The following is a 230,686-nucleotide window of genomic DNA, read 5'->3' as shown; positions in this document are numbered from 1 at the left end:
CCTGACGTCGGTGAAGGACAGCTCGGAGGTGTCGGAGGAGCGCAGCCCTATCTTGTCCAGCTTCCGGCCGTAGTCGAAGCCCTCACTGTCGGTCGGGACGACCAGCAGGCTGAGCCCGTGGCGGCGGTCCTCGGCGGTGGCCGGGGCGGTACGTGCCGCGACGACACACAGCTCGGAGTTGCGGGCACCGGTGATGAAGGTCTTGGAGCCGTTGAGGATGTAATGGGTGCCGTCCGCGGAGAGCTCGGCGCTACTGCGGATCCCCGCGAGGTCGGAGCCCGTGCCGGGCTCCGTCATCGCGATGCACAGCATGATGTCTCCGGAGGCTACGCCGGGGAGCCAGCGCTTCTTCTGCTCGTCGCTCGCGAGGTCGAGCAGGTACGGCAGGACGATGCCGGTGGACACCCCGTAGTGGCCGAACGAGACGGCGGCGCGTGCGCACTCCTCGTTGATGACGACCTGGTACTTGTAGCTGGTCTCGCCGGCGCCGCCGAGTTCCTCGGGAACGTCGAAGCCCATCACACCGAGCGCTCCGAGCTTGCGGAAGATGTCGCGGTCGACGAGGTTGTCGTGCTCCCACCGCTCGAAGTGCGGTTTCACCTCCTTGGCGATGAAGTCCCGGATCATCGCCCGGAAGTCCTCGTGCTCCTGGGTGTAGAGGGTGCGCTTCATGTGTCGGTCCTGTCGTTGCTCGTTGCGGGGTCGAGGGCGGTGACGACGGCGGTGCCCCGGAGGGTCACCGTGCCGTCGGGCAGGGTGACCGCCAGGTCGAGGTGGGCCAGCCCGTCCTCGACCGCGGCGACCGTCCCGGTGCAGACCGGTGTCACGTTGACGGGTGTGATCGCGGAGAACCGCACACCGAAGGAGCGGATACGCCCCTGGGGGACCCAGTCGGTGAGCAGCCGCCCGAGGTAGGCCATCGAGAGCATGCCGTGGGCGAAGACGTCCGGGATACCTACTGCCGCGCAGGCGTCGGTGTCGATGTGGACGGGGTTGTGGTCGCCGGAGGCTCCCGCGTAGAGCGCGAGCGTGGTGCGGGTGACCTTCGGAGCCCGGATGGTGAGCGAGTCGCCCGCGTTCAGGGTGGTCATCACCGGCCTGCCTTTGGGTCGCGCACCACGATGGTGCTGGTGAGCGCGGCGATCGGTGTGCCGTCGCGTGTCACGTGGGTGTCGCGCACGACGAACTGGAGGGCACCGCCCTTCTTCGTGTAGATGTCCTTGACCTCGGTCGAGAACGTGAGGGTCTCCCCCGCGTACGCGGTGGCGTGGTACGTGAACTCCTGGCCGCCGTGCAGGACCGTGCGGACGTCGACGCCGAGTTCGGTCAGGAACCTGGCCCGGTCGGGGTTGTCCATCTCCAGACAGAACAGGAACGTCGGCGGAACGGGGAGGTCGCGGTGACCGGCGGCCTCGGCGGCCCGCAGGTCGGAATAGACCGGATCCGTCTGGCCGCAGGCCTGGGCGAAGAAGCGGAGCCTGCCGCGCTCGGCCTCGGTCGAGAAGACGGGAGTGCGGCTGCCGATGACGGCGGGATCGATGGCCATGGATCAGGGCACCTTCTCCTCCAGTTAGGTTATGGCAGATTCACTTTCTTTCTCATTGCGCCTACTGTCAAGGTCACCACCTACAGGAGATCACGATTACCTTCATTCACTCAGTGGAAAATTTTGCGGCATCGCGCGCCGGGTTGACCAACAGGAGCGCCGCCATCGCCCCGACGATCATCGTCACGCCGAGGACCATGAAGCCGTCCCCGTAGCCGAGCGCGACGGAGTCCCCGGAGTCCACCAGCCTGCCGACGACCAACGGGGCCACGACCCCGCCGAGGCTGTAGATCCCGGTGACGATCCCGAAGACGGTGCCGCGCTGCTTCGCCGGCGCGACGTCGGCGAGCCCCGCGAAGGCGACTCCGTACCCCGCGGAGTTCAGACAGGACCCGAGCACGAGCAGCACCATCTGCGGCACACCCCGGTCCAGCGAGGAGAACGCGATGGTGCACACCCCGGAAGCCAGGACCATCGCACCGGGCAGGACACCCCGGGTCATTCGGCTGCCCACACCCCGCCTGGTCAACGCGGCCGAGAGCACGCCGACGAGAATCACCGCAATCGCCGAGCCCAGGTAGGGAAGCGCGACCAGGTTCCCGGCCGTGGTGGCGTCGTAGCCGAGCCCCTCCTGGAGGTAGAGCGGCAGCCAGCTGACCTTGACCGAGGTGTTGGCGTAGGCGACGAAGAACAGCAGGGACATCCCTATGAGCGTCCCGGTCGAGAACAGACGCCGCAGCGGAACCCGCTCGGGAAGTGCCGGTGCCGTCACGGCACCGTGGCCGCCACCCTGCGCGTCCTCAGGACCGGAATCGCCGCCGCCCAGCCAGAGAACGGCGACCAAGGCGCCGCAGGCGGCGAGCGCCGCGAACGCGGCGTGCCACGAGTACGTGAGGATGACCCAGGTCAGCACGGGCGCGGCGATCAGCGGGCCGATACCCGCCCCGGCGACGACGATCGAACTGGGGATCGCCCTCTTGTGTGCGGGGAACCACGAGTGCGCGACCTGCATCGCGAGCGCAGTGGTCGGCCCTTCCGCGAGGCCGAGCAGCACCCGGCACGCGACTATGGCGGTGAAACCGACCTGGGCCGCCATCGGCGCGAGACTCAGGGCCCACAGCGCCGCGATGCCCGCAAGGAGCCAGCGGGCCCGCACCTTGCCCCCGAGCCAGCCGCCGAGGACGGACCCGACGGCGAAGAGCCAGAAGAAGCTGCTCTGGATGACACCGAACCGGGCATCGTTCAGGCCCAGGTCCTCCTTCATGCCGACCCCGGCCAGACCCACGACGACCTTGTCGGCGTAGTTGACCAGCATCAGGCAGACCAGCAACGCGAGAACGGTCCATGCCTTGCGGCGCACACGGCCCGCGGCCACGCCCTCGGATGCGGACACTTCCTGCTGTTCGACAGCCATGACGGCCCTCCCTTGTCCAGCTGGGTAAATGTGGCGTGAAGTGAACCACCCCTAACTCACATGGACAAGGGACAACATCGATATCGCATGCCACTGGACGCGTGAGTGACTTTTCTCTAACTTGGCAGCGTTCAGCTCACGCGGAGGTGACGATGAACCCGTCGCGTACCGGTCCGCCGGCACGCCCCCCACGTCCGGTCCATCGGCCGCCGGGGCTCCACGACGAACCCGCCAGGAAGGGCGCCGGCCGGGTGCTGCGCCACGCGGCGGAGCTGCTCCACCCACGGCTCCCCGCCTTCGCCGAGTCGGCCCTGGCAGAGCTGCGCGGCGCCAGTTCCTACTACGGCAACCCCTTGCTGGCGCCACCCGACCTGAGGAAGTCCGCCCACACCGCACTGAGCCTCCGCCAACTTGAAACCGCAGGTCAAGGTGCTGGTGTGGAGTTCTCGGGTGCTCACGCTGGTCGTGGGCGGCGATCTGGGGTGTAGATCGTCTGGCAGGGGGGCTTTGCCGATGAGTTCAGCGTCCGTGAACGGTCTACCCAGTGACACGACCGTTCTCGACAGGAGTGCTATGTCCACCATTCAGCCAGTGATCCTGACTGCCGACCAGGATGTCCTGCTCGGCTTCTATACGAAGCTGTTCGGCGCCGAGGAGATCTTCCGGATACCGGAGGAAGGGCCGGCCTTCTACCGCGGCTTGCGCATCGGCGACACCGACCTCGGGCTGGTGGCCAAGCCGGAGCTGGGGGCCGGGGCGGTACCGCGGATGCTGCTCAGCATCGGTGTCGACGACGTCGACGAGACGCTCGGCCGCGTGGTTGCTCTGGGCGGCTCGGTCCGCAGCGGCCCCAAGGACATGCCGTGGGGACAGCGCGTCGCCCACATCAAGGACCCCGACGGCAACCCGGTGAATCTCACCCAGCCGATCCCGGCCCAGTGACTCTGTCCCAGGTGCTTGTGCTGGTCGTGGGCTGCCTTCGGCAGAGGTCATCTGCCCGCAGTGACCCCGACTTCGATGTTGGAGAATGAACGCGCCGCGGCGGCGCCGACGCTCGGACAGGTGGGTGGACGAGCGGTGATACTCATCCCGCACCGCAGGCCGGATGCGGAGGACACGAGGAGGACTGCTGACGATGGCGACCTACATCCTGATCCCCGGCGCCGCCGGCACCCCGTGGCACTGGCACCTGGTGGAGGCCGCGCTGCGGGACCGAGGCCACCACGTGATTGTGGTTGATCTGCCGAACGACGACGACTCCGCTGGACTGTCGGAGTACGCCGACGCGGTCGTCGACGCCGTCGGCGCGCGGGGCCGTGATGGCGGCGGTGTGGTGCTGGTGGCGCACTCCTTCGCGGGATTCACGGCACCGCTGGTGTGCGAGCGGGTGCGGGTCGATCGACTGGTGCTGGTGACGGCGATGGTCCCGGCACCCGGTGAGACGCCTGCGGACTGGTGGGCCAACACCGGTTACGAGCAGGCCCGGCGCGAGCGGGACGCGCACGACGAGGGCCGCGCACCGGACGAGACCGGTCTGTTCTACGGGGATGTGCCGACCGCTCTCGCGGCGGCGCTCGGTCGCCAGCGCCGCCAGTCGGGCACGCCCTTCGAGGATCCGTGGCCTCTGTCGTCGTGGCCCGACGTACCCACGACGTTCCTGCTGTGCCGCGAGGACCGGTTCTTCCCCGCCCCGTTCATGCGCCGGGTGGTACGAGAGCGTCTGGGGATCACCGCCGACGAGATCGACGGCGGTCACTACGTTCTCCTCAGCCGTCCTCAGGAACTGGCCGCCCGGCTGGAGGGATACGCAGCGTAGAACGCGTTCCACGTGCCGTTCGCAATCTTCGCCGAGTTGTCGGATTCCGCGAAGGCCCTTAGTCGTCTTCATGAAACACTCGAAAGGAGAACGGTCATGAAGTATGTGTTGTTCGTTGCCACCGACCCCGCTGGGGAACCGACCGACGAGAACCCACAAGCATGGGTCGACAGGTGGAACGACCGCGGCGTCCGGGTCGAGGGAATGCCGCTCAGGCCGGCCGCCGAAACCAGGACGGTGCGCGTCCGCGGCGACCGGGTGCTGGTCACCGACGGCCCGTTCGCTGAGACGACCGAGTGGATCGCCGGATACGACCTCGTCGAGGCCGCCGACCTCGACGAGGCGATCGAGGTCGCCGCGTCGCACCCGATGGCGACCGGCGGACGCATCGAGATCCGGCCGGTCGGACCGATCGGCCTCGGGCCGGGCACCGAGAACGTCCCGCACGAGGGTGACGCGCCCGCCTCCCGCTTCCTCGGGATCTTCCGGACGGACCCAGGCGCACCGCCCTTCACTCCCGAGCCCGCCGCGGTGGCCGACTGGGTCCGCGACGGTCTCGCCTCCGGCCGCTGTCTCGGCGGCCAGCACCTGCGTCCCGTCGAGGACGCCACACTCGTGCGCCGCCGGGGAGGGAAACTGCTGGTCACCCACGGCGCGTACACGGACGTGCCGGAATGGGTGTCCGGGATCGTGTTCGTCGACGGCGACTGGCAGGAGTCGATCAACTACCTTTCCCGCTGCCCCATGGCGCGGTCCGGGATCGCCGAGCTGCGCGAGTTCTGGACGGACCTCTCGTGAGGGCCGGGCCGGCACAGGTGCGGGCGGCGCTCGCCGAGGCGTACCGCGGCGAGTGGGGCGTCGTGTTCGGCACGATCGTGCGAATGACCGGCGACTGGGAGCTCGCCGAGGATTGCGCGCAGGAGGCGTTCGCCCGCGCCCTGCCGGCCTGGGGACAGGAGGGGGTGCCGCGCAGGCCGGGGGCTTGGCTGGTGACCACCGCGCGGCACCGCGCCCTTGACGTGCTGCGTCGCCAGGCGACCGAGCGCGGCAAGCTCTCCGAGGTCGCCGCGCACGAAGCGATCCGCGAACCGCAGCCGCCCGGGGACGAGCGGCTGCGGCTGGTGTTCACCTGCTGCCACCCGGCGCTCCCCCTCGAATCCCGGGTCGCGCTCACGCTGCGGGCGGTCAGCGGCCTGACCACGCGCGAGATCGCCCGCGCCTTCCTGGTCGGCGAGGACACCGTGTCGCAGCGGATCCTGCGGGCGAAACACAAGATCGCGGGAGCCGGAATCCCGTACAGAGTGCCACCACCCGGGGCGCGCGCCGAACGGCTGGACGGGGTACTCGCCGTCATCTACCTCGTGTTCACCGAGGGCTACGCACCGAGCGACGGCAGCACCGCCCGCGACAACCTCGCCGAGGAGGCCGTCCGGCTCGCCCGGCTCGTCGCGGCCGAGGCACCCGACGAGCCGGAGGCGCGGGGGCTCCTGGCGCTGCTGCTGCTCCAGCACTCAAGACGCGCCGCCCGGCTCGATGCCGACGGCGGGCAGGTCACGCTGGAACGCCAGGACCGAACCCGGTGGGACCGGACACTCATCGCCGAGGGCGTGGCCTTGGGCCGCGAGGCCGTCGCAGTGGACGGCCCGTACACGCTCCAGGCGGCGATCGCCGCGCAGCACGCCCTCGCCCCGGTGGCGGCAGCGACCGACTGGGCGGCGATCGTGGCGTTGTACGACCGTCTCCTCGCCCTGCGCGCGAACCCGGTCGTGGCGCTCAACCGCGCCGTCGCCCTCGGGATGCGCGACGGACCTCAGGCGCAGTTGAACGCTGTCGACGCCCTCTGCTCACCCAAGGCACTGGCCGGGAACCACGCCGTGCCCGCTGTCCGCGCGGACGCGCTGCACCGCCTCGGTCGCACCCGCGAGGCCGCGGAGGCGTACCGGGCGGCGGAGGCGATCGCCCCGAACCGGGCGATCGCCCGGGAGTACGCACAGCGGGCCGCCGAAGGGGAACTCGTCGGTTGACTCCGTACGGTGACGTTTCCTCCGCGGACCCCGCACGGTGGCCGTGTACTGCCCGTAGGCTCTGGGCGCCCTCGACCAGGAGTGCGTCGGACCATGCTCGACGTCAGCGCGCGATCCAAGCTGGAGCCGCTGCGCGGGAATCTACTCACCGACAGGCACGGCACATGAGTGAGGAGGCATTCACTTGCCGGCACGCATCCACTCTCCTGCAGTCACTGGCAGCAGGACCAAAGGTGTGAGCCAGTGATCACAACACCGCCCCGATGTTGTACTTTGCCCAGGTGACCGAGAGCGAGGGGCGAGCGGAGATGCAGACCGAGGGGACAAAGAGGAAGCCCGCGCGCAGACCTCCCGACCGCAAGGCCCGGATCGTCGCCGCCGCAGCCGGCCTTTTCCGCACCCGCGGTTACCACAACGTCTCCTTGGCCGATGTGGCGAGCGAGGTCGGGATCACCGCACCGGCTCTCTACCGGCATTTCCGCGGCAAGCCCGACCTGCTGCTCCACGTCGTGGACTCCACCGTCGCCGTTGTCGCCGCGTCCGTGGCGGCCGCCCCCGACCTGGACACCTACCTCCGCGTCTCGGCCTCGGAGGCCCCGGACCGCCGTGGGTCGGCCGTCCTGTGGCAGCGCGAAGCACGCCACCTGCCCGAGGGCCCTCACAAGGAACTGCGGCGCACCCTGAACGTCGTCGCCGAGGGAATCGGCGAGCTGATCCACTCGGAGCGCCCCGAACTTGACCACGCCGACCGCCAGTTGCTGGCCTGGTCCGTCCTGGCGGTGTACGGCTCCGTGTCCTGGCACCGTACATCCCTCCCCCGTCGCCGCTTCGAGGAGCTGCTGTACCGGCTCGCGTACGCCGCGGCACACTGTCCGCTCACCACCAGCCCGGCCGCGGAGGCCGCGCCGTCTCCCGGTGGTTACGCCGGCCTCGCGATGTCCCGGCGTGAGGAGATCCTCGTCGAGGCGATCCGGCTCTTCGACGAGCGGGGCTTCCAGTCGGTGAGCACCGACGACATCGGTGAGGCCGCGGGCGCAACGGGCCCGAGCATCTACAAGCACTTCCCGACCAAGACCGACCTGCTGGTCGCCGCCGTGAGGCGCGGCGGCGAACAGCGCCGGGCAGGCACGGCACGGGCCCTCTCCAGGTCCGGCACCCCGCGCGAGACGCTGGAGCGGCTGCTGCGGTCGTACGTCGAGTTCGCCGTGAGCCAGAGCCACTTGATCGGCCTGCTGATCGGCGAGCTCGACCAGTTGCCGGAGAAGGAGCGCAAGGAGGCACGCCAGACCCAGCGCGAGTACCTCGGGCTCTGGGTGCGGCTGATGGACGAGGTGCGCCCGGGTCTCGACCCGGGCGAGGCGAGGATCACCGTTCTCGCCGCCCTCACCGTCATCGACAACGCTGCCCGGACGGGAGCCTCCGGCGACCGCCCGGACCTCGCTGACCGCCTCACCGAGATCGGCGCCGCAGTACTGCTGGCGGAGGGGGAGACGCATCCCGTGTAAGGGGCGCTTCCTGCCGCTGTACGACCCACGACGTCGCGATGTTGACATACGGGCCGAAGGTCTCGGCCACGGCCCCGAGAGCGGGAGAGCACCTCTTGTCGGCCTCGGCCGGCAGGGCGTGCCGCTCGGCTGTGTCGGCGGTACGACAGCTCTGGGCCGAGCCCTCCCTGCGCGCCTACACCCTGGTCTGACTCCCGCTCGTCCGGACAAGGGGCCCGTGCCGCCGTGCGGCACGGGCCCCGCGCAGTCAGCTCCCCGCTGCGCAGCCCGGCGTCAGCTCCACAGCTCGCGGTCGCCCGGGTCGCAGATCTCGAGGACGACCTCGCCAGAGTCCGCGGCGGCCGCCACCGCCGGGCGCACGCGGTCCCCCGCCCACACCAGGTGTGCCGGCGTTCCGATGACACGGCAACGGAACATGAAGCCTTCGGGGAAGCGCACCAGAGACTCGTTGCGGGCGATTCGGCTGTAGCGGTGCACCACCGTCGTCCTGACCACCACACCGTGACCGTCGCTGCGTTCGTCGTCGAGGTCGCTCGACGCGCACACCGGGCACAGGAGTCTGCGGAAGGAGGCCGTACCGCACCACCGGCAGCGTTGATAGGTCAGCCCCGGTCCCTCACGCACCGGCGCCGTCGTCGTCTCGCTTGTCGACCGGAACACGTCGGACCCCCGCACTCGGCTGATGAGCGGCGCACGGTCGCGTCGCCGTTCAGCAAGATATGACACTGAGTGCCGAACAGTAAAGGCACTGAGTGCCACTCATTGCACTCACCCCTCCGCCAGCACGGACTCCACCTGCTGCACCACGCGCCACAGCGGGGCTCCCTTGCGCGCCACCATGACGATCACTTCATCGGCGTCGGAGCCTTCCGTGCTCTTTGTGCCCGCACTGCCCTGCGAGGCCTCCGGAACTCCGACGACCCCCACCTCGCCCAAAGTTCCGAGGGCGTGGTCGACTGCTGCGTCGGCATCACCTTCCCCGCCCGAACGCAGCCAGGACCGCAGGGCGTTGTTGTGCGCGGCGACCACCGCCGCCGCAACCACCTCGGCCCGCAGCGCACTGTCGGGCATACCGGCCCAGCACCCGCGGAGATAGCCGGCCAGCTTCCGTTCGTACCGTCGCACGACCGAGAGTTCATACGTGCGCAGCCCCGGCACCTCGCGCGTCAGGCGGTAGCGCTGCACCGAGAACTCAGGCTTCGCCGCGTACATGCGCATCACGATCCGGGCCGCGTCACACACCGCGCCGACCGGTTCCACGCCGTCGCTCGCCTCCAGGAAGGCAGTCATTTCGGCCAGGCAGCCCTCGTGGTCGGGGAAGACCGCGTCCTCCTTCGAGGGGAAGTACCGGAAGAACGACCGTCGTCCGACCCCGGCCCTCGCGACGATGTCGTCCACCGTCGTGCGCTCGAAGCCGCGCTCCAGGAAGAGCTGGAACGCCGCCTGTGCGAGCACCTCCCGCATGGGCACCTTGGGGGGATCGTCGGCCGTCGGCCCATCCGCGGACCCGCCGCGCTTACGCACCTCAGTCATGCGGGGAAACGTAGCACCGGGGGCATAGATTTGGCACTCAGTTCCTTTACAGAGTGCACTCAGTGCCATAGATTCGGTTGCATCAATCGCACGTCGTGCGACCGCCCCGTACGTGTAGGAGAGCCGGAGTGAGCCTGAGGATCGTTGTCTGTGTGAAGTACGTGCCCGACGCCACCGGCGACCGGCACTTCGCCGATGACCTGACCCTGGACCGTGACGACGTCGACGGTCTGCTGTCGGAGCTCGACGAGTACGCGGTCGAGCAGGCGCTGCAGATCGCCGGCGAGGCGGACGACGCGGAGATCACCGTGCTCACGGTGGGTCCCGAGGACGCCAAGGACGCGCTGCGCAAGGCGCTGTCGATGGGCGCCGACAAGGCCGTCCACGTCGAGGACGACGACCTGCACGGCACCGACGTCATCGGTACGTCCCTGGTCCTGGCCAAGGCGATCGAGAAGACCGGTTACGACCTGGTCATCGCCGGCATGGCGTCCACGGACGGCACGATGGGTGTGCTCCCGGCGCTGCTCGCGGAGCGTCTCGGCGTCCCGCAGGTCACGCTGCTCTCCGAGGTGTCGGTCGACGGCGGCACGGTCAAGGGCCGCCGTGACGGCGACTCCGCGTCCGAGCAGCTGGAGGCGTCGCTGCCGGCCGTGGTGTCGGTGACCGACCAGTCGGGCGAGGCCCGCTACCCGTCGTTCAAGGGCATCATGGCGGCGAAGAAGAAGCCGGTCGAGTCCCTGGACCTGGAGGACCTGGAGATCGAGGCGGACGAGGTCGGCCTGGGCGGCTCCTGGACCGCGGTGGACTCCGCGGCCGAGCGTCCCGCCCGCACGGCGGGCACGATCGTCAAGGACGAGGGCGAGGGCGGCAAGCAGCTCGCCGAGTTCCTCGCGGGCCAGAAGTTCATCTAGATACCGGCTCGCGGGCCGGAAGTTCATCTGAGCCCCGCCCGTCCCCGTCGCCGCCCCGCCTCTTTCGCACGCAGGAGATTGAAGTCCCATGGCTGAAGTTCTCGTCTATGTCGACCACGTGGACGGTGCCGTCCGCAAGCCCACCCTGGAGCTGCTGACGCTCGCCCGCCGCATCGGCGAGCCCGTCGCGCTCGCCCTGGGCAACGGCGCCGCCGACACCGCCGCCGCGCTCGCCGAGCACGGCGCGGTCAAGGTCCTGACCGCCGACGCGCCGGAGTTCGCCGACTACCTCGTCGTCCCCAAGGTCGACGCCCTGCAGGCCGCCTACGACGCGGTGTCCCCGGCCGCCGTGCTGCTGCCCTCCTCGGCCGAGGCCAAGGAGATCGCGGCCCGCCTCGCGCTGCGTATCGGTTCCGGCATCATCACCGACGCCGTCGACCTGGAGGCCGGTGACTCGGGCCCGGTCGCGACGCAGTCGGCGTTCGCCGCCTCGTACACCACCAAGTCCCGTGTCTCCAAGGGCACTCCGGTCATCACGGTCAAGCCGAACTCGGTCGCCGTCGAGGCCGCCCCGGCCGCGGGTGCCGTCGAGGCCCTCACGGTCTCCTTCTCCGCGACGGCCACCGGCACCAAGGTCCTCTCCCGCACCCCGCGCGAGTCGACCGGGCGCCCGGAGCTGACCGAGGCCGCGATCGTCGTCTCCGGCGGCCGTGGCGTCAACGGCGCCGAGAACTTCGGGATCATCGAGGCGCTCGCCGACTCCCTCGGTGCGGCCGTCGGCGCCTCGCGCGCCGCGGTCGACGCCGGCTGGTACCCGCACACCAACCAGGTCGGCCAGACCGGCAAGTCGGTCTCCCCGCAGCTGTACATCGCCTCCGGCATCTCCGGCGCGATCCAGCACCGGGCCGGCATGCAGACCTCGAAGACCATCGTCGCGGTCAACAAGGACGCCGAGGCCCCGATCTTCGACCTCGTCGACTACGGCGTCGTCGGCGACCTCTTCAACGTCGTCCCCCAGCTCACCGACGAGGTCAAGACCCGCAAGGGCTGACCCGAGTCCGTACCGGCTCAGAGGGCCCGTGGTGATGATCACCGCGGGCCCTCTGAGCTCCCATGGGCAGCCGGCACGCACGCGGACGAGCAGACGGACCGGAGCTGCCCACCCAGGCAGAGCATTCCCGCATGCCCCTATAACAGTTAAGTGGATCTCTCCGAACCGATTCGTCGTCTGAGGCACGGCCGGAGCCTTGGTGCGTCGAGCGGCCCGGCGCGGGCAGGGGAGAAGGCATCCTCGGCTGCGCGACACAGCCCGCGGCACTCAGGGCCGAGCGGGAGCGCCGGCCAGCAGCAGGGCGACCAGACCGAGCAAGGCACACAGCCCGGAGCCGAGCAGTATCTGCTCCCACAAGGGACAGCCCGCAGTGAGGGCTCCCGCAAGCCCGCTCACCGCGGACAGAACCAGAACCCCTCCCACGGTGGCGGCGCTGAGGCCACCCGCCTTGCTTCGTCCCTTCGGCGCTGTCGTGTGCGACATTCGGCACCCCTCACAGATTGACTCGAGCAGCAGGTAGAACGTTCGGACCGGTGGCGGTCGGGCGGCCGAGGGTGCCTTCGCGTTCTCCGCGACCTCACGCCTTTCGTGCGGTCGAGACGGCGAGGCGGAGGTCCTCGATGAAACCGCCACCGCGCCTCACTAGCGGCGCGTCCCGAAGAGCGCGGTCGTCAGGCATCCCCGATCCACTCGAGCGCGGCGGAACCCGGGTGACGATGCACCGACTCCGGAAAATGGTTGGTATATGCAACTTGCAGGGCGCCCGGCAGGGCACGCCGACAAGATTTAGGTGGAGCATACATTTACCTCCGCCGGCTGTCATCCGGCGCCACCGCACACACACGATTCGAGCTCACAGCCCTTGCACACACCTGCGACTCCTGCCGCCGCGAAGCGCGCGCGGGATCAGCTCTCGCGCACCGTCGGCCAGGAAGCCCGACGTACGACACAGAGTGTGTGCCCTTCAACAACGCGGCCTTGACCGCCAGGTCCCGTCCGTGGAGTGCCCCTTTCGGCGCCGGGTCGCACGCGCTGAGGCCGAACTCCCGACGGATGTCAGGCACCAGTCGCATACGGCGGGAGGTGCCGCGTATTCGCGTCGTGGTCAGGGGATCACGATGTTGAAGTCGGGGTCGAAGTCGTCAAGGAGACCGGCGAGAGCGCTCAGCGTCTCGCCGTCGCCGTCCAGCTCGATCTCTCCGGCCGCCACGAGCTGATCGGCGGACCCGGGCTGGAGAAGGGTGCCGACCAGTGCGGATTTCGGACCGCTGACGGTGAGCTGGGGGGCGAGGGACCCGCGCCGGGCGTTGAGGACTCCGCGCCGGATCCACATCGTCCAGGTCTCGTCGCTGTCGGTGAAGTGGAAGGCGATGCGCAGGTCCGCGGTTGCGGCCTTGTCTCCGATGAGATGAACAGCGGCGAAGTCGAAGAGGATGCCGATGGGCATGGCCAGGATGGTGTCCGGGCTCGCGGAGGCGAAGGAGGCCGGCTGAACTCCCTCACGTAGTTCCCTGGCCGCAGTGAGGAACACGCCCCGCCACTGCGGCCCTTCGGCCTGGTAGCCCATCTGCTCGTAGGCGTCGGCCTGGAGGTGACGGGCAGCCTGGTTCTCAGGCTCGGCAAAGACCAAGGCGTGAAGGATCTGGGCCGCCCAGCGGTAGTCCGCGGCCTGAAAGGCCCGGCGGCCCTCCGCCAGAACCTTGTCGGCCCCGATCAGGTCGACGAAGCGCCTGGCCGCCTCGGCGGGCGGGTGCGGGTGCAGGGAGACCGGGTCGCCGTCCCACATGCCGAGTTCCTTGGTGAAGACCGCACGGACGTCATGGTGGAGCGTGCCGTGGTAGCCGCGGTTGAACCACTTACGACCGAGCTCCTCGGGCAGCTCGATCTCCTCTGCCGCCTCCAGCGGCGTGTAGCCCTTGTTCGCCAGTCGCAGCGCCTGGTCGTGGAGGTACTTGTAGGTGTCACGCTGCGATTCCAGGAACGCCGTCACCGTGGCGTTGCCCCACACCGGCCAGGTGTGAGGCCCGTAGTGCACCTGGACGTCGTCGCCCCAGCGTTCCAGGGTCTCGTCGAGATAGCGGGCGAAATTACGGGCGTCACGGGTACGCGCGCCGCGCAGGGTCTGGATGTTGTGCAGCGAGTGGTTCGCGTTCTCCGCACAGGTCAGGGCGCCGAGCTGGGGGATCCAGATGTGCATCTCCTCGGGCGCCTCGGTGTCGGGGGCATAGAGGAACTCGAACTCCAGGCCACCCAGGTCACGCCTGGTGCCGGTCTCGGTGATCGGGTCGGTCGGCGAGAGGTAGGAGATGGTCACACCCGGCACGGAGGCGATGCCGATGCCGCAGGTGACATGCCCGGTCGCGTCGAGGTCGAGCAGACTGCCGAATGCGTACGAGGCGCGCCGCGTCATCGCGTTGCCGGCGATGACGTTCTCACCGATGGCGTGCTTGTCGAACGAGGCGATCGTGCCCGGTGCGATGATCGGCACCTTCCCGGAGGCGACGTCGTCGGCGCTGACGATCCCTTTCACACCGCCGTAGTGGTCGATGTGGGTGTGGGTGTAGATCACCGCGGCGACCGGCTTGTCGCTGACGTGCTCGCGGATCATCGTCATCCCCTGCGTCGCTGCCTCCACCGACGCCATGCAGTCCACGACCACCAGACCGGTCTCGCCCTCGACGACGGTGAGATTGGCGATGTCGTTGTTGCGGACCTGGTAGACGCCGTCGGTGACCTTGTACAGGCCGCCCTTGCGGATGATCTGCGACTGCCGCCACAGACTCGGGTGCACGGTGTCCGGTGCGGGGACGTCCTCGCCGATGTAGTCGAACCGGGCGGCGTCGAAGATTTCCCGGCCGTCGGCCGAGTACAGCTTGTCCGGGAAAGGGGCGATGAGCCCTCGGTCGCTGTCGGCGAAGTCCTGCCGGTCGTCCACGTCATACCTGGCCGGAGCATCGCGGTTCGCCTCAGCCGTGGCAGGCGTCGCGCTCTTGGGCGTGTAGGTCATGGCGACCTCTTTCGTCAGGGGCGACCACTCGGCACGTCGACCCAGCCTCACCTCTCCCCTGCCGCTCAGCAAGGCGGGCGTCACCGTTCGCATGAACCACCGCGGCGCGTGCAGCCGTCATGGCGTTCGACGGAGCGCGTCCGTCGTGGGCAGTCCTCGCAGACACTCGCCGCAACGGCCCATGACCGGCGGCTCTCCGCCGATACCCGACGTTGGGCTGCCGAGGCACCCTCAGCCCTCGCCCGGAAGAATTGGCACGCCGCCCTCCTGGGTCGACCCCGTCGATTCCCCAGGACTCATCTCTGATGATCGACCCCAGGGTGAGGCGAAGGCACCTGCACCATTTCGACGGTAGCCGTGCTCGTTCTCTTCATCGCCTGTATGGGACATCGCGATCACTCTTGCCCCACACGAACCCGGCCGGGCGTGGGCTGGAGTTCTGGTGGCCGTCCTGCCCGCGGAGGACGTGTCACAGACCGGCCCGCTCCAGCAGGATTTTCAACGCCCCTGGCTTGACCTTCTGCACGGGCCGAACCTGGCCGAGTTCCAGCTCGTCCCGGCCGACGGGATGGTCATACAAGGCGGCCGTGGGCCCTGGCAGCAGTGTGACGTCGACCCGGAAGGCGCATTCGGAATCCGGCGGGCCCGCCTCGTACGGCTCACCAAGGACGTCGGCCACGGCAGCGACCTCCGACTCCGGCGAGGTGAAGAAGAACCACAGGCGGTCGCCCCGGTTCATGCGGTTGCGTCGGCTCAGCCAGAAGTCGCGCTCAGGGTCCGTGTGGGCGAGACGACGCATCCTGTCCTTGTCGGAGGACTCACCGCCGAGGGTGTCCTTGTTCGGATTGAGGATGTAGATCCAGTCCTGCACGATCTCCCCCTGTCGCATTGGCCTCGGTGCCCAGGGACCGACCTCGCCCTGTTGAGCATCGTGCCGGTCATCTGCCCCTCGCGCAGGAAGTCGCCCGACCTCGCCGAGCATGGGGGACGCCGCCTCTCCCTCCGGCATGATGGCCTCCATGACCAACCCGGTGGATGTGCGCACGGCGGCAGCCGAGTTCGACCGGGCCGCTGTGGCGGACGTCGAGTCGGCTGCCGAGGACGAGCGCAAGGAGGTGCTGGCCCAGTTCCCGTTGGAGGAGTGGGCGGAGCTGCCGCTGGAGCGCTACGCCCTCGGGCAGGCCCCTCCTCCCGGGTCGGAGCCGACGTACTGCCGGCTACTGGAGTTCCTCACTCCGAATCTGGGGAGCATCAGGGGAGGCAGTGCCGCGAAGCACATCATGTACCACCACAACTCCGGCGAATGGCGGCTGGCCGCACCCCTGCGCGGCATGGACCCGCAGGAGGCCTGGGTGGAACTGCGCGGACAGTTCGTCCGGGCCTTCGACACCGTCGCGGCAGGAGACTTCGACGCCCTCGACGACCTCGAAGTGCTGCGGTACGGGCCGACGTTGGTGACGAAGTCCCTGACGACCTACTTCCCACAGCACTTCCTGCCGATCTACGCGGCCGAGCACCTGCGGACGTTCGTCACGCTGCTCGGCGGCGAAGCGCAAACCGGCGTCCCCGCCGCGCGCACGAACCGGCAGCTGAGGGAACTCCTGCGGAACCGTGAGGAGTTCGAGGGCTGGACGGGACAGGAGGTGATGCGCTTCCTGTACAAGCACTTCAATCCCCGGCGACGCACCATCTGGAAGATCGCTCCCGGCGAGCGCGGCCGTCTGTGGGAGGAATGCCGGAACGGAGGCTTCATCTGCGTCGGGTGGGACGAGCTCGGCGATCTCGGCCAGTACCAGAGCGACACGGAACTGAAGCAGTTCCTGGACGCGCACTGGCCGCGCAGCAGTGGCGGCAGCCTCACCCTCGCCCGTCGACTGCTGGCTTTCCGTGACCTGGAGGCGGGAGACCGCGTCGTCGCCAACCGCGGGACGGACGAGATCCTGGCCACCGGCAGGGTCGACGGGAGCTACCGTCACGCCCCGGACCGGCCGGAGTTCCACCACGTCGTCCCGGTGGTGTGGGACGCCTCCCGCGCGCAGAAGCTGTCGAAGCCCCAGCACGGTTGGCGGTCCACCTTCGCCAAGGTCGACCCGTCCCTCTTCGCCAGGTTCACCGCACACACCGCCGGCTCCGGCTCCGGTTCCGTGCCGATTACGGGAGGAGCGCGGACGGGCACGCCGGTCGCACTGCCCGAGGACGTGCAGGCCGTACTGGACGCGCTGGAGCGCAAGGGGCAGGTGATCCTGCACGGGCCGCCCGGTACGGGCAAGACCCGGCTCGCGCTCGGCGCCGCCCTTGCCCTGGCCGGCCGCGCCGACGTGCTCGGTGGTGCCGACCCCCGCCAACGTGCCGAGGCTCAGGCCGAGATGCTGCACGGCGACCGTGTCCGCATGGTCACCTTTCACCCGTCCTACGGCTACGAGGACTTCGTCGAGGGGTTCAAGCCGGACCTGAGCGCCACCGGCCCGGGGCTCACCCTCGCCCTCACGGACGGCCTGTTCCACGACCTGTGCGGCCGGGCCTCCGCCCAGCCCGACCAGACGTTCCTGCTGGTCATCGACGAGATCAACCGCGGTGATCTGCCCCGGATCTTCGGCGAGTTGATCACGCTCCTCGAACTCGACAAACGGAGCCTGCCGGTCGCCCTGCCCGTCAGCAAGCGGGCCTTCTCCGTGCCGCCGAACGTCCGAGTCATCGGCACCATGAACACCGCCGACCGGAGCATCAGCCACCTGGACGCCGCGGTCCGCCGCCGCTTCGCGTTCCTGCCCGTGGGCCCGGACCCGGACGCCGTTTCCGGGACCGTCGGCCCCCTGGACCTGGCCGCGTTCTTCGAGTCCCTCAACACCCGCATCGCCCGCCATCTCGACGCCGACCACCAGATCGGGCACGCCTACCTGCTGCGGGACGGTGAACCGATCGCCACCGAGGAGGATCTGGCCGCGGCCTTCCACCACGAGGTGCTCCCGCTTCTGGAGGACTACTGCCTCGGCCGGGCGGAACTGCTGCACCGTATCCTCGGCGCCCTGGTCGACGCCGGGACCGGGCGCGCGCTCCTCATGCCCCCGCAGGACCTGGCGGACGCCCTGGCGACCGAGTTCACCAGCGGCGTTCCCGGCCCGGATGCCTGACCGCACCCCGGTCCAGCTCGGCGAGTACGAGTCCGCCGTACTGGCGCCCGATCAGCTCACACCCCGGGACGCCGACCGCCTGCACGCCCTCCAGGCGCGGGGCAGTCTCACCCTGACCAGGGAGCACACGGGGTGGCGGCTCAAGGCCGACGCGACCGTCGGGGTCCTGGTCCTGGACCGTGTCCGCGTGGTCATCTCACCCAAGTTCGCCATTCCCGGAGAGCGGCTCATGAGCTGGCTCGCCTACGCCCTCGGCACGCCCGTCCCGGCGACGGCCAGACGGTGGGCCACCGGCCCCACCGGCTACGCCGATCTGGTCGGCGCCGCTCTGCTCGAAGAGTGCGAGCGGCTGCTGCGGGAGGGGCTGCGCCGGGACTACGTGCGCCGCCGGAGTGTCGAACCGTTGCTCCGGGGACGCCTGGACGTCGCCGCCCAGGCCACCCGGCGCTATGGGCAACTGGACCAGCTGCACCTCCGCGCCTTCGACCGGGAGGCGGACATCTGGGACAACCGCGTCCTGGGGAGCGCTCTGAAGGCGGCGCTCGGCATGACAGGCAGCCCTGGCCTGGCGCGCGCCCTGCACGGCGCCGCCGGCGCTTTCCCGTGGGCCCCTACCCCGGCCGCGGCGCTCCGCGCTCTGGACCGCACCCATTACACGCGACTCAACGCCCGCTACCGCCCCGCGCACACCTGGGCGCGCCTGCTGCTGCGCGGTGGCGGCGTGACCGACCTGCTCACCGACCACGGCACCTCGGCAGACGGGCTCCTGCTCGCGATGCCCGCGCTCTGGGAAGCTGTCGTCCGCCGTCTCGGCACCGAGGCCGTCGACTCACAAGGCGGCCACGCCGTACCCGGCGGGAGCGGCACCGGGATAACCATCCGCGGAGACCTGGGCAACGCCTCGGCCTTCCGGCCCGATCTCCTGCTCAGCCTTCCAGGACTTCCCGGACACGGCACGGCAGATCGCACGCTGCTGCCCGTGGACGCCAAGTACAAGCGCTACGACCGCCACGGCGTGAGCGCGGCCGATGTCCACCAGCTCCTCACCTACAGCAGCGGCTACGCCTCCGCCGACACCCCGACCGCCGTCATCGTCCACCCCCAGCCGGGCAGTCACGCCCGGCGCACCCTCCAGGTGCGCGGCCCCAGAGGCCTGTTGGGCCTTGTCCACGTCCTCGGTGTCGACACCCGCACCGTGCCTGAGCAGGCGTCGGCCTGGTTGGGCTCAGCACTGCGCTGACCATGGGACGCCGGCCGGTCGGTGACGGCCGCCGTGGGCGGTGAAGTGCCTGGACGGCCAGGCCGTCCGGATCGCGCAGGCAGAACTCCTTGAGGGCGTGGCCCGCCCCTACGTGGTCTTCCGCGGGGCGGCCGCAGGGTGGCGGCTACGCACCCCGGGAGCCTGCCGAGCCGGGCCGTTTACGGCTGGAGGCGCCGGGCCTGCGCGCCGGGGAGCCCTTGCGTGGGGCGCCCGCGCGTGTGGGCCGGCGCGGGGCGTCCTCGGGGGCGGGCGTGGCCGGGGCGGTGACGCTCCCGTCCCAGTGCGCCGGGCGGTCGAGGCCGGCCGGGAGGAGGGTGGCGGCGTCGCCCTGCGCGGCGTTGACCTGCGTCTGGGTGAGGAAGAGGCAGTCGGTGAGGTCGGCCCCCGCGAGAATCGTGTCCCGGAAGTCCGCGCCGATCACATCGGCTAGCCGCAGGTCCGCGCCCCTCATGTCGGCGGCAATGAGATACACGCCGCGCAGATCGGCCCCGCGCAGATCGGCACCCCTGAGCCGGGCCCCGAAAAGGTCGGCACCCCGGCAGTCCTTCTTCTTGCCCCGGACCTCCGCACGCACCAGTTCGCTGGTCCGCAGGAGCAACGTGTTCACCTCGGCCCGGTGCGCCGCCACGTCCAGGCCGAGCAGCGTGTCCACGTCACTGAAGGTCAGTCGCTCGATCTTCTCCAGCTCGGCCTGTACGTCCCGGTGGACCGGCCGGGCAGCCGGACGGGCCAGCGCCTCGTGGAGGTACCGGAGCAGCTCGTGGAACTGCCGCATCACGGGGAGCGCGGCGAACATCTGCCGCGCGCCGTCCGGGTCCTCCCGCCAGTTCTGCCCGGCGAAGGTGACCTTCGAGATCTTCTGTCCCGCACCGAAGCAGTCGTACACCGTGCACCCCTGAAATCCTTTGGGGCGCAGCTTGTCGTGGATGCCGCAGCGGAAGTCCTGCTGGAGGTTGGGGCAGGGGTCCCCGGCGGCCTTGTCGATCGCGAAGTCCGTGGAACGGGAGAACGCCAGCGCGACGCAGCACAGACCGAAGCAGTTCGCGCAATCTGCCCGCAGTTCGGTTGTCTCAGACAAGATGGGCGGTCTCCTGTGCCGTCGGCCTCGATACGGCCCCGGCCCTCTGTCGGACTCGTGGCGGTCCGCAAGAACCCCACACTGGCAGTTCAAGCCTACCGTCCGAGGTTCTCCCCTCGGCCTGGGAGATCGTCGACGCGATCCTCTTCCAGGACCGCACCGGCTGCCGGTGGGCGTACCTGCCGTCGAAGAGCGCAACGTCCTCCTACGTCGCCGGCCGGCGTGACGACGACACCGGCCGGACCGTTCACGACCGCCTGCGCCGCCACGGTGCGATGGGCCGCCTGTTCTCCGGCGCGGCTCCCTCCATGACGAGGTTGTTCCCGCACTCCTTCACCCACGGACATGTGAAGCCTCCCCGCCGTGGGCCGCCCGCTCCTGCCCGAGCCGCACCTGCGGCACCTGCGGCACGTCGCCTCGATCGGCTTGTGGCCCGTCCACTCGGCCATGTCCGTGACCGGAATGCCCGGCCGTGGGCGCTGGACGCAAAGGTGCGCCGGAAGCCGTGCATGCCGAGTCCGTCGACCGCGGGAAGCCCCTCGAAGGGACTTCGAATCCGCCGGCTCTCCATCGGCTCCGTGCGGTAGTTGCTGGAACCGCGCAGCACGTGGCCCTCTCGTGTCGAGCCGTACCTCCTCCCGTGTCGCTCGACGGCCTCACGTACCGAGAGGCCGGCGGCACCTCTCGGAACTCTCCCGCCGTGCGGTGCCGACCCCGCTCGCGGCGGGCTTCCGCGACGGACCGCGCGGTGGTCCTCTTCTCCGCGTACTCGCGTGTCAGGTACTCGATCGCGCCGTCCTGGGTACGAAAGCCGGCTTCTCACCCCTGTCTTCCGGTCGCGTCACGGAAGGGGCGGCGTAGGGATGCGGCCGCCGGGCTCCCGTGTCCACCCGCCCTACGCCGGTGCCCGCCTCTCGCCTCCGACCGACCGGTCGATCACCGCGGCCGGAGCCGACAGACCGTCACACAAAAATCGACCCTTAATAAAAGATGAAAGATAAGTCGTGCACGGTTCTTGACCGGGCGAGTGGGCCGGGCCAAGGTTTCGGAGAGCGCTCTCCCGTCGGTCCGTTTCTCAAGGAGCCACCCTATGCCCGCAGTTGGCATACCCCTCACAGCGGCACCGCCGCCCAGAGCTGCCCGCAAGGGACTCGTCGGAGCGGTGGTCACCGCACTGGCTGCCGCGCTGCTCGCCCTGACACCTGCCACCGACGCAGAGGCGGCGCCCGTGCTGCTCTCCCAGGGGAAGCAGGCGACAGCCTCCAGCCAGGAGCACTACGGCACGTCGGCCGGCAGCGCGGTCGACGGTGATCCCGGCACCCGCTGGTCGAGCGCCGCATCCGACCCCCAGTGGCTGAGCGTGGACCTCGGCACCCCCGCCGCCCTCGACCGGGTCGAGCTGAGCTGGGAGGCCGCTTACGCGAAGACCTACCGCATCGAGCTGTCGTCCAACGGCACCGACTGGTCGACCGCCTACTCGACGACCACCGGTTCCGGTGGAGCCGAGACGGTCGACGTCTCGGGGACCGCACGCTACGTCCGCATGCTCGGGACCGCGCGAGCCACCGGATACGGCTACTCGCTCTGGGAGTTCAAGGTCTTCGGCAGCACGGACGGCGGCACCGGCCCCGTCATCCCCGGTGGTGGCGACCTCGGACCGAACGTGCACGTCTTCGACCCGTCCACACCCGGCATCCAGGCCGAGCTGGACCAGGTCTTCGCCCAGCAGGAGTCGGCGCAGTTCGGCAGCGGCCGGCACGCCTTCTTCTTCAAGCCGGGCACGTACGACCACATCAACGCGCAGATCGGCTTCTACACCCAGATCGCCGGCCTCGGCCTGAAGCCGGACGACACCACCTTCAATGGTGACGTCACCGTCGACGCGGGCTGGTTCAACGGCAACGCCACCCAGAACTTCTGGCGTTCGGCCGAGAACCTCGCGCTGAACCCGGTCAGCGGCACCAACCGCTGGGCGGTCTCCCAGGCGGCCTCCTTCCGCAGGATGCACGTCAAGGGCGCGCTGAACCTCGCCCCGAACGGCTACGGCTGGGCCAGCGGCGGCTACATCGCCGACAGCAAGATCGACGGCCAGGTCGGCCCGTACTCCCAGCAGCAGTGGTACACCCGCGACAGCACCATCGGCGGCTGGACCAACGGCGTGTGGAACATGACCTTCTCGGGCGTCGAAGGGGCTCCCGCGAACAGCTTCCCGGAACCCCGGTACACCACGCTCGACACGACTCCCGTCTCGCGTGAGAAGCCCTTCCTCTACATGGACGGCAACGAGTTCAAGGTCTTCGCGCCGGCCAAGCGGACGAACGCACGCGGCACCACCTGGGCCGACGGCACCCCGCAGGGCACGTCCATCCCGCTCAGCAAGTTCTACGTCGTCAAGCCCGGGGCCACCGCCACGACGATCAACGCGGCCCTGGAGCAGGGGTTGAACCTGCTCTTCACCCCAGGCATCTACCACGTCGACCGGACCATCGACGTGAAGCGGGCCGACACCGTCGTCCTGGGTCTCGGTCTCGCCACGATCATCCCCGACAACGGCGTGACCGCCATGAAGGTCGCCGACGTCGACGGGGTGAAGCTCGCCGGCTTCCTCATCGACGCCGGGCCGGTCAACTCCCCGACCCTGCTGGAGATCGGCGGCCAGGGCGCCTCCGCCGACCACGCCGCGAACCCCACCACCGTCCAGGACGTCTACGTCCGCGTCGGCGGCGCCGGCCCCGGCAAGGCGACGACCAGCATCCTCGTCAACAGCGACGACGTGATCATCGACCACACCTGGGTGTGGCGCGCCGACCACGGCGAGGGCGTCGGCTGGGAGACCAACCGCGCCGACTACGGCGTGCGGGTCAACGGCGACGACGTACTGGCGACCGGCCTGTTCGTCGAGCACTTCAACAAGTACGACGTCGAGTGGTACGGCGAGCGGGGCAGGACGATCTTCTACCAGAACGAGAAGGCGTACGACGCCCCCGACCAGGCCGCCATCCAGAACGGCACCACCAAGGGGTACGCCGCCTACCGCGTCGACGACTCCGTGGACGTCCACGAGGGCTGGGGCATGGGCAGCTACTCGAACTACGACGTCGACCCCACGATCCGTCAGGACCACGGCTTCAAGGCACCGGTGAAGCCCGGGGTCAGGTTCCACAGTCTGCTGGTGGTCTCCCTCGGCGGCAACGGCCACTACGACCACGTCATCAACGACACGGGGTCGCCCACCTCGGGCACCTCGACGGTCCCGTCGACCGTGGTGTCCTACCCCTGATGATCCTCCGGTCCGGCCCGTCGGGCCGGACCGGGAGCAACGCCCTCCGGGCGGGGTTCCAGCCCCGCGCCCCCGCCCGGAGGTGCCGCACCGCAACGCACGCGAGTACAGGGACGCCCCGCTCCGTCGAACGGACGGGCCGCCCTCCCCACACGCCGGACGGCTCCAGGAACTCCCGCACATGTCCCGCCGCCCGGAACCCGAACCTGCCAGGAGCAGATATGTCACCACTCCTCCCCCACCCGACACCGGCACGGCGCCGCGTCGGCGTGCCCCTCCTCGCCCTCGGCGCGCTGATCGCGTCGTCACTCACCCTCACCGCCTCCCCGGCCGCCCAGGCCGCGGAGACCCTGCTGTCCCAGGGGAGACCCGCCACGGCCTCGTCCCAGGAGGGCGAGGCGTTCGGGGCGTCCGCAGCGGTGGACGGCAACCTCACCGGGACCCGCTGGGCCAGCCAGTGGAGCGACCCCCAGTGGATCCAGGTCGACCTCGGCAGCAAACAGAACGTGAGCCGTGTCGTGCTCACCTGGGAAGCGGCGCACGCCAAGAACTACGAACTCCAGGTCTCCGACAACGGCACCGACTGGCGTGCCCTGAAGACCGTCGCCGGAAGTGACGGCGGCACCGACGACGTCGCCGTGTCCGGCGCGGGCCGCTACGTCCGGATGCTCGGTACGGCCCGCCCCGGTGGGTACGGCTACTCGCTGTGGGAGTTCCAGGTCTACGGCGACGGTGACGGCCCGCCGCCCGCCAACGGGGGCAAGGTCGCCGTGACCGGCTCACAGGGCAACTGGCAGCTCACCGTCGGCGGCAAGCCCTACCAGGTCAAGGGACTCACCTGGGGACCGTCCGTCGGGGACGCGGCCCGCTACATGCCGGACCTCAAGTCGATGGGTGTGAACACCATCCGGACCTGGGGCACCGACGGCTCCAGCAAGCCCCTGCTCGACGAGGCCGCCGCCAACGGCATCCGGGTCGTCAGCGGCTTCTGGCTCCAGCCAGGCGGTGGCCCCGGCAGCGGTGGCTGTGTCAACTACGTGACCGACACCGCGTACAAGAGCACCTCGCTCACCGAGTTCGCCAAGTGGGTCGACACCTACAAGAGCCACCCCGGTGTCCTGATGTGGAACGTCGGCAACGAGTCGGTGCTCGGCCTCCAGAACTGCTACAGCGGCACCGAGCTGGAGAACCAGCGCAACGCGTACACGTCCTTCGTCAACGACGTGGCCAAGAAGATCCACTCCATCGACCCGGACCACCCGGTCACCTCCACCGACGCATGGACCGGCGCCTGGCCCTACTACAAGCGCAACGCGCCCGACCTCGACCTCTACTCGATGAACTCCTACGGCGACATCTGCAACGTCCGCGGCGCCTGGGAGCAGGGCGGCTACACCAAGCCCTACATCATCACCGAGGGCGGACCGGCCGGCGAGTGGGAGGTCCCGGACGACGCCAACGGCGTACCCGACGAGCCCAGCGACGTGCAGAAGGCCGAGGGCTACACCAAGGCGTGGGGCTGCGTCACGGGGCACCAGGGGGTCGCGCTCGGTGCCACGCTCTTCCACTACGGGCTGGAGCACGACTTCGGCGGCGTCTGGTTCAACCTGGTGCCCGACGGCCTGAAGCGCCTGTCCTACTACGCGGTGAAGAAGGCGTACGCCGGTTCGACCAGCGGGGACAACACCCCGCCCGTCATCACCAACATGGGTGTCACCCCGGCGAACGCGGCGCCGGCGGGCAAGGAGTTCACGGTCCGTGCCGACGTGCGGGACCCGGACGGCGACCCGGTGAAGTACAAGATATTCCTGAGCGGCAACTACGCCAGCGGCGACAAGGGTCTCGTCGAGGCCCAGTGGCGGTCCACCGGCAACGGCACCTTCGCCGTCACCGCGCCCGAGAAGCTCGGCGTGTGGAAGGTGTACATCCAGGCCGAGGACGGCCGCGGCAACGCCGGGATCGACACGAAGTCGGTGAAGGTCGTCGCGCCGCCCGTGGACGGCACCAACGTCGCGCTGAACAAGCCCGCCACCGCCTCCTCCTTCCAGGCCTCCTACGGTGACTGCCCGTGCCCGGCCGGCCTCGCCACGGACGGCAAGACGGAGACGCGCTGGGCCAGCGACTGGAGCGACCCCCAGTGGATCCAGGTCGACCTCGGGGCGCGGACCGCGTTCCGGAAGATCCAGCTGGTCTGGGACCCCGCCTACGCCAAGTCCTACGACGTGCAGGTCTCCGACGACGGCAGCAACTGGCGCACGGTCCACACGACCACGGCGGGCAACGGGGACATCGACACCATCGATGCCGCCACCACCGCCCGGTACGTACGGCTCCAGCTGAAGGCCCGGGGTACGGCCTGGGGCTACTCGCTGCACGAGTTCGGCGTCTACAGCTGATACAGCTGATCACGTCGGAGCGTGCCGTATGACGGGCAGGGCCCGACCGTCGCCACCATGGGACGGCCGGGCCCTGCCCCTCTTGTGTGGGTGCTCCGCCGAAGACCGGCGCGGACGGCGTCCCGAGAGGCGCCCGGGGCGACCGGATCGGGCCGGGTCCGCCCCGCGCGTGCGGATGCGTGGGGCCGGAGGTCGGGGGCAAGGTGGGGTCATGACGACGACGCTCGGTTCCTTCGTTCTCGGTACTCCCGATCCACCCGCGCTGGCCGACTTCTACCGCGCTCTGCTGGGCTGGGAGGAAGTCGAGCGGACACCGGAATGGGTGCGGCTGCGTGCTCCCGGACACGAACGACCGGGCCTCAGCTTCCAGCTGGAGGCCGACCACACGCCCCCGGTGTGGCCTCAGAAGCCGGGCACCCAGCAGATGCAGGCGCACGTGGACCTGCAGGTCGACGACCTGGTCGCGGAGACGGAGCGAGCTTGTGCCCTGGGCGCGGCACGGGAGGAGCACCAGCCTCAAGAGGGCGTACAGGTCCTCCGTGACCCTCACGGCCACCCGTTCTGCCTCTTCCTGCCGGGCGCCTGAACGCCCCTGTCCGGCACCCGGACGCATCTCGGTGCCGTTGCCGCAGCCGTCGCCGTCGCCGTCGCCGGACCAGCGATGTCCGGCCTCAACGGCCACTACCTCCCCCTGCCGGCCGCGGCCGTGGGCTGCTCCGGGCGGGCCACGAGGACCTCGACGCCGTCGGCCTGGAGGGCGTCGAGGTCGAAGGCCGGGATGCCGGAGTCGACGATGACGAGGTCGAAGGCGGTCACGGGGGCCAGTTGGTAGAGGCCGCGACGGCGGAACTTCGTGTGGTCGACCAGGAGGACCTTGCGCGCGCAGGCGTCCATCAGGGCCCGCTTCACCGCCACCGTCTCCTGCGACTGGTGGTAGCAGTGGCCGCGGGTGATGGCGGTCGTGGAGGCGAAGAGCGTGTCGGCGCTGAGGCTGGTCACGGCGTCCACGGTGCGCAGGCCCAGGAAGGCGTCGTAGGCGGGGTAGTAGGTCCCGCCCAGGGAGATGAGCTCGATGCCCGGACTTCCGGCCAGTGTCTGGGTGACGGGGCCGAAGTTGGTGATGACGGTCAACGGGGCGTGCCGGTCCAGGAGGCGTGTGAGCGCCAGAGCCGTCGTGCTGTCGTCGATGACGACTGCCTGCCCGGGCCTGACGAGGCGCAGAGCGGCGCGGGCGATGGCTTCCTTCTCCGCCGTCATGGCGCGGGCACGGTGCCGGACGTCGCCGTGGAAGGCGGTCGACGGCTGAGCCGTCGCGCCCCCGCGGACCTTTCTCAGCCAGCCCCTGTCCTGCAGGTAGTCGAGGTCCCGGCGGATGGTCATGGTCGTCACGCCCAGCTCGTCGGCCAGCTGCTCGATCCGGACGAACCCCCTGTCCACGACGCGGCCCTTGATCCGTTCCCTGCGTTCGCGGGGCTTCCGCGCGCTCATGTCGGCCGGCTGCCGGTCCTCTGCTCCCACGAAGACTCCTGTTCATTTTCTGTGAAGTGAACATCCCCGGACCTGACCCCGTTTACCTCGTTCGTCACTCCTTCCGGTGAGGCCGCCCGCGCGGCCGCGCCCTCTGCCGCCGTCCTCCGCGACGATGACGGACGGCCGCCCTCCTCGTCCCGTGTCACGGAGCGCGCGCCGAACGAACATCGAAGGCTGGGGAAGCGCTACAGCAATTGTTCAATTACTGCGGTCCGTTGACACAAACGAAACATCTGAGTTTCCTGAGCGTTGCCTTCAGTGCCCATGAGCAAGGAGTGGAACATGAGAAGAACGGCACGTCGTGCACTCCTCGGAATCCTCGCTCTGGGCACCCTCGTCTCGTGCGCGGAGGAACCCGGCACGACAGGTTCCGACAACGGCGGCGGCGTAGGCAAGGTCGCGTTCCTGATGCCCGACCTCGCCTCCACCCGGTACGAGCGGTACGACGCCCCGCTCTTCAGGAAGCGCATGGGTGCGCTCTGCCAGGAGTGCGACGTCATCTACCAGAACGCCGACAGCGACGCCGCGTTGCAACAACAGCAGGCCAACTCCGCCATGGCACAGGGCGCCAAGGTGATCGTGCTGGATCCGGTCGACTCCGATTCGGCGTCCACCATCGTGCAGGCGGCGCATTCCCAGGGCGTCAAGGTGATCGCCTATGACCGCCCGGTGTCCGACAAGCCGGCGGATTTCTACATCTCGTTCGACAACGAGGCGATCGGCGAATCCATCGGCCGGTCATTGGTCGGCCACCTCGAGAAGACAGGAGCGAAGGGCGGACTGCTCCAGGTCAACGGCTCTCCGACCGACGCCGCCGCCGGGCTGATCAAGAAGGGCATCCACAAGGCCGTCGACGGCAGCGGGTTCGACCTGCTCGCCGAGTACGACACCCCGGACTGGTCGCCGGAGAAGGCGCAGCAGTGGGTGAACGGGCAGATCGCGCAGCACTCCGGGCACATCGTGGGCGTGGTGGCCGCCAACGACGGCACGGGCGGCGGGGCGATCGCGGCCTTCAAGGGCTCCGAGGTGAAGGTCCCGCCGGTCACCGGAAACGACGCCGAGCTGGCGGCGATCCAGCGCATCGTGTCGGGCGACCAGTACAACACCATCTCCAAGCCCATCAAGACGGTCGCCGAGGCGGCGGCGGAGGCCGCCCACCAGCTGATGAAGGGGGAGAAACCGAAGGCGGACACGACCCTCTTCGACACGCCCTCGCAGCTGTTCGAACCGACGGTGGTGACCCGGGAGAACCTCAAGGACGTGGTCTTCGGCCCCGACGGGGTGCTCGAGGCCGAAGACGTCTGCACCCGTGTGTACGCCGACGGCTGCCGACGGCTGGGCATCCGGTAGCGGCGTCCCGTGCCCGAGCGAGAGAGGACACCCATGACCGGCCCCGCGGTCCCCGCCACGTCTCCTCGAACCGACGGATCCGTCGTGCTGTCGCTGAGGGGTGTGAGCAAGCAGTTCGGTGCCGTCGCCGCGCTCAGCGGGGTCGACCTCGATGTCGCGGCCGGTGAGGTGGTCGCCGTGGTGGGGGACAACGGCGCGGGGAAGTCCACGCTCGTGAAGATCCTCTCCGGGGTCCACGCCCCCGACGCGGGGACGATCTTTTTCCAGGGCGAGGAGGTCAGGTTCGACTCCCCGGGCGCCGCGCACGCGCGGGGCATCGCGACGGTCTACCAGGACCTGGCGCTGTGCGAGAACCTCGACGTGAAGGCGAATCTCTTCCTCGGTCAGGAGCTCCGGCCCTGGATGCTGGACGACGTCTCCATGGAGAGGCGGTCCTGGGAGCTGCTGCGTGAGCTGGGGGCCAGGATTCCCGCGCTCGACGTCCCCGTGGCCGCTCTCTCCGGCGGGCAGCGGCAGACGGTGGCGATCGCCCGTGCGCTGCTCGGCCGGCCGGAGGTCGTGCTGCTGGACGAACCGACGGCCGCCCTCGGCGTCGCGCAGACCGCCGAGGTGCTCAACCTCATCGAGCGGCTCAAGGGCAACGGGCTCGGCACCGTCATGATCAGCCACAACATGGAGGACGTCCGAGCGGTGGCCGACCGGGTCGCCGTGCTCAGACTCGGCCGGAACAACGGCGTGTTCGACGCCCGGGAGGTCTCGTCCGAGGAAGTCGTCGCCGCCATCACCGGGGCGGCCGACAACGCCGTTTCGCAGCGTGCCGCGCGCCGCGCGGCCACCTCTCGACAGGAGGAGGGACAGCCGTGACCTCTCTCGGTTCTCCGGTGGCGGCGGCCACCGACCCGCCGGACGAGCCCCCGGCGGCGCGGCACGGTTTCCGCGACAGCCTCCGCGGCACGGTCCGCCGGGCCCGGGCCGGCGACGTGGGCATGCTGCCGGTCGTCGCCGGTGTCGTGGTGATCTGGACGATCTTCCAGTCGCTCAACCGGACCTTCCTGTCCAGCACCAACCTGGTGAACCTGGCGTTCGACATGGTGCCCCTGGGGGTGATCGCGCTGGGCATCGTGTGCGTCCTGCTGGTCGGCCAGATCGACCTGTCGGTCGGCTCCGTGAGCGGTGTCGCCGCTGCGACCACGGGCGTGGTGATGGTCCGTCACGAGCAGTCGGTGTGGCTGGCGATCCTGATGGCGGCGGGTGTCGGCGCGCTGATCGGCTGGCTCTACGGGCAGGCGCTCAACCGTTTCGGGGTGCCCAGCTTCGTCGCCACCCTGGGCGGCCTGCTGGCCTTCCTCGGCGCCCAGCTCTGGCTCCTGCGTGGCGAGAACGCGATCAACCTGCCGTACGACTCCGGCCTGGTGAGGTTCGCCCAGGTGTGGTTCGTCCCCGAGGCGGTGGCCTACGTCTGCGCGCTCCTGGCGGCCGGCGGGTTCCTCGCCCTCGGTCTGGTCCGTGCCCGCAGTCGCCGCCGAGCCGGTCTGTCGTCCGTCTCGCCGCGGTGGCTGGCCGTGCGTTCCCTCGCGCCGGCGGCGGCGCTGCTGTTCGCGGTGTACTACCTGAACCGCACCCGCGGGGTGCCGTGGATGTTCGTGCTCTTCGTCGCCCTGGTCCTGATCCTGCACTACGTCCTCGCCCGGACCGGGTTCGGCCGGTCCCTGTACGCGGTGGGCGGCAACGCGGAGGCTGCCCGCAGGGCCGGTATCGACGTACGCGCCGTGTACACCGCGGCATTCGTCATGTGCTCCACGCTCGCCGCGACGGGCGGCGTCCTGGCAGCCGCCCGGCTCGCGGCGGCGAATCAGAGCACCGGTACGGCCGACGTGAACCTGAACGCCATCGCCGCGGCGGTGATCGGCGGGACCAGCCTCTTCGGTGGCCGCGGGTCCGCCTTCGCCGCCCTGCTCGGTGTCCTCGTCATCCAGTCGATCTCCAGCGGGCTCACCCTGCTCAATCTCGACTCCGCGTACCGCTTCGTCATCACGGGCTGCGTGCTGCTGGTCGCCGTCGCCCTGGACTCCGCCGCCCGCCGCTCGCGGCAGGCGCACGGAAGGGGCTGAGGGCATGACATCGCTGGCCATCGACGCCGGCACCACCACGGTCAAGGTCGTCGGATACGGCTCCGACGGAACGGAACTGACGGTGAGCCACCGTCCGACCCGGGTGCTGCGGCCCCGTCCGGGCCACGCGGAACAGGACATGGACGAGGTCTGGGAGGCCGTCGCCTCGGCCGTCAGGGAGGTCGCGGCCGCGCTGCCCGAGCCGCCGGAGCTGGTCGCCGTCACCGGGCAGGGCGACGGAGCATGGCTCGTCGACGGGCGGGGCCACCCCACCGGGCCCGCGGTGCTGTGGAACGACGGACGGGCCACCGACGTGGTCACCGGGTGGGAGCGCGACGGCACCCTGGAACAGGCCTTCAGGATCTGCGGCTCCCGCCTGTCCACCGGCATGCCCAACGCCGTGCTCGCCTGGTTGCGGGAGCACGATCCGGAGCGGACGCGCCGCTCCCGCTCCCTGCTGACCTGCGGCGGCTGGCTCTTCCTGAAGCTCACCGGGGAGGCGGCCGTGGACGAGTCCGAGGCGTCGGCACCGTTCCTGGACCTCGGGCGGCGCTCGTGGTCCGAGAAGCTGTTCGAGCTGTACGGCCTGGAGTGGGCCCGGGACCTGCTGCCCCCGCTCCGGGACGACGACCACCGGGTGACCGCGCTCAGCACCACCGCCGCCGTCGGGACGGGACTGCCCGCCGGCATCCCGGTGGTGCTGGCGCCCTACGACATCTGCGCCACCGCCATCGGCTCCGGCGCGGTCGTCGCCGGCCGCGCCTGCACCGTGCTCGGCACCACCCTGTCCACCGAGATCGTCACCGACTCCGCCGGCTGTGTGCTCACCGACGAACCGGTGGGCATCACCGTCGCCCTGGGCGTCCCCGGGCACTATCTGCGCGCCTTCCCCACCATGAGCGGCGGCGACATGCTGCACTGGGGCGCACGGCTCCTCGGGCTCGCCTCGGCCACCGACCTGATGGCGCTGGCCGAGCGCGGCGCCGAGAACACGGCCGGTGTGCGGTTCCTCCCCTACGTCTCCTCGGCGGGGGAACGTGCCCCGTTCTACGACCCGGCAGCCCGCGGTTCCCTGTCCGGCCTCTCCCTGGACAGCGGCCGGGAGGACGTGGCCCGCGCGGTGGTGGAAGGTGTCACCATGGCGATCCGCGACTGCCTCGCCGCCTCCGCGGCCACCCCGGAGCTTCTGACCCTCAGCGGCGGCGGTGCCAGAAGCGCGTACTGGACCCAGCTGATCGCGGATGTCGCCGGCCTGCCGGTGGCGATCCCCGCCGACACGGAGACCGGGGCGCGCGGCGCCTGGCTGACCGGCATGGTCGCGACCGGCCGCGAACCGGACTTCGCCACCGCGGCGGCACGGCATGTGCGGATCTCGGTCACCTGCGAGCCGGACGCCGCCAAGGGCGGGGCGGTGGGCGACCGCTATGCGGAGTTCCTGCGGCTGCGGGAGCTGCACCGGCCGATCTGGGCGCTCGGCCGCGGCGGGGCGGGCCTCGCCGAAGGAGCCGGCGCGTGACCGGCGGCCCGGACATCTGGCTCGGCGTCGACCTGGGCACGCAGGGGGTGCGCGCGGTCGCCGTGGCGTCGGACGGCCGGGTGCTCGGCACGGGATCGTCGCCGCTGACCAGTCACCGGCGGGGCGAACGCCATGAGCAGGACCCGGAACAGTGGTGGCGTGCGGTCTGCTCGGCCGTCGGGCAGACCTGCGCGGCGGGCGCCGACCCGCGGCGCATCCGGGCGCTGGCCGTCGACGCGACCTCCGGAACCGTCACCCTGACCGACCGGCACGGCAGGTGCGTCACCCCCGGTCTCATGTACGACGACGGCCGCGCGACGGTGGAGACGGAGCAGGTCAACGCGCTCGGCGCACACCAGTGGGCCAAGGCGGGCTACCGCCGGATGCAGCGCTCCTGGGGGCTTCCCAAGCTCTGCCGGCTGCTCGACAGGTACCCGCACGCGGTGGCGGACGGCTGGCGCCTCGCCCACCAGAGCGACGTGATCAACCGCAGGCTCGTCGGACACGACGTGCCCACGGACACCGGCAACGCCCTCAAGTCCGGAGCAGACGCCGCGACGGTGACCTGGCCCGAGAAGGTCTTCGCCGCGCTGGGGATCCCCGCCGGCGTCCTGCCCGGCCTGGTGCTGCCCGGCACCGTGATCGGCGAGGTCTGCGCCGGTGCCGCGGCCGAGTGCGGGCTCGTCCCCGGCATTCCCGTGGTCGCCGGGACGACCGACGGCTGTGCGGCCCAGCTGGGCTCCGGGGCGACCGCGGTCGGCAGCTGGAACTCGGTGCTGGGCACGACGCTCGTCCTCAAGGGGGTCACCGAGGACCTGCTGCGCGACCCGAACGGCGTCGTCTACTCCCACCGCTCCCCTTCCGGCCACTGGCTGCCCGGCGGTGCGTCCAGCACGGGTGCGGGCCTGGTGGCCCGGGAGTTCGCCGGTGCCGACCTGGACCGGCTGACCGATGCGGCGGAGCCCTTGCTGCCCACCGGCCTGCTGCGCTATCCGCTGGTCTCTCCCGGGGAGCGGTTCCCCTTCGTCGCCCCGGACGCGGTCGCGTTCACCAGCCGTGGACCGGCGGGCCGCACCGAGGACTTCGCCGCGCTGATGCAGGGGGTCGCGTACGTCGAACGCCTCTGCTTCGACTACGTGGACCTGCTCGGCGCCCCCGTCGACGGGGCCGTCGTCCTCACCGGCGGCGCGACCCGCAACCCGGTGTGGAACCAGCTCCGCGCCGATGTGCTGCGGCGTCCCGTGTCGCTGCCCCGCCATGGCGGGCCCGCGCTCGGCATGGCCGTACTCGCCGCCTCCGCCTGCGGGGAGCACGGCGCCACCGGGGCCTCGCTGGACCGTGCCGCCGCCGCGATGGTGCGGGTGGACCGGGTCCTGGAGCCGCGGTCCACGCACCGGTCCGCGCACGACGAGGGCTACGCCCGGCTGCTCGGCCTGCTGGTCGGGCGTGGCTGGCTGCCCGGGACCGTCGCGGACCACGCACGAGAAAGGACCGCACCATGAGCGTCCATGTCTTCCTCGTCCGGCACGGGGAGAGCGTCTGGCACGAGGAGAACCGCTACGCCGGGGTCACCGACATCGCGCTCTCCCCGCACGGCCGCGCCCAGGCGTCCGGGCTCGCCATGTGGGCGGGTGGTGCGGACCTCACGGCGGTGTGGTCGTCCCCGATGCGACGCTGCCGGGAGACCGCGGAGGGGTGCGCGGACCGCGCCGGTCTGCCACTGATCCTCGAACCACGGCTGCGCGAACTGAATTTCGGCGTCGCCGAGGGGCTGACCCGCGCCGAGCTGCGGGAGCGCCTGCCCGGCGCGCTGAAGGCCTTCGAGGCCGACCCGGTCGGGAACCACTTCCCGGAGGGCGAGGACCCCGTCGCCGCCGGCGAGCGCTACACCGGTTTCCTCGCCGGTCTGCGGACCGGTCACCCGGAGGGCCGCGTGCTCGTCGTGGCCCACTCCACCGCCATCCGGCTCGCGCTCTGCCGGCTCCTGGGGATCCCGCCGCGGGACTACCGCCGTGTCTTCCCCCGCCTGGCCAACTGCGCGCTGACCGAACTGATCCTCCGCGACGGCACACCCTCGCTGCTGGCGCTGAACCAGCACGTGACCCCAGGAGTACCCGAGTGACCACGATCCTCGCGGCCGGCGACCACTTCGTCCGCACCTCGCTGCTCACCGACCGCCTCCGGCCGGTCGCACCCGAGGCCGCCTTCCGGGAACTCACCCTTCCCTGGCCCGTCGAGCCCTTCGGCGCGGTGGCCGAGGTCCACGAGGCCTCCGGCACCGAGGACCAGCTGATCGAGGCCCTCGACGGTGTGGACATCTGCGTGACGCAGATGGCGCCGCTGACGGAACGGATCCTGGAAGCGAGCCCCGGGCTCCGCCTGTTCTGCGTCGGCCGGGGAGGCCCCGTCAACGCGAATCTCGCGGCGGCCACCCGGCACGGTGTCGCGGTCACCTTCGCTCCCGGCCGCAACGCCACCGCCACCGCCGAGCACACGGTGGCCCTGATGCTGGCCGCCACCCGGCGGGTCCCCGCCACCCACCACGACCTGACCGAGGGCGTCTGGCGGGGCGACTACTACCGCTACGACAGCGTCGGTCCCGAGCTCGAGGGCAGCACGGTCGGCATCGTGGGGTACGGCGCCATCGGCTCCCGGGTGGCCCGCATCGTCCAGGGTTTCGGTGCCCGTGTCCTGGTCGCCGACCCGTACCTGGGAGAGGCCGACACGGCCCCTGCCGTCCGGGTGGACCTCCCCGAACTGATGCGCCGCTCCTCCTTCGTCACCGTGCACGCCCGCGCCACCCCGGAGACCGCGGGGCTGCTCTCCCGCGAGCTGATCGGGCTCATGCCTCCCGGCGGCGTACTCGTCAACTGTGCCCGCGGTTCCCTGGTCGACTACGACGCCGTCTGCGACGCCCTGGACGAAGGCAGGCTCTTCGGCGCCGCCTTCGACGTCTTCCCCGAGGAGCCGCTCCCGGCCGGATCCCGGCTGCCGCGTACGCCCGGCGTCGTCATGACCCCGCATCTGGCCGGCGCCAGCAAGCAGACCGCCCACAACGCGTCCGCCCTCGTGGCCGGCGAGGTCGCCCGCTTCCTGGCCGGTGGCGCACCGGCCCACTGCGCGAACCCGGAGGTGCTGCGGACCCGGCGCTGACCGGCACACGACGGAGTTCTCCCGGCCCCGGGCACCACCCGTACGCCGCCCGCGCGCCCCGCGACACAGGGGGGCGCTCCGGTGGGACACGGCTCACGATCTCGTGGAAAGGAAACCGCGTGCGAGGCAAGCTCCGGATGTTCCGTACCGTTCTGGCCGCCGGGATCGGTGTCCCGGTCCTCCTCCTGGCCGTCCCCTCCCCCGGCGCCGCCGCCGACAGTCACTCCGGCGGCGGAATACCCGGCCTGCCGTCCTCGGTCTACGGCGGCGCCTGGCCGACCAGTCATCTGCAGGGCGTCACCGTGGACCGCCGACGCGGATTCGTCTACTGGTCGTTCACCCAGAAGCTGGTCAAGACCGACCTCCGCGGCACGGTCGTCGGGACGGTCGAGGGCCTCACCGGCCATCTCGGCGACATCGACGTCGACGAACGGGACGGCAGGGTCTACGGATCACTCGAGTACAAGGCGGCGGAATCGTTCTACATCGCGGTCTTCGACGCCCGCGGGATCGACCGGGTAGGGATGGACGCCGAGCGGGACGGCGTGATGACGGCGGTCCATCTCGACGAGGTGGCCGCGGACTTCACCGCGGACATGGACGGCGACGGCGTCTTCGACGGCGACACCGCCGACACCGCCGACCACCGGTACGGATGCAGCGGCATCGACGGCGTGTCGTTCGGCCCCGCGTTCGGCAGGCGCGGCGGCGAGCAGACACTGAAGGTCGCGTACGGCGTCTACTCCCACACCGGGAGGAGCGACAACGACCACCAGGTGATCCTGGACTACGACATCAGCGACTGGGGCCGGTACGCGCGGCCGCTCACCCAGGAGGCCCCGCACCACAGCGGCCCCGAGCGCCCCGACGGCAAGTTCTTCGTCCGCACCGGCAACACCACCTACGGCGTGCAGAACCTCCAGTACGACCCGTACACAGAGAACTGGTTCATGGCGGTCTACAAGGGCAGGAAGGACGGGTTCCCCAACTACTCCCTCTTCGCCGTCGACGGTTCCGCCCGCCCGGTGCGCGGCGCGATCGAGGGTCAGCCCACGCCGGAGACCGGCCGTCTCCTCACCCTCCGCGAGGCCGGTCTGCGCGACGCGGCGACCGGGATCCGCGGCTGGGAGTTCCAGGGCAGTTACGGGTTCGACGCGTTGGGCGGCGGACGGTACTACGTGGCGGAGGCCCGCACCGTGGAGGAGGACGGCGTCGTCAAGCAGGCGGGCGAGATCCGTCTGCACCGCTGGACCGGCGGGACCCCGGGCCCGTTCGCCCCCGTCGGCTGAGGTCGCCGGTCCCTGCTGTCAGCCCCGCGGGCGCGGCAGCCGCCCCGTCGACGCCCGGGCGCGCAGCTCGACGGGCAGCAGTTGGTGGCCGGCCCCTTCGGCCCCGCTGGAGACCAGGTGCAGGAGGCGCTCCACCGCGCGCCGTCCCGCCTCCGCGGCCGGTACGCGCAGCGCCGTGACGTCCGGCATCGCGAGCCCCGCCGCGGAGAGGTCGTCCGCGCAGGCCAGGCTGATGTCCCCGGGGGTTGTCACGCCCAGCATGGTCATGCGGTGCAGCAGGCCGAGGAGCAGCGTGCTGCTGTACGCGACGACCGCCGTGCAGCCGGAGTCGAGGACCGCCTCGGCGGCGCGGACGCCGGCTTCGAACTCCGGCGGGTAAGGGCCGAGCGCCCGTACCTCGCAGTCGGTGGCGGCCTCGCGCAGTCCGCGCAGCCGCCGCGGGTCGAGCCAGGAGCCTTCGGGCCCGCCCAGGTAGGCGATCCGGCGGTGGCCGAGTCCGGACAGGTGGGCGCCGAGGTCGCCGAGGCCCGACGGGGTGTCGATCACGACGGAACTGACCCCGCGGACACGGCGGTCGAGGGTGACCAGCGGCAGCAGGCGGGCGACATCCGTCAGCAGCGGGCCGGCCGCGAGCGGGGCGGCGGCCGCGAAGCCGTCGACGCGCTCGGCGAGGCGGTCGTAGAGCGCCTGCTCGCGCGCGGACGACCCGTTGGTCACCACCACGATCAGCTCGCAGCCCGCCTCCTCCGCCGCCGCCTGGGCACCGGCGAGGACGGGGGCGTAGAACGGGTTGGCCAGTGAGGGGACGCTGAAGGCGAGGAGCCCGGTCCGGCCGGTGACCAGGGCGCGGGCGGCGGAGTTGTGGCGGTAGCCGAGCGTCTCGGCAACGGCCACCACGCGGGCGCGGGTGGCTTCGGAGACCATGTCGGGCCGGCTCAGCGCGCGGGACACGGTGGACGCCGACACCCCGGCTTCCCTGGCCACATCCTCGAGTCGCGCCATCACGGCCCCCTCCTCTGCTGCGTTCCCCTGCGGCTTTACATCTGCCTGAGCCGGTCCGTACCCTACCGTGCAAACGCATGCTGCAAGCGATTGCATTGATGAGGAGCGGCGATGGCGACCGATACGACCGCGCGGAGCGTCCCGAAGGCGGACCGGTTCTTCCGGCTGACCGAGCGGGGGACCTCTGTCCGCACGGAACTGCTCGCCGGTGTGAGCATGTTCCTCGCCTCGGCCTACGTGGTCGTCGTGGTGCCCGGCATGCTCGCGGGCGCCGGGGTGCCGCACGCGGCGGCCACCACCGGGGTGATCGTGACGGTGGTGCTCGCGACCCTCTTCATGGGGCTCTACGCCAACCTGCCGTTCGTCCTGGCGCCCGGGCTCGGCGGAGTGGCGCTGGTGGCGGTCACCCTCATCGGGCAGGAGAAGGTGCCGTACCCGGTGGCCATGGGCATGGTCTTCTGGTCCGGTGTGGCGTTCCTGGTGCTGACCCTGCTCGGCATCCGCCAACTCGTCACCCGCATCATCCCGGACTGCGTACGGCTGGCGATCGGGCCCGCCATCGGCCTGTACATCGCGATGCTGGGTTTCCGCTCGGCCGGGCTCATCGGTGTGGGCAGGAAGGGGCTCGAGCTCGGTGACCTCGGATCGGCGGCCGCCCTGCTGGCCCTCGCGGGCCTGGTGCTGATCGCCGCCCTCTCCTCCCGCAAGGTGCCCGGGACGCTGCTGATCGCCATCGCGGTGCTGACCGTCGCGGCGATCCCCCTCGGCGTCGCCGAGGTGCCCGACTCCCTCTTCGAGGCGCCCGGGAGCATGGGCCCGGTGGCGTTCGACATCGATCTGTGGGGCGCGCTCGAACCGCACTACCTGCCCTACCTGTTCGCCCTCTTCGCCGCCGAGTTCTTCTCCACCACGGGAGTCGTGATGGCCGTGGGCGAGCGGATCGGGCTCACCGACGACCAGGGACAGATGCAGGACATCAACAAGCCGTTCCTCGTCGACTCCGTCAGCGTGATCGGCGGCTCGGCCATGGGCGGCCCGAGTGTGACGACGTACCTGGAATCCGCGGCGGGCTCCGACAGCGGCGGCCGTACGGGCCTGACCTCGGTCGTCACCGGCGGCCTGTTCGCCCTGCTGCTGCTCTTCACCCCGGTAGCGACCATGATCCCGGAGGCGGCGACCGCTCCGGTGCTCATGTTCATCGGCCTGTCGATGCTCGCCGGGCTGCGCAAGGTCGACATGTCCGACGTCACCGACGCCCTGCCCGCGGCGCTCACCGTCGCCTGCACGCTCTTCTGGGGCAACTTCGGCACCGGCATCGCCGCCGGTCTCACCTCGTACGTGCTGATCAAGGCCGCGGCCGGGCGCTTCAGGGACATCCACGTCGGGATGTGGGTCCTGCTGCCCTTCCTCGGCTACTTCTTCTACAACTCCATCCACTGATCGGAATTCTCGTGCACGACGTCCGCATCTTCGGGGGCAGTGTCGTCTCCGTCTTCACCGGCGAGGTCTTCGCCGCTGACGTCCTCGTCACCGGCGAGGTCATCAGCGGGGTGGTTCCGCCGGGTACCGGGGGCGAGGCCGCCCGCCTGATCGATGCCACCGGACGGCTGATCGTCCCGGGGTTCCTCGACGCGCACATGCACGTCGAGAGCTCCTTCCTCACCCCGGCCGCGTTCGCGTGGCTGACGCTGCCGCGCGGCACCACCACCGTGCTCGCGGACCCGCACGAGATCGTCAACGTCGCCGGGCGCGCGGCGATGCGATGGATGATCGAGGCCGGGCGGTCCACCCCGCAGACGCAGCTGTGGGGCGTGCCGTCGTGCGTACCCGCACTCGCCGGGTTCGAGCACTCCGGCGCCCATCTGGACGCCGCCGATGTGGACGAACTGCTGCGCTGGGACGGCGTGCGGGCGCTCGCGGAGGTCATGGACTACCGCGCGGTGGTCTCCGGCGACGAGCGGATGCACTCCATCATCGCGACCGCCCGGGAGCAGGGCGCGATCCTCGACGGGCACTGCCCCGGCCTGGCCGGCGAGGAGCTCAGCCGGTACATGGCCACCGGCATCGACTCCGACCACACCAAGAACACGCCCGAGGTCGTGGTCGAGAAGGCCCGTCTCGGCATGACCGTCATGCTCCAGGAGAAGTGCCTGGAGCCCGAGGTCGTGCGGGCCCTCACCGCCCTGCCGCAGCTGCCGCCCGTCTGCCTCGTCACCGACGACCTGGCCGCCGACCACATCACCGCCGAGGGGCACCTGGACCACATCGCCCGTACGGCCGTGGCGGCCGGACTGCCCGCGCTCGACACGCTGCGCGCGCTGACCTGGACGCCCGCCCAACGGCTGCGGCTGCCCGACCGGGGCGTCGTCGCACCGGGCAAGCGCGCCGACCTCGTGCTGCTCGAAGGGCCGCTGGAGGACTTCGCCGTGGATTCGGTCCTCGCGGGCGGCCGGCTCGTCGCGACCGGCGGACAGCCGGTGTACGAGGAACCGCATCCGGGCGACCACCCGTTCGCCGGCTCCGTGCACGTGCCGGGAATCCCGGAGGACGAGTACAGGTGGCGGGTGGACCTGCCCGACGGGCGGCACCGCTTCCGCGCGCTGCGCGTCAATCCGGTCGACACCTACACCGTGCCCGCCGAGATCGAACTCGACGTCACCGGCGGCGAGGTGGCCTGGGAGGGGCGGACCGCACTGTGCTGGGTGCGTAACCGGCACGGCCGCGACCACACGGCCTGCGTGCCGCTGACCGGGATGGACCTCGGCGACGGCGCGGTCACCACCACGTACGCCCACGACAGCCACAACCTCGTCACCCTCGGCACCACGCGGCGCTCGATGCGGGCCGCCGCCGGGGCCGTGCTGGACGACGACGGGGGTGTGGCCGTCGCCCGTGACGGCGCGGTCACCGCCCGCCTGCCGCTGGCCGTCGGTGGTGTCATGTCGACGGCTCCGGCGGTCGAGGTCGCCGACGCCTCCCGCCGGGTGCGGGAGGAACTCGGCGCGTGGGGCTGGCGGCACCGCAACCCGTTCATGAGCGTCTCGACGCTCACCCTGGCCGTCTCCCCCACCATGAAGATCACCGATCTCGGGCTGGTGGACGTCCTCGCCCGCGACTGGACGGCGCAGGTCCTGGACGGGTGCCACTGACAGCCGGCGCCTCCCTGGACCGCCCCGTCCGGCGGCCCGTCCTGACCGGACGGGACGCCGGACGGCCGCCGGGCGGCTGATATTCCCTGGCGCGGCGGCCGGGATGCGCGGAGACTCGTCCCGTGTCTGACATGAGTGCGTTCCGGGAGGCGGTCACGGCGTGGGCGGCCGGTGGGCCCGATGACGCCGCGCGGGGACTGGCCGCGAGGCTGCCCGTCCGGACCGCGGTCCTGCTCGAAGGCCCGAGCGACGTCGCCGCTGTCGACGCGCTGGCCGCGGCGCACGGCCGGGATCTGACGGCCGAAGGGGTCTGCGTCCTGCCGATGGGCGGGGCGATGAACATCGGGCGCTACGCCCGCCTCCTCGGACCGCCCGGCCTGGACCTCGGCCTCACGGGGCTGTGCGACGAGAACGAATGGGGCTGGTTCGCCCGCGGCCTGGAGCGGGCCGGTGCGCCGTCGCAGGGCTTCTTCGTCTGCGCGGCGGATCTGGAGGACGAGCTCATCCGCGCGCTGGGCGTGACCCGGGTGAAGGAGCTCGTCCGGGAGGAGGGAGATCTGCGCCCCCTGCAGACCTTCCTGAACCAGCCCGCGCAGCAGGGCCGCGCACCCCAGCAGCAGTTGCGGCGCTTCCTCGGCACGAAGAAGGGGCGCAAGATCCGGTACGGCCATGTCCTCGTCGAGGCGCTCGGCCCCGGCCGGGTGCCCGCCCCGCTCGACAGCCTGCTCGCCGGTCTCTGACCGCCGCGCCTCGCCGCCTCCGGGCGGAAGGGCGTGCGGCGGGCCCCGTCCGACGCCTCCCCCAGGACACACGTCGGGTGGCGGGGGCCGTCGCCCTGGACGCCGGAGCGTCGTTGCTCTTCGGCCACCCGGGTTCCTCCGCGTCGCACGGCGGACCTGACCCGTGATCGATCAGTTCATGCTCGATCGATCAGAGACGGCCAGACTGTTGAGCTGTTCGATCGCCTCTGATAGAAAGCTCAACTGTCCGAAGCCCACCGGAACTTCACTCCTGGAGATCTCGTGTCAGCCCATGGCCGCAGGATTGCCCGAACCCCTTTGCTCGCCGTTCCGTCAGCCGTCGCCGCCCTGATGCTGCTCACCCCCTGGTCGGCGCAGGCCGCCGTGGTGTGGGACGGCGCGGCATCGCAGGGCACCGCGGTGTTCGGCAGCACCGAATGCGCCGCACCCGGCAGTCTGGTCACCGCCGCGCAGGACGACGGGCACGGCACCGTGTTCCGCTACACGAAGGCGGTCGGCGTCTACCGTTGCGAGTCCCGCGGGATCAAGGTGGACGGCTCCCGCTACCCGTTCGCGGCCGACCGGACGTACTGGCTCGGCTGGGAACAGAAGTTCTCCGTCGTGCCGGCCGGCTCCGACTGGGTCCCGTGGCAGTGGAAGTCGTATCCGAACGCCACCCAGAACTACCCCCTGTTGATGACCGTGGGCGACGGCCTGGTCAGGCTCGTCTACGTAGGGCCGGGTGAGGGCTGGAAGACCATATGGTCGGAGCCGGTCGAAGCCTTCACCTGGAACCGGGTGGCTGTCGGGATCCACACCTCCGCGTCAGCGGCCACCGGCTGGGTGGAGTTGTACTACAACGGAGTCCGGCAGACGTTCTCCGACGGCACCACCCGGTACACGGGCCGCACATGGGACTCCGCCAACGAGCCCAAATGGGGCGCCTACGACCGCGACAACACCACCACCGAGATCGTCAACCGGGTAGGCGGCCTCAAGCTCGGAACCGCCTACGGCGATGTGGACTGACCTGGCGATGTGGACCGACCTGGCGATGTTCGTTTCCTTTCGCATCGCACGATGCATTGTTCGTTTCGATCGAACATGCTAGAAACGTGTCGCTCTTGAACACCTCGTCCTCGCGAGCGCGTGGAACGAGTCGTTCAAGGGACCCACCGTTGATCTCCCGGGCTCGGAGGCACCATGCCGTCCTCGCTTTCCCGTCGCATGTTCGTGCAGATCTCAGGCGCCGCCACCGCCGTCGGCCTCGCCGGAGCGAGCCACGCGAACGCCGTCGCTGCCGAAGGCTCCTCGTCCGCCGCCGACTTCGCGGCGCTGCGCGCCACATGGCGTTCGCTGCTGCTCGGCAAGGACTTCAGACCGACGGCCGAACCGTTCAGCACCAAGCTGGCCGCGCTGGGCGCCCAGGCCTCCGCCTACGCGGAGCAGATGGCCCCGGCCGACGGCTCCCTCTTCCCCGACGCGGTCTGGGCCGATCCGGATCCCGACCTCGACACCGAGTCGTACACCTACTCGTCCAGGATCCAGACCAGCTACCAGCGGCTGTACGCGATGGCCGAGGCGTGGTCCCAGCCGGGTACGGGCATCACCGGGGACCCCGCCGTCGCCACCAAGATCGTGGCGGGACTGGACCACATGTACGCCCGGATCTACAACGAGGGGCAGAAGAGGTACGGCAACTGGTACAACTGGCAGATCGGCGGCCCCCAGGCGCTGCTGGACACGGCCCTGCTGGTGCGCGACGAGCTCACCGCCGGTCAGATCGCCGCCTACTGCCGCGCCGTCGACGCGTTCGTCCCGGACAGCGTGGTCGCCTCCTACACGGGGACGTCGACCGGGGCCAACCGCATCGACCTCTGCCGGGTGCTGGCGATCCGCGGCATCCTGGGCGAGGAGGCGGGGAAGGTCGCACTCGCCGCGAGCGCCGTCGCCCCGGTCTTCCCGTACGTCACCAGCGGTGACGGTCTGTACGCCGACGGCTCGGTCATCCAGCACACCTTCGTGCCGTACACCGGCTCCTACGGAGCGGTCCTCCTCGACGGGCTGAGCAAGCTGCTCGCCCTGCTGAGCGGTTCCGCCTGGGAGATCACCGACAGCGGCCGCCAGATCATCTTCGACGCCGTGGAAGCGGCCTACGCGCCGTTCCTGCACAACGGGCTGTTCATGGACGGGGTCTCCGGCCGGGCGATAGCACGCGGGCTGGAGCCCGGCAGTGCCGCCGGCCAGAACGACGACCAGCTCCGCGGCCACGCGATCATGGCCTCCGTCGTCGCTCTCGGCCAGGCCGCGAGCGACGAGGAGAACCGGCGCTGGCGTGGTCTGGTACGCGGGTGGATCCAGCGCGGCTCCTACCGTTCGCCGGTCACGGACCCCATGCTCTCGGTCGCCAAACTCTCCCTGCTCAACGGCGTACTGGACGACAGCACCGTCTCCCCGCTGACGCAGCCGGACGGCGCCCTGGTCTTCCCCGCCATGGACCGGGCCGTGCACCGCCGGTCCGACTGGGTCGCCTCGGTCTCGATGGCCTCCCGTCGGATCACCCACTACGAGAACGGGAACGGGGAGAACCTGCGCGGCTGGCACACCGGATCCGGGATGCTCTACTGGTGGGGCGGTGACTTCACCGACGACCAGTACTCCGACCGGTTCTGGCCGACCGTCGACCCCTACAGGCTCCCCGGCACCACCGCGTCGGCCAAGCGCCTGGCCGACGGCGAGGGCGGGATCTGGGGAGCCGCCCGCCCGGACGTGGACTTCGTCGGCGGCACGGGTGACGGCACGTACATGATGCTGGGACAGCAGCTGAAGGGGCTGTCCTCCAGCCTGGAGGCCCTGAAGTCGTGGTTCTTCGCCGATGACGCCGTGATCTGCCTCGGGTCCGGCATCAGCGCCGCCGACGGGACCGCCGTCGAGACCGTCGTGGAGAACCGGCACCTCGGGGTGAGCGGCACCGGCGCCCTCACGGTCGACGGCCGTCGGCAGCCGACGGGATTCCCCTGGTCGGCGCGCATCCCCCGCGCGGGATGGGCGCACATCGCCGGGCACGGCGGCTACGTCTTCCCGGACCGCGGGACCCTGAGCGCGCTGCGGGAGGAGCGCACGGGCGCCTGGCACGACATCAACAGCGCCTCGGGGTCGACGGCCGCGATCACCAGCCGGTACACCACACTCTGGTTCGACCACGGCACCGATCCGGTCGACGAGGGATACGCCTACGTCCTCCTCCCGGGGGCCTCCGCCTCCTCCACCGCGCGGCGCGCGGCCTCCCTGGAACGCTGGCTGACCGCCTCCACGCACACCGCGGGCGTCCACGGGGTGCGGATCCCGGCGCTCGGGATCACCGCGGCCAACTTCTGGGCCCCGGGCCGCTTCGGGCGCCTCTCCGCAAGCGCTCCGGTCTCCGTGCTGGTGAGGGAACGGCGCGACGGCACCGCGGTCGTCTGTGTCAGCGATCCGACGCGGCAGCAGAAGAACGTCAGGATCACCTGGGACCGTGCCGTCCGCTCGGTCGTCACCAAGCCGGGCCCGCTGACCGGCTCCACCACCGGTTCCACGCTGGAACTCACCTTCGGCGACCTCGCGGCGACGGCAGGGAGCACCCAGAAAACGACGGTCCGGCTGAGGTAGGCGGAACGTGTCGACGTTCCTACGTGATTGTTCGAACAAGAACGTACACATCCGCTCATCGGGCGGCTACACTGCCCTGTAGTCCGGCCGTGAAGAGGGGAAGTCGAAGTCATGCACGCCGAAGAGAGGCATCAGGCGATCCTTCGCAGGCTGCGCGAGCGGGGGACGCTCCGGGTCAGCGATGTCGCGGACGAGTTGGGCGTCTCACCGGTCACGGTGCGCAGAGACATCGAGATCCTCGCGGACCGCGGGCTGGTCGCCCGTGTGCACGGCGGCGCGGTGCTGCCGGAGACCCGCGCGGAGACGACGGGCACGGAGGGGCCCACTCGGGCCGCGGCAGCCCGTGGGCCCCTCTCCTTCGGCCTGATCGTGCCCGCGGCCGACTACTACTACCCCGAAGTGATCAAGGGGGCCCAGGAGGCCGCCGGGGAGCGCGGCATCCGGCTCGTCCTGGGCATCTCCCAGTACAACCCGGACGAGGAGCACGCCCAGGCCCGGCGCATGCTCGCCGACGGGCTCGACGGCCTCCTGGTCGCGACCTGCGACCCCACGGCCGCCGCGCCCTGGCTGGGCGAGCTGACGATTCCCCACGTCCTGGTGGAACGCCGGCCGGGTGACGAGCTGTCCGACACCGAACGGGTCGTCACCGACCATGTCCACGGCGCCCGGCTGGCGGTGCGCCACCTGGCGCGCACGCGGCGGCGGATCGGGCTCCTGGTACGCGACGACAGCCCGCACAGCGGTCCGCTCGTCGAGGGGTACAGCAGGGGCCTGGCGGCGGCAGGGCTCGACGCGCCTGCCGGCGGACTCTTCCGCATGCCCCCGCCGGCCGGTGACGCGGCCCGGCGCGAGGAGGTCCTCGACGCCTTCGCCTCCGCCGCGGCGGAGGGAAAGCTGGACGGCGGCCTGATCCACAACGACCACGACGCGATCGTCCTGCTGCAGCGTCTGAGGGCGCGGGGCATCGACGTACCGGGCGACCTGGCCCTCGTCGCCTACGACGACGAGGTCGCCTCGCTCGCGGACATCCCCCTCACCGCGGTCGCACCCCCGAAGCTCGCCGTGGGCGCCTCCGCGGTGGCGCTTCTCGCCGAGCGCATCGCGGACCCCGCGCGCCCCCGGCACCTCGTGTCGATCCTGCCGGAGCTGCACGTCCGCTCGTCCAGCTGATCCCCGTCCCCACGGCACTCCCACCGGAGACCCCTCATGTTCCGCATATCGCCCGGGGGGTTCTCCCTCGACGGCCACCCCCTGCGTGTCCTGTCGGGCGCGCTGCACTACTTCCGTGTCCTGCCGGAGCAGTGGCCCCACCGGCTCCGGATGCTGCGCGCCCTGGGTCTCAACACCGTGGAGACCTACGTTCCCTGGAATCTCCACGAGCCACGCCCCGGGGAGTACGACTTCTCCGGGATCGCTGATCTGGACCGGTTCCTGGAGGCCTCACGCGAGGCCGGGCTGTACGCCGTCGTCAGGCCGTCGCCCTACATCTGCGCCGAGTGGGAGCACGGCGGCCTGCCCTGGTGGCTGCTCGCCGACCCCGAGGTGCGGGCGCTGCGGTGTCAGGACCCGGCGTATCTGGCCCACGTCGACCGCTGGTTCGACCGGCTGATCCCGTTGGTCGCCGCGCACCAGGTCACCCGGGGCGGGAACGTCCTGATGATGCAGGTGGAGAACGAGTACGGCTCCTACGGCACCGACAGCGGGTACCTGGAGCACCTGGCCGAAGGGATGCGGGCGCGCGGGGTCGACGTACCGCTCTTCACCTCGGACGGGCCCGACGACTTCTTCCTGACCGGCGGCGCCGTCCCGGGGCATCTGGCCACGGTGAACTTCGGCAGCCGCGCCACCGAGGCGTTTGCCGGGCTGAAGCGGATACGCCCGCAGGACCCGCCCATGTGCATGGAGTTCTGGTGCGGCTGGTTCGACCACTGGGGCGCCGAGCACGTCGTACGCGAGCCCAAGGACGCGGCGGACACGCTGGAGGAGATCCTGGAGGCCGGCGCCTCGGTCAATCTCTACATGGCGCACGGCGGGACGAACTTCTCGACCTGGGCGGGCGCCAACACGAGGGATCCGGCGACGGGCGCGCACTACGAACCGACGGTGACCTCGTACGACTACGACGCGCCCATCGACGAGCGGGGGTGCGTGACGGAGAAGTTCCTCGCCTTCCGTGACGTACTCGCACGGTACGCGCGGGAGCCGCTGCCCGAGCCGGAGGCCCCCGCGCCCCTGCTGCCGGCCTCGACACTCGAACTGACCCGGGCGGTCGCGCTCTTCGACGTCCTGGACGTCCTCGCCGGCGAGGAGGTGCGCGCGGCCGAACCGCCGTCCTTCGAGGACCTGGGTCTCGCCCACGGACTGGTGCTGTACACCTCGGGTATCCCCGGGCCGCGCGGGCCCTACCCGCTGTCGGTCCAGGGGCTCGCCGACCGCGCGCACGTCTATGTGGACGGCGAGCCCGTGGGGGTGCTGGAGCGGGACGGCGCCGAGTCCGTCGACGGGGTCCGGGTGGACGGGGAACGGTCCCGGGTGGAGCTCCTGGTGGAGTCGATGGGCCGGGTCAACTACGGGGTCGGGCTCGGGGACCGCAAGGGGGTCCGCCGAGTCCTGCACACGCAGCAGATGCTGCACGGCTGGACCGCGCGCGCCGTGCCGCTGGGGCACGGGACCCCCGACGGCCTGCCGTGGGACGCTCCCCGCGGGGAGGCCGGGGGGCGGCCGGGGCCCGTGTTCCACCAGGGGTTCCTGGAATTGGCGGAACCGGGCGACACGTATCTCGCGCTGCCCGGCTGGGGCAAGGGCTACGTCTGGGTCAACGGCTTCTGCCTGGGCCGTTACTGGGAGGCACGGGGCCCTCAGCGGACGTTGTACGTGCCGTGGCCGCTGCTGCGTACCGGGCGCAACGAGATCGTGGTGCTCGAGCTGGACGGCTGCGCGCGTCCGGCCGTGGAGCTGCGCGAGGCCCCGGACCTCGGCTGAACCCGTAGGCGACGTCTGTCCGGCGGCTGTGCCCCGGACCAAGGCCCCAGGGGCCTTGGTCCGGGGCACAGGCATGTCATCGCGCAAGCGGGCAGTCGGCACCCCCGCGCCCCCCTTCTGATACTCCGGACCAGAGGCACACAGACGGACAAGCAGGCGATCGATACCGCTTCTTGATGTTCGTTTGTTCTTTTTCTATTGACTCTGATCGCTCATGGTCGAAAGATGTGCGTCAACTCGCCGCCTTCTGTAGGCCTCTCGTAGGAGTACCGCCATGCAGCGCACCACTCGTTCGACCTCCACGGCCCTCGCGGCCGCCGCGTCCCTGGCCCTCCTCGTCACCGCGTGCGGAGGGGAGGGGGCCTCCGCGGAGAAGGCCGGCTCCGACGGCAAGCCCGTGGAGATCACCTACTGGTCCTGGATGCCCGGCACTGCCGACATGACCGCCGCGTTCAACAAGACGCATCCCGGTATCAAGGTCACCCACGCCGAGATACCCGCGGGGCTCAACGGCGGCTACGACAAGATCGCCAAGGCGGTCAAGGCGGGCAACGCCCCCGACGTCGTCAACCTGGAGTACCAGGCCCTGCCCGACCTCGTGACGCAGGGTCTCCTGCGCGACTCCAGCGCGGAGCTCGGGAAGCCGGTCGAGGAGTACGCCCCCGAATCCGTGCGGTCCCTGGTCACCCTCGGGGGCAAGACCTGGGCCGCCCCCTACGACGTCGGCCCGCAGACCTTCTACTACCGCACCGACCTGTTCAAGCGGTACGGCATCGAGGTCCCCACCACCTGGGCCGAGTTCCGGACGGCGGCCGAGAAGGTCAGGAGCGCCTCCAAGGGCAAGGCGAGGCTGCTCGACTTCTGGGGTGACGACACCGCGACCTGGGCCGGACTCGCCCAGCAGGCCGGCGCCCACTGGTACGGCACGTCCGGCGACGCGTGGAAGGTGGACATCGCCGACTCCGCGACGAAGAAGGTCGCCGACTACTGGAAGGACCTGGTCAAGGACGATCTGGTCCTGAACCACAAGGCGTGGAGCCCCGAGGCGACGAAGGCCGTCACCGACTCCGAGGCGATCGCTCTCATCGGAGCCTCGTGGAGCGCCGGGTCCCTCAAGACCACCTACCCCGGGCAGAAGGGCACGTGGGCCGAGGCCCCGCTCCCCCACTGGGGCACGCCCGCCACCGGTTCGGTGGGCGGCTCGGCCTTCGCCGTGACCAAGGACAGCGAGAAGGCGGACGCCGCCGCCGAGTTCATCACGTGGGCCACCACCCGGAAGGAAGCGGTCGAGGCGCGTCTCGCCGCCGGGACGTCCAGCGGCCTGCCCGCGGACGAGGACCTGCGCACCGTCGCCAAGTCCACCTTCGACTCCTCGTTCTTCGCCGGCCGGAACGTCTACGACGTCGCCGGCGCCCAGGTGCCGCTCATCACCGAGGGCTGGACCTGGAGCCCCGTGCACAACTCCACGACGATGACCATGCAGGCGGAGTTCGGCAAGGCCCAGAGGACCGGGGAGTTCTGGAAGGCCTTCCAGGCCGGCCAGGCGGCGGCCGAGAAGGCGATCACCGACCGCGGCCTGAAGCTCGCCAAGTAGCCGCGATCCGGACCGCCGGGGCGGGTCCCGCACCCGCCCCGGCGTACCACCCACCCAAGGAGCAACCGCCGATGACTTCCCGGCTCGGCCGCGGGCAGCGCAGCACTCCGGCCCTCTTCGTCGCCCCCTTCTTCATCCTCTTCGTCGCCACACTGATCGTTCCCGTCGGGTACTCCCTGTGGATGAGCCTGTTCCGTGAGCAGGCCACCAGCGGGCTCGGTTTCGGGGGCACGGAGACCCTGTTCGTCGGCGCCGACAACTACCTGCGCGCCCTCGGGGACCCCTCGTTCCACCGCGGCTTCCTGCACATCGCCCTCTACTGCCTGATCTACATCCCGGTGATGGTCGGCGGCGCTCTGGCCCTGGCCCTGCTCGTGGACTCGGCGATGGCCAGGGCGAAGAAGTTGATCCAGCTGGCGTACTTCCTCCCCCACGCCGTGCCGGGCCTGATCGCCGCGATCATCTGGGGGTTCCTCTACACCCCGGGGCTCAGCCCGGTCATCGACCTCCTGCGGACCGTCGGCGTGGAGTGGGACTTCCTCGGCCCGGACGGGGTGGTCTTCTCCATGGCCAACGCCGCCGCCTGGCAGTGGATCGGCTACAACATGGTGATCTTCTACGCGGCGCTGCAGGCGGTCCCGAAGGAGACCCTGGAGGCCGCCGTCGTCGACGGGGCGGGCCAGCTGCGCACCGCTCTGTCCGTGAAGCTGCCGATGATCCGTTCCTCCGTCGTCCTGACCATGCTCTTCACGGCGGTCGGCGCCATTCAGCTCTTCAACGAGCCGGAGGTGCTGCGCAGCCGCTCGTCCGCCGTCTCCCAGGACTGGAGTCCGGTGATGTACATCTACCAGGCCGCCTTCACCGAGCACGACTACGGCCTGGCCGCCGCGGCCTCGCTGCTGCTGGCGCTGCTCGGGGCCGGCCTCTCCTTCGTGATCACCAAGCTCGGCAACCGCTGGAAGGAGGCGTGACCATGGCCACCGCGACACCCCCTCGCACCCTGCCGCCCACCCGGTCCCCGAAGCGCCCTGACACCACCCGGCCGCCCCGGACCCCCGCGGCGTCCTGGTCGTCGAAGGCCGTCGTCACCACATTGCTCGGCATCGTCGCCGTCTACACGCTGATGCCGTTGAGCTGGCTGCTGGTCAACGCGACGAAGAGCAACGGAGACCTGTTCGCGAGCCCGGGCTTCGAGCTCGCCGACTTCCACCTCCTGACGAACCTCGCCGACCTGTTCACCTACCAGGACGGCGTCTTCGGCCGCTGGCTCGCCAACAGCATGCTGTACTCGGTCGTGGGCGCGCTCGCCTCCACCCTCGTCTCGCTCCTCGCCGGCTACGCCTTCGCCACGTACGACTGGTGGGGCAAGGAGAAGCTCTACGGACTGGTGCTCCTGGGCATCCTCGTCCCGCACACGGTCATCTCGCTGCCGATGTACCTCATGGCGTCCGAGGTGGGGCTCGTCAACTCGTACTGGGCGGTGCTGATCCCCGGCCTCGTGAACCCCTTCGGCGTCTACCTGTCCCGTGTCTTCGCGGAGAGCTACGTCCCCGGCGAGACGCTGGAGGCCGCCCGGATCGACGGCGCGAGCGAACTGCGTACCTTCCGCTCCGTCGCCCTCCCCATGCTCTCGCCCGCCTTCGTGACGGTCTTCCTCTTCTCCTTCACCGGCAGCTGGAACAACTTCTTCCTGCCCCTGGTGATGCTGAACGACTCGGCGCTCTACCCGGTCGGCCTCGGCCTCTTCAACTGGAACGCCACGCTCCCCCAGGAGCCCCAGCTCTACTCGCTCGTCATCACCGGATCGCTGGTGTCCGTCGTCCCGCTCGCCGTCGCCTTCGTATCGCTGCAGCGCTTCTGGCGCTCGGGCCTCACCGCAGGAGCCGTCAAATGACGCCCCCGTCCCGCACCGCCTACCACCGGCCCCGCACGGTGCTCGCGATGGAACCCTCGGTCCGGGACGCGCTCTTCGACCAGGAGTCCCTCGCCCGGCTGGTGGCCGTCGCGGACACCGATCCCTCCCTCGTGGTCCACGACTTCGGCGACCCGGCCGTGGCGGACGCGCTAGGCCGGGCCGAGGTGCTGTTCACCGGCTGGGGGTGCCCGCCCCTCACCGCCGACGTGCTGGAACGGCTCCCCCGTCTGCGTACCGTCGTCCACGCCGCGGGTTCGGTGAAGCACCACATCACCGATGCCTGCTGGGAGCGTAATCTGACCGTCGCGTCCGCCGCGGGGGCGAACGCGCTGCCGGTCGCGGAGTACACCGTGGCGGCGATCCTCTTCGCCGGCAAGCGGGTCCTGGCGGCCCGACGGGAGTACGGGCACCGGCGCGCCCGGACGAACGCGCTGGACGTCATCGGCACCGGCGGCAACTACGGCCGCACGGTCGGGGTCGTCGGGGCGTCCCGCATCGGGCGGCGGGTGATCGAGCTGCTGCGCCCCTTCGACCTGCGGGTGCTCCTGTACGACCCGTACGTGGACGAGGCCGGGGCGACGGCGCTGGGCGCCCGCTCGGTGCCGCTCGACGAACTGGCGCGCGACAGCGACGTGGTGACGATCCACGCGCCCGCGCTGCCGGAGACCCGGGACCTCTTCGACCGGAGGCGGCTGGCGCTGATGCCGGACGGTGCCACGCTCATCAACACGGCACGGGGCTCGCTGGTGGACACGGCCGCGCTCACCGACGAGCTGGTGTCGGGCCGGCTCGACGCGGTGCTCGACGTGACCGAACCGGAGGTCCTGCCCGCGCGGTCTCCTCTCTACGACCTGCCGAACGTCCTGCTCACCCCGCACATCGCGGGCTCACTCGGCAACGAACTGGCCCGCGTGACGCACGCGGCGCTCGACGAACTGGAGAGGTACGGCCACCGCCTCCCCTATGCCGACCCCGTCCGGGGGGAGACGCTGACGCACACGGCGTGAGCCGGTGGCCGCCCCTCCCGGAAGGTGAGTTTGTCCACACCGCCGGAGCCGTCTCCCCACCGGGGGAACGCGGCGGCCGGCGCCTGTGTGGGGCTGCCGGCGGGCGCGGGCCGGGCCAGGGGCGGGCGGGGGCCGCTCCGTCCCGCCGCGCGGGCCGTACGGCGGTCCCGGTGAGGCCGGTCGCGGCCGTGGGGGCCCACGGCCGCGGGCAGGTGGGCGTGCTTGTCATCGCCCCCCACCTGGCACTACTGTCGCCACGCCTTGGTGAACGGGAAATCCGGTGTGATGCCGGTGCGGCCCTCGCCACTGTGATCGGGAAGTCCGGCTCCGGCCCTCGCGGGCAGCCACTGGGTCCTTGTGACCCGGGAAGGCGGAGTTCGGGCGGTGTCACCCGTCAGCCAGGAGACCGGCCAAGGCACTTCAACCATCCACGAGGTGCTGGAGAGGGTCTGCTGAGCCATGCACATTGCCGAGGGATTTCTGCCTCCGGCGCACGCGATCGCCTGGGGTGTCGCGTCCGCGCCGTTCGTCGTCCACGGAGTCCGGTCACTCACACGTGAGGTCAGGGAGAACCCGGAGAGCACCCTGCTCCTGGGCGCCTCCGGAGCCTTCACGTTCGTCCTGTCCGCCCTGAAGCTCCCTTCCGTCACCGGGAGTTGTTCCCACCCCACGGGCACAGGGCTGGGCGCCATACTGTTCCGCCCGCCGATCATGGCGGTGCTGGGCACCATCACCCTGCTGTTCCAGGCGCTGCTGCTCGCGCACGGCGGCCTGACCACGCTCGGCGCCAACGTCTTCTCGATGGCGATCGTCGGGCCCTGGGCCGGATACGCGGTCTACAAGCTGCTGCGCCGCTACACCGTGCCGCTGATGGTGGCGGTGTTCTTCGGGGCGTTCGTCGCCGACCTGTCCACCTACTGCGTCACCAGCGTCCAGCTCGCGCTCGCCTTCCCGGACCCGGTCACCGGGTTCCTGGGGGCGCTCGGGAAGTTCGGCTCCATCTTCGCGGTCACCCAGATCCCGCTCGCGGTGAGCGAGGGGCTCCTGACCGTGCTGGTGATGCGGCTCCTCGTGCAGTCCAGCAAGGGTGATCTGACCAGGCTCGGCGTGTTTCTCGCCGGCAAGCAGGCCCGCGCCGGGGCCGAAGAGAAGACCGGGGCGGTGGCCTGATGAACAAGAACACGAAGATCAACGCCCTTCTGCTGCTCGTCGTGGCCGCGCTGGCCGTCCTGCCGCTGGCCCTGGGGCTCGGGGACGACGAGAAGGAGCCGTTCGCCGGCGCCGACGCGCAGGCGGAGACGGCGATCACGGAGATCGATCCCGGCTACGAACCCTGGTTCTCCCCGCTGTACGAACCGCCCTCCGGTGAGATCGAGTCGGCGCTGTTCGCCCTCCAGGCGGCGCTCGGCGCGGGGGTCCTCGCGTACTACTTCGGTCTGCGGCGCGGGCGCCGTCAGGGCGAGCTGCGCGCGGGGGCACCGCAGGACGGTGGAGGCCGTGCCAGGGAGTCCGCGGCCCGGAGGACCTGAGCCCACATGCTGCCGATCGACGCGGCGGCGCACAGCAGTCGCTGGCGCCGCCGCCATCCCGTCGACAAGGCCGTGCTCGGGCTGGGACTGACGGTGCTGGCGATCTCGCTGCCGCCGTGGCCCGGTGCCGTCCTGGTCCTCGTCACCGCGGTCTCCGTGCTCCTGGGCCCGGCCGGCGTGTCCGCCCGTCATCTGTGGCGGGCGTACCGGGTGCCGCTGGGCTTCTGTGTCACCGGGGCGGCGACGCTCCTCGTGCAGGTCGGCGGGCCGGAGGGGCTCGTCGGCCTGGCCGACGGAGGGCCGGTCCGCGCCGGGGAGCTGCTGTTGCGCACCTCGGCCGCGTCACTCGGTGTCCTGTTGTTCGCGTTCACCACGCCGATGTCCGACCTGCTGCCCCGCCTGGTCGGGGCGGGGGTGCCCGCGGCAGTCGTGGACGTCGCCCTGGTGACCTACCGCATGAGCTTCCTGCTCCTCGACTCGATGCGCCGGATCCGGGAGGCCCAGGCCGCCCGGCTCGGCCACACCACCCGGGCGGCCGCCTGGCGTTCCCTGGCCGGGCTGGGGGCCACCGCCTTCATCCGGGCCTTCGACCGTGCTGCGCGGCTCCAGTCGGGGCTGGCCGGGCGCGGCTACGACGGCACCTTGCGCGTCCTCGTTCCCGAGGCCCGTGTCTCCGCCCGGTTCACAGCCGCGAGCGTGGTGCTGCTCGCAGCACTCGCCGCCCTGACCTTCGCTCTGGAAAGGCCTCTGTCATGAGCGATTCCGTGCTGCTCGCCCTGCGGGGCGCGTCCTTCGCGTACGAGGACGGTCCCGCCGTCCTCAGTGGCCTGGACTTCGAGGCGCGTGAGGGGCGTGCGCTCGCCCTGCTCGGCAGGAACGGCAGTGGCAAGACCACGCTGATGCGGCTCCTCAGCGGTGGACTGCGCCCGAAGGCGGGGCAGTTGACCGTCGAGGACCGGCCGGTCACGTACGACCGCAAGGGACTGACCGGGCTGCGCACGACGGTCCAACTGGTGGTGCAGGACCCTGACGACCAGTTGTTCGCCGCGTCCGTCTCCCAGGACGTGTCGTTCGGGCCGCTGAATCTCGGCCTGCCCGACGCGGAGGTGCGGGCCCGGGTGGACGAGGCGCTCGCCGCGCTGGACATCGCCGCCCTGGCCGACCGGCCGACCCATCTCCTCTCCTACGGGCAGCGCAAGCGGACCGCCATCGCCGGCGCGGTCGCGATGCGGCCCCGGGTGCTGATCCTCGACGAGCCGACCGCCGGGCTCGATCCGGACGGACAGGAACGGCTGCTCACCACCCTCGGCACCCTGCGCGCAGGGGGCACCACCGTCGTGATGGCCACCCACGACGTGGACCTCGCCCTGCGGTGGGCCGACGACGTCGCGCTTCTCACCCCGGCCGGCGTCCGGGCCGGGCCGGCGCCCGAGACGCTGGCCCGCACGGATCTCCTGCGGGAGGCCGGACTTCGGCTGCCGTGGGGCATCGCGACGACCCAACTGCTGCGCGCCCACGGCTTGTTGGACGCGACGACGGCGGGCCCCCGCACGCCGGAGCAGCTCGCGGCGGACTTCGTCCCGCCGGCCGTCGCCGTCAGGACCCCGTCGGAGTCCTGACGGCGCGGCCGGCTCCGCACGGCGCACGGGGCTACCGCACCGCCCGTGCCCCACGCGGGGCCGGCAGGAAGCCCGTCCCGTGGAAGTACGTCAGATAGCGGGTCAGGACGTCGTCGGTGATCGGTGGCAGATGGGCTCCCAGGGCAGCCGCGGCGGCGGCCGTCCGGTGGGAGTCGAAGCGGCGGCGGTCCTGCGTGTCGCGCCGGGTCCGCCCCTCGTCGCCGAGGAACAGCTGCGCCGCGTTGTCGTGCTGTCCCGCGACGAGGGCCTGCCACTGCGACGCGGGAACCGTCCGCAGGTCGTGCCCGAGACGGCGCGCCACTTCGAAGACGCGTTCCAGCCCGGGCGCGTCCGGGTTGGTGAGGTGGTAGGTCGCCGCGCCGTCCCGCCCGGTCAGGGCCAGTGCGACGACCGCCGCGCTGACGTGGTCCACGGGCACCCAGTCCGTCGACCCGTACGGCAGGTCCGGCACGGCTCCCGCCTGGAGGCACCCCTTGATGAGCTGCCACAGCAGGTCGCGGTCCTGGCAGGCACCGGTGACGGTGTCGCCGCTGATGCGGCCGGGGCGGTGGACGGTCACGGGCAGGCCGCGTTCGCGGGCCAGGCCGACCAGCCCCTCGGCGACCCACTTGCTCTGCGCGTAGCCGTCCGGCAGACCGGACGGCGGGCCCGTCGGGGTCTCCTCGGTGATGGTGGCGTCGCCCGTGCCGCCCACCGGGGCGTAGACGCCGGTGGTCGAGACGTGGTGCATCCCGGGTGAGGCGGAGTCGGCGAGCAGGCGCAGCAGTTCCTCCGTGCCGGCCACGTTGGGGGCGCGCAGATCGCCGTACCCGGCGGCGAAGTTGACGTGCGCGCCGTTGTGCAGGACGGGGCCGAGGCGGCGGACCAGGGCGGCCCGGGTCTCGGGTGACAGCCCCAGACCCGGGGCGGCGAGGTCGCCCGGGACGGGGTGGATCAGCTCTGCGTACCGGGGGCGCCAGAGGCCGTAGTGCTCCAGGTTGGCCCGCAGCCGGTGGGCCGCGCGGCGCTCGTCCCCGGCCCGTACGAGGCAGTCGACGGGGCCGTCGGTGGTCTCGATGAGGTCGCGCAGGAGGAAGGCGCCGAGGAAGCCCGAAGCGCCGGTCAGGAAGGGCCGGGCGCCGGGTCGGAGGGCTCTGCGGGCAGGCGGGACCTCCGGTCCGGCGCCCGGACGGCCCGTACTCGTGATGTCCGCGGGCAGCCGGACCTCGGCCGCCAGGTCGGGCGCGGCGTCGTGGGCCGGGTCCTCCTCCCCGGCGGCGCGCGCAAGGAGGCGGTCGACGCCCTCGACGGTCGGTGCCGCGAAGAGGGCCCGGAGGCTGAGGCGCCGGCCGCAGCGTTCGTCGATGCGCCGGGCCAGGGTGACGGCGAGCAGCGAGTGGCCGCCGAGGGCGAAGAAGTCGTCCGTGACGCCGACCTCGGGCACGCCGAGCGTCGTGGCGAATACCTCGCACAGGGCGCGCTCGCGCGCGGTGCGGGGCGGGCGCCCTCCGGGCGGTGCGACGTGGTCGGGCGCGGGGAGGGCGCGCCGGTCCGTCTTGCCGTTGGGCGTGAGGGGCAGGGCGTCGAGACGCACGCAGACGGCGGGGACCATGTGGTCGGGGAGAAGCGTGGCGAGGTGGGAGCGCGCCTCCGTCTCGGACGGGCCGGCCGCGCCGGCCGCGGCCACGGTGTACGCCACGAGCCGGCGGTCGCCGGGCCTGTCCTCGCGGACGACGGCACAGGCCGCCGCGACGCCGGGCAGGGCGGTCAGCGCGGCCTCGATCTCCCCGAGTTCGATGCGGAAACCGCGGAGCTTGACCTGGTCGTCGACGCGGGAGACGTAGAGGAGTTCCCCGTCGGCGGTCCACCGCACCAGATCACCGGTGCGGTACATGCGGCCGCCCGTGCGGTCGAAGGGGTCGGCGACGAAGCGGGACGCGGTCAGGGCCGCCCGGCCGTGGTAGCCGCGGGCCACCCCCGCGCCGGACACGTACAGTTCGCCGACGACACCGGGCGGCACGGGCGCGAGCCGGTGGTCCAGGACGTGGACCCGGGTGCCGTCGACGGGGACCCCGATGGGCACGGTGCGGTCGGGGGCGGGCTGCCCGCCCTCGTGCTGGAAGCCGCTCATGGTGGCGCAGACGGTGGTCTCCGTCGGGCCGTAGGCGTTGACCAGGAACCGGTCCCCCGCCCAGTCGCGCACGAGGGCGGGCGGGCACGCCTCACCGGCGAGGACCATCGTCGTCCCGGCGGGCAGGGAGTCCGGCGGCATCACCGTGAGGACGGCGGGCGGCAGGGTGAGGTGCGTGATGCCCCGTTCCTGGACCAGGGCCGCGAGGGCGGGGCCGGGCAGCAGGGCGTCCCGTTCGTCGATCTCCAGGCAGGCTCCCGAGAGGAGCCCCATGCACAGCTCCCAGAACGCGGCGTCGAAGCTGACGGAGGCCATGTGCAGGACCCGGCTGCCGGGGGCGACGCGCAGCCGCTCGGTCTGGGTCCTGACCATGGCGCCGACGCCCTGGTGGGTGACCACGACGCCCTTGGGGCGGCCGGTGGAGCCGGACGTGTAGATGACGTACGCCGGGTTCGCCGGGCGGAGTGCGGGGGCGGGGTGGGCCCGTGGGGCCGCCGGGACGGCTCCCAGGTCTCCGACGTGCAGGTGGGGCACCTGGGACACCGGCAGGCGGCGGTGGACGGCGGGCGTCGTGAGCAGCAGGCGTGGCCGGGCGTCGTCGAGCATGTAGGACAGGCGCCGGGCCGGGTAGTCGGGGTCGAGCGGCACGTACGCCGCCCCGGCCTTGAGGACGCCGAGGAGGGTCACGACCAGGTCGTGCGTGCGGGGCAGGGCGACGGCCACCCGGTCCTCGGGGCCGATGCCCATCGCCGTGAGGTGGTGGGCGAGGAGGTCGGCGCGGGCGTCGAGTTCGGCGTAGGTGAGCGTCGTGGCGGCGTCGCGGACCGCGGGGGCGTCCGGGGTACGCCGCGCCCACGCCTCGAAGAGAGCGGGGACGGTCGCACCGGGCAGGTCGCCGGCGGGTCCGGTGCCCCGGTCGGTGAGGAGGGTGCGCTCGCCGGCGGTGAGGACGTCGTAGGCGCGCAGCGGGCGTCCGGGGTCGGCCGTGACCTCGGTGAGGAGCAGGACGAGCCGGTCGGCGAGGGCGTGGACCGTGGCCGGGTCGAAGAGTTCCGTCGCGTAGTCGACGGCGGCTCTCATGCCGGTGGGCGCGCCGCCCTCGTCGTACGTCTCGGTGAAGGTGAACGACAGGTCGAACTTGCTGACCCCGGGGTCGAGCGGCACGCCGCGGGCGGTGAGTCCGGGGAGGTCCAGGGGGGCGGCCGGGGTGTGGTTCTGGAGGACGAGCATCGTCTGGAAGAGCGGATGGTGGTTCTGCGAACGCGGAGGGTTGAGCAGTTCCACCAGGCGCTCGAAGGGCACGTCCTGGTGGGCGTACGCGGAGAGGTCGAACTCCTTCACCCGGTCGAGGAGTTCGAGGAAGGTCGGGTCGCCGGACAGGTCCGTGCGGAGCACGAGCGTGTTCACGAAGAGTCCGACGATGTCCGAGGCGGCTTCGTCGGTGCGTCCGGCGACGGCCGTGCCCAGGGGGATGTCGTCGCCCGCGCCGTGGCGGGAGAGCAGGAGGGACAGGGCGGCCTGGAGCACCATGAAGACGCTGCAGCCCCGGTCACGGGCGAGGGCGGCGATCTGACGGGCGGTGTCGCCGTCGAGGGCGACGTCATGGGTGGCGCCGAGGTGCCGGGGAACGGCCGGGCGCTGCCGGTCCCACGGCAGGTCGACCATCTGCGGCAGCCCGTCCAGCGCCTTCCTCCAGTGGGCGAGCTGGCGTGCCACCATGCTCTCCGGGTCCTGTTCGTCGCCGAGCAGGCGGCGCTGCCAGAGGGTGTGGTCGGCGTAGTCGACGGGCCGTCCGGCCCACACGGGGTCCTCGGCGCGGAGGCGGGCGCCGTAGGCGACGCCGAGGTCGTGGGCGAGGGGCGCCAAGGACGAGCCGTCGGCGGCGATGTGGTGGACGACGAGGACCAGGACGTGCGCGTCGTCGGCCAGGCGCAGCAGGGTCGCTTCGACCGGGAGGCGGTGCTCGATGTCGAGGGGCGCGGTCGCGGCCTCCGCGATCCGGTCGGAGAGCCGGTCCTCGCGGACGGATTCGACGGTGAGCGGGAGGTCGACGTCGTCCGGACCGGTGATGTGCTGGACCGGACCGCCGTCGTGCTCGGGGAAGACGGTGCGCAGGGCCGCGTGCCGTACGACGACGTCGCGGAGCGCCGTACGCAGGGCCTCCGGGTCGAGCGGCCCGTCCAGGCGCACGACGAAGGGGATGTTGTACGTGGCGGACGGGCCCTCCAGCCGGTGGAGGAACCAGAGCCGCTGCTGGGCGTAGGACAGGGGGAGCGCGGCAGGGCGTTCCTGCGGGACGAGCGCGGGACGAGCGGCCCGCTCCGTGTTCGCGAGGGCGACGGCGAGTGCCGCGACCGTGGGGTTCTCGAAGAGGGTGCGGATCTCTGTCTCGGTGCCCAGGGCCGCGCGGACCCGGCCTGCCAGCCGGGTGGCGGTGAGGGAGTGGCCGCCGAGTGCGAAGAAGCTGTCGTCGACACCGACGCGGGCCACCCCGAGCACCTCCGCGAACAGCCCGGCGAGGATCTCCTCGTACGCGTCGCGCGGCAGCCGGTGCAGGGCGGCCGAGGGTGCGGTGGCGGGCGCGGGGAGGGCCGCCCGGTCGAGCTTCCCGTTGGGGGTGAGCGGCAGCGCGTCGAGCGGCTGTACGGCGGCCGGCACCATGTAGGCGGGCAGGTGGCGGCCCACATGGGCGGCGAGCAGCTCGGGGTCGGGAGTGTGCCCGGGGGCGGGGACGACGTAGGCGGTGAGGGTGCGCTCACCGGGCAGGTCCTCCCGGACCAGCACACAGGCGGTCCGCACGGACGGCTCGGCGCGGAGCACCGCCTCGATCTCGGCGGGTTCGATGCGGTGGCCGCGCAGCTTGATCTGCTGGTCGGCCCTGGCCACGTAGTACAGGCTGCCGTCGGCGCTCCGGCGCACGAGGTCTCCGGTGCGGTACATGCGTGCCCCGTCGCCCGCGAACGGGTCGGCCACGAAGCGGGTCGCGGTGAGGCCCGGGCGTCCCAGGTAGCCGCGGGCCACGCCGGGGCCCGCCACGTACAGCTCGCCCTCGGCCCCGGACGGCACCGGCCGCATGGATCCGTCCAGGACGTAGGCGCGCACGCCGTCGAGCGGCCGCCCGATGGAGGGCACGCCACCTGGGGTGTCGTCGGGCAGGACACGGCGACGGGTGGCGAAGGTGGTGGCCTCCGTCGGACCGTAGACGTGCAGGAACGCGGTGTCCGGGTGGTCGGCGGCGAGACGCTGGAGGACGCCGGGCGCGGCGGCCTCGCCTCCGGTGGCGGCCAGGCGCAGCAGGCCGAGGGCGCCCGGGTCGGTGTCGGCGAAGACGTTGAACAGGGCCGTCGTCAGGAACGCCCCCGTCACACCGTGCCGGTCCACGAGGTCGCGGAGCACGGCCGGCTGGAGGGTGCCCTCGGGGGCGACGACCACGCGGCCGCCGTTGAGGAGGGGGGCCCAGATCTCGAAGGTGGAGGCGTCGAAGACGTACGCCGAGTGCAGCAGGACGGCGTCGACGGCGCCGCCGTCCCAGGTGCGGTCGGCCGCGAGCGCGGTGATGTCGGCGTGGCTGACGCCCACGCCCTTGGGCAGGCCGGTGGAGCCGGACGTGAACATCACGTACGCGAGCCGGTCGCCGCCCGTGACGGGGGTGAGGGCTCCGGGAGCGTCGGGACCGCCCTTCCGGATCCGCCCGGCGGCGTCGACGCACACCACCGCCACCTCGGGGCCGAGTTGCCGCACCCAGGGGTGTGCGCCGGTCGACTCGTCGACGATCAGGGCGCGCGGGGCAATCGCCTCGGTGACGCGGGCGAGCCGTTCGACGGGCCAGTTCGGGTCGAGCGGCACATAGGCGGCGCCGGCGCGCAGGACGGCCAGCGAGGTGGTGACCTGCGCTGCCGAGCGTCCCATGAGGATGCCGACGCCGTCCTCCGCGCCGACTCCCAGACCGGTCAGAGCCCGGGACAGCTCATCGGAAAGGTCGTTGAGTTGACGATATGTCACGTGTTCGCCCGCGCCGGTCACCGCCACCTGGTCCGGGTGGCGGGCGGCACGCCGGGCGACGGCGTCCGGAACGCTCACGTCGTCGGTGCGGCGGGCGAGTTCGGCGCCGACGCCCTGGGCGATCAGGGTGTCACGCTCACCGTCCAGGAGGACGGGGAAGGCGTCGGCCCCGCGGTCGAGCCCTTCCGCCATCGCTGTCAGCAGAGCCTGCAGGCGGGTGGCGGTACGGGTCACCTCGTCGCGGCCGAGGACCGCGGCCCGGTAGCCGAAGGTGATCCTGAGGGTGTCGCCCGGGGCCACGGTGAGGGTGAGCGGGTAGTGGGCGGCGTCCGTGCCGCTGAACCCCGTGACGGAGAGCCCCGGCAGCCCCTGCTGCGCGGTGCGCAGGGCCTCGGCGTCCAGCGGGTAGTTCTCGAACACGACCAGTGTGTCGAAGAGTTCGTCCAGCCCGGTGACACCGCGTATCTCGGTCAGGCCCACGTGCTGGCTGCCGAGGAGCTGCCCCTGCTCCCCCTGGAGCCGGGTCAGGAGTGCGGACAGGGTGTCTCCGGGCTCCGGGCGGACCCGCACGGGCACCGTGTTGATGAACAGGCCGACCATCGACTCGACGCCGGGGATCTCGGGCGGCCGGCCGGACACGGTCGTCCCGAACACGACGTCGGCGCGCCCGGTGAGATGGGAGAGGAGCAGCCCCCAGGCACCCTGGACCAGGGTGTTGAGGGTCAGGCGGTGGGCGCGGGCCGTCTCGCGCAGCCTGTGTGTCGTGGCCGCGTCCAGGGTGAGGACGAGGGTTCCGGGCAGCTCACCGGAGTCGGGCACGTGGGGGCCGCCGTGCCCGGTGAGCCGGGTCGGCGCCTCGATCCCCGCCAGGGCGGTGCGCCAGGCGTCCAGAGCGGCGTCCCGGTCCTGCTGCGCCAGCCAGGCGAGGTAGGTGCGGTACGGGGCGACGCGCGGCAGGGTGCTGTCGTCGCCGTGGTGTGCGTACAGCTCGAACAGCTCCCGCACGAGCAAGGGCATCGACCAGCCGTCGAGCAGGATGTGATGGCTCGTCATGACCAGCCGGTGACGCAGCGGCGCGGTGCGCACCAGGGTGAACCGCATCAGCGGCGGAGCGGTGAGGTCGAAGCGGCGGGTGCGGTCGGCGGCGAGGAACGCGGTGAGCCGCTCCTCCGGGGGTACCGTGCCGTCCGCACCGCTCAGATCCAGCTCCTCCAGCGGCACCGGGACCCGCGCGGCGACGGCCTGCACGGGCTCGTCCAGGCCCTCGTGGAGGAAGCCGACCCGCAGGTTGGCGTGCCTCCGCAGCAGCCCGGCGACGGCTGCCTCCAGTGCGGGGACCTCGACGGACCCCTCGATGTCGAAGACGAACTGCGCGGTGTAGACGTCCACGGCCCGGGAGTCGTACAGCGCGTGGAAGAGCATGCCTGACTGCAACGGCGTCAGCGGCAGTACGTCCTCCAGTTGGAAGCCTGTCACTTGCGTCCACCCCACATGGTCTGAAGTCGGTCGATCTGGGTCTGGTCGAGTGAGACCAGGGGAAGGTCGGACGGTGTCCAGCCACCCGCGCCGGGTCGTCCGGTGTGTTCGGCGAGGGCGCCGAGGGCCCGGGTGAAGGCGTCGGACAGCGCCTCCATGTCCTCCTCCTTGAGGAGGTCGCTGGGCCAGGTCCAGCGGGTCACCAGGCGTGGTCCGTCCGGGAGGTCCTCGGTGTGCGCGTTGATGTCGAGCACGTGGTGGACGGGCATGTCCGGGTCCTGGCTGCGCGGCCCGCCGCCGTCGAGCACCACGTCCCAGTCCGCGCCCTCACCTTCCGGTGAAGCCGCGTACCGGCCCAGGTAGTTGAAGCCGATCTGGGGTTGCGGCGCGCCGGCCAGCCGGGGCCGGGTGGCGGGGTTGAGGTGCCGCAGCATCCCGTAGCCGACACCGTGGTCGGGGACGGCCCGCAGCTGCTCCTTGACGCGCTTGAGGGCGCGCTCGACCAGCGCGGGGCCGAAGGGACGGGGATCGCGCGCGTCGACGGGCCCGGGGTCGATCCGTACGGGGTACAGGCTGGTGAACCAGCCGACCGTGCGGGTCAGGTCGATGTGGTCCGCGATCTGCTCGCGGCCGTGGCCCTCCAGGTCGAGGAGCACGCCGGTGGTGCCCGGCTGGGATCCGCCGAGCACGGCGGCGCGTTCCGCGCGCCAGGAGCAGACCGCGAGCGCGAGGGCCGTGAGCAGGACGTCGTCCACCCCGGCGTGGAAGGCGGCGGGGACGCTGGTGAGCAACGGCTCCGTCAGGTCGGCGGGCAGGTGCGTGGTCAGGGTGCGCGTCCGGTCCGCGGTGTCCAGGTGGGGGTCGAGCAGCCGGTAGCCCAGCTGCGGGTCCGGGGTCCTCGACACCGCCTCCCACAGCGGGAGTTCCGCCTCACGGCCGGCTTCCCGCGCCTGCGCGGACAGGAGCAGTGCCCAGTCCCGGTAGGACGTGGTGACGGCGGACAGGGCCGGCGCCGTGGCGGGGACGCCCCCGCCGGACACCGCCGGACCGGTGACCGCACGCCAGGCGACGGCCAGATCGGCGGCGAGGACACGCCAGGAGACCGCGTCGACGGCCAGGTGGTGCACGACCAGCAGCAGCCGCCCGCGGGTGTGGGGGCCCGCGTCGCACCAGACGGCCTCGACGACATCCCCCTGTGCGGGGCGCAGCCGCCTGCGCGACTCCTCGCCGGCCTCGGTGACCGCGGCGCGGACGGCGTCGGCACCGAGACCGGAGACGTCGATCCTGGTGAAGTGGTCGCGGGCCGGCACGGTGCCGGGCGGCAGGGCTTCGAGGACGGGGCCGCCCTCCACCGGGCGGGTGACCCGCAGCCGGAGCATGTCGTGGTGGTCGATGAGGAGTTGGAGCGCGGCGACGAGCGAGCCCTCGTCGGCCCCCGCGGGTGTGCGCAGCACCCCGGACTGGTTGTAGCCGTCCGTGGCACCGGGCCGCTCCAGGAACCAGGCGGCGATGGGGGTCGGCGGCATCTCCCCCGTGCCCTGACCCGCCGGCGGGGCGGCTGCCCGGTCGAGCGCGGTGGCGGCGGCCGCGATGGCCTCGGGCGTGCGGTGGACGAAGACGTCGCGCGGGGTGATGCCGAGGCCGGCCTCGCGGACCCGGCTGACCAGCTGGATGGAGAGGATGCTGTCGCCGCCGAGGGCGAAGAAGTCGTCGTCGGTGCGTACGGCGGGGGCGCGCAGGACCGAGGCGAACACGTCGCGTACGACGCGTTCCTGCGCGGTGCGCGGCTCCCCGCCCGGCCGGCCGGCGGCAGGGCGCTCCGGGACGGGCAGGGCGCGCCGGTCGGTCTTGCCGTTCGGCGTCAGCGGCAGCGCGTCGAGGGGGACGAGGACGGCGGGCACCATGTACGGCGGCAGCGCCGACGCCAGGCGGGCCCGTATCTCGCCGTCGTCGGGCGCCGGGGCTCCGCCCCGCGGGCCGGGGACGGTGTAGGCGACCAGGCGCCGCTCGCCCGGACGGTCCTCGCGGACGAGGGCGCAGGCGGCGGCGATGCCGTCGAGCGCGGTCAGCGCCGCCTCTATCTCGCCGAGTTCGATGCGGAAGCCGTGGAGCTTGACCTGGTCGTCGGCGCGGGAGACGTAGGTGAGCAGGCCGTCGGCGTCCCGTCGCACGAGGTCGCCCGTGCGGTACATGCGGCTTCCCGGGGGCCCGAACGGATCGGCGACGAACCTCCCGGCGGTCAGGCCGGGGCGTCCGAGGTAGCCGCGCGCGAGTCCGTCCCCCGCGATGTGCAGCTCACCGGTGACGCCGGCCGGGACCGGCCGGAGACCGGCGTCCAGGACGTAGGCGCGGGTGTTGTCGACAGGGCGGCCGAGCGGCACGCTCCCCTCCCCCACGGAGCTCCCCGCGTCACCGCGCCGGTGGTGGTGGGCGGTCGCGTCGATGGTCGTCTCGGTGGGTCCGTACAGGTTGTGCACCTCGACGCGCCACGCCTCACCGACGCGCTCCGCCAGGGAGCGGGGCAGGGGCTCACCGCCGCAGAGGACGGCCCGCAGGGTCGCCGGAGCCTCGTCGGCGCGGGTCTCGGTGAGGACGAGCGAGAGGTGCGGGGGCACGAACTGCACGAGGGTGACGCCCGCGTCGCGCATCCGGGCCAGCAGCCCGGCGGGGTCGTGGTTGACGGCAGGCGGCACGGGGCAGGTGGCACCGCCGTGCAGGAGCGGCAGCCAGGTCTCCCAGACCGAGGCGTCGAAGCTCGGCGAGGTGCGGGCGAGGACGCGGTCGTCGTCGGTGAGGCCGAGGTGGTCCGCCATCCACGCCATGTGGTTCGTCAGGGAGGCGTGGGTGACGACGACGCCCTTGGGCCGTCCGGTGGAGCCCGAGGTGTAGATCACGTAGGCCGCGTCGCGGGGATCCGGCGCCGCGGCGGCGGGCGGGGTACCCCCGGTGGACCAGGCGGCCCGTTCGTCGAGCGGGAGGCACGGGACGGACGGGGCGAGCCGCGCGGCACGGGCGGTGCCATGGGTGAGGAGCAGCGCGGGCCGCGCGTCGTCGAGCATGTACGCGATACGCGCCGCGGGGTACTCCAGGTCGACGGGCAGGTAGGCGGCGCCCGCCTTGGCCACCGCCAGCATTGCCACGACCTGGTCCGCGGTGCCTTCGAGAGCGAGGGCGACGAGGTCGCCCTCGCCTATGCCCCTGCCGTGCAGGTGGTGCGCCAGGTCGTCCGAGAGCACGTCGAGCTCGGCGAAGGTGAGACCGTCCGTGCCGTCCCGCACGGCCCTCGCCCCGGGCGTCCGGGCGCACTGTGCGCGGAACGCCTCGGGAGCCGTGCGCGCCGTCAGGGGCCGGACCGGGCCGTGCGCGGCACGGTCGAGGCTCTGCCGTTCGTCCGCGTCCAGGACCTCTGCGGCGTGGACCCGCTGGCCGGGGTCGGCGGCGAGCGAGGCGAGCAGGCGGGTCAGCCGGGCCGCCAGCGTCCGGGCGGTGGCGGGTTCGAAGAGGTCGGTGGAGAACTCCAGGACGGCGTCGAGGCCGGCCGGCCGCCCCGTCGCGTCGCGCGTCTCGGTGAAGGTGAACGTCAGGTCGAACTTGCTGATGCCGGTGTGCACGTGCTGTTCCGTCACCGCGAGACCGGGCAGGTCGACGGTGGCGTCCGCCTGGTTCTGGAGGACGAGCATCGTCTGGAAGAGCGGGTGGTGGTCCTGGGCGCGGACCGGGCCGAGGGCGTCCACGAGCCGCTCGAACGGCACGTCCTGGTGGGCGTAGGCGGCCAGGTCGAACTCCCGGACCCGGTCGACGACCTCGCCGAAGGTGGGGTCACCGGTCAGGTCGGTGCGCAGGACCAGGGTGTTGACGAAGAATCCGACCAGGTCGTCGAGGGCCTCGTCGGTGCGCCCGGCGACCGCGGTGCCGAGCGGGATGTCGTCACCGGCGCCGTGGCGGGAGAGGAGCACCGAGAGCGCCGCCTGGAGCACCATGAAGAGGCTGCATCCGCGGGCCCGGGTGAGGTCCGTCAGGGCCCGGTGGGTGTCCGCGTCGACGGGGAACGTGAACGCGTCCCCGCGGTAGGCCGTGACGGCGGGGCGGGGCCGGTCGTAGGGCAGGGCGAGCAGGTCGGGGGCGCCGGCCAGCGCGGTGCGCCAGAAGTCCAGCTGGCGGGCCGCCTGGCTGGACGGGTCGTTCTCGTCGCCCAGCAGCGCGCGCTGCCAGAGGGTGTAGTCGGCGTACTGGACGCCGAGCTCCGTCCAGGAGGGCTCCACGCCCTCGGTCCGTGCCCGGTAGGCCTCACCGAGGTCACGGGCGAGCGGGGCGAGCGACCAGCCGTCGCCCGCGATGTGGTGCAGGACCAGCACCAGGACGTGGCTCTCCGCACCGGTCCGCACCAGCCGTGCCCGCACGGGGAGTTCCGTGCTCACGTCGAAGGGGTGCGCCACCTCGGCGGCCAGGATCTCGTCGAGGCGTGCCGGTTCGGTGTCGTACGGCGTCAGATCGAGGTCGGCTTCCTCGGCGCCGAGGACGAGCTGGCGCGCCACGCCGTCGGTGTCGGGGAAGACGGTGCGCAGGCTCTCGTGGCGGTCGACGACGTCCGCGAGGGCGCTCTCCAGGGCGTCCACGTCGAGCGGGCCGTCGAGGCGGAGCAGGAGGGGCACGTTGTAGGTGGCGCCGGGCCCTTCGAGCCGGCCGAGGAACCACAGGCGCTGCTGCGCGAAGGAGAGCGGCAGCGGCTCGGGGCGGACCGGGGTCCGTTCCAGAGGTCTCCTGGCCTCTTCCGCGCCGTCCAGCGCGGCGGCGAGCGCGGCCGGGGTGGGGTGCTCGAAGACCGCCTTGACCTGGACCTCCACGGCGAGCGCGGTGCGGATCCGGGCGGCGAGCCGGGTGGCGAGCAGGGAGTGGCCACCCAGGGAGAAGAAGTCGTCGTCGACCCCGGCGCCGTCCAGGCCGAGCACGTCGGCGAAGACCGCGCAGAGGATCTCCTCGCGGGCGGTACGCGCCGTACGCCCCTGGTCCGGGGCGTGGTGGCCCGGTGCGGGCAGGGCGCGGCGGTCCACCTTGCCGTTGACCGTCAGCGGCAGCGCGTCGAGCGTGACGAAGGCGGAGGGCACCATGTAGGCGGGCAGGGACCGGCCGACCGCCCGGGCGAGCTCGCCGGGGTCGGGGCTCGCCCCGGGGCCGGGGACCACGTACGCGACGAGCCGCCGGTCGCCGGGGATGTCCTCGCGGACGACGACGAAGGAGTCGGCGACGCCGTCGAGGCAGGCCAGCACGGACTCGATCTCGCCCGGTTCGATGCGGTAGCCGCGCAGCTTCACCTGGCCGTCGGCCCGGGAGACGTACGCGATCTGCCCGTCGCCGGTCCACCGCACGAGGTCGCCGGTGCGGTACATGCGCCCGCCCTCCGGGTCGTACGGATCGGCCACGAAGCGCGTGGCGGTCAGGCCCGGGAGTCCCGTGTATCCGCGTGCCACACCGCGTCCGGCGAGGTACAGCTCCCCCACGACGCCCGGCGGGACCGGGCCCAGGGAACCGTCGAGGACGTACAGGCGCATCCCGTCCAGGGCGCGCCCGATGGGCGGCGGGCCCGGGGGCAGGCCGGGTGTCACGTCGTAGCGGGTGGCGAACGTGGTCGTCTCGGTGGGGCCGTAGACGTGGAGGACGCGTACGCCGGGCGCGGTGCCGGCCACCCGCTGCATGGCGTCCGGGGAGGCCAGTTCCCCTCCGGCGCACACGAGGCGGAGGCCGGCGAAGGCACCCGGATCGGTCTCCGCGATCACGTTGAACAGGGCCGTGGTCATGAAGACGGCGGTCACCCCGTGCTCGTGCACGGCGTCGCCGAGGACACGGGCCTCCAGAACCCCGTCCGGCGCGACGACGATCCGGCCGCCACGCAGCAGCGGAGCCCAGATCTCGAAGGTGGAGGCGTCGAAGACGTACGCCGAGTGCATCAGGACCGCGTCGGCGGCCCCGTCGTCCCAGGCGGAGTCCGAGGCCAGCGCCACGACGTCGGCGTGCGTGACGCCGACCCCCTTGGGCAGACCGGTGGAGCCGGACGTGGACATCACGTAGGCGAGGGCGCCGGCGCCGGGTACGGCCGCGGGAACGCCGGGCCGCGCGGGTGCGCCCCGCAGGATCCGGCCGGTCCGGTCGACCGTCACGACCGGTGTCCGGCGGGCGGTCTCGGTCACCCAGGGGGTGGCGAGGGCCTCCTCGTCGACGACGAGGACCCGCACGGACGCCGCCCCGGCGACCTGTTCGAGCCGTTCCCCGGGCCAGCGGGCGTCCAGCGGGACGTAGGCGCCTGCCGCGCGGACCGCCCCGAGGGACACCGTCACCACGGCCGGCGAGCGGCCGAGCAGCACGCCGACCCCGGCTTCGGGACCGACGCCGAGGCCGGCCAGGGCGCCGGCCAGTTCGGCGGACAGACGGTCGAGCTCGGCGTAGGTGAGGGTGGTGCCGTCGCCGCTGACGGCGACCGCCCGCGGAGCGCGGAGCGCCTGGGCCGCGAAGAGCGCGGGCAGGGTGGCGGACGCCGAACCGGCGGACAGGGCCCGGCCCGTGCCCCAGTGGCGGACGCGGTTCCGCTCGTCCGGTGTCATCACGTCGTAGCCCGCGAGAGGCAGGCCGGGGTCGTCGGCCACCTGCTCCAGGAGGCGGACGAGACGGGCCGCCAGGGTCTCGACGGTGGTGCGGTCGAAGAGAGCGGTGGCGTACTCGATCCCGGCGGTGAGCCCGTCCCCGGCGCGCTCCTCGGTGAAGGCGAAGGTGAGGTCGAACTTGCTGAGGCCGTTGTGGACGAGGCGGTCCTCGACGGTCAGGCCCGGCAGGTCGGCACGGGCCGTCTCCTGGTTCTGCAGGACCAGCATGGTCTGGAACAGCGGGTGGTGGTTGCGGGCCCGGACGGGGTTGAGGCTCTCGACGAGGCGCTCGAAGGGCACATCCTGGTGCCCGTAGGCCGAGAGGTCGAACTCCCTCACGCGTACGAGCAGTTCGCGGAAGGAGGGATTGCCGGACAGGTCCGTGCGCAGGACGAGCGTGTTGACGAAGAACCCGACCAGGTCCTCCAGGGCCTCGTCCGAGCGGCCGGCGACCGGTGAGCCGAGCGGGATGTCGTCACCCGCGCCGTGGCGGTGCAGAAGCGTGGCCACGGCCGCCTGGAGCACCATGAAGAGGCTGCTGCCCGACTCCCGCGCCAGGACCAGCAGTCGGGAGTGCAGGGACGGTGGCACCTCGAAGGTGTGGACGGCACCTCGCGGGTCGGTCGTGACCGGGCGCGGCCGGTCCAGCGGCAGGTCGATCAGGCCGGGCAGACCCGCCAGCGCCGTGTGCCAGTGGTCGAGCTGCTGCCGCAGCGCGCTCTCCGGCTCGGCGCCGTCCCCCAGGGCGGTGTGCTGCCACAGCGTGTAGTCGGCGTACTGGACGCCGAGCTCCGCCCAGGACGGCTCCACACCCTCGGTCCGCGCCCGGTAGGCCTCACCGAGGTCACGGGCGAGCGGGGCGAGCGACCAGCCGTCGCCCGCGATGTGGTGCAGGACCAGCACCAGGACGTGGTGGCCGGGTGCGGAACGCAGCAGCGACGCGCGGAGCGGCGGATCCGTGACGACGTCGAACGGCTCGCACACGGCGGCCAGGACGCGCGCCTCCAGGTCGGCGGGGGCCGTGGTCACGAGAGGAAGCGGGGGCGTGGCGGCGTCGGCGGGAAGGACCGACTGGTAGGGCACACCGTCCTGTTCGGGGAAGAGGGTGCGGAGCGCCTCGTGCCGTTCCACGACGTCGCGCAGAGCGGCCCGGAGCGCGTCGACGTCCGGTACGCCCTCCAGTTCGAGGACGAGCGGGATGTTGTAGGCGGAGCTCGGGCCCTCCAGCCGGTTGAGGAACCACAGGCGCTGCTGCGCGAAGGACAGCGGCAGCCGTTCGGGGCGCCGTACCGCGGGCAGGACCGGAGGCCGCGCGCCGCGCCGGGTGTCGAGGACGCGGGCCAGCCCCGCCACCGTCGGGTGCTCGAAGAGGGTGCGTACGCCGGTCTCGGCGCCCAGGACGGCTCGGACGCGGCTGACGACGCGCATGGCGAGGAGCGAGTGCCCGCCCAGGTCGAAGAAACTGTCGTGCGGGCCCACATGGGGCCGGTCAAGGACGTCGGCGAAGACGCCGGCGAGCAGGTCCTCCTGGAACGTGCTGCCGCTCCGGGCGGCGGGGATCCCGGTGTCCTGGCCGGGATCCGGCAGTGCGCGCCGGTCCACCTTGCCGTTGGGCAGGAGCGGGAGGTCGTCCAGGACGACGACGGCGCCCGGCACCATGTAGTGCGGCAGTGCCTCCGCGAGACCGTCGCGCAGGTCGGCGGCGCGGGGAGCGGGATCGCCGGCGACGGCGTAGCAGACGAGGCGGGGCCGGCCGGGTACGTCCTCGCGGATCATGGCGCACGCGGCCGTGACGCCGGGTCCGGCCAGGAGGGCGGCCTCGACCTCGCCCAGCTCGATGCGGAAGCCGCGGAGCTTGACCTGGTCGTCGGCGCGGGCCACGTAGTCGAGCAGACCGTCCCGGTTCGCGCGCACGAGGTCGCCCGTCCGGTACATGCGGGCGCCGGTGGCGTCGAACGGGTCGGCGACGAACCGGGCAGCGGTGAGACCCCTGCGCTCCAGGTAGCCGCGGGCGAGGTGGGGGCCCGACAGGTACAGCTCGCCGGTGACGCCGGGCGGCACGGGCCGCAGCCTCTCGTCGAGCACGTAGGCGCGCATGGTGTCGACGGGGCGGCCGATCGGGACGGTCTCCGACGGTGTCCCGGCGTCCCCGTGACCGCCGGCCCGGTGGGCGGTGGCGTCGATGGTCGCCTCGGTCGGCCCGTAGAGGTTGTGGACCTCGGTCCGCCAGAGGCCGGCGACGTCGTCGGCGAGGGAGCGCGGCAGTGGTTCGCCGCCGCACAGGACGGCGCGCAGGGCCGGCAGCGGGGCGGCCTGCGCCGCCTCGGCGAGGACGAGGGCCAGGTGCGACGGGACGAACTGGGCGATCGTCACCCCGTACCGGCTCATCCAGGAGACGAGGGCCGGGGGCTCCTGGTTGGCGTCGGCCGGCAGCACGCAGACCTCGGCACCGTTCATCAGGGGCAGCCACAGCTCCCACACGGAGGCGTCGAAGCTGGTGGAGGTACGGGCGAGGACCCGGTCCTCCGGGGTGATGCCGAGGTGGCGCGCCATCCAGGCCATGTGGCCGGCCAGGGCGGCGTGTTCCACCACCACGCCCTTGGGACGGCCGGTGGAGCCGGAGGTGTAGATGACGTACGCGGGATCCGCCGGGTGGGGCGTGCCCGGAGCGGGCGCGCGGTGGGCGGGCCGGACGGACGGGTCGTCGAGGGCGAGCCACGGTATGTCGCAGGCGGGCATGTCCCGTCGGACGTCCGTGGTGGTGAGCAGCAGGACGGGCCGTGCGTCCTCCAGCATGTGCAGGATCCGGGCGGCCGGGTACCGCGGGTCGACCGGCAGGTAGGCGGCGCCCGCCCGCAGGACGGCCAGCATGGCGACGACGGTGTCCACCGACGGCGGCACGGCGAGGGCCACCCGCTCCTCACGGCCCGCGCCCCGCTCGCGCAGGAGCTGGGCGAGGGCGTCGGCCCGGGTGTCGAGCTCGGCGTAGGTGAGGCGCGTGTGCGCGTCCCGTACGGCGATCGCGTGGGGAGTGCGCGACGCCCACTGCCTGACCGCTTCGGGGGCGGTGGGGGCGGGGTGGATCCGCTCCGCGCCGCGGCCCTGCCCGAGGAGCCGTGCGCGCTCGCCGGGCACGAGCGGGTCGAGATCACCGATGGGGCGGTCGGGGTCGGTCACCGCCTGGGTGAGGAGGTGCGCGAAGCGGCCGCACAGGGCACGGGCGGTGGCGGCGTCGAAGAGGTCGGTGGCGTACTCCAGGTAGCCGCCGAGGCCTGCGGGGGCGCCGTCGGAGCCGCTCCCGGCGGGAGCGGCATGCCCGGGCGCCGCCGTGCCGGCCGCCGGCTCGGCGGGGGCGCCGGGGCCGGTGACCTCGGTCAGCGAGAACGTCAGGTCGAATTTGCTGACGCCGGTGTGGCGGGACCGGTCGTGGACGGTGATGCCGGGCAGGTCGAGGGCCGTCCGCTCCTGGCTCTGGAGGACCAGCATGGTCTGGAACAGGGGGTGGTGGTCGGCCGACCGCTCGGGGTTGAGCGCTTCCACGATCCGTTCGAACGGGAGGTCTCCGTGGCTGAGGGCGGCGATGCCGGACTCCTTCACCCGGCCGAGCAGTTCACGGAAGGTCGGGTCGCCGGAGAGGTCCGTGCGCAGGACGACGGTGTTGACGAAGAACCCGACCAGCTCCTCCAGGGCGTCGTCGGTGCGTCCGGCCACCGCCGTGCCCAGCGGGATGTCGCTGCCGGCACCGTGCGCCCCCAGCGTCACGGCGAGGGCGGCCTGGAGCACCATGAACGGGGTGCAGCCCACCGCACGCGCCAGCCGTACGAGCGCCTCGTGCGCGGGCAAGGGCAGCTCGAAGGGCACGGTGTCCCCTCGGTGGCTGGGCACGGCCGGCCGGGGCCGGTCGAGGGGCAGGTCGAGCAGGCCGGGGGCGCCTCGGAGCGCCTCCCGCCAGAAGGTGAGCTGGCGTGCGGCCAGGCCGTCGGGGTCGCCGTCGTCCCCGAGCAGGCGGCGCTGCCAGAGGGCGTAGTCGGCGTACTGGACGGGCAGCGGGGGCCAGTCGGGCGTGGCCCTGCCCTCGTGTCTGGCCCGGTAGGCCGCGCCGAGGTCACGGCTGAGCGGGGCGAGGGACCAGCCGTCGGCGACGACGTGGTGGAGGACGAGGACGAGGACGTGGCGGGTGGGGCCGAGGCGGAGCAGCCGGGCACGGACCGCCGTGTCACCGCTGAGGTCGAAGGGAGCGGCGGCGAGGCGGCGCACCGTCGCCTCGGCCCAGGCCGCGGTCTCCTGCCCGGAGGGCGCCGGCTCGACGGCCAGCGGGACGAGTGTTCCCGCGGCGTCCGCGTCGAGGACCACCTGGCGGGCCACACCGTCGTGTTCGGAGAAGACGGTGCGCAGGCTCTCGTGCCGGGCGACGACGTCGGCCAGGGCGCCGCGCAGGGCTTCCGTGTCCAGGGGGCCGTCGAGTTCGAGGACGAGCGGGACGGTGTACGTGTCGCCCGAGCCCTCGGTCCGGTTGAGGAACCAGAGGCGCTGCTGGGCGAAGGAGAGCGGCACCGCCTCGGGCCGCTCCTGCGGGGTGAGTGCGGGCCGGGCCGGTGCGGCGGTGTCGAGGACGGTCGCGAGGGAGGCCACGGTGGGGTGGTCGAAGAGCGTACGCAGGGTGAGTTCGGCGTCCAGGGCCGCGCGTATCCGCCCGGTGAGGCGGGTGGCGAGCAGGGAGTGGCCTCCCAGGGAGAAGAAGCTGTCGTCGATGCCGACGGCGTCCACGCCCAGGACGTCGGCGAACAGCCCCGCCAGGACCTCCTCGTAGGCGGTGCGCGGGGATCGGCCGGCGGTGACGGAGGCGCGGGGCGCGGGCAGGGCGCGGCGGTCGATCTTCCCGTTGGTGTTGAGGGGCAGCGCGTCGAGGGGGACGAACACGGAGGGCACCATGTACGCGGGAAGGGCGTTCCCGACACGGCGGGCCAGGGCGGCGCCGTCCGGCCGGGTGCCGGGGGCGGGCACGACGTACGCGACGAGCCTCCGGTCACCGGGTATGTCCTCGCGGACCAGTACGCAGGCGGCGCGCACGGCCTCGTCGGTGAGCAGGACGTTCTCGATCTCGGCGGGCTCGATGCGGAATCCGCGGAGCTTGACCTGGCCGTCCACGCGCCCGACGTACTCGATGTCACCGCCGGCGGTCCAGCGCACGAGGTCGCCGGTGCGGTACATACGGCCGCCGGACGTGTCGTACGGGTCGGCGACGAACCGGGCCGCGGTCGAGGCGGCGCGGCCCTGGTAACCGCGGGCGACCCCGTGACCGGCGACGTACAGCTCCCCCACGACACCGGGCGGGACCAGGCCGAGGGCGCCGTCGAGCACGTACAGGCGCATTCCGTCCAGGGCCCGGCCGATGGGCGGCACGCCCGCCGTTCCGGCCGCCACCGGATGGCGAGTGGCGAAGGTCGTGGTCTCGGTGGGGCCGTAGACGTGCAGGACGCCGGTGGCCGGCGAGGCGGCGGCCACGCGCTGCATCAGCGTGGTCGAGGCGGCCTCGCCCCCGGCGGCGACCAGGCGGAGCCCGGAGAAGGCCGACGGGTCCGTCTCGGCCACCAGGTTGAACAGGGCGGTCGTGAGGAACAGGGCGGTCACCCCGTGACGGCCGGTCATCTCCTCGACGGTCCGTGCCTCCAGGACTCCGCCCGGTGCGACGACCACCCGGCCGCCGTTGAGGAGGGGCACCCAGATCTCGAAGGTCGACGCGTCGAAGACGTGGGCCGAGTGCAGCAGGACGACGTCGGAGACGCCGTCCGCCCAGGTGGTGTCGGCCGCCAGCGCGAGGACGTCGGCATGGGTGACACCGACTCCCTTGGGCAGTCCGGTGGAGCCCGAGGTGAACATGACGTAGGCCAGCTGGTCGGCGAGGACCGCGTGCGGTGGCTGTCCCGGGCGCGGCGGAGCACCGCGCACGATGCCGCCGAGCGCATCGACGACGATCACCGGGACGGTGGAGGCCGTCTGCGCCACCCAGGGCTGTCCGGCGGCGGCCTCGTCGACCACCAGGGCGCGGACGTGGGCGATTTCCGCGACACGGGCGAGCCGTTCGTGCGGCCAGGCCGCGTCCATCGGTACGTAGGCGGCACCGGCCGCGACCGGGCCGAGTGTGGCCGGCACGACGGCCGCCGAGCGTCCCACGAGGACGCCGACGCCGTCCTCGGCGCCGATGCCCCAGCCGGCCAGGGCGCCTGCCAGGTCCTGCGCCGCCCGGGCCACCTCCCGGTAGGTGAGCGTGACGGCGCCGTCCACGACCGCCGGGGCGTCCGGTGTCCGGCGTGCCCACGCGCCGAACACCTCGGGCAGGCTCGACGCCACGGAGCGTGCCGGGAGTGCGGCGCCGCGTCCCTGCCGGAGCAGGGTCTCGGCCTCTCCGTCGTCGAGGAACGGCAGGTCGTGGAGGGGGAGGTCGGCGGACGCGCCGGACAGGGCCGTCAGGAAGGAGACGATGGCCCTCTGGTGCAGCCCGACGTCCTCGGGGCGGTACAGCTCCGCGTTGGTGTCGAAGCCGATCAGGGGCCCGGTCCCCTCCGACCGTTCGGAGAGGAAGAAGGAGACGTCGTCGACGGGGCCGATGGACAGCACGCGGGACCTGGCGGGGCTGCCGTCGAAGTCGAGGTCGTAGTCGTAGCCCATGATGTTGACGACGACGTCGGTCAGGCGCGCCGCGCCGTCGGCCATGTGGAGTTCGCGGGCCAGTTGCTCGCGGGAGAAGCGGCGGTGGCGCAGGGCGCCGCGCATCTCGTCGGCGACGGCGCGAACGAGGGCGCCGACCGTGGTGTCCGGGGTGATGGTCAGTCGGATCGGCAGGATGTTGGCGGTCATCCCGACGACGTGCCGCAGCCCCCCGTGACGGCCGTTGGAGGCGAGTCCCACGCTGACGTCCTGGGTGCCGGTGACCCGCCCCACATAGGCGGCGACGGCGCTCACGAGGACGGCGGTCCAGCTGGTGCGGCCGGCGGTCGCGAGCCGCCGCAGGCCGTCCAGGACGGTGACGGGCAGGGTTTCCCCGCTGTGCAGCCGGGTGTCCGCCGAGGTGAGGTCCTCCGGCGCCGGGGCGTCGGTCCGCCTGGGGATGAGCGAGGTGCCGCCGCGTGCGTCCGCGTCGGTCCGGGCACCCTCCGCGTCCGCCGGTCGCCCGGTGGCCAGGTCGGCGAACTTGCCCGTCCAGTAGGCACGGTCGGCCTCGTGACGGGCCGAACCGTCGTAGGCCGCCTCGTCGGCTATGAGGTCGCTCAGGGGGGTGACGGGCAGCTCGGCCGCCGCGAGGTCCTCGCCGCGCACCGCCCGTGCGTAGAGGTCGGCGACGGTGCGGGCGAAGACGGCGCCGCCCATGCCGTCGACGGCGACGTGGTGGTAGCGGAGGTACCAGTAGCGCAGCCGGTGGCCGAGTCGCAGGAGCGCGAAGTGGTGGTGCGGGGCGTCGAGTCGGTCGACGGTCGCCATGTCGTCCGTCATGTAGCGCTCGGCCTCGGCGGCGGGGTCGGCGGCGCCGGACACGTCGACCAGACGGAGCCGGTCGGCCTGTCCGGCCCCTGAGCGGTGGACGACCCGCTGACGAACCGATTCCCCAGCGGTGACGAACTCGAGGTTGAGACTGTCGCACAGCGTGACGGCCCGACCGAGCGCGGCGGCGAACAGCCCCTCGTCGAGGTCTCCGTGAATCTCGAAGCATTCACCGATGTTGTATTTCGGACTGTCCGGATCGACCAACTGCCCGTACCAGACACCTTGCTGGGCCGCAGTCAGCGCGAGCAACTCTTCGGGATCCGCATTCGACGAGGGGGAGTGGTTTTCCTGCATGCCGGCGACACCTTTGGGGAGAGTTTTCGGGGACGACGAACAGGGCGGGTCGAAAACCGGCCACACCTATGCACCGGCCGCAGGGTGCGGCCGGCCGACGCGAGGACGAAGCTGTCCCTCCGATACCCCGTCAGGCTCCCTCGGGGGTTCGTACCGGGTCGGGGCAACCCGGAATGAGACATACGCGGTTTCACGTGTCGAGGACAGGCGGACGGAAGGCCTGCCGATGATGGATGAATAGCGCGTGAACAACACGCCTGACGGAACATCAGCATGAGCGAAAAAGGCCAGCAGTTAACACCATGTGATCAATTTTGATCAGACAGAGAGCGAGATTGATTAAATTTGATCACCAGGGCGTCACTCGGTCCGGGGCGGCGCTCTCGCCGCCCCGGACGTGCACCTATCCGGCGTCCGCTCCCATGGACCTGACCAGGCTGGCCGGCCGCATGTCGCTCCAGGACCGTTCGATCGCATCCAGACAGTCCTGACGCGACCCTTCCGGGCCGTCAGCCCGCCAGCCGCCCGGAACGTCGAGATGCGCGGGCCACAGCGAGTACTGGCCTTCCTCGTTCACCAGCGGCACGAACCGCCCCGACTCGTCGTCGAAAGGGTTGGTCACGGCGTCCCCCACCTGTTCTCACCATTTTCACGGAATGCTCGTCGTCCGTTTCCGGACATTACCCGGACACCGTTCTCGGTGGCCGTCGCACTATCACTCGCCGACACCCCGCATGCGTTTCCGGCCATACGGAGCGGCGACACCGTACCCGTTCGAATACCGGGGGTAAACCGGCGACGGAGACACGGCTTCCCCCGACCCGCCCGTTCACGCCAGTCACCCTAGAGGAACAGAGAGAACCGAGAGGAATATTCACTCGGTTACCCACGAGTACGTAATGGAGCGACGGAAACAGATTTGGCCGTGGACATATGCCAACCGGCTTAGTGCGAAAACATCAAGTCACCCTCATGTCCCCATTGCGCCGTTATCCCTGACTATGACCCACGCATTTCCGGATAGTTTCGCGCGTGCGCCCGCTCACTCCCCGTATGCACCCTGAATGCGCGCCGAGCCCCCGTGCGCCGGGCATGCGCCCCGCTCATCCCGCCATCCGGTCGAACTGTTCATCAGGCGGCGGATGGCCGACGGACGACTGGCGGCGCCCGACTCCCGGCAACGGGCGGGCGCGGGCCGGCCGGCGGCGGACCCGGGCGGGCACTGCGGGAACCAGCCCGGCCGGCCCGCCCCCGGGCGCACTCCGCGGCCACCTCCATTCGGCCGGAGCGAGCGAAATCAGCCGCGCGCCACAGAGCCGAGTCCGCGGCATACGACATTGATCCGGCCATCGATCCGCTCAACCTCGGCCGTGTTTCCGGAAGACAGGCACCCACCCCAAGGGCGAACCATTGTGCGAATACTTTGCGTACCGCTCATGCGGCATATGCAGACGCCACGCACGCGCCGACGATCTCACATACTGAGAACCGATCGTGTGGTATAAGCCCAGGCCACAGGGGTCCTGCGTATGTTTCGACCCGCCAGGCATGCACTTTCAGACTCTTCACAAAGGGTTAACTCCATAAGCCCTCAGGCCTGTTAGCGTCCCGAGATACACGGTGAAGTCCACCAGGAGGTGAAGGGTGCGAACAGCGGCGGTCAGATTCGTTCTCGCACTCCTGATGTGCTTCCTTCTGGCTCCCGACTCGGGCGCTTCCTCGCCGGATCTCCAGGGGCCCGATCTCCATGGGTCCGCGGCGGGAACGCCGGCGGACCGCCTCCCGGATGCGGGCCCGGCCCACAGCGCGTACGCCACGTGCGGCACCCCCGATCGCGGAGGTGAGCCGAACGGCGTGCTGCGCCACCGCGACCGGCATCGCTCCGCGACCGTGCCCGCCCCCGAGGCACCGTCGCGTTCCGCGGTGGCGGCCGCCGCCGGTGGGATGCTCACGACGGCCGCCGTCGCGGCGATGGGCAACGCGCATCACACGTCCAGATCCTCGACCGCCCACTCCACCTCCCTGCTCCAGGTCTTCCGCTGCTGAGCTGACCGAGGCGCCCGGAGACCTGCCCCGGCCCGCAGTCCTGCGTGACGCGGCGCCGTGGGGTCCTCCCGGCGCGCCCTCCCGGCCCCCAGTTCTCGTACGCGTACCGACGCGCCGTCCTCCGGCGCGCCAGGAGGAACCACTGGCATGCAATTTCTCGTCGATCCTGCGGCAGAAGACCTGAGCATCAGCGACAGCGCGGTCTGGGCACCCCCGCCCGGCGACGTGCGCTCGGCCCCCTTCCGCACGGGATGAGGGCCGCTGTGGACCGTCTCACCAAGTTCCCTCATCTGCGGCAGGACTTCGCCGCTTCCCTCGTCGTCTTCCTCGTCGCCCTGCCGCTCTGCGTGGGCGTGGCCGTGGCCTCCGGTGTCCCGGCCGAACTGGGGCTGATCACCGGCATCGTGGGCGGTCTCGTCACCGGCGTGATGCGCGGCAGCAGTCTCCAGGTGTCAGGACCGGCCGCCGGTCTGACCGTGCTCGTCTTCGAGGCCGTGCGGACCTTCGGACTTCCCGCGCTCGGCGTGATCGTCCTGACCACGGGGCTGCTCCAGCTGGCCATGGGCGCCCTGCGGCTGGGCCGCTGGTTCCGGGCCATCTCCGTCTCGGTCGTCGAGGGCATGCTCGCCGGTATCGGCCTGGTGCTCATCGCGGGGCAGCTCTACGCGGCCGCCGGCGCCGAGGCGCCGGCCTCCGGCACGGGAAAGATGACCGGCGTCCCAGGACTGCTGGCCGACGCCGTGTCGAGTCCCGCGGCGCTCACCTCCCTCACGGTCGCCGCGTCGACCATCGCCCTGGTGGTGGTGTGGAGCAGGATGCCGAAACGGGTACGGGCCGTTCCGGGCGCGCTCGCCGCGGTCGCCCTGGCGACACTCGCCTCGCTGGTCTTCGACCTGCCGGTCGGGACGGTCCAGGTCAAAGGACTGCTTGATGCCGTCCAGGTCCCCGCGCTGTCCGAGTTCGGCGGGCTGGCGAGCCTGAGCCTGCTCGGGACCGTGGCGGCCTTCACCCTCATCGCCTCCGCGGAGAGCCTGTTCAGCGCGGCGGCGGTGGACCGGCTGCACGACGGGCCACGTACCCGGTACGACAAGGAGCTGATGGCCCAGGGCACGGGCAACACCGTCTGCGGACTCCTCGGCGCGCTGCCGATGACCGCGGTCATCGTGCGGAGCTCCGCCAACGTGCAGGCGGGTGCGCGGACCCGGGCCTCACGGGTGCTGCACGGTGTGTGGCTGCTCCTCTTCGCGGCGCTGCTCCCGTCCGCGCTGGAGCTCATCCCCCTGCCCGCCCTCGCGGGAATCCTCATCCACGCCGGATGGAAGCTGATTCCGCTGCGTTCGCTCGCGTCCCTGTGGCGTGAGCACCGCGGTGAGGCGCTGATCCTGGTCGTCACGGCTGTGGCGATCGTGACGGTGAACATGTTCGAGGGTGTGCTGACCGGTCTGGCCCTGTCGGTGGCCAAGGCGGCCTGGGACGCCTCCCACATCAAACTGGAGGTCGTCGACAGCCGTGGTGACCGGGTCCACGCCCGGCTGTCGGGCAACGCGACCTTCCTGCGGCTGCCGAACATACTCGACAGCCTGGAGGCCCTGCCCGAGGACCGTCCCATCGACCTGGATCTCACCGGCCTGCACCACCTGGACCACGCGTGCCGTACGGCGCTGGAGAACTGGGCGGAGCGGCACAGCTCCTCGGGTACCGAACCCGTGCGGCTGACCCGGGACGACGTGGTGACGGCCGCTCCCTGAGAGCACGGACGACTCGCCGGGCGCCCTCCACGGGCGTCCCGGCGAGTCGTCCGCCGCTGTCAGCCGTTGGGCAGGATGACCGCGCGGCCGTTGATCTTGCCCGCGTGCAGCCGCTCGTAGGCGAGCGGGGCCTCGTCGATGGAGTACGTCTCGACGTGGACGTCGACGGCACCGGCGTGGGCGAGCTCGATGACCTCGGCGAGCTCCTTGCGTGAGCCCCAGTACGGCGCGGTGACCGACGTGGAGAACGGCAGGACACCGAAGCCGACGGGCAGCAGGCCGCCGCCGATACCGACGATGGTGACGTCGCTGTCGATGGAGGCGACCGCGCCGGCCGTCTTCACGGTGGGCTCGGCGCCGACGAAGTCGAACACGACCTTGGCACCGATGCCACCGGTGAGCTCGCGGACCCTGGCGGCGGCGTTCTCGTCGGACAGCACGGCCTCGTGGGCGCCGACGGCCTTGGCGAGCGCGAGCTTCTCCTCGGTCACGTCGAGCGCGATGACCCGTACGGCCGTCATGGCACGCAGGAGCTGGATGGCCACGTGGCCCAGGCCGCCGGTGCCGATGACCACGGCGGTGGCGCCGGGCAGCAGCTTCGGCAGCGAGCGCTTGATCGCGTGGTACGGGGTGAGGCCCGCGTCGGTCAGCGAGACGGTCTTGACCGGGTCCAGGTCGCCGATCGGTGTCAGGTGACGGGCGTCGTCGACGATCATGTACTCGGCCATGGCGCCGGGGTTGCCCAGGCCGGGCGGGTTGATGCCGAGGTCGGCGGCGCGCAGGCAGTAGTTCTCCCGGCCCTCCGCGCAGTTCACGCAGGTGCCGCAGCCCCAGGGGCCGTAGACGGCGACCGCGTCCCCCACCGAGACGCCCTCCGCGCCCTCACCGAGTGCGGCGACGGTGCCGACGCCCTCGTGGCCGAGGGTGAGCGGCAGCTCGTAGGGAAACCCTTCGGCGGGCCAGCTCATCACGGCGATGTCCGAGTGGCAGACGCCCGCGGCGCTCACCTTGAGCAGGATCTGGCCGGGCCCCGCGACGGGCTCGGGGATCTCGACGACCTCGGGTGCGGCGCCGATGGTGCGGTACTGGACGGCTTTCATGACTCTCCTTCGCTTCTCGTGCTTCCTTTGTGACCCCCGTGGTGGCGTGGCGCCACCCGGGGATCAGGAGGCGGAGAAGCCGCCGTCCACCAGGTGGTAGCTGCCGTGGATGAAGGAGGCGCGGTCGGAGAGGAGGAAGGCGGCGAGTTCGGCGACCTCCTCCGAGGTGCCGAGGCGGCCGGCCGGGTGGAGGGAGATCAGGTGGTCGCGGGCCGGTCCGTCGGTGTCGCGGAGCAGCGGGGTGTCGATGAAGCCGGGGCCGACGGCGTTGATGCGGATGTTCCGGGCCGCGTACTCGAGTGCCGCGGTCTTGGTGAGGCCGACGACACCGTGCTTGGCGGCGACGTAGGCCGGGGAGTTCGCGAAGCCGTTGGTGCCGAGGATCGACGACATGTTGACGACGGCGCCTCCGCCCGAGGCCAGGATGGCCGGGAGCTCGTAGCGCATCGAGTAGAAGACGCCGCTGAGGTTGGTGGCGACGACCCGGTTCCAGTCCTCGATGCCGTAGTCGCCGGTGGTCCGCGCGGGTCCGCCGATGCCGGCGTTGTTCACGGCGAGGTGCAGGGCGCCGAAGGTGTCGACGGCGAACCGCACGCCGGCCTCGACGGACGCCGGGTCGGTGACGTCGAGGGCGACGGCCGCGGCGCGGGCGCCGGTGGTCTCCAGCTCGGCGGCGGCCTCGCGGGCGCTGGCCTCGTTGTGGTCGGCGACGACGACGGTCGCCCCGCTCGCGGCGAGCCGCCGGGAGAGGGCGAGGCCGATGCCGGAGGCGCCGCCGGTGACGAGGGCGACCTTGCCGGCGAACTCCGACTCGTACGCGGTGGGGAGGTTGATGCTCATGGGGTGCTTCCTTGCGTGGTGCTGTGGGGCGCCGGCCCGTCCTGCCGGGAAACCGACAGGTGTGTGGAGAGGGCGTCGAAGGCTTGTACGACGAATTCGGGCAGGGCGGCCGGCCGGCCGCCCCGTACCCATGCCGCCTGGGCCGCGAGGAGCGCTCCGGCTCCCGCGGCGACGGCCACGGCGGGACGGAGGTCCTGCCGCGGGTCCACACCGAGACGTTCCGCGAGGATCGCCACCGACTCCTCCTGGGCGTCCACCCGGATGTGGTGGTACGCCGCGTAGAGAGTGGGTTCCTCCTCGGCCATGACGAGCAGGTCGAAGATGCGGGGCCGCCGGTGCCAGGGCTCCGCCTCCGGGTCGTCGAGCCAGTCGAGAACGGCTCGGCGGTAGGCGGTGAGCGGTGGCTCGGCAGCCGGGCGCTCGCGGAGCGCGCGGTTGATCCGGTCGCCGTCGCCCCGTACTGCGTCGAGGACGGCGGCCTCCTTGTTCGGGAAGTACCGGCTGAAGGTGCGCCGGTCGACGTCGGCCGCCTGCGCGATCTCCTCGACCGTGACGCTCCGCAGACCACGTTCGAGCACGAGCTCGAGCGCGTTCCGCGCCAGCGCGTCCCGGGTCCTGCGCGCCTTGCGGCTGCGCCGTTCCGGGACGTTCCCTGTTTCCTTCATGCTTGCACCGTACACCTTCAAATGTCGCAGTGGGACATCTGTCCCGACGGGACATTCGGTGGGCGCCCGCCGACGCGCGGAGGCCCGGGGCGACAGCACGTCACCCCGGGCCTCCGTCAGCCGTTCCCTACGACAGGGATTCCCGCGCCTCCGGAGCCTCCTCAGGCTTCCGGCTGAGCGTGCCCGGCCACCAGGCGGTGCGCCCGATGTCCCTGACCAGGGCGGGCACCAGGAGCGACCGCACGACGAGGGTGTCCAGCAGCACGCCGAACGCGACGATGAACGCGATCTGGACCAGGAAGGCGAGCGGGATGACCCCCAGGGCCGCGAAGGTGGCCGCCAGGACGACGCCCGCCGAGGTGATGACGCCACCCGTGGTGGTGAGGCCGCGCAGCACGCCCTGCCGGGTGCCGTGGATCAGGGACTCCTCACGGACGCGCGACATCAGGAAGATGTTGTAGTCGACGCCGAGGGCGACCAGGAAGACGAATCCGTAGAGCGGTACGGAGGAGTCCGTGCCGCTGAAGCCGAAGACGTGCTCGAAGACCAGCGACGAGATACCGAGCGTGGCGAGGAAGTTGAGCGCCACGGTCGCGACGAGGAGCAGCGGCATCAGCAGGGAGCGGAGCAGTCCGATCAGGATGACGAGGATGATGACCAGCACCACCGGCACGATGATGTTGCGGTCGTGTTCGGCGGTCTTCTGGGTGTCGTACTGCTGCGCGGTGTAGCCGCCGACGAGCGCCTCGGCGCCCGGTACCGCGTGGACCGCTTCGCGGAGCCGCGTGACCGTCGCCTTGGCGGCGTCGCTGTCGGCCGCGTCCGCCAGTGTGGCGTCGATGCGCACCCGGCCGTCCACGACGAGCGGCTCCCCGGCGCCGGGGCGTCCGGAGGCCGTCATCACGGAGACGCTCGCGACGCCCTGGACGTCCTCGGCGGCGGCGACGACCTGCTGGGACCGGTTCGCGCCGGCGATCACGACGGCGGGGTTGCCCGATCCGCCGGGGAAGTGCCGGCTCAGGGTCTCCTGGGCGGCGACCGACGGCGCGTCGTTGACGAAGATCTCCTCCAGGGGCACTCCCTTGGAGTTCAGCGTCGGCATGAAGGCCGCGCAGGCCAGAAGACCGACCAGCGTGACGGCCCACACCTTGCGCGGGGCGCGGTCGACCAGCCCGGCGATCCGCGACCAGATCCCCGTCGAGCCGGAGTCCGGCTCGGCCTTCCCCTTCTTCGGGCCGGAGGGCCAGTACGCCGCCCGGCCGAGCAGGACCAGGACGGCCGGGAGGAAGGTGAGGGCGCTCAGGACGGAGCAGACGATGCCGATGGCGCCCACGGGTCCGAGCGCGCGGTTGTTGGTGAGGTCGCTGAGCAGGAGGGCGAGCAGCCCCAGGGCCACGGTGGCGGCGCTGGCCGCGATCGGCCCGGCGGACTCACGGAGTGCGGCGCGCATCGCGGTCCACCGGTCGGGCTGCCGCGAGAGCTCCTCGCGGAACCGGGCGGTGAGCAGCAGCGCGTAGTCGGTGGCCGCTCCGATGACGAGGATGGACAGGATGCCCTGGACCTGGCCGTCGACCCGGACGATGTCGTGGTCGGCCAGTACGTAGACGATCGCGCAGGAGACACCGAGCGCGAAGACCGCGCCGACGATGATGATCAGCGGCAGCAGGACGCTGCGGTAGACCAGGAGCAGGATGACGAGCACGGTCACCAGGGCGACGCCGAGCAGCAGTCCGTCGATGCCGGCGAAGGCGTCCGACAGGTCGGCCTGCGAGGCGGCGGGGCCCGCGAGCCCGACCGTCGTGCCCGGGACGCCCTCCGCGGCGCTCCGGATGTGCGCCAGGGAGTCGGGTAGCTCGTCCCCCAGGTCAGGCCGCAGCTGGACGACGCCTTCCAGCGCCTTTCCGTCCTCGGAGGGCAGCGCGGGGCTCACCTTGCCCGTCACACCCGGACCGCCCTCGAGCGAGGCGAGGGCGGCCGTCGCCGCCTTCCGCTGCTCCGGGCCGAGCTTGTCGGCGTCCCCGTCCGACGTCCAGACCACGATGGCGGGTACGGTCTCCTGCCGGCTGAACGCCTTCTGGGCCTCGACGACCCGGGTGGACTCGGCGCTCTGCGGCAGGAACGCGGCTTGGTCGTTGGTGGCGACCTCCCCCAGTTTCCCGGCGTACGAACCGAAGGCCCCGCCGACGACCAGCCACGCGAGGACGAGGAAGACGGGTACAAGGAACAGCCGGCGGACCGGCTTCGATGCGGTGGACATGGCACTCCTGGGTCGGCCGCGATCTCTCAATCATGATGTATCTCAATGATTGAGATTACATGGCCCACGGAGCCCCTCCGCACAGGGACGGGGCTTCAGCGCCGGGGAACCTGCATACGGGCGAGCTCACCGTTCATACGTCCGAGAAATCGGAGCGCGGACTCCAGCTCCTGGGGCTCGGACGCGGAGCGCGCACCGGCCGCCGCCTCCGCGAGGGGCATGAAGAACGAGCGCGCGGCCGCCTTGGCCCCGGACTCGTAGTAGAGGTGCACGACACGCCGGTCGGAGCTCTCCCGTGCACGCCTGACGTGCCCGGCCCGCTCGAGCCGGTCCAGGCACGCGGTGACCGCGCCGGACGTCAGCCCCAGGTGTTCACGCAGTCGCCCCGGAGTCAGCGGCACATCGGCGTCGAGGATCGCGCCGAGGGCCTGCACATCCGTCGCGTGCAGTCCCTGCGCGTGCGCGAAGGAGTGGACCAGCCGGTTGATCTCGCCGTTCATCCGGCGCAGCTCCACGGCGAGCGCCTGGAGTTCCGAGACCCCCGTCGCAGCCGCGCCGGATCCGTCGCGAGGGTCGTCTGCACTGTCCACCGCCCCATAGTAGGGCGCACATGGAGGCGCACCGACCTCCCGGCGGACTCCGCGAGGAACACATCCGCAGCTCATCCCGCCTCTGTACTTCTACAGATGCGTAGAAACCCGATGGAGCGGATTTGGCGCACCCCCCGGAGCCCCGGGAGAATGACCGGGCCGTCGCGCGTGCGCCGCACACCCCTCAGGGAGAAGACACCGTCATGTTCGGAATCAGCGAGATCGCGATCCTCCTCATCCTCGCCGTCCTGATCCTCGGTGCCAGGAAGCTCCCCGAACTCGCCCGCTCCCTGGGCAAGTCGGCCCGGATCCTGAAGAGCGAGGCGCGGGCCCTGAAGTCCGACGGCGTTCCCCCGGCCGGGCCGGGGACCGACGGCGCGAGCGGCCCGCACGTCATCCGGGGCACCGCCACCGAGAAGCCCGGACCTCGCTGATCCCCTTGCCCGCCTGCCCGCCCCGCCACCCGGAGGGGTGGGCTTCGGCGTGTCCGGACCCCGCAGGCATGCGGAGCGGCCCTCCCGGGGACACGGTGGTCGAAGGAGACACGAGCCGGAGCGAGGGGTCATGGAGAGCAAGGACGACAGCGGCGCACTGCGGTGTCTGGTGACGGGCGCGACCGGATACATCGGGGGTCGCCTCGTGCCGGAGCTCCTGGAGGCCGGCCACCGGGTGCGCTGCCTGGCGCGGACCCCGGAGAAGCTGCGGGACTACCCGTGGGCGGGCGAGGCCGACGTGGTCAAGGGGGACGTGACCGACGCGGAGTCCCTGGGCGCGGCGATGCGCGACGTCGACGTCGCCTACTACCTCGTCCACGCGCTGGCCTCCGGGCCCGGATTCGAGAAGACCGACCGTGAGGCCGCGCGGATCTTCGGAGAACAGGCGAAGGCGGCCGGCGTGGGACGCATCGTCTACCTGGGCGGGCTGGCCCCTGACGACGTCCCCGCGGAGGAGCTGTCCCCGCACCTGCGTTCACGCGCCGAGGTCGGCCGCCTCCTGCTCGACTCGGGCGTGCCGACGACCGTGCTGCGCGCCGCCGTCATCATCGGATCGGGCTCGGCGTCCTTCGAGATGCTGCGCTACCTCACCGAGCGGCTGCCGGTCATGGTCACGCCCAGCTGGGTGTCGACACGGATCCAGCCGATCGCGGTCCGGGACGTCCTGCGCTACCTGGTGGGCAGTGCGCGCATGCCCGCCGACGTGAACCGCACCTTCGACATCGGAGGGCCGGACGTCATGACGTACCGCGACATGATGCAGAAGTACGCGGCGGTCGCCAACCTCCGGCACCGGCTGATCCTGCCGGTACCGATGCTCTCGCCGGGCCTGTCCAGTCACTGGGTCGGCCTGGTCACCCCCGTGCCAGCGTCGATCGCCCGGCCGCTCGCGGAGTCCCTGCGCTACGAGGTCGTGTGCCACGAACACGACATCGCCGACCACGTCCCGGACGAACCCGGGCAGCCCTTCTCCTTCGACACGGCTCTCTCGCTGGCCCTGCAGCGGGTGCGCGAGGCGAAGGTGACGACGCGGTGGTCCTCCGCGTCGATCCCGGGCATCCCCAGCGATCCGCTCCCCACCGACCCCGACTGGGCGGGCGGGAGCCTGTACACCGATGTGCGCGAGCTCGACGTGGACGCCTCCCCCGAGGCCCTGTGGAGAGTCGTGGAGGGGATCGGCGGTGACAACGGCTGGTACTCGTTCCCCCTCGCATGGGCGGTCCGGGGCTGGCTGGACCGGCTGATCGGCGGTGTGGGCCTGCGCCGGGGCAGGCGGGACGCCCAACGCCTGCGCGTGGGCGACTCCCTGGACTTCTGGCGGGTCGAGGAGATCGAACCCGGCCGGCTGCTCAGGCTCCGCGCGGAGATGCGGCTGCCGGGCCTGGCCTGGCTGGAGATGTACGCGGAGGAGGGCGAGGGGGGCCGGTCCCACTACCGGCAGCGGGCCGTGTTCCATCCGGCGGGACTGCTCGGCCACGCGTACTGGTGGAGCGTCTCCCCCTTCCACGCGGTGGTCTTCGGCGGGATGGCGCGCAACATCGCCCAGGCGGCGGCCCGAGGAACGGCGGGTGTGACGAAATGACCGTGGCCGTCGTCCTGTTCACCTCCGATCTGCGGATCCACGACCATCCACCGCTGCACGCCGCCCTCGCCGCGGCCGACGAGGTGGTGCCCCTCTTCGTGCTGGACAAGGCCGTCGAGGCCGCCGGGTTCGGCGCCCCCAACCGGCGCGCGTTCCTGGCCGACTGCCTCCGTGACCTGGACGCGGGACTCCGCGAGCGAGGCGGGCGTCTGGTCGTCCGGGAGGGCGACGTGGTGGAGGAGACCGGCAGGATCGTCGCGGAGACCGGGGCCGCCACCCTGCACATGGCGGCGGGCGTCAGCTCGTTCGCGCAGCGCCGGGAGGAGCGGCTGCGCGAGGCCCTCGGGTCCACGGGCTGCCGGCTGAGCGTGCACGACGCGGTGATCACCGCGGTCGCGCCCGGCGCGGTGGTCCCCTCCGGCGCGGACAGGGACCACTTCGCCGTCTTCACCCCGTACTTCCGCCGGTGGTCGGAGGAGGGGCTCCGCCGTCCGTTCCACGCGCCGCGCACCGTGCGCGTACCGGAGGGTCCCGCGTCCGCCGGGCTGCCCGCGCGGGACGGCGTACGGGGGACCTCCCCCGGCCTGGCCGAGGGCGGGGAGGCCGAGGGGCGACGGCTCTTCACCGCGTGGCACCGGGACGGACTCGCGTCGTACGAGGACCTCCACGACGACCTGGCGGGCGACGCGACCTCGCGGCTCTCGCCGCACCTGCACTTCGGCACGCTCTCCCCCGCCGAGGTCGTCCACCGTGCCCGCGACGCGGGCGGACCGGGGGCGGAGGCCTTCGTACGGCAGGTGTGCTGGCGGGACTTCCACCACCAGGTCCTGGCCGCCCGCCCGGCGGCCGCCCGCACCGACTACCGCTCGCGGCAGGACCGCTGGCGTACGGGACGGAAGGCCGAGGAGGAGACGGCCGCCTGGAAGGAGGGCCGTACCGGCTATCCGGTGGTCGACGCGGCGATGCGGCAGCTGCTCCACGAGGGCTGGATGCACAACAGGGGGCGGCTGCTGGCCGGGAGCTTCCTCGCCAAGACCCTGTACGTGGACTGGCGGGCCGGAGCGCGCCACTTCCTCGACCTGCTCGTCGACGGGGACGTGGCCAACAACCAGCTCAACTGGCAGTGGGTGGCGGGGACCGGCACGGACAGCCGCCCCAACCGCGTGCTCAACCCGGTGACCCAGGCCAAGCGGTACGACCCGGACGGGGCGTACGTACGGCGCTGGGTGCCGGAGCTCGCGGGGATCGCGGGGGCGGCCGTGCACGAGCCGTGGAAGCTGTCCGGGGAGGAGCGGGCCCGCTACGACTACCCGGAGCCGCTGGTGGGACTGGCGGAGGGCCTGTCCCGGTTCAAGGAGGCCCGGGGGCTCGACTGAGCAGGGCCGTCGGCGCCGGCGGACGAGCAGGGTCGGGGCGGCGGACTCCGGGTGGTCCCGGGCTGCCGCCCCCGGCTCAGACCTTGCGGTAGCGGGCGTTGGCCCAGGAGAAGAGGCCGAAGGCGGCCAGGCCGAGCGCGATGAAGGCGAGCAGCCAGGGGCCCGCGGGCGTCTCGGTGAAGGAGCGCAGGGTGTCGTCCATACCCTTGGCACGGCCCGGTTCGTGCTGGACGGCCGCCGCGACGGCGAACCCGCCCGCCGTGGCGAAGACCGCACCGCGCACGACGCCGCCGAACACGCCGGTGACGTCGACGGCCTGACGGACCTTCTTCGTCATCTCGGCCATCTTCAGGTGCTTGTGGAACTTGCGGGCGGCTGCCCGGAAGGCGATCCAGAGGCCGGCGCAGGTCACGACGATGCCGGCCGCTCCGACGATCCACTGACCGCCGGTCCACTCCAGGGCGCGCGCCGTGACGTCGTCGGTCTGCTTGTCGCTGGATCCGCTGCCGCTGCCCTGGTCGCCGGCCGCGTAGGAGAGCACGGAGTAGGACACGAAGCCGTAGAAGACGAAGCGCGCGGCTGCCATCGCCCGCTTCTGCGGCTTGTCGCCGTCAGGGCCCGCCTGGCCGAAGAGTGCCTCGGACAGCCGCCAGAGCGCCATGCCGGCCAGCGCCAGGCCGAGGGCCCAGAGCAGGATGTTCCCGAACGGCTTCTCGGCTATCTCCGCGATGGCGCCGCCGCGGTCGGCCTGCTTGCCGCCTCCGTCGGAGAAGGCGATGCGCAGGGCGAGCACACCGACCAGCAGGTAGATCACTCCTCGCGCCACGAACCCGGCGCGGGCGCCGACATCCATGGCGCGGCTGCGCGCGGCTCTTCTGGCCTGGCCGCGTGCGTTCGTCGACAGTGCGTTCGCATTCATGCACTGCCGAGTGCCCCTGAAACGGCGATCAATGCGGAAGAACTACAGGCCCTCGCCCTCCGGCTCGCCCGCGGCCGCTTGTTCCTTGGCCCGCCGTCCGACGACGGCCGCCGCCGCGAGGGCGCTGCCCGCGAAGGCGAGGGCGACGACCCACGGCCGGTCGAGGACGTGGCAGGTGGCGTGGTCCAGGGAGTAGCGGCCGGCACCCGTGAGCCCGATCGCGGCGGCGGTGAAGCCGAGGAAGGCCGGATACTCGTAGCCGCCGCCCATGGCGAAGATGCCCGCGGGAGCGTGCACGGCGACGGCACCCGCCATGGTGCCCGCCGCCGCGGCACCCGCCGCGGGGGTGGCGAGGCCGAGGGCCAGCAGGACGCCGCCGCCCGCCTCGCCGATCCCGGCCGCCAGGGCGCTGTGCTTCGGCGGACGGAAGCCCATGGCCTCCATCGCCGCGGTGGTCCCCTCGATGCCCCCGCCGCCGAACCACCCGCCCAGTTTCTGGCTGCCGTGGGCCGCCAGGACGGCCCCCGTACCGACCCTGAGTGCGAGGAGTCCGAGGTCACGTCGGTTGATGCAGGTCATGAGGTGTCTCCTGTCAGCGAGGAGGAGCAACGGCGTCGGGCCGTACCAATCCACTCTCGTCCGGTCCGGCCAGTGGGGTCCGATGGGGGTGGGCCATTCGTGTTCCCGCCGTGCGGTGACTGCGACGTACGTCATTGTGCAACTTGTTGCACAATGAGGGGCGGGTGGTCTACAACTGGCTCGACGACACCTGCGAGGAGACCCCGGATGAGCCCGTATCCCACCCTGCTGAGCCCGCTCGACCTCGGCTTCACCACGCTCCCGAACCGGGTGCTGATGGGGTCGATGCACATCGGCCTCGAAGAGGTGGAGCGCGGTTTCGAGCGGATGGCCGCCTTCTACGCGGCCCGCGCACGGGGCGGCGTCGGCCTCATGGTCACCGGCGGGATCGCGCCCGGCGAGCGCGCGTGCTCCTTCCCCGGCGGCGCGAAGATGACCACCGAGGCGGAGGCTGACCAGCACGCCGAGGTCACCTCGGCCGTGCACGCGGCGGGCGGCCGGATCGCGATGCAGATCCTGCACTTCGGCCGGTACGCCCACCACCCGGACCTGGTGGCGCCGAGCGCGCTCAAGGCCCCGATCAGCGGGTTCACCCCGCACGCGCTGACGGACGACGAGGTCGAGGAGACCATCGAGGACTTCGTCCGGGCCGCGGAGCTCGCGCGGCGCGCGGGATACGACGGTGTCGAGATCATGGGCTCGGAGGGCTATCTGATCAACGAGTTCATCGTCGCGGCGACGAATCACCGTGAGGACCGCTGGGGCGGCTCGTACGAGAACCGCATCCGCTTCCCCGTGGAGATCGTGCGCCGGGTCCGCGAGCGGGTCGGCCCCGACTTCATCCTGATCTACCGGCTGTCGATGCTGGACCTGGTCCCCGGCGGTTCCACGCTTGAGGAGGTCGTCCACCTCGCCCGCGCGATCGAGGCGGCCGGCGCGACCATCATCAACACCGGCATCGGCTGGCACGAGGCCCGCATCCCGACCATCGCGACCTCCGTCCCGCGGGGTGCCTTCACCTGGGTCACGGAGAAGGTGCGGGGCGCGGTCTCCGTGCCGCTGGTGACCAGCAACCGCATCAACACGCCCGAGCTGGCCGAGGAGGTCCTCGCCTCGGGCCGCGCGGACATGGTGTCGATGGCGCGGCCGTTCCTCGCCGACCCCGACTTCGTCGCCAAGGCCGCCGAGGGCCGGGCCGACGCGATCAACACCTGCATCGGGTGCAACCAGGCCTGCCTGGACCACATCTTCAGCCTGCAGATCACCTCCTGCCTGGTGAATCCGCGCGCCTGCCACGAGACCGAACTGGTGCTGTCCCCGACCCGCACCCGCAAGCGCGTCGCCGTGGTCGGCGCCGGGCCCGCCGGCCTGGCCTGCGCGGTCACGGCCTCCGAGCGCGGCCACGCCGTGACCTTGTTCGACGCGGCCGACGAGATCGGCGGCCAGCTGAACGTGGCACGGCGGGTCCCGGGCAAGGAGGAGTTCGACGAGACCCTGCGCTACTTCCGCACCCGTCTCGCCGAGGAGGGCGTCGAGCTCCGGCTCTCCACCCGCGCCACGGCCGCCGCGCTCGACGGCTACGACGAGGTCGTCCTGGCCACCGGGGTCGAACCGCGCACCCCGCCGATCCCCGGTGTCGGGCACCCCAGCGTGGTGAGCTACCTGGACGTCCTGCGCGACGGCGCCCCGGTCGGGGAGCGGGTGGCGGTCGTCGGGGCCGGCGGCATCGGCTTCGACGTCGCCGAGTTCCTGACGGACGGCGGGGACGCCGCGAGCCTGGACCCCGAGGTCTTCTTCCGGCAGTGGGGCGTGGACACGGAGTACGCGGACCGGGGCGGGCTGCGGGCGCCGGAGCGTCCGAAGGCGCCGCGCACGGTGCACCTCGTCCAGCGCAAGACGACCAAGGTCGGTGCGGGACTGGGGAAGACGACCGGCTGGATCCACCGCACCGAACTGCGCCACCGCGGGGTGAACATGATCGCGGGCGCCTCGTACGACCTGATCGACGACGAGGGCTTGCACCTGACCGTCGACGGCGAGCAGCACCTGCTGCCGGTCGACACCGTGGTGCTGTGCGCGGGCCAGGAACCGCGCCGCGAGCTGTACGAGGAACTGACCGCCGCGGGCCGCCCCGCGCACCTGATCGGCGGCGCCGACGTGGCCGCGGAGCTGGACGCCAAGCGGGCCATCCGCCAGGGCACGGAGCTCGCAGCGGAGCTGTGAGCACCCGGTCGCGCCGTCCTTAGGATGCACTCCATGTCACTCCCCCACGCGATCCTCACCGCCCTGCTCGAGAAGCCGTCGTCGGGTCTCGAACTGACGCGCAGGTTCGACCGGTCGATCGGCTACTTCTGGCCGTCCACGCATCAGCAGATCTACCGGGAGCTGGGAAAGCTGGAGCACGCCGGCCACATCCGGGTCCTGCCCACGGCGCGGCCCGCCCGCGGGCAGAAGAAGGAGTACGAGGTACTGCCCGAGGGCCGGGCGGAGCTGACGGCGTGGGTGTCCCTCTCCGAGGACCCGCGGCCGGTCCGCGATCCGCTCCTCCTGAGGATGCGGGCGGCGGCGGTCGTGGGCGCCCCCGGCCTCGCCGGCGAGCTGCGCAGGCACCTCGTGCTGCACGGGGAGCAGCTGGCGGAGTACCTGGAGATCGAGGAGCGGGACTTCCCGCCGGAGCGGACCACGGAGGAGGACCGGCTGCGTCATCTGGTGCTGCGCGGGGGCATCGACCTGGAGACGTTCTGGACGGGCTGGCTGAGCAGCGCGATCGAGGACCTGGACGGTCCGCGCTCGTAGAAGCCCCCCGCCTCCCCTCCCGCACCGGCGTCCGGCGCCCTCCAGCCGTGGCCCCCTGCCGGGAGACGGGACGGAGAGCGGCGGACCATAGCGTCGCGCCCAGCGGCGGGAGACGCCGCTCCGGCCCCGTGGTCCCGCCCGCGCTCGCGGGACTCCCCGCACCGCACGGACCGCCCCACCGGGTTCGTGACGGCGGCGCGCGCACCCGGGGCGACGACGAAAGGACACATGTGGTGAAGGCACGGATTGCACGTACGGGGGTCGCCCTCGTGGCGGCCGCGGCGGCCGTCGTCGCGACGGCGTCGGCCGCACAGGCGAACTCCGGCTTCTCCGTCGCGAAGTACGAGCAGATCCAGTTCGGGATGACCTTCGACGAGGTCTGGGAGATCGGAGGCGGCGAGGCGGCCTGCGACACCGGTGGGGTCGTCGGCGACTCCATCCTGTGTTTCACCGAGTCGAGCGACTACGCTCCCTACGGCGGTTTCTCCTTCACCGACGACGGCGAGCTGTACAGCAAGCGCAACGAGTTCCTGTACAAGCCGAAGACCCCGTCCATGAGGCTGTCGCACTACAACAGGACGGCGCTGGGCATGACCGAGGCCCAGTTGTGGGCGGTCGTCCCGAAGGACTCGTGCGTGACGCAGGGGGAGACCTACCCCGAGTGGCCCGCGCGCACCGGATTCGTCAGGAAGTACGCCTGCGCGGCCGGCACGGGCCTGTTCCCGCCCACGGCCTACTTCGATCTCACCGACGGCACCCTGACCTACCGCTACCAGCGCGCGCTGACCTGACCGGGGCCGCGCGGCCCCGGGCGGCGTCTAGCGGGAGCCGGCCGGGGCCCCGGCCGGCTCCGCCCGCAGGACGAGCGGCTCGGCGGCGCGCGGCGCCGAGGGGCCGGGGCCGGAGATGACGACGCGTGACGGCTGTCCCGGTGGTGCCGGGGCGGGGGTCGCCTCGGCCGGACCGGCCACCTGCGTCCGGCTGAGCAGGATCACGCCCTCCACGGCGGCGGCGGCACCGATGAGCGCGGGGACCAGGCCGAGCAGCCCTCCCTGGAGGCGCTCGCCCAGCAGGACCAGTCCGATCACGGCGGCGGCGACCGGGTTGGCGAGGGTGACGACGGCGAGCGGGGCGCCGAGACCGCCCCGGTAGGCGGTCTGGGAGAGCATCAGCCCGCCCAGGGCGAAGAAGGAGACCAGCAGCGCCACGGTCACGAGCCGCCAGCTGAGCAACGGCCCGGAGTGGTCGGTCGCCGCCACGGTCAGGGTCTGGGTGAGGGCGGACGCCACCCCGGAGGTGATGCCCGAGGCCGCGGCGTGCCGGAGTCCCGGACGGGTGCCCGGACGGCTGAGCCCGGCGACGAGCGCCATGGTCACGCCACCGACGCCCAGGGCCTCGGGGAGGCTCAGCGTGTCGTGCGGCGCGGCACCGCCCGCGGCCAGGAGCAGGGCGGCGAGGCCCAGGAGGGTGAGGAGCGTGCCGCGCCACTCCGTACGGCTGACCCGGCGGCCCGCGGCGCGGGCCCCCAGCGGGACGGCGGCCACGAGGGTGAGCGCGCCCAGCGGCTGGACCAGGGTGAGCGGACCGTACTTCAGCGCGGCGACGTGCAGCAGGGCCCCGCCCGCGTTCAGGCCGACCGCGGACCACCAGGCTCCGCGGGCCATCATCCGGAACGCTCCGGCGGAGGGCTCCGTCCGGCCGGCGAGACGGGCCTGCGCCACGGCGGCGGCCGCGTAGGCGCCGGCGGAGACGAGGGAGAGGGCGACGGCTATGAGGGTGGCGTTCATCGCCGCGCTCCGGATGGTGCGTACGCGGGGGACGCGTAGGTCTGGGCAGGGAGGGTGGCCGGCCAGGCCAGGTGCCTGCGGAGCGGTGTGCGCGGCAGCCTGAGCGCGGCGAAGGCGACGGCGAGCAGCGCGGAGACCACGATCGCGTCGAGCCAGTAGTGGTTGGCGGTGCCCACGATGACGAGCAGGGTGAGCGCCGGGTGCAGCAGCCAGAGCAGGCGCCACCGGGAGCGGGTGGCGACGATCAGACCGACGGCCACCACGAGCGCCCAGCCGAAGTGCAGGGACGGCATGGCGGCGAACTGGTTGGCCATCGGGTCGGTCGCGGGGGTGTCCCCGTACACCGAGGGACCGTAGACCTGTGCGGTGTCCACGAGCCCCGCCGCGTGCAGCATCCGCGGGGGCGCCAGGGGGAAGAGCAGGTGCAGTGCGAGCGCCGCGCCCGTGAGCGCGGTCAGGATCCGGCGCGCCCACACGTAGTGGAGCGGGCGGCGCAGGTACAGCCAGACCATGAAGCCGAGCGTCATGGGGAAGTGCACGGCCGCGTAGTAGGTGTTCGCCGTCTCGACGAGGGGGTGGCTGTGCAGCAGGAGGCCCTGCACGGCTCCCTCGCCGGGGAGGCCGACGGCCCGCTCGAAGCTCCAGACGTGCCCGGCGTTGCGGAAGGCCTCCTCGACGTGGCCGTTCGCGGCCTGTCGGCCCAGTTTGTAGACGAGGAAGAGTCCGGCTACCAGAAGCAGTTCGCGGACGAGGGGCGGTCGGGCTGAGATGTCCGGCTCCCGCTCCGCAGGCTCACTGCGGGTGTGCATCACCCGTGCCCCTTTGCTGACGGTGCGCTGTCGCGACGTACGGCGTGGCCACTCCACGCCGTATCGATACGCCAGTGTACCGATACGGCGGCGTATCGGTACACTCGCGTATCGGTACACTGGCGTATCGAGGGTCCCCAGCCGCAGAGTCGCAGAGAGGGAAGCAGATGTCGTCGCCCGGTTCCGCACAGGAGTCCGCATCCGCGCCACGCCGGTCGAAGATCACACCGGAACGTGCGCAGGAGCTCTACAACGCCGTGCTGGACCTGGTCCGCGAGAGCGGCTACGACTCGCTGACCATGGAGGGCGTCGCCGCCCGCACCCGGTGCGGGAAGTCCACGCTCTACCGCCAGTGGGGCTCCAAGCCGGAGCTGGTCGTCGCCGCGCTGCACAGCACCCGCAGGACCCTGTTCTCGGACATCGACACCGGCAGTCTGAGCGGCGACCTGCACGCGACCGCGCAGGTGGTGGACGCCGCCTCCGGGCAGGACACCGCCCTGATGCACGCGCTCAGCCACGCCGCGCTGCAGAATCCCGACCTGCTCTGCGCGATGCGCTCCACCCTGATCACACCGGCCATCGCCGCGATCGACGCGATGGTCGAGCGCGCCGTCCGGCGCGGCGAGATCACGGCCGACAACCCTGCGGCGGACTACGTGGCCGCGCAGGTACTGGGCATCATGCGCGCCCGGCCGCTCCTGGAGGGGCGGTACACGAACGACGCCTTCCTCACCGGCTTCATCGAGTGCGCCGTCCTCCCCGCGCTCGGCCTCACCCCCTCCCCGCCCGCTCCTCCGGGAAGCGGGACCTGATGAACGTGGGCCGTCGTCCGAGCGGATGACGAGGGCCCACCCGCGCCGCACCGTGGGGACGGGGACGGCGCGCACCCGGCAGGCCGGTGGTTTCCGAGGAGACCACCGGCCTGCCGCATGTCCACCCGGACCCCCCCCTCCCCCTCCCCTTCTCGTCCTCTTGACGATATCCCGGGTCTTCGTTATCGTCGCCATGACGAGAAAGAGGGGGTCCCGACATGGCAGACATCACCCGGCGCTTCGGCCGGCGGCACCTGCGCTCCGCGCCCACCGCCCACATCCGCCACCACAAGCGCGGCAGGCTCATCCACGACGGCCCCGGGCTGAGCTTCTGGTACCGCTCGCTCTCCGCGGCGCTCTCCGAGATCCCGGTGGACGACCGCGAGCTGGCGATGGCGTTCCACGCCCGCACCGCCGACTTCCAGGACGTGACCGTGCAGGCCACGGTCACCTACCGGATCAGCGACCCGGCGCAGGCGGCCGCCCGTCTCGACTTCTCGGTCGACCCCGACACCGGGGTGTGGCGCGGTGCGCCGCTGGAGCAGATCGCCACCCTGCTCACCGAGACGGCGCAGCAGCACACCTTGGACGTCCTGGCCCGCACCCCGCTCGCCACCGCCCTGGTGGACGGGGTCGCATCCGTGCGGGAACGGGTCGCCACAGGACTGGCGGCCGAGCCCCGCCTGCCCGCCACCGGGATCGACGTCGTCGCCGTGCGCGTCGTCGCCATCCGCCCCGAGGCGGAGGTCGAGCGCGCTCTGCGCACCCCTGCCAGGGAGCAGATCCAGCAGGAGGCGGACCGGTCGGTGTACGAGCGCCGGGCCGTCGCGGTCGAGCGCGAACGCACGATCGCCGAGAACGAGCTGGCCAGCAAGATCGAACTCGCGCGGCGCGAGGAGCAGCTGGTCGACCAGCGCGGGACCAACGCCCGCCGGGAGGCCGAGGAGAAGTCGGCGGCCGACGGAGTGCGCACGGCGGCCGAGGCCGACCGCACCGTGCGGCTGGCCCGCGCGGAGGCGGAGGCGGCACGCGAGGTCGGGGCGGCCCGCGCCGAGGCACAGGCAGCCTGGCTGCGGGCGCACGCCGAGGTGGACCCCGGGACGCTGCACGCCCTGGCGGCGACCCGGCTGGCCGAGAACCTGCCGCGCATCGACAGCCTCACCCTCTCCCCCGACGTCCTCACGGGCCTGCTCGCCAGGCTCGGCAGGACGGAGCCGGAGGCGCGGCCGTGAGCCTGGCACCGCGTGCGGTGCTGGTGCACCGCACGACCGAGTACGAGGAGCTCCTGGCGCGGCACGGTACGCACGGGCAGGCCGCGTTCGTGCTCTCCGCGCGTGGCCGGTCGATCGAGGAGGTGGCCGCGCGCCACCGGCGTAACGCACAGGCGCTCACCGAGGTGGCGGCCGCCGTGCCGCTGCGGTGGCGCAGGACCCGGGTGGAGCGGGCGGACCTCGACCGCTTCCTGTTCGGGCCCGAGGACGTGGTCGTCGTCGTGGGACAGGACGGTCTGGTCGCCAACGCGGCGAAGTACCTGTCCGGCCAGCCTGTCGTGGGCATCGACACCGACCCCGGGCGCAACCCGGGAGTCCTCGTCCGCCACCGGGCCCGCGACACGGCGGCGCTGTGCCGGGCCGCCGTCGCACCCGGCGGGACGGTGGACGCCCTGACGATGACCGAGGCGGTCGCCGACGACACACAGCGGCTGCTCGCGCTCAACGAGATCTACCTCGGAGCACCGGGCCACCAGACCGCCCGCTACCGCATCGCCCCGGACGGCGCCCCGTCGGCCGGCGAGTCCCAGGCGTCCTCGGGCGTCCTGGTCGGCACGGGGACGGGCTCCACCGGCTGGTTGCGCTCCCTCTGGCTGGAGCGCGGCAGCCCACTGCGCCTGCCCGCCCCGTCCGATCCGCGGCTGGTCTGGTTCGTGCGCGAGGCCTGGCCGTCACCCGCCACCGGCACCTCGATGGTCGCGGGCGAACTGGGCCGCCGGGAGGCGCTCAGGCTCACCGTGGAGTCGGACCGGATGGTGGTGTTCGGGGACGGGATGGAGTCCGACGCACTGGAGTTGACGTGGGGTCAGACCATCCGCCTCGGCGTCTCGGACACCTCGCTCCGCCTGGTCGCCTGACCGTCGCGCGACCCGCTTCCGTTCCCGGGTTCCGGCTTACTTCCGTGGATCGGACACGAGGAGTCAGATCTTCGGAGCCACGCGACGGCGGTTCCGGATGGGCAGGTGAGTCCCAGGGCCCGGCTGTCACATCCGGCGCGCGTGTGGTCGAGCCGGCGTTCGTACCGGTCGAGGAGGTCGGTGGCAGAGGAGACGCTGGGGCCCCAGTACCCGTCGCTGTTATCCGATGCCTCTCCCCTTCTCCGTCGCCCTGTGAACTCGCGTCATTTTCATGGGTGTTGCGCTCCCCGGGCCCGGCGTTAGGGTCCCGCCATGGAGATCATCGAGGGCGCAGGCGTGTGGACGCACCCCGGCGAAGCGGGCAATGACTGGATCGAGCAGCTACGGACTTCGGACCTGTCGGTGGGGACGTACTGCATCCCGGTCGGTGGGCGTGACGCCCAGAGCCCGCACACCGAGGACGAGATCTACGTCGTCACAGCCGGACGCGCCACGATCGAGACGCCGGGCCAAACGGCTGAGGTGGGTCCCGGGGCGGTGATCTTCGTGCCCGCCGGTGAAGAGCATCGGTTCACAGAAGTGGCCGAGGACCTGGTGCTGCTCGTGGTGTTCGGGCCTGCCTACGGCTCGCGCCGGCCCACGTACTAGCGATCAGGAGTCCGCCGACCGTCGGATCGCCCTCCAGCGCGGGGCGTCGTCATCAGGGGCGCCCGGGGAGGCGAAGTGGAAAGGCCGCCCTTCGGTGGTGCTGTCTCATTTCGGGGTACGGATCAGGTCGGCCTCCCGGAGGGCCCGCAGCGCAGCGCAACCCGGGCACGGACCTAGGTCGGATAATTATTTGCCTAGGGGTCATAGGCAGCGTTAGCGTCGACGCCATGAGAGCAGTCAGTGAGCAGGACATCCGGGCGTCGTTCGTCAACTGTTCCAAGGGGGAGGCGAAGCGTCTGCCACTCCCGCGGGACCTCGACGAGCGCCGCTGGGACGATCTGGACTTCCTGGGCTGGCGCGACCTGTCCGCGCCCGACCGGAGCTACGTCGTCACGGAGCTGCGCGGTGAGCTCGTCGGCATCACGCTCCGCTTCCCGTCCCAGAAGCGCGGCTTCCTTCACCGCAGCATGTGTTCCGTCTGCCTGACCACGCATCCGGGCAGCGGCGTCTCACTGATGACCGCCCGCAAGCGGGGGCAGGCGGGCCGGGACGGGAATTCGGTGGGCATCTACCTCTGCACCGACCTCGACTGCTCGCTGTACGTACGCGGGAAGAAGACCCCGGCCCCCGGCGGCCGCTTCGAGGAGTCACTGACCGTGGAACAGCAGATCGAGCGGACCAGGAACAAGCTCGCGGCCTTCCTCGACACCCTGTCCGCCTGATTTCCCCAGAAATGCGGCAACACCGGAGCAGATGTACGAATAGGGGACTGTCCGCGCGATCGGAGTAGGCCCATGGACGACTATCCGCTCCTGAACCTCTTCCTGACCATGATGTACGTGTTCCTCTGGGTGCTGTGGTTCTTCCTGCTCTTCAAGGTGGTCACCGACATCTTCCAGGACCACTCCCTGAACGGCTGGGCCAAGGCCGCCTGGCTGGTCTTCGTCATCCTGCTGCCCTATGTGGGCGTGCTCGTGTATCTGATCGTCAGAGGCAAGAGCATGGGGCGGCGCGAGGCCAAGCAGGCCGAGGACCGGGAAGAGGCCTTCCGGAAGTACGTACGGCAGGCGGCCCGGCCGGAGGACGGCCCGGGGGCCGGCGGAGGCCATGTGTCCGAGCTGGCCAAGCTCGCCGAGCTCAAGGACAAGGGCCACCTCAGCCAGGAGGAGTACGACAAGGCCAAGGCCAAGCTCCTCGTCTGACCGGAACCACCACGCCCTCCCGCCCGGAGCAGCCGAACCGGGCGGGAGACGCACGTCCGGGCCGCGTTCGGCTCCTCCGGGCCCACGGGCGGTGCGGGCATGGCGGGCGGACGAGCTCCCTCCACCGGAGTCCGGTCAGTGCGGGCGGGCCGCGGCCGGAGTCTCGCGCAGCGCCTCGACGACGCTCTCCACGTGCGCCCGGGCAGCCGCCTCCGCCGCATCGGGGTCGCCCGCGACCACCGCGTCGATGATCGCCAGGTGCTGCGGCAGCGACTGCGCCGGGCGGCCGGGGCGCAGGGCGAGACGGAACTGGTACCGGACCATCTGCCCGTTCATCCGTTCGAGCAGGGCCTGGGCGACCTTCTGGTCACTGACCTCACCGATGCACTCGTGGAGCCGGCGGTTGAGCACCGAGTAGGCTTCCGGATCGCCGTCCTCCACCGCCCGGCTCATCGCCGATCCGATGTCCTTCAGCTCCTGCCGCACCTCCTCGGTGGCGTGCTCCGCCGCCCGCCTGGCACACAGCCCCTCCAGCAGCGCCCGGCACTCGGTGATCTGGACCGCCTCCTCGACGGAGATCACCCGCACCCGCGCACCGCGCCGGGGGATCAGCTCCACCAGGCCCTCGGCGGCCAGATCCTGGAGCGCCTCGCGCACCGAGCTCCGCGTCGCGCGGAAGATCTCGGACAGCTCCTGCTCGACGAGGCGCTGCCCGGGCACCATGTCGCCCGCCGCGAGCGCCTCCCGGATACCGCTGGAGACCGCACTCCGGCCCGTCCGGCCCGTGACCTGATCCGACGTCACCCCTCCGCCTTCCGTACATCGTCGAAAAACCCTCGCCGCCCGCGCGGCTCCACGCCGCGGCATCAGCGATGATGCCCGAAACTTTCTCGTCAGGCATATTGTCAACAATTTCATCGACGGTTACGGTGGCGTGGCAGCGGCCGGGTGGGACGGGCCGGAACGCAGCCCTCCCGCATCCGCACGCGCAGGCACCGCACGCAGGCACTTCGAAGAGGAACAGCGATGATCATCGACTGTCACGGCCACTACACGACGGCTCCGCCCGCCCTGGAGAACTGGCGGAACGAGCAGATCGCCGGACTCGGTGACCCGTCGGCCTCCCCCCGAAGAGCCGATCTGAAGATCAGCGACGACGAGCTGCGGGAGAGCGTCGAGACCAACCAGCTGCGCCTGATGGACGAGCGCGGCATCGACATGACGGTCTTCTCGCCGCGGGCGTCGTTCATGGCCCATCACGTGGGCGACTTCAGCGCCTCCGCCGCGTGGGCGGCGCTCTGCAACGAGCTGTGCTTCCGTGTCAGCCGGCTCTACCCGGAGCGCTTCGTCCCCGCCGCGATGCTCCCGCAGTCACCGGGCGTCGACCCCGCGACTTGCATACCGGAGCTCACCAGGTGCGTGGAGGAGTACGGCGCGGTCGCGCTGAACCTCAATCCGGACCCCTCCGGGGGGCACTGGACCTCTCCACCCCTCACCGACCGCTCCTGGTACCCCCTGTACGAGAAGATGGCCGAGTACGACGTCCCCGCGATGGTCCACGTCAGCACCAGCGTGAACCCCGCGTTCCACACGACGGGCGCGCACTACCTCAACGCCGACACCACCGCGTTCATGCAGCTCGTGCAGGGGGACCTCTTCACGGACTTCCCCACCCTCCGCCTGGTCATCCCCCACGGCGGCGGAGCCGTCCCCTACCACTGGGGCAGGTTCCGGGGCCTGGCGATGGCACTCGGGAAGCCGCCGCTGGAGGAGCACGTCCTGGGCAACGTCTTCTTCGACACGTGCGTCTACCACCAGCCCGGATCGGACCTCCTCTTCGATGTCGTCCCCACCCGGAACATCCTCTTCGCCTCGGAGATGATCGGCGCCGTCCGCGACATCGACCCCCGGACCGGCCATCACTTCGACGACACGCGCCGCTACGTCGAGGCCGCCGGGCTGTCCCCGGACGGCCTGGCCGACATCCAGGAACGCAACGCACGTTCCGTGTACCCGCGCCTGCACGCCCTGCTGAAGCGCCAGGGCCGCTGAACCCCGCGGAAGGAAAGTGAGCACAGCCATGTACGAACTCGGAGTGGTCCACCGCTCTGTCGAACGCCCTGACCCCTCGGACGTCGAGGCGCTGCGGCCCTTCGGTGTCAGCACCGTCCACGAGGCGATGGGCCGAACCGGCCTGATGCGCCCCTACATCCGCCCCGTCTACCCCGGGGCGGCCCTCTGCGGGACCGCGGTCACCGTGCTGCTGCAGCCCGGCGACAACTGGATGCTCCACGTGGCCGTGGAGCAACTGCAGCCGGGCGACGTCCTCGTGGCGGCGTGCACCACCGAGTGCGAGGACGGGTTCTTCGGCGAGCTCCTCGCCACCTCGGTGCGCGCCCGGGGCGGGGTGGGCCTGATCATCGACGGCGGGTGCCGCGACGTCCGCGAACTGCGGGAGATGGACTTCCCTGTCTTCAGCCGGGCCGTCAACTCCAAGGGGACGGTGAAGGCCACCCTCGGCTCGGTGAACGTGCCCGTCGTGTGCGCCAACGCCCTGGTGCGTCCGGGCGATGTGGTGGTCGCGGACGCGGACGGCGTGGTCGTGGTCCCCGCCGGCCGGGTCGCCGAGACCGCCGACGCCTCCCGCCGCCGGGAGGACAACGAGGAGAGCAAGCGACGCCGCCTCGCCGCGGGAGAGCTGGGCCTCGACATGTACGGCATGCGCGGCCCCCTCGAAGCCGCCGGGCTGCGCTACATCGACTGACGGGCCCCTCGGGACGGGGGCGGGCTGGGTCCGGCGGACGCCCCGTACGGGTGCCGCCCGGCCTCGCCGCGTCTGCCTGCGGCCACGCACCCCCGTGGGCGGATGCCCCCGTACGAGCGCCGCGCACCCCCGCCGCGCCTGCCTGTGGCCGCGCACTCGCCGCGCGCCACCGTGGCGCCGGACGCCTGCCCCCACCGCAGCACCCCTCCTCCTCCCCCCATGCGCCTCCAGGAGATCTCAGTGGTTCCCTCCCCCAAGACACCCGGCTGGCTCGACTGGTACAAGGATCCGTCCGTACCCGTGTTCCGGCTTCCTGCGGGCGCCGTCGACGCCCACTGCCATGTGTTCGGGCCGCAGGCCGCGTTCCCCTTCGCCCCGGAGCGCAAGTACACCCCCTGCGACGCCGGGAAGAGTGAACTCGCCTCACTGCATGACCGGTTGGGCGTAAGCCGCGCCGTGATCGTCCAGGCGACGTGTCACGGCGCGGACAACACCGCCATGACCGACGCCGTCCGCGCGGCCGGTGGCCGGGCCCGCGGCATCGCGACCGTCCGGCCGGACGTCGCCGACGCCGAACTGCGCGAACTGGACGCGGCCGGGGTGCGCGGGGTGCGCTTCAACTTCCTGCGTCGCCTGGTCGACACCTCCCCGAAGGAGGACCTGACGGCGATCGCCGAGAAGATCGCCCCGCTCGGCTGGCACATCGTGCTCTATTTCGAGAGCGCCGATCTTCCCGAGCTGGAGGGCTTCTTCGGCTCCCTGCCCACCCCCCTCGTCATCGACCACATGGGCCGGCCGGACGTGACCCTGCCGGTGGGCGGCCCGCAGTTCAGCCGCTTCCTCGGCTTCGTCGACTCCCACGACGTCTGGGTGAAGGTGACCTGCCCCGAACGCCTCAGCGTGAGCGGTCCTCCCGCCCTCGACGGCGAGCAGTACGCGTACACCGATGTCGTGCCCTTCGGCCGCCGCGTCGTCGAGGAGTTCCCCGACCGGGTCCTGTGGGGCACGGACTGGCCCCACCCCAACCTCACCGGTCACATGCCCGACGACGGGCTCCTGGTCGACCACGTGCCACGGATCGCGGTCACCGCCGAGCAGCAGCGGCGGCTCCTCGTCGACAACCCGATGAGCCTGTACTGGCCCGGCGAAGGCGCCTGACCCGCTCCCCACTCCAGCACCCGCACCCGCACTCCGACAGGGAACGTCCCCATGCAGCACGCCAATGCGGCGAACCGGCTGGACCGGCTGCCGATCTCGCGCTTCCACAAGATCACCCTGCTGGCCGTCGCGTTCGCCTACTTCTTCGAGTTCGCGGACATCAACAGCTTCGCGACGACCGCCCCGAAACTCATCGACCTGTGGGGTGTGACGGTCGATCAGGTCGCTTACGTCACCTCGCTGTCGTTCGTCGGCATGTTCCTCGGCTCCGTCGTCGCGGGCACGATCGCCGACCGGTGGGGCCGGAAGAAGTCCCTGCTCCGCACCACCCTGTTCTTCGGTGTCTTCTCCTTCGTCTCGGTGTTCTCGTGGGACGTCGTCTCTCTGGGCGTCTTCCGGGTGCTCACCTCGGCCGGTCTGTCGGCGATGACCGTCGTGGCGGTCATCTACGTCAACGAGATGTATCCGGCCGCCGTCCGCGGGAAGTACCAGGCGTACGCCATGGTCATCGGCATCTGCGGCACGCCGGCCACCAACCTGGTCGCCAGTCTCGTCGTCCCGCTCAGCGACTGGTCGTGGCGGCTGGTCTACCTCTGGGGTTCGCTCGGCATCCTCCTCGTGCTGTTCTCCAGGCACATCGAGGAGTCGCCCCGCTGGCACGAGAGCAGGGGCGACCATGCCGCGGCCGACGCGGTCCTGAGCCGGATCGAGGCACAGGTGACCGCCGAGAAGGGACCGCTGGCCGAGCCCGCGGAGCCCGTCGAGGAGCCCCCGGCCGTCAAGGCCCCGCTGCGCCTGCTGCTGCGGAAGCGGTACCTCGCCCCGACGCTCCTGCTCACCGTCCTGTGGGTGACGCAGACCATCGGCTTCTTCGGCTACTCGAGCTGGGCCCCCACCCTGCTGGCCAAGGAGGGCTTCAGCGTCGAGAAGTCCGTCTTCTACGTCGCCCTGACCACGGTCGGCGCTCCCCTCGGCTCCTACCTGGCCTCCCTGGTCACCGACCGGTTCGAGCGCAAGTGGTGTCTCGTCGCCTTCGGTACGGTCATCGCGCTGTGCGGCCTGCTCTACGGGCTGACCTTCGACCCGCTCCTGATCGTGGTCTTCGGCTTCCTGGTGAACCTGTTCGAGCGCGGCTACACGGCCCTCGCGTACGCCTACTCCCCCGAGCTCTTCGACACCCGGAGCCGCTCCCTGGGAACGGGCATCACCTACGGTCTCGGCCGGCTGTCGAACGCCGCGGGCCCGCTCGTCATCGCGGCGCTCTACAACCGCACCGGCTACCAGAGCGTCTTCTACTTCATCGCCGGCACCTGGATGGTCGGCGCCGTCGCCCTGGCCGTCTTCGGCCCCCGGTCCCGGCCGGTCCGCCCGGCGGTCAGGGAGCCGAAGCGCGTCACCTCCGCCACGTGAGGCGACCGCTCCTGGGTACCACCACGGGCGCGTCGTCACCCGGTGCGCGAAGGATGTCCGCCTCCACGCCGTAGAGCTCCTTCACCAGCGCCTCGTCGACCGTGGCGGACGGCTCGCCCCGGGCGACGACGCGCCCGTCCTTCATGGCCACGAGGAGATCGGCGTACCGGGAGGCCGCCACCAGGTCGTGCTGCACCATGACGACGGTGCGGCCCGCTGCGGCCACCTCCCGCACCAGCTCCAGGACCTCCACGGCGTGGCCGAGGTCGAGGGCGCTGGTCGGTTCGTCGAGGAGGACGACCGGGGTCTGCTGGGCGAGGACCATCGCGAGCCAGCACCGCTGACGCTGGCCGCCGGAGAGCCTGTCCAGGCGCTCGGTGGCCAGTGCGGTCGTTCCGGTGGCCTCCAGTGCGTCGCGTACGGCGTTCTCGTCCTCCCGGGACCACTGGCGCAGCAGGCCCTGCTGGGGGTGGCGGCCGTAACGGACGAGCCCGGCGACGGTGACGGCCTCGGGCGCGCGGGGCGACTGCGGCAGAAGTGCGACGCGGTGGGCGGCCCGGCGCCGGCCGAGCTCCCATATGTCCTCGCCGTCGACCTTCACGGTTCCGGACTCGGGGCGGTGCAGTCGCGCGACGGTCCGCAACAGGGTCGACTTGCCGCAGCCGTTGGGGCCGACGATCGCGACGACCTGTCCGGCGGGAACGGTGAGGTCGACGTCCTCGACGACGGGACGGCCGGGGTATCCGGCGTGGAGCGCGCTGACTTCGAGGCCGGGAGCGGTCTCGCGGGGTGCGTCGGTCATGGGGATGGTCATGCCTTTCCGGTGGCACGGTCCGGGCGGAACAGGACCCAGAGCAGGAAGGGGCCGCCGAGGACGCTGGTGACGACGCCGACGGGCAGTTCGACGGGTGCGGCGACGCGTCCGAGGGCGTCGGCCGCGGCGATCAGCGCGGCGCCGGTGAGCGCGGAGCCGGTGACGGGGACCCGGGTGGGGCCGGCCAGCCGCTGGGCCAGGACCGGGGCGGCGAGGGCGACGAAGGCGATGGGCCCTCCGACGCCGACGGCGGTGCCCGCGAGGGCGACGGCGAGGGCGAGCGCGCCCGCGCGCAGCCGGCGCAGGTCGACGCCCAGGGAGGCGGCGACGTCGTCGTCGAAGCGCAGCAGCTGCAGCCGGTGGCCGGCCGCGAGGGCGAGGGGTACGAGGAGGAGCAGGACCAGGGCCAGCGGCGTACCGACGCTCCAGTCCCGTCCGTTGAGGCTGCCGACGGCCCAGAGGAAGACACCGCCCGCGGTGTTGTCGTTCTCGCGGGACATGATCAGGTCGCTCACGGCGCCGATGAAGGTGGAGACGCCGATGCCGGTCACCAGGACCCGGTAGCCGGCGCTGCCCGCTCCGCCCGCGCAGAGGACGACGATCGCGGCGGCGGCGACGGCACCGACGGGGCCGAGCCACCAGTCGCCGACCATGCCGGTGGTGGATCCCGCCGCGGCGGCGACGACGGCCGCCGTGGCACCGTCGTTGACCCCGACCAGGTCGGGTGTGGCCAGGCGGTTGCCCGCCAGGGTCTGGGTGAGGCAGCCGGCGATGCCGAGCGCGGCACCGACCATGAGGCCGGTGAGGACGCGGGGCAGCCGGAAGTCCCGCACGATCATGACGGTCCCGGCGTCGCCGGTGCCGAGGAGTCCGGAGACGGTCTGCGACAGGCTCATGCCGGTCGAACTCGCCATCACCGCGAGGGCGATGAGGACGGCGACGAGGGGCACGAGGAGCGCGGCGGCGAGCGCGCTGCGGCGCGGGAGGAGCCAGGAGTACGCGCCCCTGCGCAGCACGGTGCTGTCGGGCGGCGTCACGTCGGTGGTGGCGGTGCGTGGTCCGGGGTGTCCGGTCGCAGGGGTGTGCGGCACCGTGCCTCCGGTCGGTCTCAGGTCGGTCATGTCCCTGCCCCCGCGGTGGACAGGCGTGAGGAGCGGGCGATCCAGACGAGCAGCGGACCGCCGACGAAGGCGAGCAGCACGCTGACGGGGGTCTCCCAGGGCCGGATGACGACCCGGGCGAGGACGTCGGCGAGGATCATGATGTCGGCCGCGATCAGGGCGGACAGGACGAGTTGGGCCGTCATGCGGGGTCCCGTCAGCGCGCGGGCGGCGTAGGGGGCGAGCAGCCCCAGGAAGGCGACGGGCCCCGCCACCGCGACCGCGCACCCGGCGAGCAGCGAGACGGCTCCGGCGACGACGAGCCGGATCCGGCCGGGGTGGTGGCCGAGGGAGCGGGCGCCGTCGTCCCCGAGCCCGAGCGCCGACAGCGGGCGGGCGCAGCCGAGTGCGGTGAGGAGCCCGAGCGCGACGAGCGGCAGGAGGGGGAGGAGGTCGGAGATCTCGATCCCGGCGAGCGAGCCGATCGTCCAGTAGCGGTAGGTGTCGAACGTCGACTGCGTGCCCAGCAGGACGTACGACGTACAGCCGTGGAAGGTGGCGCCCAGCGCGGAGCCGGCCAGGACGAGGCGCAGGGGTGAGCCCGCGGTGCGTCCGGATCCGGCGAACAGCAGGACCACGGCGCTGGCCGCCATGCCTCCGAGGAGGGCCCAGACCAGCAGCGCGCCCGGGGAGTCGGCGCCGAAGAACGTGAGTCCGAGGACGACGGCGAAGGCGGCGCCGGAGTTGACGCCCAGCAGTCCGGTCTCGGCGAGCGGGTTGCGGGTCGCGGCCTGGAGCAGGCAGCCGGCCGCACCGAGGCAGGTGCCCACGAGGACGGCGGCGAGCGTGCGGGGAAGGCGTACGTCCATGACGGCCAGCCGGATCCGGGCGTCGGCCCGGGCGGTGGGGTCACCGGCCAGGAAGTCCCAGGCGCGTCCCACGGGGCTGTTGCCCGTGCCGATGAGGAGGGAGAGCAGCACCAGGGCCACGAGCAGGACCAGAAGTCCTGTGGTGACCCAGGGAATTGGGCGCCCCTGGGGCGGGGGGCCTTCGGAGGGGCGGGATCCGGCTGATCTCGGCCGACCCCCTTGCGCTAGCGACATAAGGTTAGCCTAACCTAAATGAACTCGTCCGGTTCCGGCGAGGCCCTGGGCACACCTGTGCCCTGAAGTGGCGCGACGCGTACCGCTTCTCTCCGGTCCAGCCTTCGGAGAGCGCCCCGCCGGAACGGGATTCGTCTGATGCAAACGGAGATCCCAGGCCATGGCGCCGTATTCGTCCCCCTCGTCCCGCGGTACCGCACGCCCCGTCGTGTCGGCGGCCCTGCTCACCCTCTGCGCCCTCACGCTGAGCGCCTGCGGCTCCGAGGACAAAGCCGGAACGGCCGGCGCGGAAGCCGGGGCGACGACCCGGGTCACGGACGCGGCCGGGACGAAGGTGGAGGTGCCGGCCACGCCGGAGCGCGTGGTCGCGCTCAGCGAGATGGACCTGGACGCCTCCCTCGCCCTGGGCGTGGAGCCGGTGGGACTGACCGCGGGCCGCGGCCAGAAGGGTGCGCCCCAGTACCTCGCGGACCAGGCGAGGAGCATCCCCGTCGTGGGCGCCGTCACCGGCCCGGACATCGAGAAGGTCGTCCAGGCGAAGCCGGACGTGATCCTCGCGGGGCAGCTCGCCGACGAGCAGGTGCTCGCCCAGCTCCGGAAGATCGCGCCGACGGTGGTCACCATCGACGGCACCAAGGACTGGAAGAAGGCCCTCCAGCTGACCGGCACGACGCTGGGCAGGTCCAACGAGGCGAAGAAGTTCCTCGCCGACTACGAGACCCGCGCCGCGGCCCTCACGACCGATCTCGGGGAGCGGGCCGGCGCGAGCGTGTCCGTGGCCCGCTACTCGGCCAAGGGCACCGCGGTCATGCAGCAGGGCGTCTTCATCAGTGACGTCCTCAAGGACCTCGGCTTCACGCGCCCGGGCATCCAGAACGACAAGGGCGAGGGTCACTCCACGCCGCTCAGCGACGAGAACCTCGAAGAGATCGACGGCGACTGGCTGTTCATCGGCTCCCTCGACGCGAGCACCGACGCCGGTCTCCTCGGCGAGCTGGCCGAGAAGCCCGCCTACGGACAGCTGGGCGCCGTGCGCGAGAAGCACGCCACCGTCATCGACGGGAGCAAGTGGACCAGCCTCGGCGGCGCCCAGGCGGCCGTCTCGGTGCTCGACGACATCCGGAAGGCCATGGTCAAGTGAGCCATGAGCAGGAGCTCGCCGGGCGGCTCGCCCTCGTGACGGGCGCGGGCCGCGGCATAGGCGAGGCGGTCGTCCACGCGCTGGCCTCCCGAGGGGCCCGCGTCCTCGCCACGGACCTGGCCGGGGACGGTGTCGCCGCCCTGGCCGGGACGTACGACGGCCGGGTGACCGCGCGCATCCTCGACGTCACGGACTCCACGGCCGTCGAGGAGCTCGTCGCGGAGGCGGAGAGCACGCTCGGCCCGCTGGACATCGCGGTCAACGTGGCCGGGATCCTCCGTGGTTCGCCCGTCGCCGGCATCTCCGACGAGGAGTGGGCGACCACCTTCGCCGTCAACACCCACGGCGTCTTCCACGTGTCACGGTCCGTATCCCGCCGGATGACCGGGCGGGGTTCGGGCAGCATCGTCACCGTCGCGTCCAACGCCGCGGGCATCCCCCGTACGAACATGGCCGCGTACGCAGCCTCCAAGGCGGCGGCCGTGATGTTCACCAAGTGCCTCGGGCTCGAAGTGGCGTCCCGGGGCGTGCGGTGCAACACCGTCTCGCCCGGATCGACCCTGACCGACATGCAGCGTGGCATGTGGACCGCGGGCGACGAGGAGGCCTCCGCCCGCGGCGTCATCGAGGGCGACCCGGCGGCCTACCGCACCGGAATCCCGCTCGGCCGGATCGCGGACCCCTCCGACATCGCCGACGCGGTCGCCTTCCTCGTGTCCGACCGCGCCCGCCACATCACCATGCACGACCTGTACGTCGACGGCGGAGCCACCCTGCGGGCCTGATTCCCGCCCAGCCCCGCCACCCTGCCGCAGCTCGAGCCATCCCCACTGGAGACCACCCATGTCTGCCTCTCTGCGCACACCCACCGCTCCCACCGCTCCTCCCCCACACGACGCCCCCGGTGCGGCGACCGCCCTGCTGGAGGCCTACCGGCCCGGCACGGACCGCTTCCTCGCCACGCCCCGGCACACCCTGCTCGGCTCGGGCACCACGGCGCCGGTGCCGCACGACTCCCGGCCGCTGACCCTGCGGGTGCAGGAGGTCCTGGACGCCGCCCGGCGTGCGGGCGGGCCCGTACCGGTCGTCATGGGCTCCGTGCCCTTCGCGCCCGGCGGCGAGGCGGCGCTCGCCGTCCCGGAGACGGTCAGGCGGGCGACCGCCCTGCGCGAGGACCCGCTCGTCGCGCTGCACGGCCCCGACGTGGACCGGAGCGCCGACTGGCGGATACGCGAGGTCCCCGCCGCTCAGGAGTACTCCGACGCGGTCGCCGCGGCCGTGCAGCGGATGCGCGCAGGGGAGTTCGACAAGGTCGTCCTCGCCCGCACGCTGGAGCTGACGTCGGCGCGCGACCTCGACCTGCCGGCCATGCTGAGCCGACTGGCACGCCGTGACCCCGACGGATACACCTTCGCCGTACCCAGCGGTCCGGGCCGCACCCTCGTCGGGGCGAGCCCCGAGCTCCTCGTGGCCCGCCGGGGCGGCCGGCTCGTCGCCAACCCGCTGGCGGGATCCGCCCAGCGCAGCAACGACCTGGCGGAGGACGTCCGCAGGGCGGCCGCTCTCCTGGACTCGCCGAAGGACCTCCACGAGCACGCCGTCGTGGTCGACGCCATCCGCGAGGCGCTCGCACCGTTCTGCGTCAGCCTGGACGTGCCCGAACGCCCCACCCTCGTACGGACCGCCGCCATGTGGCACCTGTCGACGACGCTGACCGGCGAGCTGCGCGACCCCTCGTCCACCGCCCTGGACCTGGCGTCGGCCCTGCATCCCACCCCCGCCGTCTGCGGCACGCCGACCGACGTGGCCCGGCAGGTCATCGCGGACTCCGAACCCTTCGACCGCGGCGCGTACACCGGCATGGTCGGCTGGCAGGACGCGGACGGCGACGGCGACTGGGTCGTGACGATCCGCTGCGCCGAGGCCGAGGGCCGCACCCTGCGGCTGTTCGCCGGCGCGGGCGTCGTGGCGGAGTCCTCGCCGGCCGCCGAGACGGCGGAGACCGCGGCCAAGTTCCGCACGTTCCTGAGCGCCGTCGGAGCCGCACTGTGACTACCCTCCCGACAGCCGACGCCCCCACCTGGCCGGACGAGTTCGCCGAGCGCTACCGCGCGGCGGGCCACTGGCGCGGGGAGACCTTCGGCGGCTTCCTGCGCGAGCGCGCCGCCGCGCACCCCGACCGCGTCGCGGTCGTCGATCCGGCTCCCGAACGCCGTGAGTGGACGTACGGGGAGCTGGACGAGCGGGCTTCCCGTCTCGCCGCCGGGTTCACCGCCCGTGGGATATCCCGGGGCGACCGGGTCGTCGTACAGCTCCCCAACGTGGCCGAGTTCGTCGAGGTAGTCTTCGCGCTCTTCCGCATCGGCGCGCTGCCGGTCTACGCGCTCCCCGCGCACCGGGAGACGGAGATCGCGTACTTCTGCTCCTTCACCGAGGCCGTCGCCTACGTGGTCCCGGACCGTCACGCCGGCTTCGACCACCTCGCGCTCGCCTCGAAGGTCAAGGAGCGCACACCCAGCCTGAAGCACGTCTTCGTCGTCGGAGAGCCGGGCGAGCACACCGCCCTGTCCGAGGTGCCCCGCACGCCCACGGACACCGGGTTCGAGCCGGCCCCCCACGATCTGGCGTTCCTCCAGCTCTCGGGCGGCACCACAGGGGTCCCCAAGCTCATCCCGCGCACGCACGACGACTACATCTACTCGCTGCGCGGGTCCAACGAGATCTGCGGTGTCGACGCCGGCACCCGCTTCCTCGTCGTGCTCCCGGCCGCGCACAACTTCCCGATGAGCTCGCCCGGATGGCTCGGGGCGCTGTACGCCGGGGGGACCGTGGTGCTGTGCCCCGGCCCCGATCCGGCGACGGCGTTCCCGCTGGTGGAGAGCGAACGCGTCACGATGACGGGGATGGTGCCGCCCCTCGCCCTGGTCTGGACGGAGGCCGGCCCCGGCACCGGGCACGACCTGTCGAGCCTGGAGCTGGTCCTCGTCGGCGGCGCCAAGTACAGCGAGGCGGCCGCCCGCAGGCTGGAGCCCGCGCTGGGGTGCCGGCTCATGCAGGTGTTCGGCATGGCCGAGGGACTCGTCAACTACACGCGTCTGGACGACGACCACGAGACCGTGGTCACCACCCAGGGCCTGCCGATCTCCGAGGACGACGAGATCCGTGTCGTCGACGACGCCGACGAGGACGTGCCCGAGGGGGGCTTCGGGCACCTGCTGACCCGCGGCCCGTACACGATCCGCGGATACTGGCGCGCGCCCGACCACAACAGGAAGGCGTTCACCGAGGACGGCTTCTACCGCACGGGTGACATCGTGCGCCGCACCCCGACGGGCCATCTGGTCGTCGAGGGGCGCGCCAAGGACCAGATCAACCGGGGTGGCGAGAAGGTCGCCCCGGAGGAGATCGAGAACATCATCCTCGGCCATCCGTCGGTGCACGACGTGTCCGTGGTGGGGGTGGCCGACGAGTACCTGGGGGAACGCACCCTGGCCTACGTCGTCCTGCGCGCGGGCGCCGAGCCGCTGAAGCCGGTGGCGGTCAAACGCCTCGTGCGCGAGCGCGGTGTCGCCGCGTACAAGGTCCCCGACCTCGTCGAGTTCGTCGAGGCCCTCCCGCAGACCGGCATCGGCAAGGTCAGCAAGAAGGGACTGCGCTCCGACGCGCTCCCCGGCCGCGCCGCGTCCGTCCAGCACTGAGACTCAGCACCGAGTTCCGCCCTGCGCGGCACCGAAAGGTTCCACCCCATGGCCCTTCCCGCCATCGCTCCCTACGCACTGCCGACCGAAGCCGAACTGCCCGCGAACCGGGTGGACTGGAAGGTCGACCCCGCGCGCGCCGTCCTGCTGGTCCACGACCTGCAGAACCACTTCCTCGGCGCGTTCCCGCCCGGCGAGCAGCCGCTCACCGGCATGCTCGACCACACCTCCCGCGTCATCGAGGAGTGCCGCCGCCTCGGCGTGCCGGTCGTCTACTCGGTGCAGCGCGGCGGCCAGACGGCCGAGGAACGCGGGCTCCAGCTCGACTTCTGGGGCCCCGGCGCCGCCGACGACCCCGAGGCCCTGGCGATTCCCGGGGCGGTCGCGCCCGCGGCCGGCGACACCGTCCTGACCAAGTGGAAGTACAGCGCCTTCGTGCGCACCGAGCTCGAAGAGCTGCTCCGCGGGTCCGGCCGCGACCAGTTGGTGATCACCGGTGTGTACGCGCACATCGGGGTGCTCATGAGCGCCTGCGACGCGTGGATGCGGGACATCCAGGCCTTCCTGGTCGCCGACGCCGTGGCGGACTTCTCGCGCGAGGACCACGACATGGCACTGCGCTGGGCCGCGGGCCGCTGCGCGGTCGTCACCACGACCGACGCGCTCCTGAAGGAGATCTGATCACCATGGCGCTCACCCTCGAACTGATCCGCCACGACGTCGCCGACGCCCTCGGTGAGGATCCCGCGGACATCCCCGTCGACGAGAACCTCCTCGACCACGGCCTCGACTCGGTACGCATCATGGCGCTGCTGGGACGGTGGCGCCGTGACCACGGGGTCGAGGCCGACTTCGCGGACCTCGCCGAGCAGCCCGCCATCGAGGCGTGGGCCCCGCTGCTGGGGGTCTCGTGACCGCCGTGCTCACCGACACCGGCGGGGCCGCCGCCCCGGACACCGCGCCCCTCGAACTGCCGCTGACCGCAGCCCAGTCGGGCATGTGGTTCGCGCAGTCCCTCGATCCGCTCAGCCCCGCGCAGAACACGGCGGAGTGCCTGGAGATCGACGGGCCGCTCGACCCGGAGCTGTTCGCCGAGGCCCTGCGCCGTGTGACCGTCGAGGCCGACGCGCTGCGCGTCACCGTCGAGGACTCCCCCGACGGTCCGCGCCAGCGCGTCCGGGCCTCGGTCGCGCTGCCGCTCACGACGCACGACCTGCGGGACGCCTCCGACGCCGGCCGGCGGGCCGAGGAGTGGATGCGCGCGGACCTGGCCGAGCCCTTCGACCTGACGGCCGGCCCGCTGTTCCGGCACGCGCTGTTCCGGGTGGGCGAGGAGCGGTGGCTGTGGTACCAGCGCATCCACCACCTCGTCATGGACGGCTTCGGCTACTCGCTCCTCGTACGCAGGACCGCCGCCGTCTACACGGCGCTCGCCCGGGGCGACGAGCCCGCCCCCCGCTCCTTCGGGACACTCACCGAGCTGGTCGACGAGGACGCCGCGTACCGCTCATCGGAGGCGTTCACCGCCGACCGCGCGCACTGGAGCGGGGCGTTCGCCGACCGGCCCGAGGTGCCGCGGCTCGCGGGGCGCGGGGCGCTGCCCTCGCGGACGTTCCTGCGCCGTACGGCCCATCTGGGCCCGGACGCCACCGAGGGCGTGCGGGACCTGGCCGCCCGCCTCCGCGCCACCTGGCCGGACGTCCTGATCGCCGCCCAGGCCCTCTACACCTCGCGGGCGACGGGCCACCAGGAGGTCGTGCTCGGCCTCCCGATGATGGGCCGCATGGGGTCCGTGTCGCTCCGGGTGCCCGGCATGGTGATGAACGTGCTCCCGCTGCGGCTGGACGTGTCCCCCGACGCGACCTTCGCCGAGCTGGTGCGCCAGGTGGTCCTGGGCATCCGCGAGGTCCGCCGCCACCAGCGGTTCCGCTACGAGGACATCCGCCGCGACCTGCGGCTCCTCGGAGAGAACCGCGGGCTGGTGGGTCCCCTCGTCAACGTCATGCCCTTCGACTACGACGTGGACTTCGCGGGCGCGCCCGCGCGGGCCCGGAACCTTTCGGCCGGGCCGGTCGACGACCTGACGGTGAACATCTACGACCGGGCCGACGGCCGTGGTCTGCGCATCGACCACGACGGCAATCCCGCCCTCTACGGCGACCAGGAGCTCGCCGCCCACCAGGAGCGCTTCCTGCACCTGGTGGAGCGGCTGAGCCGGGCCGACCCGCATGTCCCGACGGCCGCCCACGGCATCGCGACGGCGGACGAACTCGAACTGGTCGTGAGGACGTTCAACGACACCGAGCGCACGCTTCCGCCCACGACGCTGATCGGTCCGATCGAGTCGCGCGCCGCGCGCACCCCCGACGCCACCGCCCTGGTGTACGGCGACACCGCGCTCACCTACGAGGAGCTGAACACCCGCGCCAACCGGCTGGCCCGGCACCTGCGGACGCTCGGCGCCCGGCCCGGCGCCGTGGTGGCGGTGTCGGTGCCTCGCTCGGTGGAGCTCGTGGTGTCCCTGCTCGCCGTCCTGAAGGCGGGCGCCGCCTATCTGCCGCTCGACCCCGACTACCCGGAGCAGCGGCTGACGTACATGCTGCGGGACGCGGCGCCGGTGTGCGCGGTGACCGACCGGGCGGGGCGGCTCCCCGAGGACACGGGGACGCCGCTGGTCGTCCTGGACGGCCTCGATGTCTCGGGGTACCTCTGGGTGAACCCGTCGCGGCCCCTCACCCCGGCCCATCCTGCGTACGTCATCTACACCTCGGGATCGACGGGACGCCCCAAGGGTGTCGTCGTGTCGCACGGGGCGATCGACAACCGGCTGCGCTGGATGCAGAGCGCCTACGGGCTGACGGCGGACGACCGGGTGCTGCAGAAGACCCCGTCGTCGTTCGACGTGTCCGTGTGGGAGTTCTTCTGGCCGCTGCGCCAGGGCGCGACGCTGGTGGTCGCCGAGCCGGGCGGGCACAAGGACCCGGCCTACCTCGCCCGGCTGATCCGCGAACAGTCCGTCACCACCTGCCACTTCGTGCCGTCGATGCTCCAGGTCTTCCTGACGGAGGCGGACACGGAGGCCGACCCGGAGGCGGACACGGGCGGGAGCCTCAGGAGGGTCTTCTGCAGCGGGGAGGCACTGCCCCGCGAGACCGCCGACGCCTTCGGGCGCGGCCTGCCCGGCGTGGAGCTGCACAATCTGTACGGCCCCACCGAGGCCGCCGTCGACGTCACCTTCCACGCCTGCGCCCCGGACGCCACCGGCCCGGTGCCGATCGGCCGGCCGGTGTGGAACACCCGGCTGTACGTGCTCGACGCGGCGTTGCAGCCCTGCCCGCCGGGCGTCCCCGGCGAGCTCTACCTGGCGGGGCGTCAGCTTGCCGACGGGTACCTGAACCGTCCGGAGCTGACCGCGTCCCGCTTCGTCGCCGACCCCTTCGGCCGGCCGGCGCAGCGCATGTACCGCACGGGGGACCTGGCGCACTGGACGGAGCGGGGCGAGGTCGTCTACCTCGGCCGCACGGACGACCAGGTCAAGCTCCGCGGCCAGCGCATCGAACTCGGCGAGATCGAGAAGGCGCTGACGGCCAGGGACGGGGTGGACGCCGCCTGCGCCCTGGTGCGGGAGGACCGGCCGGGCGAGCAGCGGCTCGTCGGCTACGTCACCGGCTCCGCGGATCCGGTGGCCGTACGGGCCTCACTGGCGCGGGAGCTGCCGGAACACCTGGTACCGGCGGCGGTGGTGGCGCTGGACGCCTTCCCGCTGAGCCCCAACGGCAAGCTGGACCGGCGTGCCCTGCCCGCCCCGGTGTTCGCCGGCGGCGCCGGATCGCGGCGGCCGTCGGACGCGCGGGAGGAGGCGCTGACGCGGCTGTTCGCGCAGGTGCTCGACGTCGGTCGGGTGGGCCCGGACGACGCGTTCTTCGACCTGGGCGGCACCTCGCTGCTCGCCGTGCGGCTCGTGGCGCGCGTACGGGAGGAGTTCGGCACGGAGCTGACGATCGGTTCGCTGTTCGAGTCCCCGACCCCGGCGGCGCTCGCCGCCCGGCTGGGCTCCACCGGACCCGCGTCCGGGGACGCCCTGGACGTCGTCCTGCGGCTGCGTGGCGGCGAGGGGCGTACCCCGCTGTTCGCCATCCACCCGGCGGGCGGAATCGCCTGGTGCTACGCGGGTCTGTCGGCTCGCCTCGGCCCGGAGCAGCCGGTGTACGGCATCCAGGCGCGCGGGCTCGTGGGCGACGAGGCGCTGCCGCTCACCCTCGAGGAGGAGGCGGCCGACTACCTGGCGCACATCCGTGCGGTTCAGGAGCACGGTCCCTACCGGCTGTTGGGCTGGTCCGTGGGCGGGGTGCTGGCGCACACCGTGGCCGTACTGCTCCAGGAGGCGGGTGAGGAGGTGGAGCTGCTCGCGCTGCTCGACTCCTTCCCGGCCGAGCAGTGGCGGGAGCGGCCGGCGCCCGAGGAGGGCGACGCCCTGACCGCCGTCCTGCGCATGGCCGGCTTCGAGCGTACGCACGAGCGGGACCGTGAGGACGTGCTGGCGACGCTGCGCCGGGCGGGGAGCCCGCTCGCCGGGCTCGGTGACCGCACCCTGTCGAGGATCGTCGACATCGTGCCGAACCACGCGCGGATGATGCGCGAGCACCGGCACCGGGGGTACGACGGCGACCTGCTGTTCTTCACGGCCGCCGCCCCGCGCGCGGAGGACTGGCTGACCCGCGAGGCGTGGCGGGCCCATGTGACCGGGGCCATCGACAACCACGACCTCGACTGCACCCACCCGCAGTTGATGCAGGAGCGTCATCTCGACACCGTCGCCGACGTCCTGGCGGCCCGCCTGAAGGAGCTGGACGCGTGAGCGCGAGGAGCGGGCCGTTCGATCCCGGGCCGGAGGACCGCGCCACGCATCTGGTGCTGGAGAACGCCCAGGGGCAGCTGTCCCTCTGGCCGGTCTGGCGGGAGGTGCCCGAGGGGTGGTCCGTACGGTTCGGCCCGGCCCCGCACGGGGCGTGTGCCGCCGCGTTGGAACCGGGCCGGGAACGGGCCTGAGGCCGGAACTGACGTCGGGCCGCCCCTACTCCGTGGGGGCGGCCGGACCCAGCAGGTCCACCAGTCCGTCGGCGAGTTCCGTGCGCCAGCACAGGTAGTCGTGACCACCGTTGAACTCGCGGTAGGAGGCGTCGTCGTAGCCCGCCGCCGCCAGGACCTCGCGGAGCCGCCGGGCGGCGGGCAGGGCGACCCACTCCTGTTCGCCGAAGGAGAGCCAGAAGCGGACGGGCAGGCGCGGGGTCCCGGCGATCCGGTCGGTGAGCCACTGCGCCTGCGGACCGTCGGGCCACCAGAAGGAGCCGGACTGCGCGAGGACGTTGCCGAAGCGGCCGGGGGCGGTCAGCGCCGCGTGAGCGGCCGAGAGACCGCCCAGGCTCTGTCCGGCGACGACCGTCCTGGCGGGGACCCCGGTGACCGGGAGTCGGGCGGCGGCCCAGGGCAGCAGCTCGTCGGCGAGGAAGGCGGTGAACTCCGGACGGCAGGTCATCTCGGACCACCGGGTGTCCGCGTCCACGGATTCCGGCAGGAGGGCGACGAGCGGCGGGATGCGGCCGTCGGCGATCAGGTTGTCCAGCAGGTGCGCGAGCCCGAGGCTCGGCTGCCAGTGCTCACCGTCGAGGAGCACGAGCACGGGCAGCCCGTCCGGGTGCCCCGGGGTGAGGGGTGGTTCGTACAGCCAGACCCGGCGGGTGCCTCCGAGCTTCTCGGCCGGCACCTCGTGGGCGGCCACGCGCCCACGGGGGACGCCCGGCCTCGGCTGCCAGTCCTGTCCGCCCGGAGCGGCGGGGAGTTCCGCGTAGGACACCGGATTGCCACCCCAGCGGCGTGGCAGGGTGCGGGCGTTGAGCGGGTCGGGCCGCCTCCGGGTGCGCAGCCACTGCCAGTAGCCGGGGGCGCCGGGGGCGGGGCCGTCGCCCTCGTCCACGTAGAAGTCGTAGGTGCCGCGCCAGTCGTGCCGCAGACGGAGGGTCCAGTGCCACACGTCGGTGCCGGGGGCACGCTCCATCAGGTTACCCTCGGGCGCGCGGGGATCACCCAGCTTGTTGGGGAGGACCTGCACGGCACGGGTGGCGTCGGTGCCGCGCCACAGGAACGTCACCGCCAGGTGGTCGGGGTCGCCGTGCGGGTCAGGGGCGAGGAGCGGGGTCCCGGCGGCGCGCACGTGCGCCCAGAACTCCTCGGTCTCCCCGGGCTCCGGGAGCCGGAGTGACGGGTCGCGGAGCCGCGGAACTCCGTCCGGGCGCACGGTCCGAGGGGGCCGGCGCGGGGTGTCGTGCGGCGGCACTGACGTGATCACGTGAAGGGCTCCGAACAGCGGGGAACAGCGAGGCGTGGCAACTTAGGGTCACCTTACCTCCCAGGTGACGACACCGGGCACCCGCGACACTGAGGTTAGGCTAACCTAAGCAAGCTCGGAGGGTCTGGCCGGCTTGTCCGCAAGGCCGTTGTCCCGCACGCCCTCCCTCTCCCCTTCTCTTCGCCGCCCGCCAGGAGCAGCTCATCATGAACCCTGCCAGACCCTCCCGTTCCGCCACGCCGGCCTCCGTCCCGCTCCGCCCCCGGCTGGGACGGATGGCCGCCCTCGCCGCGGGCGCGACGCTCGGCATCGGCACCCTGGGCGCCCTGCCCCTCGCGGCGGGCCCTGCCGGGGCGGATGCGACGGGCACGGTCGCGCTCGTCGCCGACACCGTCGCCCCCACGGTCACTCTGGGCACCACGAGCGTGAAGCCCGGCGGCTCCGTGCCGTTCGAGGCGACGGGCTTCCCCGCCGGAGCCACCCTGAGCGTCAAGTTCGACGACGCGTCCCTGCTCAAGCAGTTCCCCATCGGTGACGACGGCGGCGTCTCGGGCATGGTGACGATCCCGGCCGACGCCGCCCCCGGCGGCGCGCACTGGCTGCGCTTCCTGGCGCCGCAGACGAGCGTCCGCAGCGAGAACCTGACCGTGACCGGCAGCACGCCGACACCGACGCCGACCCCCACACCCACGCCGGCCCCCACCACACCCCCGACGACCGCTCCGCCCGCGGCCGACCCGGCGGTGCGGCTGAAGGACTCGACCGTGGCGGCGGGCGGGAAGGTCACCTTCACCCTCTCCGGGTTCACCAAGGGGCAGAGCGTCACGGTGAAGCTGGACGACGCCGACATCATCGGGCAGTGGCCGTCGGCCGTGAAGGCGGACGGAACCCTCACCGCCACGGTCACCGTGCCCAAGTCGGCCTCGGCCGGGGCCCACTGGCTGCGCTTCCTCGCACCCGCCCCCTCGACGAGCCTCCGGGCCGACATAGCGGTGACATCGTCCGGCACGGGCGGTGGCGGCTCGGGCAGCGGCAACACCGGCACGGGCGGCAGCACCGGCGGCGGTACGGACACGGGCACGAGCGGCGGTTCGGGCTCCACCGGCGGGTCGTCCGGCTCGAACGGCGGTTCCGGTGGCACCGCGACCACGTCAGCGACGATCACCGCGGGTTCCCAGGTCGCCGCGGGCGGCAAGGTGTCCTTCCGGGTGACGGGCTTCCCGGCCGGCCAGCAGCTCACCGTCAAGCTCGACGACTCGAAGATCATCGGCCAGTGGCCGAACGGCATCGGTGCGGACGGCTCGCTCACCGGAACCGTCACGATCCCGGCGGACGCCACGAAGGGCGCCCACTGGCTGCGCTTCCTCGCCCCGAACCCCTCGACGAGCCTCCGGGCCGACTTCACCGTCACCTCCGGCGCCTCGGCCGCGCAGGCGGCGGCGAGCGCGTCCTCGGGCGGCACGGGCGGATCCACCGGCACCGCCGCGGTGCCCGCGGCCACCGGCGCACCGGCGAGCGCGTCCAACTCCCGCGGGGCCAAGGCCGCGATCTCGGCAAGCGAGGTGCAGCCGGGCGGGAGGATCCCCTTCGAGGTGACGGCGTTCCCAGCCGGACAGACCGTCACCATCAAGCTGGACGACGAGGAGATCCTCGGCCAGTGGAAGGCCGACGCCTCGGGCGCGTACAAGGGTGAGGTCACGATCCCGGCCGGCACCCCGGCGGGGGCCCACTGGCTGCGCTTCCTCGCGCCGAACCCGTCCACCACCCTCAAGGTGGACTTCACGGTGACCGCGCCCGGCGTGACACCCGCCGGCACCGGCCCGGCGGCGGCCGCCGCGCCCGTCACCGCGCCGAACACGGTCACCGCGGCGTCGGCGTCGAGCCCCGTCTCGTACGCGACGATCGCCTGGTCGGCGGCGGCCGCGGCGGTCGGCGGAGCGGCCGGTGCCGCCGCCACGACCCTGGTCGTCGTACGCCGACGACCGGGCGGGCACGCCGCGCAGAGCTGACGGACGTCCGTCCGTCCGAACACAGCGGCCCCACAGGGACGTTGTTGCGCGCATCACACACCTGAAAGCACGTTACTTAGGTAAGCCTAAGCTAAGTTACAACTACTGCGGTTTCCACCGAAACCACGCAGTTCCCACTGGTACCCCTGTCAGGGAGTTGACCCCGCATGACCTCGTCCCCCCTCAGAAGCCGTCGCACCGTCACCCGCGCCGCCATCGCGCTCGTCGTGGCCGCCGGTAGCACGGCCGCACTCGCGGGCACCGCCTCCGCGCACGCCGCGGCCGGCACCGTCACGGTCGCGCCGCTCGTGAAGGGCCTGTACCAGTCCTCGTACTCCGAGCGGAACAACGTCCTGTGGACCACGTCCGCCGTGGGCCGCCCGCCGGTCCTCGCCTCCAGCCTGCTCAAGGTGGACCCGAAGACCCTCAAGGTGAAGCAGACCATCACCCCGCCGGTCACCGACGCGGCCACGGGCGCGCTGGAGGCCGTCTACGGCGTGGCCGTGGACGACGAGCACAACACCGTCTGGACGACGAACACCCGCAACAACACCGTCGCCGTCTACAGCCAGCGCACCGGCGCGCACCTCGCGACCCTCCCGAACGTGGGCCACGCGCGGGAGATCGTCGTCGACGAGCGCCACGACACGGTGTGGGCGAGCGCGTTCGCCGACGGCACCCTCGTCGCCTTCGACTCGAAGACCCTCAAGGAGAAGAAGCGGGTCACCGTCGCCGGGTCCTCCCCGACCGGCCTGGTCGTGAACGAGCGCACCGGCACCGCCTACGCCGCGGACCTCAACGGCGACCAGGTCATCGAGGTCGGCGCCAAGTCCGCGACCCCGCGGCTCATCCCCGCCGGCGACGGCCCCATCTCGATCGCGCTGTCCAAGAACGGCAGGACGGCGTACACCGCCAACCAGACCGGTGGCGACCTCTCGGTGATCGACCTGAAGAAGGGCCTCGTCACCAAGTCCGTCGCCACGGGCGCGGGCGCGCTGTCCGTCGCCGGCGACGACCGCACGGGCAACATCGTGGTCGTCAACCGCACCGCCGCCACGGCGACGGTCGTCGACCCGCGCAAGGGCAGCATTGTCCGGACCGTCACCACCGGCGCCAACCCCAACCACGTCACGGTGGCCGACGGCACGGCCTACGTGGTCGACAAGTCCGGAGCCGGCCTCGACGGCGCGGACCAGGTGCACAGCTTCCGCGTCACCCGCTGACACCGGCCGCCCGGCTCCCCTCCCCCACACGTCCGCAGCCGGGTGTCCGGCCCACCGCTCCCCGCGGTGGGCCGGACACCCGGCTCGTTCGTATGACCGAAGCGGCATACGGAGAGGGGGACACGGCTGCGGCCGTGTCCCCCTCTCCGTACCCGTGCCGGGCGCACGACCCGGTCCGCACCGCCGGGTCGTGCGCGCGGCGACCGGCTGTCAGCCGGCGTCGCCCACGGGCTCCGGCGGTACGACGCCGAGGGCCTGGGCCCGCTCCAGGAGGTCCCGCCACACCTTCGGCGCCACCGGCACACCCGAGCGTCCGCGCTCCGCCGACAGAGCGGCCGAGCGCTCGCCCGGGTAGAAGACGCCCGAGGCGCCCTCCGCCACCGGGAGTTCCTTGAGGGTGCCCAGGGTGGCGTCCACGGCCTCGGCGAACTCCCCCGCGTCGCCGAACGCCGAGGGGTCCACCGCGATCAGCAGCGCGTTCTGCCGGTGCTTGCGCCCCTGCGGGTCGTCCGAGTGGAAGGACGAGAAGACGGGCGCCCCGACCAGCACACCGGTGAGCAGTTCGAAGGCGAGCGACATCCCGGACCCCTTGACGCCGCCCAGCGGCAGCGGCATGACCGCCTTCTCCGGGTCGGTCGTCGGCGTGCCGTCCTCGGTGGCGGCGGCCCCCTCGGGAAGCGGGGTCCCGCTCGCCCTGGCCTGACGGATCTTCCCGAGCGCGATGGTGGCCGTCGCCATGTCGAGGAGCAGCGGCGCGCGGCTCCCGCCGGGCACGGCGACGGCGAGCGGGGCCGTCGCCACGGCCGCGCCCTTCACGCCGGTGTAGCCCATGTTGGGCATGCCGGAGACGAACCCGATGCCGATCAGTCCCTGTTCGGCGATCTTGGAGACGTAGTAGCCGATGGCGCCGGTGTGGACGGTACGGCGGACGCCGACGGTGGCGATGCCGTTCGTCCTGGCCCGGCTCACCGCCTCCTCCGCCGCGGCGGTGAGGGCGACCGGTCCCGGCGCACGGTCGGCGTCCAGGACGGCGGCGGCAGGCGTCGTGGACTCCACGGTGATCTCGGGCCGGGCGTTCGCGACCCCCTTGGCGAGCAGGTCGAGGTAGGCGGGGACGCGGGCGGTGCCGTGCGAGTCGACTCCGCGCCGGGCGGCCCATACGAAGACGTCCGCGGTGGTGCGGGCGTGCTCGGCGCTCAGGCCTCCCTTCTCCAGGAGGGAGGCGGCGAATTCCAGCAGGTCCTCGGTGTGGACGAGCGTCTTGCCCGGCGTGGGAGCAGGGGTGTCGTTCATGGTGGCGGGTACCTCCTGGTTCAGCGGGTGACGAGGACGTCGACGACGGCGGTGGTGCCGTCCGCCACCGCCTTGAGCGCGCGCTCCAGAGCGGGGGCGAGGCCTTCGGGCGTGTCGACGGTCTCGGTGTGCATCCCGAACGGCTCGGCGAACGCCGCGAGCCGGGGCAGCCGGTGCAGGTCCGTACCGAGCCACTCGCCGGTCCCGGCGGCCGCGCCCTCGGGGTAGAACCGCCGGTGGTTGAGATTCATCGACTTGTAGACACGATTGTTGAAGACGACGATCAGCACGGGCAGTCCGTACGCCTTGGAGGCGTCGTAGGACTGGATCACCGGGTTGTAGGTGAAGGCGCCGTCCCCGACGGTGAGGACCACCGGGCGGTCCTGAGCGGCGAGTTTGGCGCCGAGGGCCACCGCGATGCCTTGTCCGAGCCCGCCCTGGACGTAGAAGTACGCGTCGGGGGCGGAGGTCCTCAGGTGGCGCCTGACGACCCGGCTGTGGGTGATGGTCTCGTCGACGACGATCGGGTCCGCACCGTCGAGCAGGGTGCGCAGGGTCGCGGCGACCAGGACGGGGTCGACGCCCTCGGCCCGCGCCGCCTCGGCCTCCGCCGCCTCGACGGCCTTCCGCTCGGCGGCGTACCGCTTCTCCTGTGCCGCGCGGCGCAGGGCGACGGCCGCCCCGTACGCGTCGTCGAGGTCCCGGGCCCGCCTGGTCAGCTGGCCCAGGGTGTTGGCGACACCGCCTTCGAGGTACCGGTCGGCGAACAGCACCTGGTAGACGATGTGCGGCCGCTGCGGCACCTCGTCGATCACGACGACCGTCGCCTTCGAGGGGCGGCGGCTCGGCGGGTAGAACGGGACGCGGCAGTTGACCAGGAGGATGAGGTCCGCCTCGTCCATCCACGGCTCGATGTCGCTGCCGGCGTGCAGCGGGTGGTCGCGCGGGAAGTTGCCGCACACCGCCGAGTCCGGCTCGACGACGGGGATGTCCCACGCCTCGGCGAAGGCGACGAGCGCCTCGAAGCCGCCCGCCTCGCGGCCCGCCGTCTCGGTGACGATGACGGGGTTCTCCGCCTCGCGGATCAACCGGGCGACGGGGTCCACCTGTTCGGGCGAGCTGTGCGTGGAGCCGGGCTCGACGACGGGCTTGGCCTCGCGGCCGTCCCACTCCTCCAGGAGGATCTCCAGGGGGATGTTGAGGTAGGCGGGTCCGGCCGGTGCCCGCAGGGCGAGCTCGGCCGCTCTGGTGATCATGGTGGGCAGGGTGTGCACGCTGGCGGCCTCGTTGGCCCACTTGGTGAACGGCCTCGCGACACCGTGCGGGCCGCCCACGACGGAGAGGTTGCGGTACCACTGTCCGCCGGGGTCCTGCCCGGGTCCGTCGCCGTAGGTGCTGGACTCCGAGGAGGTGACCACCATCGGGACGCCGGCGAGCAGCGCCCCGTGGATGGCCATCGAGCCCTGCAGCAGGCCGGGGGCCGCGTGGAGGAGGACGCCCTGCGGGCGGCGGGTGACCAGGCCGTAGCCGGTGGCCATGCCGACCGCGACCGTCTCGTGGGTGAGGTCGAGGTAGGCGGGGGCCTGGTCACCGTCACGGTGACGCCGGGCCAGGGACTCCCACACCGGGGCCCATTCGGACCCCGACGAGCAGAAGAGGTAGTCGGCGCCGACGGCGTTGAAGGCGGAGACGACGGCATCACCGCCGTCGGCGCCTGGCGTGTTCCTGATGTCCGTCATCTCAGTGTTCCCTCAGCCCTCGACCGGCCAGTCGAGTACCTCGCTGATGCCGCGGCCCAGCATCCACTCGAGCTCCTCGGGAGTGAAGTCCCAGTGCTTGGTGAACTGCTCGACGGTGTCGGTGTAGGTGATGCCGTGGCCGAGCAGGCGGGTGATGTCGGTGCCGTAGAAGCAGCGCTGCGGGCCCATCTTGTCGACCATCTCGCGGACGTACTTCTCGATGTTCCTGTTGGGGAACGCCTCGGTGGAGTAGCCGGGCAGGGCCGAGACCTTGACGTAGATGTTGGGGTGCTTCGCGAGGTCGGCGGTCTCGGAGACCCAGTAGCCGATCGCGTCGTCGACGCAGCGGGCCATGATGCCCATGTGGTCGATGATGATCTTCAGGTTCGGGTGCCTGGCGGCGATCTCGCCGAGCTCCCGCTTCCAGATCGGCGCGTGGACCATGGTGGGGATGCGCAGTTCCTCGGCGATCGGCCAGTACCAGTCGTTCGTGCCGTCGATCATCCAGTTGCGGTCCTGCGGACGGTGGAAGGTGAGGCGCGTGCCCTTGATGTGCGGGTTCTGCGCGAAGTCCTTCAGCAGGGCCGTGCCCTCGATCTCGTCGTCCTGCGGGACGCGGGCCATGATGCCGAAGCGGTCGGGGTGGGCCTTGCACGCCTCGAGGGCGTAGTCGATGCGGTTGCCCTCCCAGGACGGCGGGAGGATGAGAGCGCGGTTGACGCCCGCCTCGTCCATCAGCTCGAGGGCCTCCTCGTAGGAGAAGGCCTCCTCGCGGTGGCCGTTGAGGCGGATCCGCTCGCGGGCTCCGGGGACCCAGGGGCGGTCGGGGGTCTCTTCCTTCCAGATGTGTATCTGGGTGTCGACGACGAACACGGTGTGCCTCTTTCGTTGCGGGTGGGTCGGGGGCCGGGTGGTGCGCGTCAGACGTTAGGGCTGGTGAGGGGTGCTTGCGCAGACCTGGGCGTGCAAGCAGTTGTTGCGCGAACAGGCAGGTCGTCCGGGGTCACAGCGAGCCGCCGGAGCTCGCGAACACGGCGTCGCAGATGTGCTCGGCGATCGCCATGGACGCGGTGGCGGCGGGTGAGGGGGCGTTGCGCACGGCGGTGACACGGCCCATCCGGTGGATGCGGAAGTCGTCCACCAGGGAGCCGTCGGGGTCGAGGGCCTGGGCCCGCACGCCGGCGCCTCCCCGGACCACGTCCGCGGTGCCCACACCGGGCACGTACTCCCCCGCGTCCCGCATGAAGGCGGCGACGGACAGGGCTCCGCGGTACTCCTTGACGCCCGTGCGCCAGTGCTGCGCGGCCATCTTCCAGACGCCGGGGTACGCGGCGAGCCGGGCGAGGTCCCTCACGGACACGTCGGAGAGCCTGTAGCCCTCCTTCGCGAGTGCCAGGACCGCGTTCGGGCCGACCTCGACGGAACCGTCGACCCTGGGCGTGAAGTGCACCCCGAGGAAGGGGTAACGCGGGTCCGGCACGGGGTAGATCAGGCCGCGGACGAGGTCGGTCCTGTCGGGCTTGAGGAGCATGTACTCCCCCCGGAAGGGGACGATCCTGGGCTCCTTCGTGTCGTGCGCGAGCGCGGCGACGGAGTCCGACTGGAGCCCGGCGCAGAGGATCAGCCGGTCGACCCGGACCCGCTCCCCGGGTGAGGCCACCTCGATGCCGCCGGGCACCTCCGTGAGGCCGGTCACCGGGGACCCGAGTCTCACCTCGCCGCCGGAGGACGCGACGTCCTCGGCGAACTGCCGGGCGATCGCCGGATAGTCGGTGATCGCCGTGCGGGGCGAGTGCAGCGCCGCGACACCGCCGGCGTGGGGCTCGATCTCCCTGATCTCGTCCTGGGAGATCCTCCGGAGGTCGGGCACGTGGTTGTTCCTGGCCCGCTCGTAGAGGCTGTCCATGCGGCCCCGCTCGTCCTCGCGCACGGCGACGACCAGCTTGCCGATCTCCTCGTACGGCAGGTGCCTCTCCTGGCAGTACTCCCGCAGCAGGGACACGCCCCGCACGCACAGCCCGGCCTTCAGGCTGCCGGGCGGGTAGTAGATGCCGGCGTGCACCACACCCGAGTTGTGTCCGGTCTGGTGGGCGGCGACCCGGTCCTCCTTCTCGAACACCACGACCCGTGTGCCCGGCCGGCGCAGCGCGATCTCCCGGCCCGTCGCCAGGCCGAGGATGCCCGCGCCGACGATGCCGATCGTCTCTTCCGCCATCGGCATCCTCCTTTCTCGCTGTGGAACCTTGCTGGGGAACCCGTGCTGGGGAACCCGTGCTGGGGAACCCGTCCTGGGGAACCTTTCCTGGGGAACCTGCCTGTCAGGTGCCGAAGTTGAAGGCGACGGTCTTGACGCGGGTGTAGAAACGCAGGGCTTCGGTGCCCTGCTCCTTGAACGCCGAGCCGGAGTCGCGGAAGCCACCGAAGGGGTGGTGCACGTCCCAGCCCGTGGTCGCGGTGTTGACGGCGACCTGTCCGCAGTCGGCCTCGTCCGCGAAGCGGTGCGCGGCGCGCAGGTCGCGGGTGAAGAGGGCGGCGGCGAGCCCGAAGTCGGAGTCGTTGACCTCCGCGACGGCCTCGTCGAACCCGTCGACGGGACGCAGGACCACGACGGGCCCGAAGACCTCCTCGCGCCAGACGGCCATCTCCGGGGTGACGTCGCCCAGGACGGTCGGGCTGACGTAGCAGCCGTGGGCGTACTCCGCCTCCCGCGGGGCCGCGCCGCCCGTCAGCACGGTCGCCCCCTCCTTCACCGCCCGCTCGATGTCCCTGAGGACGCTGTCACGCTGCCCCGTGCTGACGAGAGGGCCCACGCCGGTCGAGTCCGAGGCCCCCGGGCCGAGCCTGACGGCGGCGACCGCTTCCAGGAGCAGTCCGGTGAACTCCTCGTACACGGAGCGTTCGACGAGGACCCGGCTGGTGGCGGTGCACCGCTGGCCGGCCTGTCCGAATCCCGCGGCCATCAGCGCCTTCACGGCGGCGCCCAGATCGGCGTCGGCGAGCACGACGGTGGCGTTCTTGCCGCCCAGCTCGCCCTGGAAGCGGACGTTGCGGTCGGCCAGGGACCTGCGCAGCCCCTCGCCGACGGAGTTGGAGCCGGTGAAGGTGACCGCGGCGACGCGCGGGTCGTCGAGGAGGGGCCCGGAGATCCGGCTGCCCCGGCCGGTGACGACGCCCAGCACACCGGCGGGCAGACCCGCCTCGTGCAGGGCGCGCGCCAGGTGGAGTGCGGACATGGGGGTCTCGGAGGCCGGCTTGAGGACGACGGCGTTGCCGGTGGCCAGGGCGGGCGCCAGCTTGCGGGCGGGCGTCAGCAGCGGGTCGTTCCACGGGGTGATGGCGAGGACGATCCCGACCGGCTCGTGGTGGAAGCTCGTACGGGTGTCGGGCCGGGCGTCGTGGAGGAGGGTGCCGTAGCCGTCGCGGGCGAGCCCGGCGTAGTACTCGAAGAAGTCGGCGGACTTCGCGACCTCGCCGCTCGCCTCAGCGCGCGTCTTGCCGTTCTCGGCGACCACGGCCGCGGCGATCGTGGCCGCACGCTCGCGGAGCAGCCGGGCCGCCCCGTGGAACACTCGGGCCCGCTCGAAGGGGCTGGTGCGCCGCCAGACGGCGAAGCCCTTCTCCGCCTCGTCGTAGGCGCGGGCCACGTCCCCGGCGCTCAGGGCGGGCACACGGGCGACGGGACTGCGGGTGTCGGACGGGTCGTGGACGTGCAGCCACTCGGCGGCCGTCACCCACTGTCCGCCGAGGAGGGTTTCCATGGTGTGCATCTGGATCAGTGCTCCCGTTCGGCCGCGGTGGTCCGCGGTGTGCAGAGGGGACGGTGGGGGTCGGGACGACAACACAGGAAGACGGCGGGAGTGACCAGGGCCGCGGCGGCAGACATTGCTTGCACGTCACGCACCGCCTGTCGGACGCGCGCTGTGCTGGAATCGGCAGGCCCGACGCCGCGTCCGACAAGGAGATCGACCCATGGCTTTCGCCGTCATCGCCCACTACCGCTGTGCACCCTCCGACGAGGCCACGGTGCGCGCCGCGCTGCTCGCGATGCGGGAGCACACGCTGGCCGAGCCGGGGAACCTCGGGTACGAGGTGCACGCGGAGGTGGACCACCCGGGTGCGTTCGTCCTGTACGAGCGGTACGCGGACCGGGCCGGCTTCGACGCCCATGCCGGGGCGGACTACTTCGACGAGCTCATCGTCCGCACGGTGCGGCCGCTGCTGAGCGAGCGGGCCGTGACCTTCGCCGACGTGCTGTAGGCCCGGCGGGCAGCCGGGGCCGGGCCCGCGGGGGCCGGCCCCGGCCGCCGTGCGGGTCAGAACTCGTTGCCCCAGCAGTAGCGGGCGAGCGTCTCGACCTGGATCAGCTTGCGGTTCTGCTCCTCGGCGCTCAGCAGCGGCCGGCCGGCGACGTCCTCGAAGCCGCGCGAGGGTGACAGGGCCATGTCCTCCAGGTCCTTGACCTCGGCGGCGGCGTCGATCCGCGCCATCACCGTGTCGATCTCCTCGATCGCCGGGCTCGTCGCGTCCACCGCGCCGAGACAGGCGTCACGCTCCTCCGGAAGGGCCCGCAGGAGGTCGAGCTCGGCGTCGGTGCCCTGGTCGTACGGCAGGATCCACCGGTCCACGGGGACGGCGGCGTAGAGCTGCTCGGCCCTGGACCGGTCCACTGTCGCCGGGGCCGCCCAGCCCGGGGCGAGGCCCACCCGGACACCGTCGGGGCGCTCCCCCGACGGTACGGCGAGGGCGTCGACGGCCAGGGCGTCCTCGAAGGAGAGCGCGCCGGCGGCTCCGGGCTCGCCGGCCGTGTGGGCGAGCAGGAGCGGGTTGTTCAGCTGGATCAGCCGGACACCCCGGGAGATGAGCAGCTGGATCTCCGTGTGGATGATCCCCGCCAGCGCCTCGCCGAGTTCGCGGGCCGAGGCCGGACCGCCCCGGCCCGCCGCCTCCGGGTCGAAGCAGGTCGCGGCGAGGTAGGCGGGCGAGGGCAGGGAGGCCTTCGGTGCGATGAGCGTGAGCTCACCGAGCAGGGACGCCCGGTCGGCGAGCAGGGGGCCGTCCGCCTCGGGCAGGGAGTCCGCCACCCAGCGTGCCAGGCCGCCGGTCTCCTCCCCGGTACGCCGGAAGCCGGAGACCCCTTCGAGCACGGCGCTCCGGAAGTCCGTACGCGGCATGTCCCCGTCGGTGACGACCGTGGAGCGCAGCCTGCGCTGGAGGACCACGGCCTCCTTGACGGCGGCGTCCTCGGCCTCCCGCAGCGCTCCGGCGTCCGGGGCGCCGTCGGCCGCGCGGTCGCGGGCGGCCAGCAGGGCGGCCGGGCGGACCAGGCTGCCGTGGTGGTCGATGCGGTAGTTGAACGTGTCCGCCATGGCTCAGGCTTCCTTTCCGGAGGGCTCGCCGGAGACGCCCCAGGCGGCGAACTCCAGTTCGTAGCCCAGTGACTTCAGGACGTCGTCCGCGATGGCCTGGTCCTCGTCCGCGGTGCCGCCGGCGATGCCGAGACCGCCGATGATCTCGCCGTCCTTCTTGATCGTCATGCTGCCCTCGGTGGCGAGGATGGGCATCGCCGCGCCGGGCAGCTGGGAGAGCTGGGCGAAGAAGACGGGCTGGCTCTCCTGCCACTTCTTCAGCATCCTGCCGGGGCGCTGCATGACCGCTGCGGTGTAGGCCTTGGCCCTGGCGATGTCCGGGGTGAGCGGACGGGCCCCGTCGGGGCGCCGGATGGCGACGGGGAATCCCCCCGCGTCGACCACGGCGACACTCACCGCCTTCCCGATCTCCCGGGCGCGTTCGTGGGCGGCGTCGATGATCTCTTCGGCGGCGGCGAGGGTGATGTTGCTCATGCGGCTTCCTTCGGGGCGGTGAGGGTGCGGCGCAGGCGGGCGACGGCCGCGTTGTACGCCCGCGGGGTCTCCCAGTACATGGAGTGCGGGGCGCCCGGGACGATCTCCAGGTGGGAGCCGGCCACCAGCTCGTGGGCGCGTGTCACCGTCTCCACGCCGAGCACCGCGTCCCTCTCGCCGGCGAGGAAGGCGATCCTGACGCCCGAGTCCTGGATCTCCTCCAGACCGGGCCCGTCGGTGTCGAGGTTGCGCAGGTCCTGCATCGTGGCGGTGTTGAACGTGCCCATCTGCCGGAAGAGGAGGGTGAGGTCGGCGCGCTCCTGCTGGAACCGCCTGGTCAGCAGGCGGTCGATGACGGGCAGCTTGACGGCCTCGGCCCGGTCGGCGGCGGCGAGTTCCTTGAGCTCGGGGTGGCTGATCCCGCCGAGGGAGTGGCCGAGGACGACGGACCCGACGCGTCCGGGGCGCACGAGGCCGGCGCGGAGCGCGGCGATCGAGCCGATGGACTGGCCGACCAGCATGGCGTCGGTCAGCTCCTCCCGGTCGAGGACGGCCACGACGTCGGCGTAGAAGGACTGACTGTCGAACTCGGTCTGCCGCACGTCCGGTTCGGTGTTGCCGAAGCCGCGCAGGTCCAGGGTGACGACGGTGAACTCGTCGCGCAGCGCGGCCACCTGCTGCCACCAGGCGGCGTGGTTTCCTCCCGAGCCGTGGACGAACACGATCGCGGGGCCGCTGCCGTGGCGTTCGTAGTACACGGAGGCGCCGTCGGAATCGACATGGGGCATGAAGGGATCTCCTTGGTGAGCGCTGCGGCTCAGTGGGGGCGCCTGCCGTGGAAGACCAGCTCGATCATGGTGTGGTCGGGGTCGTGGATGTAGCAGAACTTCGACTGGTTCTCGGGGCGCTCGATCGGGCGGGTGTGACGGATGCCCAGCTCGGCGAGGTGTCCCATGAAGTCGTCCCAGTCGTCGACCTCGACGGCGAAGTGGTAGGGCGCCATCCGGTCCATCTCCTCGACCGGGGTGAAGTGCAGGTCGAAGGTGCCGCGGGTCATCAGCACCACGCGGGTGTTGGACTTCGGCATGATCCTCTTCATCCCGAAGACCTTGGTGTACCACTCGGCGGTGCGGTCGGGGTCGGTGGTGGGGAAGTTGACGTGGTGGATGTAGCGGGGTTCCTTGCTCACGGCGTGCTGCCTTTCGGGGGTGCGGTGGTCAGGGGTGGGCGCTCTCCGCCCGGACGGGATTCGACAGGACGCCGATCCCGCTGATCTCGACGTCGACGGTGTCGCCGGCCTCGATCCGGCAGGTGGACTCCGCGCCCATCCACAGGACGTCACCGGGGTGCAGGGTGAGGTGCCTGCTCATCTCGACCATGTGGTCGTAGGGGTCGAAGACCATGTCGCCGGTGGGGAACCGGGCGCGTACCTCGCCGTTGACGCGTAGCGTCGTGGTCTGGGCGAGGGCGTCGACGTCGGTCTCGATCCAGGGGCCCATCGGCTTGAAGGTGTCGCTGTTCTTGCTGCGCCAGAACGAGCGGTCCTGGTGCTGCCAGGTGCGGGCGCTGACGTCGTTGCCGATCGTCCAGCCGAAGACGGCGTCCCGCGCCTCCTCGTACGTGGCGTGCCTCAGGGTCCGGCCGATGACGGCGACCAGTTCGGGTTCGGCCTCGAACCTGCCCTGGAGCCCGGCGGGCTTCACGATCGCCGTGCCGTGGCCGGTGAGCGCGTTGTTGGCCCGGTAGCCGGGTTCCGGCCGCTCCGGCGTGACCCCGGCCTTGTCGCCCAGGAGCCGGGCGTGCTCGATGTGGCGCGGGTAGTTCATGCCGACGGCGTAGAAGACGGGCGGGACGACGGGCGGCAGCCAGGCCGCCTCGGCGAGCGGGATCGAGCCGATGACCGTGGGGTCGCCCTCCAGGGGCGAGCCGGACAGCAGACGCACCGCGTCCTCCTCGACGCGGCCCCACACCGCACGTCCGCCCATGGAGACCCGGGTGTACCGCACGGCGGATCAGCCGGCCAGCAGGTGGGAGACGCGCTGGGTCACCAGGTAGGCGTCCAGCCCCTCGGGACCGCCCTCACGGCCGTAGCCGCTGGCCTTGACTCCCCCGGACGGCGCCTCGTGGACCGATCCTCCGCAGTGGTTGAGGGAGAGGATGCCCGCCTCGAACTCCCGGGTGAGGCGCTCGGCGGTGGCGGCGGAGCGGGTGAACCCGTAGGCGGCGAGCCCGTAGGGCAGCGAGTTGGCGATCCGCAGGGCGTCGTCGAGGTCACCGAAGGGGACGATCGGCGCGAGCGGGCCGAAGGGCTCCTCGGACATCAGCGCCGCGTCGTCGGGTACGCCGGTGAGGACGGTGGGCGCGAAGAAGTAGCCCGCGCGGTCGAGTCGTTCGCCACCGGTGCGCACCTCGGCGCCCCTGGCCACGGCGTCGGCGGTCAGCGCCTCGACGGCCTTCAGTCTGCGGGCATTGGCGAGCGGTCCCATGGTGACGCCCTCGTCGAGCCCGTCGCCGACGACGACCGCCTCGGCCGCGCGGACGAACTCCTCGGTGAACTCCGCCAGGAGGCTCTCGTGGACGAGGAAGCGGCTCGGCGAGGTGCAGACCTGGCCGGCGTTGGCGAACTTCGCGGCGGCTGCCCGGCGGGCCGCGGCGACGGGATCGGCGTCCTCGCACACGAGGACCGGGGCGTGTCCGCCGAGTTCCATGAGGGAGGGCTTCATCTCGGCGCCCGCGGCGGCCGCCAGGAGCTTGCCGACGGGCACGGAGCCGGTGAAGGCGATCAGCCGGGTCGCCGGGTGACCGATCAGGTGCGCCGAGACCTCGGCGGGCTCGCCGAACACCAGGTTGAGGACTCCGGCGGGCACACCGGCGTCCTCGAAGCACCGCACGAGCTGCACGGCGGTGCCGGGGGTCTCCTCGGAGGCCTTGATGACGATCGAGCATCCGGCCGAGAGCGCCGCGGCGATCTTGCGCATCGGCCCGCCCGCCGGGAAGTTCCACGGGGTGAAGGCGGCGACCGGGCCGATGGGCCGGCGGCGCACGGTCAGCAGGGTGCCCTGCTCGGACGGGATGACCCGCCCGTAGGCGCGGCGGGCGTCGTCGGCGTCCCAGCGCAGCGCACCCGCGACGCGCTCGGCCTCGCCGCTCGCCTCGCGCAGCGGCTTGCCCTGCTCCAGGGTCATGATCCTGCCGACCTCGGCGCTGCGGGAGACCAGCAGGCCGGCGGCCCTGTGCAGGATCGCCGTACGCGCGGCGACCGGTGTGTCGCGCCAGGTCCCGAAGCCGGTGGCGGCGGCCTCCGCCGCGCGGTCCAGGTCCGCGGCGGTGGCCAGCGGTACGTGTCCGATGACCTCTTCGGTGGCCGGGTTCAGCACCGGCGCGGTGCGTCCGGTCGATCCCTCGCACCACTCGCCGGCTATGTACATGTGGATGGCGGGGTAGTCGTGGTTCGTCGTCATGGGTGCGTGTGCCCTCTCACGCTCGGCGGGTGGGACGGTCAGGAGGCGGAGTTCCCGGGCGCGTCACGGGAGCTGCGCAGGGTCCAGATGTGGTGAGGCGGTGTGGTCTCGTGGACACGCGTCCCGTAGCTGTCGTCGACCCGGTCCATGTCCGCCGCGTACTCCACGCGGCCTCCGCAGGGCGCGTGGAGGAACCGGAACACGTTGGAGCCGACGGTGTGCCGGCCGAGCCTGCGGGCTTCCGTCCATCCCTGGGCGATCATGTGGTTGCCGCCCTCGATGACGTCGTCGAAGCCGGGGACCTCGTAGGACACGTGGTTGACCCCGGCCCGGTCGGGGCGGTGGCACAGCAGGACGTTGTGCTGGTCGTCGTCGCCCTCGCACTGCATGAAGGTGCCCATGGGCCTGACGACGTCGGTCGGGCGGAAGCCGAGCCGGTCGGTGTAGAACGCGACGGCCCGTTCCTGGCCCGCCTTGGGGATGTTGAGCGCGACGTGGCACATCCGCAGGGGGCGCACCCGGCCCACGGGGCCGAGCGACTCGTTCCAGCGGCGCACGCTGCCTGACACGTTCGGCCGGCGCACCTCGGGTGCGGGCAGTTCGCGCGGCACGGCGAGCGCGAGCCCGATGCCGAAGCCCGTCTCGTCGACACTGTGGTGGACGCCGTCCTCGGTGGTGGTGACCTCGCGGTCCGCGGCGACGGCGGCCACGAGTCCCTCCAGTTGCTCCGGGGTGTCGACGCCCCAGACGACCTCCCGGATCGTCGGCGACGCCTCCAGCGGCTGCGGCAGCGACGGGTCGGGGGCGGTGTCGAGGTGCAGGGTCTGCCCGGCGAGCGTCTCGAACGAGGCGCGTTCGCCGGTCCGTTCCACCAGCGAGAGACCGAAGTCCTCGAAGAAGCGCACGCACCGGTCGAGGTCGTCGACTCCGTAGGTCACCGACTCGATTCTCTGGATTCCCATGAACTCCTCATTTCGCGGACCGCGTCCGTGGAACCTGCGCGGACGCCGGCTCAGCTGATCGTAAATTCCCGGTCCGGGCGCCTCAACGGCCCTGGCTCCCGGATGCCGCAATCGCTTCTTGCGCAGCCCGTCGCCTGCGCGGACGGCGCGCATTCCTTTCATGGGGTGAGGGCGGCGATGGGATTGCTGGAGAACCACTGGGTGAGGAATTCCAGGAAGACGGTGACCTTGCGCGGGGTGTCCTGCCCCGGGCCGTAGATCGCGTAGAGGGGCCGGTCGGGCACGGCCAGTTCGGGCAGCAGGACCTGGAGCGCGCCGGACACGAGATCGTCGTACGCCGACCTCTGCGGCAGCAGCGCGATGCCCCGGCTGTGCACGGCGGCCTTCTGCAGGGCGATGTATGAGTTGGACGAGAAGGCGACGTTCCTGATCTTGTGCAGGGTGCTCGCGTGTCCGTGTCCGATCCGCCAGACCGGGTCGTTCACATGGACCAGGCAGTCGTGGGCCGCGATGTCGTTCGGATGGGCGAGCGTGCCGTGCCGTTCGACGTACTCCTCCGACGCGCACAGGACGAACGGGAGCGAGGAGACCTTCTTGAGACGTACGCTTGAGTCCCGGAGATCGCGGGTGTGGAAGGCGACGTCGAAACCGCTGTCGAGGAAATCGTAGGTACGGTCCGACATTCCGCCCAGCTCGAATCGCACGACGATTTTCGGATGGGCCGCGGAGAACGCGGCAATGGCGTCCCCGAGGTCCAGACTTCCGATCCATTTCGGGCAGATGATGGAGAGCGAGCCCTCCGCCCTGTCGTGCCGCTGCGCGATCGTGGAGTCCTCCGCCTCGATCTCCTCGAGGATGCGTGCGGAGAATTCGGCGTACCGCAGGCCGGGTTCCGTGAGGCTCACGGAACGGGCCGTGCGGTTGACCAGGCGGACGCCGATCTGCCGCTCCAGCTCGGCCACGTGGCGGGAGACGAGTGATCCCGAGGAGCTCAGCAGTTTGGCGGCTCCGCTGAAGCTGCCCACGTGGGCGACGGTCACGAAGCTTCGCATGAGAAGCAGGCGGTCCATGATTCCTCCGGCCCCGTCACGGCCGGAGGCGCCTCCGGCCGTGTCAGGTGTGGTTGGTGCGGTTGAGCGAAGGGACCCGGTCGCGGTGCGTGGTGTGGGGCGTGGGGACCCGGTCGCGGTGCGTACGGCGGGATGCGGGGCCCGGGCCCGGTGCGTGGAGCGGGGGCGTGGGACCCGGTGCGTGGTGCGGGGGCGTGCGGTCCTGAGTCACCGGCGCCCTGCCCGGAGGGTCAGGACTTCTTCTCCTCGGCGGAGCAGTACTGCGGGGCGCTGCTCACGTTGTCGGCCGTGATGAGGCTGATCGGCGTCGAGGCGATCTTGTCCGTCTTCTTCTTGTCGAGCAGCGCGAGCGTGTTGGTGAGGGCGATCCGGCCGGTCGTCATGGCGGAGTTGGCGACGGTCGCGGCGAACCGGCCGTCCTTGACGGCGGCCACGCCCCGGTCCGTGCCGTTGACGGTCACGATCTTCACGTCGGCCTCGGCGGCCTGGAAGGCCTTGAGCGCGCCGAAGGCCATCTCCTCGTTCGCGACGAAGGCGTACGCCAGGTCCGGGTGGGCCTGGATCATGTTCTCGGCGACGTCCTGCGCCTTGGCGGCGTTGAACATGCCCGGCTGGTTGGCGACGACCTCGACGTTGTCCGGGAGGGCCTTGGTGAAGCCGTTGACCAGCAGGTCGGACGCGGCGCCGGGGGCCCCGGCGATCACCCCGGCCTCGGCGGGCTTCCCCGCGGCGTCCTTCCCGACCCAGCCGGCGTCCAGCTCGCCCACCTGCTTGAGGTCGACGACCACCGCTCCGAGGATGTCGGTGGGGTCGTCGGTCACGACGGACGTGAGGAAGATCGGTATGTTGGCGCTCTTCGCCTTGGCTATGTCCCCCTTGAGCGCGTCGACGTTGACCGTCTGCACGATGAGGGCGTCGACGTCGCGCGAGATCATGTCCTCGATGTTGGACAGCTCCGTACCGGGGTTCTGGTGGGAGTTGGCCGTGTAGAGCTCGGCGTCCTCCGCCTCGGCGGTGTCCTCGACGGACGCCTGGAGACAGGTGTGGAATTCGGTGTCGCCGCCGTTGACGAACCCCAGCGACACCGACCCGTCGTCGGAGGCACCGGCACCGCAGCCGCTCAGTACGAGAGCGAGTCCGGCGGCAGAGGCGGCAGTGGCTCTGCGTGAACGAGCAGAAAGGGTCATGGGAGGGGCCTTTCGAGACGTACGGGCGGGTGATCAGTGCGGGGAGGACTTCTTGTGGAGCTGGTTGGCGATCGCGGCGACGAGCAGCACGGTGCCGACGGAGATCTGCTGGAAGTAGCTGGACACCTGCAGGAGGTTCAGGGCGTTGGCGACGACCCCCAGCAGCACGACGCCGAGGCAGGAGCCGATGACGGTGCCGTAGCCGCCGGCGAGCATGGTGCCGCCGATCACGACCGAGGCCACCGCGGTGAGCTGCAGCTGGAGGCCGCCGGTGCCGGGGCTGCTGGCTCCGAGCCGGGAGAGCAGCATCAGTCCGGCGAGGCCCGAGAGCGCACCGGCCAGACCGTAGAGCACCAGCTTCCGCCGGTTGACGTCGATGCCGCTGAGCCGGGCGACGTGTTCGTTGCCGCCGAGGGCGAAGGCGTCCCTGCCGAAGACCGTGAACTTCATGATCAGGCCGACCACGGTCAGGACCAGGACCGCGACGATCAGCAGGTTGGGCAGGCCGAGCGTCTTCTCCGTGCCCAGCGCGGACAGGTGCTCGCCGATGGAGACGCTGAGCCCGTTGAGCACCAGCAGGGCGACGCCGTCCAGGAGGGTGGCGGTGGCGAGGGTGGCGACGAAGGGGGCCACGTCGGTGTAGGTCACGACGAGGCCGTTGACGAGCCCGACCGCGGTGGCGAGCAGCAGCGACACGACCACGGTGAAGAGGGTCGACCTGCCGTCCGCGAGGAACTGCGCGGCGACGGCGGTGGTGACAGCGGCGTTGCTGCCCATCGAGAAGTCCATCCCGCCGGCCGTCATCAGCAGGGTGAGGCCGGCGGCGAGGACGGCGACGACGCTGACCTGCCGGAGGACGTTGACCACGTTGACCGAGGTGGCGAACGAGTCGGTCTCCACGGCGGCGAACACGATGACGGCGATCAGCACGGCGACGAGTCCGGCGTGCGGGACACCGCCCAGTGTGCGGAAGGGCCCCGGCTTCCGGGCGGACTTCGGGGCGGTCCTGGTACGCGGTGTCTCCGGCGGAGCGGTGATGCTCATCGGGGTTGTCCTCCGAGGGCGGTGGCGACGAGTTCGTCGTGGGTGAGGGCGTCGACGTCGTGCTCGGCGACCACACGGCCGGCACTGACGACGATCACGCGGTCGGACAGGCGCATGACCTCCTCCGCGGACGAGGAGGCGAGCAGGACGGCCACACCCCGGGAGGCGAGATCGTCGATCAGCGCGTGGATGTCGGCGATGGCTGCCACGTCGACCCCGTTGGTGGGGTCTTCGAGGAAGCAGGCGACGGGCGAGGTCTCCAGCCACTTGGCCAGCAAAACCTTCTGCTGGTTGCCGCCGGAGAGGCTGCCGACCGCGGGGTTGCGGGTCAGTGAGACGACGCCGTAGCTCGCGCGGCGCGGTGCGGCACGACGGGTCGTCTCCGCCCAGCGGTGCAGCCGGCGCCCGCTGAGCCGGTCGGTGGCGAGCATGAGGTTCTCGTCCAGGGACAGCCCCGGGACCAGCCCCAGTGCGCGGCGGTCCCCGGTGACGCAGCGCAGCCCGCTGGCGAGGGAGCGCGAGACGCGGCCGAAGGGCACGCGGGTCCCGCCGACCTCCATCTCGCCCGCGTCGGGGCGCCGTCGGCCGGACAGCAGGTCGAACAGCCGGGACTGCGCGTCCCCCGCCGGGCCGAGGACCCCGACGATCTCGCCCTTGCGCACCTGGACGCCGAAGCCCGCGATGTCCCGGCCGCTGGTCAGGCCCCGTACGGTCAGCGCGACCGTGTCCGTGGGCGCCGGGCGCTCGGGACGCCGGGAGACCACGTCGCGGCCGGCCATGTGGCGGACGAGCCCGGCGGCGTCGGTCCGTGAGGCGGGCCCGCTGTGCACCACGGCACCGTCGCGGAGCACGGTCACGTGGTCCGCGATCGAGAGGACCTCGTCGATGTAGTGCGAGATGTAGACGACGGCCACACCCTCGTCGCGCAGGGTCCGCACGAGGGCGCGGATCCGCTCCGCCGCCGCGGCGCCCAGGCAGGCGGTCGGCTCGTCCAGGATCAGGACCCTGCCGCCGCGCCGTACCTCACGGGCGACCTCCACCATCGTCTGCTCGGCGACGGTGAGTTCGCCCGCGGTCCGCCTGACGTCGATGTCGATGTTCAGGTCGAGGAGGGCCTGGCGGGCCTGGCGCTCGACGGACCTCCACGAGACGAGGGAGCGCGAGGCGGGGAGGTCCCCGAGGAGGATGTTCTCGGCGACGGTCAGCGTCATGACCAGTTCGCGGCGTTGCGGGACCGTGGATATGCCCAGCTGACGGGCCTTGCGCGGGGTGAGGGCCGTGTGGACGGTGCCGCCGGTCTCGATCGTGCCGCCGTCGGCCTGGTGCGCCCCCGAGAGGAGCTGGACGAGGGTGGACTTGCCGGCGCCGTTCATGCCCATCAGGGCGTGGACCTCGCCGGGGTGGATGTCCAGCGACACACCTCTGAGGGCCACGGCTCCGCCGAAGCTCTTGGTGAGGTCGCGGATGCGGACGGCCGGCGGCGTGGCCGGGCGTTCCACGGTGCCGGCGGGCACCGGGGCGGTCGTGGCGGACACGTCCTCGCTCCCTTTCGTACGTGGCTCGGGACGGGCCGTCACGGCTGGGACCGGTCCCCGCCGCCGGTGACCCGCTCGAAGCCGCGGACGTCGGGGAACGGGGGCTTGCGGCCGGCCTGGAGGTCGACCTGGAAGGCGTTCAGGCACATGCCGAGCATCGTGAAGTTGCCCAGCGAGCCGATGGCGTCGACCAGTCCCTGAGCGCCGAAGTGCTCGTGCGCGCGGGCGAAGGTGTCGTCCGACACGAAATGCGTCTCCAGCAGTTCCTGGCAGAAGGCGTGGAACGCGGTGTCCGCCTCCTCGGCGAACACCGGTTGCCGGTGTTCCGCGATGGCCTCGACGGCCTCCTCGGGAATGCCGGCCTCGACGGCGGCGGCCACATGCGCGTTCCAGGAGTACTGCGCGTCGAAATGGCGCGCGGCCATCAGCAGGGTCAACTCCCGGAGATGCTTCGGCAGGCTCGATTCGAACCGTACGAACGCACCGAGCGATTCCACCCGTTCGCACAGCTCGGGGCTCCGCAGCCACACCCGGAAGGGCCCACGGACACCACCGCGGCGCGCCGTGATCGTGGCGTGGAGTTCCTGCTGGTGCTCGGTCATGTCCTCGGCGGCGAGTACGGGGATTCTCATGGGAACTACCTGCCTTTCGCTGGGTGCCACGAGCGGTTCGACCGTGTGACGGGAGCCGACCGTACCCCCGGGCCACCGAGGCTCACCCTCCTCGGAATGCAAGGTAAAGCTGCACGCCGGATGCCTCTCATCGGCAGTTCCGGCGCCTAACGTCGGACGACGCACCGACGTCGAGAGGGACTCCGCATGACCGTCATCATCAAGACCGCTTCCGTCCGTCCGCTGGACCGGGGCGGTGCGATCCTCACGACGCCACTGGTGACCACACCGTCGTCGGACGGCGAGAACCTGATCACCAGCGGGATGAGCGTGTATCCGGTGGGATCCGGGGCGCCGATGCACTCGCACAACTGCGACGAGCACGTGACGGTCCTCGAAGGCGAGGCGGAGGTGCTGGTGGAGGGGGCGGTGACCCGTCTCGAACGCTTCGACACGACGTACATCCCGTCCCCGGTGCCGCATCTCTTCCGGAACGTCGGTGACACCCCGCTGCGCATCCTGTGGGTCTACACGTCGGGAACGGTCACCCGGACGTTCACCGGGACCGGGGTGACGGTGGAGCATCTCTCGGACGCGGACCGGATGGCCTGATCACAGGGCCCGGCCGGCCGCGGCGGTCCCCGCCCGCGCGGTCGGGGTGGACGCGGCCGCGGCGTACAGGGCGTGAACGCGGGAGCCACCGCCGCGCACCGGAGGGGGAGCCGTGTCCCCGGGACCGGCCGGGTGTCGCGGGAGGCTGCGGGCGCGGGTCCGGAGGATCGGCGGGTCGGTCACGGTCTGCTCCTCGATCATGCGGGCGGTGGACCGGACCTGCGGACGGACCGGCCCTGACCGGAACTCCGCGCGACGGTCCGGACCGCCCGCACAGCGGTACGCCACGAGCACCGACGACGCACCCGGTCCGGGGCGAGCGCCTCGGACCGGGTGCGGGCGGCGTCTGCTTCTTGGCGGCGACCGTAATCGCACGGGCCGGATGTCGGCAAGATGTCGAACGAGATTGTTGACTGTGTATTCCCGGAGGTGACCAGGGGACGCCCGTTCACGGAAGTTCCCTGGTCAGCCCCCGAGGCCCGTCAGACGATCCGCCGGGGGATCTCCTCGTTCCAGGTGCGGGAGAAGACCCGCCGCCCGTCCTCGTAACCGTCGAGCGTCGCGTCCACGTGGAAGGCGTGCTCGTCCGAGGTCAGTACGGTCCGGGTCTCGACCCGGACGTCCCAGTCGGGACGGCAAAAGCGCATCTCCCAGGCCGACTCGCCGCGCACCGACCCGAAGTCCTCCCCGGTCCAGCTGTACTGCTCGCAGGCCCTGAGCCCGGTCTCGATCCCGTTGTCCTCGTACCGCTGCAGCCCGCGGTCCTTCACGATGTCGAGCACCGACCGGTAGTTGACCAGGTCCCTGGACACGGTCCACGCCTGCTCCGGCTCGCTCAGCCGGGTGACGGCGGGGGGCGCGCAGCCCTCGGGCTCGCCGAAGGGGGGCAGGGCCTTGTCCTCCGGTACGTCGTCGGGCCGGACGGGCAGGGTGAGCGTGCTGCCCTTCTCGTACACGCTGAGGAGGGCCGGTGCGGGCGCCGGCCAGACGAGCGGCCAGTACGAGGTGGAGAGCGACAGGCGGATGCGGTGTCCGGGCGGGAACGCCTGCGCGACGCTGTGCAGCGGTACGCGGACCCGGTAACGCCTGCCCGGTTCCAGGGCCTCGGGGGCTTCCTGGCTGTCGCGGTGGGTCAGGTTGAGCACGCCGTAGGTCACCCTGGTCGAGCGCCCGTCCGGTGCCACGTCGGACAGCCTGACGTTCAGCTGGGCGACCGGGGCGTCCGCGGACACCTCCACGGAGACGACGGGGGCACCGAGGATCTCGACGCGTCCGTCCAGCGGCTCGGTCTGGAAGACGAGCGAGCCGCCGTCCTCCTCGCGCTGGTCGTAGGGCAGGTCCGGCGGGGCGTTGTACGAGGCCCACTTGCCGGCGAACTGGCCGACGGAGAGCGGCGACTGCACCGTGTGGACCCGCTCCTCCTGGTCCGCGAGCTCCTCCGGCCGGCCCAGGTTGCCCGCGCGCAGCGGGAGGACGGTCTCACCGACGTGGGGCGAGGGCCAGGACGGCTCGCCGACCCACCGTCCGGGCCGCTCCTCGTAGGAGGTGGACGGCGGGACGCTCTCCTGCATCCAGGTCCGGAGCATGGGACCGTCCATGACGCCGTTGTCGGCGCCCTTGAGCCAGTGGTCCCACCAGCGCACGACTTCCTGGAGGTACCCGATGGCCGGTCCCGGCTCCCCGAGGTGCGGGAGCTTGTGCGACCAGGGGCCGATGAGTCCCTTGCGGGGCACGTCGACCCGGCTCAGCAGCCGGGTCACGGCGTTGGAGTAGCCGTCCGCCCAGCCGCTGGAGGCGAGCACCGGACAGCGCAGGGCCGAGTAGTCCTCGCTGAGGGAGGCGTGGCGCCAGTACTCGTCCCGCTCCGGGTGGCGCAACCACTCCAGGACCCAGGGGCGGGCGGCGTCGAGCCTCTCCCGCCACATCTCCCGCCAGCGTTCACCGACCACGGCCGGGTCGGGCGGGCACGTGGCGTAGGCGAACATGGTGCCGGCTTCGGCCAGGTTGTCGGAGAGCATCGCGCCGCCGAGGTAGTGCATGTCGTCCGCGTACCGGTCGTCGGTGAACGACGCGATGCAGATCGCGCGCAGGCTCGGCGGCCGGCGGGCGGCCGTCTGGAGGGCGGCGAAGGCGCCCCACGAGATGCCCATCATGCCGGTGTTGCCGTCGCACCAGGGCTGTTCCGCGATCCAGGCCAGCACGGCCTCGGCGTCACGCTGCTCCTGTTCCAGGTACTCGTCCAGCAGCACGCCCTCCGACTCACCGGTCCCCCGCAGGTCGACGCGTACGCACGCGTAGCCGTGTCCGGCGATGTAGGGGTGGTGGATGGCGTCACGGGTGGAGGTGAGGTCGTTCTTGCGGTAGGGGATGTACTCGAGAACGGCCGGCACGGGTTCGGCGTCCGAGGCGGTGGGACGCCAGATCCGCGCGGAGAGCTTGACTCCGTCCTCCATCGGGATCGTGACGTGCTTCTCTTCCTGGATCGCGCAGGGCAGCTGGTCGACGTAGCGCATGCCTGTGCGGCCTCCTTTCGTCGTGCTGGACGTGCCGGGTCACGAGGTCTTCGTGTCGTGGCCTCCGGGCTCCGTCTCGTCGAAGGTGAGTCCGAGGGCGGCCACGCAGCGGTCGAACTTGCGGCGCAGGTCCTCCTCGTCGTCGCCCCCGGTGAAGATGTGTGCCAGCTCGTAGCTGTAGCTGTCCTGCCCGGAAACCGTGGAGAGCTTCTGCCCCTCCTCGGGTACGACGTCGATGCGCACCCCGGGTATCTCACGCTCGATGGCGGCGATCCGTTCCGGGGTGGGGACCTCGTGGACCTTCGCGTCGCCGAACCAGCGGTAGTACCACTTGGCGGCCACGGCGTAGTGCCCCTTCCCGCCGGTGAGGGCGGGGTCGCGGCCGAGGGCGAGGCTGATCATCCGATGGTGGTTGGGCGCGCCGTCGACGTAGTCGAAGAGTTCGGCGTGGGACTGCGAGTGGCGGGGGTTGATCTCCAGGAGGCTGATGCCCTGGGTCTTCGGGTCGTAGAAGTACTCGATGCTGAAGGTGGCCGACTCCATGCCGATCTGCTCCATGGTCCGCTCGCTGACGTCATGCAGCTTGCGGATGACCGCCGGCGGAAGGCTGCTCGGGTACTGGTGGCGCAGGAAGCAGGGGGACGCCGGGTAGTTGATCGAGTCCAGGACGCCGTACACGGTCGCCTTGCCGTCGAGGACGTATCCCTCGACGGCCACCTGGATCCCGGTCATCGCCTCCTCCGCGAGACAGACCTGGCCGCCGACGCCCTCCATCTCCGGGGGCAGCTCCAGCAGCTCGAGCACGGAGTCGAAGGGCCTGCCGACCCGGCCGATGCCCTCCCGGATCCGGTCGACGGCCGTTCTGAACTCCGTCATGTCCGAAACGCCGAAGGCCAGTTCCGACGAGTAGGCGAGGGCCGGCTTGAGCCACATGGGGAAGCTCACGCCCTCGGGCGGCTTGGGGTCGTCGGAGTCCAGGTCCACCCGGCCGAAGGCCGGGAGCTCGTCGATGACCTTCCGCTGCTCCAGCCGGCTCCAGTACTTGTGCTCGCACTTGACCACGGATTCGAGGCCGGTCGTACGCACGCCGTACTCCTTGCCGAGCATCGGGACGAGGGTGCTCACCGGGAAGTCCCAGTACCCGACTATCGCGTCGATGCTGCCGTCGTGCGCGTCGAGGACGGCTCGGGCACGGTCCATCAGACCGGGCACGGACACCTCGCCCTCCTGCAGTTCCTCGACGCCCAGCAGGCGGTGGAACCGGTAGGAGCCGGCGTCCGGGACGGCTTCCAGCGTCCGCAGGTTGGAGTCGTCGAGACCGATGACGAAGATGTTCCTGCGCTGCCCCTGGGGCATGTGGTGTTTCCCTTCCGTAGGAGGAGTTCCCGCACACCACAGCGCGTGCCCTCGGCATCGGCCGACATGCGGGGTGATCCTCCGACGGGAGCGGTCCGGCCGTCCGGCCCGCCTCAGCGCACCCCGCGGGTGCGGTACTGGACGCTGATCCGCGGCCCGCGGGCGTGCGCGGTCTTGGGCACGGCGTGCTGCCAGGTGCGCTGGCAGGAGCCGCCCATGACGATCAGGTCGCCGTGGCCCAGCGGCCGGCGCACGGTGTCGCCGCCGCGGCACGGGCGCAGCAGCAGATCGCGCGGGGCTCCGAGGGAGAGGATCGCCACCATCGTGTCCTCGTGCGAGCTGCGCCCGGTCAGGTCGCCGTGCCAGGCGACGCTGTCGCGCCCGTCCCGGTAGTAGCAGAGTCCGGCCGTGGTGAAGGGTTCGCCCAGCTCGTCGCCGTAGTGGGAGGACAGCGTGTCGCGGGCCTCGTCCAGGACGGGGCTCGGCAGGGTGTCCCCGGCGCCGTAGAAGGAGAGCAGGCGGGGCACGTCGACCGTCCGGTCGTACATCTGGCGGCGTTCGGCCCTCCAGGGCACCCCGGCCGCGAGCTCGGCGAAGAGCTCGTCGGCGCCGCTCAGCCAGCCCGGGAGCAGGTCGATCCACGCCCCGTCACCGAGGACCGTCCTGCGCACCCCGGTGAGGCGGCCGAGCTGCGGGCGGTCGGCCTGGTCGAACAGGGAACCCTGGAGATGAGCGGACATGGGGGCAAGCCTACCGCCCAATAGAACAAGCGTTCCTATCGGCGGGTGGGGTCGGTCCCCTCCGGGTCGTCGCCGTCGTCCAGCTCGGGCTCCAGGCCCTCGGCCACCTCGGTCCGGCCGAGGCCCGCGTCGGCACGCCAGGCCTCGAAGGACCAGCCGGTGAGAGCCACCACGGCCAGCCCCAGGGTCCAGCCGCCGACCACGTCGCTGAACCAGTGGACGCCCAGCGCGACGCGGGTGAACCCCACGCCCAGGACGGAGACGATCGCCACGGCCCAGCACAGAGGGCGGAGGCTGCGCCGGACCAGGGGCAGGAGCACGAGCAGCAGGACGGCGAACGACGTCGTCGCCGCCATCGCGTGGCCGGAGGGGAAGGAGTAGCCGGGGGCGTGGGCGACCGGGTCCGGGAGCGACGGCCTGGCCCGCTCGACCACCATCTTGACCAGCAGGCCGATGAGCCCTCCGGCCACCGCCGTGACGGCCGACCAGGCGGCGAGCCGCCAGGCGCGGCGGTACAGCAGCCACAGGGTGAGCACGGCCACCGCGGCGCGCAGCGTCACGGGATCCCACACCACGTCGGAGAAGAAGCGCAGGGTGCCGGTCCACGCCGGATGGTCGAGGGCGGTCCGGTTCAGCCACCGGGCGGCGCCCGCGTCGAGGCGCCGCAGCGGCAGCCACCCGCTCTCCACCAGGACGAGCAGGAGGCCGAAGAGGACGGCGGCGACGGCGGCGGCCGCCGCGGAACCGAACAGCCGGACGCCGAACCGGCGGTCGGCGTCCTTGCGCCTCCGCCGCAGCGCGGCCGGGACAGCGGGTCGTGCGGACATTCAGGCTCCAGGGTCGGGTTGTACGGGACCGGGCCGCTTGGCCCGCACCGCCTCCAGCTGGGCGGCGAAGGAGAGGCCGAGGAAGAGTGCGATGGAGGTGAGGTAGGCCCAGAGCAGCAGCGACATGAACGCCGTGAGCGGGCCGTAGACGGTGTCGAAGGAACCGCTGACCGCGAGGTAGAGGCTCAGCAGCCAGGTCAGCGTGGTCCAGAGCACCAGGTACACGGCGGCGCCGAAGGCCAGCCAGGTGTAACCCGGCTGCCGGCGCCTCGGCGAGCGGCGGAAGATGGCGCTCGCCGACAGGAGCACGAGGACCACTCCGGCGGGCCAGCGCAGCAGGTCCCAGGCGGACCGGGCGCCGGCGCTCAGGTCGTAGACGTCGACCACCGCGGCGACCAGGTCGCCCCCGGCGACCATCGCGACGAAGCCGATGCCGAGCGGGATGCCCGCGGTCAGCGACATCACCAGCCCTCGCAGGTACTTCAGGTGGAAGACCCGGTCGCGCTCGACCCCGTAGATGCGGTTGGCACCGCGCTCTATCTGGCACATCGCGGTCGTGGTGTTGGTGAGGGAGAAGACGAGGCCGAACCAGAGGGCGAGCTGGGCGCCGTCGTCGGCGTGCTGCCGGCTGCGGTCCAGGGCGTCGTCGACCACGTCGGCGCTCGGCCCCGCCGTGATGCGGTGGATCGTCAGCTCGGCCACCCTGCCCAGGTCCTCGGTGTGCAGGGCCGTGGACAGCCCGACGAAGGCGATGACCAGCGGCACCACGGCCAGCACGGTCTGCAGGGCGAGCGCCCGGGAGTGGCTGAAGCCGTCGGCGTACCGGAAGCGGACGAAGGAGTCGCGGAGCAGCGGCCAGCGGCCGTAGCGCCTCAGGGTGACGAGGGCCTCGTCACCGGAGAGCTCACTCCCGACCATGTCGCGGGTCTGCGGGACCCTGGTGGCGGTACCCATGTCACTCCCCCCTCTCAGGCAGGAGCACGGTCAGCGCGCCGGGCCTGACCTCGGCGGTGAGACGCCGGCCCGGGGTCACGGGGTCGCCGTCCAGCTCACGCTGTTGCGGGGTGTCGAAGCGGATGTCCGCACGGCGGAAGGTGAAGTACTCCACCGAACGGGCGCCGCCCTCGCCTCCGGCCCCGCTCCGGGGCCGCATCAGCGTGGTGACGGCGCTCAGCCAGCCTCCCGGGCCGCGCGGGTCGAGGATCATGAGGTCGAGCAGTCCGTCGTCGGGACGGGCGGCCGGGACCAGGGCGGCCCCGCCCTGCACCTTGCCGGTGTTGGCGACGAGCACCATCCGGGCGCTGCGGCGCAGGGGGCGCGCCCCGTCGAGGGCGACCGTCAGGCGCATGCGGGGGGCACGCAGCTCCCGCAGGCCCGCCATGACGTACGCGGGCCAGCCGAGCACGGCCTTGGCGCGGTCGCTGGTGCTCTCCAGCATCGCGGCGTCGAGACCGGCGCCGGACATCACCGTGAAGTGTGCGGGCGCCATGCCGTCGCCCTCGATCCGGCCGAGGTCGATGCGGTGGGGGGCGCCGCGCAGCGCCACGGCCAGGGCCTCCGCCGGCTTCACCGGGAGGCCGAGGTTGCGGGCGAGGAGGTTGCCGGTGCCGCACGGCACCACCGCGAGCGGTACGCCCGTGTCCGCCAGGGCGTCAGCGGCGGCTCGGACCGTCCCGTCGCCGCCGCAGACCACGACGAGCGAGAACCCGTCCCGCACGGCGCGCTCCGTCTGCCCCTCCCCCGGGTCGTCGGCCGTGGTCGGCACGAATTCCGCTCCGTGGTGCCCGTGGTCCTCCAGGACCCGCCGCAGATCGGCGCAGGCGCTCTCGTCGGTGACGGTTGGGTTGAAGACCACGGCGGTGCGGCCGGGCGCGGAGGCCACCGCACCCGCGGGCGCCGTCGCGGGGGACGGCGCGGCGGCGGGCACATGGGGGCCCGCCAGCAGCGCGCGGCCGACGATCAGCAGGGACAGCCCGCCGTTGAGCAGGCCCCCTGCGATGTCCGTCGGGTGGTGCATCCCCCGGTACGCCCGGGCGAGCCCCACCAGGACGGGCACGAGCAGCAGGAGCACCGCCACCACCTTGCGCCAGGGCCCCTTCGCCCGGTGCAGGACCAGGACCGCGAGGCCGGCGTAGAGGGCCGTCGCCGCACCGGTGTGTCCGGAGGTGTAGCTGGACGTGGGGGGCGAGGCGTCGAGCCGGTCGACGTCCGGCCGGGTGCGGTCCACCGCCTCGGTGATGACCAGGAACACCAGGGACTGGAGCGACACGGCGACCGAGAGGAAGAGCGCGTCCCGCCACCGGGGAAGCCGGGGCACCAGGAGCAGGGCCAGGCAGGCGAGCAGGGTGCCGGCGACGACCGTGACCGTGTTGCCCGCCTCGGACACGATCAGGGACACCGTGTCGAAGGTGCCGGTGCGGGCCCGCTCCAGCCCTTCGTTGACCTCGTCCTCGGAGGTCAGCGGCCAGACCCGGGCCGCCGGGCCGGTGAGGAGGAGACCGAGCCCCACCATCAGGGCGGCCTGGCAGACCGCCGTCGCGGCGATGACTCCCGCCGCACGGCCCATGCCCCCGGCGGTCTCCGGGGTCCCGCTCGCCGCGTCGGGGGTCTGCGGGGTTCCGGCCCCGGCCGCGGGGGCTCCGGCCGGGCGCGTCCCGCCTCTCGGGAGCGGCAGCGACGGTACCTGCTCGCCGGGGCTCGGCGGCAGGGCGGAGACGTGCCCGGTGAGGGCTGTACGTCTTTCCGGCAGGTCGGTCGGCATGGTGTTCCCGTCGTTCGGTGCCCCTCGGGCTACGCGTGGGACCGGGCTGTCACCCGGCGATTCGCCGTCTGCCCCCTCCTCGGCCCTCCAGACCTGCCACCGCTCCTGCGTCCTCCCCCGCGGGTGCGGGGCCGTGTCCCCACAGGTCGCAGCGGCCGGGTATAGGTCATAAGCTGCCGGGGTCGACGGGATGCGGCCACGAGGGCTCTGACCAGGCCTTCTGTTCTGTCCGGCCGTCGGCTCGCGTACCAGGCAGGGCGGGCGGCCATCCGGGAAAACCGCAGTACTGACCCGCTCCCCCGTGGGCAGGAGAGCGACGAAGCCGCACGCCCCACGTACGGGCGACGGCGGATACGGCATACCTCAAGGGAAGGAGCGCCCGATGCCGGAAGAAGGACGCGGTGACGACGTCTACCAGCCGGACGGTTCGGACTCGGACAACCGGCCGGCGGACGACCTCGACCCCGAGAACGTGATCGACGAACCCGACCTCGACGACATGCTGGACACGGGGTACTCCCCGCCGGAGAAGCCCCTCGGCGTGTCGAAGTACGGCACGACCGGCGAGGAGCAGCGGGAGGGCGAGTCCCTCGACCGGCGCCTCGCACAGGAGGTGCCCGAGGCGGACCCCTTGGCCGCCGTGGCCGACGACGGTCCGGAGGACAACGGCCCCGAGGAGGACGACGCCGGGGACGCGCGCGCCGGCCGCGTCGCCACGGCCGACGAGGAGCCCGGCACCCCCGCCCGCAACAACCGGGTGCTGGGCCGGGACGTCGGCATCGACGGGGGCGCGGCCTCCGCCGAGGAGGCGGCGGTGCACATCCAGGAGGACGACACGGTCTGAGCCGCCGGCAGCACGCCCGCGCCGGGTGCCCCCCGGCGGGGAACACGTACGGCCCGGAGGTCAGGGCCCCGCACCGGGGCTCGGACGTCCGGGCCGTACGCATGTCCGGGGGCTTTCCCGTACCCGGGCGTCCCCGGCACTCCTATGCGCCTCGAACGCCGCCTATGCGTCCTGCCTCCCGATGCATGGCACGGCCGGCCCGGAGACGGTTCAACTGAACCCCGAGAACCCGGAACCGGTCGATTGCACATCACCCACACGGGAGGCGTCCGATGACAACACCTCTGGCCGACTACGCGCAGTTCGCCGGAAAGCGGATCGCGATCGTCGAGCACATGCAGAACCACCCCTTCGTCCTGGGGCTGAAGCAGGCTCAGGAACACGGCCTCGAAGTGTGGCTGCTGACGGGTGACCGGTCCTGGTACACCCACGGACACGACTGGGACACCCACCCGCTGTCCATCGTGGACCAGGTCGTCGACGTCGACACCACCGACCTCGACGCGGTGCTCGCCGCCGTCACCGGCGAGGACGGGGCGCCGCTGGTCGACGGCATCACCTCGTTCTCCGACTACCACACGGAGCTCGCGGCACAGGCCGCCGCCCGTCTCGGGCTGCCCGGCCCCGACCCGGCCGCCGTGCGCACCGCCAACATCAAGGACCAGCTGCGGATCGCCCTCGGCGACGAACCGTTCAACATCCCTCACGTGCTGGTCGGCCACCGGGGCCAGCTGGAGGAGGCGGCCCGCCGGCTCGGCTTCCCGATGATCGCCAAACCCCCGGCGGAGGCGATCAGTTACGGCGTACGCAGGGTCGACGACATGGCCGGTCTCGTCGAGGCGTGGGAGGAGCTCTCCGCCGTCCGGCACAGCCTGCGCGGGCAGCCGCGCAGCGGCGAGGTGCTGCTGGAGCAGTACGTCGAGGGCGTGGAGGTCAGCGTCGAGACGATGACGGTGGACGGGCACACCCATGTCTTCGGCGTCACCTCCAAGGACCTCTTCGGCGATCCCCTCTACATCGAGTGCGGGCATACCTTCCCCGTTCCCCTCTCCGACGACGAGCGGGACGAGCTGTACCACGTGGTCCGCACGACGCTGGAGATGATCGGCTACCGGCACGGCCCCTGCCACACCGAGGTCAGGCGCACCGAGTCCGGCTGGCGGATCATCGAGGCCAACCCCCGTACCCCGTCGAGCTGCATGACCATGCTGGTGACCGACGTCACCGGCCGCAGCCCGATCCTCGACGCCTGGCTGCTCACCATCGGCGTCGCCCCGCCGATCGAGCCCGTCGTCCACCGCGGTGGCGCGGCCGTGCGCATGATCTACCCCGCCCGGCGCGGGACCCTGTCGCACATCGACGGGCTGGAGGCCGCGGCGGCGGTGGAGAACGTCCAGGTGCTGCTGCACGTCGAGAAGGGCGACCACCTGCTGCAGCGCATGGACAACTCCTCGTGCGTCGGCTTCACCTACTGCAACGGCCCCGACCGGGTGGCCGCCCAGGAGCTCGCGGACAAGGCCGCCGCCCTGCTGGACTTCGTCGTCGAGGAAGACCTCCGGTGAGCCCGTATACCGAGGGCTCGGACGGTGTGCGGCCGGTCGCGGACGCGGCCGGTCTCGAGGCGGCCGGGTGGAGCTCGCTGCTGGGGGCGGAGGACTTCTTCCAGACTCCCCGGTGGCTGACCGTGCAGGAGCACAACTCCGGTACGGCGATGGACTTCCTGGTGCGTGAGAGGGGAGGCGTCCCGGTGGCCGGGCTGGTCACCGCCTGGGCCGACACCTCGGTCGCCTGGCTGCTCGCCCGGCCGGACGCCATGCTGAAACGCGCCCTGGAGCAGGAGGTCCCCGAGGCGGCCGGTGTCCTGCGCGACGTCGCCGGGGGCGATCCGGACAGCTTGCTGCCCTCGCTGGTCTGCGGAGGGCGGCACCTCGGCCGCACCCGGGCGCTCGCCTCCGCGGACGCCGCCGAGGACGACCTCGCGGCCCTGGTGGGGAGGGCGGAGACCATGGCGGCGGACCGGGGGGCGGCCACCGTCTGCTTCCCGCACGTCGACGTACGGGACACCTCACTGGTCGCCCTGCTGGAGAAGCGGGGCTACCACCACCACCCGTCCGACCACTACGCCTGGCTGGACATCCCGCCGGGCGGCTTCGAGCAGTTCGTCGAGGAGATGAGCGCCCACCGCCGCCGCCGGGTCCGCCTGGAACGCCGGGCGCTCGCGGAGGCCGGTGTCGAGGTGAACGTCGAACCGCTCACCCAGGCGCTCGCCCCCCGCCTCGGGCAGCTCGACGCCAACCTCCTGCGGAAGTACGGGAATCCGGCCAGCGACGAGGGCTCCGCCCGCATGATCGGCCGGATCGCCGAGATCATGGGCGACGACGTCCTGGTGTCCGTGGCCCGGCAGCGCGGCAGCATCATCGGCTTCGGCATGGTGCTGCGGTCCCGGGCCCGCGGCGAGGAGCAGTGGTACGGCCACCGCGCCGGGTTCGACTACGAGGCCCAGGGCAAGCTGCCGCTCTACTACGACGTCCTCTACTACGAGGTGCTGGACGCCGCCGCCAAGGAGGGCGCCACCGTCCTGCACGCCGGGATCGGCAGCGTCCAGGCCAAACTGGCCCGCGGCTGCGCGGTCAGCGAGCAGCGCTCCTACCTGCTGCCGCTGCCCCGTACCGGAGACACCGCGGGCACGCCCGCCGACGACCGGGAGACGACCACACGATGAGCCCCGCCACCGATCTCCAGGAAGGCGGCGGCTGGAACGCCGCCGTCGGAGCGAGCGTCGCCCCCTCCGGCCGTCGCGGGGGCACCCTGCGACTGGTCTCGTCGGCCGACGTCGACTCCCTGGACCCCGCGAGGACCTACTACGTCTGGGTGTGGCTGCTGCAACGCCTCCTCAACCGCACGTTGATGGCGTACCCCACCGACCCCGGGCCGGCGGGCCTGGTGCCCGTCCCGGACCTCGCCGAGGGGCCCGGGGTGGCGAGCGACTCCAACCGGACCTGGACCTACCGGCTCCGCGAGGGCGTCCTCTTCGACGACGGCACCCCGGTGACCTCGGCCGACGTGCGGTACGCCGTGCAGCGGATCTTCGCCCAGGACGTGCTCCCCGGCGGCCCCACCTATCTGGTGCCGCTCCTGGACGACCCGGACCGCCCGTACGCGGGGCCCTACCGGGACGGCGAGGACGGCCTGCCCGCCGTGCTCACCCCGGACGCGCGCACGATCGTGTTCCGGCTGCGCACCCCGTTCTCCGACTTCGACCATCTGATGGCCCAGCCCTGCGTCTCCCCCGTCCCGCGGCACGCCGACACCGGGGCCGCGTACGGCGAGGACCCGCGCTGCACCGGCCCCTACCGGGTCGCCGAGCACCGGCCGGGCAGCAGGCTCCTCCTGGAACGCAATCCCCACTGGGACCGTGCCACCGACCCCGTGCGGCCCGCGCTCCCGGACCGGGTGGACGTCACCATCGGCCTCGACCTCGACGACATGGACGAGCGGCTCGTCGCCGGCGAGTTCGACATCAACCTGGAGGGCCGCGGCCTCCAGCACGCCGCCCAGGCCCGCCTGGCCGGGGACCCGGTGCTGCGCTCACGCACCGACAACCCGAAGACGAGCTTCCTGCACTTCGTCTCGCTCCAGCCGCACATCCCGCCCTTCGACAACGTGCACGTGCGGCGGGCCGTGCACTACGCGGCCGACAAGATCCTGCTCCAGGAGGCCCGCGGCGGCCCGGTGACCGGCGGCGATCTGACCACCGCGCTGTTCCCGCCGAGGCTCCCGTCCCACCAGCCGCTGGACCGCTACCCGACCGGGCCCGATCTGCGCGGCGACCTCGACGCCGCCCGCGCCGAGCTGGCGGCCGCCGGGCTGCCCGACGGCTTCGACGCCGTCATCGGCACCCAGCGCGGGAAGTTCCGACTGGTCGCCGACGCGGTCGTGGAGTCGCTCGCCCGGGTCGGCATCCGGCTGACCGTCAAGGAACTCGACGTCGCGACGTACTTCAGCCAGGGCGCGGGCTCACCGGAGACGATCCGCACGCACGGGCTCGGTCTGATCGTCACCGACTGGGGCGCCGACTTCCCCACCGAGTACGGCTTCCTGGCCCCTCTGGTGGACGGCCGGCTGATCCGCCCCGGCGGCGGCAACTGGAACATCGCCGAGCTCGACGACCCGAAGGTCAACGAGCTGATCGACACCGGGCTGCACACCGCCGACCCCGCCGCCCGCGCCGAGCTCTGGCGGGAGGTGGAGCGCCGGGTCATGGACCACGCGGTGATCCTCCCGCTGGTCCACGACAAGACCCTGCACTACCGGGGCCCCCGCGCCACCGATGTGTACGTCCACCCCGCCTTCGGCCTGTACGACATCCAGGCCATGGGCGTCCTCGACGATTCCACCGACCGGGAGACCGACACCGTATGAACGACGCAGCAGCGGACCTCCGCTTCGTCCCGCTGGACGCCGGCGACACCGCCACGCTGGACGCCTGGCTCCGACTGACCGAGGACGGCGCGGACGGCGTCCCGCTGTCCGCCGCCCCGCCCTGCGAGGCCGACCTGGCCGGCTCGGTGCGCTTCGCGCCGCCGGGCACCGCGCTGGCGGGCGAGGTCGCCTTCCTGGACGGTGAGGCGGTCGGCGCGGTCCGTCTGGTGCTCCCCGACGGAGCGCCCGTCGCCGTCGTCGACCAGCTGCTGACCGCGTCCAAGGAGCGCCGTCAGGGCATCGGGACCGCCCTCGTCGGGCGGGCCCGTGCCCTGGCAGGGGACCACGGCCGCACCCTCCTGGTCGCCGACGTGGTCCAGGCGCTGCCGGGCGGGCCCGCCCGGGACGAGGGCCCGGCCGCGTTCGCGGCCGCGGTGGGCGCCACCCCCGCCGACGGCCCGGAGGGCGTCCACCAGTGGCTCGACCTGGCCCGGCACGACCCGCTGGCCGGCGGCGTCCCGGAGGTCCCGGCCGGCTACCGGCTCCAGCGGTGGGGGACCATCACCCCCGACGGGTTCGCGGTCGCCGTGTCGGAGCTCGGCCAGTCGCTCGGCGAGAGCCGCCCGGAGACCTGGGGGGAGGGCCCCGAGGCGATCCGCACCAGCCATGTGCGGCGCTACGAGCGGATGCGGGTGGGCCGCGGCCGGCGCGCGTACCACGTGGGCGTCGTGCACGAGGAGACCGGTGAGCTCGCCGGCTTCACCAGCGCCTCCAAGACCACCGGCAATCCGGAGCACCTCCTCCAGGGCATGACGGTGGTGGCGGCCGGGCACCGCGGCCACGGCCTGGGGCTGCTGCTGAAGCTCGCGAACCTCGCCCACGTGCGTGAGTACGAGCCCTCGGTGCGGCTGATCGAGACGGCCAACGCCGATGACAACCGTCCGATGATCGCCCTCAACGAGGCGATGGGCTTCGTCCCTCAGGAGCGCTTCGTCTCCTGGGAGGTGCCGGTCGTCCCCGCCGGCTGACCGTCCGGCGGCCGTTCCCCGCCCCCTCCGGGGACGCGGGGGGCGGCCGCCGCGCGCGTGCGCTCCCGGAGGAAGCGGGGCAGCCAGCCCGTGCCGAGCAGCACCCCGGCGACCACGACGACCCCGCCGGCCACCGCCCATCCGGTGGGACGCTCGTGCAGTGCCAGCCAGGCGCCGGCCATGCCGACGACGGGAACCAGCATCGAGAACGGCGCGACGACACCCGCCGGGTAACGCTTGAGCAGGGCCGTCCAGATCCCCGAGCCGACGACGCTGCCCACCACCGCGATGAAGACGACCGCGGCCAGGCTCGGCCAGCCGTCGGGGCCGAACGCCGATCCCAGCGCCCTCCACCCCGTGCCCGGGCCCTCCATCACGGCGGACAGCGCGAGCAGCGGCACCGGCGGGACGACCGCCATCCACAGCGCGAAGCGCAGGGGGTACTCCGGATTCGCCCGACGGCTGGCCAGATTGCCGACGGCCCAGCCGAGCGCCGCCAGCACGGTCAGCACCAGCGGCAGGAGCGGTGCCGTGCCGGCCCGGTCGACCGCGATCACCACCATCCCCGCCACCGCCAGTCCGATGCCGGCCAGCTGCCGCCCGGTGACCCGCTCGCGCAGGAGCAGCGCACCGAGCAGGGCCGTGAAGGGGGCCGATGCCTGCACCACCACGGACGCCAGACCCGACGGCATCCCCTGGTCGATGGCGAGGAAGAGCAGACCGAACTGGGCCACGCCGAAGCCCAGTCCGTACCCGAGCAGCCAGCGCAGCGGCACCCCCGGGCGCGGCACGAACAGGACGACCGGCACTGCCAGCACCAGATAACGCAGCGCCGCCAGGAAGAACGGCGGGAAGTGGTCGAGGCCGACGCGCACCGCGAGGAAGTTCAGCCCCCAGAGCACGGCCACCAGGACCGCCAGCGACCGGTCCCGGGCGGTCACCGGGAGGTACCGGAGAGCAGACCGGACTCGATGACCCGGCCGCCCGTCCCCCGGAGGAACTGCCCGTCGCCGATGAGCTTCTGGTCGTCGGCGCACTGCTGGAGCACGAGCGTGTACCGGACTCCGTCGGGGTCCTCCAGCAACCAGCAGAACATCATCACGCCGGGGCACGAACCTCCCTTGAACACCACGCGCGGCCACCGGGCGGAGTCGACCGGGACCCCCGGGTACGCCGTCAGGATGTCGTCGACGACCCCGCTCGGGTCCGCCGCCCCGTCCTCGGCCAGAGCGGTCAGCACCCGGGACACGTCCCACGCGCTCATGTGCCAGTCCAGGCCCAGCTTGTGGACCGTCGTGCCGAGATCGGAGCCGCGCACGGTCATCGGGCCGGCGATCCGCTCCAGCAGGCGCCTGCGGCCGGCCTCGTCCGCGGACGCCCACTCGGCACGCGTCTCCGGTGCGCCCCAGCCGATCTCGAACACCTCATGGCTCGTCAGGAACGGCCGCAGCAGCGCGGGTTCGCTGTGCCCGCCCGCCACGACGGCCCGCTCCACCGCATCCCGGCCCAGCAGGTCCTGGATCAGGTCGGCGGCGGTGTTGTCGCTCATCGCGATCATCTTGTACGCCGTCTCGCGCACCGGGACCCGGGAGCCGTCCGGCAGTTCCTGCATGTCGCCGGTGGGGAGGCTGCGCAGGGCCGGCCGTACCGTCACCTCGTCGTCCCACCGCACGCTGCCGGCGGCCACCGCCTCGGCCAGCGCCCGCATCAGGTACAGCTTGTACGAGGAGCCGTTGGGCATGGGCCGGTCGGCGTCCTTGGCGTACAGCGTCTCGGCCGCACCGCCGTCCGCCCGGGTGACCAGCGCGGACCAGGTCACCCCCGGCTGCTCCAGCGCCCGCTCCAGGTCCTCCCACGTGCGCACCGGCGGTGTCACCGTCTCGGGCCCCAGGTGCAGGACGCGGATCAGTCCGGAGGAGTCGAGCGTCAGCGACAGCGTCGAGCGGACTCCGGTCGGGCCCTCCAGGGTCACCCAGGACTTGTGGGCCACCGGCTGGTAGTCGGCGACGGTGAACGGGCCCTGTCCGCGCCACTGTTCGACCGTCGCCGAGAATCCCTGGGGGTGGCGGGCGAGGAAGACGGGGACGAAGGCCCCGGACAGGTCCTCCTCCGCCGGCGCCTCGGGGGCGGTGAGCAGCTCCACCGCCCAGCGGGTGCGGCGTCCCAGAGGAGTGCCGTCCGCGTCGAGCGCGGCCTGCGCGTCCGGGCTGGCGGAGGCGTCGGAACCGGACAGATCGATCATCATCGCTCCTCGGCGGCCGTTGCCGACCGGTGGGGTCGGTCCTCGGTGACTGTGATGGCCGTACACGGGCAGAGGTCGGCGCACAGCCGGACCGTCTCGTGCAGTTCGGGCGGGGGTTCGGTCAGGAGCAGGACCACCGTGCCGGTGTCGGGGTCCTGGTCGAAGACCTGCGGCTCCGTCGCCGCGCACCGGCCCATCGCGCAGCAGGCGTCCGTGTCCACGGCCACGGTCAGCCGGCCGGTGCTCACCAGGTCACCGGCAGCGCGCCGATCCCGTAGCTGGACACCTCGTGCCGGAAGTCCAGTTCGTCGAACGGGACGGCGAGCCGGGCGCCCGGCATCCAGCGCAGTACGGCGGCCAGCATCTCCTCCAGCTCGACCTTGGCCAGCCACTGGCCGAGGCACTGGTGGATGCCGTGGCCGAAGGCGAGATGACGGCGGGCGTCGCGGCCCGGGTCCAGGGTGTCGGGGTCGGGGAAGACCGACCCGTCGCGGTTGCCGGCCGAGAGGGACACGACCACGCCCTCGCCGGCCCGGATCGTCACGTCGCCCAGCTCCACGTCCTCCAGCGCCGCACGGGCGAGGCCGTTCTGCACGATGGAGTGGTAGCGCAGCAGTTCCTCGACCGCCTTCGGCAGCAGCTCGGGGTCCTTGGCCAGTGTGTCGGCCAGCCCCTGGTCGGTGACCAGGCTCAGCAGGCTGAGGCTCGCCTGGCTGGTCGTCGTCCCGTGTCCGGCGACGAGCAGCAGCCGGCACATCGGGACCATCTCCTCGACGGTCAGGTTCCCCGTGCGGACCTGGTCGACGACGAGACGGCTCAGCAGGTCGTCGCCCGGCTCGGGCATCCGCATGCGCTCCTCGACCACGTCGCGCAGCAGGCCGTCCAGCTCGTCGCGGGCTGCGGCGACCTGTGCGGGCGGATAGCCGCGGTCGATGAGGATGCCCGCCCGGTTCTCGATCAGCTCGCGCTGCTCGTCGGACACCCCGAAGAGCAGGGCGATCACCCGGGAGGGGACGGGGATCGTCAGCCCGCGTACCAGGTCCACCGGACGCTCGCCCGCGGTCAGCTCGCCGAGCATCTCGTCCAGGTGCTCCCGCAGCACGGGCCGCATCGCTTCGGCCCTGCCGTGCAGGAAGTCGCGGGTGAGCATGGACCGCAGCCGCGAGTGGTCGGGGTCGTCCATGCGGATGAAGGAGGCGGTGTGGGGCTTGTCCCGCACCAGGGGGGACGTGGTCGTCATCATCGGGAAGCCGGGGGCGCTGGTCACCGCGGTGAACCTGCGGTCGCCCAGCACCGCGCGGACGTGCGGATGCGCCGTCACCAGCCACACCTGGGCCCCGTCCCACATCGTGATGCGGCTCGCGGCGGGGCCGGACCTCAGCAGGGCGAGCGGCGGTGGCGGATCGATCGGGGAGACGCGCTCCATCGGGTAGGGCGGTGCCGCTGTCGCCTTCGGGGATGCTGCGTCCTGCGTCATGGGTCCCACCTATCGCTGCACGGGCATGCCGACGTGAAGTAGCGGCCCCATCCTCACCGTCCTCGTCACGCCTCCCCTTCGGGGCGGCCGGACCTGCATAACCGGCCACGAACGCACATAACAGGGGCCGCCGGTAGCCGTTCACCGGGCGTCGGCCCGGCTGCTACGGTCGGCGCGCCGTACCGTCGGACGCTTTTCGGCCGGATCCCCGCTCCGGCCCAACCCCCGGGGAACGAGGACCACATGAGTTCATCGCTGCAGGGAAAAGTCGCACTCGTCACAGGTGCCAGCTCAGGGATCGGCCGGGCCACCGCACGTGCCCTCGCCGCGGCCGGGGCCTCGGTCGCCCTCGCCGCCCGCCGCGCCGGCCGTCTCGAGGAACTGCGTGGCGAGCTGGAGGCGAAGGGCGCCACGGTGCAGGTCCTCGACCTGGACGTGACCGACGAGCAGGCGGTGGCCGCCGCCGTGCGCTCCACCGTCGAGACGCTCGGCCGGCTGGACATCCTGGTGAACAACGCCGGGCTGATGCTGCTCGGGCCGGTGGAGGACGCCGATACCACCGACTGGACCCGGATGATGGACACCAATGTCATGGGTCTGATGTACATGACCCACGCGTCCCTCCCCGAGCTGATCAGGAACCAGGGCACGATCGTCCAGATCTCCTCCATCGCCGCCCGCGTCGTCGGGCGGGGCAGCGCCGTCTACAACGCCAGCAAGTTCGCCGTCAACGGCTTCAGCGAGGGGCTGCGCCAGGAGGTCACCGAGCGCGGGGTGCGGGTGGTGGTCATCGAACCGGGCACCGTGGAGACCGAGCTGCGCGACCACATCACGCACGCTCCGTCCAAGGCCGCGATCACCGAACGAGTGGCGAAAATACGCCAGTTGCAGAGCGAGGACATCGCCGAAGCGGTCCTGTACGCCGTCACCGCGCCCCCGCACGCCACGGTCAACGAGATCTTCATCCGCCCCACCGACCAGGCCTGAGCCACGTTCCGTACGGCGGGCACCGCACTGCGCGGTGTCCGCCGTCGTGCTGCGCCGGGGCGCACGGGGCGAGAGAAGGACGAGGAGCGGACGAAGAGAACGCCTGCCTAACGTGAGCCGCAACAGGCCGTCACAGGTGAAGAAGAGGCGTCATCCATAACCGTAAGGAAGCCGTTCGTGCCTTCTGCGATACACGTGCCCTCCGTTCCCGACCGGCTGACGCGGTTGCCCTTCTCGCGTCCGGACCTACGGCTGCTGGACGCGATCGGGCAGTGCGGTGACCTCGCCGAAGCGGCCCGCAGGGCGGGACTGAGAGCCGCGGCGGCCCAGCGCCGGCTCGACCGGCTGGACCAGGCCACGGGGCTGCGGCTGACGTCGCGCGGCGCCCCCGCCACCCGGCTGAGCCCCGACGGCGCCCGGGTGCTCGTCGCCGGGCGGCGGTTCTTCCGCCAGGTGGACCAGGCCGTGCAGACCGAGATCTACGGGCGCGGCGCCGAGGCCCTGAACGCGCCCCGCATCCTGGACATCGCCACGGCCGAGCCGCTGATGGAGGACCTCGTCGAGGACGCGGCCGACACCCTGGGGATCCTTCTGTCGGTCAGCCACGACACACCGCTCCAGGTGCTCCGGCAGCTCGACGGCTACCGGGTGGACGCCGCCCACACCTGGGGTCTGGACACCCTCTCCCACGCGGTCGACCGCACCGTACGCACCTACGACGTCCTGGACGACCCGCTCTGGGTGACGCTGCCCGTCGGGCATCCGCTGGCGGGCCGTGCCACGGTCTCCCTCGCCGATCTGCGCGAGGAGAACTGGGTCTCGGAGGCCGGGCCCCGGGCGGAGGTCCTGGTGAGCCGGGTCTACCGGTCGGCCGGTCTCACTCCGCCCGACCGGATCCAGGTCACCGGGGCGTCGGTGGCGCGGGGGATGCTGCGGCGCGGTGACGCCATCGGTCTGGGCTCGCCCGCCTGCCCCGCCGTGTTCGCCCCCTCGCTGGTCCGCCGCTCGCTGGTGGAGCGGCCCCGCCGGGCCGCCGGGCTCCTGGTCGATCCGGCCGTGGTCCCCGGGGCCCTGGCCCAGCAACTGGCCGCGCTGCTCACGGCCCGCTGCCTGAGCAGGTTCACCGAGCACCACGGCGAGATGCTCCACGATCCGTGGTGGGCCGAATGGCTGCGCGGGCAACGGGCGGCGCTGGAGCGCCGCACCGCCGAGGCGCTCAGCCTCCAGGCCCCGCCGGCGCTGCCCGACGAATCGGTACAGGTCGACGTGGAGGACCTCCACCTGCTGCGCGCGGTGGCCGACCACGGCAGCATCAACCGCGCCGCGGCCGTCCTCTCGATCAGTCAGTCCGCGCTCACCCGGCGGATCCACCGGCTGGAACTCCGCCTCGGGGCACGCCTGTTGCTGCGGAGTTCACGGGGCACGGACCTGACGGCGCCGACCCGGCAGTTCCTGGCCCGGCTGGCCGCGTTCGAGGCCGAACTCGCTGCGGTGGGCCTCACGGCGGCCGGCGACTCCGTGCCGGCGGCCGAGCCGGGCGGGAGCGCGCAGCGGCGCACGAGCCGGGCCGTCCGGGGCGGCCCGGTGCGGCCGGGACGGGCCGCACCCGAACGCGGCACGGTACGGCCGGTCGTCGCCGGCCGGAGCTGACGACGGCCGGAGCCGACGACGGCGGGGCAGCCGGCGGGTGGACCCGCCGGCTGCCCCGCTCGTGTGTCAGCGAGCGCCCAGCGCCACGTAGTCGTACATCCCGAAGGACCCCGTGACGTACACGTTGCGGGCGTCCGGGTGGCGGTAGAGCAGCGAGCGGGGGTAGAGGTAGGGCACGATCACGGCGTGGTCCATGGTCAGCCGGTCGATGCGGTGCCAGATCGCGGCGCGCTCAGCCAGGTCGCTGCTGACGGCCCCCCGGTCGAGCAGGCCGTTGATCTCGGGATCGTCCAGCTCGCCCATGTTCTGGTTGCCGCGCTCCTTGATCGCGCGCCCGTCGACGATCTGCTGGAAGAAGCCGTAGCCGTCGGGGAAGTCGGCCCCCCAGCCGAACATGATGATCCCGATGCCGTGCTCGCGCAGGTAGGACGGACTGCCGCCGTAGCGGTCGAAGTAGTCGCCGGACGGGAAGTCCAGCACCTCGGCCTCGATGCCGACGCGCGCCAGCCCGGCGGAGAGCGCCTCGGCGGCCCGGTACTCCTTGAGGCGGTCCTTGCGGGCCGCGATCTTCGTGCGGAATCCGTCCGGCATGCCGGCCAGGGCCAGTTCGGCGCGAGCCGCCTCAAGGTCCCCGGTGGCGTCCGCGCCGACCGGGTAGCGGTCGAAGGGCTGGTAGCCGTCGATGGTCGGCGGAAGGATGGTGGTGGCGATGTCGCCGCCGACGGGCCCTCCGTACGCCGCCTGCATGGCCGCCTTGTCGGTGGCGAACTGCACCGCGCGGCGGGCGTGGACGTTGTCGAAGGGCGTGATCCGGCTGGACAGGCAGTAGATCCAGGTGAATCCGGTCAGCGGGTTGTCGGCGTTGGCGCGCAGCTCGGGGTCGGCCAGGATGCGTTCCTGGGCCGCGGGCTGCACCCCGAAGCCCGCGAGGTCGATGTGCGCGTCGCCGGAGAGCAGCATCAGGTCCACCTCGTGCGGGTCCTTGCCCAGGTGCACCTCGATCCGCTCGGCCCGCTGCCGGCGTACGGGGTCGGTCTCCGGGTCCCAGTGCGGATTGCGCTCCAGGACGACGAGCTTGCCGCGCTCGTAGGAGTCGACGCGGTACGGGCCGGTCGCCACCGGGCCGAGCCGGTAGCCGATGCCGGTGTCCCGGTCCCTGGGGACCGGGGTGGTGCTCGGCATCGTCGCCAGCAGGTCCATGCCCGCGAAGGGCTCGGTCAGCCTCAGGACCAGGGTGCGGTCGTCGGGGGTCTCCACGGTGACCGGGCCGTCCACCTCGGGCTCGCGCCAGGGGCCGCCGTAGTCCGTGCCCAGCAGGTGGCGGAAGTAGGTGGGGCCGACGCCCAGCACGTCCGTCCCGTAGTTGCTCCTGGCGATCGCGTACTTGACGTCCGCCGCGACGACGGGGGTGCCGTCCTCGTAGAGCAGTCCCGGGCGCAGCCGGTACGTCCAGGTCCTTCCGCCGTCCGAGGCCTCACCGAGCGACTCGGCCAGGTCCGGTACGAGCCGCTGGCCGGCCTTGCCGGGGGCGGTGTCGAAGGTGACCAGGGTCCGGCCGATCAGGCGCAAGAAGTTCCAGGTGTAGGCGTAGTACGTGTTGCCCGGGTCGAGCGAGTCGAAGTCGTCGGTGCGTACGAGGCGGAGGGTCCCGCCCAGCGCGTCGGTCGGGGCGACCACGCCGTCGACGGCGGCGTCGAAGCCGGTGGTGCCCGGCTGTTCGGTCTCCATGTCCCAGCCCTTCTCGCGGTGATTTCCGCGCCATTCTGCGGGGATGCGGGGGTCCAGGGGCGGGGTGCGGTGCGCGGGCGCATAGCCGAGGGCGGGTCGGTATAGCGGAAGAGGTGGCTGAGAGGGGGTGAAGAGCCCTGGCTGATTTGCTCGCGTCCCCCCACGCGCGAAGCGGACGCCCGCTTTCCCCCACGCGCGATCCGGGTGTCCGTACGAGAGGCGAGAAGAGCATGCCCCGAAGAAGGAATTGGCATATACCTGTCATTACCGTGGCCGCGACCGCGTTGCTGGCGGGCTACCCGTCGGTGTCGATGGCCGAGACCGCCCCCACCCCTCCCCCGGGCGCCGCCCAGGGGTGGTCCCAGAAGGACGAGGCGGACGCCGCGAAGCCCGGCCCCGCCGAACTCCCCGAGGCCGTACCCGCAGGTGACCGTGCGGAGAAGCTCGGTTCCGGCTACCGCACCTCCGACGACCTGGCCTGGACCACCTCGGGCGACGCCACGGGATTCCACGTCATGGTCGCCGCCGCCGAGGACGGGTACCACTGGCGCACCGCGGCCACCCTGTCCGAACCCGGTTTCGACACGGACACCTGGATCGGCAACGCCTGCCTCACCGCCTCCGGCAAGCGCGCCGCCGTCACCTACGCGCCCCGTACCTTCACCAACAAGCCCGCGCTGCTGACCCGCGGGGCCTTCACCGCGGTCGTCGACCTGACGACCGGAGCCGTCACCAAGCTCCCCGTCCAGTCCAGCCTGAGCTACTTCTCCCCCGGCTGCGGCACCGGCGAGAAGGCGGTCTTCTCCCAGTTCTCCGACGACGACTCGGAGCGGAACGAGACCCGCCTCGTCGGCGTCGACACCGCGAGCGGCAAGGCGGCGAAGCCACTGACCCTGCCCGGCCAGGTCACCTCCGCCGTGCCCCTCGGCGACGACGGCTACGCCGCCGCTCAGGGCGCCCGCCTGGTCAAGGTCGCCTCCTCCGGCGCCGTGCGCGTCGCCGCCCGCACCAGCGCCACGCCCTTCCAGCTCACGGCCGCCTCGGACGGCTCCGTCGTCTACATCGACCGGCCCGGCGCCCCCGCCGGTGCCGCGAAGACCGCCGCGGAGCCGGCCGAGGTCCGGCGCGCCCCGGCCGCGCTCCTCGGCTCCGCCAAGGCCGCCGGCACCACCCGGCGCCTGGCCACCGGCGCTCTCACCGACTTCGACCTGGCCCGCTCCGCCGGCACCGGCACGGTGTACGTCACCGGCGAGGCCAAGGCCGCCGGCACCCTGCCCGCGTCCGTGCGCATGCCCGCGGGAGTGGCCAAGGACGCCGTCCTGTCCACGAAGGGCGAGGCGGCCGTCACCACCGCGTGGGCCGACGGCAAGGACTCCCGGATCTCCCCGCAGGAGGCCGCGTCGGCACGGGCCGCCCGGACCGAGATGAAGATCCTGGACACCGGACGCACCGTCACCCTGGACTCCCTGCCCGGGACCACGGTGGGCTCGACCGCGAAGACGGCGGCCGGGCTCGCCACCTCCCCGGCACTCACCTCCGGCACCGGTGACGCCTCCCCGAAGCTCGCCGCCGCCTCACCGACCAACCCCGTCGAGGACGAGCGCTACTGCTCCGTCCCGCGCGGCGACGTCAAGAAGCAGGCCTTCCAGCCCACCCCGCGCCAGGTCGAGTGGGCCGTGGACCAGGCCGTGGTCGGGAAGCTCAACGCGCACGTCTCCCGCGCGGCCAACTGGAAGAACACCGGGATGTCGGCCTACCAGCCGCAGTCCCTCTTCCCCCTCAAGACCATGGCGGGCGACCCCAACGGAACGCCCGACGCGGCCGACGAGTACCACATTCCCGCGCAGGTGATGCTGGGCGTCACCGCCCAGGAATCCAACATGTGGCAGGCCACCCGCTTCGCCGTACCGGGTGTCACGGCGAACACGCTGATCGGCAACTACTACGGCATCAGCCACGGTTCCGACGGCCAGACCCCGGACCCGTGGGCCATCAACTGGGCTTCCGCGGACTGCGGTTACGGCATCGTCCAGGTGACCGACGGCATGCGTAAGGCCGGGCACGAGAAGCCCGGCGAGACGGCGCTCTCCGTGCAGAAGCAGGAGGCCGTCGCGCTCGACTACACCGCCAACATCGCCGCGGGCGTCAACATCCTCGTCGACAAGTGGAATCAGACGTACAGCGCCGGGATGACCGTCAACGACGGTGGACCGGGGTACATCGAGAACTGGTTCTTCGCGCTCTGGGCGTACAACACCGGCTTCTACCCGCAGTCCACCGCCGGATCGCACGGCGGTCACTGGGGCGTCGGCTACACGAACAACCCGGCCAACGCGATCTGGAAGGCCAACCGCACCCCCTTCCTGGAGAGTGCCGCCGGCTCCGACGACTACTCGCACGCCGCGCACCCGCAGGACTGGCCCTACCAGGAGAAGGTGATCGGCTGGGCCGCCCGCCCCATCTCCGCGATGTTCGCCCCCGGTGACTACCAGCCCGGCTACCGCGCCGCCTGGTGGACCGCCACGGACCAGCGGACGCGGGCCAAGCCGCCGGTCGGACAGTTCTGCGACAGCTCCAACAACTGCGACCCGAGCAAGATCAAGGAGGGTGACACCGACACGAACGGGGCATGCCAGCTCAACAACCCGGCCGACGAGTTCTACCTGCACTGCTGGTGGAACAAGAAGACCAGCTGGAAGAGCTGTGCGGGCGGCGCCTGCGGATACGCGCTGCACCGCTTCGACGCCACCTATCCGGAACAGCCGGACGGCAACGCCTACCCGCCCCGGTGCTCCAGCGGCCTGCCCTCCGGGACGTACGTGATCGACGACGTGGCCTCCGGGGTCACACCGACCGGCTCATCGGCGCGCAGTTGCGGCGCGACGACCTCGCCCGGCACCTTCGGCTTCACCTTCACCGCGGACGGGGCCAACTACCCGGGCAAGATCGACACCCATCAGATCGGGGCCGGGTACGGCAACCACTTCTGGTTCGGGCACACCAGGAACCAGGCGACCACCGAGGGCGCCCGGATGAAGACCACCGGCACCTGGACACTCACCAACGGCATGACCGGCTGGGCCCGGGTCTGGGTGCACCTCCCCGATCACGGAGCCCACACCCGGCAGGCCTCGTACACCGTCCTGGGGACCAACAGCACCAGCCCGGTGCGCGTGACGCCACAGCGCGTCGGGGCGAACAAGTGGGTCTCCCTCGGGGTGTTCCAGTTCACCTCCACCCCGAAGGTCTCGCTCTCCACGCATGCGGCCGACGGCAGCGGGTCCGAGGACGTCGCGTGGGACGCGGCGGGCTTCCAGCCGCTGTCGGCCAAGCCCAAGGACATGGTCGTCGCGATGGGCGACTCCTACTCCTCGGGTGAGGGCGCCTCGGCCGCCGGCGGCGTCGACTACTACAAGGAGACCAACTACCGGGACACCAGCAACCCTTCGACCCGCAACGCCTGCCACCGCTCGACCAAGGCGTGGTCCCGCCAGGCCACGATCCCGGGACGCTCGGCGTCCGTGGGATCGATGGACGACAACCGGTCCGCGGCCATGGACTACCACCTGATCGCCTGCTCCGGCGCTCGTACGTACAACATCGCCGACGTCGGCGAGAACGGGGAGCTGCCGCAGCTCTCCAAGGGGTACCTCGACCAGAACACCACGCTGGTGACCCTGTCCATCGGCGGCAACGACGCCCGGTTCGCCTACATCATCCAGAAGTGCATCTTCGGCGGCATCGGCTGGCCGACGCTGTGCCAGAACCAGACGTTCGACGACGACGACGACCATACGGACGACGCGGCCTACCAGGGGCTCACCGTCGGAGTCGCGGCCGAGCGCCTGGCGAAGGAGCGGGTGCGGCCTGCCATCACGACAGCGCTGAAGAAGATCCAGGCCAAGGCGCCCAACGCCAAGATCGTCCTGATGGGCTACCCCCCGCTGCTGGAGAGGTCGGGGCAGTGCGTCATCGGCGTCGGCACCGAGGAGGCACCCTGGCTGAACAGCATGGCCGGCACCCTCGCCACCGAGATGCAGGGCGCCGTGAACGACGCCAAGGCCACCGGAACCAAGGCCTGGTACTCCAACCCCGCCCAGAACTTCGCGGGCAAGGCCGTCTGTGGTGACCCCGAGCAGGTCAACGGCATCGTGCTGGACCTGGTGGAGAGCGACGAGCCGGCGATCGACTGGCCGATCCTGCAACTCGGCGCCTCGGCACAGTCCTTCCACCCGAAGGTCGGAGGAGCCCGGCTGTACGCGGACTCCCTGGAGCGGACGATGCAGGGCATGGGTCTCTGACCCGGACACCCGACAGGCCCTCCCCTCCACGTGGAGGGGAGGGCCACCGGAAGGGGTGAGCGATGCGACGGGTCTCCCGCCGCGGTGATCTCGGGGCGGCCGTGCTGCTGCTCCTGCTGGACGCCGTCCTGCTGGCGGTCCTGCTCTTCGGGGTGGTCGTCTCAGGGGGCCTGACGGGCAGTCCGGACCGGGCCGCGGCCGGCCGTGAGGCCTCGCGGGCCGCACTGGTCTGCCTGGTCGTCCTGCTGGTCTCCGGCGGCGTCGCCGTCGCCGTACGGGCCTGGACCGCCGCGGTGGTCCAGGTGATCGTGCTGGGAGGCGCCGCGGCCGTCGCCTGGACGGGATTCGCCTCCTGACACACCGACGCGCTCCCCGGCACGGCAGCCGGGGAGCGCGTCAGGCGTGTGCGGGGCCGGGGTCAGCGCCGGGCCATGCCCGGCACGGCCGCGAGCATGTCGGCGTCCTGACGGAGGATCGCCCGCTCCAGCGTGGTCAGCCGGGGGCCGGGGTCGATTCCCAGCTCGTCGGTCAGCGTGTTCCGTGCCCTCCGGAAGACGGCGAGCGCGTCGGCCTGGCGACCGGACAGATAGAGCGCCTGCATCAAATGGGCGTACAGCTCCTCCCGGAGCGGGTGAAGGACTATGAGGTCGGTCAGTTCCCCAATGGCCTCCTCGTATTCGCCCAGCGTTATTTCCAGGCAAATGCGCTGTTGAAGGGCGGCGACGCGCTCTTCCTCCAGCCGGGCCGCACGGGTCTGCAGGGCACTGCTCGAAATCGTGGCCAGAGCCGGACCCCTCCAGAGGGAGAGGGCGTCCTTGACCCGCTCCAGCGCCTCCTCCTTGTGGCCTGCACGTACCAGCTTCTTCGACGCCGCCACGTTGCACCGGAAGATATCGCTGTCGATCTCGCAGTGGGCGGGGTCCAGCTGGTAACCGGAAGCCGTCGACAGGACGGTCTCCTGCGGCACGCCGGCCGCGGCCAGCGAGCGGCGGATCATCCACACACTGGTCTGCAGCTGGCCCGGGGCGGTCCTGGGAGGGTTTTCACCCCACAGATGGCCGATGAGTTCGGGCGTACTGACGGCTCTGCCCGACACAAGTGCGAGGGCGGCGATGACCCGGAGCTGTCGTTGCCCGGCGAGAGGCACCGCCCCATTTCGGTAAAACATGGAGACCGGACCCAATATACGAATCTGCACGCCGACCATAGGGATTCTCCCGTTCTGCCTGTCCATGGCTGACTTCCCCCACCATGAACTGCTGAAATTTTCGCACGCAACAGTGTGAATGCGCTGGTCAATGAAGCGAAAGCAGTGGTCAGGCTTCGGCCACTACGCGCGTAGCGGGGCCCTGTCCTATCGAGTCGGGACAGTAATCAGCCATCCATGCCTCGTCAACGACGCCCGGATGGGTGCGGCTGAAAACTGTCGTGCCGAGGGGAGCGAAAACCCGCCTGGGGAAAACGCGGGATAACGATGCCGGGGCCGAGCGGCCTGGCCTGCAAGATCGTGAATGGCAGGGAGTAATCACCGGCGCCGGAGACGGCCGGGGCACGGCGGCGCACGACCCCCGCTACGTCAAGTCCCGGCGGAAGATGTGCCTCCGCCGTGAAGAACATGGGGATCATGCATGGAGAGCGAGGTTACCCAGCGCACCTATCCGGACTCGGAACCGCCACTTCACTGGTCTAGTCCAGTGATGGCGCAAACCGTACGTCGCGGAGACGGCGTGCCCGGTCCACGAGGGCCGACGTGGTGAAACGGACGTCCGGTTCACCAGGCCGGACGGCTTGACCACTCTGAATTCTCCGGACTGGAGCGGCATCCGAGGACGAGCCGGATGCGGCCACCGGGCTTCCCGCGAGCTCGGGCCACCGGGCGTCAGGTGAGGTCGAGCAGCTCCAGGTGCCGGGGCGCCAGCACACGCGCACCGCCGTCCGGGGAGTTCCGCTCAGCGGCCCGCGCCAGCGCCGTCACCGCGTCGGAGGACGCGGTGCGGAAGATGCCCGAGTCACCCAGCGGGGTCACCATGTCGTCGTGATGGCAGGGCAGGAGCACGGACGGCGCCCCCAGCGCGGCCAGCAGCCGGTCCGGGTAGCCGTGGACGGCGGCGTGGCCGCTCATCCCGATCACCGCCACATCGGGCCGCGCGCCCACGAGTTCCCGTTCCGCGACGTTACTGGTACCGGTCAGAAGGACGGACGGGCCGCCCTCGACCGAGACCTGGAAGGCCAGCGTCTGCCCCTCGACGAGATCGCCCAGGGTCCGGGGCCGCGGGGGGACCTCGTCCCGTGTCCCGGCGGCGAAGGACGAGTAGTCCTGCTGCCTGCTGTGCAGACTGCGGAACACCTCCACGCTGTAGCCCTCGAACTGGAGGTGGTCGCCCCCGTTCACCGCCACCACGTCCGCCATACGGTGCGCCGGGGTGCCCATCGCCGCCAGGAGGTGCCGTGACGTCGTGTCGCAGAGCGTCCGGACGCGCCGGCCGCCCCAGCCCGGCCTCGCCAGCAGATGCGGCACGTCGGCGAGATGATCGAAGTGCCCATGGCTGATCAGGATCAGCTCGGGCACCCCGGTCAGCGCCTCCTCCGCGACGCGTTCCACCGCCTCCGGGTCCAGGCGCAGCGGCAGCGCCGGGTCGAGGGCGCCGTTCTCGTCGGCGTACGGCATCCGGCTCAGATAGGGGTCGAAGAGCACACTGCGGCCGGCGAAGGACAGCTCCCATCCGGCCACACCCAGCCAGCGCAGACCGAGCGAGGTGCCCTTCGGCCCGCGCCGGGCGTACGCGGCCGGCAGCGGGGCGGCGCCCCCGACCAGCAGCCCCGCCGCCCCCGCGCCCAACGCGCCCTGGAGAACCGACCTTCGCGACTGACCCATGCGCCACCTCGTTCACGTTGTGCTGATCACACGTCACCCTACGGAGCGGAGGCGGTGAGGCGGCACATTTGAGTCAGCGGCGGGGCGGGGTGTGGCGGATCAGGTGGTGTACTCGGAGTTCAGCCGGACGTATCCCTCCGTCAGGTCGCAGCCGTAGACGGTGAACTCCCCCTCGCCGATGCCCAGTCCGATGCCGATCAGGACCTCGCTGCCGCGCATGTGCTCGGCGACCGTCGCCCGCAGCTCGGTGTCACCGGGGCCGTCGGAGCTCTGCGGATAGACCAGGGTCCCGCCGAACCGGACGGTGACGTTCTCCGGGAGGATGTCGGTGTCGTCGGTGCACTTGCCGATCGCCATGTTCACCCGGCCCCAGTTGGGGTCGCTGCCGTGCACGGCGGTCTTGACCAGGGGCGAGTTGACCACGGTCTTGCCGACGCGCTTGGCCTGCGCCGTGTCCCGGGCCCCGGTGACCCGCACCTCGATGAGCTTGCTGGCACCCTCACCGTCGGAGGCGATGTTCTTCACCAGGGCCAGGGCCACTTCGTGCAGCGCCTCCTCGAACTCCGCCGGATCCACGTCGCCGGCCAGCCCGTTGGCGAACAGGACGGCCGTGTCGCTCGTCGAGGTGTCGGTGTCGATGGACACCGCGTTGAACGTCCGGTCCATGACGCTGCGGAAGATCCGGTCCTGTGCGTCCTGGGGCAGCCGGGCGTCGGTGGCGAAGAAGGTCAGCAGGGTCGCCATGTCGGGCTCCAGCATCCCCACCCCCTTGGCGATGCCGACGAGCGTCGCCCCGCCGCACCGCACCCTGACCTCCTTGGGCCGGGTGTCGGTCGTCATGATGGCCCGCGCCGCCCGGTCGAACCCGCCCTCGGGGAAGGGCCAGGAGAGCGTCTTGATGTGCGTCCGGATCTGCTCCATCGGGTACTGGAGACCGATCACGCCGGTGGAGGCGATCAGCAGTTCGTCCGCGGAGAGCCCGGTGGCGGCCGCCACCGAGTCGCGCACCTCGCGGGCGTTGCTCTCACCCTCCGGCCCGGTGGCGACATTGGCGTTCCGGGCGACGACGACGACACCGCGCGCCTGTCCGTCGGCCGCAGCCGCCCGGCTGAGCACCACGCTCGGGCCGGAGAAGCGGGACTTGGTGAACACCGCGCTGACCTGCGTGGGCACGGTCGAGGCCAGCACGGTGAAGTCGTCCCGCCCATCGTCCGAGAGCCCCACCGGAGCGGTGTGCACCACGAACCCGGCGGGCTCCTGAGTGGTCGTACGCGTCATGATCGCCTTCTTCCTCTGTGATGTCATTATGCGTTGTCTCGTATGCCTATTCATCTATCACACGTGGCGCGGTCCCATGGCCCGAACGGCCCCGAACCGGCCGCCGGGCCCCCTCGAAGTGCACTACAGAGCGGTCGGATAGGCGCTGGAGAGGCGGTGGAGAGAGCCCACCGGCACGGTGACGGCATTCCGCTTCCCGTCGACATCCTGGAGACGACGCCGTATGTCCCGTGTTTCGACCAAGCCCAGTGGCAACCCGACGGCCGCACACGCACTGCTCAAGCGTCTTCACGAGCACGGAGTGGAGACCGTGTTCGGCGTCGTGGGCCGCGAAGCCGCCTCGATCCTCTTCGACGAGGCACCGGGGATCGACTTCGTCCTCACCCGGCACGAGTTCACCGCAGGTGTCGCCGCCGACGTCCTGGCCCGCATCACCGGCCGGCCGCAGGCCTGCTGGGCCACGCTCGGCCCCGGTATGACGAACCTCGCCACCGGCGTGGCGACCTCGATCCTGGACCGCTCGCCCGTCATCGCGCTGGCCGCCCAGTCCGAGTCGCACGACATCTTCCCCAACGACACGCACCAGTGCCTGGACTCGGTCGCCGTCATGCGCCCCATGACGAAGTACGCCGTCGAGCTCCAGCGCCCCGACGAGATCACCGACCTGGTGGACTCCGCCGTCGCCGCCGCGATGACCGAGCCCGTCGGCCCCAGCTTCATCTCCGTCCCCGTCGACCTGCTCGGCGCCGACATCGACGCCTCGATCACCCACCCGGCGGCGCGGACCCCGGCCAAGCCGGTCGGCGCCGTCGAGGCCGGCTGGGAGGCCACCGCCGACGAGGCCGCCGCCCTGGTCGCGGGTGCCGAGCACCCGGTGTTCGTGGTCGGAGCCGCGGCCATCCGCTCCGGCGCCGTCCCCGCCATCCGGGCCCTGGCCGAGCGCCTGGACGTCCCGGTCATCACGACGTACATCGCCAAGGGCGTCCTGCCGCACGGCCACCACCTCAACTACGGCGCCGTCACCGGCTACATGGACGGCATCCTCTCCTTCCCGGCCCTGGAGACCCTCTTCGGCCCGGCCGACGTCGTCGTGACCCTCGGGTACGACTACGCCGAGGACCTGCGTCCCTCGATGTGGGACCGCGGCGGCGAGAAGACGACCGTCCGCGTCTCCCCGACCGTCAACCCGATCCCCCGGGTCTACCGCCCGGACATCGACGTGGTCACCGATGTGCTGGCCTTCGTCGAGCACCTGGACGCCGCCACCGCGGACGTCGCCAAGAAGACCCCGCACGACATCACCCCGCTGCGTGAGCGCGTCGCCGAGTTCCTGGCCGACCCCACCGAGTACGAGGACGGCATGCGGGTCCACCAGGTGATGGACTCCATGAACACGGTGATGGAGGAGACCGCCGCCGCGGGTGAGGGCACGATCGTCTCCGACATCGGCTTCTTCCGGCACTACGGGGTGCTGTTCGCCCGCGCCGACCAGCCCTTCGGCTTCCTCACCTCGGCCGGCTGCTCCAGCTTCGGCTACGGCATCCCCGCGGCGATCGGCGCCCAGATGGCCCGCCCCGGCCAGCCCACCTTCCTCATCGCGGGCGACGGCGGCTTCCACTCCAACAGCGCCGACCTGGAGACCATCGCCCGGCTCGACCTGCCCATCGTGACGGTCGTCGTCAACAACGACACCAACGGGCTGATCGAGCTCTACCAGAACCTCGGCCACCAGCGCTCCCACGACCCGGCCGTCAAGTTCACCGGGGTCGACTTCACCGAGCTCGCCCGCGCCAACGGTGTCGAGGCCGTCAAGGCCGGCTCCCGCGAGGAGCTGCTCGCTGCCCTGCGCAAGGGAGCCGAACTCGGCCACCCGTTCCTGATCGAGGTCCCGGTGAACTACGACTTCACCTCCGGCGGCTTCGGTGCCCTGAGCATCTGATCATGGCGCACACACTCCCCGCGGCCACGGGGTTCCTGGTCTCCGCCCAGTTGGGCGGGGACCGGGGGCCCCGGCCCGTCTTCGCCACCCGGGGCTCCCACGAAACCGTGGCCGAAGCCCTCCGTACCCAGACCCTGAACGCCGTACTCGTGCACGCGGGTTCGGCCGGGGACGCCGTGGCCCGATCCGGGGACACGGCGCTCGTCCTGGCCGGCGAGCTCTACAACCGGGAGGAACTGCTCACCCTCCTCCCGGCCGGCACGGACGCCCGCACGGACGCGCAGATCCTGCTCGCCCTGCTGGGCGTCTACGACCTGCACGCCTTCCGGCTGCTCAACGGCCGGTTCGCGGCGGCCGCCGCCCTCGGCGACCGGGTGCTCCTGGCCACCGACCACGCGGGCTCCGTCCCGCTCTACACCCTTCCGGCGCCCGGCCGGGTCCTCGCCGCCACCGAGATCAAGGCCCTCGTCCCGGCGACGGCCCAGGCCCCGCCGTCCGGGCGGCCCGTCGCCGAAGCGCGCCGGGTACGCCGGGTGCCCGGCGTCCACCAGGTCCCCGCCGGCACGGTCCTGGACATCGACGTCCGCACGGGCACCGCCGTGCCCTCCCGGACCTGGACCCCGCCGGTGTCCCGGCGGATCCTGCCCGAGGCGGAGGCCGCCGACGCCGTGCGTGAGACGCTCGAACGGGCCGTCCGGGCCCGCGCGGGCAGCACCACCCCGCTGGTGGTGCTCTCCGGAGGAATCGATTCTTCCGGCGTCGCCGCCCTCGCCGCCGCACACACCGACGGCCCTCTGGACACGCTGTCCATGGGCACCGACACCTCGGACGAGTTCACCGAGGCACGCGTGGTCGCCACCCACCTGGGCTCCGCCCACCGGGAGATCACCGTCCCCACGGCCGACCTGCTCGGCCAGCTCCCGTACGCGATCTGGGCGTCCGAGTCCGTCGACCCGGACATCATCGAGTACCTGCTGCCGCTCACCGCCCTGTACCGGGCGCTCGACGGGCCCGCCCGCCGCATCCTCACCGGTTACGGGGCCGACATCCCGCTCGCCGGCATGCACCGCGAGGACCGGCTGCCCCAGCTCGACACGGCCGTGGCGTACGACATGGCCACCTTCGACGGGCTCAACGAGATGACCCCTGTGCTCTCCGGCATCCAGGGCCACTGGTCGACCCATCCGTACTGGGACCGCGACGTGCTGGACCTGCTGGTGCCCCTGGAGGCCGGGCTGAAACGCCGCCACGGCCGCGACAAATGGGTCCTGCGCGAGGCGATGAGCGCCCTGCTGCCGCACGAGACGGTCACCCGGCCGAAGCTCGGCGTGCACGAGGGGTCGGGGACGACGTCGTCCTTCAGCCTCCTCCTCATGGACGCCGGGGTGCCGGAGGCCGACATCCACCGGGCCAAGTCGCTGGTGGTGCGGGAGATCTTCGACCGGGTGGTCGTCGAGGGCCTGCCACCCGCCGAGGTGAGCACCGCCGACGCCGTGCAACGGGTGTCCGCACGGCTGAAGGAGAGCGAGTGAACCGCCTCAGCCCCCGCCCCGGCCGCCCGCGGCCCTACCGACAGGAGGGATGACGTCGTGGAACGTGTCGACACCGCGATCTCGCCCCGCTACGCGCAGATCCCCACCTTCATGCGCCTGCCGCACGACCCGCAGCCCAGCGGCCGCGACGTCGTCGTCATCGGCGCCCCCTACGACGGGGGCACCAGCTACCGGCCGGGTGCCCGCTTCGGCCCGCGCGCCATCCGCAACGAGTCCGGCCTGATCCACGGGGTGGGCATCGACCGGGGACCGGGCACCTTCGAACTCATCGACTGCGTGGACGGCGGGGACATCGACCTCACCCCGTTCAACATGCACATCGCGATGGAGACGGCCCACCGCCATCTGCGCGGGATCCTCCAGGACAACGCCGCGTTCCTGATGCTCGGCGGAGACCACTCCCTCACCCTGGCGGCCCTGCGCGCCGTGGCCGAGCAGCACGGCCCCGTCGCCGTGGTGCACCTCGACGCCCACTCCGACACCAACCCCGCTTTCTACGGAGGGGAGTTCCACCACGGAACCCCGTTCCGGCACGGCATCGACGAGGGGCTCATCGATCCCGGGCGCACGGTGCAGATCGGCATCCGGGGCCACAACCCCCAGCCGGACTCGCTGGACTACGCCCGCGGCAAGGGGGTGCGGGTCGTCACCACCGACGAGTTCGTCGAGACCGGTGTCGCCGGGACGCACGCCCTCATCCAGGAACTGATCGGGGACCGCCCCGTCTACGTGTCGGTCGACGTCGACGTCGCCGACCCGGCCTTCGCCCCGGGCACCGGAACCCCCGCGCCCGGCGGGCTGTCCTCCCGCGAGGTCCTGGCCCTGCTGCGCTGTGTCGGCGAGCTGAGGCCGGTCGGCTTCGACGTCATGGAGGTCTCGCCCCTCTACGACCACGCCGGGATCACCTCCGTCCTGGCGACCGAGATAGGCGCGGAGCTGCTCTACCAGTACGCCCGCGCTCACATCAAAGGAAGGAACGACGCGTGACCGTCATCGACTGCACCGAACTCCGCGACGAACTCCTGGAACTCGCGGCGCGCCTGCCCGCGGTGCCGCGCGCGGACCTCCCGGCCTTCCTGGAGGCCGCCAAGGAGGCGTCCGGCGACCTCCCGGCGTCGATCGCCGAGGCGCTCGACGCCTTCAACCGGTCCGGCAACGAGGACGGGTACCTCCTGCTGCGCGGACTGCCCGTCGAGCCGCAGGACCAGCTGCCGCCCACCCCCGAGTCCACCCCGGCGCCGGTGGAGCGCCCGCTGCTCACCATGGAGGCGATGCTCGGCGTCGTCGGCCGCCGGCTCGGCCTGCACACCGGGTACGGGGAGCTGCGCAGCGGCACCGTGTACCACGACGTGTACCCCTCCCCGGGGGCGCACCACCTGTCCTCGGAGACCTCCGAGACCCTGCTCGAATTCCACACGGAGATGGCGTACCACCGGCTCCAGCCCAACTACGTGATGCTCGCCTGCTCCCGTGCCGACCACGAACGCAGAGCCGCGACCCTGGTCGGTTCGATCCGCAAGGCACTGCCGCTGGTCCCGGAGGGCTTCCGCAGTCACCTCTTCGACCGCAAGGTGCCCTGCTGCGTCGATGTCGCCTTCCGCGGCGGCGTCGAGGACCCGGGCGCGATCGCCGAGGTGAAGCCGCTCTACGGCGAGTCGGCCGACCCGCTGCTCGGCTACGACCGGGAGCTGCTGGCGCCCGAGGACCCGCGGGACGTCGAGGCCGTGGAGTCGCTGTCCAAGGCGCTGGACGAGGTGACCGAGGCCGTGTACCTGGTCCCCGGCGACGTCCTGATCATCGACAACTTCCGTACGACGCACGCTCGTACGCCGTTCACGCCGCGATGGGACGGGGCGGACCGGTGGCTCCACCGCGTCTACATCCGTACCGACCGCTTCGGTCAGCTCTCCGGCGGCGAACGCGCGGGGGACGTGGTGACCTTCACCCCGCGCGTCTGACGGGCCCTCACGGCCCCGGCGGGCCGGTGCCGCCCCCCGACGATGTGGGGCGCCACCGGTCCGCTCGTCGTGCTGCCCGCGGCCGGCCGCTCTCGGCTCACTCTCCCGCCGCTCTCCGTGGTGCGCCATCGCCCGGGAGCAGCGGTTAGCGTGTCGGAGGGATGGCCGGAGACGGTCCGGTCACGGGAGAGGTATCCGCAGCGGACGAGGAGACAGCGCCAAGTGTCTGACCCCACCTTGCAGCAGATGGCACGTCATGACCGCGCGGGGCGCCGCGGCCCACGCAGAGGACCGGTGATCGGCGTGGCGGTGGCCGTCGTCCTGGCTGCGGGCGCGGGCTGGTGGGGGTACCGGGCCTGGTCCGGTGACGGGACGGAGAGGGACCCCGAGGTGGTCGCCGCCACCGAGCGGCTCCAGTCGTTCCTCGACGGGTGGGCGGCGGGCGAGGCCGCGAAGGCCGCGGCCCTCTCCGACTCGCCGGAGAACGCCGAGTCCCTGCTGACCTCGGTGATGACGAACCTGAAGCCCACCAAGGCGGAGCTGTCGGCGGGCGACGGCAGGAAGAACGACAAGGGCGAGGTGACCGTCCCCTACACCGCGCGGTTCACCGTCCCCGCGGTGGGGCTGTTCAGCTACGGGTCCGAGGCGACCCTGGCCAAGAAGGCGGAGCAGTGGACCGTGGAGTTCGGCTCCCCGATGATCCATCCCCGGCTGAAGCCCGGACAGACGCTCGCGCTGAAGACGGTGGCCGAGCGGGCCGCCGTGCTCGACAAGAACGGTGACGACCTCCAGGCGGCCTCGCTGCGCGGCTCGGTCGACGAACAGGGCAAGGGCACCTTCGGTCTCGAAGCGCGCTACGACAAGCAGTTACGGGGCGGCGCGGGCGCGGCGACCAGTGAGGTGGTGATCGCCGACCGGCAGTCCGGCCAGGCCGAGGCGTCCCTCACCAAGAGCTCCGCGAAGCCGGGCACACCGGTCAGGACCACCATCGACCCCGAGGTGCAGGGCGCCGCCGCGGCGGCCATGGAGGGGCTGAAGGTGAACGCGGCGCTGGTCGCCGTGGAGCCCTCGACCGGCAACATCCTGGCCGTCTCCAACCGTCCGGCCGGAGGCCTGAACCGGGCGCTGGCCGGGCAGTACCCGCCCGGGTCGACGTTCAAGGTGGTGACGGCGGCGGCGATGCTGAAGGCGGGTGTGAAGCCGGCCGACGTCGTGGAGTGCCCCAAGTTCGCGCACGTCGACGGGCAGCGGTTCGAGAACCAGAACCAGTTCACGCTGCCGGCGGGATCGACCTTCAAGGACTCCTTCGCGAAGTCCTGCAACACCATGTTCGTGCAGAACCGCGCGAAGGCGGGCGGCTCCGCCCTGCACGACGCGGCGGAGGCGTTCGGGATCGGCGGCGTCTGGGACGTGGGCGACTCGACGTACGACGGCTCCGTCCCGGTGAGCACCTCGGACAACGACCTCGCGGCGTCCACGATCGGCCAGGCCCGGGTGCAGGCCTCGCCCCTGGTGATGGCGTCGATAGCGGCGACGGTGAAGGAGGGCTCCTTCAAGCAGCCGGTCCTGGTGCCGGACGCGGTCAAGAAGAAGCACGAGGCGACGGCGCGGCTCGACCCGTCGGTCACCGGCGACCTGCGCGACATGATGCGGGCGACCGTGACGTACGGAGCGGGCAGCGCCCTGACGGGGATCCCCGGGGAACCCCACGCCAAGACCGGGACCGCGGAGTTCGGGGACGAGAAGCCGCCGCGCACCCACGCCTGGATGATCGGCTACCAGGGCGACAGCGACCTGGCGTGGTGCGTGATGCTGGAGGACGGTGGTTCCGGCGGCGCCGACGCGGGGCCGGTGGCGGCCAGGTTCCTGAAGGGCCTGACGTCGGCGGGCTGACGGGACGGGAGACTTTCAGGGCGCGGGCGCGCGGAGCACCTCCGCGAGCCCGTCCGTGGCCAGCACCATGCTGACCGGGGCCGAGCTGTTGAGGCACAGGCTGTGGCCCGGGGGGATCCGGCCGAGCAGCTCGGCCACCGGCAGCCGTACGGACCCCAGCGGCCCGGCGGCCCGGAGGTGACGGGGCGAGGTGTAGACCGGGACCACCGCCGTGCCGTCGGGCGCGGACGCGCTGACCGGCTCGCCGTCCGCCGTGACGAGCACGGCGACCTCGGCCCCGGCCAGGGCGGTGGTGACGTCCTCCACCGGGCCGTACCCGGTGGTGGCGAGCTGGACGGCGCGGTCCACGTCGTCCAGGGGCGCGGGCCACCCCATCGCCTCCGGCGACGGCCTGTAGTCCTCGTTGTCCTCCCACGCGACGATCTCGCCCCGGGAGTCGGAGCGCCACTGGCCGACCACGGCCCACTCCGGCGGCGGGCCGTCCCCCTGCCACGCGGGATCGCTCAGGTAGAGCCAGTGGCCGGGCGCCAGCCTGGCCGCCTCGACGAACTCCTCGGGAGGCGCGGGGTCCAAGGGGGCGGCCGGGTTCTCGGCGGCGGACTCACTCATCTGTTCCTCGTTCGCTGGGGGTGCCTGGGCCGGTCTCGGCGGACGCACCGTCACGTCCGGGGGGCGGCGCGAAGTGCGGGTTGGCGACGTACGGTCCGACCGGGACGCCGTACTCCATCGGCTGTGCGCCACGGATGTACCGGCGGTCGATGCCTCCGGGGAAGAGGATCTCCTCCTGGTCGGGGAAGGGCGAGGCCAGCCCCAGGGTGGCGTTCACATCGATGCCGCCGGGGGCCTCGATGTCGTAGCGCCAGCGGTAGCGCCGGTGCAGGGCGGCGGCGCCCATGGGATTCGCGCGGGCGCTGTCGCGCACGTAGTCACGGTTGGCCGTCGCACTGGCGAAGACGGTGTGCGGGACCTGGGTGCTGCCTCCGTACACATGGTCGATGAGGTGCACCCTGTCCGGGCCGTACGGCTCGAGCCCGTCGCGGAAGATCCGCTCGGGCCCGTCGGGGGCGAAGCGGTACAGCGGGCCGTCGTGGTCACGCCACAGCGCCTCGGGGAAGGTGCTGCCCGTCAGCGAGGCCGGGTGCGCGGCGACGGACGCCGGGTCGACGGGCGGGGTCGGGCTCACCGGCCCGGTGGCGGGCCAGCCGGCCGGTACGGGTGAGGGGTCCGGCTCGTCGGGGGTGAGCGGCACGGTCGACAGGCGGGAGGAGGCGACGAGTCCGCGGCCGGGCAGGTACCAGTCCCAGGCCGGTCCCTCGGTGTGCACCCGCCCGGTCATGTCGGTGACGCCTCCGGCCGAGGGGCCCCCGGGGTTGTACTCGCCGCGCAACCCCAGCGAGGGGATCTCGGCCACGAACACGTGGAGGTCCGGATCGTCCTGGCCGTAGCCCCACACGGTGTGCCGGTCGGTGGAGACGGCCACCGGGAATTCCTCCAGGGTCTCCGCGAACCTGACGTCGAACCGGCCGTCCGGCGACCAGGACGGGGTCTGTCCCGTCGGACCGGCGCCGTTCGCGGCCGTGTCCGCCGTGCCGGGCGGCGGCCCCGCGCCGAGCGGCGGCTCGACCGGGCGCGGATCCTCCTGGGACCCGGTGGGGTGGGCGGGCCGCGCACCCTGCCTCGGCGAGGTCGTGTCCGGGTCGGTCATGGCCAGGTCGGGGAAGCCCGGTCCCCGCGTGTCGAAGTCGAAGTGGCCGAGGTCGGTGGGGTCCAGGTCCATGGGGTCCGGGGCCGCGGGGTCGAGGGCCGGCATGTCCGCGCCGGTCCCCGACCGCGTCGTCGGCGCGGTGTCCGCGTCGGCCCGAGCCGCTTCCGCGGGGCCCTGGGACGGGGTGGCCGTGGCGGGCGGCGGGGTCCGGCGCTGCCGCAGGCCCAGGCCGGAGCGGAGGGTGTCGGCCAGCTCCGCCGCGGAGGCCGGTACGGCCGCGGTGCCGGTTCCGGCGTCCAGCAGACCTGCGGCGACGCGGCGTACCGCGTCACGGAAGTCGTCGCCTGCGTAGCGGGAGTCGGCGAGCGCCGGGTGCGGCTCCGCCGGCAGCACCAGGGCGACGGCGGCGGCCCAGGCGCGGGTGGTGCCGGCCTCGGCCGTGCCCTCGGGTGCCCCGGCCGCGAAGTCGGCGTACGCCTGCGCCCACAGCCGTCGTGACGTCCGGGCGGCTGCCTCGTCCATCGCGTCCGACCATGCGCCGGGCCGGGCCATACGTACCCGGAGCAGTTCCAGGAGCGACAGCTCGCCCGCGGGCAGCCGGCCGTCGCCGCGCAGCATCATCTCGGTCCGCCGGCCCTGGGACAGAGTGATGCCCAGGGCGTGGAGCTCCTCAGGAGTGACGGTCTCGTCGTCGGCGGCTCCCGGCGAGGTGGGAGGCAGGTCCGCCTCGGTCAGCTGCCCAGCGGTCCAACGGCGTCGGGCCGCGTCCCTCGGGACGACCGGGGAACCGCCGGAGGCGTCGCTCCGCGCCGCTCCCACGGCGTCCGGCGCGATGCCCAGGGCCCACAGCCGTGCCTGGGCGTCCTCCAGCCGTACGCGCGCCTCGTCGACGCGGGTCCAGGCCTCGGCCACCGCCGTGCCGTCGCCGCCGGCCCGCTCCAGGGCCGCCGCTCCGGCGGCGGCCTCGCCGAGCGCGGTCAGCTCCCGCGCGTGCGCGTCCCATGCGGCGGCGAGGTCCTCAGGGACGGCTCCGGTGGGCGGGGGCGTGGAGGAGTTGACCGCTGCCGCCGCCGGACGGGGCCGTGCCTGCGTGTCCGGCCCCGTGTCCACGGCGCCGGAGCCGTCCCCGTCGGAGGGTGTGGTCCGCCCCCAGCTGCCGGCGGTGGCCGGCTGCCCGTCGGGGCCCGGCAGCATCGCCACGGTGTACGTCCCCGTGGCCGGGTCGTGGTGGAGCGTGGTGGCGCCGTGGGTGGTCCACCAGTTCCTGGCCGAGTTCCGGGCGCCCTCCCCCGGCAGGCTGCCCTGGACCGGTCGTGCCCCGGGCCTGCCGTGCGGGACCACCGCGATGACCTCGGCGTACCCGTCCTCGACGAGCAACGCGGGATCCCGGAAGACCAGTTCGCCGAACTGCTCCGGCTCCACCGCGCCGGGCAGGCGGAGCCCTCCGGCGTCCCCGTCGGCCACGTACACGAACGGCGTCGGGCGGTGCGGGTCGGCCGCCCAGGGGGCGGGCTCGGTGCCGACGGGGACGAGCGAGCCGTCGGGCGCGTACCCCAGCAGCGTGAGCGTGGCCGCGTCGAAGGCGCCCTGCGGCCGGGCCGTGCCGTCCAACGCCCTCCCCCAGGCGTCCCCCTCGTCGTCCGTCAGGAGCCGGTCGGGCTCCAGCGCGCCCTGCCGCTCCAGGTGATACGCGGCCACCTCGTGGAGCCGCCGCGGATCGCGGCCCGTGGCAGCCGCCTGCCGCGCCACGAGGACCGCTTCGTCGAATCGTGCCGGGTCGGGGGCGGGCAGGTGCAGCACCGCGGCGGCGAACGCGCCCCGGTCCGGGTGGGCGGCCGTCACCATGGCGGTCCTGAACGACGCCCACAGCAGACGTGACCACTCGGCCTCGCCCACCGGCACGGTGGCGTCGAGTCCCAGGATCTGCCGGGCGAGGGCCTGGCGGCGGGGGGACGAGGTGAGACCGTCCAGCATGCGAACCAGATGCGGCAGCCCGATCCAGTCCGTCAGCGGGCCGCGCGGTCCCGCGTCCCAGCGGCGGGCCGCCTCCGCGAGCAGGCTCCGGTGGCTGTCCGGTGTGAACTGCGGGGCCTGGCCGGGCAGGAGCCCGCCCGCGTGGTACCGGTTCAGGACCTGCTCGTACAGGTCCAGGGTGAACTGCCGTGCGCCGTCGCGGTTCAGGCCCGGATCCGCCTCGCGCATCAGGTCGATCGCACCCGCGCCCCGCAGCAGCTCCGGATGGTCGGCGGCCTCGTCGGCCAGGGGGCCGAAGATCTGGCGCAGCGCCCGGACCAGCCGCAGGGTCCGCTCCCGTACGGCCTCGGGGGCGGGCCCCGGACCGTGGTGCAGCCCGGCCTCCCGGGCCCGGCGGTCCAGCGCGTCCCCGGACGGCTCCGGGAGGAACATCACCCACGGGTGGGCGCGGCCCCGGGCGTCGGTGTGCAGGCTGATCGAGGTCTCGGGGTCGTCGGGCCGCGCCTGTCCGGCGCTGTTCATCAGGGTGGAGGCGAACACGGTCCGGCCCGTCCCGTTCGCCGTGTGCTGGCCTACCGCCACGGTGGCGAGCGGGTCGGGTACGAACGGCGGCGGGCCCTCGATGTGGCGCCCGTGCATCTCGCCGATGCCGGCGGGCGTCGCCGCGTAGCAGACGAGGAGCGCCACCGGGTGCTCGGGGGCGAGCGAGGCCAGGCTGCGGCGACGGGCGAGCGTACGGGCGAACCGCGGCCCGTCGTCCCGGCGCTCCCCGTCCGGGGTGTGCCACATCACCGCGCCCGGCAGGCCGTGGTTGTTGGGGAAGTACGGTGCGGGCAGGTTGAGTTCGGCCCACGGCACGGTGTGGGCGGGGTCCGGGGTGTCGTAGGAGTTGCGCAGGTAGGCGTAGGAGGTGACGGTCCCCAGTCGGCTGTGCGTCAGCGTCCTCGACCAGCCCCCGTCGTTCTCCTCCCCTGCGAGATCCATCGAGATGTAGCCCGTCGACCGGTTGCCGTGGTGGGCGATGGAGAGGGCGCTCACCCGGTCGTCCGCGTCGGAGGGCTCCGCGGGAACCGTGCCCGGCGTGTTGGAGAACCACTGGCCCCGGGACGCCTGCTTCTCCTCGTCCAGCAGCAGGAGCATCGAGCGGTCCGGCACGTTCGGGAGGCGCCCGATCCCGGAGCGGCCGGTGGTGGCCCACACCTCTCTGCCGAGCCGGTCGGCGAGCCCGCGCGGCAGCTCCAGGTCCGCGCCGGTGGGCCGGGCGACGTGGAGCAGCACCGGCACATCTGCCTGCCGACCCGCCAGGTTCGCGTCGAGGGCCATCAGCTCGTGGAACACCTCGGGCGGCACGGGACGTGCGAACCCGCCGAGCCCGCGCACGACGACGGCCTCCTCCTGGCCGCCGAGCAGAAGGAGGTAGGGGTCGGGGTGGGCGGGCGTGGGCCGCCACGGCGCCGTCTCCGGCCCGCTGCCCCCGGACGCACCGTCCGGGGCGCGCGAGACGCGACCGGTGCCGGCCGCGTCGAAGTCGGCCGGCAGGGGCCGTCCGAGCCAGTTCCAGCCGCGCGGTCGCCCCTGCGCGTCGACGATCCGGAAGTCCCCGTGGAAGGCCCCGCGTCCGGCCAGGTAGTGGGCGGACAGCGCGGCAGGGGTCCGCGCGCCGGCCGCGAACGGGGCCGTCACCAGCCGGACCAGGGCGCCGCGCGCACCGGCGTCCACGAGGTCGGAGGGGTCGAGCAGCAACACCCGGCGGACCATCGCGTCCAGGTCCAGGAAGCCACCGCGCAGCTCCGGGTCCGCCGCCCGCATCCGGTCCAGCCGCTCCAGCGCCTCGGCTGCCCGTGGCCGGTCGACGCCGTTCAGGGCGCCCAGGCCGTACAGCGCGTCGAGGACCGCCTCCCGGTGCTGCTCCGCCTCGTCGGGCGACACGACCGGCGGCGTCGCGGAGGGACCCTGTCGTGCGGCGGGCGGACCGGACGGGTTCGGCAGCTGCGGCACCGGGCGGTTCGCCTCCGCGGCGACGGGCCGGGTGTGGACCGTCCGGGCCCTGCCCGGACGGTGCGGGAGCGTGGCGTGGGTGTCCGCCGCGCCCTCGCGGGTGCCGGTGCCCGTGGTGGGCAGGGGATTCGACTCGTCGAGCAGCGCCCGGGCGTGCTCGTCGGGGAAGAGGCCGTCCCGCGCGACGTTCTCGCGCAGCTCCTGCTCGGTGAGCGGGTGGATGTTCCAGTACCGCCCCCAGTTGTCGGCGTAGTCCAGGGCCGGGTCGTGGCCGTCCACGTCGTCGAGGGCCAACTGGGCGCCGCGCATCACCTCGTGGGCGGTGTGGTGGCCCACCGTGAGCGAGATGGCCAGCATCCCGGCCCGGATCAGGCCGAGGTCCAGGTCGACCCCCCACTTCTCCCGCATCCGGGCGGCGTGCAGCACGAAGCGGTACGTGGACCCGGCGGTGCCGGTCGCCACGAGGCCGCCCGAGTCCTCGGAGGTGCCCTGGAAACCGGCGTCCAGCGGGATGTCGTACACCGCTGTCGCCGGCATCCAGGTCAGTCCGGCCTCACCGACCGCGAACCTGCGCTCCGCCTCACTCAGCGGCGGCCGCGCGGTGTCCGGATGCGCCGGGGTCACCACCGACCGCTGCAGCTCCGCGACCGCGGCCTCCTTCTCGGCCACGGGCATGTCCGACGCGGCGATCTCCAGGGCGCGGCGCATGAACTCGGCGTAGACCTCGCGCTGCCGCCTGCTCGGCCGCTCCGCGGCGATCTCCGGGTGCTGCTCCTCGGCGCCGCCGAGCATCTCCGGCACGAGGTCGCTGGAGATCCCCTCGTACAGGAACGCCACGAGCTCCCGCAGGTTCCCGCTCCGCAGCACGCGCTGGAGCGCCTCGCGGGACGTGCCGACGACACCCGCCTTCGCCTTGCTGGTGTCTCCGAACGTCGCCAGCGCGCGCGGGTGCTCCCGGCGTGCCGCAGCCCAGGCGGCGGTCGCCATCGTGCGGAACTCCGCCACCACCGCCTCGTGTTCGGCGAGGTACTCGCCCAGTCTCTTGTCGAAGGCGACCGACTCCTCGGCGTAGCGGATGCGTGCCAGGACCCACGGGGGCGCGTCGCTGTTACGGCGTTCGGGGCTCGGCTGCGCGGAACGGCCCGGCGGCCGCGACCTGGCGCGGCCGGTGGTGGTCACGGACTCAGGGGTCGCGGGCCGGGTGACGGCGGGTTCGCCGGTCGTCGCGGGGTCGCCGGTCGACGTCGCCGGGTCGGTCACCGGCCGCGTGGTGGCCGGGTCGGTCGTCGGCCGCGTGGTGGCGGGCTCCTCCGCCAGGGCCGCTTCTCCGACCGGCGTGGTGCGGCCGGACGGTGTCGGTGTGACCAGGCGGTGGTCGTCGATGTCGATCGTCACCTCACGGCCCCGGGCGGGGTCGGTGGCACTGCGCACCCGCTTCGCGGCCTTGGTGAGGCCGAAGTCCCGTACGCCGACGTGCGGTCCGCCCGTCCCGGCCTGGTAGGTGCTGAGCACCTGGGCCAGCCTCGCCGCGAGCGCCGCGGTGACGGCGTCGGCCCGCGCCCGTCCGCTGGCCTGGGAGCGGTTGCCGTGCCCGGTGACGGTGACGGACGGCATCGGGAGGCCGTGGGCCCGGTTCCACAGCCCGGTGCGTGCCAACGCCACGGCCAGGCCGTCGATCGTGTCGTCCGCGTCGGCGGGGGTGTCGTGCTGCCTCTCCCCGAAGCGGACCGTCCGCTGATGCGGGCGCGGCGCGTGGCCGTGCAGCACCACCGTCGTCAGCGGGTTGGCCACGGCGGGCGACTCGTCCGACAGAAGAGCCGCGTTGGTCTCGTGCGCCGACTCGCCGGGGCGCTTGCTGTACGCCCGGAAGAACCACAGGTCCTTGTTCTCGATCAATGGCGCGGCGGCCCGGATCAGCTCCTTGGCGCGGGCGCGCGCCTCCTCCGCCTCGCGCAGCGCCAGCGCGTGCTCGGGCCGGTCCTCGTCGAAGTACCAGGGCAGCTGTTCCGCCTGGTGGACGTCGGCGAGGGCCCTGGCGACGGACGCGAAGCCCTCCGTGCGGGAGATCTCCGCCTCGTCCGCACCGGTGCGCCGCAGTTCGGCGAGGCGCCCCTCGGTCTCCGCGGCCAGCGCGGTGAGTCCGTCCTCGCCGTAGCGGTCGAGGTTCTCGTCGATGACGTCGTCGAGGAGCTCGGCCGGGATCTCGCTCCGTGAGTGGGTCTCGTTCTCCAGCGTGATCTGGTGGGTGCCGTCCTCGGCCGCCAGCACCACCTGGGCGAAGTGGTACGGGGCGTGCGGGCCCACCCGGTCGCCGGGCTTCGCATGGTTGTGTGTGAACAGCTGTGCGCCGCCCTGGTTCGTGGTGCTGACCGACTGGATCAGATAGCCCTCCCCGACCCCGGCCCAGGCGTACTCGTTGACGCCGATGCGCCGCGCGACCGTGGCCAGCCGGGTGCGCGCCGGGTTGTCCTGCGGCTCGTAGCTGAGAGCGCTGCCGTAGCGCTCACCGGGTGTGGGGGCGCCCACCACGCCTCCGGAGAAGCGGCTGTCGAGGCCGGTCCGGCGCGCGGCCCAGCGGGGGGTCACCTCGGTGGCGGGGCCCGTGCCCTCGGCGACCTCCGCCATCGCCTGGGCGAGATGGTGGGTGCCGGTGACCTCCCGGCCGTGCATCCCGTTCACCGGGGCCGTGGCGATGGCGCCGCCGGTGGGGCCCCGGAAGGCGATGTGGGACAGGTGCGCGCCGTCCGCGCCGGCCACCGTGCGGGCGAAGTCCCGTGTGAAGGCGTGCTCCGGACCGCCGGAGCCCGTCAGGAACTCGGGCTCCACCCGGTAGAGCGGCTCGCCGTACGAACCGTCCTCGCCGGGCAGCAGCACGCCCACCGACTCGTCGACCCGCAGCCGGATCCCGGCGCCGGCCGCGGCCAGCCGTGCCGAGGAGCGTTCGATCGCCGCGCGGGTGGCGTACGCCTGCTGACCGTTGCCCGTCGCAAGGGTCGCCAGCGTCCGGTCCTCGGAGACGCGCAGGGGCGGCCGGTCGGCCATGAGGACGTTCCCGTGGTCCTGGCGGGGCATCACCAGGGGGTCGGTGCCGTCCCCGGCCCGCACCTCCCCGACCGAGCGTGGGAGCGGCGGGGTGAACAGGACGCCGGTGCCGCGCCGGTCGATGACGCCGTAGTCGCGCGTCGTCAGCGGCCGGGGGCGGCGCGCGTCGATCCGGCGCTCCAGGACCGCCTGGTCGGCCAGGCGGTCGAACTCGGCGTCCCCGTCGCTGCTCGACCGGTCGTCGTCGCTGTCCAGGTCCGGGTCCGGGTCCGGGTCCGGGTCCGGGTCCGGGTCCGGGTCCGGCAGGCTGTCGGTGTCGCGGGCTCCGGGCAGGCCGCCGTCCTCGGGCGGATCCGTGGAGGCCCAGCCCGCGCCGGTGTTGCCGGCGTCGAGGTCCAGCATGAGGTGGCGGGTGCCGGCCGTCGGGTGGGTGGCCACACCGACCGGGGCCTCGGGGTACCAGACGCGGCGGCCCGTCGTCCCCGCGACGAGGGACGCGACGGTCGCGGCGTACTCCGGCGGCAGCGCCAGGACGATGTCCGCGCCGCGGGGCCGACGGGAGTCGTACGAGATGAGCCGGGCCAGCTCCTCGGCGCTGTCCACCCGGAAGGTCCGCCCCGGAAGGGAGATGTCGACACCGTGACGGGTTCCCTCGGCCACGACGACGTACGGGTTCTGCCAGGGGGCGTGCCGCTGGATGACCCGGCCCCGGCCCCGCACGGCGTAGGAATCCGTCGTGGGCGCGGGCCGCCCCGGCCCGGTGAAGTCCCGCCCGAGGACGTTGCCTTCGCCGTCGCGCAGCAGGGTGTTCTCGTCGAGGGCGCCCCGTCCGGTCTCGATCTGCCGGTCGACGAAGTACAGGGCGAGGTCGTCGGTGCTCGCGAGGTCGTCCGAGGAGGCGTCGAGTGCCAGCGAACCGAGCAGGTGGACGTCCCGGGCGGCCGGCCGCGCCCCGTCGGCCATGTGCAGGACCTGCCGGGTGACACGGACCAGCGCGTCGCGCAGTTGCTGCTGCGTCGGGCGGGTACCGGCCTCCTCCGCCACGAGTCCGTACAGCGCCTCGGAGGTCTCCCGCAGCCGGTCGCGCGGAACACTTCCGAGGAAGGGGCCGAACAGCGTGTTCAGCCAGCCCTGGCCGGCCCAGACCGGAGGTTCCGCCCCGTCGTCGGAGTCCGTGTCGGAGTCCGACTCGTCGGACGCCTCCGCCACCGTGGGCAGGCCGTCCCCGGGAGGCAGCGGGGGCGGCACCGAGCCGTCCGGACCGGTCTGCGGGGAGGCGGCGGGGAGGGACACCGGGTCGACCCACACCGGCTCCCGGAGCTCCGGCGTGGCGCCCTTCCTGGCCTCTGCCCAACTCGTCCCCTCCGGTGGGGTGTGCGGCGTGAGCTCGCCGGCCACCGCGGCCCACAGCTGGAGGTGGCGGGGGCGCAGACCGCTCCCGGCGAGGCCGTCGGGGGCATGCTCGCGGAACGCGCCGAGCAGGCTGCCGGGCGCGTGCAGCCGGTCCGGGTTGCTCGCGTCACGCGACTCGTCGCGCAGGAACAGCTGGTGCGCCAGCTCGTGCGCGAACTCCACCGGGTCGGCGTCGGCCCACCACGCCCGCTGGTTCATCCGCTGGTCCCGGCCCACCAGATCGGCCGTCAGGTGGGGGGCGTCGTCGGGCCCCACCCGCTCGACGGTGACGTGCAGCCGGTCACCGCCGGGCAGTCGGTGCCCCGGACCGTTGTAGAACTCCTCGACGCCCCGGAGGACCCGCGCCATGACGGCGTCCGTGTCGGCCCGCCCGTCACCGTCACGGAGGGCGAGCCGCACGGTCAGGTCGGTGACGGTCTCTCCGCCGTGGGTGAACCGCCGTACGTCGAAGGCGGACCGGACGACGATGCGCGGCCGGTCGTCGAGGCGGGCGCGGGGCGGCCCGGACGGCTGCTCCTCGGCGGGAGCACCGGCCTCCGGGCGCTCCGGACCGGTGGCGGGCATGTCACCGGAGCCGGCTTCCCGCAGCGGGATGCGCAGGGCCGAGTCGCCGTCGCCCTCCGGCACCAGGTAGAGCGCCGAGGAGTCGGCGACGATCCGGTGGGGCGCGGTCTCCTGGTCGAGGCCCTCCAGCACGGGCGCGAGGCTGTCCATGTTGGCGACGCGGCCGATCCATCCGCTGTCGCCGCGCAGGATCGTGCCCGTCGTCGCGTGGACGAAGTCGTGGCCGAAGCGCGTCCACCCGTCCGGCGGGATCTCCTGGCCGTCGGGGAGCCTGAGGTGGCCGGTGTCGGCGACCTCGTAGGTGAAGGGCTCCGACCGGGATGCGGCATGACGCGTCCAGGTGGACCACCGGCCCGGCCGCGTGCCCTCGGTGGCCGCGTCGTCCTCGTCCGTGCGGACCGGGTCCTTGCCCTTCGCTGTCCCGGTGTCCGGGGGCAGGCCGGCGGCGGGTGTGCCGATGGCAGCGGGTACGTCGTCCGCGGACACGGCGTAGCTCGGGTCGACGCCGAGGCGGGGCCGCATGACGGTGACCTCGCGGCCGATCGGCCACTGCTCCGCCAACGGGTCGAGCCCGTCGTCGCGCGAGCCTCCGGACAGACCCCCCGGCTGGGAGCGGCCGCCCGGTCCACGGGTGGCGACGTGCCGGGGCCCGCCCCGGTGGTCGTCGACCGTGACGGTCACGGTGGAGGCCGCCGAGTCGCCCGCGGACGTCCCCCGGTCGCGCACCGAGACCGGCTCGACGGTGAAGCGGTCGGCGGTGAGGTGCGGCTGCGGTGTGCCCTCCTGGAGCTCTGCGAGCGCGCTGGAGAGGTCCTGCCGGAACGAGGCGGCGACCGCCTCGCCACGCACCTTCGCCAGGTCCCGGCCGACGAGACGGCCGCCGCGCCGGCCGGTGACCCGGACGTCCGGCAACGGCAGACCGTTGGTCTCGTTCCACAGGGCGGCCCTGGCGACCACCCTGGCCAGGTACCGGAGGGAGTGCTTCGCGGTCTCGGGCGTCTGCTGGACACCCTTGTCGAAGGCGATGGGCACGGGCAGTGCCAGCTGGCCCCGGAGGACGACGGCGGTGAGCGGATTGGCCTCGGCGGAGGGGTTGTCGCCCAGGAGCTCCGCGTTGGTGTCGTGGGCCGACTCGCCCGGTCGCTGCGAGTACATCCGCATGTACCACTGGTGCTTGCCCGCGATGACGGGTTCGAGCTGTCCGACGCGGAGCGCGGCGGCGCGGGTGGCGCCCTCCAGCGTCTTCTCGGCCGCGGCACGCTCCGGCGAACCGGCGGGCGCCGCGTTCATCTCCGTCTGGGCCTGCTTGGCCCTGATCAGGGCGAGGGTCAGATCGAGGTAGCCACGCAGCTCCGCCAGCGGCTTGTCCGCGCCCTCGTCCGGCTGCTTCCCGATCTCCTCGCGCAGCCGCGACGCGATCTCCCGCAGATCGTCCAGGTCGTGGTTGCGCAGGTTCGCCTGGACCGCCCTGCGGTGCCGGTGGTTCCGCTGGGAGGCACGTGCGTGGTTCTCCAGGGAGATCTGGTGGCTGCCGTCCTCGCTGGCCAGCACCACGGTGACGAAGTGGTAGCCGAAGTGCGCACCGCCGGAACCCGCCTGCGGTTTCGCGTAGTTGTGCTCCAGGCTCGGCTGGCCCTGCTCGCCGGGGGCCGCGACGGACTGCACGACGTAGCCCTCGCCGATGTCCGCCCAGGCGTGCTCGTTGACCCCGATCCGGCCCGCGGCGTCGGAGAGGGCGTCGCGCCGGGGGTCGTCCTCCTGGGCGAGGCTGAGCGCGCTGCCGTACGCGCGGCCGGGCAGCGGGCCGCCGTCGCCACCGGTGGGGCGGTCGTCCCGGCGGACGAGCGCCGCAGCCCACTCCGGATCCGCGGCGGCCGGGGGCATGTCGCCGTCGGCGAGGTGGCCCAGTGCGTCGGCGAGGTGGTGGGTGCCGGTGACCTCGGCCCCGTCGGAGGCGTTGGCCGGCGCGGTGACCACCTGGCCGGCGCCGGGGGTGCGGAAGACCATGTGCGAGGTACGGGAGGTGTCGGCGAGCATGTCGGCGAAGTCCCGGCAGACCTCTTCCGTGGACTGGCCGGAGCGGGTCAGGAAGACGGGGGTCACCAGGAACAGCTGCCTGCTGCCGCCGCCGGGGAGGGGCAGGATGACACTCAGGTCGGGGTCGGTGCGAAGACGCACCGAGGTCCCCGCGCGCGCCAGCTTGACCGACGCGCGGGCGACGGCCTCCTCCGTGGCGAAGACCTGCTGCCCGTACATGCCGTTCTCGACCGCGAGCGTGCGGTCCGAGGAGATCCGCAGGACGGGCCGCTCCGAGAGGAGCGTCTCGTGGTGGTCCTGCACGGACATGGCGAGTTCGGGGGCGTCGTCGGTGCCCGTCAGGGCGCGCGGGGTCTGCCAGCTCCCCTGGATCCCGCCGGGCCTGCGGAAGATCACGTCCGTGTCGCGGCCGTTGACGACGCCGTACTCCGTCGTGGTAAGCGGCTCGGCCCGGCGTGCGTCGATCCCCTCCCGGTGCTCGGAGTCGCCGTACATGCCGACGATGTCCGAGACGTCCGAACCGCTGTCTGCGTCCTCGCCCGGCCGGACGGAGGTCCACACCGCGCCGACGTCGTCACCGTCGCCGAGGGGCCCCAGCGTGATGCGGTCGGTGCCGGTGCGCCAGTCCGTCGTCGGACGGGGGGCGTGCTCCGAGTACCAGACCCGGGCACCGGTCAGGTCGGCCACGTGGCGCGCCAGCGACTCGATGTCGCCGTGGGGCACGACCAGCGCGATGTCCGCGCCGGGGGGCCGTGCCGGGTCGCGGGCGATGATCCTGGCGAACTCGGCGGGGTCGTCCAGGGTGAACGTGCCGCGTGGCGTGTTCAGTTGGACGGAGTCGGTGTCCCCCTGGGCGAGGACCGTGTAGGCGGCCGGCCACGGCGCGGGCCACATGCTCAGCCGGCCGTCCGCGCCCTCCACCGCGTACGAGTCCAGGGGCGGCACCTCGGCCCCGGTGCCGGTCCAGTTCCGTCCGGTGCCGTGCCCGGACACGAGCCGGGTGCTCCGGCCCAGTGCGGCGTCATGGCTCGTCAGGTAGGCGGAGAGGGTGTCCTCGTCGGCCAGTTGGGCCGGGGTGGCGCTCAGGGCCAGCGACCCGAGCAGCAGGAGGTGCCGCTCGCTCACCTCGGTGTCCGGGGCGAGGCCCAGCACCCGCCTGGTCAGACCGTGCAGGAGGTCGCCGTCGGCCACGGACGAGGGTTGCGGGTTCCGCTCGGCGAGTTCCCGGAGCGACAGGGCCGTGCCGACCAGCATCTCGGGCGAGTAGTCGTCCCGGGAGGCGGATCCGAAGAGGAGGTCGAGCCAGGCCTCGTGCGTGGTGTCGTCCGGGGCGTCGTCCTCGCCGTCGGAGTCGCTGGTGTCGTCGGTGAAGCGGAACTGCGCGAGCGACCCGGTGTCGCTGTCGTCGGCGAAGCGGAACCGCGCGAGCGCGTCCGCTTCGGCGCCGGAGAGCGTGCTCAGCTCGTACGCCTCCTCCTCGCCCGGGAGCCCGGGGAGATCGCTCCCGGCCGGGGCCCCGGGTGAGGGGGGCAGGGGGACGGCCGCCGGGTCCCGCGTCGGCTCCGGAGTCAGGTCGGCGCTCCCGGACTTCGGCGCGGGCGCCGGGGTGCGGGTGAGGAGGGGGACGACGTCTCCCCCACGGCGGCGGAGCAGGACGGAGGGGCTGTCCGCGGAAGGCCCGGGGTAGGTGTGGGCGGTGCCGTTCTCCTCGACCAGGGTGACGGTGGTGCCGGTGGCGGCGGCCGCCCACTCCGCGACGGCCGGGTCCGCCTCCGGTCCCCAGGGAGCGGTGGTGAGGTGACGGCGCAGGTGTCCGTCCCGTGCCTCCGCGCTCGGGTGCGGCGCGCCCGGCCGGGTGGGCATGGTCGGCGGTACGAAGAGGGAGTCACGCGTGCCGGGGTCACCCGGCAGTCCGTTCAGGCGCATCAGCTGGGCGGGCGGCGCCCCCGCGCGCCTACGCAGCCGCGTAGCCTCGTGGCGGTCCGTACCGGGCTGCGTGGCCGCCAGGTTCAGGGCCGTGGAGAGGGCGCCGAAGAAGCCGTTGCCGCGCCCGGTGGGTGCGCCCTGCGTGTAGGTGGCACCGTCAGGCGCGGTGAGGACGCCGTCCCGGTCGAGGCGGAAGCGCGGGCCGGTGCTGTCGGCGGGCGGCAGCCAGGGCGCGGTGGTGTGGCTGCGGTGCGCCGGCGGCCGCGCGGACGTGGAGCGTGCGGTGTCCGGGGTGCCCTCGGTCGCCGGGGCCGGAAGCGGCGTGGCGACCGGGGCGACGGATCCCTGGGGCAGGGCCGCGTGGAAGAAGCCTCCCTCCGCGAGGAGGACGGGGTCGGTGGCCGGGTCCACGGCGGCCGGGTCGGTGCCGTGCGGGAGGAAGAGCTGCTCACGGCCCTCGCCGGTGACCACGGTGAGCGGGGCCCCCAGGACCCGGGCGGCCAGCGCGGGCAGCAGGTCGGCGCCGCCGTGGTCGCCCGCACGGCGCTCCGGCGGGGCGGGCTCGCCGTCCACGGTGTCCTGGCGCGGCTCGCTCGCGAACGGGCGGGAGAGCGCGGCCCCGGCGAGTGCCACCCGCTGTGCGGGGGTCGGCCAGAGGGTCACCGGGAGGCGTCCGAACGCCTCGAACTCGGCCTGCTGAGCAGTCGTCAGCCGTATGCCCGCATAGTCGAGTTCGGCCTGGGTGAAGGTGTCCGCGGTGTCCAGGGCGAGGGAGTCGAGCAGGTCCTCGTTGCCGTCCTGGCCGAGCGCCCAGGCCAGGCGGTCGCGTGCGGCGCCGATGGCCTCGGCCGTGACCGCCGGGTCGCCGGGGTCGGCGGCGAACCGGTCGGCAAGGTCGCTCCCGAGCAGGTGGGGCAGCCGTCCCCGGTCCTGGGCGGCGGCGAGCAGCGCGTGGAAGAACGAGGCCCCGTCGTGCGGCACACCGTGGATCTCGCGCACCGTGGCGCCGTCCGGTGAGGTGAGGGTGCGCGGGGCGGAACCGGCTCCGCCGGTGATCGTGTACGGCTCGGGCGCCTCGGAACGCCAGCCGGGCGCGGTGTACTCCTGCGGGAGGTCCTTCACCGGGACCGAGGCCGATCCCTGGTGGTGGGCGGTGAGGCGGGAAGCGGCGAGGTGCAGCCGGTGGTGGTCGGCGGCGGCGTCGTCGGTGCGCTGCTCCCATCGGCGTACCTCGTCACGGGCGGCCTGCCACGCGGTGACGGCCGGGGACGGCTCCACGGCGGCGCCGGAACCGTCGGCGCCCAGGGCGGTCCGCTCGTCGTCGGTCAGGCCCAGCCATGTCTCCCTGGCCCGCGCCCGGGCGTCGTAGTAGCCCTTCTCGGCCGTGGCCAGGTCGCCGGCTGCCTTGGCCTGGTCGTCCCAGGCCGTGAGGACCCCGTCGGTGAACGTGGAGTCGTCCAGGAGGCCGTGGTCGCGGGCGATGTCCTCGCGCAGCCAGACCAGCGCCGTGGTCTCGGCCTCCACGGCGCGCGGCCCCCGGTCGGCCTTGCCGAGCGCGTACATGGCGCGGCTGTCGGTGACCCGGTGGTGCACGTCGGCCACGGCCAGCCAGCTCACCGGGATCGCGAAGAGCATGCTGCGGTCGGTGACGACCTTGGTGTGGGTGCCGAGGGTGGTGTCCGCCGTGCCCTTGAGCGTGGTGCCGTCGTTCGTACCGCCGATCGGGACCGTGGCGCCGGGGTTGGTGACACCCGCGTTGCTGTTGCCGGCCAGTGGTGCGGTGCCCACCGCACCCTCGACGTTGTCGGTGATGCCGGCCTCCAGCGCGTCGGAGGTCTTCGCCCGCTGCATGGCCTCCATGCGCGGCTTGTTCTCGACGGCGAGCAGCCGGGCCCCGCTCCGGTGCATCCTCGCGTAGAGGCGTGAGTCGGCGGTGTGGGACTGGCCGAACAGGTGGGTGGAGGCCTGGGTGGGCAGCGACGTGCCGCTCGCACCGAGCGCCTCGCGGAAGCCGGAGGTCAGACCGACCTGTGCGGTGGCCTCCTGCTGGGCCTGCCCGGGGGCGGTGCCGAGGCCGGTGAGCGGGGTGTGGCGGGCCATGCGCACCCGGCCGTCGAGGACCGTGCCCGTGTGCCGCTGCCCCAGGTCGGTGTCGCCGAGGCCGTCGGCGCGTGCGGTGGCCAGGGTCAGGGCGTCGTGCACGTTGGCAGCGCCTCGGATGTCCACGGCGAGGATGCCGGAGCCGACGACGTCGTCGAAGGGCAGCACGTCCGGATCGGCGCTGCCGGTGGGGTCCCCGCCGGAGGTGCGCCAGGCGGCGACGCCCTCCGGGCGTGCCTGGTCGGCGGTCAGCATCCGCACCGCGCGCTCGGGCTCCGGAACGTCCTGCTCGGTGAGCGCGCCGTCGGCGCCGTCGCCGTCGGGGGTGAGCAGGCTCGCCGGGAGGACCTCGTGGAGGCTGCCGACGGGTACGGCGGAGACGCCGGGGGCGAGCGGGTCACCGGTCGCGTCCGTCATGGTGACCGTCAGGGTGTAGGTGGTGACGATCTCGGCGTGGGCCTGGGTGGTGGCGATGTTCGGCATCGCGGTGGCGCCGGAGGTCTGCGTCCTGGCGCTCGACCGCTGTTTGGCGGCGGTTCCTTGGAGCGACGGGTTGGCGACGAGGATGCCGCTGTCCGCCGCACGCTCGCCCGCGCTGAGCGTCACGTCGGCGCCGCGGTCCTGGGAGGTGCCGCCGGCGGTGTCGCGGGCGGTGGTGCGGTAGTCCTCCAGTTCGTAGCCGGTGCGCAGTCTGTCCACGGTGGTGGTGACCGGCGTCAGCTTGAACGTCAGCTGTCCCGGGCTGCCGCCGACCGGCAGGTGGAACGGGCTCGTCCAGCTCCGGTAGCGGATCGGCAGGGTCATCCCGTCGGTGGTCAGCTCGTGCAGATGGGCGGCGAGGAAGTCCGGGGAGAGCCGCTGGAGGACCTGCTCCCGGTCGTGGGAGGGCACTCCGGCCTTCTCCAGCTGCCCCGTCAGCTGTCGTGCCGCGGAGCCGGCGTCGAGCTGACCGCTGGGGTGGGTGGGGAACCGGCGGCCGCGCAGGAAGGGCGGCACCCGGTATCCGCCGCCCAGGTTGTGCGGGGTGGTGGTGGCCAGGCCGTCGGGGGCGAGCCCGGCCTCGATGACGTCCTGCATCGGGAGGTGGAACATCACCGCGTCACGGATGCGCTGGAGCGCCGCGGCGGCGCGGCGCGGGGCGAGGCTGTCACCGAGGTTCTCGGAGAACCGTCCGGCCAGGGAGCTGATGCGGGCCCCGGAGCGGGTTCCCACCGCACCCATGGCCGCCGTCCAGCGGTCCCGTACCGCGAGGGTCTCGGCGGTGTCGGCGACCACCAGGTACATCCGCCCGGCGTAGGTGAGGGTGGTGTTGCGTCCCCTGGTGAGGGTCTGCGCAACGTTGCGGCCCTTGCCCCAGGCGTACTGCAGGGCGGTCGAGTAGGAGCCGACGACGGCGGGCTGTCCGGGGGCCTGCTGCAGGGGCATGTCCGCTCCCTGGAGGCCGAGGGTGGTGCGCGAGACGGTGCTCGCGCTGCCGTTCACCCGGTGTTCGTTGCCGACGGTGGCCTCGAGGCTGGCCGGTTTGGGGTCGCTCTTGACCCGGAAGTTGCTCAGCTCGCCGCGGATCGCCGCCTTCAGGTAGTGCGTACGGAAGGGGCCCGCACCGTTGAGACCGGTGACGCGGGAGCCGAACGGGCCGAGGTACTGGCCGAGTTGTCCGGCGACGTTGAGGTTCGCCATGGCCCGGCGCAGCGCGGTACGCACCGGGGCGCCGGGCGCGCTGACGTGCCAGGAGGTGCCCGAGGCCCTGTCGGCGGTGTCCTGCATGAGCCGTTGGCGCAGTGGGCCGCCCTCGGTGCTGAGCACCACGTGCGGGGCGCTCAGCAGCTTGCCGGTGAGCTGCCGGTCGGACGCGTCCGTCCTCGGCAGCGGGCTCATGCCGTCGAGGAGTTGGTCCGCCTCGGTGGAGGAGAGCTGCCGCGGTGCGGGGGCCGTGACCGTCGGTGCCTGTCCGGCCGGCGGCGGGTCCGCGGGGCCGTGGTGCTCGGAACCGTGCGCGGCCGGCACGGCGAGCTCCACCCGGCCGACCGTCTCGTTCCCCCGGGTGAACAGCGGGCGTTCCTCGACCTTGCTGACGAAGACGCCCGCGCCCAGCAGGCCGATCGATGCGAGCCGTGCCCAGCCACGCGGACGGCGGTGACCCTCGAAGGAGGCGTTCAGTTCCACCTGGTAGCTGTAGAGGTCGGCACCGTTCTGGAACATCAGGTGGTCGTGGGTGACCGCGACCGTGTTCCTGGTGGCCTTCTGGTCGGTCCGGGCGTGGCGGGCCCCGACCGCCACGCTGCCGGTCTGACGGGGCAGCCCGGCCTCGGGCACCTTGTCGTGGTCACGCGGTGAGATGCCCAGCTCCACACCGCCGGAGAGGGTGACGGCGGCCTGCTGTCCCTGGCCGGAGACCTCGGTGCCGATCACCGCGTTCCGCAGGGAACGCTCGCTCATGGTGGTCTCGAACCGCCGGTCGGTGAGGCGCGCCCCGAGGATGAGCGTGTGGTGGCCGCGGCGCACCTTGCCGTCCTCGGTGAGGGTGACCGGCACGCCGGTGGTCGTCAGGTCGTCCAGGCTCTGCGCCAGGCTGGGCCGGTTGAGCGCCTCGCGGACCTGACGGTCGTTGTGCAGCGCGGTCCTCATCCGCCCGTCGCCGTACCAGAACTTGGCCAGCCGCGGGTGCCGCAGCATGAACGGCGGGACGAACAGCGACGGGTACGACTGGTGCAGCGTGTCCAGGACGGTGTCGGCGAACGCCCGCATGGGGTCCTGCGGGACGGACTGCGCGGTCCGCGGCTGGATCGGGGTGGGTGCCCCGTCCACGGCTTGAGGTTGAGGTTGCGGCTGCGGCTGCGGCTGCGGCTGCGGACGGTCGGGGAGGAAACCCTCGGCCCGTACCTGGCCGCTCAGGTGGACCGGGTCCTCGCGGGTGAGATACCACGGCACCGGCGGCTCGACGTCCGGGTCGGGGCCCGTACGCCCCGGGGTGCGGCTGTCCCAGCCCGCCAGGCGGCGAGCGTCCTGGGTGGAGATCCAGTCCAGGCTGACGACCCGGACGGGGCGGGCCGCCGACGGGAGCTCGCCCGGCTTGCGCACCATCAGCGTGCGCTCCACCCGGTAGAGCGCCACCGGGTGGTTACGGACACGGCCGGTGGTCTTCCGGGCGGCGTCGACACCGAGGTGGTGACCACGCCCGGTGGACACGTCCACACGGACCAGAGGGCCGCCCTGGAGCCGTACGTCGGTGTCCGCGCCGGTGAGGGTGTAGTTGGGGCCGGCGGTGACCTGGAAGCCCAGCCGGGTGTCACGGACGTGACCGCGCTCGTTCTGGTACGTGGTCTGGGTGAGGTCGCGCACCTCCGTCTTGACGGACTCGGCGACGAGGGTGGCCCGGTGCGGCACCGACCGCTCCACGATCAGGTGGCCCAGTGGGTGCTGCCCGCTGCCCCTGGTCAGCTCGGGGCCGGTGACCAGGCCCGCGAACCGGCCGAACAGGGCGAGGAGCCGCCCCGGCCGGACGTAGGAGACCAGGGTGCGGTGGGCCGAACTCCCGGGACGGGCTCCCGAGACGGCGAGGGCGATCTCCTCCGGCGGGTCCACCAGGTGCAGCCCTGTGGTGTCGGTCATCCGCGGCTCGGCGCCCTCCGGGAAGGTGAGCGTGCCGGGCGCCCGCCGGGGTCCCTTGGGGGGCACGGTGAGGTCGTCCGGGATCCGCCAGCTGAGCCCGTCACGCATCGCGAACTCGGCGGCGTGCACCTGGGTGCGCTGCCAGTTCGGCTTCTGCGGAGGCGGGGCGGTCGCTCCCGTGGTGCCGTCGGACCGGGTCTCCGGCCCGGGGGCCACCGGTGACTCGGTGACACGGTTCACCCGGACCCGGTAGTGGACGTCGTCCAGGTGCAGGTGTGAGCCCTCCCAGTTGCGCCACTCGGACTGGTTGTACGCCTGGGTGCCCTGCGCGTAGTCGGTCCTGCGGGTCCAGCCCAGCGAGAAGCCCAGCTTCAGCAGCCAGTTGAGCGGCGGGCCCATGCTCAGCCCACCCGCGATCCGCCGGCCGAAGCCGACGCTGCGCCCGCCGCCCGTACCCGCCTGGCCGCGTCGCATGGTGTCCAGCCTGACGGTGGCACCGCCCACGTCGGAGAAGCGTTCCCACCGGTGGTAGGGGATGGCCTCGACCGTCAGCTCGTGGCCGACCCCGGACTTCTCCCGGCCGACGAAACGCGCCCCGCGCGGGGCGGTGAAGGCGCCGGGCTGATCGATGAGCAGCCGCAGCAGCTCCGCCTCGTCGAACTGGGTGCGGAGCTTCGCCGGCAGCTTGCCCAGGATCTCCTCCGCCACCTGCTCGGGCGAGCGGAGGGTGGTCTTCCCGACCCCGGTGAAGAGTCCGGTCCTGTTGCTCCGCGCGGGCCATTCGGTCCGGCTCCCAGGTGTGCCGTCGCCCGGGTCCGACACCGGGCTGATCAGGATCGCGGGCAGACGGCTGCCGTCCTCGAAGGTGACGGTGTCCGGCACCGGGCCCGGGGGCCGGGCGTCCTGACCGGTCAGCAGGCGTGCCGGGCGGTGCCGTTCGAGCTGGGTCTCCAGCGGCACCGGGTCGCCCCGGTCGGGGGTTTCCGCTTCGGGGGTGTCGAGGTCGGTGATCCCGCCCATGCTCCGCAGCCACTCCCCGAGAGGGCCGGAACCGGCCGGGTCCTGGATGTCAGCCGTGATGCCTGGGTCCTGGGTGGTGCCCGGGTCCTGCGTGGGCTTCGGCTTCGGGTCCTGGGTGGTGCCGGGGTCCGGTTCGGGCGCGAGCGGGGCCGAGACCGGGACCAGCGCGTCGAAGTGGTCCGTCCCGTTGTAGGACAGGTGCAGGACGCCGCCCCGGCCCCCCGGGTTGAGTGTGTTGACGAAGGTGCCGCCCGACGAGGCGTGCGGATCGGGCTGGACGAGCCGCAGGTCGAGGTCGAGCGTGTGCGCCAGCGCCTCCGGAAGCAGGTCGGCGAAGGGCGAGGCCCAGAGCGTGGGGAGTTCGGCCGCCGAGGCGACGAGCTCCCTCGTGCCGAGCCGCCGTGCGTCGGCCGGGGTGGGTGCCACATCGGCGAGGTGCGGGTAGTCGCCGTCCCGCAGGATCCGCTGCCAGGTGGCGGCGTCGCCGTCGGTGACGACGGCCTGGGCGGTCCGGTTCCACTGCCGGGTGATGCGGTCCCGCTCTGCCGGGTCCCGCACTCCCGCGACGGCGCGCGTCCGCAGGTCGTCGACGACGGCGAACACCGGGTCCGGGATCGCCGTGGCCACGGCGTCGCCCAGTTCGGTCCGGGTGATCCGGTCCCGCAGCAGCCGGCGCAGTCCGGCGACGTTCCGCGCGGCCCACGCCGGCGGGACGTCCTGGCCGCGCGCGCTGTCGAGCAGCGACCTGAAGAGGCAGTTCCCTCCGCCCGGGGTGTCCAGCCGCCGGAAGGCCGAGCCGTCCGCGTGCACGGTGTCCGCCGTACCGGGCGTGGGCCGGCTGAGGAGGGCCACGTCCTCGGCGAGGCTCTCCGGACCGCTGCGCGCGGACGTCAGGTCGGGCCTGCGGCGGACGAGTTCGGCGGTGTCCTCGGGGCTGAGGGCCAGCTCGGACAGCGGCAGCGGGCTGTCGGAGAGCGACCAGGTGATCTGTGCCGTGGGCGCGTACGCCAGACCGCGCACGTCCTCCGGAGACACCAGGGTGCTCGGCGGGAGCACGGGCGGCGGCGGGGGGAGCAGGGCGTCCAGCGTGGTGTCGGGCCCGGCGGTGGTACGCAACTCGGCTGCGGCGCGCAGGAAATCGCCGTACTGCCCGGTCGTCGGACCGGCCGTCGGACCGGTCGTCGGACCGGCAGCCGGCTCGCCCGTGGGCGCGCCGATGGTGCCGTGGTGGTCGGTCACCATCCGGCGCAGCAGCTCCGGGGTCATGCGGCCGTCGCCGTAGCGGGCAGCGGTGTCGGGGCTCCGCCAGCGCAGGCCGTCCACGAAGGCGAGCCCTGCGAGGAGTTCCCGGTTCTCCGGGCGTTGCTCGGCGTCCGGGCCGAGGATCTCACGCAGCGTGCGGACCTGCTGGAGGGTCCGGGTCAGGGCGAAGGCGTCGGCCGGTCCCGGACCCGTGTGCAGGCCGATGTCGCGCGCCAGACCGTCCAGATCGGCGCCGCTGGGCTCGGGGGTGAAGACCCGCCACCGTCCCGGCCCGTCGGCGCCCTCGGTGAGCACCGCGCGGACGTTGCCCTCGCCGTCCCTGGCCGTGCCCACTTCGGTGGTCGGCGCGTGGACCCGGCGTCCGGTCCGGTTCGCCACGTGCTGGGCCACCGGCAGTCCCGCCACCTCGGGCTGCCGGCCGGTCTCGCAGGAGAACAGCACGAGCGGCCGGTCCTGACCGTCTTCCTCGGCCCAGGACTTGAGCACCTCACCGAGCTGCACCCCGCTGACCTTCACGGTGGGCCGTGCGGCGTCCTCGGTGCCGAGCGAGACGGTGCGGGAGGTGCCGTGCCCGGCGAAGTAGTCGGCACCGCGGTCGGTGCCCGAGCCGGGGAGCGGACTCGGCGGGCCGGTGAACACGGTACGGGGGGCGGACGGGGCCTCGGTGGCGCCTGGGGCGGCGGGGGCTCCGGAGATGGTGCGCACACCCCGGAAGGTGTCCTCGCCGAGGAGTGCCTGGCGCCCCTCGGCGCGGGCCGTGCCGTCCTCCGCAGGGCTCTGCGAGATGGTCAGCGTCCGTACGGCACGCCCGGGCCGGGGCTTCACCGCGGTGCCGGGAACCAGGCGTCGCAGCTGCGCGAGGGGCACGGTGTGGCCGTCCAGGGTGGTGACGGCCGGCTCCCTCGACGGACGTGACGAACCGTTGCCGCTGTCCTCGGTCGACCCGCTGTCGGCGGGGCGTACGACGATCCGGGCCGACGGAGGCGGCGTCGACGGAAGGGGCGTCGGCGTGAGCGACTCGGGGTGGGTGTCCGGCGTGGTGGGCGGGGGCGGCGGGGTTCCCTCGCCGCCTGGTCCGCGTCCGAGGCCGGCACCCGTACCCGGTCCGCCGGTGCCCCGGCCGTCGGTGTCGTTCCTGCCCGACTCCAGGTGCAGATCCGTGGCGGTCCCGGTCCAGGGGCCGGACAGGGTGGCGAGTTTGTCCGGGGCGGGTGCGGCGGTGGCCGTGGCGTCCGCGTCGGCCGTGGCACCGCGTACGGAGGCCGGCTTCTCAGAGAGCGCCGTCGGGGGTGTGGCCGAGGAGGTGACGGCCGGAGCTGTGCCTTCGGTCGTCACACCGCTCTCGGTGCTGGGACGGGGCATCGCGCCGAGGGCGTCGGCGAGCGGCAGCAGCACGTCGGCGCCGGGGAACGACGTGTCCGCGGTGCCGTCGGCCGTCGTGGTGGGTGCCGGACCGGCGAGCGGGCGGACCAGGACCGGTGCGCCGGGCCCCTCACGGGTCAGCTCCACCGCCGCGCGTACGGGGCGCCCCGCTCCGTCCGGCGCGACCGGCGGCCCGAGCACGACCGCCCTGTCGGTGCCGGCACCGTCCAGCAGCGCGACCGCCTCAGGCGATCCCTCTCCCGGCGGCGGCACCTCCGACACCACGATCGTCAGCGGCGTGGCCCGGGCGGGTTCGGGGCTTCCGGCAGGAGCAGGGCCGGGCTTCACGTCGGGTGTGCCGTCTATGTCGCGCACGTCTCCGGTGTCGGGAGACGAACCGATGGTGCTGATCCGCGTCGGAGCAGTGTCGGTGTCGGTGTCGTCCGCGGCAGGGTTGGTGGTGGTGACGTCGGCCGGAGGGGTGACCACCGGCGCGGAATCCGATGTGCCCGCGTGCGCCGTGGGGTTCGCGGCATCCGGAGCAGCGCCCACGGCGTCCGGGGACGTCCCGGTCTGCGGGGAGGACCCGGTGGCCTGCGGGGAGCCGTCCGCCGGGGCGGCACCTTCCGGGGCGCGGGTGCCCTGTTGGGGCGTGGCGGAGGGGGTCGCCGACCCCGCCGGGACGCCGCCCGGCCGGGCTCCGCTGCCCGTGCCGGCGGGGGTGGCGGCGGCGGGGCCACCCGTGGGAACGGGGCTGCCCGTGGGGACGGGGCTGCCCGTGGGGACGGGGCTGCCCGCTTCTCGGCCCGTCGGCGCGGACGCGGTGCCGTTCTGCGGGGCCGACTCGTGGGAAGCGCTCGGGAGGCCGCCCTCCGCCTGCTCCGGAGACGTCACAGCCGGAGTCTCCGGAGACGTCGCAGCCGGGTTCCCCGGGGCTGTCTCGGCCGGAGTCTCCGGAGACGCCACAGCCGACTCCGCCGGGGGCGTCAGGGTCGTTCCCTCGGGCGGCGCGACCTCCGGGTCGCCGTCCCCCGTCGCGGCCGGGTTCTCCGGCACGTCCCCGTCCACGCCCGCGCTCTCCGGCGACGTACCGGGGGCGGCGCCCTGCGGGTCGCCTCCGGCGGAGCCCTCCGCGACCGGGGCTGCGGTGTCGGCCTGCGTCCCGGGGGCGACGGTGAGCGGTGGGCCCGTCGTGACGGGGGCGTCGAAGCCACCGAGGGCGCGGCGGACCTCGTCGGCGTCGATCTGTACGGCAGGGCTGTTCCCGCCGGGCACCACCCTTACCTCGGGCAGCTGCGACAAGCCGCCCTGCAGACCGTCACGGACGCCGATCTCCGTGCCGCCCGGCGCCGACGAGGTGCCGCGCAGGGCGGCAAGGTCGTTCAGCGCCTGCTGACGGACCTCGGCGGAGCCGCTGTGGACCTGCTGCCACAGCGCGTTCTCGGTGGCGGTCACGGGCAGCGGGCCGGGGGTGTACGACGGCGGGGCCGGGGTCGTGTACGGCGGCGGGTTCTCCGGGACGTAGGGCGGGGGCGACTGACTGCCGGTGACGTCTCCCTGTCCGGTCGGCTGCTGGACGGCGGGAGAGGGCGAGGCGGGCGCCGGCCCGTCCCCGCCCGTGGTGTCGCTGCCCGAGGTGCCCGAGGAACCGTCGGTACGGTCGGAGTCCGCGCCGGAACGCGAGGAACCGTCGGCACCGGTACCAGTGGTTCCGCCGGAGACGGTGGGCGGCCGGTTACCGAGTTTGTCGATGGCGTGGCGCAGTTCGGCACCGCTGTTCACGGCGGTGTCGCTGAGCGTGCTCTCGACCTGACTGCTGACGCCCGCGCCGACGAACGTGGACCAACTGGTCGACCAGTCGCCGTCGAAGGCGCCCTTGATCAGGATCTCCGCGAGGGCCTCGCCCGCGCCGGCGGCGAGGAAGTCGGCCGTCCCCTTCAGCCCGTAGTGCCCCGCCAGCGCACCCGGTCGGTCCGCGTTGTTGCGCAGGATCTGGTTGTTCCGCCACAGGTTGAGGTTGTTCCGGAAGGAGAGCGGATCGTTCCGGAAGGTGACCGGCGGGTTGCCCGACCGGCCGGGGCCGTTCCCGTACGGGGTCGGATCGGGCCTGCCGGGGGTCGGCCCGGGTTCGGGCCTGGGGCTCGGAGAGGGGTCCGGCTTGGGGCTGGGAGTGGGGTCCGGCGTGGGGGTCGGGCCGTTGCCCTTGAAGTCGAGGTCAGGATTGTTCCTCGGGTTGGGCGGACCCTTGAAGTCGAGATCCGGGCCGTTCTTGAGGAAGTTCTTGTCGTAGCTGTTGACGATGTTCTTCGCGAAGCTGTCGAAGATGCTGGTGAGGCCGCCCGCCGCCGCGCCGAACGCCGCGGCCTTGAGGATGTCGTTCCAGTCGAAGCCGTCGGGGCGACGGCCGTCGGGGGCGAAGTTCATCATGGCGAGCCGCACCGCGAAGGTGGTGAAGGCCTCGGCGAACGCCTCGGTCAGGGAGGGTGCCAGGTGCAGCCGCTGGAGCAGGTGGCTCATCGTGGTGAGGATGAAGAAGCGGCTGCGCAGCTTGGCCATCATGATCTGGCTGGCCGACGCGCCACCGGTGAAGAAGGACATCGCCAGGTAGATGGCGATCTCGATGAGCAACCGGATGATCTCGGCGATGACCTGCCACTTCGACTCCATGATGTCCATGGAGGTCTTGCGCCGGCCTTCGGCGATCTTGTCGAGCTGGTCGGCGAAGTCCTTCAGGTAGTTCTTGCCGCCGTCGTCGACGAGCATGCCCATCGCGTTCGCGTACGACTTGGAGAGGTCGTCCGGCATCGACTCGCCGATGTCGTGGATCGACTTGTCGATCAGCGAGGACAGCCGCTCCAGCTTGCGGCCCAGACCGGAGTAGGGCACACGGCTGTCGAAGGCCAGGTCCTCGTCGGCGTCGATGAGCTTCTCCCCGGTGAGGATGAAGATCATCGTGTTGATCTCGGGGGATACGTGGATGCTCATCGAGGTCCGCCCCGGAGCCCGCGCGGGCAGGACGGAGCGGCCGCTCCCGGCGTGGTGCGGGAGCGGCCTGCGGTGCGGGGTTCAGCGGCGGCCATGCCCGCCCGAGCCGCTGCCGAGCCCGTCGGCGTCGATGCGGCTGGTTCCCTTCTCGACCTGCTCGATGTTGTGGTCGCGGGTGTCCTTCATCATCCGGACCTGGCTGACCGTGGCGTCGGTGATGCCCACCAGCGCGTCACGGATGGACAGCATGGTGTCCTTGGTGGTCTGCCGCTCCTTCTGCTCCTGCGGCTTGGCCTTCTCCGCGAACTCACCCTCCGAACCCGGCCAGTTCACCGTGGGCGCCAGATCGTCGAGGAACTCCTCGGTCATGCTCCTGGTGAGGGCGCCGATCTCCTCCAGCTGCCCGGCCAGCGCCTCGATGCGCTGCGGATCGACGTAGTACCGCTCGCCCATCGTCAGTCCCCTCCCTCTTCGCCGAGTGCGTCCCGCCAGGCGGGGGCGGCCCGGCCGCCGCGCGCCGAGTCCTCGTCCTCGCGCAGCACCTCGGGGCCGAAGATGCGCTCCCAGTCCAGCTCGAAGCCCTTCAGCTCCGGCACGTTGCTGCTGGGCTCGGTGAACGGGGCCATCGCCTTCATGACATGCCGGTTCATCTTCAGGCGCGCCGCGCTCGCCGCCTCCAGGACGCTGGCGGCAAGCTCCTGCGGTGACATGTCGCGGTACTTGTTCTCCAGGAACTCGATCCCCGTCAGCTCACCCTGGGGGCCGGCGGTGGCCCGGACCGCACGGTCGGAGGAGAGCGACGAGAACGACGCCGTCCGCAGTTCGCGCTCGGTGCGTGCCACCGCCTCCTGGGCCGCCTGCAGTTCGGCCATGGCCTTCTCCAGGCGCTTCTCCAGCGGTTCCGTCACGCCCGCTCCCCTCCTTCTCCGTAGGTCTCTCGGTACGCCCGGTCGGTGCGTAGGGTCCTCAACGGTGCGTCAACTGCTGTGTTGATCTTGCCTGGTGAACGTCGGGCGCGGGAAGCCGGGGGTGGGTGGGACACGCAGCCCCGGCACACGTCGCCCCGGGACACGCCGCCCCGGGACGCCCCGCCCGCCGTGGGGCGCCGGACAGCGGCGACGGTCACCGGCCGATGACGGCCGGCGTGCCGCCCTCCTCGGTACCCCACACGTCCTCGTCCTCCTCCAGGTAGTCGGCGGAGCTGGTGGCCCTGTGGCGCGGCTCCCCCTCCTCCTCGGGTGAGTCGCCACCGGTGGTCGTCACCCGGCGGGCCGGCGCCAGGAAGGTGTCGCTGTCCTCCTGCCGGTTCCACGGGCTGCGCCGACGGCGGTTCCGGCGCTCGCTCTCCTCCGCCGCGTCGACCAGGACGGCGCGCACCCGCTCGCCGTTGCCCTTCTCACCGCCCCCGCCCATGCCGCCCATGCCGCCGCCCATCGGCATGCCGGGGCTGCCAGGCGTGCCCGGTGCTCCCGGTGTACCGGCCTGGGCGGCGCCTGCGAGCGGGCTGCCCGAGCCGGTCGCGGAACCGTCCGAGAGGGGGGCCACCGCGCCGAGGCCGTCCGGGGAGAGGGAGCCCGTTCCGGAGAGGCCGCCGCCGAGAGCTCCGGCACTCACCTGTCCCCCACCGACGCCCAGGTCGGAGAACGGCACCTCGCTGGTCGTACCGTCGCCACCGCCGACCGTGTCGAGACCTCCGAGGCCGCCCGACCCGCCCGATCCGTCCAGGCTCCCCAGGTCGCCGAGGCCACCCGATCCGTTCAGGCTGCCGAGATCACCGAGCCCGTCGAGAACGCCCGAACCTCCGTCACGGCCCGTCTGGTTGAGGTCGTGCAGATCGACCGTCTCGGTCCTGCCCTGCGGGTCGGTGGTGGTGGCGATGCCGGTGTCCGGGTCGATGACCTGCTTGCTGCCGTCCGGGAAGGTGGTGGTCAGCTGGCCGTTGTCCAGTGCGGTGGTGGAGCCGTCCGGGTTGGTCACCGACGCCCCGTGGGTGAGGTCGGTGGTCACGGTGGAGCCGTCCGGGCCGGTCATGGAGAACGACCCGGTGTCCGGGTCGAAGACGCCCTTGCTGCCGTCCGCGAACGTCGTGGCGAAGTCACCGTTCGTCAGGGCGGTGTGCCCGCCGGTCGGCGTCTCCAGTCCGGACAGGCCGCCGTTGAGATCCCCGAGGTCGCCCAGGTCGCCGATCGACTGGGTGGGAAGATCGGCGTTGATGTCGCCGAGGTCCCCCGGACCGCCCGAGCTGTTCTGCCCGTTGAGATCGCCGAGACTGCCGAGGTTCTGGGTGGTGGTGGCGCCGTCGGGGTCGGTGGTGACGGCCTGGCCCGTGGTGGGGTCGACGACCTGGGTGGTGCCGTCGGGGAAGGTGGTGGTCAGCTTGCCGTCGTCGCCGAGGGAGGTGACGGACCCGTCGGGGTTGGTCACCTTCATGCCGTCGCCCAGGTCCTGGGTGGTGACGCTGCCGTCGGGGTGTGTGGTGGTGACCAGCCCGCTGTCCGGGTCGAAGGTGCTGGTGCTGCCGTCCGGGAAGTCCGAGGTGAGCTTGCCCCCGTCCAGCTGGGTGGTGCCGCCGGTGGGGGTGTCCAGGGAGCCGCCGGTGCCGTCGTTGAGGGGGCCGAGACTGCCGAGGTCCTGGGTGACGGCCTGGTTGGCGTCGTTCACGGCCTTGTCGGTCCCGCCGGGGCCGCCGTTGTTGAGCGGACCGAGGTTCCCCAGGCTCTGCGCGACCGTGGCTGGGGCAGGGCCCTGCTGGTTGTCCTCGCCGCCCCCGATGTCCAGGTTCCCGGGGCTCTCGGTGGACGGGATGTTCGTGTTCAGCAGGCTGTCCAGGTTCCCGAGGTCCTGCGTGGTGACCGCGTCGGGGTCGTTGAGTCCGCCGAGGCTCTCCGTGACGGCCTTCTGCTGCTCCTCGGCCTCACGCTTGGCCTCTTCCTGTTCGCGCCGCTGCTCCTCGCGCAGTTCCTCCGCGTACTTCTTGTCCTCGTCGCGCTGCTGGTTCTGCTCGTTCCGCAGGTCGTCCTGAAGGCGCTTGGCCTCCTCCTGCTCCTGGCGCTGTTCCTCGCGCAGATCGTCCTGGTACTTCTTGTCCTCGTCGCGCTGCCGGTTCTGTTCCTCACGCAGCTCGTCCTGGTACTTCTTGTCCTCCTCCCGCTGCCGGTTCTGCTCCTCGCGCAGCTCGTCCTGGTACTTCTTGTCCTCCTCCCGCTGCCGGTTCTGCTCCTCACGCAGCTCGTCCTGGTACTTCTTGTTCTCCTCGTTCTCCTTCTTGATCTCCTCCTTCTCCTCCTCCAGCTTCTTCTTCTCGTACTCGTCCGAGGCCGTGCCGGTCGACTTCGGTTCGGGCACGTTGTCGGAGAAGTCCTCGCCCAGTTCGAGGAAGTGGTTGTTCAGGGCCGACTGGACCGTGGCGGCCGGCTTGCCCAGGTACTCGTCGACCCCCTGGCTCCAGATCTTGACCGCCTTGTCACCGACCTTGGCCCAGTTGGCGATGTCGGTCAGGTCTCCGTACTCGGGGTGCACCTGCGAGAAGCCGCCCTGCGGGCTGTGGCTGACGGTCGTGGTGTAGCGGTTGGTGTACGACGTGATGTCCGTCTTGGCGACGTTGTTCGCGTCCACCCACTGGGCCAGTTCGTCCAGGACGTAGCGCAGCACCTGGTGCGGGTCGTAGTAGGAGGAGTTGGCCCAGTCCAGCCACGCCTCCAGCAGCTTGTTCGCCGCGTTCTCGAGATAGGTGCGCCCGAGCGAGAGCGCACGCGAGTACACGGTGCCGCCGGTACCGGTCTCGTCGCCTGTGCCGACCTTGGAGTCGAAGGTCTCGACGTAACTGTCGTAGTTCTCCCGGATCTTCTTCAGCAGGCTGCGGAAGACCTCCGCGGCTTCGCCCTTCCAGCTCGCGTCCTCGCGGCTGAAACGGTCCTCCCAGTCCTTCAGGACGACCGCGTGGTCCCTGAAGAACTTCGCCGCGAAGTCGAAGGACTCCCCCGTGGTGCCGAAGGACTTGAGGTCGACCACGTCGGCTCCCGGTACGCCCAGGTTGCTGAAGCGGGCGTCCTGGGTGCTGCCCCGCAGCAGTTCGAGGAGCGCCGCCCGCGGCCCGTTCATGTACCGGGCGAGCGCGACCGTACTCATCTTGTCCTTGTTGTAGTCCGTGAACTCGTTGCCTTCACGGACCTGGGCGTCATGGACGTTGTCGGAGCCGGGCCCGGCGAAGATGATCTCCTCGCCGGCTTTCACGCGCCCCTCGAAGACGATCCGCGCCTGCATGATCGACCGCTTCTTGCCGCTGTCGAAGAACCAGATGTCGTAGTCCTCGCCCTTGTTCGTCAGGAAGCCGGAATCCTTGACGAGCAGGCCGAGGCTGCGCTCCTTGATGTCCATGCGGAAGAGCTTGCCGCCGTGGTCGGACCGGAGCGTGTCGAAGACGGTGCTGCGGTCGGGCACCGGGTAGCCGGTGATATGGGTGACCAGAGTGGCCCAGGTGTCGCTCGATGGATCAGCGGCGCCGTCGAACTTGTCGACGTTCCCCTGGGAGTTGGGATCGTACCGATCAGCCACCGGGAACTCTTTCTGGTCAGGTGTCCTGCATGTCGGCGCACAGCGTCTTCGTGCGGCTTCGGGGAAGGGCGTCCGTCACGCGGGTGGAACCCCGGGCCGCAGGGGGGCTCACGGGTGGGGACGCGTCGGCCTAGGTGGTTTCCTCACCCGACGAACCGCTGGTGAGCGTGTCGACCTCCTCGAACGTCTGCAGCAGTGTCTGCGCGTCGATCGCGTCGAGGTTCTTGTCCTTGGTCTTGTTGGCCTCTTCGATCGTGTCGGTGAGCGCTTCCTTGAGCTCCTTGAAGAGGTCCATCTGGTCACCCAGCAGCTTGTCGATCGCCTCGGCCGCCGTGCGGACACCGGCGATCAGCTTCGGTCCCGACACCAGGGGCTCGGTGACCATCTTGCCGATGCGCAGGAGCTGTTTGTCCTGGGCGAGGTTGTCCGGCGTGGTGTGCCCGTCGACGAGATGTCCGAGCGGCCGGATGTGCTCCCCGTCCCCGTCCTCCCGGTGCTTCTTCGCGGCGGTGTACACCGGCTGCACCTCGTTGTCGCGGAAGCTCTCCATCTGCTTGAGGTCAAAATGCTTGACGTCGGCCTTCTCACCAGCCATGGGACGTCCTCCTGCGGTTCGGTGCCGGACAGGGATACGGGCGGCCGGGGGCGGGCCTGTGCGGCCGGCCGGCCGGCGTGAGACGTGACCGGGGCCCGCCCTCCGTCCATGCGAAGGGCAAGCCCCGGCCGGGCTCTAGCGGGCGCGCACACTGCCCCAGTTGTCGGCGCTCTTGCGCTCGTCACGGGAGTGGTTGTCGTGGATGCTCTGCACCAGCTCGCCGCTGTCGCCGAGGAGCAGCGCCATGTTCTTCGTGGCCTGGTCCCACTCGGCCTGGACTCCGCGGTACATCTGCTGGTCGTCACCCTCCCAGGAGGTCACGAGCGGCCTCAGCTCGTCCTCCAGGTTGTTGAGGGTCGTGATGATCTGCTGCGTCTGACCCTTCAGCTCCTCGATCGCGTTACGGACCGTGGAGTACTGCACATCGATGATGCCGTCAGCCATGACTGCTCCTCTCGGGTGGCCGGGCTGGGGAGCCCGGCGAGCTCACGTGTTCCGGCCTCCTCCGCAGGGAACCGGTTCCGCGGGGGTGGGTCAGCGCAGCGCTTCGAAGACGCCCTGGCTGGTCTTGCTGTTGAGCACCTCGGTCAGGTCCTGGTTCTCCTTCGCGAGGCGGTCGGCCGAGGTCACGTTCTCCTGGAGCGCGTCGACCATCTTGCTGATCTGGACGACGACCTTCTGCGCCTCGCCGTTCCAGCTGCGGAAGAGCTTCAGCAGTGCCTGGCCCTCGTCGCCGCCGACTCCCGAACGCGCGGCGATCTCGGCGACGTTGTTCTGGATCTTCTCGACCGCGCTCCGGGCCGACTCCAGGGAGGAGACACCTCCCAAGCCCTTGGCATAGTCCGCTTTCCTTGAGCCAGTGTCCGCCATGTCGCGCTCCCTTCCTTCAGACCAGTCTTGTTGCACGTTGCCGTGCCGAGGCTAAAGAGAACCTGGCGTTCCGCGCAACGAGTGTGGGGAAGATTTGAGCATAGGTCAGTTCCTCAGAACCCCTGCATGGCACCAGAGTTGTCCCAATGTTTCCGCCCGATGAACCGAGCCCTCCCGAACGTCGGGTTCGCGGGACGGCAGCCTCTCGTCCAGCAGCGCCATACGGCCGGTAATCGGGCAGGAAAATGAGCGGAACGGTCATCCGGGCCGCCCGTTTCAGACGGCACGGACCCGTGTGCGCGGGAATCCTGTGACACGACCGCCCGAATATCTGAGCTTCATTTGAGGTTTCTCGCCGTGCCCGGCCCGCGGGAAATCAGCGCGAGCCGCGGGGAGTTATCCGATCGATGCTTTCCCGTTCCTCGATGCCTTTTACGGGATTTCGCGTGGATCACGCCGCGGAGTCGGCTGTGCCGGAAGCATCCCGCGTGTCCGTCTTGCCCGTCCCCTCCCCCGCGTCGGCGCCGCACCGCGGAGCCGTGACGCGGGGTTCCGCGGCACCGGAGGCGGCGGCCGGGTCGAGGTCCGCACCGGTCGGGAGGGCGGCGAGCAGCGGGGCCGGGACGGAGCCGATGTCCCCCTCGGCGTAACCGAGCGCCGCCAGCGCGTCCTTGGCCGGGACGCGGTACTTCACCCCGTTCTCCGCCACCAGGTACGTCGTCCCGGCGTGCGCGGCGCCGCTCGCGTTCAGCGCCCGGACCAGGGCGCCGCGTCCGGGCCGTACCACCGTGGCGTCCGTCCGGACACAGGCCGGACTCAGCGGCTGGGCGGTGCCCTCCGACACCACGACCGGTGCGAGCCGGGTCAGCGGGACCAGCACCGACCCGATCCGGGTGCCGCCGTCGTCCCCGTCCACCTGCGCGCAGAGCGCGGTGCCGCGCGGCGCGGGCTGCGGGACCGGCGGGGTGTCCGGGAGCTCGGCGGATCCCGCGGTGGCCGATCCCTCCGCACGGTGCGCGCGCAGCGCGTCGGCGCCGACGTCGCGCGCCTCGGGCGACTCCCCCCGGTAGGCGTCCTTCTGGGTGGCCGGGTCGCCCAGCACGAGGGCGGCACCGAGCCTCGTCAGCGGCACGAGGCCGTCCTTCTGCAGCAGGTGATAGGTGCTGCCGCCGCCGGGCACCTGGACGTTGAACACCTGGCCGACACGGCTGGCCCCGCCGCCGAGGACCGGGCCCTTCTCACCACGCCCCGGAACCGCGGGCGGCTTGAGGGCGGGGCCGGGGGCCAGGGCGTCGAGGAAGGCCGCCGAGACCGGCATCGGCTGCTCCGAGCCGTAGCCGAGGGCGTTACGGGCGTCGGACGCCCGGTCCAGCGGCAGCCTGCTGCCCCGCCACACCAGGTACTCGGTGTCACCGGGGCCGCGTACGAGCACCCCGCGACCGCTGCCGATGTCCTGGGAGTCCAGGGGCGCCCCGGCGACCACGGTGGTGGCCCCGGGCTTGTCCACCCCGGTGTCCGCGACGGCACCGGAGGTGCTGGGAAGGGCCCCGTCCGGACCGGTGACGCACATGTGCCAGGCGCCGTCGTCGAGCTCGCCGGGGCCGGGCACGGCGTCCGGCGCGCCGGGGATGCCGGCCGGGGAGCCCACGGGGACGTCCCGCAGCGAGGTGGTGGCGACGTCCGCGGTCTCGAGGTCGGCGCCGCCGATCAGCTTCGCCGAGGCGTAGTTGCGCACGGGGTGCAGGACTCCGTCGGTGCCGGTCCACAGGTAGCGGGCGCCGGTGTCGCGGTTGACGACCAGGTGCTCACCGTCCCGCCAGCCGTCGTTCCCACCCGGGCGCAGCAGTCCGAAGACCGTGGCGCCCGCACCGATCAGCACGGTCACCAGGACGCCGAAGACCACCCCTCGGGTGGTGCGCCCCAGAGGGCTCTCCGCCGCGTCCGGGTCGGCCGTCAGCAGGCCCGAACTGAGCCTGCCCATCATGAAACTGTGCGCATGTACCTGGTCGCGCTTGGACTGCACTGCCTCTCCTCACCCACTCGATACCCATGTCACGGCGTGCGGTGTACTCAGCCGAACAGACCGCGCAGCCAGCCGAAGAGACCCGCCACCCACATGCTGAGCGGCAGCAGTGCCACGGCGAGGAGGGTGTGGGCCAGTTCTGCCGCACGGCCCCAGTACGGCAGCACCCGGCGGCCCGGCACGGTCCAGGAGGCGGTCACGAGTCCGGCCGCCGCGGCGAGCAGGACGGCGAAGACCACGAGGCGTCCGTCGCTCCCGCTGTCCAGCGCCCAGGCGCGGGCGAGGAGCAGCAGCCCCCAGAGCCCGGGCACGGCCAGGGTCAGCCGCTGCCCGATGTGCACCAGGCCGCGGGCGTGCAGGAGGAGGAGCAGGCTCAGCGCGAGAGCGGTCAGCACCTCGGGCAGGTCCGGATGCTCGGCGAGGACGGTGAGGGCGGCCGCGGCGATGACGCCGGTGGCGCCGAAGAGCGCGGCGACCCAGCGTCCGGCCAGTTCGGTGCGCTCGGCGACCTCGTCGCCGGAGTAGGGGTCGATGCCCTGCTGGAGCTCACCGGCCGTGGAGGGCAGCGCGGGCATGCGCATCCCGGCCAGTTTGAAGGCGAACGGCGCGACCGTCCCGGCGGCGAGGGCGACCGCCGTCGCCACCAGGGCGACCGCGGCCGGGCCGCCCAGACCCGTGTATCCCATGAGGGCCCCGGCGATCGCGGTGGCCACCGAGACGACCGCGGTGGCCAGCAGGGCAGGGGCGCCGACCGCGGTGGCGGCGAGCGCGATGACCGCGCCGCCCGCACCCGCGGCGCCCGCGGCGAGCAGGCGCGCTCCCACGACCTGCGTCGCGTCCGGGCCGGTCACGTCGCCGCCGGGCAGCACCCAGCCCGCGAGCGCCAGGCACGGGGCGACCATCAGGCCGAGAGCCGTCGCGGAGAGGCGGTCGCCGACCGCCCGGCTGGCGGAACCCGCGCCCGCGAGCAGCAGCAGGCCGGCGACGGCCGCGCAGGCGGCCCGCGAGAAGGCCGAGCCGCTCACCCCCGGCCAGAACACCAGCACGAGGGCCGCCGCCACGGTCGCCACGGCGGAGCCCACCAGCAGCCCGCGGGCGGCTCCGGGGTGCCAGGTGTGCAGCCGCCTGCCGGCGGTGTCGGCTATCCCGTCCACCAGGTCGTCGAGCCGCGCCTCGGGCAGCGCCTCGGTGTGCGGGCGCAGGTAGAGCACGGCCCCGTCGGACAGGCCGGCGCCGGCCAGGGTCGTCTCCTCGTCGAGCGGGGCGTCACCGAGTCTCTGGAGCACCCAGCCCGCGTGGTCCAGGCCTGCCTCCTCGGCCTCCTGGCCGACGTAACGCAGCAGGGTGGGCAGCAGGTCGGCGACCGGGACGTCGGCGGGCACGGCCAGATCGACGGTGACGCTCGGCGCACGTACGGTCAGGCGGCACGACTCGGCCACCGCACTGTCGGTCATCAGCTGAACTCTCTGCTTCCGTGGGGGCTTTGACAGGAGGGCGGCCCCTCCGTGGGAGAGGGGACGTGCGAACAGTACGGAAGGCCCGTACGGCCGGGAACGGTTGCCTGGCAGGCTCATTGCGTCGGCGCGCATCGCGACGACCGCCCCCGCGTGGACAGTTCGCGTTCCGTGAATGCAGACTACTGCCTACGACCACCGGGTCGTATTGTGGACCGGCGTCACTATCCGGTATGCAATTGTCCAGCAAGGGAGTTGCTCCTCCTCTGCTGTCCGCCCGAAACTTTCATCCGGCGTTCACCGCGGTACGCGGGACCCGGAGAATCAGTGCGGTGCGGTCTTTCCCACTACCGGGTGCACCGGTATTCGGTACGGGCCGGAAAGCCGTAAAACCGGAGGTTCTGTTCCTTGAGTGTGGTGCTGTTCCGCCGTCCGGCCCGCCGTCGCGGACCGGAGATGCCCGAAGGGCAATTGACGCTCCAGGAGCCGCCGGTCCTCGCCGAGACCGTGCCGGACACCTCGGCGATATGGACCTATTTGCCGATGGCGCTGATGTCGGTGTCCATGATGCTGATGTTCCTGCGGCCCGGCGGCGGCAACGGCGTCTTCATGTACCTCGCCATGGGCGTGATGGCGCTCTCCGCCGGTGCCATGCTTCTGGGGCAGCTGATGCGCCGTTCCAGCGAGCGCAAGCAGCGCCTGAAGGGCGAACGCCGCGACTACCTCCGCTACCTGGCGCAGACCCGCAAGCGGGTCAGGACCACCATCGCGGAGCAGCAGCGGGCCCTCGCCTGGCGCCACCCGGAGCCCCACTCGCTCCGCTCGCTGGCACGCACCTCCCGGCTCTGGGAACGCCGCCCGGCCGACGAGGACTTCGGCGAGGTCCGTCTCGCCGTCGGTGAACAGCAGCTCGCCCTCACCCTGGAGCCGGTGTCCACCCGTCCGGTGGAGGACCTCGAACCCCTCTGCGCGCACGCCCTGCGCCGTTTCATCCGGGCCTACTCCACGATCCCCGAGCAGCCTCTCGGCCTCTATCTGCGGTCCTCGGCCCGGATCCTGGTACGTCCCGAGGAGAGCCCGGACGAGGGGTCCGCGGAGCCCGGCACCCCGTCGCGTGAAGGGGACGGCGGTACTCCCGACCCCGGCTCCGACGCCGTACGCGCCCTGGTGCGCGCCGTGCTCGGGCAGCTCGCGGTGTTCCACGCGCCCGAGGAGCTGTGGCTCGCCCTCTGTGTCAGTGACGAGCGGCGGCCCGACTGGGAGTGGGTGAAGTGGCTGCCGCACGTGCTGGACCCGCACGAGGAGGACGGTGCCGGCCAGGTACGCAGGATCACCGCGGACATCGCGGAGCTGGACGACCTGCTCGGCGCCGAGTTCGCCGAACGCCCCGACTTCGACCCGGACGCCCGCCCCGGCCGCGACGAGCCCTACACGGTCGTCGTCCTGGACGGCGTCACCGTCCCCGAGGGGCACCGCTGGGAGGGGCACGGCTACCGCAACGCCCTGGCAGTCGACGTCTCCGGGGCACTGCGCTGGCGCCCCGGACGCAACACGCTGCGGCTGACCGCCGGCCCCGACCAGGTGAACCTGGTCCGCACGGACCGCAGCCGCAAGGAGCGGTCCGTCCCGCTCGGACGGCCGGACCGGCTCGGCCCGCTCGGCGCGGAGTCCCTGGCCAGGCTGCTCACGTCCCGCCGGATGAGTCTGGGCACCGACATCGCGCAGCCGCTGGACTCCGACGTCGAGCTGACCACGCTGCTCGGCATCCCCGACCTGCACCGGCACGACCCGCAGGCCCTCTTCGCCCGGAGCACCGGCTCCGCGCGGCTGCGGGTGCCGATCGCGGTCGGCGTGAACGGCCGTCCCGTCGAACTCGACATCAAGGAGTCCGCGCAGGGCGGCATGGGTCCGCACGGCATGCTCATCGGCGCCACCGGCTCCGGCAAGAGCGAACTGCTGCGCACTCTCGTCCTCGGCCTCGCCCTGACGAACTCCTCCGAGACACTCAACTTCATCCTGGTCGACTTCAAGGGTGGCGCCACCTTCCTCGGCCTGGAGGAACTCCCGCACACCTCCGCCGTCATCACCAACCTCGCCAACGAGGTCGCCCTGGTGGAACGCATGCAGGACGCCCTGCACGGCGAACTCATCCGCCGCCAGGAGCTGCTGCGCTCCGCGGGGAACCACACGTCCGCCCTGGAGTACGAGCGGGCGCGTGCGGCGGGGGCGGATCTCGCCCCGTTGCCCAGCCTGTTCGTGGTGGTCGACGAGTTCAGCGAACTCCTCTCCGCCCACCGTGAGTTCATGGACCTGTTCGTGATGATCGGCCGTCTGGGCCGCTCGCTCGGGGTGCACCTGCTGCTCGCGTCGCAGCGCCTGGACGAGGGCCGCATGCACCAGTTGGAGAGCCACCTCTCGTACCGCATCGGCCTGCGCACCTTCTCCGCCATGGAGAGCCGCGGCGTGCTCGGCGTGCCCGACGCCTACGAGCTCCCCGCCCAGCCCGGCAGCGGCTACCTGAAGTCCGGCGTGGAGGCCCTGACCCGCTTCCGTGCCGCCTATTCCTCCGGGACCTACCGGCGGCGTACGGGCGCGGTGGTGCAGGCCCGGGTGGCCAGCCAGGTGGTGCCGTGGACGAGCGGCTGGGTGGTGCCCCGCACCGTGGAACCCCTGGCCGAGCCGGAGCCGGAGAGCGAGGAGAACGGCGACGAGGAGGCCCTGCTCGACGTGGCGCTCGACCGGCTGCGCGGTTCGGGTCCCGCCGCCCACCAGGTGTGGCTGCCGCCGCTGCGCGAGCCCTCACCGCTGGACGCCCTGCTGCCCGGCATCGCCCCCGACGCGGAGCGGGGTCTCAGCGCGGCCGGCTGGCCCGGCACCGGCAGGCTGCGGGTCCCGGTCGGGCTGGTGGACAAGCCGTTCGAGCAGCGCCGCGACCCCCTGGTCGTGGATCTCTCCGGGGCCGGCGGACACATCGCCGTCGCGGGCGGCTCGCAGAGCGGCAAGTCCACCCTCACCCGCACGCTGATCGCCTCCCTCGCCCTCACCCACACCCCCGCCGAGGTCCAGTTCTACTGCCTGGACTTCGGCGGCGGCGGGCTCTCCCAGCTCGCGGCCCTCCCGCACGTCGGGGGCGTCGCGGCGCGGCTGAACCCGGAGCGGGTGCACCGTGCCGTCGCCGAGGTGATGACGCTGCTCGCCCGCCGCGAGCAGTTCTTCGTGGACCACACCATCGACTCCATGAACTCCTACCGCCGCCGCAGGGCGGCCGGAGAGTTCCCCGACGAGCCCTTCGGCGACGTGTTCATGGTCGTCGACGGCTGGTCCACGGTCCGCCAGGACTACGACGACCTGATCCCGAAGTTCAACGAACTCGCCGCCCGCGGTCTCAACTACGGCATCCACCTGCTCATCACCACCACCCGCTGGGTGGAGCTGTCCGCCCAGGTCCGCGACCAGGCCGCGACCCGTCTCGAACTGCGGATGGGCGACCCGATGGACTCCGAGATCGACACCCGCAAGGCCCGGTCGGTGCCGCGCAGCGGTGGCCGCGGCATCACCGCGGACAGCAAGATGCACTTCCTCGCCGGTCTGCCCCGGCTGGACGGCAGCGGTTCCCTCGACGACCTCGGCGAGGGGGTCTCCCATCTGGTGGCGGAGGTCGCCCGGCACTGGTCCGGCGCACCGGCCCCCCAGGTCCGGATGCTGCCGCACCGTCTGCCCCTCTCCGAGCTCCCGGCACCCGAGGCGACCGAGGGCGGCGGCATGCGTCTCGCGCTCGGTATCGACCAGGAGTCGCTGGAGCCCGTCTGGCACGACTTCAGCCGTACGCCGCACCTGATCACGGTCGGCGACACGGAGAGCGGCAAGACCAACCTGCTGCGCCTCGTCACCAAGGGCATCACCGACCGCTACGCCCCGAACGAGGCGAAGATCATCGCGGTGGACTACCGCCGCACCCTGGTGGACGCCGTCCCGGAGGAGTACCGCATCGGGCACGTGATCTCCCTGGACAACCTCAAGGAGACCATCGACGGCGCGGCACGCGCCCTGAAGACCCGTGTGCCCGGGGCGGACATCGCCCCCGCCCGGATGCGCCGGTGCGACTGGTGGACCGGCCCGCGCCTCTTCATCCTGGTCGACGACTACGACATGGTCTCCTCCAACTCCTTCCAGAGCCCCTTCGAGCCGCTCTTCGAGAGTCTCACCCTCGGCTTCGAGATGGGCCTGCACCTGGTCGTGGCCCGGAGCGCGATGGGAGCGGGCCGCGGCCTCAGTGACGGACTCGTCCGCCGTCTCGACGAGGCCAACAACCCGGCCGTCCTGCTGTCCTGCCCGCCCACCGAAGGCCGGCTCTTCGGCGACGCGAAGCCCCTCAACCTCCCGCCCGGCCGGGCCCTGCACATCGCCCGCCGCAAGCCGCGCCTGATGCAGACGGCTCTGGTCGAGGAGAACCAGGACAGGTAGCGCCGGCGAGAACATGAGACGACGACACCCTCCCGGGAGCGCCCCGGGAGGGTGTCGTCGTCTCATGTCGTGCCGTGATCGGGTGTCAGCTCATCACGTACCCGTGCTCGTGCCCGTTCCCGTCCCGCCCGCTCCCGCCGGACGCCAGCCCCGGGCGCGGGCCCGGGTGACGGCGAAGCCCGCCCAGAGGACGGAGAGGACGGCGGCGGAGCCGAGGAGGACGAGGAGGGTGGCACGGCCCGTGGCGCGGTCGGCGTCCGCCGTGTCGCGGACGGTCACGGGTTCCGCCGCGCGCCCGGCGCCGGGGGCCGCCCCGGGGGCACCGAGCACCGTGGTGACGGCGGCGTAGGGGTCCAGCTGAGGAATCTCGGCCGGGTAGGCGGTGGCCGTGAGACGGCGGACGACGTCGTCGGGCTGCTCGCCGGGATAGGCGGAGCGCACGGCGGCGACGGCACCGGCGGCGTAGGCGGCGGCCACCGACGCTCCCGCGCCCAGGTAGTGGCCGTCGCCGCGCGGGCCGCCTGAGACCACCCCGGCGCCGGGTGCGAGCAGGTCGATGCCGTCGGTGGGCAGTGCGCTGTCCGGCCGGACACCGGCGGGGAGCATGTCGGCGACCGAGAGGACGCCGGGTTCACCCGCCGGCCAGTAGGTACGGGAGGGGATCTCGTCGGTGCCGGTGCGGGGCGGGTCCGGGGTCGCCGCGGCGACCACCACCGCCCCCGCGCTGCGGGCCTCGGCCACCGCACGGGTCAGCGCCGCGTCCCGGCGGGGCAGGGCCACCGCGACCGCGATCACGTCGGCCCGGGCGGCGGTCGCCTCCCTCAGCGCCTCCGCCACCAGGGCGGGACTCGCCTGACCGCGCTGGTCGGTGCCGCGCAGGGCCAGGATCCTCGCGTCCGGGGCGACCCCGGCCAGCTGCGGGGTGCCGCCCCCGTCCCCGGCGATCAGCCCGGCCAGGAACGTACCGTGCCCGACGCAGTCGTCACCGGCCACGCCCTCGGCCGAGACCCGGCCCTCGAGCCCTGCCGCGGCGGGGGCGGCACCGGTGTCGATCAGTGCGACGGTCATGCCCTCACCGGTGCTGTGGCCGTGCAGCCGGTCCAGGTCGAGGCGCTGGCGCGACCAGTCCTGCTTCTTCGCCCTGTCCCGGGACGCCGGGGTGCAGGCCGCCTGATCGGCCTGCGGATCGAGCGCGGAGGGCATGCCGGGCAGTTCCTGGCCCTTCTCCCCGTCGGCTGTCGGCAGGCGCGAGGAAGGAGCCGCCTGGGCCGGCAGCGCCGTGGGCAGCAGCAGGGCGGCGGCGAGGCCCGTGGCGGACAGCAGGCGGGCGGCCCCGCGGGCGGGCGGCCTCATCGGGGAGCCGCCGTCGGTGCGGCCGTGACGTCCTCGGGGCGGAGGATGCGCAGGTCGTCCAGGGTGGGCGCGGCCAGCGAGCTGAGCCGTCCCGCCTGGCGGGTGACCATCGACTCGACCACCTGGCGGGCCAGGCGGGCGTTGCCGAACGAACGGTCCCGGGGCAGCGCGTCGAAGTACTCCTTGAGCAGCGGTCCGGTGCCGGGCCCGCACTCGTACCCCATGTGCGAGGCCTGGGCGCGCACGATGGTGACCAACTCCTCGGAGGAGTAGTCGGCGAAGGCGATCCGGCGGGGGAAACGGGAGGCCAGGCCGGGGTTGGAGGCGAGGAAGCGCTCCATCTCGTCGGTGTAGCCGGCGACGATGACCACCACTTCGTCGCGGTGGTCCTCCATCAGCTTCAGCAGGGTGTCCACCGCCTCCTGGCCGAAGTCGGCGCCGCCGCCGCGCGGGGTCAGGGTGTAGGCCTCATCGATGAACAGCACACCGCCACGGGCCCGTTCGAAGACCTCGCGGGTGAGCTGGGCGGTGTGGCCGATGTAGCGGCCGACCAGGTCGGCGCGGGCCGCCTCCACCAGCTGGCCCCGGTCGAGGATGCCGAGCTGGGTCAGGACCTCTCCGTAGAGGCGGGCGACGGTCGTCTTGCCCGTGCCGGGCGGGCCGGTGAAGACCAGGTGGTTGCTGAGCGAGGGGACCGGAAGCCCGGCCGCGGCGCGGTGGCGGGCCGTGGTGATGAGGTTGACCAGGTCCGCCACCTCCCGCTTCACCTCGGCCAGGCCGATCATGTCGCCGAGACGGGTCAGCGGGTCGTCGTCCGGTGCGGCGGGCTCGCCGGCCTTCGCCGCGGCGGTGACGGAGACGTCCTCCGGCAGCAGCAGGCGCAGATCGTGCTCACCGACCTGTGCCTGCGTGGAGAGCCTGACCGCCTGGCGGTCGACCATCTCCTCGAACACCCCGCGCGCGGCACGGCCGTTGCCGAAGCCCTCGTCCCTCGGCATCGCGCCGAAGTGCGCGGCCAGCGCTTCCGCCGTGCCCTCGCCCAGCTCGTACTGGTGCTGGGCGCACATGCTCTCCATGATCGCGACCAGGTCGGGCACCGAGTAGTTCTCGAACTCGACGGTCCGTGAGAAACGTGACGCGAGACCCGGGTTGGAGCCGAGGAAGGAGTCCATCTGACGGGAGTACCCGGCCGCGACGACCACGACGTCGTCGCGGTGGTCCTCCATCAGCTTGAGCAGGGTGTCCACCGCCTCGCGGCCGAAGTCGGCGCCGCCGTTGCCACTGTCCGCGGTGAGCGTGTACGCCTCGTCGATGAACAGCACTCCGCCGAGGGCCCGCTGGAAGATCTCGCTGGTCTTGATCGCCGTGCCGCCGACGACCTGCGCGACCAGATCGGCGCGCGAGACCTCCACCAGGTGTCCGCTGCGCAGCGAACCCAGCTCGGCCAGGATCGCTCCGTAGAGGCGGGCGACGGTGGTCTTACCGGTGCCGGGCGGGCCGGCGAAGATCAGGTGTCTGCTCATCGGCGGTGCGGACATGCCGAGTTGCTCACGCCGCTGGGCGAGCTGGGTCAGGTTGACCAGGGTGCGGACCTGCTGTTTGACGTTCTCCAGGCCTATCAGCGCGTTGAGGGCGCCGAGCGGGCCGTCCTCGCGGTCCGGCGGGGGCGCGTCCGCGGCCCCTGCTCCGGCCGGGTCGGTGTTCTCCGCGCTGCCGGTGCCCCAGGCGTCACGCTTGCCGTTGCCGACGCTGTTCAGACCCTCCACGGCGAGCCGCTGGCCGGGCGCGGTCTGCACCAGGCCGCCGCCCTCGTTCTCGCGGGCGAGGCAGTTGACGAGCGAGACCGGCGCGGTGGACTCCACCCGGAAGCCGTCCTGGGCTCCGCCGGTGGCCTCGCAGCCGCTGAGCGAGGCGAGCGCACCCTCACGGAGCAGGAAGGCGTGACCCCTGGCCGCGTGCACCGCGGTGCGGTTGGCGGTCAGTTCGCCTCCCGCGGCGACCACCACGCCCTCCTCGCCGGATATCTCGACGCGGAAGTCGCGGACGGTGACGTTGCCCCCGTCCTCCACGACGAGGCCGCTGGTCGTCGCGTCGGAGACCCCGCCGCCGGCCAGGTAGAGGGTGCTGCCGGAGGCCACCCGCACCCCCGCGCCCTTCGGCCGTACGATCTCGCAGTCCTCGGCACGGCCCCGGGCGTCCTTGGTGGCCGCGATGCCGTCGCCGGCGGGCTCCACCAGACGGGCCCGGCGCAGCAGGGGGTTGGCGCCGCCGCGCACCGCGACCGCGGGTGCGCCGCCGATCACCTCGAGCCGGTCCAGTTCCGGAGCGGAGTCCTCCTCCAGGAGCAGCCCCGCCCCGTCGCAGTCGCGGACCGTCAGCCCGGTCAGCGCCGGGGAGGCGGCTCCGGCGACCCGGACGGCCGCGCCCTGCGCGCCGTCCACCCAGCAGTCCTCGAAGGTGCCGCGCGCCCGGTCGGTGACCAGCACGCCGTGTCCGCGGGTGCGCGAGACGCGGCAGCGGCGCAGTACGGGGTCGGCGCCCGCGGCCAGCGCGATGCCGTTCCCGGAGGCGCCGGTGACCCGGACGTCCTCCAGCGTCGTACGGCCCGCGCTGCTCAGGTGCACTCCGGTGCTGGTGTCGTGCACCACGGTGCGGACCACCGAGACGGCGGAGTTCTCCTCCAGGGCGAGGGAGGGCTTGTCGGTGGAGGAGATGTCGCAGTCCTCGACGCTGCCGCGGGACTCGCCGTTGGCGAGCAGTCCGTTCCCGCGTGCGCCGCGCACCGTGCAGTCACGGATGCGCGCCTCGCCCTGTTCGGCGAGGACGAGCCCGCTCGTCCCGAGGTGTTCGAACGTGCAGGACTCCACGGTGGTGGGCGTGTTCGAGGTCACGACGATGCCGGCGCCCTGCGGGTTGCTCACCCGGCAGTCGCGCAGTGCGAGGGAGCCCGTCCCTCCGGCCAGCATCGCGGTCCAGGCCGCGCCGACGACCTCGCAGCCGTCGAGCGCGGCCTGCCCCCGTCGCACGTCCACGGCCGGCAGCTCGGCGTCGCCGCCGCGCAGGGTCAGCTCGGAGAGCATCACGGCATCGGCGCGCAGCGCGATCACGCTGCCCGAGCGCGGCCGGATCTCCACGGTGCCCCGCCCTTCGGCGGCGGTGAGGGTGACCCTCGTGTGGATCACGAGGTTCTCCGCGTACGTCCCTGGCCGGACGCTGATGAGCGCACCGGTACGGGCGGCGGCGAGTGCCTCACCGATCGTCCGGTAGCGGTCCCGGCTGTCAGGGCCGACCGACAGTACCTGGCGCGACACGCACCAACCTCCTTGCTACGGCAACGTCTTCAGCGGGCGTCCCCCTGTTCACCGGGGACGGGTGTCGGGGGCCGACGGTGCCATCATGCCTCGCCCCCGGGACGCGCGGGTTCCGGGAGTGGTGCTCCCGGTGTCGAGGCGCCGCTGTCAGGTGCTCCACTTCTGGGCGGGGTTGCCCGAGCACTTCAGCAGTTGCAGGGCGGCCCGGTTGTTCGGGTTGGCCCCCGCGATGTCGACGCACATGCCGACGACGGTGTTGACCAGGTCGTGGGCGCCGTTCAGGGCGAACTTCTGGGCGGGGTTGTCGCTGCACCGGGCGATCTGGATGACGGCGCCGTCGCTGAAGTTCGCGTTGGCCACGTCCAGGCACAGGCCCCGGATGCGGATGGTGCCGTCGGACGCGAACTGCCACTTCTGCGCAGGGGCGTTGTTGCAGTCCCACATGTGCAGTGCCTTGCCGTCACTGAAGTCGTGCCCCGGTACGTCGATGCAACGGCCCGAGAGATGGCTGCGGAAGGAGACGGGGGCGCTGAGGGTCACCGCCGGCGCGGCCGCCGGCTTGTTCCTGGTGCTGCCGGACTTCTCAGCTCCGCCGCTCTGCTTCTTCGGCGCGGCCGGCTTCTCGGCGTCGTCCTTCTTCTTCTCTCCTGCGGCCTTCTCCGTGTCGGGCGCGGGAGCCTTGGGCGCCTGCTGAACGGTCTTGGCGGGCTTCTCGGACGCGTCGGGCCCCTTCGTGCCGGCGCCCGGGGTGCCGGGCTCGGTCGGGGTCACGGCGAACTCGCCGGGCGCCTCCTGCTCGCTTCCGGTGAGCACGGTTCCGGCCGCCGTCGTCGGCCGGTCGGGGTCCTTGTCGTCGTCCGTCGCGAGGACCAGGAACGGGACCGACACGAGCAGGGCTCCGGCTATCGCAGCCCCCGCCAGCACGGCCTTGCCCGGCCGTCCGACCGGCCCGGTCTGCTGCGGACGGCCGATCGCCGTCGCGGTCATGGTGCGCACGAGGGCGGGCAGCCGGCTCTCGGCGGCGGCACCGGAGTCGTGGTCGGCCTCGGGCCGGGCGCCGGAAGAGGTCTCAGGGCCGGCCGGGGTGCCGGAAGAGGACCCGGGCCCGGTGCTCGCACCCGCCTCAGGGTCGGTGGTCGCACCCGCTTCGGGCCTGGTGCTCGCACCCGCCTCGGGTTCGGCTGTCGCCCCGCCGGCGCCGGTCCCCGCCGGTGCCGGTGCCGGTGCCGGTGCCGGCGAGGCCTCCGACTCGGGATCGGACGTGGCGGACCTCGCCTCCGGCGTGGGCTCGGACGTACCGGGCTTCGCCTCCGGGGTGGTCTCGGCGAGGGTGGCCGAGGCCGTCTCCTCGCTTACGGAACCGGACTCCGCGCGAGCCCGCGCGGAGGCGGAGGGTTGCTGAGCCGAACGCGTCACGGGGTTCTCCCTGTGGTGTGGGGCCAGGGTTCAGATGAGCTGGGGGCCGCCCGGTCCCCGGAGGGGTCCGCGGCCGGAGCGCCGGCACGGGGCACCGCACCGGAGAGGTGTAGGGATGCGGCCTCGGCAGGGGCCTTCTCGGCGCCCGCCTCGCGGTCGGGGCCGAGCAGGCTGTCCGCCGGGACGAGCAGGGGTGCCGCCGCGGCGGGGTTGACCATCAGCAGCGCGCCGGGACCGCTGAGTGAACGGGCCAGTTCCGCCGCCGGAAGCCTGTCATGGTGAAGTGCCGCGGACATGAACTCGTGTGCCGGTGAGGTGAACAAGAGCACCACAGGCGCCCCGTCCCGCCCGGCGGCCAGGAGTGGCCCTCCGTCGGGCCCGCGCACCACGGTGACATCGGCCGCCGCCAGCGCGTCGAGCGCGGCTTCCACCGAGCCGTAGCCGGTGGCGGCCCGCTGGGCCGCGGCGTCCACCGGGTCGGTGGGCTCCGGCCAGTCGAGCACGCGCGCCGAGGGGCGGTACGCGGGGTTGGCGCGGTACTCCCCCACACCACCCTCGTCGTCCGACTGCCACTCGCCCAGCACCGCCCACTCCGGCGGCGTCCG

153 protein-coding genes, 1 pseudogene and 1 riboswitch (2 of these 155 cut by a window edge) are annotated in these 230,686 nt (G+C 72.3%); of the genes and pseudogenes, 80 read left to right on the top strand and 74 right to left on the bottom strand.

The window, feature by feature from the left end; genetic code table 11:
* The 4 genes from OG488_RS34245 to OG488_RS34230 form a co-directional block, all read right to left on the bottom strand.
* Positions 1 to 672, bottom strand: partial view of an acyl-CoA dehydrogenase family protein gene (locus OG488_RS34245; RefSeq protein ID WP_329236339.1) — the 5' portion only. 486 nt of this gene lie to the left of the window's left edge; only the first 672 of its 1,158 coding nucleotides appear in the window; the start codon lies at positions 670 to 672; its stop codon lies off the left edge, out of view.
* Positions 669 to 1,091: a MaoC/PaaZ C-terminal domain-containing protein gene (locus OG488_RS34240; RefSeq protein WP_329236337.1), complete on the bottom strand. Its 423-nt coding sequence runs from the start codon at positions 1,089 to 1,091 to the stop codon at positions 669 to 671. Before OG488_RS34240 ends, OG488_RS34245 begins: the two co-directional genes overlap by 4 nt.
* Positions 1,091 to 1,546, bottom strand: coding sequence for a MaoC family dehydratase N-terminal domain-containing protein (locus OG488_RS34235; RefSeq protein ID WP_329236335.1), 456 nt, complete (start codon positions 1,544 to 1,546; stop codon positions 1,091 to 1,093). The genes OG488_RS34240 and OG488_RS34235 overlap by 1 nt, the downstream gene beginning before the upstream one ends.
* Positions 1,547 to 1,652: 106 nt before the next feature.
* Entirely contained in the window at positions 1,653 to 2,960 is a 1,308-nt protein-coding gene (locus OG488_RS34230; protein ID WP_329236333.1) for an MFS transporter, read from the bottom strand.
* A gap of 573 nt (positions 2,961 to 3,533) precedes the next feature.
* On the opposite strand from OG488_RS34230, the gene OG488_RS34225 reads away from it, so the two are divergent.
* From OG488_RS34225 to OG488_RS34205, 5 genes are all read left to right on the top strand, one after another.
* The gene (locus OG488_RS34225) at positions 3,534 to 3,902 is read left to right on the top strand and encodes a VOC family protein (protein ID WP_329236331.1); all 369 of its coding nucleotides are present in this window, start codon (positions 3,534 to 3,536) and stop codon (positions 3,900 to 3,902) included.
* A 193-nt stretch (positions 3,903 to 4,095) separates the two neighbouring features.
* Positions 4,096 to 4,776, top strand: coding sequence for an alpha/beta fold hydrolase (locus OG488_RS34220; protein ID WP_329236329.1), 681 nt, complete (start codon positions 4,096 to 4,098; stop codon positions 4,774 to 4,776).
* 96 nt (positions 4,777 to 4,872) lie between these two features.
* Positions 4,873 to 5,574: a YciI family protein gene (locus OG488_RS34215; protein ID WP_329236327.1), complete on the top strand. Its 702-nt coding sequence runs from the start codon at positions 4,873 to 4,875 to the stop codon at positions 5,572 to 5,574.
* Entirely contained in the window at positions 5,571 to 6,800 is a 1,230-nt protein-coding gene (locus tag OG488_RS34210) for an RNA polymerase sigma factor (protein WP_329236325.1), read from the top strand. Before OG488_RS34215 ends, OG488_RS34210 begins: the two co-directional genes overlap by 4 nt.
* Positions 6,801 to 7,081: 281 nt before the next feature.
* Positions 7,082 to 8,305, top strand: coding sequence for a TetR/AcrR family transcriptional regulator (locus OG488_RS34205; protein WP_329236323.1), 1,224 nt, complete (start codon positions 7,082 to 7,084; stop codon positions 8,303 to 8,305).
* A 273-nt stretch (positions 8,306 to 8,578) separates the two neighbouring features.
* On the opposite strand, the gene OG488_RS34200 is transcribed toward OG488_RS34205, so the two are convergent.
* Both OG488_RS34200 and OG488_RS34195 read right to left on the bottom strand, forming a co-directional pair.
* On the bottom strand, positions 8,579 to 8,965 hold the full coding sequence (locus OG488_RS34200; RefSeq protein WP_329236321.1) for a zinc ribbon domain-containing protein: 387 nt from the start codon (positions 8,963 to 8,965) through the stop codon (positions 8,579 to 8,581).
* A gap of 108 nt (positions 8,966 to 9,073) precedes the next feature.
* Complete coding sequence (locus OG488_RS34195; RefSeq protein ID WP_329239207.1) at positions 9,074 to 9,769, bottom strand: TetR family transcriptional regulator; 696 nt, start codon at positions 9,767 to 9,769, stop codon at positions 9,074 to 9,076.
* 197 nt (positions 9,770 to 9,966) lie between these two features.
* On the opposite strand from OG488_RS34195, the gene OG488_RS34190 reads away from it, so the two are divergent.
* Together OG488_RS34190 and OG488_RS34185 are read left to right on the top strand one after the other, a co-directional pair.
* Complete coding sequence (locus tag OG488_RS34190; RefSeq protein ID WP_329225848.1) at positions 9,967 to 10,752, top strand: electron transfer flavoprotein subunit beta/FixA family protein; 786 nt, start codon at positions 9,967 to 9,969, stop codon at positions 10,750 to 10,752.
* A gap of 88 nt (positions 10,753 to 10,840) precedes the next feature.
* Positions 10,841 to 11,803, top strand: a complete 963-nt coding sequence (locus OG488_RS34185; RefSeq protein ID WP_329236318.1) for an electron transfer flavoprotein subunit alpha/FixB family protein — start codon at positions 10,841 to 10,843, stop codon at positions 11,801 to 11,803.
* A 1,105-nt stretch (positions 11,804 to 12,908) separates the two neighbouring features.
* Here OG488_RS34185 and OG488_RS34180 read toward each other — a convergent pair.
* Both OG488_RS34180 and OG488_RS34175 read right to left on the bottom strand, forming a co-directional pair.
* Positions 12,909 to 14,810, bottom strand: coding sequence for an alkyl/aryl-sulfatase (locus OG488_RS34180; protein WP_329236316.1), 1,902 nt, complete (start codon positions 14,808 to 14,810; stop codon positions 12,909 to 12,911).
* 469 nt (positions 14,811 to 15,279) lie between these two features.
* The gene (locus tag OG488_RS34175; RefSeq protein WP_329236314.1) at positions 15,280 to 15,681 is read right to left on the bottom strand and encodes a hypothetical protein; all 402 of its coding nucleotides are present in this window, start codon (positions 15,679 to 15,681) and stop codon (positions 15,280 to 15,282) included.
* Between the two features lie 148 nt (positions 15,682 to 15,829).
* On the opposite strand from OG488_RS34175, the gene OG488_RS34170 reads away from it, so the two are divergent.
* Both OG488_RS34170 and OG488_RS34165 read left to right on the top strand, forming a co-directional pair.
* Positions 15,830 to 17,941 carry an AAA family ATPase gene (locus OG488_RS34170; RefSeq protein ID WP_329236312.1) on the top strand — a complete coding sequence of 704 codons (2,112 nt, stop codon included), beginning with the start codon at positions 15,830 to 15,832 and terminating at the stop codon, positions 17,939 to 17,941.
* Positions 17,934 to 19,181, top strand: a complete 1,248-nt coding sequence (locus OG488_RS34165) for an McrC family protein (protein ID WP_329236310.1) — start codon at positions 17,934 to 17,936, stop codon at positions 19,179 to 19,181. The genes OG488_RS34170 and OG488_RS34165 overlap by 8 nt, the downstream gene beginning before the upstream one ends.
* Before the next feature lie 298 nt (positions 19,182 to 19,479).
* On the opposite strand, the pseudogene OG488_RS34160 reads toward OG488_RS34165, so the two are convergent.
* A pseudogene (locus OG488_RS34160) lies at positions 19,480 to 20,283 on the bottom strand (pentapeptide repeat-containing protein); the annotation flags it as partial.
* Positions 20,284 to 21,370: 1,087 nt separating this feature from the next.
* Between OG488_RS34160 and OG488_RS34155 the strand changes: the two are divergent.
* The 3 genes from OG488_RS34155 to OG488_RS34145 all read left to right on the top strand — a co-directional run bounded on the left by OG488_RS34155 (position 21,371) and on the right by OG488_RS34145 (position 26,542).
* A complete protein-coding gene (locus OG488_RS34155; protein WP_329236308.1) occupies positions 21,371 to 23,560 on the top strand; it encodes a discoidin domain-containing protein in 2,190 nt (729 codons plus the stop codon).
* A gap of 221 nt (positions 23,561 to 23,781) precedes the next feature.
* On the top strand, positions 23,782 to 25,956 hold the full coding sequence (locus OG488_RS34150) for a discoidin domain-containing protein (RefSeq protein ID WP_329236306.1): 2,175 nt from the start codon (positions 23,782 to 23,784) through the stop codon (positions 25,954 to 25,956).
* Positions 25,957 to 26,167: 211 nt separating this feature from the next.
* Positions 26,168 to 26,542 carry a VOC family protein gene (locus OG488_RS34145; protein WP_329236304.1) on the top strand — a complete coding sequence of 125 codons (375 nt, stop codon included), beginning with the start codon at positions 26,168 to 26,170 and terminating at the stop codon, positions 26,540 to 26,542.
* A 95-nt stretch (positions 26,543 to 26,637) separates the two neighbouring features.
* Here OG488_RS34145 and OG488_RS34140 read toward each other — a convergent pair whose 3' ends face one another.
* On the bottom strand, positions 26,638 to 27,444 hold the full coding sequence (locus tag OG488_RS34140; RefSeq protein WP_329239204.1) for a DeoR/GlpR family DNA-binding transcription regulator: 807 nt from the start codon (positions 27,442 to 27,444) through the stop codon (positions 26,638 to 26,640).
* Positions 27,445 to 27,768: 324 nt separating this feature from the next.
* Here OG488_RS34140 and OG488_RS34135 point away from each other — a divergent pair, with 324 nt between their 5' ends.
* The 8 genes from OG488_RS34135 to OG488_RS34100 all read left to right on the top strand — a co-directional run bounded on the left by OG488_RS34135 (position 27,769) and on the right by OG488_RS34100 (position 36,905).
* A complete protein-coding gene (locus OG488_RS34135) occupies positions 27,769 to 28,836 on the top strand; it encodes an ABC transporter substrate-binding protein (RefSeq protein WP_329236302.1) in 1,068 nt (355 codons plus the stop codon).
* Positions 28,837 to 28,869: 33 nt separating this feature from the next.
* On the top strand, positions 28,870 to 29,700 hold the full coding sequence (locus tag OG488_RS34130; protein ID WP_329236301.1) for an ATP-binding cassette domain-containing protein: 831 nt from the start codon (positions 28,870 to 28,872) through the stop codon (positions 29,698 to 29,700).
* Positions 29,697 to 30,947, top strand: a complete 1,251-nt coding sequence (locus tag OG488_RS34125) for a sugar ABC transporter permease (RefSeq protein ID WP_329236299.1) — start codon at positions 29,697 to 29,699, stop codon at positions 30,945 to 30,947. The genes OG488_RS34130 and OG488_RS34125 overlap by 4 nt, the downstream gene beginning before the upstream one ends.
* Before the next feature lie 4 nt (positions 30,948 to 30,951).
* Positions 30,952 to 32,463: an FGGY-family carbohydrate kinase gene (locus tag OG488_RS34120; protein WP_329236297.1), complete on the top strand. Its 1,512-nt coding sequence runs from the start codon at positions 30,952 to 30,954 to the stop codon at positions 32,461 to 32,463.
* Positions 32,460 to 33,965, top strand: coding sequence for an FGGY-family carbohydrate kinase (locus tag OG488_RS34115; RefSeq protein ID WP_329236295.1), 1,506 nt, complete (start codon positions 32,460 to 32,462; stop codon positions 33,963 to 33,965). Before OG488_RS34120 ends, OG488_RS34115 begins: the two co-directional genes overlap by 4 nt.
* On the top strand, positions 33,962 to 34,585 hold the full coding sequence (locus OG488_RS34110; RefSeq protein WP_329236293.1) for a histidine phosphatase family protein: 624 nt from the start codon (positions 33,962 to 33,964) through the stop codon (positions 34,583 to 34,585). The genes OG488_RS34115 and OG488_RS34110 overlap by 4 nt, the downstream gene beginning before the upstream one ends.
* Positions 34,582 to 35,616: a 2-hydroxyacid dehydrogenase gene (locus OG488_RS34105; RefSeq protein ID WP_329236291.1), complete on the top strand. Its 1,035-nt coding sequence runs from the start codon at positions 34,582 to 34,584 to the stop codon at positions 35,614 to 35,616. The genes OG488_RS34110 and OG488_RS34105 overlap by 4 nt, the downstream gene beginning before the upstream one ends.
* Before the next feature lie 119 nt (positions 35,617 to 35,735).
* Complete coding sequence (locus OG488_RS34100) at positions 35,736 to 36,905, top strand: hypothetical protein (RefSeq protein ID WP_329236289.1); 1,170 nt, start codon at positions 35,736 to 35,738, stop codon at positions 36,903 to 36,905.
* Positions 36,906 to 36,923: 18 nt separating this feature from the next.
* Here OG488_RS34100 and OG488_RS34095 read toward each other — a convergent pair whose 3' ends face one another.
* On the bottom strand, positions 36,924 to 37,907 hold the full coding sequence (locus OG488_RS34095) for a LacI family DNA-binding transcriptional regulator (RefSeq protein ID WP_329236287.1): 984 nt from the start codon (positions 37,905 to 37,907) through the stop codon (positions 36,924 to 36,926).
* A 111-nt stretch (positions 37,908 to 38,018) separates the two neighbouring features.
* Here OG488_RS34095 and OG488_RS34090 point away from each other — a divergent pair, with 111 nt between their 5' ends.
* From OG488_RS34090 to OG488_RS34020, 15 genes are all read left to right on the top strand, one after another.
* A complete protein-coding gene (locus OG488_RS34090) occupies positions 38,019 to 39,347 on the top strand; it encodes an NCS2 family permease (protein ID WP_329236285.1) in 1,329 nt (442 codons plus the stop codon).
* A gap of 11 nt (positions 39,348 to 39,358) precedes the next feature.
* Positions 39,359 to 41,056, top strand: coding sequence for an adenine deaminase C-terminal domain-containing protein (locus OG488_RS34085; protein WP_329236283.1), 1,698 nt, complete (start codon positions 39,359 to 39,361; stop codon positions 41,054 to 41,056).
* Positions 41,057 to 41,178: 122 nt separating this feature from the next.
* A complete protein-coding gene (locus OG488_RS34080) occupies positions 41,179 to 41,796 on the top strand; it encodes a TOPRIM nucleotidyl transferase/hydrolase domain-containing protein (RefSeq protein WP_329236281.1) in 618 nt (205 codons plus the stop codon).
* 318 nt (positions 41,797 to 42,114) lie between these two features.
* Complete coding sequence (locus tag OG488_RS34075; RefSeq protein ID WP_329236279.1) at positions 42,115 to 42,825, top strand: hypothetical protein; 711 nt, start codon at positions 42,115 to 42,117, stop codon at positions 42,823 to 42,825.
* A gap of 174 nt (positions 42,826 to 42,999) precedes the next feature.
* Entirely contained in the window at positions 43,000 to 45,444 is a 2,445-nt protein-coding gene (locus tag OG488_RS34070) for a polysaccharide lyase 8 family protein (RefSeq protein ID WP_329236277.1), read from the top strand.
* Positions 45,445 to 45,555: 111 nt separating this feature from the next.
* Positions 45,556 to 46,614, top strand: a complete 1,059-nt coding sequence (locus tag OG488_RS34065; RefSeq protein ID WP_329236275.1) for a substrate-binding domain-containing protein — start codon at positions 45,556 to 45,558, stop codon at positions 46,612 to 46,614.
* Between the two features lie 36 nt (positions 46,615 to 46,650).
* Entirely contained in the window at positions 46,651 to 48,426 is a 1,776-nt protein-coding gene (locus OG488_RS34060; RefSeq protein WP_329236272.1) for a glycoside hydrolase family 35 protein, read from the top strand.
* 274 nt (positions 48,427 to 48,700) lie between these two features.
* Positions 48,701 to 50,020: an ABC transporter substrate-binding protein gene (locus tag OG488_RS34055; RefSeq protein ID WP_329236270.1), complete on the top strand. Its 1,320-nt coding sequence runs from the start codon at positions 48,701 to 48,703 to the stop codon at positions 50,018 to 50,020.
* Positions 50,021 to 50,091: 71 nt separating this feature from the next.
* Complete coding sequence (locus OG488_RS34050; protein ID WP_329236267.1) at positions 50,092 to 50,991, top strand: carbohydrate ABC transporter permease; 900 nt, start codon at positions 50,092 to 50,094, stop codon at positions 50,989 to 50,991.
* Between the two features lie 2 nt (positions 50,992 to 50,993).
* Positions 50,994 to 51,914 (top strand): carbohydrate ABC transporter permease, encoded by a 921-nt coding sequence (locus OG488_RS34045; protein WP_405690441.1) that lies wholly within the window; start codon positions 50,994 to 50,996, stop codon positions 51,912 to 51,914.
* Positions 51,911 to 52,942 (top strand): hydroxyacid dehydrogenase, encoded by a 1,032-nt coding sequence (locus OG488_RS34040; RefSeq protein ID WP_329236265.1) that lies wholly within the window; start codon positions 51,911 to 51,913, stop codon positions 52,940 to 52,942. Before OG488_RS34045 ends, OG488_RS34040 begins: the two co-directional genes overlap by 4 nt.
* Before the next feature lie 245 nt (positions 52,943 to 53,187).
* A riboswitch (cobalamin riboswitch) is annotated at positions 53,188 to 53,371 on the top strand.
* Between the two features lie 30 nt (positions 53,372 to 53,401).
* Positions 53,402 to 54,112, top strand: coding sequence for an energy-coupling factor ABC transporter permease (locus OG488_RS34035; protein WP_329236263.1), 711 nt, complete (start codon positions 53,402 to 53,404; stop codon positions 54,110 to 54,112).
* Positions 54,112 to 54,471, top strand: a complete 360-nt coding sequence (locus OG488_RS34030; RefSeq protein WP_329236261.1) for an energy-coupling factor ABC transporter substrate-binding protein — start codon at positions 54,112 to 54,114, stop codon at positions 54,469 to 54,471. The genes OG488_RS34035 and OG488_RS34030 overlap by 1 nt, the downstream gene beginning before the upstream one ends.
* 6 nt (positions 54,472 to 54,477) lie before the next feature.
* The gene (gene cbiQ / locus OG488_RS34025; RefSeq protein ID WP_329236259.1) at positions 54,478 to 55,227 is read left to right on the top strand and encodes a cobalt ECF transporter T component CbiQ; all 750 of its coding nucleotides are present in this window, start codon (positions 54,478 to 54,480) and stop codon (positions 55,225 to 55,227) included.
* Complete coding sequence (locus OG488_RS34020) at positions 55,224 to 56,090, top strand: ATP-binding cassette domain-containing protein (protein WP_329236257.1); 867 nt, start codon at positions 55,224 to 55,226, stop codon at positions 56,088 to 56,090. The genes cbiQ and OG488_RS34020 overlap by 4 nt, the downstream gene beginning before the upstream one ends.
* Positions 56,091 to 56,121: 31 nt before the next feature.
* Here OG488_RS34020 and OG488_RS34015 read toward each other — a convergent pair whose 3' ends face one another.
* The 3 genes from OG488_RS34015 to OG488_RS34005 all read right to left on the bottom strand — a co-directional run bounded on the left by OG488_RS34015 (position 56,122) and on the right by OG488_RS34005 (position 78,792).
* Positions 56,122 to 63,699: a non-ribosomal peptide synthetase gene (locus tag OG488_RS34015; RefSeq protein ID WP_329236255.1), complete on the bottom strand. Its 7,578-nt coding sequence runs from the start codon at positions 63,697 to 63,699 to the stop codon at positions 56,122 to 56,124.
* A complete protein-coding gene (locus OG488_RS34010; protein WP_329236254.1) occupies positions 63,696 to 78,170 on the bottom strand; it encodes a non-ribosomal peptide synthetase in 14,475 nt (4,824 codons plus the stop codon). Before OG488_RS34010 ends, OG488_RS34015 begins: the two co-directional genes overlap by 4 nt.
* A 403-nt stretch (positions 78,171 to 78,573) precedes the next feature.
* Positions 78,574 to 78,792, bottom strand: coding sequence for an MbtH family protein (locus OG488_RS34005; protein ID WP_329236252.1), 219 nt, complete (start codon positions 78,790 to 78,792; stop codon positions 78,574 to 78,576).
* Between the two features lie 1,232 nt (positions 78,793 to 80,024).
* On the opposite strand from OG488_RS34005, the gene OG488_RS34000 reads away from it, so the two are divergent.
* Both OG488_RS34000 and OG488_RS33995 read left to right on the top strand, forming a co-directional pair.
* The gene (locus OG488_RS34000; RefSeq protein WP_329236250.1) at positions 80,025 to 80,216 is read left to right on the top strand and encodes a hypothetical protein; all 192 of its coding nucleotides are present in this window, start codon (positions 80,025 to 80,027) and stop codon (positions 80,214 to 80,216) included.
* Positions 80,217 to 80,467: 251 nt separating this feature from the next.
* Complete coding sequence (locus tag OG488_RS33995; protein ID WP_443074254.1) at positions 80,468 to 81,964, top strand: SulP family inorganic anion transporter; 1,497 nt, start codon at positions 80,468 to 80,470, stop codon at positions 81,962 to 81,964.
* A gap of 59 nt (positions 81,965 to 82,023) precedes the next feature.
* Here the strand turns inward: OG488_RS33995 and OG488_RS33990 are convergent, their stop codons facing one another.
* From OG488_RS33990 to OG488_RS33970, 5 genes are all read right to left on the bottom strand, one after another.
* Positions 82,024 to 83,064, bottom strand: coding sequence for an NAD(P)-dependent alcohol dehydrogenase (locus OG488_RS33990; RefSeq protein ID WP_329236246.1), 1,041 nt, complete (start codon positions 83,062 to 83,064; stop codon positions 82,024 to 82,026).
* Positions 83,065 to 83,127: 63 nt separating this feature from the next.
* On the bottom strand, positions 83,128 to 83,904 hold the full coding sequence (locus OG488_RS33985; RefSeq protein WP_329236244.1) for an SDR family NAD(P)-dependent oxidoreductase: 777 nt from the start codon (positions 83,902 to 83,904) through the stop codon (positions 83,128 to 83,130).
* Positions 83,901 to 84,569, bottom strand: a complete 669-nt coding sequence (locus tag OG488_RS33980) for a TetR family transcriptional regulator (protein WP_329236243.1) — start codon at positions 84,567 to 84,569, stop codon at positions 83,901 to 83,903. Before OG488_RS33980 ends, OG488_RS33985 begins: the two co-directional genes overlap by 4 nt.
* A 127-nt stretch (positions 84,570 to 84,696) precedes the next feature.
* Positions 84,697 to 86,826 carry an MMPL family transporter gene (locus tag OG488_RS33975; protein WP_329236241.1) on the bottom strand — a complete coding sequence of 710 codons (2,130 nt, stop codon included), beginning with the start codon at positions 86,824 to 86,826 and terminating at the stop codon, positions 84,697 to 84,699.
* Positions 86,827 to 86,921: 95 nt separating this feature from the next.
* Complete coding sequence (locus OG488_RS33970; RefSeq protein ID WP_329236238.1) at positions 86,922 to 87,416, bottom strand: MarR family winged helix-turn-helix transcriptional regulator; 495 nt, start codon at positions 87,414 to 87,416, stop codon at positions 86,922 to 86,924.
* 203 nt (positions 87,417 to 87,619) lie between these two features.
* On the opposite strand from OG488_RS33970, the gene OG488_RS33965 reads away from it, so the two are divergent.
* The 3 genes from OG488_RS33965 (at position 87,620) to OG488_RS33955 (ending at position 90,868) form a co-directional block, all read left to right on the top strand.
* Positions 87,620 to 87,850, top strand: coding sequence for a twin-arginine translocase TatA/TatE family subunit (locus tag OG488_RS33965; RefSeq protein ID WP_329236236.1), 231 nt, complete (start codon positions 87,620 to 87,622; stop codon positions 87,848 to 87,850).
* A gap of 130 nt (positions 87,851 to 87,980) precedes the next feature.
* Positions 87,981 to 89,492 (top strand): SDR family oxidoreductase, encoded by a 1,512-nt coding sequence (locus tag OG488_RS33960; RefSeq protein WP_329236234.1) that lies wholly within the window; start codon positions 87,981 to 87,983, stop codon positions 89,490 to 89,492.
* The gene (locus OG488_RS33955; protein ID WP_329236232.1) at positions 89,489 to 90,868 is read left to right on the top strand and encodes a cryptochrome/photolyase family protein; all 1,380 of its coding nucleotides are present in this window, start codon (positions 89,489 to 89,491) and stop codon (positions 90,866 to 90,868) included. Before OG488_RS33960 ends, OG488_RS33955 begins: the two co-directional genes overlap by 4 nt.
* 76 nt (positions 90,869 to 90,944) lie before the next feature.
* On the opposite strand, the gene OG488_RS33950 is transcribed toward OG488_RS33955, so the two are convergent.
* On the bottom strand, positions 90,945 to 91,787 hold the full coding sequence (locus OG488_RS33950) for a DUF1206 domain-containing protein (protein ID WP_329236230.1): 843 nt from the start codon (positions 91,785 to 91,787) through the stop codon (positions 90,945 to 90,947).
* A gap of 42 nt (positions 91,788 to 91,829) precedes the next feature.
* Positions 91,830 to 92,366 (bottom strand): DoxX family protein, encoded by a 537-nt coding sequence (locus tag OG488_RS33945; RefSeq protein ID WP_329236228.1) that lies wholly within the window; start codon positions 92,364 to 92,366, stop codon positions 91,830 to 91,832.
* A gap of 207 nt (positions 92,367 to 92,573) precedes the next feature.
* On the opposite strand from OG488_RS33945, the gene OG488_RS33940 reads away from it, so the two are divergent.
* From OG488_RS33940 to OG488_RS33930, 3 genes are all read left to right on the top strand, one after another.
* Entirely contained in the window at positions 92,574 to 94,589 is a 2,016-nt protein-coding gene (locus OG488_RS33940; protein ID WP_329236226.1) for an NADPH-dependent 2,4-dienoyl-CoA reductase, read from the top strand.
* Between the two features lie 33 nt (positions 94,590 to 94,622).
* Positions 94,623 to 95,162, top strand: coding sequence for a PadR family transcriptional regulator (locus tag OG488_RS33935; protein WP_329236224.1), 540 nt, complete (start codon positions 94,623 to 94,625; stop codon positions 95,160 to 95,162).
* A 233-nt stretch (positions 95,163 to 95,395) separates the two neighbouring features.
* Entirely contained in the window at positions 95,396 to 95,953 is a 558-nt protein-coding gene (locus OG488_RS33930; protein WP_329236222.1) for a BLIP family protein, read from the top strand.
* 27 nt (positions 95,954 to 95,980) lie between these two features.
* Here the strand turns inward: OG488_RS33930 and OG488_RS33925 are convergent, their stop codons facing one another.
* Positions 95,981 to 96,949 carry a hypothetical protein gene (locus tag OG488_RS33925; protein WP_329236221.1) on the bottom strand — a complete coding sequence of 323 codons (969 nt, stop codon included), beginning with the start codon at positions 96,947 to 96,949 and terminating at the stop codon, positions 95,981 to 95,983.
* Positions 96,946 to 97,758: a phosphatase PAP2 family protein gene (locus OG488_RS33920; RefSeq protein ID WP_443074253.1), complete on the bottom strand. Its 813-nt coding sequence runs from the start codon at positions 97,756 to 97,758 to the stop codon at positions 96,946 to 96,948. The genes OG488_RS33925 and OG488_RS33920 overlap by 4 nt, the downstream gene beginning before the upstream one ends.
* Positions 97,759 to 97,925: 167 nt before the next feature.
* On the opposite strand from OG488_RS33920, the gene OG488_RS33915 reads away from it, so the two are divergent.
* The 6 genes from OG488_RS33915 to OG488_RS33890 all read left to right on the top strand — a co-directional run bounded on the left by OG488_RS33915 (position 97,926) and on the right by OG488_RS33890 (position 102,548).
* Positions 97,926 to 98,570 carry a TetR/AcrR family transcriptional regulator gene (locus tag OG488_RS33915; RefSeq protein WP_329236217.1) on the top strand — a complete coding sequence of 215 codons (645 nt, stop codon included), beginning with the start codon at positions 97,926 to 97,928 and terminating at the stop codon, positions 98,568 to 98,570.
* A gap of 218 nt (positions 98,571 to 98,788) precedes the next feature.
* Positions 98,789 to 99,802, top strand: coding sequence for an SPFH domain-containing protein (locus tag OG488_RS33910; RefSeq protein WP_329236215.1), 1,014 nt, complete (start codon positions 98,789 to 98,791; stop codon positions 99,800 to 99,802).
* Positions 99,799 to 100,698: a hypothetical protein gene (locus OG488_RS33905; protein ID WP_329236213.1), complete on the top strand. Its 900-nt coding sequence runs from the start codon at positions 99,799 to 99,801 to the stop codon at positions 100,696 to 100,698. The genes OG488_RS33910 and OG488_RS33905 overlap by 4 nt, the downstream gene beginning before the upstream one ends.
* Positions 100,699 to 101,010: 312 nt before the next feature.
* Positions 101,011 to 101,346: a cupin domain-containing protein gene (locus tag OG488_RS33900; RefSeq protein ID WP_329236211.1), complete on the top strand. Its 336-nt coding sequence runs from the start codon at positions 101,011 to 101,013 to the stop codon at positions 101,344 to 101,346.
* 227 nt (positions 101,347 to 101,573) lie between these two features.
* On the top strand, positions 101,574 to 102,068 hold the full coding sequence (locus OG488_RS33895; protein ID WP_329236209.1) for an FBP domain-containing protein: 495 nt from the start codon (positions 101,574 to 101,576) through the stop codon (positions 102,066 to 102,068).
* Positions 102,069 to 102,140: 72 nt separating this feature from the next.
* Complete coding sequence (locus OG488_RS33890) at positions 102,141 to 102,548, top strand: SHOCT domain-containing protein (protein ID WP_329236207.1); 408 nt, start codon at positions 102,141 to 102,143, stop codon at positions 102,546 to 102,548.
* Between the two features lie 135 nt (positions 102,549 to 102,683).
* Here OG488_RS33890 and OG488_RS33885 read toward each other — a convergent pair whose 3' ends face one another.
* Positions 102,684 to 103,352, bottom strand: a complete 669-nt coding sequence (locus OG488_RS33885) for a GntR family transcriptional regulator (protein ID WP_329236205.1) — start codon at positions 103,350 to 103,352, stop codon at positions 102,684 to 102,686.
* 222 nt (positions 103,353 to 103,574) lie between these two features.
* Here OG488_RS33885 and OG488_RS33880 point away from each other — a divergent pair, with 222 nt between their 5' ends.
* From OG488_RS33880 to OG488_RS33865, 4 genes are all read left to right on the top strand, one after another.
* Entirely contained in the window at positions 103,575 to 104,600 is a 1,026-nt protein-coding gene (locus tag OG488_RS33880) for an amidohydrolase family protein (protein WP_329236203.1), read from the top strand.
* Positions 104,601 to 104,628: 28 nt separating this feature from the next.
* A complete protein-coding gene (gene ligK / locus OG488_RS33875; RefSeq protein ID WP_329239199.1) occupies positions 104,629 to 105,312 on the top strand; it encodes a 4-carboxy-4-hydroxy-2-oxoadipate aldolase/oxaloacetate decarboxylase in 684 nt (227 codons plus the stop codon).
* Positions 105,313 to 105,531: 219 nt separating this feature from the next.
* Positions 105,532 to 106,470, top strand: coding sequence for an amidohydrolase family protein (locus OG488_RS33870; RefSeq protein ID WP_329236201.1), 939 nt, complete (start codon positions 105,532 to 105,534; stop codon positions 106,468 to 106,470).
* A 51-nt stretch (positions 106,471 to 106,521) separates the two neighbouring features.
* A complete protein-coding gene (locus tag OG488_RS33865) occupies positions 106,522 to 107,880 on the top strand; it encodes an MFS transporter (RefSeq protein ID WP_329236199.1) in 1,359 nt (452 codons plus the stop codon).
* Here the strand turns inward: OG488_RS33865 and OG488_RS33860 are convergent.
* Genes OG488_RS33860 through OG488_RS33850 form a run of 3 tightly spaced genes read right to left on the bottom strand, consistent with a single transcriptional unit; the run spans position 107,864 to position 110,897 of the window.
* The gene (locus OG488_RS33860) at positions 107,864 to 108,682 is read right to left on the bottom strand and encodes an ABC transporter ATP-binding protein (RefSeq protein WP_329236197.1); all 819 of its coding nucleotides are present in this window, start codon (positions 108,680 to 108,682) and stop codon (positions 107,864 to 107,866) included. The two genes, OG488_RS33865 and OG488_RS33860, sit on opposite strands and share 17 nt — an antisense overlap.
* Before the next feature lie 8 nt (positions 108,683 to 108,690).
* Positions 108,691 to 109,815 (bottom strand): FecCD family ABC transporter permease, encoded by a 1,125-nt coding sequence (locus OG488_RS33855; protein ID WP_329236195.1) that lies wholly within the window; start codon positions 109,813 to 109,815, stop codon positions 108,691 to 108,693.
* Positions 109,812 to 110,897 carry a FecCD family ABC transporter permease gene (locus OG488_RS33850; protein ID WP_329236193.1) on the bottom strand — a complete coding sequence of 362 codons (1,086 nt, stop codon included), beginning with the start codon at positions 110,895 to 110,897 and terminating at the stop codon, positions 109,812 to 109,814. The genes OG488_RS33855 and OG488_RS33850 overlap by 4 nt, the downstream gene beginning before the upstream one ends.
* Before the next feature lie 160 nt (positions 110,898 to 111,057).
* Here OG488_RS33850 and OG488_RS33845 point away from each other — a divergent pair, with 160 nt between their 5' ends.
* Genes OG488_RS33845 through OG488_RS33810 form a run of 8 tightly spaced genes read left to right on the top strand, consistent with a single transcriptional unit; the run spans position 111,058 to position 120,785 of the window.
* Complete coding sequence (locus OG488_RS33845; RefSeq protein ID WP_329236191.1) at positions 111,058 to 112,038, top strand: iron-siderophore ABC transporter substrate-binding protein; 981 nt, start codon at positions 111,058 to 111,060, stop codon at positions 112,036 to 112,038.
* Complete coding sequence (locus OG488_RS33840; RefSeq protein ID WP_329236189.1) at positions 112,035 to 112,823, top strand: 2,3-dihydro-2,3-dihydroxybenzoate dehydrogenase; 789 nt, start codon at positions 112,035 to 112,037, stop codon at positions 112,821 to 112,823. The genes OG488_RS33845 and OG488_RS33840 overlap by 4 nt, the downstream gene beginning before the upstream one ends.
* Positions 112,824 to 112,881: 58 nt before the next feature.
* On the top strand, positions 112,882 to 114,090 hold the full coding sequence (locus tag OG488_RS33835; RefSeq protein ID WP_329236187.1) for an isochorismate synthase: 1,209 nt from the start codon (positions 112,882 to 112,884) through the stop codon (positions 114,088 to 114,090).
* A complete protein-coding gene (locus OG488_RS33830; RefSeq protein ID WP_329236185.1) occupies positions 114,087 to 115,736 on the top strand; it encodes a (2,3-dihydroxybenzoyl)adenylate synthase in 1,650 nt (549 codons plus the stop codon). Before OG488_RS33835 ends, OG488_RS33830 begins: the two co-directional genes overlap by 4 nt.
* 48 nt (positions 115,737 to 115,784) lie before the next feature.
* On the top strand, positions 115,785 to 116,417 hold the full coding sequence (locus OG488_RS33825; RefSeq protein WP_329236183.1) for an isochorismatase family protein: 633 nt from the start codon (positions 115,785 to 115,787) through the stop codon (positions 116,415 to 116,417).
* A gap of 5 nt (positions 116,418 to 116,422) precedes the next feature.
* Positions 116,423 to 116,650 (top strand): phosphopantetheine-binding protein, encoded by a 228-nt coding sequence (locus OG488_RS33820; protein WP_329236181.1) that lies wholly within the window; start codon positions 116,423 to 116,425, stop codon positions 116,648 to 116,650.
* Positions 116,647 to 120,594, top strand: coding sequence for an amino acid adenylation domain-containing protein (locus OG488_RS33815; RefSeq protein ID WP_329236179.1), 3,948 nt, complete (start codon positions 116,647 to 116,649; stop codon positions 120,592 to 120,594). Before OG488_RS33820 ends, OG488_RS33815 begins: the two co-directional genes overlap by 4 nt.
* Positions 120,591 to 120,785, top strand: coding sequence for an MbtH family NRPS accessory protein (locus tag OG488_RS33810; protein WP_329236176.1), 195 nt, complete (start codon positions 120,591 to 120,593; stop codon positions 120,783 to 120,785). The genes OG488_RS33815 and OG488_RS33810 overlap by 4 nt, the downstream gene beginning before the upstream one ends.
* 25 nt (positions 120,786 to 120,810) lie before the next feature.
* Here the strand turns inward: OG488_RS33810 and fes are convergent, their stop codons facing one another.
* Positions 120,811 to 122,082 carry an enterochelin esterase gene (fes, locus tag OG488_RS33805; RefSeq protein WP_329236174.1) on the bottom strand — a complete coding sequence of 424 codons (1,272 nt, stop codon included), beginning with the start codon at positions 122,080 to 122,082 and terminating at the stop codon, positions 120,811 to 120,813.
* Positions 122,083 to 122,288: 206 nt separating this feature from the next.
* Between fes and OG488_RS33800 the strand changes: the two genes are divergently transcribed.
* Positions 122,289 to 124,091: a hypothetical protein gene (locus tag OG488_RS33800; RefSeq protein ID WP_329236172.1), complete on the top strand. Its 1,803-nt coding sequence runs from the start codon at positions 122,289 to 122,291 to the stop codon at positions 124,089 to 124,091.
* Between the two features lie 167 nt (positions 124,092 to 124,258).
* The gene (locus OG488_RS33795) at positions 124,259 to 125,314 is read left to right on the top strand and encodes a YncE family protein (RefSeq protein WP_329236171.1); all 1,056 of its coding nucleotides are present in this window, start codon (positions 124,259 to 124,261) and stop codon (positions 125,312 to 125,314) included.
* 210 nt (positions 125,315 to 125,524) lie between these two features.
* On the opposite strand, the gene OG488_RS33790 is transcribed toward OG488_RS33795, so the two are convergent.
* From OG488_RS33790 to OG488_RS33770, 5 genes are all read right to left on the bottom strand, one after another.
* Positions 125,525 to 126,607 (bottom strand): Ldh family oxidoreductase, encoded by a 1,083-nt coding sequence (locus tag OG488_RS33790; protein WP_329236169.1) that lies wholly within the window; start codon positions 126,605 to 126,607, stop codon positions 125,525 to 125,527.
* Between the two features lie 20 nt (positions 126,608 to 126,627).
* Positions 126,628 to 128,346 (bottom strand): thiamine pyrophosphate-dependent enzyme, encoded by a 1,719-nt coding sequence (locus OG488_RS33785; protein WP_329236167.1) that lies wholly within the window; start codon positions 128,344 to 128,346, stop codon positions 126,628 to 126,630.
* A gap of 12 nt (positions 128,347 to 128,358) precedes the next feature.
* Positions 128,359 to 129,219 (bottom strand): amidohydrolase family protein, encoded by an 861-nt coding sequence (locus tag OG488_RS33780; RefSeq protein ID WP_329236165.1) that lies wholly within the window; start codon positions 129,217 to 129,219, stop codon positions 128,359 to 128,361.
* Between the two features lie 130 nt (positions 129,220 to 129,349).
* Complete coding sequence (gene lhgO / locus OG488_RS33775) at positions 129,350 to 130,561, bottom strand: L-2-hydroxyglutarate oxidase (protein WP_329236163.1); 1,212 nt, start codon at positions 130,559 to 130,561, stop codon at positions 129,350 to 129,352.
* Between the two features lie 103 nt (positions 130,562 to 130,664).
* Entirely contained in the window at positions 130,665 to 132,113 is a 1,449-nt protein-coding gene (locus OG488_RS33770) for an aldehyde dehydrogenase family protein (protein WP_329236161.1), read from the bottom strand.
* Between the two features lie 202 nt (positions 132,114 to 132,315).
* Between OG488_RS33770 and OG488_RS33765 the strand changes: the two genes are divergently transcribed.
* Entirely contained in the window at positions 132,316 to 132,603 is a 288-nt protein-coding gene (locus tag OG488_RS33765) for a putative quinol monooxygenase (protein WP_329236159.1), read from the top strand.
* Positions 132,604 to 132,659: 56 nt separating this feature from the next.
* Here the strand turns inward: OG488_RS33765 and OG488_RS33760 are convergent, their stop codons facing one another.
* The 12 genes from OG488_RS33760 to OG488_RS33705 form a co-directional block, all read right to left on the bottom strand.
* Positions 132,660 to 133,712, bottom strand: coding sequence for a methionine synthase II (cobalamin-independent)-like protein (locus OG488_RS33760; RefSeq protein WP_329236157.1), 1,053 nt, complete (start codon positions 133,710 to 133,712; stop codon positions 132,660 to 132,662).
* 3 nt (positions 133,713 to 133,715) lie between these two features.
* Positions 133,716 to 134,186 (bottom strand): GlcG/HbpS family heme-binding protein, encoded by a 471-nt coding sequence (locus OG488_RS33755; protein WP_329236156.1) that lies wholly within the window; start codon positions 134,184 to 134,186, stop codon positions 133,716 to 133,718.
* Positions 134,183 to 134,974, bottom strand: a complete 792-nt coding sequence (locus OG488_RS33750; RefSeq protein ID WP_329236154.1) for an alpha/beta fold hydrolase — start codon at positions 134,972 to 134,974, stop codon at positions 134,183 to 134,185. The genes OG488_RS33755 and OG488_RS33750 overlap by 4 nt, the downstream gene beginning before the upstream one ends.
* Positions 134,975 to 135,003: 29 nt before the next feature.
* Positions 135,004 to 135,375 (bottom strand): VOC family protein, encoded by a 372-nt coding sequence (locus OG488_RS33745; RefSeq protein ID WP_329236152.1) that lies wholly within the window; start codon positions 135,373 to 135,375, stop codon positions 135,004 to 135,006.
* Positions 135,376 to 135,403: 28 nt separating this feature from the next.
* The gene (locus OG488_RS33740) at positions 135,404 to 136,192 is read right to left on the bottom strand and encodes a fumarylacetoacetate hydrolase family protein (protein WP_329236150.1); all 789 of its coding nucleotides are present in this window, start codon (positions 136,190 to 136,192) and stop codon (positions 135,404 to 135,406) included.
* 6 nt (positions 136,193 to 136,198) lie between these two features.
* Entirely contained in the window at positions 136,199 to 137,647 is a 1,449-nt protein-coding gene (locus OG488_RS33735; protein WP_329236148.1) for an NAD-dependent succinate-semialdehyde dehydrogenase, read from the bottom strand.
* Between the two features lie 38 nt (positions 137,648 to 137,685).
* Entirely contained in the window at positions 137,686 to 138,609 is a 924-nt protein-coding gene (locus OG488_RS33730) for a VOC family protein (RefSeq protein ID WP_329236146.1), read from the bottom strand.
* Between the two features lie 158 nt (positions 138,610 to 138,767).
* Entirely contained in the window at positions 138,768 to 139,679 is a 912-nt protein-coding gene (locus OG488_RS33725) for a LysR family transcriptional regulator (protein WP_329236144.1), read from the bottom strand.
* A gap of 230 nt (positions 139,680 to 139,909) precedes the next feature.
* A complete protein-coding gene (locus OG488_RS33720) occupies positions 139,910 to 140,866 on the bottom strand; it encodes a sugar ABC transporter substrate-binding protein (RefSeq protein WP_329236142.1) in 957 nt (318 codons plus the stop codon).
* A gap of 33 nt (positions 140,867 to 140,899) precedes the next feature.
* Positions 140,900 to 141,910: an ABC transporter permease gene (locus tag OG488_RS33715; RefSeq protein WP_329236140.1), complete on the bottom strand. Its 1,011-nt coding sequence runs from the start codon at positions 141,908 to 141,910 to the stop codon at positions 140,900 to 140,902.
* Entirely contained in the window at positions 141,907 to 143,445 is a 1,539-nt protein-coding gene (locus OG488_RS33710; RefSeq protein ID WP_329236138.1) for a sugar ABC transporter ATP-binding protein, read from the bottom strand. Before OG488_RS33710 ends, OG488_RS33715 begins: the two co-directional genes overlap by 4 nt.
* A gap of 38 nt (positions 143,446 to 143,483) precedes the next feature.
* Positions 143,484 to 144,077: a carboxymuconolactone decarboxylase family protein gene (locus OG488_RS33705; protein ID WP_329236137.1), complete on the bottom strand. Its 594-nt coding sequence runs from the start codon at positions 144,075 to 144,077 to the stop codon at positions 143,484 to 143,486.
* Positions 144,078 to 144,263: 186 nt separating this feature from the next.
* Between OG488_RS33705 and OG488_RS33700 the strand changes: the two genes are divergently transcribed.
* The gene (locus OG488_RS33700) at positions 144,264 to 144,668 is read left to right on the top strand and encodes a cupin domain-containing protein (protein ID WP_329236135.1); all 405 of its coding nucleotides are present in this window, start codon (positions 144,264 to 144,266) and stop codon (positions 144,666 to 144,668) included.
* On the opposite strand, the gene OG488_RS33695 is transcribed toward OG488_RS33700, so the two are convergent.
* From OG488_RS33695 to OG488_RS33665, 7 genes are all read right to left on the bottom strand, one after another.
* The gene (locus OG488_RS33695) at positions 144,669 to 144,851 is read right to left on the bottom strand and encodes a hypothetical protein (RefSeq protein ID WP_329236134.1); all 183 of its coding nucleotides are present in this window, start codon (positions 144,849 to 144,851) and stop codon (positions 144,669 to 144,671) included.
* 299 nt (positions 144,852 to 145,150) lie between these two features.
* Positions 145,151 to 147,181: a CocE/NonD family hydrolase gene (locus OG488_RS33690; protein WP_329236132.1), complete on the bottom strand. Its 2,031-nt coding sequence runs from the start codon at positions 147,179 to 147,181 to the stop codon at positions 145,151 to 145,153.
* 39 nt (positions 147,182 to 147,220) lie between these two features.
* Positions 147,221 to 148,537: an ATP-grasp domain-containing protein gene (locus OG488_RS33685; RefSeq protein WP_329236130.1), complete on the bottom strand. Its 1,317-nt coding sequence runs from the start codon at positions 148,535 to 148,537 to the stop codon at positions 147,221 to 147,223.
* Positions 148,538 to 148,650: 113 nt separating this feature from the next.
* Complete coding sequence (locus OG488_RS33680) at positions 148,651 to 149,277, bottom strand: alpha-ketoglutarate-dependent dioxygenase AlkB (protein WP_329236128.1); 627 nt, start codon at positions 149,275 to 149,277, stop codon at positions 148,651 to 148,653.
* Positions 149,278 to 149,312: 35 nt separating this feature from the next.
* Positions 149,313 to 150,104 (bottom strand): phosphatase PAP2 family protein, encoded by a 792-nt coding sequence (locus OG488_RS33675; RefSeq protein WP_329236126.1) that lies wholly within the window; start codon positions 150,102 to 150,104, stop codon positions 149,313 to 149,315.
* The gene (locus OG488_RS33670) at positions 150,105 to 151,058 is read right to left on the bottom strand and encodes a YihY/virulence factor BrkB family protein (RefSeq protein WP_329236123.1); all 954 of its coding nucleotides are present in this window, start codon (positions 151,056 to 151,058) and stop codon (positions 150,105 to 150,107) included.
* A gap of 1 nt (position 151,059) precedes the next feature.
* Positions 151,060 to 152,865, bottom strand: coding sequence for a diacylglycerol kinase family protein (locus OG488_RS33665; protein ID WP_406465768.1), 1,806 nt, complete (start codon positions 152,863 to 152,865; stop codon positions 151,060 to 151,062).
* Between the two features lie 382 nt (positions 152,866 to 153,247).
* Between OG488_RS33665 and OG488_RS33660 the strand changes: the two genes are divergently transcribed.
* The 5 genes from OG488_RS33660 to OG488_RS33640 all read left to right on the top strand — a co-directional run bounded on the left by OG488_RS33660 (position 153,248) and on the right by OG488_RS33640 (position 159,159).
* Positions 153,248 to 153,709 carry a DUF5709 domain-containing protein gene (locus OG488_RS33660; RefSeq protein WP_329236121.1) on the top strand — a complete coding sequence of 154 codons (462 nt, stop codon included), beginning with the start codon at positions 153,248 to 153,250 and terminating at the stop codon, positions 153,707 to 153,709.
* Between the two features lie 272 nt (positions 153,710 to 153,981).
* Complete coding sequence (locus tag OG488_RS33655; protein ID WP_329236119.1) at positions 153,982 to 155,271, top strand: ATP-grasp domain-containing protein; 1,290 nt, start codon at positions 153,982 to 153,984, stop codon at positions 155,269 to 155,271.
* On the top strand, positions 155,268 to 156,431 hold the full coding sequence (locus OG488_RS33650) for a GNAT family N-acetyltransferase (protein ID WP_329236117.1): 1,164 nt from the start codon (positions 155,268 to 155,270) through the stop codon (positions 156,429 to 156,431). The genes OG488_RS33655 and OG488_RS33650 overlap by 4 nt, the downstream gene beginning before the upstream one ends.
* Positions 156,428 to 158,131: an ABC transporter substrate-binding protein gene (locus OG488_RS33645; protein WP_329236115.1), complete on the top strand. Its 1,704-nt coding sequence runs from the start codon at positions 156,428 to 156,430 to the stop codon at positions 158,129 to 158,131. Before OG488_RS33650 ends, OG488_RS33645 begins: the two co-directional genes overlap by 4 nt.
* Positions 158,128 to 159,159, top strand: a complete 1,032-nt coding sequence (locus OG488_RS33640; RefSeq protein WP_329236113.1) for a GNAT family N-acetyltransferase — start codon at positions 158,128 to 158,130, stop codon at positions 159,157 to 159,159. Before OG488_RS33645 ends, OG488_RS33640 begins: the two co-directional genes overlap by 4 nt.
* On the opposite strand, the gene OG488_RS33635 is transcribed toward OG488_RS33640, so the two are convergent.
* Genes OG488_RS33635 through OG488_RS33620 form a run of 4 tightly spaced genes read right to left on the bottom strand, consistent with a single transcriptional unit; the run spans position 159,111 to position 162,878 of the window.
* Positions 159,111 to 160,100, bottom strand: a complete 990-nt coding sequence (locus OG488_RS33635; RefSeq protein WP_329236112.1) for an EamA family transporter — start codon at positions 160,098 to 160,100, stop codon at positions 159,111 to 159,113. The two genes, OG488_RS33640 and OG488_RS33635, sit on opposite strands and share 49 nt — an antisense overlap.
* Complete coding sequence (locus OG488_RS33630; protein ID WP_329236110.1) at positions 160,097 to 161,401, bottom strand: Cpe/LpqF family protein; 1,305 nt, start codon at positions 161,399 to 161,401, stop codon at positions 160,097 to 160,099. The genes OG488_RS33635 and OG488_RS33630 overlap by 4 nt, the downstream gene beginning before the upstream one ends.
* Positions 161,401 to 161,649 carry a ferredoxin gene (locus tag OG488_RS33625; RefSeq protein WP_386859006.1) on the bottom strand — a complete coding sequence of 83 codons (249 nt, stop codon included), beginning with the start codon at positions 161,647 to 161,649 and terminating at the stop codon, positions 161,401 to 161,403. Before OG488_RS33625 ends, OG488_RS33630 begins: the two co-directional genes overlap by 1 nt.
* Positions 161,646 to 162,878, bottom strand: coding sequence for a cytochrome P450 (locus OG488_RS33620; RefSeq protein ID WP_329236108.1), 1,233 nt, complete (start codon positions 162,876 to 162,878; stop codon positions 161,646 to 161,648). Before OG488_RS33620 ends, OG488_RS33625 begins: the two co-directional genes overlap by 4 nt.
* Before the next feature lie 243 nt (positions 162,879 to 163,121).
* Here OG488_RS33620 and OG488_RS33615 point away from each other — a divergent pair, with 243 nt between their 5' ends.
* Positions 163,122 to 163,865: an SDR family oxidoreductase gene (locus OG488_RS33615; RefSeq protein ID WP_329236106.1), complete on the top strand. Its 744-nt coding sequence runs from the start codon at positions 163,122 to 163,124 to the stop codon at positions 163,863 to 163,865.
* A gap of 177 nt (positions 163,866 to 164,042) precedes the next feature.
* Positions 164,043 to 165,515: a LysR family transcriptional regulator gene (locus OG488_RS33610; RefSeq protein ID WP_329236104.1), complete on the top strand. Its 1,473-nt coding sequence runs from the start codon at positions 164,043 to 164,045 to the stop codon at positions 165,513 to 165,515.
* Positions 165,516 to 165,581: 66 nt separating this feature from the next.
* Here the strand turns inward: OG488_RS33610 and OG488_RS33605 are convergent, their stop codons facing one another.
* Positions 165,582 to 167,243, bottom strand: coding sequence for an ABC transporter substrate-binding protein (locus tag OG488_RS33605; protein WP_329236102.1), 1,662 nt, complete (start codon positions 167,241 to 167,243; stop codon positions 165,582 to 165,584).
* Between the two features lie 230 nt (positions 167,244 to 167,473).
* Here OG488_RS33605 and OG488_RS33600 point away from each other — a divergent pair, with 230 nt between their 5' ends.
* Together OG488_RS33600 and OG488_RS33595 are read left to right on the top strand one after the other, a co-directional pair.
* Positions 167,474 to 171,544, top strand: a complete 4,071-nt coding sequence (locus tag OG488_RS33600; RefSeq protein ID WP_406465760.1) for a golvesin C-terminal-like domain-containing protein — start codon at positions 167,474 to 167,476, stop codon at positions 171,542 to 171,544.
* 62 nt (positions 171,545 to 171,606) lie between these two features.
* Positions 171,607 to 171,900 (top strand): transporter, encoded by a 294-nt coding sequence (locus tag OG488_RS33595; RefSeq protein ID WP_329236098.1) that lies wholly within the window; start codon positions 171,607 to 171,609, stop codon positions 171,898 to 171,900.
* Positions 171,901 to 171,962: 62 nt separating this feature from the next.
* On the opposite strand, the gene OG488_RS33590 is transcribed toward OG488_RS33595, so the two are convergent.
* The 3 genes from OG488_RS33590 to argJ all read right to left on the bottom strand — a co-directional run bounded on the left by OG488_RS33590 (position 171,963) and on the right by argJ (position 175,697).
* On the bottom strand, positions 171,963 to 172,778 hold the full coding sequence (locus OG488_RS33590; protein WP_329236097.1) for an AfsR/SARP family transcriptional regulator: 816 nt from the start codon (positions 172,776 to 172,778) through the stop codon (positions 171,963 to 171,965).
* Positions 172,779 to 173,423: 645 nt separating this feature from the next.
* On the bottom strand, positions 173,424 to 174,419 hold the full coding sequence (locus OG488_RS33585; protein WP_329236095.1) for an MBL fold metallo-hydrolase: 996 nt from the start codon (positions 174,417 to 174,419) through the stop codon (positions 173,424 to 173,426).
* Between the two features lie 99 nt (positions 174,420 to 174,518).
* Entirely contained in the window at positions 174,519 to 175,697 is a 1,179-nt protein-coding gene (gene argJ / locus OG488_RS33580; RefSeq protein ID WP_329236093.1) for a bifunctional glutamate N-acetyltransferase/amino-acid acetyltransferase ArgJ, read from the bottom strand.
* A gap of 223 nt (positions 175,698 to 175,920) precedes the next feature.
* On the opposite strand from argJ, the gene OG488_RS33575 reads away from it, so the two are divergent.
* The 5 genes from OG488_RS33575 (at position 175,921) to OG488_RS33555 (ending at position 183,040) form a co-directional block, all read left to right on the top strand.
* Entirely contained in the window at positions 175,921 to 177,636 is a 1,716-nt protein-coding gene (locus OG488_RS33575; protein WP_329236091.1) for a thiamine pyrophosphate-binding protein, read from the top strand.
* Positions 177,636 to 179,168, top strand: a complete 1,533-nt coding sequence (locus OG488_RS33570) for an asparagine synthase-related protein (RefSeq protein ID WP_329239189.1) — start codon at positions 177,636 to 177,638, stop codon at positions 179,166 to 179,168. Before OG488_RS33575 ends, OG488_RS33570 begins: the two co-directional genes overlap by 1 nt.
* A gap of 57 nt (positions 179,169 to 179,225) precedes the next feature.
* Positions 179,226 to 180,176, top strand: coding sequence for an agmatinase (gene speB, locus OG488_RS33565; protein ID WP_329236089.1), 951 nt, complete (start codon positions 179,226 to 179,228; stop codon positions 180,174 to 180,176).
* On the top strand, positions 180,173 to 181,147 hold the full coding sequence (gene cs1 / locus OG488_RS33560; protein ID WP_329236087.1) for a clavaminate synthase Cs1: 975 nt from the start codon (positions 180,173 to 180,175) through the stop codon (positions 181,145 to 181,147). The genes speB and cs1 overlap by 4 nt, the downstream gene beginning before the upstream one ends.
* 246 nt (positions 181,148 to 181,393) lie before the next feature.
* A complete protein-coding gene (locus tag OG488_RS33555) occupies positions 181,394 to 183,040 on the top strand; it encodes a penicillin-binding transpeptidase domain-containing protein (RefSeq protein WP_329236085.1) in 1,647 nt (548 codons plus the stop codon).
* 15 nt (positions 183,041 to 183,055) lie between these two features.
* Here the strand turns inward: OG488_RS33555 and OG488_RS33550 are convergent, their stop codons facing one another.
* The 10 genes from OG488_RS33550 to eccD form a co-directional block, all read right to left on the bottom strand.
* A complete protein-coding gene (locus tag OG488_RS33550) occupies positions 183,056 to 183,649 on the bottom strand; it encodes a type VII secretion system-associated protein (RefSeq protein ID WP_329236083.1) in 594 nt (197 codons plus the stop codon).
* Complete coding sequence (locus OG488_RS33545; protein WP_329236081.1) at positions 183,642 to 210,041, bottom strand: lonely Cys domain-containing protein; 26,400 nt, start codon at positions 210,039 to 210,041, stop codon at positions 183,642 to 183,644. Before OG488_RS33545 ends, OG488_RS33550 begins: the two co-directional genes overlap by 8 nt.
* A gap of 81 nt (positions 210,042 to 210,122) precedes the next feature.
* Positions 210,123 to 210,494, bottom strand: coding sequence for a hypothetical protein (locus OG488_RS33540; protein WP_329236079.1), 372 nt, complete (start codon positions 210,492 to 210,494; stop codon positions 210,123 to 210,125).
* A gap of 2 nt (positions 210,495 to 210,496) precedes the next feature.
* Positions 210,497 to 210,949, bottom strand: coding sequence for a YbaB/EbfC family nucleoid-associated protein (locus OG488_RS33535; protein WP_329236077.1), 453 nt, complete (start codon positions 210,947 to 210,949; stop codon positions 210,497 to 210,499).
* A 214-nt stretch (positions 210,950 to 211,163) separates the two neighbouring features.
* A complete protein-coding gene (locus OG488_RS33530; protein WP_329236075.1) occupies positions 211,164 to 214,595 on the bottom strand; it encodes an AAWKG family protein in 3,432 nt (1,143 codons plus the stop codon).
* Between the two features lie 130 nt (positions 214,596 to 214,725).
* Positions 214,726 to 215,190: a type VII secretion system-associated protein gene (locus OG488_RS33525; protein ID WP_329236073.1), complete on the bottom strand. Its 465-nt coding sequence runs from the start codon at positions 215,188 to 215,190 to the stop codon at positions 214,726 to 214,728.
* A gap of 135 nt (positions 215,191 to 215,325) precedes the next feature.
* Positions 215,326 to 215,634: a WXG100 family type VII secretion target gene (locus OG488_RS33520; RefSeq protein ID WP_329236071.1), complete on the bottom strand. Its 309-nt coding sequence runs from the start codon at positions 215,632 to 215,634 to the stop codon at positions 215,326 to 215,328.
* A 90-nt stretch (positions 215,635 to 215,724) separates the two neighbouring features.
* The gene (locus tag OG488_RS33515) at positions 215,725 to 216,060 is read right to left on the bottom strand and encodes a hypothetical protein (protein WP_099176577.1); all 336 of its coding nucleotides are present in this window, start codon (positions 216,058 to 216,060) and stop codon (positions 215,725 to 215,727) included.
* A gap of 451 nt (positions 216,061 to 216,511) precedes the next feature.
* Entirely contained in the window at positions 216,512 to 218,083 is a 1,572-nt protein-coding gene (eccB, locus tag OG488_RS33510; protein WP_329236069.1) for a type VII secretion protein EccB, read from the bottom strand.
* A 47-nt stretch (positions 218,084 to 218,130) separates the two neighbouring features.
* On the bottom strand, positions 218,131 to 219,537 hold the full coding sequence (gene eccD, locus OG488_RS33505; protein ID WP_329236068.1) for a type VII secretion integral membrane protein EccD: 1,407 nt from the start codon (positions 219,535 to 219,537) through the stop codon (positions 218,131 to 218,133).
* A 408-nt stretch (positions 219,538 to 219,945) separates the two neighbouring features.
* Between eccD and eccCa the strand changes: the two genes are divergently transcribed.
* On the top strand, positions 219,946 to 224,001 hold the full coding sequence (gene eccCa, locus OG488_RS33500; protein ID WP_329236065.1) for a type VII secretion protein EccCa: 4,056 nt from the start codon (positions 219,946 to 219,948) through the stop codon (positions 223,999 to 224,001).
* Positions 224,002 to 224,094: 93 nt separating this feature from the next.
* Here eccCa and OG488_RS33495 read toward each other — a convergent pair whose 3' ends face one another.
* The 4 genes from OG488_RS33495 to OG488_RS33480 all read right to left on the bottom strand — a co-directional run.
* The gene (locus tag OG488_RS33495; RefSeq protein ID WP_329236063.1) at positions 224,095 to 225,354 is read right to left on the bottom strand and encodes a S8 family serine peptidase; all 1,260 of its coding nucleotides are present in this window, start codon (positions 225,352 to 225,354) and stop codon (positions 224,095 to 224,097) included.
* Positions 225,351 to 228,665 (bottom strand): right-handed parallel beta-helix repeat-containing protein, encoded by a 3,315-nt coding sequence (locus OG488_RS33490; RefSeq protein WP_329236061.1) that lies wholly within the window; start codon positions 228,663 to 228,665, stop codon positions 225,351 to 225,353. The genes OG488_RS33495 and OG488_RS33490 overlap by 4 nt, the downstream gene beginning before the upstream one ends.
* 147 nt (positions 228,666 to 228,812) lie before the next feature.
* Positions 228,813 to 230,081 (bottom strand): ricin-type beta-trefoil lectin domain protein, encoded by a 1,269-nt coding sequence (locus tag OG488_RS33485; RefSeq protein WP_329236059.1) that lies wholly within the window; start codon positions 230,079 to 230,081, stop codon positions 228,813 to 228,815.
* Positions 230,078 to 230,686: the 3' portion of a type VII secretion system-associated protein gene (locus OG488_RS33480; RefSeq protein ID WP_329239186.1), read on the bottom strand. The gene runs 198 nt beyond the window's last position; only the last 609 of its 807 coding nucleotides appear in the window; the start codon falls outside the window, past its right edge; the stop codon is at positions 230,078 to 230,080. The genes OG488_RS33485 and OG488_RS33480 overlap by 4 nt, the downstream gene beginning before the upstream one ends.

Origin of the sequence: Streptomyces sp. NBC_01460 (assembly GCF_036227405.1) — a bacterium.
Taxonomy (GTDB): domain Bacteria; phylum Actinomycetota; class Actinomycetes; order Streptomycetales; family Streptomycetaceae; genus Streptomyces.
This window is presented reverse-complemented; position numbering and strand designations above follow the sequence as displayed.

Bases quoted from the DNA above. Each gene is read 5' to 3' on its own strand.
- OG488_RS34240 (WP_329236337.1), bottom strand. From the start codon at position 1,091: ATGACCACCCTGAACGCGGGCGACTCGCTCACCATCCGGGCTCCGAAG.
- OG488_RS34235 (WP_329236335.1), bottom strand. From the start codon at position 1,546: ATGGCCATCGATCCCGCCGTCATCGGCAGCCGCACTCCCGTCTTCTCG.
- OG488_RS34230 (WP_329236333.1), bottom strand. From the start codon at position 2,960: ATGGCTGTCGAACAGCAGGAAGTGTCCGCATCCGAGGGCGTGGCCGCG.
- OG488_RS34225 (WP_329236331.1), top strand. From the start codon at position 3,534: ATGTCCACCATTCAGCCAGTGATCCTGACTGCCGACCAGGATGTCCTG.
- OG488_RS34220 (WP_329236329.1), top strand. From the start codon at position 4,096: ATGGCGACCTACATCCTGATCCCCGGCGCCGCCGGCACCCCGTGGCAC.
- OG488_RS34215 (WP_329236327.1), top strand. From the start codon at position 4,873: ATGAAGTATGTGTTGTTCGTTGCCACCGACCCCGCTGGGGAACCGACC.
- OG488_RS34195 (WP_329239207.1), bottom strand. From the start codon at position 9,769: ATGCGGGAGGTGCTCGCACAGGCGGCGTTCCAGCTCTTCCTGGAGCGC.
- OG488_RS34185 (WP_329236318.1), top strand. From the start codon at position 10,841: ATGGCTGAAGTTCTCGTCTATGTCGACCACGTGGACGGTGCCGTCCGC.
- OG488_RS34180 (WP_329236316.1), bottom strand. From the start codon at position 14,810: ATGACCTACACGCCCAAGAGCGCGACGCCTGCCACGGCTGAGGCGAAC.
- OG488_RS34170 (WP_329236312.1), top strand. From the start codon at position 15,830: ATGACCAACCCGGTGGATGTGCGCACGGCGGCAGCCGAGTTCGACCGG.
- OG488_RS34165 (WP_329236310.1), top strand. From the start codon at position 17,934: ATGCCTGACCGCACCCCGGTCCAGCTCGGCGAGTACGAGTCCGCCGTA.
- OG488_RS34155 (WP_329236308.1), top strand. From the start codon at position 21,371: ATGCCCGCAGTTGGCATACCCCTCACAGCGGCACCGCCGCCCAGAGCT.
- OG488_RS34150 (WP_329236306.1), top strand. From the start codon at position 23,782: ATGTCACCACTCCTCCCCCACCCGACACCGGCACGGCGCCGCGTCGGC.
- OG488_RS34145 (WP_329236304.1), top strand. From the start codon at position 26,168: ATGACGACGACGCTCGGTTCCTTCGTTCTCGGTACTCCCGATCCACCC.
- OG488_RS34140 (WP_329239204.1), bottom strand. From the start codon at position 27,444: ATGAGCGCGCGGAAGCCCCGCGAACGCAGGGAACGGATCAAGGGCCGC.
- OG488_RS34135 (WP_329236302.1), top strand. From the start codon at position 27,769: ATGAGAAGAACGGCACGTCGTGCACTCCTCGGAATCCTCGCTCTGGGC.
- OG488_RS34130 (WP_329236301.1), top strand. From the start codon at position 28,870: ATGACCGGCCCCGCGGTCCCCGCCACGTCTCCTCGAACCGACGGATCC.
- OG488_RS34120 (WP_329236297.1), top strand. From the start codon at position 30,952: ATGACATCGCTGGCCATCGACGCCGGCACCACCACGGTCAAGGTCGTC.
- OG488_RS34110 (WP_329236293.1), top strand. From the start codon at position 33,962: ATGAGCGTCCATGTCTTCCTCGTCCGGCACGGGGAGAGCGTCTGGCAC.
- OG488_RS34095 (WP_329236287.1), bottom strand. From the start codon at position 37,907: ATGGCGCGACTCGAGGATGTGGCCAGGGAAGCCGGGGTGTCGGCGTCC.
- OG488_RS34090 (WP_329236285.1), top strand. From the start codon at position 38,019: ATGGCGACCGATACGACCGCGCGGAGCGTCCCGAAGGCGGACCGGTTC.
- OG488_RS34070 (WP_329236277.1), top strand. From the start codon at position 43,000: ATGCCGTCCTCGCTTTCCCGTCGCATGTTCGTGCAGATCTCAGGCGCC.
- OG488_RS34065 (WP_329236275.1), top strand. From the start codon at position 45,556: ATGCACGCCGAAGAGAGGCATCAGGCGATCCTTCGCAGGCTGCGCGAG.
- OG488_RS34060 (WP_329236272.1), top strand. From the start codon at position 46,651: ATGTTCCGCATATCGCCCGGGGGGTTCTCCCTCGACGGCCACCCCCTG.
- OG488_RS34055 (WP_329236270.1), top strand. From the start codon at position 48,701: ATGCAGCGCACCACTCGTTCGACCTCCACGGCCCTCGCGGCCGCCGCG.
- OG488_RS34050 (WP_329236267.1), top strand. From the start codon at position 50,092: ATGACTTCCCGGCTCGGCCGCGGGCAGCGCAGCACTCCGGCCCTCTTC.
- OG488_RS34045 (WP_405690441.1), top strand. From the start codon at position 50,994: ATGGCCACCGCGACACCCCCTCGCACCCTGCCGCCCACCCGGTCCCCG.
- OG488_RS34040 (WP_329236265.1), top strand. From the start codon at position 51,911: ATGACGCCCCCGTCCCGCACCGCCTACCACCGGCCCCGCACGGTGCTC.
- OG488_RS34035 (WP_329236263.1), top strand. From the start codon at position 53,402: ATGCACATTGCCGAGGGATTTCTGCCTCCGGCGCACGCGATCGCCTGG.
- OG488_RS34030 (WP_329236261.1), top strand. From the start codon at position 54,112: ATGAACAAGAACACGAAGATCAACGCCCTTCTGCTGCTCGTCGTGGCC.
- cbiQ (WP_329236259.1), top strand. From the start codon at position 54,478: ATGCTGCCGATCGACGCGGCGGCGCACAGCAGTCGCTGGCGCCGCCGC.
- OG488_RS34020 (WP_329236257.1), top strand. From the start codon at position 55,224: ATGAGCGATTCCGTGCTGCTCGCCCTGCGGGGCGCGTCCTTCGCGTAC.
- OG488_RS34010 (WP_329236254.1), bottom strand. From the start codon at position 78,170: ATGCAGGAAAACCACTCCCCCTCGTCGAATGCGGATCCCGAAGAGTTG.
- OG488_RS33995 (WP_443074254.1), top strand. From the start codon at position 80,468: ATGAGGGCCGCTGTGGACCGTCTCACCAAGTTCCCTCATCTGCGGCAG.
- OG488_RS33990 (WP_329236246.1), bottom strand. From the start codon at position 83,064: ATGAAAGCCGTCCAGTACCGCACCATCGGCGCCGCACCCGAGGTCGTC.
- OG488_RS33985 (WP_329236244.1), bottom strand. From the start codon at position 83,904: ATGAGCATCAACCTCCCCACCGCGTACGAGTCGGAGTTCGCCGGCAAG.
- OG488_RS33980 (WP_329236243.1), bottom strand. From the start codon at position 84,569: ATGAAGGAAACAGGGAACGTCCCGGAACGGCGCAGCCGCAAGGCGCGC.
- OG488_RS33975 (WP_329236241.1), bottom strand. From the start codon at position 86,826: ATGTCCACCGCATCGAAGCCGGTCCGCCGGCTGTTCCTTGTACCCGTC.
- OG488_RS33965 (WP_329236236.1), top strand. From the start codon at position 87,620: ATGTTCGGAATCAGCGAGATCGCGATCCTCCTCATCCTCGCCGTCCTG.
- OG488_RS33960 (WP_329236234.1), top strand. From the start codon at position 87,981: ATGGAGAGCAAGGACGACAGCGGCGCACTGCGGTGTCTGGTGACGGGC.
- OG488_RS33955 (WP_329236232.1), top strand. From the start codon at position 89,489: ATGACCGTGGCCGTCGTCCTGTTCACCTCCGATCTGCGGATCCACGAC.
- OG488_RS33950 (WP_329236230.1), bottom strand. From the start codon at position 91,787: ATGAATGCGAACGCACTGTCGACGAACGCACGCGGCCAGGCCAGAAGA.
- OG488_RS33945 (WP_329236228.1), bottom strand. From the start codon at position 92,366: ATGACCTGCATCAACCGACGTGACCTCGGACTCCTCGCACTCAGGGTC.
- OG488_RS33940 (WP_329236226.1), top strand. From the start codon at position 92,574: ATGAGCCCGTATCCCACCCTGCTGAGCCCGCTCGACCTCGGCTTCACC.
- OG488_RS33935 (WP_329236224.1), top strand. From the start codon at position 94,623: ATGTCACTCCCCCACGCGATCCTCACCGCCCTGCTCGAGAAGCCGTCG.
- OG488_RS33925 (WP_329236221.1), bottom strand. From the start codon at position 96,949: ATGAACGCCACCCTCATAGCCGTCGCCCTCTCCCTCGTCTCCGCCGGC.
- OG488_RS33920 (WP_443074253.1), bottom strand. From the start codon at position 97,758: ATGCACACCCGCAGTGAGCCTGCGGAGCGGGAGCCGGACATCTCAGCC.
- OG488_RS33915 (WP_329236217.1), top strand. From the start codon at position 97,926: ATGTCGTCGCCCGGTTCCGCACAGGAGTCCGCATCCGCGCCACGCCGG.
- OG488_RS33910 (WP_329236215.1), top strand. From the start codon at position 98,789: ATGGCAGACATCACCCGGCGCTTCGGCCGGCGGCACCTGCGCTCCGCG.
- OG488_RS33900 (WP_329236211.1), top strand. From the start codon at position 101,011: ATGGAGATCATCGAGGGCGCAGGCGTGTGGACGCACCCCGGCGAAGCG.
- OG488_RS33895 (WP_329236209.1), top strand. From the start codon at position 101,574: ATGAGAGCAGTCAGTGAGCAGGACATCCGGGCGTCGTTCGTCAACTGT.
- OG488_RS33890 (WP_329236207.1), top strand. From the start codon at position 102,141: ATGGACGACTATCCGCTCCTGAACCTCTTCCTGACCATGATGTACGTG.
- OG488_RS33880 (WP_329236203.1), top strand. From the start codon at position 103,575: ATGATCATCGACTGTCACGGCCACTACACGACGGCTCCGCCCGCCCTG.
- ligK (WP_329239199.1), top strand. From the start codon at position 104,629: ATGTACGAACTCGGAGTGGTCCACCGCTCTGTCGAACGCCCTGACCCC.
- OG488_RS33870 (WP_329236201.1), top strand. From the start codon at position 105,532: ATGCGCCTCCAGGAGATCTCAGTGGTTCCCTCCCCCAAGACACCCGGC.
- OG488_RS33865 (WP_329236199.1), top strand. From the start codon at position 106,522: ATGCAGCACGCCAATGCGGCGAACCGGCTGGACCGGCTGCCGATCTCG.
- OG488_RS33860 (WP_329236197.1), bottom strand. From the start codon at position 108,682: ATGACCGACGCACCCCGCGAGACCGCTCCCGGCCTCGAAGTCAGCGCG.
- OG488_RS33855 (WP_329236195.1), bottom strand. From the start codon at position 109,815: ATGACCGACCTGAGACCGACCGGAGGCACGGTGCCGCACACCCCTGCG.
- OG488_RS33850 (WP_329236193.1), bottom strand. From the start codon at position 110,897: ATGTCGCTAGCGCAAGGGGGTCGGCCGAGATCAGCCGGATCCCGCCCC.
- OG488_RS33845 (WP_329236191.1), top strand. From the start codon at position 111,058: ATGGCGCCGTATTCGTCCCCCTCGTCCCGCGGTACCGCACGCCCCGTC.
- OG488_RS33835 (WP_329236187.1), top strand. From the start codon at position 112,882: ATGTCTGCCTCTCTGCGCACACCCACCGCTCCCACCGCTCCTCCCCCA.
- OG488_RS33825 (WP_329236183.1), top strand. From the start codon at position 115,785: ATGGCCCTTCCCGCCATCGCTCCCTACGCACTGCCGACCGAAGCCGAA.
- OG488_RS33820 (WP_329236181.1), top strand. From the start codon at position 116,423: ATGGCGCTCACCCTCGAACTGATCCGCCACGACGTCGCCGACGCCCTC.
- OG488_RS33800 (WP_329236172.1), top strand. From the start codon at position 122,289: ATGAACCCTGCCAGACCCTCCCGTTCCGCCACGCCGGCCTCCGTCCCG.
- OG488_RS33795 (WP_329236171.1), top strand. From the start codon at position 124,259: ATGACCTCGTCCCCCCTCAGAAGCCGTCGCACCGTCACCCGCGCCGCC.
- OG488_RS33790 (WP_329236169.1), bottom strand. From the start codon at position 126,607: ATGAACGACACCCCTGCTCCCACGCCGGGCAAGACGCTCGTCCACACC.
- OG488_RS33785 (WP_329236167.1), bottom strand. From the start codon at position 128,346: ATGACGGACATCAGGAACACGCCAGGCGCCGACGGCGGTGATGCCGTC.
- lhgO (WP_329236163.1), bottom strand. From the start codon at position 130,561: ATGGCGGAAGAGACGATCGGCATCGTCGGCGCGGGCATCCTCGGCCTG.
- OG488_RS33770 (WP_329236161.1), bottom strand. From the start codon at position 132,113: ATGCACACCATGGAAACCCTCCTCGGCGGACAGTGGGTGACGGCCGCC.
- OG488_RS33765 (WP_329236159.1), top strand. From the start codon at position 132,316: ATGGCTTTCGCCGTCATCGCCCACTACCGCTGTGCACCCTCCGACGAG.
- OG488_RS33760 (WP_329236157.1), bottom strand. From the start codon at position 133,712: ATGGCGGACACGTTCAACTACCGCATCGACCACCACGGCAGCCTGGTC.
- OG488_RS33755 (WP_329236156.1), bottom strand. From the start codon at position 134,186: ATGAGCAACATCACCCTCGCCGCCGCCGAAGAGATCATCGACGCCGCC.
- OG488_RS33750 (WP_329236154.1), bottom strand. From the start codon at position 134,974: ATGCCCCATGTCGATTCCGACGGCGCCTCCGTGTACTACGAACGCCAC.
- OG488_RS33735 (WP_329236148.1), bottom strand. From the start codon at position 137,647: ATGACGACGAACCACGACTACCCCGCCATCCACATGTACATAGCCGGC.
- OG488_RS33730 (WP_329236146.1), bottom strand. From the start codon at position 138,609: ATGGGAATCCAGAGAATCGAGTCGGTGACCTACGGAGTCGACGACCTC.
- OG488_RS33725 (WP_329236144.1), bottom strand. From the start codon at position 139,679: ATGGACCGCCTGCTTCTCATGCGAAGCTTCGTGACCGTCGCCCACGTG.
- OG488_RS33720 (WP_329236142.1), bottom strand. From the start codon at position 140,866: ATGACCCTTTCTGCTCGTTCACGCAGAGCCACTGCCGCCTCTGCCGCC.
- OG488_RS33715 (WP_329236140.1), bottom strand. From the start codon at position 141,910: ATGAGCATCACCGCTCCGCCGGAGACACCGCGTACCAGGACCGCCCCG.
- OG488_RS33705 (WP_329236137.1), bottom strand. From the start codon at position 144,077: ATGAGAATCCCCGTACTCGCCGCCGAGGACATGACCGAGCACCAGCAG.
- OG488_RS33700 (WP_329236135.1), top strand. From the start codon at position 144,264: ATGACCGTCATCATCAAGACCGCTTCCGTCCGTCCGCTGGACCGGGGC.
- OG488_RS33690 (WP_329236132.1), bottom strand. From the start codon at position 147,181: ATGCGCTACGTCGACCAGCTGCCCTGCGCGATCCAGGAAGAGAAGCAC.
- OG488_RS33685 (WP_329236130.1), bottom strand. From the start codon at position 148,537: ATGCCCCAGGGGCAGCGCAGGAACATCTTCGTCATCGGTCTCGACGAC.
- OG488_RS33680 (WP_329236128.1), bottom strand. From the start codon at position 149,277: ATGTCCGCTCATCTCCAGGGTTCCCTGTTCGACCAGGCCGACCGCCCG.
- OG488_RS33675 (WP_329236126.1), bottom strand. From the start codon at position 150,104: ATGTCCGCACGACCCGCTGTCCCGGCCGCGCTGCGGCGGAGGCGCAAG.
- OG488_RS33670 (WP_329236123.1), bottom strand. From the start codon at position 151,058: ATGGGTACCGCCACCAGGGTCCCGCAGACCCGCGACATGGTCGGGAGT.
- OG488_RS33665 (WP_406465768.1), bottom strand. From the start codon at position 152,865: ATGCCGACCGACCTGCCGGAAAGACGTACAGCCCTCACCGGGCACGTC.
- OG488_RS33660 (WP_329236121.1), top strand. From the start codon at position 153,248: ATGCCGGAAGAAGGACGCGGTGACGACGTCTACCAGCCGGACGGTTCG.
- OG488_RS33655 (WP_329236119.1), top strand. From the start codon at position 153,982: ATGACAACACCTCTGGCCGACTACGCGCAGTTCGCCGGAAAGCGGATC.
- OG488_RS33645 (WP_329236115.1), top strand. From the start codon at position 156,428: ATGAGCCCCGCCACCGATCTCCAGGAAGGCGGCGGCTGGAACGCCGCC.
- OG488_RS33640 (WP_329236113.1), top strand. From the start codon at position 158,128: ATGAACGACGCAGCAGCGGACCTCCGCTTCGTCCCGCTGGACGCCGGC.
- OG488_RS33630 (WP_329236110.1), bottom strand. From the start codon at position 161,401: ATGATCGATCTGTCCGGTTCCGACGCCTCCGCCAGCCCGGACGCGCAG.
- OG488_RS33620 (WP_329236108.1), bottom strand. From the start codon at position 162,878: ATGACGCAGGACGCAGCATCCCCGAAGGCGACAGCGGCACCGCCCTAC.
- OG488_RS33615 (WP_329236106.1), top strand. From the start codon at position 163,122: ATGAGTTCATCGCTGCAGGGAAAAGTCGCACTCGTCACAGGTGCCAGC.
- OG488_RS33605 (WP_329236102.1), bottom strand. From the start codon at position 167,243: ATGGAGACCGAACAGCCGGGCACCACCGGCTTCGACGCCGCCGTCGAC.
- OG488_RS33600 (WP_406465760.1), top strand. From the start codon at position 167,474: ATGCCCCGAAGAAGGAATTGGCATATACCTGTCATTACCGTGGCCGCG.
- OG488_RS33595 (WP_329236098.1), top strand. From the start codon at position 171,607: ATGCGACGGGTCTCCCGCCGCGGTGATCTCGGGGCGGCCGTGCTGCTG.
- OG488_RS33590 (WP_329236097.1), bottom strand. From the start codon at position 172,778: ATGGACAGGCAGAACGGGAGAATCCCTATGGTCGGCGTGCAGATTCGT.
- OG488_RS33585 (WP_329236095.1), bottom strand. From the start codon at position 174,419: ATGGGTCAGTCGCGAAGGTCGGTTCTCCAGGGCGCGTTGGGCGCGGGG.
- argJ (WP_329236093.1), bottom strand. From the start codon at position 175,697: ATGACGCGTACGACCACTCAGGAGCCCGCCGGGTTCGTGGTGCACACC.
- OG488_RS33575 (WP_329236091.1), top strand. From the start codon at position 175,921: ATGTCCCGTGTTTCGACCAAGCCCAGTGGCAACCCGACGGCCGCACAC.
- OG488_RS33555 (WP_329236085.1), top strand. From the start codon at position 181,394: ATGGCACGTCATGACCGCGCGGGGCGCCGCGGCCCACGCAGAGGACCG.
- OG488_RS33550 (WP_329236083.1), bottom strand. From the start codon at position 183,649: ATGAGTGAGTCCGCCGCCGAGAACCCGGCCGCCCCCTTGGACCCCGCG.
- OG488_RS33545 (WP_329236081.1), bottom strand. From the start codon at position 210,041: ATGAGCATCCACGTATCCCCCGAGATCAACACGATGATCTTCATCCTC.
- OG488_RS33540 (WP_329236079.1), bottom strand. From the start codon at position 210,494: ATGGGCGAGCGGTACTACGTCGATCCGCAGCGCATCGAGGCGCTGGCC.
- OG488_RS33525 (WP_329236073.1), bottom strand. From the start codon at position 215,190: ATGGCTGGTGAGAAGGCCGACGTCAAGCATTTTGACCTCAAGCAGATG.
- OG488_RS33520 (WP_329236071.1), bottom strand. From the start codon at position 215,634: ATGGCTGACGGCATCATCGATGTGCAGTACTCCACGGTCCGTAACGCG.
- OG488_RS33515 (WP_099176577.1), bottom strand. From the start codon at position 216,060: ATGGCGGACACTGGCTCAAGGAAAGCGGACTATGCCAAGGGCTTGGGA.
- eccD (WP_329236068.1), bottom strand. From the start codon at position 219,537: ATGACCGACAGTGCGGTGGCCGAGTCGTGCCGCCTGACCGTACGTGCG.
- OG488_RS33495 (WP_329236063.1), bottom strand. From the start codon at position 225,354: ATGAGGCCGCCCGCCCGCGGGGCCGCCCGCCTGCTGTCCGCCACGGGC.